This window comes from Streptomyces pseudovenezuelae, assembly GCF_001513955.1.
Classification (GTDB): domain Bacteria; phylum Actinomycetota; class Actinomycetes; order Streptomycetales; family Streptomycetaceae; genus Streptomyces; species Streptomyces pseudovenezuelae.
In genome coordinates this window covers 440162-670165 of the sequence record NZ_KQ948149.1, presented here as the reverse complement: position 1 = coordinate 670165, position 230004 = coordinate 440162, and the positions used below count along the sequence as shown (strand labels likewise).

Annotated in this window: 195 protein-coding genes (2 of these 195 only partly in view); 103 read left to right on the top strand and 92 right to left on the bottom strand. The window is 71.2% G+C overall.

From position 1 onward, the window contains the following. Both AQI94_RS45775 and AQI94_RS27180 read right to left on the bottom strand, forming a co-directional pair. Positions 1-2131, bottom strand: the 5' portion of a protein-coding gene (locus AQI94_RS45775; RefSeq protein WP_225890268.1) for a hypothetical protein. 296 nt of this gene lie to the left of the window's left edge; the window shows 2131 of its 2427 coding nt (coding positions 1-2131); its start codon is at positions 2129-2131; its stop codon lies beyond the left edge, outside the window. Between the two features lie 134 nt (positions 2132-2265). Then, positions 2266-2517, bottom strand: a complete 252-nt coding sequence (locus AQI94_RS27180; protein WP_031039405.1) for a helix-turn-helix domain-containing protein — start codon at positions 2515-2517, stop codon at positions 2266-2268. A 33-nt stretch (positions 2518-2550) separates the two neighbouring features. Between AQI94_RS27180 and map the strand changes: the two genes are divergently transcribed. Then, positions 2551-3345, top strand: coding sequence for a type I methionyl aminopeptidase (gene map / locus AQI94_RS27175; RefSeq protein WP_031039406.1), 795 nt, complete (start codon positions 2551-2553; stop codon positions 3343-3345). 157 nt (positions 3346-3502) lie between these two features. Beyond that, entirely contained in the window at positions 3503-6022 is a 2520-nt protein-coding gene (locus tag AQI94_RS27170; protein WP_037941563.1) for an ATP-dependent Clp protease ATP-binding subunit, read from the top strand. Between the two features lie 45 nt (positions 6023-6067). On the opposite strand, the gene ggt is transcribed toward AQI94_RS27170, so the two are convergent. Continuing rightward, positions 6068-7864: a gamma-glutamyltransferase gene (gene ggt / locus AQI94_RS27165; protein ID WP_031039408.1), complete on the bottom strand. Its 1797-nt coding sequence runs from the start codon at positions 7862-7864 to the stop codon at positions 6068-6070. Positions 7865-8008: 144 nt separating this feature from the next. Between ggt and AQI94_RS27160 the strand changes: the two genes are divergently transcribed. Further along, the gene (locus AQI94_RS27160; RefSeq protein WP_031039409.1) at positions 8009-8770 is read left to right on the top strand and encodes a hypothetical protein; all 762 of its coding nucleotides are present in this window, start codon (positions 8009-8011) and stop codon (positions 8768-8770) included. Positions 8771-8886: 116 nt separating this feature from the next. Further along, the gene (locus AQI94_RS27155; RefSeq protein ID WP_031039411.1) at positions 8887-10452 is read left to right on the top strand and encodes a CocE/NonD family hydrolase; all 1566 of its coding nucleotides are present in this window, start codon (positions 8887-8889) and stop codon (positions 10450-10452) included. 170 nt (positions 10453-10622) lie between these two features. Here the strand turns inward: AQI94_RS27155 and AQI94_RS27150 are convergent, their stop codons facing one another. The 10 genes from AQI94_RS27150 to AQI94_RS27105 all read right to left on the bottom strand — a co-directional run bounded on the left by AQI94_RS27150 (position 10623) and on the right by AQI94_RS27105 (position 26413). Beyond that, on the bottom strand, positions 10623-11369 hold the full coding sequence (locus tag AQI94_RS27150; protein ID WP_031039413.1) for an amino acid ABC transporter ATP-binding protein: 747 nt from the start codon (positions 11367-11369) through the stop codon (positions 10623-10625). Positions 11370-11495: 126 nt separating this feature from the next. Beyond that, a complete protein-coding gene (locus tag AQI94_RS27145; RefSeq protein ID WP_031039415.1) occupies positions 11496-11903 on the bottom strand; it encodes a DUF6278 family protein in 408 nt (135 codons plus the stop codon). A 169-nt stretch (positions 11904-12072) separates the two neighbouring features. After that, positions 12073-12852 (bottom strand): exodeoxyribonuclease III, encoded by a 780-nt coding sequence (locus AQI94_RS27140; RefSeq protein WP_031039417.1) that lies wholly within the window; start codon positions 12850-12852, stop codon positions 12073-12075. Between the two features lie 30 nt (positions 12853-12882). Beyond that, positions 12883-13518, bottom strand: coding sequence for an MBL fold metallo-hydrolase (locus AQI94_RS27135; protein WP_031039418.1), 636 nt, complete (start codon positions 13516-13518; stop codon positions 12883-12885). A 33-nt stretch (positions 13519-13551) separates the two neighbouring features. Further along, positions 13552-14853, bottom strand: a complete 1302-nt coding sequence (pcaDC, locus tag AQI94_RS27130; RefSeq protein ID WP_031039419.1) for a bifunctional 3-oxoadipate enol-lactonase/4-carboxymuconolactone decarboxylase PcaDC — start codon at positions 14851-14853, stop codon at positions 13552-13554. A 32-nt stretch (positions 14854-14885) separates the two neighbouring features. Next, positions 14886-16001 carry an IS110 family RNA-guided transposase gene (locus AQI94_RS27125; protein ID WP_037941565.1) on the bottom strand — a complete coding sequence of 372 codons (1116 nt, stop codon included), beginning with the start codon at positions 15999-16001 and terminating at the stop codon, positions 14886-14888. Positions 16002-16838: 837 nt separating this feature from the next. After that, on the bottom strand, positions 16839-19952 hold the full coding sequence (locus tag AQI94_RS27120; RefSeq protein ID WP_031039422.1) for a pPIWI_RE module domain-containing protein: 3114 nt from the start codon (positions 19950-19952) through the stop codon (positions 16839-16841). Between the two features lie 26 nt (positions 19953-19978). Then, positions 19979-23635: a pPIWI_RE_Z domain-containing protein gene (locus AQI94_RS27115; protein ID WP_031039425.1), complete on the bottom strand. Its 3657-nt coding sequence runs from the start codon at positions 23633-23635 to the stop codon at positions 19979-19981. Continuing rightward, entirely contained in the window at positions 23628-24818 is a 1191-nt protein-coding gene (locus AQI94_RS27110) for a pPIWI_RE_Y domain-containing protein (RefSeq protein ID WP_051831939.1), read from the bottom strand. The genes AQI94_RS27115 and AQI94_RS27110 overlap by 8 nt, the downstream gene beginning before the upstream one ends. Next, complete coding sequence (locus AQI94_RS27105) at positions 24818-26413, bottom strand: PD-(D/E)XK nuclease family protein (protein WP_062229972.1); 1596 nt, start codon at positions 26411-26413, stop codon at positions 24818-24820. The genes AQI94_RS27110 and AQI94_RS27105 overlap by 1 nt, the downstream gene beginning before the upstream one ends. Positions 26414-26779: 366 nt before the next feature. On the opposite strand from AQI94_RS27105, the gene AQI94_RS27100 reads away from it, so the two are divergent. Beyond that, the gene (locus AQI94_RS27100) at positions 26780-28225 is read left to right on the top strand and encodes a serine/threonine protein kinase (protein WP_051831940.1); all 1446 of its coding nucleotides are present in this window, start codon (positions 26780-26782) and stop codon (positions 28223-28225) included. 218 nt (positions 28226-28443) lie between these two features. Here the strand turns inward: AQI94_RS27100 and AQI94_RS27095 are convergent, their stop codons facing one another. Together AQI94_RS27095 and AQI94_RS44685 are read right to left on the bottom strand one after the other, a co-directional pair. After that, positions 28444-30534 (bottom strand): N-6 DNA methylase, encoded by a 2091-nt coding sequence (locus tag AQI94_RS27095; RefSeq protein WP_031039435.1) that lies wholly within the window; start codon positions 30532-30534, stop codon positions 28444-28446. A 98-nt stretch (positions 30535-30632) separates the two neighbouring features. Beyond that, positions 30633-30776, bottom strand: a complete 144-nt coding sequence (locus AQI94_RS44685; RefSeq protein ID WP_158806177.1) for a hypothetical protein — start codon at positions 30774-30776, stop codon at positions 30633-30635. A gap of 665 nt (positions 30777-31441) precedes the next feature. On the opposite strand from AQI94_RS44685, the gene AQI94_RS44680 reads away from it, so the two are divergent. Both AQI94_RS44680 and AQI94_RS27090 read left to right on the top strand, forming a co-directional pair. Then, the gene (locus AQI94_RS44680) at positions 31442-31681 is read left to right on the top strand and encodes a hypothetical protein (protein ID WP_158806179.1); all 240 of its coding nucleotides are present in this window, start codon (positions 31442-31444) and stop codon (positions 31679-31681) included. A 13-nt stretch (positions 31682-31694) separates the two neighbouring features. Further along, the gene (locus AQI94_RS27090) at positions 31695-33938 is read left to right on the top strand and encodes a hypothetical protein (protein ID WP_031039438.1); all 2244 of its coding nucleotides are present in this window, start codon (positions 31695-31697) and stop codon (positions 33936-33938) included. A gap of 709 nt (positions 33939-34647) precedes the next feature. On the opposite strand, the gene AQI94_RS43130 is transcribed toward AQI94_RS27090, so the two are convergent. From AQI94_RS43130 to AQI94_RS27065, 5 genes are all read right to left on the bottom strand, one after another. Next, the gene (locus AQI94_RS43130; protein WP_079062566.1) at positions 34648-36696 is read right to left on the bottom strand and encodes an SWIM zinc finger family protein; all 2049 of its coding nucleotides are present in this window, start codon (positions 36694-36696) and stop codon (positions 34648-34650) included. 647 nt (positions 36697-37343) lie between these two features. Further along, positions 37344-40223 carry a DEAD/DEAH box helicase gene (locus tag AQI94_RS27080; RefSeq protein ID WP_062229970.1) on the bottom strand — a complete coding sequence of 960 codons (2880 nt, stop codon included), beginning with the start codon at positions 40221-40223 and terminating at the stop codon, positions 37344-37346. 111 nt (positions 40224-40334) lie between these two features. Beyond that, a complete protein-coding gene (locus tag AQI94_RS27075; protein WP_031051877.1) occupies positions 40335-40919 on the bottom strand; it encodes a hypothetical protein in 585 nt (194 codons plus the stop codon). Next, positions 40916-42064: an ROK family glucokinase gene (locus tag AQI94_RS27070; protein ID WP_031051879.1), complete on the bottom strand. Its 1149-nt coding sequence runs from the start codon at positions 42062-42064 to the stop codon at positions 40916-40918. Before AQI94_RS27070 ends, AQI94_RS27075 begins: the two co-directional genes overlap by 4 nt. Positions 42065-42207: 143 nt before the next feature. Beyond that, positions 42208-42945, bottom strand: a complete 738-nt coding sequence (locus tag AQI94_RS27065) for a GntR family transcriptional regulator (RefSeq protein ID WP_107064297.1) — start codon at positions 42943-42945, stop codon at positions 42208-42210. A 130-nt stretch (positions 42946-43075) separates the two neighbouring features. Here AQI94_RS27065 and AQI94_RS27060 point away from each other — a divergent pair, with 130 nt between their 5' ends. Continuing rightward, the gene (locus AQI94_RS27060; protein ID WP_031051883.1) at positions 43076-44098 is read left to right on the top strand and encodes a Gfo/Idh/MocA family protein; all 1023 of its coding nucleotides are present in this window, start codon (positions 43076-43078) and stop codon (positions 44096-44098) included. A gap of 61 nt (positions 44099-44159) precedes the next feature. On the opposite strand, the gene AQI94_RS27055 is transcribed toward AQI94_RS27060, so the two are convergent. The 3 genes from AQI94_RS27055 to AQI94_RS27045 all read right to left on the bottom strand — a co-directional run bounded on the left by AQI94_RS27055 (position 44160) and on the right by AQI94_RS27045 (position 47450). After that, positions 44160-45362 (bottom strand): cytochrome P450 family protein, encoded by a 1203-nt coding sequence (locus tag AQI94_RS27055; RefSeq protein WP_031051886.1) that lies wholly within the window; start codon positions 45360-45362, stop codon positions 44160-44162. Positions 45363-45421: 59 nt separating this feature from the next. Then, positions 45422-46108 (bottom strand): response regulator transcription factor, encoded by a 687-nt coding sequence (locus tag AQI94_RS27050; RefSeq protein WP_208611857.1) that lies wholly within the window; start codon positions 46106-46108, stop codon positions 45422-45424. Positions 46109-46190: 82 nt separating this feature from the next. Beyond that, positions 46191-47450, bottom strand: coding sequence for a sensor histidine kinase (locus AQI94_RS27045; RefSeq protein ID WP_037941625.1), 1260 nt, complete (start codon positions 47448-47450; stop codon positions 46191-46193). Between the two features lie 170 nt (positions 47451-47620). On the opposite strand from AQI94_RS27045, the gene AQI94_RS27040 reads away from it, so the two are divergent. Beyond that, complete coding sequence (locus AQI94_RS27040) at positions 47621-47821, top strand: hypothetical protein (protein WP_031040125.1); 201 nt, start codon at positions 47621-47623, stop codon at positions 47819-47821. 43 nt (positions 47822-47864) lie between these two features. Here the strand turns inward: AQI94_RS27040 and AQI94_RS27035 are convergent, their stop codons facing one another. Continuing rightward, positions 47865-48254: a ribonuclease domain-containing protein gene (locus AQI94_RS27035; protein WP_031040124.1), complete on the bottom strand. Its 390-nt coding sequence runs from the start codon at positions 48252-48254 to the stop codon at positions 47865-47867. 202 nt (positions 48255-48456) lie between these two features. Here AQI94_RS27035 and AQI94_RS27030 point away from each other — a divergent pair, with 202 nt between their 5' ends. Continuing rightward, complete coding sequence (locus AQI94_RS27030) at positions 48457-49212, top strand: SDR family NAD(P)-dependent oxidoreductase (protein WP_031040121.1); 756 nt, start codon at positions 48457-48459, stop codon at positions 49210-49212. Between the two features lie 85 nt (positions 49213-49297). On the opposite strand, the gene alc is transcribed toward AQI94_RS27030, so the two are convergent. Then, positions 49298-50413 (bottom strand): allantoicase, encoded by a 1116-nt coding sequence (gene alc, locus AQI94_RS27025; RefSeq protein ID WP_037941627.1) that lies wholly within the window; start codon positions 50411-50413, stop codon positions 49298-49300. A 44-nt stretch (positions 50414-50457) separates the two neighbouring features. Further along, a complete protein-coding gene (gene allB, locus AQI94_RS27020) occupies positions 50458-51798 on the bottom strand; it encodes an allantoinase AllB (RefSeq protein WP_031040115.1) in 1341 nt (446 codons plus the stop codon). Positions 51799-52061: 263 nt separating this feature from the next. Between allB and AQI94_RS27015 the strand changes: the two genes are divergently transcribed. Then, the gene (locus AQI94_RS27015; RefSeq protein ID WP_031040111.1) at positions 52062-52856 is read left to right on the top strand and encodes an IclR family transcriptional regulator; all 795 of its coding nucleotides are present in this window, start codon (positions 52062-52064) and stop codon (positions 52854-52856) included. Between the two features lie 61 nt (positions 52857-52917). Here AQI94_RS27015 and AQI94_RS27010 read toward each other — a convergent pair whose 3' ends face one another. Further along, positions 52918-53202 (bottom strand): DUF5955 family protein, encoded by a 285-nt coding sequence (locus tag AQI94_RS27010; protein ID WP_031040107.1) that lies wholly within the window; start codon positions 53200-53202, stop codon positions 52918-52920. A 203-nt stretch (positions 53203-53405) separates the two neighbouring features. Here AQI94_RS27010 and AQI94_RS27005 point away from each other — a divergent pair, with 203 nt between their 5' ends. Both AQI94_RS27005 and aceB read left to right on the top strand, forming a co-directional pair. After that, positions 53406-54005 (top strand): nucleotidyltransferase family protein, encoded by a 600-nt coding sequence (locus AQI94_RS27005; protein WP_031040104.1) that lies wholly within the window; start codon positions 53406-53408, stop codon positions 54003-54005. 184 nt (positions 54006-54189) lie between these two features. Further along, on the top strand, positions 54190-55824 hold the full coding sequence (gene aceB, locus AQI94_RS27000; RefSeq protein WP_031040102.1) for a malate synthase A: 1635 nt from the start codon (positions 54190-54192) through the stop codon (positions 55822-55824). 12 nt (positions 55825-55836) lie between these two features. Here aceB and AQI94_RS26995 read toward each other — a convergent pair whose 3' ends face one another. Both AQI94_RS26995 and AQI94_RS26990 read right to left on the bottom strand, forming a co-directional pair. After that, positions 55837-56124, bottom strand: coding sequence for a SelT/SelW/SelH family protein (locus AQI94_RS26995; protein ID WP_031040099.1), 288 nt, complete (start codon positions 56122-56124; stop codon positions 55837-55839). Next, positions 56121-57026: a HipA family kinase gene (locus AQI94_RS26990; protein WP_031040096.1), complete on the bottom strand. Its 906-nt coding sequence runs from the start codon at positions 57024-57026 to the stop codon at positions 56121-56123. The genes AQI94_RS26995 and AQI94_RS26990 overlap by 4 nt, the downstream gene beginning before the upstream one ends. Positions 57027-57374: 348 nt before the next feature. On the opposite strand from AQI94_RS26990, the gene AQI94_RS26985 reads away from it, so the two are divergent. From AQI94_RS26985 to AQI94_RS26955, 7 genes are all read left to right on the top strand, one after another. Next, complete coding sequence (locus AQI94_RS26985; protein ID WP_031040094.1) at positions 57375-58553, top strand: N(5)-(carboxyethyl)ornithine synthase; 1179 nt, start codon at positions 57375-57377, stop codon at positions 58551-58553. Positions 58554-59264: 711 nt separating this feature from the next. Next, the gene (locus tag AQI94_RS26980) at positions 59265-59633 is read left to right on the top strand and encodes an STAS domain-containing protein (protein WP_031040091.1); all 369 of its coding nucleotides are present in this window, start codon (positions 59265-59267) and stop codon (positions 59631-59633) included. A gap of 70 nt (positions 59634-59703) precedes the next feature. After that, the gene (locus AQI94_RS26975; RefSeq protein WP_031040089.1) at positions 59704-60450 is read left to right on the top strand and encodes a GAF and ANTAR domain-containing protein; all 747 of its coding nucleotides are present in this window, start codon (positions 59704-59706) and stop codon (positions 60448-60450) included. Further along, on the top strand, positions 60447-61229 hold the full coding sequence (locus tag AQI94_RS26970) for a GAF and ANTAR domain-containing protein (RefSeq protein ID WP_031040087.1): 783 nt from the start codon (positions 60447-60449) through the stop codon (positions 61227-61229). The genes AQI94_RS26975 and AQI94_RS26970 overlap by 4 nt, the downstream gene beginning before the upstream one ends. A 48-nt stretch (positions 61230-61277) precedes the next feature. Continuing rightward, positions 61278-61457, top strand: coding sequence for a hypothetical protein (locus AQI94_RS26965; protein ID WP_031040084.1), 180 nt, complete (start codon positions 61278-61280; stop codon positions 61455-61457). Between the two features lie 156 nt (positions 61458-61613). Next, complete coding sequence (locus AQI94_RS26960; protein ID WP_078902648.1) at positions 61614-62165, top strand: DUF5994 family protein; 552 nt, start codon at positions 61614-61616, stop codon at positions 62163-62165. 301 nt (positions 62166-62466) lie between these two features. Further along, positions 62467-63054: a DUF5994 family protein gene (locus tag AQI94_RS26955; protein ID WP_051831958.1), complete on the top strand. Its 588-nt coding sequence runs from the start codon at positions 62467-62469 to the stop codon at positions 63052-63054. On the opposite strand, the gene AQI94_RS26950 is transcribed toward AQI94_RS26955, so the two are convergent. After that, positions 63032-64531 carry an IucA/IucC family protein gene (locus AQI94_RS26950; protein ID WP_402600579.1) on the bottom strand — a complete coding sequence of 500 codons (1500 nt, stop codon included), beginning with the start codon at positions 64529-64531 and terminating at the stop codon, positions 63032-63034. The genes AQI94_RS26955 and AQI94_RS26950 overlap by 23 nt on opposite strands. A gap of 92 nt (positions 64532-64623) precedes the next feature. Between AQI94_RS26950 and AQI94_RS26945 the strand changes: the two genes are divergently transcribed. From AQI94_RS26945 to AQI94_RS26935, 3 genes are read left to right on the top strand one after another with little or no spacing between them, the layout of a single operon-like run. Next, positions 64624-66111 (top strand): IucA/IucC family protein, encoded by a 1488-nt coding sequence (locus tag AQI94_RS26945; protein WP_031040073.1) that lies wholly within the window; start codon positions 64624-64626, stop codon positions 66109-66111. Positions 66112-66156: 45 nt separating this feature from the next. Further along, entirely contained in the window at positions 66157-67422 is a 1266-nt protein-coding gene (locus AQI94_RS26940) for a VWA domain-containing protein (RefSeq protein WP_031040070.1), read from the top strand. Continuing rightward, positions 67422-68234, top strand: coding sequence for a hypothetical protein (locus AQI94_RS26935; RefSeq protein ID WP_031040067.1), 813 nt, complete (start codon positions 67422-67424; stop codon positions 68232-68234). The genes AQI94_RS26940 and AQI94_RS26935 overlap by 1 nt, the downstream gene beginning before the upstream one ends. 47 nt (positions 68235-68281) lie before the next feature. Here AQI94_RS26935 and AQI94_RS26930 read toward each other — a convergent pair whose 3' ends face one another. Continuing rightward, the gene (locus AQI94_RS26930) at positions 68282-68908 is read right to left on the bottom strand and encodes a winged helix-turn-helix transcriptional regulator (protein ID WP_031040064.1); all 627 of its coding nucleotides are present in this window, start codon (positions 68906-68908) and stop codon (positions 68282-68284) included. A gap of 87 nt (positions 68909-68995) precedes the next feature. On the opposite strand from AQI94_RS26930, the gene AQI94_RS26925 reads away from it, so the two are divergent. The 6 genes from AQI94_RS26925 to AQI94_RS26900 all read left to right on the top strand — a co-directional run bounded on the left by AQI94_RS26925 (position 68996) and on the right by AQI94_RS26900 (position 74982). Continuing rightward, on the top strand, positions 68996-70204 hold the full coding sequence (locus AQI94_RS26925) for a pyridoxal phosphate-dependent aminotransferase (protein WP_031040059.1): 1209 nt from the start codon (positions 68996-68998) through the stop codon (positions 70202-70204). A gap of 103 nt (positions 70205-70307) precedes the next feature. After that, positions 70308-72608, top strand: coding sequence for a hypothetical protein (locus AQI94_RS26920; protein WP_031040054.1), 2301 nt, complete (start codon positions 70308-70310; stop codon positions 72606-72608). 9 nt (positions 72609-72617) lie between these two features. After that, positions 72618-73013 carry a DUF5955 family protein gene (locus AQI94_RS26915; protein ID WP_031040049.1) on the top strand — a complete coding sequence of 132 codons (396 nt, stop codon included), beginning with the start codon at positions 72618-72620 and terminating at the stop codon, positions 73011-73013. Positions 73014-73218: 205 nt separating this feature from the next. After that, the gene (locus tag AQI94_RS26910; protein ID WP_031040045.1) at positions 73219-73818 is read left to right on the top strand and encodes a histidine phosphatase family protein; all 600 of its coding nucleotides are present in this window, start codon (positions 73219-73221) and stop codon (positions 73816-73818) included. 69 nt (positions 73819-73887) lie between these two features. Then, positions 73888-74511: a hypothetical protein gene (locus tag AQI94_RS26905; RefSeq protein WP_031040042.1), complete on the top strand. Its 624-nt coding sequence runs from the start codon at positions 73888-73890 to the stop codon at positions 74509-74511. Between the two features lie 54 nt (positions 74512-74565). Continuing rightward, on the top strand, positions 74566-74982 hold the full coding sequence (locus AQI94_RS26900; protein WP_031040039.1) for an acyl-CoA thioesterase: 417 nt from the start codon (positions 74566-74568) through the stop codon (positions 74980-74982). 1 nt (position 74983) lies between these two features. On the opposite strand, the gene AQI94_RS26895 is transcribed toward AQI94_RS26900, so the two are convergent. Further along, positions 74984-75379, bottom strand: coding sequence for a winged helix-turn-helix transcriptional regulator (locus AQI94_RS26895; protein ID WP_031040036.1), 396 nt, complete (start codon positions 75377-75379; stop codon positions 74984-74986). 111 nt (positions 75380-75490) lie between these two features. Between AQI94_RS26895 and AQI94_RS26890 the strand changes: the two genes are divergently transcribed. After that, positions 75491-76927, top strand: a complete 1437-nt coding sequence (locus AQI94_RS26890) for an MFS transporter (protein ID WP_031040033.1) — start codon at positions 75491-75493, stop codon at positions 76925-76927. A gap of 167 nt (positions 76928-77094) precedes the next feature. Here the strand turns inward: AQI94_RS26890 and AQI94_RS26885 are convergent, their stop codons facing one another. After that, on the bottom strand, positions 77095-77958 hold the full coding sequence (locus AQI94_RS26885) for an NAD(P)H-binding protein (protein WP_078902730.1): 864 nt from the start codon (positions 77956-77958) through the stop codon (positions 77095-77097). A gap of 87 nt (positions 77959-78045) precedes the next feature. Here AQI94_RS26885 and AQI94_RS26880 point away from each other — a divergent pair, with 87 nt between their 5' ends. Both AQI94_RS26880 and AQI94_RS26875 read left to right on the top strand, forming a co-directional pair. After that, positions 78046-78885 carry an AraC family transcriptional regulator gene (locus AQI94_RS26880; RefSeq protein ID WP_078902731.1) on the top strand — a complete coding sequence of 280 codons (840 nt, stop codon included), beginning with the start codon at positions 78046-78048 and terminating at the stop codon, positions 78883-78885. Continuing rightward, on the top strand, positions 78819-79628 hold the full coding sequence (locus AQI94_RS26875) for a chitosanase (RefSeq protein WP_031045179.1): 810 nt from the start codon (positions 78819-78821) through the stop codon (positions 79626-79628). Before AQI94_RS26880 ends, AQI94_RS26875 begins: the two co-directional genes overlap by 67 nt. Here AQI94_RS26875 and AQI94_RS26870 read toward each other — a convergent pair. The 7 genes from AQI94_RS26870 to AQI94_RS26840 form a co-directional block, all read right to left on the bottom strand. Next, positions 79613-80977, bottom strand: coding sequence for a nucleobase:cation symporter-2 family protein (locus AQI94_RS26870; RefSeq protein WP_031045182.1), 1365 nt, complete (start codon positions 80975-80977; stop codon positions 79613-79615). The genes AQI94_RS26875 and AQI94_RS26870 overlap by 16 nt on opposite strands. A gap of 208 nt (positions 80978-81185) precedes the next feature. Next, entirely contained in the window at positions 81186-82565 is a 1380-nt protein-coding gene (locus AQI94_RS26865) for an 8-oxoguanine deaminase (protein WP_031045185.1), read from the bottom strand. 116 nt (positions 82566-82681) lie between these two features. After that, on the bottom strand, positions 82682-83578 hold the full coding sequence (gene pucL, locus AQI94_RS26860; RefSeq protein WP_031045188.1) for a factor-independent urate hydroxylase: 897 nt from the start codon (positions 83576-83578) through the stop codon (positions 82682-82684). Between the two features lie 5 nt (positions 83579-83583). After that, complete coding sequence (gene uraH, locus AQI94_RS26855; protein ID WP_031045191.1) at positions 83584-83979, bottom strand: hydroxyisourate hydrolase; 396 nt, start codon at positions 83977-83979, stop codon at positions 83584-83586. Positions 83980-83981: 2 nt separating this feature from the next. After that, positions 83982-84494 (bottom strand): 2-oxo-4-hydroxy-4-carboxy-5-ureidoimidazoline decarboxylase, encoded by a 513-nt coding sequence (gene uraD / locus AQI94_RS26850; RefSeq protein WP_031045193.1) that lies wholly within the window; start codon positions 84492-84494, stop codon positions 83982-83984. An 84-nt stretch (positions 84495-84578) separates the two neighbouring features. Then, complete coding sequence (locus AQI94_RS26845; RefSeq protein WP_199814324.1) at positions 84579-84887, bottom strand: helix-turn-helix domain-containing protein; 309 nt, start codon at positions 84885-84887, stop codon at positions 84579-84581. 47 nt (positions 84888-84934) lie between these two features. Further along, complete coding sequence (locus tag AQI94_RS26840) at positions 84935-85186, bottom strand: hypothetical protein (RefSeq protein WP_037942319.1); 252 nt, start codon at positions 85184-85186, stop codon at positions 84935-84937. A gap of 137 nt (positions 85187-85323) precedes the next feature. Between AQI94_RS26840 and AQI94_RS26835 the strand changes: the two genes are divergently transcribed. The 3 genes from AQI94_RS26835 to AQI94_RS26825 all read left to right on the top strand — a co-directional run bounded on the left by AQI94_RS26835 (position 85324) and on the right by AQI94_RS26825 (position 87798). Beyond that, positions 85324-86145, top strand: a complete 822-nt coding sequence (locus tag AQI94_RS26835) for a TIM barrel protein (protein ID WP_031045200.1) — start codon at positions 85324-85326, stop codon at positions 86143-86145. Between the two features lie 27 nt (positions 86146-86172). Beyond that, entirely contained in the window at positions 86173-87087 is a 915-nt protein-coding gene (locus tag AQI94_RS26830; RefSeq protein ID WP_031045203.1) for a 2-hydroxy-3-oxopropionate reductase, read from the top strand. A 471-nt stretch (positions 87088-87558) separates the two neighbouring features. Continuing rightward, positions 87559-87798 carry a hypothetical protein gene (locus AQI94_RS26825; RefSeq protein ID WP_031045206.1) on the top strand — a complete coding sequence of 80 codons (240 nt, stop codon included), beginning with the start codon at positions 87559-87561 and terminating at the stop codon, positions 87796-87798. A gap of 227 nt (positions 87799-88025) precedes the next feature. On the opposite strand, the gene gcl is transcribed toward AQI94_RS26825, so the two are convergent. Next, on the bottom strand, positions 88026-89810 hold the full coding sequence (gene gcl / locus AQI94_RS26820) for a glyoxylate carboligase (RefSeq protein ID WP_031045209.1): 1785 nt from the start codon (positions 89808-89810) through the stop codon (positions 88026-88028). Positions 89811-90010: 200 nt separating this feature from the next. On the opposite strand from gcl, the gene AQI94_RS26815 reads away from it, so the two are divergent. Further along, the gene (locus tag AQI94_RS26815) at positions 90011-90691 is read left to right on the top strand and encodes a hypothetical protein (RefSeq protein ID WP_031045213.1); all 681 of its coding nucleotides are present in this window, start codon (positions 90011-90013) and stop codon (positions 90689-90691) included. A gap of 102 nt (positions 90692-90793) precedes the next feature. Here the strand turns inward: AQI94_RS26815 and AQI94_RS26810 are convergent, their stop codons facing one another. Further along, entirely contained in the window at positions 90794-92380 is a 1587-nt protein-coding gene (locus tag AQI94_RS26810; RefSeq protein ID WP_031045216.1) for an AMP-binding protein, read from the bottom strand. After that, on the bottom strand, positions 92377-94044 hold the full coding sequence (locus AQI94_RS26805) for an AMP-binding protein (RefSeq protein WP_031045219.1): 1668 nt from the start codon (positions 94042-94044) through the stop codon (positions 92377-92379). The genes AQI94_RS26810 and AQI94_RS26805 overlap by 4 nt, the downstream gene beginning before the upstream one ends. 116 nt (positions 94045-94160) lie before the next feature. Here AQI94_RS26805 and AQI94_RS26800 point away from each other — a divergent pair, with 116 nt between their 5' ends. From AQI94_RS26800 to AQI94_RS26785, 4 genes are all read left to right on the top strand, one after another. Further along, positions 94161-94991 (top strand): helix-turn-helix transcriptional regulator, encoded by an 831-nt coding sequence (locus AQI94_RS26800; protein WP_031045224.1) that lies wholly within the window; start codon positions 94161-94163, stop codon positions 94989-94991. A gap of 163 nt (positions 94992-95154) precedes the next feature. After that, positions 95155-97968: a helix-turn-helix transcriptional regulator gene (locus AQI94_RS26795; RefSeq protein ID WP_062229969.1), complete on the top strand. Its 2814-nt coding sequence runs from the start codon at positions 95155-95157 to the stop codon at positions 97966-97968. A gap of 228 nt (positions 97969-98196) precedes the next feature. Beyond that, positions 98197-98988: a S1 family peptidase gene (locus AQI94_RS26790; protein ID WP_031045624.1), complete on the top strand. Its 792-nt coding sequence runs from the start codon at positions 98197-98199 to the stop codon at positions 98986-98988. Positions 98989-99105: 117 nt separating this feature from the next. Next, positions 99106-99753: a LysE family translocator gene (locus tag AQI94_RS26785; RefSeq protein ID WP_031045628.1), complete on the top strand. Its 648-nt coding sequence runs from the start codon at positions 99106-99108 to the stop codon at positions 99751-99753. Between the two features lie 24 nt (positions 99754-99777). Here AQI94_RS26785 and AQI94_RS26780 read toward each other — a convergent pair whose 3' ends face one another. Beyond that, positions 99778-100884 carry a winged helix DNA-binding domain-containing protein gene (locus AQI94_RS26780; protein WP_031045629.1) on the bottom strand — a complete coding sequence of 369 codons (1107 nt, stop codon included), beginning with the start codon at positions 100882-100884 and terminating at the stop codon, positions 99778-99780. 165 nt (positions 100885-101049) lie between these two features. Here AQI94_RS26780 and AQI94_RS26775 point away from each other — a divergent pair, with 165 nt between their 5' ends. Then, positions 101050-102222 carry a magnesium and cobalt transport protein CorA gene (locus AQI94_RS26775; RefSeq protein WP_031045632.1) on the top strand — a complete coding sequence of 391 codons (1173 nt, stop codon included), beginning with the start codon at positions 101050-101052 and terminating at the stop codon, positions 102220-102222. Between the two features lie 35 nt (positions 102223-102257). Here the strand turns inward: AQI94_RS26775 and AQI94_RS45330 are convergent, their stop codons facing one another. Further along, positions 102258-102530 (bottom strand): hypothetical protein, encoded by a 273-nt coding sequence (locus AQI94_RS45330; protein ID WP_225890267.1) that lies wholly within the window; start codon positions 102528-102530, stop codon positions 102258-102260. Positions 102531-102611: 81 nt separating this feature from the next. After that, entirely contained in the window at positions 102612-103307 is a 696-nt protein-coding gene (locus AQI94_RS26765; protein ID WP_031045635.1) for an SDR family NAD(P)-dependent oxidoreductase, read from the bottom strand. Positions 103308-103409: 102 nt separating this feature from the next. On the opposite strand from AQI94_RS26765, the gene AQI94_RS26760 reads away from it, so the two are divergent. The 4 genes from AQI94_RS26760 (at position 103410) to meaB (ending at position 109468) form a co-directional block, all read left to right on the top strand. Further along, positions 103410-104288: a helix-turn-helix transcriptional regulator gene (locus AQI94_RS26760; RefSeq protein ID WP_031045637.1), complete on the top strand. Its 879-nt coding sequence runs from the start codon at positions 103410-103412 to the stop codon at positions 104286-104288. A gap of 196 nt (positions 104289-104484) precedes the next feature. Then, the gene (locus tag AQI94_RS26755) at positions 104485-106293 is read left to right on the top strand and encodes a methylmalonyl-CoA mutase subunit beta (RefSeq protein ID WP_031045640.1); all 1809 of its coding nucleotides are present in this window, start codon (positions 104485-104487) and stop codon (positions 106291-106293) included. After that, positions 106293-108485 carry a methylmalonyl-CoA mutase gene (gene scpA, locus AQI94_RS26750; RefSeq protein WP_031045643.1) on the top strand — a complete coding sequence of 731 codons (2193 nt, stop codon included), beginning with the start codon at positions 106293-106295 and terminating at the stop codon, positions 108483-108485. Before AQI94_RS26755 ends, scpA begins: the two co-directional genes overlap by 1 nt. Further along, positions 108482-109468 carry a methylmalonyl Co-A mutase-associated GTPase MeaB gene (gene meaB, locus AQI94_RS26745; protein ID WP_031045646.1) on the top strand — a complete coding sequence of 329 codons (987 nt, stop codon included), beginning with the start codon at positions 108482-108484 and terminating at the stop codon, positions 109466-109468. Before scpA ends, meaB begins: the two co-directional genes overlap by 4 nt. Positions 109469-109580: 112 nt before the next feature. On the opposite strand, the gene AQI94_RS26740 is transcribed toward meaB, so the two are convergent. Next, complete coding sequence (locus AQI94_RS26740; protein ID WP_225890266.1) at positions 109581-110054, bottom strand: STAS domain-containing protein; 474 nt, start codon at positions 110052-110054, stop codon at positions 109581-109583. A 130-nt stretch (positions 110055-110184) separates the two neighbouring features. Between AQI94_RS26740 and AQI94_RS26735 the strand changes: the two genes are divergently transcribed. Then, positions 110185-110529, top strand: a complete 345-nt coding sequence (locus AQI94_RS26735) for a winged helix-turn-helix domain-containing protein (RefSeq protein ID WP_037942422.1) — start codon at positions 110185-110187, stop codon at positions 110527-110529. A gap of 317 nt (positions 110530-110846) precedes the next feature. Then, positions 110847-112493 carry a purine-cytosine permease family protein gene (locus AQI94_RS26730; protein ID WP_031045654.1) on the top strand — a complete coding sequence of 549 codons (1647 nt, stop codon included), beginning with the start codon at positions 110847-110849 and terminating at the stop codon, positions 112491-112493. A gap of 331 nt (positions 112494-112824) precedes the next feature. Here the strand turns inward: AQI94_RS26730 and rox are convergent, their stop codons facing one another. The 5 genes from rox to AQI94_RS26705 form a co-directional block, all read right to left on the bottom strand. Then, entirely contained in the window at positions 112825-114261 is a 1437-nt protein-coding gene (rox, locus tag AQI94_RS26725; protein WP_031045657.1) for a rifampin monooxygenase, read from the bottom strand. A 190-nt stretch (positions 114262-114451) separates the two neighbouring features. After that, positions 114452-115471 (bottom strand): hemolysin family protein, encoded by a 1020-nt coding sequence (locus tag AQI94_RS26720; protein WP_062229968.1) that lies wholly within the window; start codon positions 115469-115471, stop codon positions 114452-114454. After that, positions 115468-116790 (bottom strand): hemolysin family protein, encoded by a 1323-nt coding sequence (locus AQI94_RS26715; protein ID WP_031061479.1) that lies wholly within the window; start codon positions 116788-116790, stop codon positions 115468-115470. The genes AQI94_RS26720 and AQI94_RS26715 overlap by 4 nt, the downstream gene beginning before the upstream one ends. A gap of 145 nt (positions 116791-116935) precedes the next feature. Beyond that, positions 116936-117958 (bottom strand): hemolysin family protein, encoded by a 1023-nt coding sequence (locus AQI94_RS26710; protein WP_031061477.1) that lies wholly within the window; start codon positions 117956-117958, stop codon positions 116936-116938. Beyond that, complete coding sequence (locus AQI94_RS26705) at positions 117955-119280, bottom strand: hemolysin family protein (RefSeq protein ID WP_031061474.1); 1326 nt, start codon at positions 119278-119280, stop codon at positions 117955-117957. Before AQI94_RS26705 ends, AQI94_RS26710 begins: the two co-directional genes overlap by 4 nt. Positions 119281-119494: 214 nt before the next feature. Here AQI94_RS26705 and AQI94_RS26700 point away from each other — a divergent pair, with 214 nt between their 5' ends. From AQI94_RS26700 to AQI94_RS26685, 4 genes are all read left to right on the top strand, one after another. Then, on the top strand, positions 119495-119719 hold the full coding sequence (locus tag AQI94_RS26700) for a translocase (RefSeq protein ID WP_031061471.1): 225 nt from the start codon (positions 119495-119497) through the stop codon (positions 119717-119719). A 73-nt stretch (positions 119720-119792) separates the two neighbouring features. Then, positions 119793-120419 carry a hypothetical protein gene (locus tag AQI94_RS26695; protein ID WP_031061468.1) on the top strand — a complete coding sequence of 209 codons (627 nt, stop codon included), beginning with the start codon at positions 119793-119795 and terminating at the stop codon, positions 120417-120419. Positions 120420-120487: 68 nt separating this feature from the next. Next, positions 120488-121198, top strand: a complete 711-nt coding sequence (locus tag AQI94_RS26690) for a DUF1775 domain-containing protein (RefSeq protein ID WP_062229967.1) — start codon at positions 120488-120490, stop codon at positions 121196-121198. A gap of 93 nt (positions 121199-121291) precedes the next feature. After that, on the top strand, positions 121292-121939 hold the full coding sequence (locus tag AQI94_RS26685; protein WP_031061462.1) for a hypothetical protein: 648 nt from the start codon (positions 121292-121294) through the stop codon (positions 121937-121939). Here AQI94_RS26685 and AQI94_RS26680 read toward each other — a convergent pair. Beyond that, on the bottom strand, positions 121899-122765 hold the full coding sequence (locus AQI94_RS26680; protein ID WP_031061459.1) for an isocitrate lyase/PEP mutase family protein: 867 nt from the start codon (positions 122763-122765) through the stop codon (positions 121899-121901). The genes AQI94_RS26685 and AQI94_RS26680 overlap by 41 nt on opposite strands. A 204-nt stretch (positions 122766-122969) precedes the next feature. Here AQI94_RS26680 and AQI94_RS26675 point away from each other — a divergent pair, with 204 nt between their 5' ends. From AQI94_RS26675 to AQI94_RS26660, 4 genes are all read left to right on the top strand, one after another. Beyond that, positions 122970-123356, top strand: a complete 387-nt coding sequence (locus tag AQI94_RS26675) for a DUF6153 family protein (RefSeq protein ID WP_031061457.1) — start codon at positions 122970-122972, stop codon at positions 123354-123356. A gap of 53 nt (positions 123357-123409) precedes the next feature. Beyond that, complete coding sequence (locus tag AQI94_RS26670; RefSeq protein ID WP_031061454.1) at positions 123410-124030, top strand: DUF305 domain-containing protein; 621 nt, start codon at positions 123410-123412, stop codon at positions 124028-124030. Positions 124031-124259: 229 nt separating this feature from the next. Next, positions 124260-125681, top strand: coding sequence for a family 43 glycosylhydrolase (locus AQI94_RS26665; protein ID WP_031061452.1), 1422 nt, complete (start codon positions 124260-124262; stop codon positions 125679-125681). 67 nt (positions 125682-125748) lie between these two features. Beyond that, positions 125749-126057: a DUF3040 domain-containing protein gene (locus AQI94_RS26660; RefSeq protein ID WP_031061449.1), complete on the top strand. Its 309-nt coding sequence runs from the start codon at positions 125749-125751 to the stop codon at positions 126055-126057. Between the two features lie 3 nt (positions 126058-126060). Here AQI94_RS26660 and AQI94_RS26655 read toward each other — a convergent pair whose 3' ends face one another. Next, a complete protein-coding gene (locus AQI94_RS26655; RefSeq protein ID WP_062229966.1) occupies positions 126061-126633 on the bottom strand; it encodes an HAD-IIIA family hydrolase in 573 nt (190 codons plus the stop codon). 167 nt (positions 126634-126800) lie between these two features. Between AQI94_RS26655 and AQI94_RS26650 the strand changes: the two genes are divergently transcribed. Next, positions 126801-127232 (top strand): SRPBCC family protein, encoded by a 432-nt coding sequence (locus tag AQI94_RS26650; RefSeq protein WP_031050215.1) that lies wholly within the window; start codon positions 126801-126803, stop codon positions 127230-127232. A 59-nt stretch (positions 127233-127291) separates the two neighbouring features. Here the strand turns inward: AQI94_RS26650 and AQI94_RS26645 are convergent, their stop codons facing one another. The 5 genes from AQI94_RS26645 to AQI94_RS26625 all read right to left on the bottom strand — a co-directional run bounded on the left by AQI94_RS26645 (position 127292) and on the right by AQI94_RS26625 (position 133967). Beyond that, positions 127292-128440 (bottom strand): XdhC family protein, encoded by a 1149-nt coding sequence (locus AQI94_RS26645; protein ID WP_031050212.1) that lies wholly within the window; start codon positions 128438-128440, stop codon positions 127292-127294. Positions 128441-128486: 46 nt separating this feature from the next. Then, a complete protein-coding gene (locus tag AQI94_RS26640; RefSeq protein WP_031050209.1) occupies positions 128487-129944 on the bottom strand; it encodes an NCS2 family permease in 1458 nt (485 codons plus the stop codon). Between the two features lie 171 nt (positions 129945-130115). Then, positions 130116-132506, bottom strand: coding sequence for a xanthine dehydrogenase family protein molybdopterin-binding subunit (locus tag AQI94_RS26635; protein WP_031050206.1), 2391 nt, complete (start codon positions 132504-132506; stop codon positions 130116-130118). 1 nt (position 132507) lies between these two features. Next, positions 132508-133077 carry a (2Fe-2S)-binding protein gene (locus AQI94_RS26630; protein WP_031050203.1) on the bottom strand — a complete coding sequence of 190 codons (570 nt, stop codon included), beginning with the start codon at positions 133075-133077 and terminating at the stop codon, positions 132508-132510. Continuing rightward, positions 133077-133967, bottom strand: a complete 891-nt coding sequence (locus AQI94_RS26625) for an FAD binding domain-containing protein (RefSeq protein ID WP_031050200.1) — start codon at positions 133965-133967, stop codon at positions 133077-133079. Before AQI94_RS26625 ends, AQI94_RS26630 begins: the two co-directional genes overlap by 1 nt. Before the next feature lie 344 nt (positions 133968-134311). Between AQI94_RS26625 and AQI94_RS26620 the strand changes: the two genes are divergently transcribed. Continuing rightward, on the top strand, positions 134312-135988 hold the full coding sequence (locus AQI94_RS26620; protein WP_062229965.1) for a PucR family transcriptional regulator: 1677 nt from the start codon (positions 134312-134314) through the stop codon (positions 135986-135988). 127 nt (positions 135989-136115) lie between these two features. Then, the gene (locus tag AQI94_RS26615) at positions 136116-136889 is read left to right on the top strand and encodes a hypothetical protein (protein ID WP_031051529.1); all 774 of its coding nucleotides are present in this window, start codon (positions 136116-136118) and stop codon (positions 136887-136889) included. Positions 136890-137091: 202 nt separating this feature from the next. Here AQI94_RS26615 and AQI94_RS26610 read toward each other — a convergent pair whose 3' ends face one another. Continuing rightward, positions 137092-137898 (bottom strand): GntR family transcriptional regulator, encoded by an 807-nt coding sequence (locus tag AQI94_RS26610; protein ID WP_031051531.1) that lies wholly within the window; start codon positions 137896-137898, stop codon positions 137092-137094. Positions 137899-138065: 167 nt separating this feature from the next. Here AQI94_RS26610 and AQI94_RS26605 point away from each other — a divergent pair, with 167 nt between their 5' ends. Both AQI94_RS26605 and AQI94_RS26600 read left to right on the top strand, forming a co-directional pair. After that, entirely contained in the window at positions 138066-138941 is an 876-nt protein-coding gene (locus AQI94_RS26605) for a (2Fe-2S)-binding protein (RefSeq protein WP_031051533.1), read from the top strand. A 314-nt stretch (positions 138942-139255) separates the two neighbouring features. Then, complete coding sequence (locus AQI94_RS26600) at positions 139256-140290, top strand: DUF2637 domain-containing protein (protein WP_031051535.1); 1035 nt, start codon at positions 139256-139258, stop codon at positions 140288-140290. 92 nt (positions 140291-140382) lie between these two features. Here AQI94_RS26600 and AQI94_RS26595 read toward each other — a convergent pair whose 3' ends face one another. The 3 genes from AQI94_RS26595 to AQI94_RS26585 all read right to left on the bottom strand — a co-directional run bounded on the left by AQI94_RS26595 (position 140383) and on the right by AQI94_RS26585 (position 142786). Next, on the bottom strand, positions 140383-140805 hold the full coding sequence (locus AQI94_RS26595; protein ID WP_031051537.1) for an ATP-binding protein: 423 nt from the start codon (positions 140803-140805) through the stop codon (positions 140383-140385). Between the two features lie 808 nt (positions 140806-141613). After that, a complete protein-coding gene (locus tag AQI94_RS26590; RefSeq protein ID WP_031051472.1) occupies positions 141614-142081 on the bottom strand; it encodes a hypothetical protein in 468 nt (155 codons plus the stop codon). 93 nt (positions 142082-142174) lie between these two features. Then, positions 142175-142786 (bottom strand): hypothetical protein, encoded by a 612-nt coding sequence (locus AQI94_RS26585; RefSeq protein ID WP_031051469.1) that lies wholly within the window; start codon positions 142784-142786, stop codon positions 142175-142177. A gap of 211 nt (positions 142787-142997) precedes the next feature. Here AQI94_RS26585 and AQI94_RS26580 point away from each other — a divergent pair, with 211 nt between their 5' ends. Further along, complete coding sequence (locus AQI94_RS26580; RefSeq protein WP_031051467.1) at positions 142998-144425, top strand: transcriptional regulator; 1428 nt, start codon at positions 142998-143000, stop codon at positions 144423-144425. Here the strand turns inward: AQI94_RS26580 and AQI94_RS26575 are convergent. The 3 genes from AQI94_RS26575 to AQI94_RS45325 are packed head-to-tail and all read right to left on the bottom strand — an operon-like array spanning position 144422 to position 147604. Continuing rightward, positions 144422-144790, bottom strand: coding sequence for a bleomycin resistance protein (locus tag AQI94_RS26575; RefSeq protein ID WP_037943550.1), 369 nt, complete (start codon positions 144788-144790; stop codon positions 144422-144424). The two genes, AQI94_RS26580 and AQI94_RS26575, sit on opposite strands and share 4 nt — an antisense overlap. A gap of 27 nt (positions 144791-144817) precedes the next feature. Continuing rightward, a complete protein-coding gene (locus AQI94_RS26570; RefSeq protein WP_031051463.1) occupies positions 144818-146560 on the bottom strand; it encodes a pyruvate dehydrogenase in 1743 nt (580 codons plus the stop codon). A 54-nt stretch (positions 146561-146614) separates the two neighbouring features. Further along, positions 146615-147604 (bottom strand): protein phosphatase 2C domain-containing protein, encoded by a 990-nt coding sequence (locus AQI94_RS45325; RefSeq protein ID WP_062229964.1) that lies wholly within the window; start codon positions 147602-147604, stop codon positions 146615-146617. Positions 147605-149105: 1501 nt separating this feature from the next. Here AQI94_RS45325 and AQI94_RS26560 point away from each other — a divergent pair. Then, entirely contained in the window at positions 149106-149588 is a 483-nt protein-coding gene (locus AQI94_RS26560; protein ID WP_031050547.1) for a DUF456 domain-containing protein, read from the top strand. Positions 149589-149703: 115 nt separating this feature from the next. After that, positions 149704-150075 carry a PPOX class F420-dependent oxidoreductase gene (locus AQI94_RS26555; protein WP_031050542.1) on the top strand — a complete coding sequence of 124 codons (372 nt, stop codon included), beginning with the start codon at positions 149704-149706 and terminating at the stop codon, positions 150073-150075. A gap of 29 nt (positions 150076-150104) precedes the next feature. On the opposite strand, the gene AQI94_RS26550 is transcribed toward AQI94_RS26555, so the two are convergent. The 3 genes from AQI94_RS26550 to rsgA all read right to left on the bottom strand — a co-directional run bounded on the left by AQI94_RS26550 (position 150105) and on the right by rsgA (position 153233). Then, positions 150105-150587, bottom strand: a complete 483-nt coding sequence (locus AQI94_RS26550; protein ID WP_031050540.1) for a methylated-DNA--[protein]-cysteine S-methyltransferase — start codon at positions 150585-150587, stop codon at positions 150105-150107. A 2-nt stretch (positions 150588-150589) separates the two neighbouring features. Then, on the bottom strand, positions 150590-151969 hold the full coding sequence (locus AQI94_RS26545) for a DNA-3-methyladenine glycosylase 2 family protein (RefSeq protein WP_031050538.1): 1380 nt from the start codon (positions 151967-151969) through the stop codon (positions 150590-150592). A 172-nt stretch (positions 151970-152141) separates the two neighbouring features. After that, on the bottom strand, positions 152142-153233 hold the full coding sequence (gene rsgA / locus AQI94_RS26540; protein WP_031050535.1) for a ribosome small subunit-dependent GTPase A: 1092 nt from the start codon (positions 153231-153233) through the stop codon (positions 152142-152144). Between the two features lie 326 nt (positions 153234-153559). Between rsgA and AQI94_RS26535 the strand changes: the two genes are divergently transcribed. The 7 genes from AQI94_RS26535 (at position 153560) to AQI94_RS26505 (ending at position 160187) form a co-directional block, all read left to right on the top strand. After that, positions 153560-154372, top strand: coding sequence for a hypothetical protein (locus tag AQI94_RS26535; protein ID WP_031050531.1), 813 nt, complete (start codon positions 153560-153562; stop codon positions 154370-154372). Positions 154373-154480: 108 nt separating this feature from the next. Next, positions 154481-155656 (top strand): NAD(P)/FAD-dependent oxidoreductase, encoded by a 1176-nt coding sequence (locus AQI94_RS26530; protein ID WP_031050529.1) that lies wholly within the window; start codon positions 154481-154483, stop codon positions 155654-155656. Further along, positions 155653-155952, top strand: coding sequence for a (2Fe-2S)-binding protein (locus tag AQI94_RS26525; RefSeq protein WP_031050527.1), 300 nt, complete (start codon positions 155653-155655; stop codon positions 155950-155952). The genes AQI94_RS26530 and AQI94_RS26525 overlap by 4 nt, the downstream gene beginning before the upstream one ends. Further along, positions 155945-157405, top strand: coding sequence for an FAD/NAD(P)-dependent oxidoreductase (locus tag AQI94_RS26520; RefSeq protein ID WP_062229963.1), 1461 nt, complete (start codon positions 155945-155947; stop codon positions 157403-157405). The genes AQI94_RS26525 and AQI94_RS26520 overlap by 8 nt, the downstream gene beginning before the upstream one ends. Before the next feature lie 31 nt (positions 157406-157436). Then, positions 157437-158360, top strand: coding sequence for a dihydrodipicolinate synthase family protein (locus AQI94_RS26515; protein ID WP_225890265.1), 924 nt, complete (start codon positions 157437-157439; stop codon positions 158358-158360). A 34-nt stretch (positions 158361-158394) separates the two neighbouring features. Continuing rightward, entirely contained in the window at positions 158395-159396 is a 1002-nt protein-coding gene (locus tag AQI94_RS26510; RefSeq protein WP_031040886.1) for a proline racemase family protein, read from the top strand. 86 nt (positions 159397-159482) lie between these two features. Further along, positions 159483-160187: a GntR family transcriptional regulator gene (locus AQI94_RS26505; protein ID WP_031040883.1), complete on the top strand. Its 705-nt coding sequence runs from the start codon at positions 159483-159485 to the stop codon at positions 160185-160187. A gap of 27 nt (positions 160188-160214) precedes the next feature. Here the strand turns inward: AQI94_RS26505 and AQI94_RS26500 are convergent, their stop codons facing one another. Continuing rightward, the gene (locus tag AQI94_RS26500; RefSeq protein ID WP_031040881.1) at positions 160215-161687 is read right to left on the bottom strand and encodes a cellulose-binding domain-containing protein; all 1473 of its coding nucleotides are present in this window, start codon (positions 161685-161687) and stop codon (positions 160215-160217) included. A 299-nt stretch (positions 161688-161986) separates the two neighbouring features. Between AQI94_RS26500 and AQI94_RS26495 the strand changes: the two genes are divergently transcribed. After that, positions 161987-162514: a hypothetical protein gene (locus tag AQI94_RS26495; RefSeq protein WP_031040878.1), complete on the top strand. Its 528-nt coding sequence runs from the start codon at positions 161987-161989 to the stop codon at positions 162512-162514. 58 nt (positions 162515-162572) lie between these two features. Here AQI94_RS26495 and AQI94_RS26490 read toward each other — a convergent pair whose 3' ends face one another. The 3 genes from AQI94_RS26490 to AQI94_RS26480 all read right to left on the bottom strand — a co-directional run bounded on the left by AQI94_RS26490 (position 162573) and on the right by AQI94_RS26480 (position 165718). Next, entirely contained in the window at positions 162573-163895 is a 1323-nt protein-coding gene (locus AQI94_RS26490) for a radical SAM protein (protein WP_031040876.1), read from the bottom strand. Positions 163896-163957: 62 nt separating this feature from the next. After that, positions 163958-164620: a pyridoxamine 5'-phosphate oxidase family protein gene (locus AQI94_RS26485; RefSeq protein WP_031040874.1), complete on the bottom strand. Its 663-nt coding sequence runs from the start codon at positions 164618-164620 to the stop codon at positions 163958-163960. Between the two features lie 90 nt (positions 164621-164710). After that, complete coding sequence (locus tag AQI94_RS26480) at positions 164711-165718, bottom strand: hydroxyacid dehydrogenase (protein ID WP_031040869.1); 1008 nt, start codon at positions 165716-165718, stop codon at positions 164711-164713. Positions 165719-165838: 120 nt separating this feature from the next. Between AQI94_RS26480 and AQI94_RS26475 the strand changes: the two genes are divergently transcribed. The 14 genes from AQI94_RS26475 (at position 165839) to AQI94_RS26410 (ending at position 182440) form a co-directional block, all read left to right on the top strand. Beyond that, positions 165839-167092, top strand: coding sequence for an FAD-binding protein (locus tag AQI94_RS26475; RefSeq protein ID WP_031040866.1), 1254 nt, complete (start codon positions 165839-165841; stop codon positions 167090-167092). Between the two features lie 113 nt (positions 167093-167205). Then, positions 167206-168450 (top strand): ROK family transcriptional regulator, encoded by a 1245-nt coding sequence (locus AQI94_RS26470; protein ID WP_031040863.1) that lies wholly within the window; start codon positions 167206-167208, stop codon positions 168448-168450. Positions 168451-168486: 36 nt separating this feature from the next. Continuing rightward, the gene (locus AQI94_RS26465; protein ID WP_031040861.1) at positions 168487-170331 is read left to right on the top strand and encodes a glycoside hydrolase; all 1845 of its coding nucleotides are present in this window, start codon (positions 168487-168489) and stop codon (positions 170329-170331) included. Positions 170332-170560: 229 nt separating this feature from the next. Beyond that, positions 170561-171826 carry an ABC transporter substrate-binding protein gene (locus tag AQI94_RS26460; protein ID WP_031040859.1) on the top strand — a complete coding sequence of 422 codons (1266 nt, stop codon included), beginning with the start codon at positions 170561-170563 and terminating at the stop codon, positions 171824-171826. A gap of 20 nt (positions 171827-171846) precedes the next feature. Further along, entirely contained in the window at positions 171847-172815 is a 969-nt protein-coding gene (locus AQI94_RS26455; protein WP_031040856.1) for a carbohydrate ABC transporter permease, read from the top strand. Next, complete coding sequence (locus AQI94_RS26450) at positions 172812-173681, top strand: carbohydrate ABC transporter permease (protein ID WP_031040855.1); 870 nt, start codon at positions 172812-172814, stop codon at positions 173679-173681. Before AQI94_RS26455 ends, AQI94_RS26450 begins: the two co-directional genes overlap by 4 nt. Before the next feature lie 26 nt (positions 173682-173707). Then, a complete protein-coding gene (locus AQI94_RS26445) occupies positions 173708-176575 on the top strand; it encodes a glycoside hydrolase family 2 TIM barrel-domain containing protein (protein ID WP_031040853.1) in 2868 nt (955 codons plus the stop codon). 139 nt (positions 176576-176714) lie between these two features. Further along, positions 176715-177731, top strand: a complete 1017-nt coding sequence (locus tag AQI94_RS26440) for an ABC transporter ATP-binding protein (protein ID WP_031040850.1) — start codon at positions 176715-176717, stop codon at positions 177729-177731. A 1-nt stretch (position 177732) separates the two neighbouring features. Continuing rightward, positions 177733-178536: an ABC transporter permease gene (locus tag AQI94_RS26435; RefSeq protein WP_031040848.1), complete on the top strand. Its 804-nt coding sequence runs from the start codon at positions 177733-177735 to the stop codon at positions 178534-178536. 5 nt (positions 178537-178541) lie between these two features. Further along, on the top strand, positions 178542-179342 hold the full coding sequence (locus AQI94_RS26430) for an ABC transporter permease (protein ID WP_031040845.1): 801 nt from the start codon (positions 178542-178544) through the stop codon (positions 179340-179342). Between the two features lie 223 nt (positions 179343-179565). Then, positions 179566-179895 carry a lipase chaperone gene (locus AQI94_RS26425; RefSeq protein WP_031040842.1) on the top strand — a complete coding sequence of 110 codons (330 nt, stop codon included), beginning with the start codon at positions 179566-179568 and terminating at the stop codon, positions 179893-179895. Beyond that, the gene (locus tag AQI94_RS26420) at positions 179896-181182 is read left to right on the top strand and encodes a WXG100 family type VII secretion target (RefSeq protein WP_031040839.1); all 1287 of its coding nucleotides are present in this window, start codon (positions 179896-179898) and stop codon (positions 181180-181182) included. Next, a complete protein-coding gene (locus tag AQI94_RS26415) occupies positions 181179-181844 on the top strand; it encodes a hypothetical protein (RefSeq protein ID WP_031040836.1) in 666 nt (221 codons plus the stop codon). The genes AQI94_RS26420 and AQI94_RS26415 overlap by 4 nt, the downstream gene beginning before the upstream one ends. Continuing rightward, positions 181841-182440, top strand: coding sequence for a hypothetical protein (locus AQI94_RS26410; RefSeq protein WP_158806196.1), 600 nt, complete (start codon positions 181841-181843; stop codon positions 182438-182440). The genes AQI94_RS26415 and AQI94_RS26410 overlap by 4 nt, the downstream gene beginning before the upstream one ends. Before the next feature lie 50 nt (positions 182441-182490). Here AQI94_RS26410 and AQI94_RS26405 read toward each other — a convergent pair whose 3' ends face one another. Beyond that, a complete protein-coding gene (locus AQI94_RS26405) occupies positions 182491-183741 on the bottom strand; it encodes an MFS transporter (protein WP_031040831.1) in 1251 nt (416 codons plus the stop codon). 200 nt (positions 183742-183941) lie between these two features. On the opposite strand from AQI94_RS26405, the gene AQI94_RS26400 reads away from it, so the two are divergent. Next, complete coding sequence (locus AQI94_RS26400; protein ID WP_031040829.1) at positions 183942-184529, top strand: TetR/AcrR family transcriptional regulator; 588 nt, start codon at positions 183942-183944, stop codon at positions 184527-184529. Next, entirely contained in the window at positions 184522-185313 is a 792-nt protein-coding gene (locus AQI94_RS26395) for an alpha/beta fold hydrolase (protein WP_031040826.1), read from the top strand. The genes AQI94_RS26400 and AQI94_RS26395 overlap by 8 nt, the downstream gene beginning before the upstream one ends. On the opposite strand, the gene AQI94_RS26390 is transcribed toward AQI94_RS26395, so the two are convergent. The 4 genes from AQI94_RS26390 to AQI94_RS26375 form a co-directional block, all read right to left on the bottom strand. Continuing rightward, on the bottom strand, positions 185308-185766 hold the full coding sequence (locus tag AQI94_RS26390) for a hypothetical protein (RefSeq protein WP_031040823.1): 459 nt from the start codon (positions 185764-185766) through the stop codon (positions 185308-185310). The genes AQI94_RS26395 and AQI94_RS26390 overlap by 6 nt on opposite strands. A 222-nt stretch (positions 185767-185988) precedes the next feature. Beyond that, on the bottom strand, positions 185989-186357 hold the full coding sequence (locus AQI94_RS26385) for a VOC family protein (RefSeq protein ID WP_031048374.1): 369 nt from the start codon (positions 186355-186357) through the stop codon (positions 185989-185991). Between the two features lie 245 nt (positions 186358-186602). Further along, positions 186603-188294, bottom strand: a complete 1692-nt coding sequence (locus AQI94_RS26380) for a DUF2264 domain-containing protein (RefSeq protein ID WP_031048372.1) — start codon at positions 188292-188294, stop codon at positions 186603-186605. 174 nt (positions 188295-188468) lie between these two features. Then, a complete protein-coding gene (locus tag AQI94_RS26375; RefSeq protein WP_031048370.1) occupies positions 188469-189509 on the bottom strand; it encodes a rhamnogalacturonan acetylesterase in 1041 nt (346 codons plus the stop codon). Positions 189510-189702: 193 nt separating this feature from the next. Here AQI94_RS26375 and AQI94_RS26370 point away from each other — a divergent pair, with 193 nt between their 5' ends. Continuing rightward, the gene (locus AQI94_RS26370) at positions 189703-191385 is read left to right on the top strand and encodes a rhamnogalacturonan lyase B N-terminal domain-containing protein (RefSeq protein ID WP_031048367.1); all 1683 of its coding nucleotides are present in this window, start codon (positions 189703-189705) and stop codon (positions 191383-191385) included. A 2-nt stretch (positions 191386-191387) separates the two neighbouring features. Here the strand turns inward: AQI94_RS26370 and AQI94_RS26365 are convergent, their stop codons facing one another. Next, positions 191388-192797 carry an RICIN domain-containing protein gene (locus AQI94_RS26365; protein ID WP_031048365.1) on the bottom strand — a complete coding sequence of 470 codons (1410 nt, stop codon included), beginning with the start codon at positions 192795-192797 and terminating at the stop codon, positions 191388-191390. Next, positions 192794-193870, bottom strand: a complete 1077-nt coding sequence (locus AQI94_RS26360) for a glycoside hydrolase family 43 protein (protein ID WP_031048363.1) — start codon at positions 193868-193870, stop codon at positions 192794-192796. Before AQI94_RS26360 ends, AQI94_RS26365 begins: the two co-directional genes overlap by 4 nt. 248 nt (positions 193871-194118) lie before the next feature. On the opposite strand from AQI94_RS26360, the gene AQI94_RS26355 reads away from it, so the two are divergent. After that, positions 194119-196146 carry an autotransporter gene (locus AQI94_RS26355; RefSeq protein WP_225890264.1) on the top strand — a complete coding sequence of 676 codons (2028 nt, stop codon included), beginning with the start codon at positions 194119-194121 and terminating at the stop codon, positions 196144-196146. Between the two features lie 119 nt (positions 196147-196265). Then, positions 196266-197213 carry a homocysteine S-methyltransferase gene (gene mmuM / locus AQI94_RS26350; RefSeq protein ID WP_031048357.1) on the top strand — a complete coding sequence of 316 codons (948 nt, stop codon included), beginning with the start codon at positions 196266-196268 and terminating at the stop codon, positions 197211-197213. A gap of 36 nt (positions 197214-197249) precedes the next feature. Here mmuM and AQI94_RS26345 read toward each other — a convergent pair whose 3' ends face one another. Further along, entirely contained in the window at positions 197250-198047 is a 798-nt protein-coding gene (locus AQI94_RS26345) for an oxidoreductase (RefSeq protein ID WP_391289062.1), read from the bottom strand. Positions 198048-198131: 84 nt separating this feature from the next. Between AQI94_RS26345 and AQI94_RS26340 the strand changes: the two genes are divergently transcribed. Beyond that, positions 198132-199187, top strand: coding sequence for a LacI family DNA-binding transcriptional regulator (locus AQI94_RS26340; RefSeq protein WP_031048352.1), 1056 nt, complete (start codon positions 198132-198134; stop codon positions 199185-199187). A 26-nt stretch (positions 199188-199213) separates the two neighbouring features. Here AQI94_RS26340 and AQI94_RS26335 read toward each other — a convergent pair whose 3' ends face one another. The 7 genes from AQI94_RS26335 to AQI94_RS26305 all read right to left on the bottom strand — a co-directional run bounded on the left by AQI94_RS26335 (position 199214) and on the right by AQI94_RS26305 (position 210302). Continuing rightward, a complete protein-coding gene (locus tag AQI94_RS26335) occupies positions 199214-200800 on the bottom strand; it encodes a carboxylesterase/lipase family protein (protein ID WP_031045534.1) in 1587 nt (528 codons plus the stop codon). Between the two features lie 89 nt (positions 200801-200889). Then, entirely contained in the window at positions 200890-202152 is a 1263-nt protein-coding gene (locus AQI94_RS26330; protein ID WP_031045536.1) for an alginate lyase family protein, read from the bottom strand. Between the two features lie 28 nt (positions 202153-202180). After that, on the bottom strand, positions 202181-205534 hold the full coding sequence (locus AQI94_RS26325; protein WP_031045539.1) for an alginate lyase family protein: 3354 nt from the start codon (positions 205532-205534) through the stop codon (positions 202181-202183). Beyond that, the gene (locus AQI94_RS26320; RefSeq protein WP_031045541.1) at positions 205531-207060 is read right to left on the bottom strand and encodes a glycosyl hydrolase family 28 protein; all 1530 of its coding nucleotides are present in this window, start codon (positions 207058-207060) and stop codon (positions 205531-205533) included. Before AQI94_RS26320 ends, AQI94_RS26325 begins: the two co-directional genes overlap by 4 nt. Positions 207061-207094: 34 nt before the next feature. Beyond that, positions 207095-207967, bottom strand: a complete 873-nt coding sequence (locus AQI94_RS26315; protein WP_031045542.1) for a carbohydrate ABC transporter permease — start codon at positions 207965-207967, stop codon at positions 207095-207097. Beyond that, entirely contained in the window at positions 207964-208956 is a 993-nt protein-coding gene (locus AQI94_RS26310) for a carbohydrate ABC transporter permease (RefSeq protein ID WP_031045544.1), read from the bottom strand. Before AQI94_RS26310 ends, AQI94_RS26315 begins: the two co-directional genes overlap by 4 nt. Then, positions 208953-210302, bottom strand: coding sequence for an extracellular solute-binding protein (locus AQI94_RS26305; protein WP_031045547.1), 1350 nt, complete (start codon positions 210300-210302; stop codon positions 208953-208955). Before AQI94_RS26305 ends, AQI94_RS26310 begins: the two co-directional genes overlap by 4 nt. 281 nt (positions 210303-210583) lie before the next feature. Between AQI94_RS26305 and AQI94_RS26300 the strand changes: the two genes are divergently transcribed. The 7 genes from AQI94_RS26300 (at position 210584) to AQI94_RS26265 (ending at position 219463) form a co-directional block, all read left to right on the top strand. After that, entirely contained in the window at positions 210584-211597 is a 1014-nt protein-coding gene (locus AQI94_RS26300; protein ID WP_031045550.1) for a hydroxyacid dehydrogenase, read from the top strand. Positions 211598-211711: 114 nt separating this feature from the next. Further along, positions 211712-212800 carry a LacI family DNA-binding transcriptional regulator gene (locus AQI94_RS26295; RefSeq protein WP_031045552.1) on the top strand — a complete coding sequence of 363 codons (1089 nt, stop codon included), beginning with the start codon at positions 211712-211714 and terminating at the stop codon, positions 212798-212800. Positions 212801-213173: 373 nt separating this feature from the next. Further along, a complete protein-coding gene (locus tag AQI94_RS26290; protein WP_031045555.1) occupies positions 213174-214508 on the top strand; it encodes an ABC transporter substrate-binding protein in 1335 nt (444 codons plus the stop codon). Between the two features lie 30 nt (positions 214509-214538). After that, a complete protein-coding gene (locus tag AQI94_RS26285; RefSeq protein ID WP_031045557.1) occupies positions 214539-215423 on the top strand; it encodes a carbohydrate ABC transporter permease in 885 nt (294 codons plus the stop codon). Beyond that, positions 215423-216328 carry a carbohydrate ABC transporter permease gene (locus AQI94_RS26280; RefSeq protein ID WP_031045560.1) on the top strand — a complete coding sequence of 302 codons (906 nt, stop codon included), beginning with the start codon at positions 215423-215425 and terminating at the stop codon, positions 216326-216328. The genes AQI94_RS26285 and AQI94_RS26280 overlap by 1 nt, the downstream gene beginning before the upstream one ends. Further along, the gene (locus AQI94_RS45765; protein ID WP_225890263.1) at positions 216325-218265 is read left to right on the top strand and encodes a family 43 glycosylhydrolase; all 1941 of its coding nucleotides are present in this window, start codon (positions 216325-216327) and stop codon (positions 218263-218265) included. Before AQI94_RS26280 ends, AQI94_RS45765 begins: the two co-directional genes overlap by 4 nt. A 154-nt stretch (positions 218266-218419) precedes the next feature. Continuing rightward, complete coding sequence (locus tag AQI94_RS26265) at positions 218420-219463, top strand: LacI family DNA-binding transcriptional regulator (RefSeq protein ID WP_031052071.1); 1044 nt, start codon at positions 218420-218422, stop codon at positions 219461-219463. A 160-nt stretch (positions 219464-219623) separates the two neighbouring features. On the opposite strand, the gene AQI94_RS44105 is transcribed toward AQI94_RS26265, so the two are convergent. Continuing rightward, the gene (locus tag AQI94_RS44105; RefSeq protein ID WP_391270988.1) at positions 219624-219791 is read right to left on the bottom strand and encodes a hypothetical protein; all 168 of its coding nucleotides are present in this window, start codon (positions 219789-219791) and stop codon (positions 219624-219626) included. Positions 219792-219881: 90 nt separating this feature from the next. On the opposite strand from AQI94_RS44105, the gene AQI94_RS26260 reads away from it, so the two are divergent. Then, positions 219882-220283, top strand: coding sequence for a VOC family protein (locus AQI94_RS26260; protein ID WP_031052073.1), 402 nt, complete (start codon positions 219882-219884; stop codon positions 220281-220283). Here the strand turns inward: AQI94_RS26260 and AQI94_RS26255 are convergent. Then, a complete protein-coding gene (locus tag AQI94_RS26255) occupies positions 220266-220931 on the bottom strand; it encodes a DUF6597 domain-containing transcriptional factor (RefSeq protein ID WP_031052074.1) in 666 nt (221 codons plus the stop codon). The two genes, AQI94_RS26260 and AQI94_RS26255, sit on opposite strands and share 18 nt — an antisense overlap. 9 nt (positions 220932-220940) lie before the next feature. Further along, positions 220941-221882, bottom strand: a complete 942-nt coding sequence (locus tag AQI94_RS26250) for an AraC family transcriptional regulator (RefSeq protein ID WP_031052076.1) — start codon at positions 221880-221882, stop codon at positions 220941-220943. An 81-nt stretch (positions 221883-221963) separates the two neighbouring features. On the opposite strand from AQI94_RS26250, the gene AQI94_RS26245 reads away from it, so the two are divergent. Next, on the top strand, positions 221964-222800 hold the full coding sequence (locus AQI94_RS26245; protein ID WP_031052078.1) for an NmrA family NAD(P)-binding protein: 837 nt from the start codon (positions 221964-221966) through the stop codon (positions 222798-222800). A gap of 54 nt (positions 222801-222854) precedes the next feature. On the opposite strand, the gene AQI94_RS26240 is transcribed toward AQI94_RS26245, so the two are convergent. Beyond that, complete coding sequence (locus tag AQI94_RS26240) at positions 222855-223997, bottom strand: YihY/virulence factor BrkB family protein (RefSeq protein ID WP_062229961.1); 1143 nt, start codon at positions 223995-223997, stop codon at positions 222855-222857. A gap of 586 nt (positions 223998-224583) precedes the next feature. Between AQI94_RS26240 and AQI94_RS26235 the strand changes: the two genes are divergently transcribed. The 3 genes from AQI94_RS26235 to AQI94_RS26225 all read left to right on the top strand — a co-directional run. Continuing rightward, the gene (locus tag AQI94_RS26235; RefSeq protein WP_037943480.1) at positions 224584-225792 is read left to right on the top strand and encodes a heparan-alpha-glucosaminide N-acetyltransferase domain-containing protein; all 1209 of its coding nucleotides are present in this window, start codon (positions 224584-224586) and stop codon (positions 225790-225792) included. Positions 225793-225827: 35 nt separating this feature from the next. Beyond that, positions 225828-228290 (top strand): Pls/PosA family non-ribosomal peptide synthetase, encoded by a 2463-nt coding sequence (locus AQI94_RS26230; protein WP_031051252.1) that lies wholly within the window; start codon positions 225828-225830, stop codon positions 228288-228290. Positions 228291-228355: 65 nt separating this feature from the next. Beyond that, positions 228356-230004: the 5' portion of a non-ribosomal peptide synthetase gene (locus AQI94_RS26225; protein WP_062229960.1), read on the top strand. The gene runs 439 nt beyond the window's last position; the window shows 1649 of its 2088 coding nt (coding positions 1-1649); its start codon is at positions 228356-228358; its stop codon lies beyond the right edge, outside the window.

The following is a 230004-nucleotide window of genomic DNA, read 5'->3' as shown; positions in this document are numbered from 1 at the left end:
GCGCGTCGGCGGCGGCGACCAGCCGGTCGGCGGGCAGCGACGCGGCCTCCCACAGCAGGGTCGCCCAGTCCGCGCCGAGCCCGGCGTGCTGAAACTCCGCGGCGAGCAGCGGGAAACGGTCGGCGGGCCAGTGGGCGAGCTCGACGAGCACGCCGTGCGCCTCGCCGGTACGCCCCTCCGAGCGCAGCCGCACCAGCGTCGCGACCGTCTCGGCGGTCTCCCGCCGCGCCGCCGCGTCCAGCGGCTCGGCGGGCTCCCGCGACCCCGCCTTCGGCACCTCCGCGGCCCCGGCGAAACGGGCCCCGCGCGGGGTGCGCCCCTTCGCCGCGGGCGCACTGGGCAGATCGGGCACGGCCGCCGGGGGTACGACGACGGGAGCCCCGTCCTCCTCGGCCATCCCGGCGAACCGGGCACCCCCGCGGCGGCGCTTGCGCTTGGGCGCGGCTGCCTCCGGCGGCGGGGCGGCGGGAGTGGGCTCGTGCGGGGGGTCGCTGTCGGGCGGGGAGGTCCGTTCGGGGCGGGTGAGCGGACCCGGGGCCTGCTGATACGGGGCGTACGCCGCGCGCGAGGAGTCGACCTGGGGGTACTGGTGCGGGCCTGGGCGGGCCGAGTCGTCGGGGGGTACGGGGTGCGGGGCGTATCCGGTGTGGGCCGCCTCAGCGGAGCCCTGGCCTCCCGGCCCGCGCCCGTCGGCGCCGGCGTCGGCGGGGGCCGTGGCGTGTGAGCCGTGCCCGGGATGACCTCCCTCAGCGGGACCCTGCCGTCCCGGCCCGCGCCCGGCGGCACCGACATCGCCGCGGCCCACCGGATACGGGGCGTATCCGGAGTGGGCCACTTCAGCGGAGCCCTTGCCTCCGGGGCCGCGCCCGGCGGCCCCAGCATCAGCGGGGGCCGTGACGTGTGGACCGTGCCCGGGATGACCTCCCTCAGCGGGACCCTGCCGTCCCGGCCCGCGCCCGGCGGCACCGACATCGCCGGGAGCCGCCGCGTGTGGGCCGTATCCGGAGTGGGCCGCCTCAGCGGAGCCCCGACCTCCCGGGCCGCGCCCGGCAAGGCCGGGTTCGGCGGGAGGCGTGGCGTGTGGGCCGTATCCAGGACGGGTTGTCTCAGCGGCACCGGGTCGCCGAGGTGCGTCTCCGGGGGGCTCCGCCCAGCCGGAAGCCTGGGCCGGGCTCGCGGTCGGGGTCGGGGCCTGTGGGTCTCGCGGATCAGGTGGTTCTACGGCCTGGGAACGTCTCGGCGCGGCTCCGAAGTCGTCCGGCCAGCCGGGAGCCCGCGTGTGTCCCGAGCGGGCGGGCTCCGTGCGGTCGGGCCACCGCGGGGCGTGTCCGGCCTGGCGCGCCTCGGCGTCGGTGGCCGACGGCGCGGCGTCGCGCTGCTGCGGAATGTCGGGGAAGTCGGCGCCACCGCCGACGGCGCCACGTCCTACGGCTCCGCGGGCGCCGGCCTCATGGGCGCCGGCCCCGGTCACGGCATCCTCGTAGCGGCCGGCCTCACGCCCATGCCTCCCGGGGTCACGGGCCACAAGCCCGCTGCCCCCCTCCCCGTCCCCGTAGGCCCCCCGCGGCACCCCGCCCTCCGCGACCTGTCCCCGTCTGATCGCCCGCGCCTGGTCGTTCATCGTGCGGTGGTCCAACTCGGCCATGCGGGACTGGAGTTCGGCGCAACGGCGTACCGCGCGCTCGTGGTCGTCGCGGGCCCAGGCGAGGTCCAGGCGGATGGCGTCGGCCTCCTCCTGGGTGGTGGCGCCGGCGAGGCGGCGGCCCAGTTCGGCCTGGCGTTCCGCGGCGTAGCGCTGTTCGCGGAGCATGACGTCGAAGCGGTCGCCGAGGGCGTCCCGGCCGCCGGGGCGGGCGTCGTAGGCGGTCTGGGCGGCGGCGTGCAGGGGGCGGGCCCGGTCCGCCTCGGCGTGGGCCACCTCCGGGCCGTACGCCGCAGCGAGGTCTTGCAGCAGTGCCTCGACCACGTCCCACGGCGGCACTTCGCGGCCGTCGAGGCAGGCCTGCATACCGTCCGGGTCGCGCTGCCAGAACACCGCGCACCAACCGGCGCCCTGATCCAGGCGCGCGAGCACACCGTCCAGGTAGGCCACGAACTCCCGCATCCGACCCGGGAGTTGATCCACTGCCATCGCTCAACTCCCGTTAGACCGGAGCACTCCGGTCCGTAAGGCAACACCAGCAGTGTTACGAACGGGCTACGGACAGTTTTCAAAGGCGCAGCAGGAGCCTCATGCCGCGCCCACCGCCGCTGAGCGAACTCCCGTCACACGCCCGCCAACTCGCACAGTCCGGCCAGCTCGTCCATGGACAGCCCGAGCGCCCGGGCGAGCGCGGCCACGGTGAAGAACGCCGGGGTCGGAGCCCGTCCGGTCTCGATCTTCCGGAGCGTCTCCGGAGAGATCCCGGCGGTCGCCGCGACCTCCGCCATGCTGCGGCCACCGCGGGCCTCGCGCAGCAGCCGGCCGAGCCGCTCGCCGCGTTCGTGTTCTTCGGGAGTGAGAGGGGTGCGCACCATGCCCCCCATTCTAATACCGGTATAGTAATTGGCATGGTGGAACTGAAGACGGACGCATCGATCGATGCCATGTACGAGGCGGGACAGGTGGTCGGGCGTGCCCTGACCGCCGTACAAGAGGCCGCTGACGTGGGTGTATCCCTGCTGGAGCTGGACGAGGTGGCGCGTGGGGTGCTGCGGGAGGCCGGGGCGTCCTCACCCTTCCTCGGCTATCGCCCCTCCTTCGCCTCCACGCCCTTCCCCGCCGTCATCTGCGCCTCCGTGAACGACGCGATCGTGCACGGCATCCCGACCGGCTACCGGCTGCGCGACGGCGACCTCGTCTCGATCGACTGCGGTGCCCAACTCGGCGGCTGGGCCGGTGACTCGGCGATCAGCTTCACGGTGGGCAGGCCGCGCGCCGCCGACGTACGGCTGATCGAGACCGGGGAGCGGGCGCTGGCGGCCGGGATCGGCGCGGCGGTCGTGGGCAACCGCATCGGCGACATCGCGCACGCGATCGGCACGGTGTGCCGGGACGGCGGCTACGGCATCATGGACGACTTCGGCGGCCACGGCATCGGCCGCCGTATGCACGAGGACCCACCGGTGCCCAACGAGGGGCGCCCGGGCCGGGGGCTCGCGCTGCGGCACGGCATGGTGCTCGCGATCGAGCCGATGCTCATCGCCGGCGGCACGGACGAGTACCACACGGCGCCGGACGGCTGGACGCTGAAGACGAATGACGGCTCCCGGGCGGCACACACCGAGCACACCGTGGCCGTCACCGACGCGGGACCACGCGTCCTGACGGCACGCCGGGCCACCTCTCCGCAAGGCGTCCGGTGACCGGTTTTCAGCTGGTTTAGACCGCCGGGCGCCGAATGTGCCCCGCTCCCCCATCCGTGCGAAGGTGTAACCGGCTGACACCCGGGTTACCCGGCCCCGGCACGTCGATCAGCGAGGGTGCCCCCGGCCCGCGCGGGGACACCGGATGGGAACGCCCATGACCAGCGGATTCAGCGGACCGGAAGGCTATGACGCCTTCGGAGAGTTCCTCGCCCGTTTCTTCGGCGGGCCACGTCCCGGCCCCCGCCAGATCAACATCGGCCAGCTGCTCAGCCAGCCGGCCAGGGAGCTGGTGCGGGGCGCCGCGCAGTACGCCGCCGAGCACGGGAGCCGGGACCTGGACACCCAGCACCTGCTGCGGGCCGCGCTCGCCGCGGAGCCGACCCGGAGCCTGCTGAGCCGGGCCGGGGCCGATCCCGACTCGCTCGCCTCGGAGATCGACGAACGCTCCGGCCCCGTCCAGCACCAGCCGGAGGAGGCCCCACCGCCCACCTCGCTGTCCCTCACCCCGGCCGCCAAGCGCGCCCTGCTGGACGCGCACGAGCTGGCCCGGGCCCGGGGCGCCGGTTACATCGGCCCCGAGCACGTGCTCAGCGCCCTGGCCGCGAACCCCGACTCGGCCGCCGGGCACATCCTCAACTCGGCCCGGTTCGCCCCCGCCGGTCTGCCTCCGGAGGCGGCACCGGACGGCGGGCAGCCCGGCGCCGAGGCACCGCGCGGCACCGGCACGCCCACCCTCGACAAGTACGGCCGCGATCTCACCGACCTGGCCCGCCAGGGCCGTGTCGACCCGGTCATCGGCCGGGACGAGGAGATCGAGCAGACCATCGAGGTGCTGTCCCGCCGCGGCAAGAACAACCCGGTGCTCATCGGGGACGCGGGCGTGGGCAAGACCGCCATCGTGGAGGGCCTGGCCCAGCGGATCGTCGACGGGGACGTGCCCGACGTGCTGATCGGACGCCGGGTCTTCGCCCTCGACCTGACCGGGGTGGTCGCGGGCACCCGCTACCGGGGCGACTTCGAGGAGCGTCTGACGAACATCGTGGGCGAGATCCGCGACAACTCCGACCGGCTGATCGTCTTCATCGACGAGCTGCACACGGTCGTCGGCGCGGGCGGGGGCGGCGAGGGCGGCTCCCTGGACGCCGGCAACATCCTCAAGCCCGCTCTGGCCCGCGGCGAGCTGCACATCGTGGGCGCGACCACCCTGGAGGAGTTCCGCAGGATCGAGAAGGACGCGGCCCTGGCCCGCCGTTTCCAGCCGATCCTGGTCCCGGAACCGACCCCGGCGGACGCGATCGAGATCCTGCGCGGCCTGCGCGACCGCTACGAGGCCCACCACCAGGTCCGCTACACCGACGAGGCGCTGGTGGCCGCCGTCGAGCTGTCCGACCGCTATCTCAGCGACCGCCGCCTGCCGGACAAGGCGATCGACCTCATCGACCAGGCGGGCGCGCGGGTACGGCTGCGGGCGCGCACCAAGGGTACGGATGTACGGGCCCTGGAGCGCGAGGTCGAGCAGCTGACCCTGGACAAGGATCAGGCGGTCGCCGACGAGCAGTACGAGCAGGCCACCCAACTGCGGGACCGTATCGCGGAGTTGAAGCAGCGGATCGCCGAGACCGCCGGGGACCACGACGCGGCCGACGAGGGCCAGCACCTGGAGGTCACCGCGGAGGCCATCGCCCAGGTCGTGTCCCGGCTGACCGGCATCCCGGTCAGCAGTCTCACCGAGGAGGAGAAGGACCGGCTGCTCGGACTGGAGAACCACCTGCACGAACGGGTCGTCGGCCAGGACGAGGCCGTACGGGTCGTCTCGGACGCCGTCCTGCGCTCCCGGGCCGGCCTCGCCAGCCCGGACCGGCCGATCGGAAGCTTCCTCTTCCTCGGCCCGACCGGTGTCGGCAAGACCGAACTGGCCCGTGCCCTCGCCGAGTCCCTGTTCGGCAGCGAGGAGCGCATGGTCCGCCTGGACATGAGCGAGTACCAGGAGCGGCACACCGTCAGCCGCCTGGTCGGCGCCCCACCCGGATACGTCGGGCACGAGGAGGCGGGTCAGCTGACCGAGGTGGTCCGCAGGCACCCGTACTCGCTGCTCCTGCTGGACGAGGTGGAGAAAGCCCACCCGGACGTCTTCAACGTCCTTCTCCAGGTCCTCGACGACGGACGGCTCACCGACTCCCAGGGCCGTACGGTCGACTTCACCAACACGGTGATCGTGATGACCAGCAACCTGGGCTCGGAGGCGATCACGCGCAGGGGCGCGGGCATCGGCTTCGGGCCGGGCGGCACGGACGAGGAGGCCCGCCGGGAGCAGATCCTGCGCCCCCTGCGGGACCACTTCCGTCCCGAGTTCCTGAACCGCATCGACGAGATCGTCGTGTTCCGCCAGCTCACCGGCGAGCAACTCCGCGACATCACCATGCTGTTGCTGGAGAACACCCGCCGTCTGCTCCGGGCCCAAGGGGTCACGGTGAACTTCACGGACGGGGCAGTGGACTGGCTGGCCGAGCACGGCTATCAACCGGAGTACGGCGCCCGCCCGTTGCGCCGCACGATCCAGCGGGAGGTGGACAACCAACTGTCCCGGCTGCTCCTGAACGGCACGATCGCGGACGGCGACCGGGTGACCGTCGACACGGCGGCAGGCAATCTGACCTTCACGAAGACTCCGTAGGGGCGCGGGGAGCTGCGCGACCAGCTCCCCACGCGCCCGCAGGAACTACGGCGCGGGGTGCACCACTTGCGCGGATCCCCCGCCCCGCCGCACCGTCTCAGCGGCCGCGAGCCACTTCCCGCCCGGCAACCGCTGCACACCGGTAGCCGCACCGATCTCCGGATTCAGCTTGAACGAGTGCCCGATCGCCTCCAGCTGAGAACGCTCCCCGCTGCTGTACAGCGCCGGCTCCAGCTCGGTCTGCGCGGCGTTGCGCTGACTCGCCCGAGGCGCGGCGATCGCGTCCACCAGCGGCAGTCCGCGGTCGACGAACTCGGTCAGTACCTGCAGCACGGTCGTGATGATGGTCGCCCCGCCGGGCGAACCCAGCGCCACCACGGGCTGGTTGTGCCGGTCGAGCACGATCGTCGGTGAGATCGAGGACCGCGGCCGCTTGCCGGGCCCCGGCAGGTTCGGGTCGTGAACGGCCGGGTTGGCGGGAGCGAAGGAGAAGTCCGTCAGCTCGTTGTTGAGGATGAACCCCCGCCCGGGGACGGTGATCGCACTGCCACCGGTCTGCTCGATGGTCAGCGTGTAGGAGACGACGTTCCCCCACTTGTCGGCCACCGTCAGATGCGTGGTGTTCTCTCCCTCGTACGTCGTCGGAGCCGCGGTGCCCCGGTCCGCGCAGGCCCCGGGATGCCGCGGGTCTCCCGGCGCCACCGGGCTGGTGAGCACCGCGTCGTCCTTGATCAGGCAGGCCCGCGAGTCGGCGAACTTCTTCGACAGCAGCCCCTTCGTCGGTACGTCCTCGAAGGCGGGGTCGCCGACCCAGCGCCCCCGGTCGGCGAACGCGATCCGGCTGGCCTCGATGTAGTGGTGCAGGTACTGGACCTCACTGGCCTTCGAAAGGTCGGTGTGCTCAAGGATGTTGAGGGCCTCGCCGACCGTCGTGCCGCCGGAGGAGGAGGGCGCGATGGAGTAGACGCCGAGGCCGCGGTAGGAGGTCTTGGTGGGCTTCTGGAGCTTGGCCCGGTAGACGGCGAGGTCCTTCTCGGACAGGTCGCCGGGCCGTGCGTTCCAGCCCGAAGCCGGGTCCACGGGCGGCTTGTTCACGGTGTCGACGATGTCGTCGCCGAGGTCGCCGTGGTAGATCGCGCCGACGCCCTTGCGGCCCAACTCCTGGTAGGTGTGGGCGAGATCGGGGTTCTTGAAGGTGGAGCCGACGACCGGCAGCTGTCCGCCGGGCAGGAACAGCTTCGCGGTGTCCGGGAAGTAGCGGAACCGCGTCTCGTTGGACGCGGTCTGCGAGCGGAAGGTGTCGTCGACCGTGAACCCGTCCCGGGCGATCCGCTCGGCCGGCTTCAGGACGCTGCCGAGCGATCTGCTGCCCCACTGGCCCAGCGCCGTGGCCCAGGTGGCGGGCGTGCCCGGGGTGCCGACGCTCAGCCCGCTGCTGACGGCGTCGGCGAAGGCGAGCGGCTTGCCGTTCTCCAGGAACAGGTCGGAGCCGGCGGTCAGGGGTGCCGTCTCGCGGCCGTCGATCGTGTGGACCGTACGGGACTTGGCGTCGTAGTAGACGAAGTAGCCGCCCCCGCCGATGCCGGAGGAGTACGGCTCGGTGACGCCGAGCGCGGCGGCGGTGGCGACGGCCGCGTCGACCGCGTTGCCACCCTTCCTCAGGACCTCGATGCCGGCGGCGGAGGCGTCCGCGTCGACGCTGGAGACGGCACCGCCGTAGCCGACGGCGACGGGTACTTTCTCGGGTGCCGAGGTGGCCTGCGGCGGTGCCGCCGCCCCCACCGACACCACGGCGGCCGAGACCGCCAGGACCGACAGTTTCCGTGCGACAGGGCGACGCATCCGTACCTCCAGTCCAGGACCGTCCGCGCAGCGTAACCACATCGCCGGGGCCCCGACACCCCTCTTCGGGTCAGGTGTCATGCGAATGCCACACTTCGAACACCGGTACGTACCAGCCGCGTCGGCCCGCTAGCATGCGCGCACATGAATGACGACGTGCGCAACATCGTCCTGGGCGTGGTGGCGGCGGGCATCAGCGCCGCGCTCGGCTGGCTCGCCCGGACGTACCTGTGGAAGCGGAAGCTCCGCCGCAAGCAGGCGTTCTTCGGGCTGCCGGACAACTCGGAATCGCTGCTGGTCGTGAACCGGGACGCGGGCAGCACCGAGCTCTCGGTGCACCGGTACGACGTGTTCGCGCTGCTCGAACTCTCCGCCCTCATCAAGGACTGCGGCGCGCACGCCGAGGTCATCACCCAGGACGCGGCCCGGCAGGGCTTCGGGGAGCGCACGGAGTTCTGCGTCGGCGGCCCCACGTCGAACCGGCGCATGATGGCGCACATCGCCGCCATGCTGCCCGGGGTGCTGGTGAAGGTCGACCCGTCGGAACCCGGCCCGATCCGCATGACGTACCAGATAGGCAGCGAGCGCTACCTCCTGGAGAAGGGCGTGTCCGAGTACGTGCTGCTCGCCCGCCTCACCGCCGGGCAGCCCGGTCAGAGCCGGCCCGTCTTCCTGTTCTGCGGCCAGACGGCCATCACCAACCAGGCCGCGACCCGCTACCTGGCGCGCAACCACGAGCGGTTGTCCCGCAAGTACGGCGACAACTCCTTCGTGATCCTGCTGAAGGTGGTCAACTCGCAGGCCTACGGCCCCGATGTCGCCGAACTGGTCGCGGACGTGACGCGCGCGGCCCAGACGCCGCTGCCGACGCCCGCGGCCGCACGGAACTCACACCGCGCCTCCTGAATTGATTCACACCACAACAATCGTTACTCCCACGTAACTTACCGACGGGTTACCTCCGGTAAAGCGCCGCGGTTACCGTCGGGTCACTTTGCATTGACACGAGTAGGGAGTGACCCGTGGGACACCCTCGCAAGGCCCTGCGTACGACCACCGTGGGCGCCGTCTCCGCGACTCTGATCGCCGGTAGCGCCCTCGGACTCGCCCCCACCGCCCAGGCCGCCGACGCCGTCCGCTTCGTAGACATCGCCGGTGACGGTGGGACCGTCCTCAAGGCGAACGTCATCACGCCCGCCGGAGCCGACGGCTCCCGGCGCTACCCGCTGCTCGTCCTGCCCACGAGCTGGGGACTGCCCCAGGTCGAGTACCTCGCCCAGGCCCAGAAGCTCGCGAACTCCGGTTACATCGTGGTGAGTTACAACGTCCGCGGGTTCTGGCAGTCGGGCGGGGAGATAGAGGTGGCGGGCCCACCCGACACCGCCGACGCCTCCAAGGTCATCGACTGGGCGCTCGCCAACACCCCCGCGGACGACCGGCACATCGGCATGGCGGGCGTGTCGTACGGCGCCGGCATCAGTCTGCTCACCGCCGCAAAGGACAAGCGCGTCAAGGCCGTCGCGGCCCTCAGCGGCTGGGCCGATCTGATCGACTCGATCTACTCCGGGCGCACCCAGCACGTCCAGGCCGGGGCGCTGCTGGACGGCGCGAGCCTGGTCACCGGCCGCCAGAGCGCCGAACTCCGGCAGATCTTCGACAACTTCTACGCGTCGAACCTGTCGAAGGAACAGGACATGATCGACTGGGGGAAGAAACGTTCGGCCGCCACATACGTGGACCAACTGAACAAGAACGGCGCGGCGGTCATGATGGCCAACGCCTGGGGCGACACCGTCTTCTCCCCCAACCAGTACGCGGACTTCTACGAGAAGCTGACCGGCCCCAAGAGACTGGAGTTGCGCCCCGGCGACCACGCCACGGCCGAGCTGACCGGCCTGTTCGGCCTCCCCAACGACGTGTGGACGGACACCGGGCGCTGGTTCGACCACTACCTCAAGGGCGCCGACAACGGGATCGACCGCGAGCAGCCGGTCCGGCTCAAGTCCCGTTCCGGGGGCGGCTACGAGGGCTACCCGGACTGGAAGTCGGTCGGCGCGACCCGCAAGAAGATCGCCCTCTCGGGCACCACCACGATCCACACCAACGTGGACTCGGGCGCGGACGGCGGGATCGTCTTCCTGTCCAGCATCCTCGACCAGATCGCCCAGGCTCCACCGGTCGCCGCCATCCCCCTGCTCCCGCGCCGCTGGGCCGCCGTATGGCAGTCGGAGAAGTACGCGACCGCCCAACAGGTGCGCGGCACCGCGAAGTTGCACACCACGGTCACCCCCACCAAGGAGAGCGGCACCCTCGTCGCCTACCTGTACGACGTGGGGCCGCTCGGCCTCGGCAAGCTGGTCTCCAACGCGCCGTACACCTTCCACGGACAGACACCCGGCAAGCCGCTAGGCGTCGACCTGGAGCTGTTCTCCACGGCCTACGACGTCCCGGCGGGGCATCGTCTGGCGCTGGTGGTCGACACGGTCGACCCGCTCTACATCGAGCACAACCCGTCCGGCGCTCAGCTGACCTTCTCCTCGCCGGCGAACGACCCGTCGTACGTGTCGATTCCGCTGCGCGAGCAGTGATCTCCGGCCGGCGCCGGGCGGGTAGGGCTCTGTGACTGCTGCCCCCTACGGCTGACGGGCCGTGGGGGGGACCCCCACCAGGCAGCAGCGTCCCTGGAGGCTCGGTCGCCGTCACCATGGGGGTGAGCGGACCATCGTAGTCGAGGCGCGAAGACATGGCCGTCGCCTCCTCAGTGCTTGAGGATCTTGGAGAGGAAGTCCCTGGCGCGCTCGCTGTCGGGGTTGGTGAAGAAGTCGTCGGGAGCCCGGTCCTCGACGATGCGGCCGTCGGCCATGAACACCACGCGGTTGGCGGCCGAGCGGGCGAAACCCATCTCGTGGGTGACGACGACCATGGTCATGCCCTCCCGGGCCAGTTGCTGCATGACCTCCAGGACCTCGTTGATCATCTCCGGGTCGAGGGCGGACGTGGGCTCGTCGAAGAGCAGGGCCTTGGGCTCCATGGCGAGGGCGCGGGCGATGGCCACGCGCTGCTGCTGACCGCCGGAGAGCTGGGCCGGGTACTTGTCGGCCTGGTCGGCGAGGCCCACCCGGTCGAGGAGTTGACGGGAGCGCTGGTCGGCCTGGTCCTTCTTGCGTCCGCGGGCCTTGATCTGGCCCAGCGAGACGTTCTGCAGGACCGTCTTGTGGGCGAACAGGTTGAAGGACTGGAAGACCATGCCGACCTCGGCACGGAGCTTCGCGAGGGCCTTGCCCTCCTCGGGCAGCGGCTGCCCGTCGAGCGTGATGGAACCGGACTTGATGGTCTCCAGGCGGTTGATCGTCCTGCAGAGCGTGGACTTGCCCGACCCCGAAGGGCCGATGACCACGACCACCTCCCCCTTGCCGACGGTGAGGTTGATGTCCTGCAGGACATGCAGCTCCCCGTAGTACTTGTTGACGTCACGCAGTTCGATCAACGGATCGACGACGGCCATGCCCAGCCCTACTCACTCTCAGCTGTGTCGTGGTTGCCGCAACTTATCGAGGCAAGATCGCACTTGAGGAACGACACGCACTTTTCGGTCATTAGCCGTATTTACGCCGCGCTTACGGCCAGGGGTTCACTCCTCGGCGACCTCCGCGTAGAGCTGGGACAGCTCGGGCACCCCGCTCCCGGCCCACTCGTGACCGGAGGCCACGACATCGAACTCGCGCCCCGACTGCAGCCGGATCACGGGCTGGCCGTCCGAGCGCAGATCCCAGGTCGCCCCCGGGACGGTCCGCACGATGACCGTGCCCAGGTAGAGCCCCGCGTCGTTGCCGAGCCAGAGCAGGACCTCCTCGTCGTCCCGCCAGCCCGGCACCAGCTGGTCGAGCGCCTCCAACGAGGCCGCCGTGTCGTCCAGTCGGACACCCGAACGGGAGGCGTGGGAGCGCAGGAGCTCGCACTCGGAGAGGAGTTCGGCGATGCCCTCGGGGTCACGGGTCCCCGGCTTCTCACTCCAGCCACCCAGAAAAGGGATCTTCATACACCCAGCGTGTCACTCACCCGGCCGCATGCACCACAGGCGCGCGGGCCATGGTTTCCGGTCGGCTTCACGCGGGGCGCCCTGACGTGCCGCGATGTCGCCTTGGCCGCTCGATGCACCTTTCGTCCCACCGAGCGGGAGCGGTCGGCCGGGGATCCGGACCGAGGACCTACACGTCCAGGTCGACCACGACCGGCGCGTGATCGGACGCGCCCTTGCCCTTGCGCTCCTCACGGTCGACGTAGGCGTCGGTGACGGCCTTCGCGAAGGACTCGTTGCCGTACACCAGGTCGATGCGCATGCCGCGGTTCTTGGGGAAGCCGAGCTGGCGGTAGTCCCAGTACGTGAACGGGTGGTCGTACTTGAGGGGTCGCGGGACCACGTCCGACAGGCCCGCCTCGCGCAGGGCGGCGAGGGCGGCGCGCTCGGCCGGGGTGACATGGGTGAGGCCCTCGAAGGCGGCCACGTCGAAGACGTCGTCGTCCGTCGGCGCCACGTTGTAGTCGCCCAGGACCGCGAAGGGCCGGCTGCCCGCCGCGTCACCGGCGACAGCGGCCTTGAGGGCCTCGAACCACTGGAGCTTGTACGCGTAGTGCGGGTGGTCGACCTCACGGCCATTGGGCACGTAGACCGACCACACGCGGGCCGGGCCGCAGGTCGCGGAGATGGCGCGGGGCTCCGGGGCACCGTCGTAGCCGGGGTCGCCGGGCAGGCCCTTGACGACGTCCTCCAGGCCCACCCGGGAGATCACCGCCACGCCGTTCCACCGCCCTGTCGCGTGGACCGCCGCCTCGTAGCCCGCCTCGCGCAGCTGGTCGAACGGGAACTGCTCCTCGGCGACCTTGGCCTCCTGGAGGCACAGCACGTCGGTGCCGGTGCTCTCCAGCCAGGCCAGCAGCCTCGGGAGACGAGCGGTGATCGAGTTGACGTTCCAGGTCGCGATGCGCATGCCCCACAACCTACCGGGCGGCACTGACACTCACAGAGCCGTGCTCTCCCCCGGCTTCAGCCGCAGGTGCTCCGCGCCGCCGAGAGCGCCGATCTGGCTGTCGTAGATCGGGCGGGCGAGGTCCGTGAGGAGGGCGTCGTGGATGTCGTAGGCGCGCTGCGGCTTGACCTCACGGACGTAGTCGATGACCTCGGAGATCTTGCTCCAGGGGGCCATGACGGGGAGCATCAGCGTCTCGACGGTGTGGTCGGGGACGGTGAGGGCGTCGCCGGGATGGAAGACCGTGCCGCCGTCGATCAGGTAACCGACGTTGGTGATGCGCGGGATGTCCGGGTGGATCACGGCGTGCAGCTCGCCGTGGACCTGGACGTCGAATCCGGCGGCGGTGAAGGTGTCACCGTGGCCGACGGTGTGCACCCGGCCGGGGAAGGCCGTCGAGATCTTCTCGGCGACCGACTTCAGGGTCCAGATCTGCGCGGCCGGGTTGGCTTCCAGGGCGGCGCGCAGCCGGTCCTCGCTGAAGTGGTCGAGGTGTTCGTGGGTGACGAGGATCGCGTCGGCACCGAGGGCCGCGTGCTCCTCGCTGAAGGCCCCGGGGTCCAGGACGAGCGTCTGCCCGTCCTTCTCCAGACGGACACAGGCGTGCGACATCTTCGTGAGCTTCATGGGTCCATCCTGCCCCTGGGCGAAGTGCCCGGCTCACTCGGAGGGGGTGGTCTCCTCGCGGATGACCTGCTGGGCCACCTTGAAGGCGCTGTTGGCCGCCGGAACACCGCAGTACACGGCCGCCTGCAGGAGCACCTCCTTGATCTCGGAGGGAGTCAGGCCGTTGCGCAGGGCGGCCCGGGTGTGGGAGGCGAGCTCGTCCAGGTGCCCGCCCGCGACCAGCGCGGTGAGGGTGGCGACACTGCGGGAGCGGCGGTCGAGCCCCGGCCGGTCCCAGATCTCGCCCCAGGCGTAGCGGGTGAGGAGCTCCTGGAAGTCGGCCGCGAAGTCGTCGGCCTGGGCCAGCACCTGGTCGACGTGTGCGTCGCCGAGCACCTCGCGGCGCACCTTGATCCCGGCGTCGTACGGATCGGCGCGGCCCGCGTTCCCCGGGGCCGGGGCGGCCGGCGCGATCTCGGCGATCGGCACGGGGTGCGGCGGCGCGGACGTGAGGACCGGCGTGACGACCGGGGCGCCGGGGATCGCGGTCTGGCCGGTGCTGGAGTCGAAGGCGGGCTGCCAGGCGGTGGAGAAGTGTCTGACGAGCAGGTCGGTGACGGCCGCCGGCTGCTCGACCGGCACCAGGTGGGAGGCGCCGGGCACGACGGCCAGCCGGGCGTCCGGGATGCCCGCGACCAGGGTGCGGGCCTCGGCGGGCCCGGTGACCTGGTCGTCGGAGCCGACGAGGACCAGGGTCGGCACCCCGACCCTCGCGAGGTCGGCCCGTACGTCGAACGCGGCGAGCGCCTCGCAGGCCGCGATGTAGCAGCCGGGGTCCGTGGTGCGCACCATCTGCACGGCCCACTCGGTGATCGCGGGCTGGGCGGCGGCGAACCCGGAGGTGAACCAGCGGTCGGGCGAGGTACGGGCGATGGGATCGAGCCCGTTCGTCCGTACGATCACCCCGCGCTGGCGGAACTCGTCGGCCGTGCCGAAGCGGGGCGAGGCGGCGATCAGCGCGAGCGAGGCGAGGCGCTCGGGGTGGCGCAGCGCCAGCTCCATGCCGACCGCGCCGCCGAGCGCGCAGCCCGCGTAGCCGAAGCGCTGCACCCCGAACTGGTCGAGCGTGGCGAGCAGCCGGTCGCTGAGATCGCCGACCGAACCCGCCGGGTAGGCGGGCGCGCCGCCGTGGCCCGGCAGGTCGAAGCGGAAGACGCGCCACTGCTTGACCAGTTCGGGCACCTGGCGGTCCCACATGTGCCATGTGGTACCCAGTGAGGGACCCAAGATCAGGACGGGAGCCTCTTCTGGCCCGTCAAAGCGGTATTGCAGGGTGTTCGGTGGTGTCTCGCTCACCCGTCTGAGCCTCTCATCTGTCACGACAGCCCCTATGAGCGGGGGGCTGGCTGTAGCTGTCTTACCAGGTGGAAGACCTCCCGGGCCGCGTAGCGTTTGAGGCAGCGGACGATTTCGCGCCGCGTCTTGCCCTCCTTGATCCGGCGCTCGTAGTAGTCCTGAGTGCGCGGGTCGACCCGCAGGCGGGTGAACACGATGCGGTGGAGCGCGGCGTTGGCCTGCCGGTCCCCGCCGCGGTTGAGGCGACGGAATTGCCTGCGTCCCGAGGAACGCTCGACAGGACTGACACCGCACAGCGCGGCGAACGACGACTCGCTGTCCAGCCGTTCCGGGTTGTCCCCCACCGTGATCAGCAACGTGACCGCCGTGTCCGGGCCGATCCCCACCACGTCGAGCAGCTGCGGGGCATGCCGTTCCACAAGCCGGGTCAGACGAGCCTCCACGTCGCGGACCTCCTCGGAGAGCTGGCCGATCCGGTGGGCCAGCAGGCCCAGCGTGATCCGGGTGGCCTCCACCACTGACTCCGCGCCGACATCCTCGCGACTACGCGCATCGGTGAACTGTGCGCAGGTACGGAAGAGTTCGGCATTGCCCAGTCCGGCCAGTTCTTCCCGCAAGACTGGGTCCGCAGTGACGAGTACGGCCTTGAGCTGGTTGATGGCCTGGGTGCGGGCTTTGACGGCCGACGCCTTCGTGAGCTTGTACATTCGCGCGATCTGTACCGGCCCGTCGCCCGTTTTGGCCCGAGCGGAGGCCCGGCCGCTCAACACGGCTCGCGCCGCATTCTGGGCATCGAGCGGATCCGACTTGCCACGCCGCCGGCGATCTGCCCGGTCCATCCAGTTCACGTCGAACACGTCCACACCCTGGGCCAGCAGATAGCGGGACAGGGACGCTCCATAGGAGCCGGTCCCCTCCACCCCGGCCCGCCTCACGGCTCCCGACTTCCTGGCCCACTTCAGCAGATCACGGTATCCAGCAGCGCTGGCCGGGAACTCACCGGTGGCCAACACCGCCCCCGTCAAGGAGAGCACCGAAGCCACATGCGCATCACGATGCGTATCCACTCCCAGAACCACCTCCCCCGCCGGAGGACGACGGCGGGACTTCGGAGCAGGCAACGTACTGGACGTGGTCGAATTCGCCATACTCGATCCCTTCCCAGTCCTATGACGTGTCGCGTTGCCGGTACCGGGCCGCGTCGGACGGTCAGAATCGTGAGGACGCCACAGCAATCGGCAGGCCCCTATCGGGACACGCCCCGCCAGCCCGGTACCGACAACGCACCATCCCCGGCCATCGGCCGACACTGTGACAGCGGGACACTTCGGTCAGAAATATCATGAGTCAGACCTCAGACCCGGGATAGCACCCACCCATCCTCCCGCCCCTCACAGCACCCCCACCCAGAAACACTGAGCACGCTCAGTCCCAGCCCTTGGCACATCCTGGATGTGACTCCGGCCGATCGTCATACGGCACAGAAGCCGACATCTTTGTTCAGGTCGCTTCACGACCGGGGCGGCTTCTCCCCGGCTGTCTGCACCACGGGGCAGCACACCAACGTGCCAACGATCAGGTCCCATCCGCAGTGGGTGGCCGAGCAGCGGCGCCGCCCGCTACCAGCTCCATCCCGCCGACAGCCCCGTGCACGATACCTACACCGGCCGCGTCCCGGAGGCATCGCTCCAGGACGCGGCCCGCGAGACAACCAACGGCGCCGCGCGGAGGCCACCACCGTGGCAAGAGCGGTATTTCGTCCGATCCGCTGGCCATGAAGTCATCGGCATCACGGCGGTTGCCGACGCCCGGTCCCCGGCTTCCCGCCCTCAAGTCGGAGATCGAGCCCGCCGATACCGACGGTGCCTCCTCGAAGGGGACCGGCCGTGCATCACCAGCGCAGGAAAGCATGATCGCCGTTCATGGAATGCGCGCCGCAGAACAAACGGCAGAGCCGGTGGGGGGTGCCAGCGGTCCCTCACCCCTCAGGGGAACAAAGCGAGCTGTTCATCCTCCGGTGCTTGCGCGAGGCCGGGATCCTCTGCGTATTCCGGGTCCAGGTCTGCCGGCTCGGTGTCCGTGCCTTCCTCGATCACGCCCAGCGCCGCCGCTACGCGCTGCCCATTGACGTTGCCCGCCGCCTCGGTGGTGGCCAGCTCCTCCAGGGAGGATTCCTCAGCCTCACCCGACTCTGCCTCGGCGACCGTCGGCAGTACGTAGTGCTGGGCGAGGCTCGCCAGGTGCAGGGGCAGGGGGAGGGAGAGTGCGTCCAGGTAGTCGGGGGCTTGGCGCAGCTGGTGCACCGCTAGAGCGAGTGCTTCGGGTGAGTCGCCGGCATCCGCGTGGCAGCCCAGGACTGCGATCTCCACTAGCCCGGGGTTCCAGGCCGGGATGTGTGTATCGATGGTGGGTTTGCCCTTGTTGGGACCCTGGCGCAGCGGCCGGGGCGCGATTTTGTCGGCCTCGACGGCGGAGTCTCGGAAGGTGCTCGCTTTGGGTGTGGTGCTGTAGAAGATCCGGCCGGAGGAGCGTGCGGCGTCTTCGTCCTCCACCCACAGCCCCTGGGGTAGGCCGTTGACTTCGCCGGGAGAGGCGTTGCCCCACCATTGCGGGGTCTCCCGCCCTGCTGCCGTACGTACGCGAATCAACCGGAGATCGGGGTCGAGTCCCACTGGCTGCGCGTGCCCGGTCTTGATCAGGTCTCGTTCGGTTCGGCCGTCCTGGAGCCAGGGCCAGTGCAGTCGGCTGTTCTGCGAATGGGTCAGCAGGGCGGTGGGTCGGCCGCGAAGAGAGCGGACCATTTTCTGGAGGTATCGGGCGGTCGCCCTGCGCTGTTCGTCCATGTTCTGTTGCCAGACGCGGTACTTCGAGCGCTGCTGCGGTACGAAGGCGGCGGCTTCGGTGTCCGTGGGCGTCGCGGTCTCGGGCTCGGTGGGTTCGGTGACCTCCGGGATTTCGGCTGTCTTGACCAGTCCGAGCAGGAACTGGGGGTAGGGAATCCAGCGTCCCGTCCGCTCGTCCCAGCCTGTGACGGCCGCCAGGCCGCTGCCCGGTGCCAGGGGTGTGACCATGACGGCCGCCGGGGTGTGGCGGGGCAGTCGGGTGGGGCCGTCCTTGCGCCGCTTGACCATGTACGTGGCGACGTAGCGCAGGTCCTTGGGGATCGCTTCGCCGAGCGTGTGTTCGGGCAGGACACGGACGCCGTACTGGCGCAGAGCGTCTTCCCAGCCCGAATGGACCCGGTGGGAGAGGTTCTTCTCGCTGTTGTAGCCCTTGGCCTTCTTGGGGACGAGCGCGAATTGCGTCAGGACGCCCGCGTCCGCGCAGCCCAGCCGGAGCGCGTATTTGGGGTCATCCAGACGGTGGGCGAAGTCCTGGCGGCGGTCGATCTCCACGAGGGCGAAGCTGGGGTGAAGCGGGCCAGCTCCGTCGTCGGCCAAGAATGCGGCGGCAGTCTTCCGCCGGGCGTTGATACCGGTCTCCAGGGCTTTGCCCCTGGGCCGCGCTGTGGGGTCGATGCCCAGGGTGTCGGTGATTCCCTCGGTGGTGCGCAGGCAGCGGAGGCGGAGGGTGAGTTCCGGGGCTTTCCATTCGAGAGTGACGGGGCTTCCGGGTACGGCCCGCTCGTATGCGTTCTGGGCAGTGGCTGGCTCCGGGCGGCTTCCGTCGCCGTCCAGCCCGAGGACGTCGGCGAGGGCCTCGATGGCTGCATCCCGGAACGACGGGCTCTGCCACAGCAGTCTGGCTTCGACGAGGCACCCGGCTCCCGTCCCCTTGATCGCTTCGGCGGGGTCCTGTCCCTGGTTGATCCTGGCTGCCACCGCGAGTGCGGTCCGGCGGGCGCGGGCTTCGCGTTGCGCCTCCGCTTCCTTCTCCGCCGCCTTGGGCTTGGGCCGGGCATTGGCGGGGGCGCTGCTGCCGGCGGTCGCCCGGCTGAGGGAGGGGACCCGGCGTAGCTGTTCGGGCAGCGCCTGTTCGGCCCACTGGACGATCTGTGAACGCTGGTGTGACATGAGGCCGGCACCGATGCCGTGAGCACCCATGTGTGTGCTGTGGACGACGGCGGCGCGGGTGCCGTCCCCGTCGCCGATCCACTCCTCGGGTGTGGCAAGCAGGCTGGAGGGGTCGGGGAAGGGGCGGTTGAGCGCCAGCCTGCCGAGGATCTGGGCGGGGCCGTTGTTCTTCCAGGCATAGCTCTCGGTGCCGCGGTCCCAGGTCAGCCGGGCCACGGCGTACCGCTCGCTGGTGGGTGCTCCGGGGAGCCAGGGGATGCCGGGCAGCAGGTAGACCGAGGTGTCGCGGCCGTACGGCAGCCGCAGGCTCTGTTTCCTCGCGTCGAGGCGAGTTGCCCAGCGGCGTACTCCCGTGTGCAGGTGGAGACGGGGTCGGGGGTCGAAGGGGACGGTGTGTAGCGAAATGTTGATCACGATGGAGAACCACCACTCGCGCCCCTTGACCACGTGCGAGAGAGGCTGTGAGAGGAGTTCCGCTCCTTGCTGGCGCGGGCCGCGTGGCACGGCCCGGAAGTGCAGGCTGCCGGCGCTGTGTTCGTAGGGTCCCAGGGCGAGGATGCGCCGGGCCAGGGCATCGGTTGCGAGTTGGTATTGCCGGTCGCGCGGAGCCGCGGTTCCGCCGTCGGTCGTGGGGCAGCCGAGGAGGTCGACGGTGACGTCCTGCCACTGCGGTGGGCAGGAGCGCAGCGCCGTGTGGGTGTCCAGAACTGCCCGGTGATGTGCGGGTTCGGGGCGGAGGTCTTGAAGCCAGGCGCCGCTCAGTCGGTCCAGGGTGTCGCCGGGAAGCGGGTGGGGGGTGTCGGAGGGGGTGTAGAGCCAGAAGTCCTCGGCCAGCTGCTGGGGGTCGCGGGGACGGCCGCGGACGACCAGATCGGGGGCGAGGCTCTGCAGAACTCCGTTGAATCTGGCGACGGGCGCAGCGCGGTACGGCTCGGCCTCGGGGGGGCGCCCTAGGTTGCAGAGGTCCAGAACGCTCTCGTGCCACTGCTCCGCAAAGGTCAGTGCCCGATAACGAGCGGTCCAGGGCGCGGTGTTGGGCTTCAGAAGGTAGGCGGCCCGGCTTGCGTCGCGGTACTTGGCGGCCATGGTCTTTGCAGTCTCCTTGCTGTGGCTCAGCAGTCAGTTCGGGCGCTCAGACCGCACAGGGCGTCGTAGAGCGGGTGGTAGAGAGTGCGGACCAAGGCGGGGTCGGCAGGGTCGGCAAACGATTCGGGGGTGGTTTCGTCGTCGAAGTAGGGCGCGAGGACGTCGCGGAGCTTGATGAGCAGGCCGGGGTCGTTGCGTCGGCGTCCGCTGCGGGTCGCCGCGGCGGGCGGGGCCCCGGCCTCGGCGAGTGCGGGGGCGAAGGCCGCGTCGACGAACACCACCCGCGCGGGCACCCCGCCGCGCACCAGTCGGCCGATGACCTGCCAGATGGTGACCAGCTGATCCCAGGCGAAGGAGGTCTTCTCCGCGTCGTTGAGCTGGGAGTAGATGTAGCGTCGGGACAGCAGGCGGCGCCACTCCTTGCGGGCCGCGAGGCGGAAGGCGAGCCCGGCGCTGTCCATGTCCGCTGCGTCGGCCACGAGTTTGCCGAAGGTTCCCGCCTCGGCATCCGGCTGGTTGCGGACGAACCTGGTGACCCAGTCGTTGATGGCGAAGACGGCCAGCGACAGGTCGTCGGGGCGCGGGTGGGGACGGGCGAGGTAGAGGACGGTCCCGAAGGCGGCTTTGTGGCTCTGGTTGAGGATGTTGTGTCCGCGCTCGATTGCCATCAGGGGGGCGACCAGGACTTCGGCGTCTTCGTCCTTGGCGAAGGCGGCGAGGTCGCCGCGGCGTACGGCGGAGGCGCCGGTGAAGTCTCCCGTGGCGGTGTCTCCGGGGCCGGCGTGGTCGAGCTCTGCCTTGTCGGAGGCGAGGACGCGGACCTTTCCGCGCCAGCGCGGCATGCGTTCCAGGAGGTCGGCGGCGATCCTGGCGTCCTTGTAGCTTCCGACCAGGAGGAGGGCGCGTCGGCGTTCTCCGTCCTCGATCTGCCGTAGTTCCTGGTCGAGGAGCGAGCTGCTGCCCGGGGCCGACTTGCCGAGCTGGGTGACCATCTGGGCCAGGACCCGTTCACGGGTGTCGAGTCGGGCTCCGGAGAGGGTGAGCGGGGTTCCTTCGCCGTCGTAGAGGAACAGCGTGGTGAACAGGGTTTGCCGGATGGAGTCGACGGCGGCTTGGTGGGGTTTGAGGATCGCTGTGACTGGGGCCATGACGTGTGCGCGGGTCGATGTCCCGGCCCAGCTGGTGCCGGACATGAGCAGGACGTGTGGTCCGGGACGGTCTGCTGCAGGGTCGGCTCCCAGCGCGGGAAGGTGGAGCAAGAGCTCGCGACCGACGCCGGCACAGCGGAAGAAGCGCAGGGTACCGCTGCGGTGTTCGTCGCCGTCCGGGCCTGGCTCCGGATCTTCGGGCAGGTACTGGAATCCAAGGACGTTGCCCATCGGGGCCTCCGGCACCACCGGCGCGTAGTCGAGGGGCGGTCTGCGGGAGAGTTCGTTGTCGGCGGTGTCCAGATGCAGAGCCGCCTCGGCCTGCGGCCACAGGAAGGTGACGCGTTCGAGGCGCTGATGCAGGGCGGCCAGTACCAGGGTGAACTCAAGGCGTCGGGCTTCTCGTTCCAGCCAGGGCTCGCTTCCCCAGGTGTCCACGGGATCCCGGGCGGGTTTCCCCGGGCTGGGTGGCTCCTGGCGCAGGGAACCGTCCAGCAGGGGGGACCCGGTGAGCAGGCTGTCGAGCACGGAGCGGACGCGTTGGCTGGTCGCTGTCTGGTCGAGGTGGTGCAGGAGAGCTCCGGCACTGCGGATTAGGGCGTCGGTCAGGTCGTTGTGCGGGCCTCGATCGCCGAGCGGGTCGTCGCGGAAGGCGTCGAACGCCTTGGTGACTTCGTTGCGTCGGATATCCCAGGGCCCGGTGTCCGGGGTCCGCGGCAGGGGTGTGTCACCGTCGGCCTCGTCATTGGAGTCGTACACCTCGGAGTCGGAGGAGGTCTCGTCGGGGAGGAGACCGGTGGGGCGCGGTCGGGGGTACCACTCGTTGACGAGTTTCTCCTGGAGCGTCCAGGCGCTGAAGTATTCGATGTCCGCCCAGCGGCGAAGGTCGTGGTCGGTGATCAGTCGGCGGTAGAGACGGTTGGCGGCGATGTGGACCAGGTCCAGGGAGGCCGACCAGCGTTCGACATCGCGTGCCGAGAGGGGCAGGCGGCCTTGCCGGGCCAGTTCATCGATCTTGTGGATGCCGAGGCGGTCGAGCCAGGAATCCGGGCCGCGCACGATCAGCGTCGCGGACGGGGCGAAGGCGGTGTCGAGCTGCATCTGTACGCGGTCCGCCTCGTCGACGATGATGATGTCGCTGCGCAGGCAGGCCAGTTCAAGGTGCCTGAGGCGTTCGGCGTTGAGGGGGTTGGGGACGGCGCTCTGCAGAAGGCTGGCCGGGTTGGCCACCCAGATCAGGGCATCGACTAGCTCCCGGTCGGGGGCATGGCGGGGGCAGACGCTCCACACCGGACAGCCGTGATCGGACCGCGACGTCTCGCTGTCCGCTGCGGGTGTCTCGGACAGGTCGTGCCGGTACACGGGCATTGGGATCTCCCCAGCGGCGGTGGGAGCGTGCTTCTTGACCGGGCGCAGTTCCGTGCAGGGGGCGTCGACGTAACGCAGGGGTTCGGCTGCTTCCAGTCCGCGCTGCGCGTCGAGGACGCACACTGAGCTCAGATCGTCGAAGGCTGGATCATCGTGCTGGAGAAGGGAGACTTGGCCGCGCGCGGCAAGGCGGCGGTGCAGCCGGGATGCGTGCTGCTCACGGGTGGTGCCGCCGATGACGGGAGCGGCCTGTAGGTCCAGGTCGCGGAACTGGCCGACCAGGGTGAGCTGTTCGGCGACGTCACCGACGACAAGAGTGGTGCGCAGCCCTTTGCGTGCGCCCCAGACGGCGATGAGATGCATCAGGGTGCTCTTGCCCGCGCCCACCATACCGACCAGGTGGAGCAGGCGGTCCATGCGGAGAATCGTGGTCTTCTCAAAGCGTTGCCCGTCGGCGGACAGGGCATCGAGTTGCAGGTCTTCCAGCCGTCGCGCCCAATGGCCACAGGTGAGGCCGCGGGCCGTCTCGGTTTCCTCCATCCAGCGGGCGGTCTCGGCGAGTTCGGCCAGCGGGATGTCCAGGGGATGGCCTGCGGTGTGCGGGACCTGGCTCAGGTCGTGGCCGGTCGCCGGCGGGAAACACAGCTGTTCGGGGATGGTCACGGAGGCTGGCCGGTGCCGCTCGGTGAACCGGGCCTGGCCCGCCGGGGCGGGCGGCAGTTGCCGTTGGTCGAAGTGCGGAAGCTGGGACAGCGCGTGCTCGAACCTGTCGAAGCGGTCTGCGGCGATGGTGGGTTCGACGCGCCGCGCCGGTCCTCCTCCCGCGGCCAGCCGGTAGCCGCGGAGCCGTTCGGGCAGCTGGATGTACGTCTCCAGGCACTGGTGCCACATGCGGCGGCGACGCAGCTTCCACAGCAAGTGGCGCGCCACGTCGAGCCGGGCGCTCTGTGCCGGGGTGGTGGCGATGCCCGCGGCCGCGGCAAAGGGATAGCCGCCTAGGAGGGTGTAGACACCGTGGGCGTCGCCGGTCGGGTCGAGACTTTCCATCAGATAGAGGCCGAGTTCCACCTGGCAGAGCAGCGAGGGGTTGACGTCTTGGTGTTCTTGGGGCCAGACAGGTTCCAGGGCTTTGGCCAGTTTCTGGTACCACTCACTGCTGTTACGCACTCGGGGATCCGTTCGTCGGTGCGGAGTCCGTCAGGTGGGGGCCGTCGGCCCCTCGGGTGCGGGCGGTCGCGAGGGCGACAAGCCGGTCGTCGGTGAGCAGGGGCAGGCCCGCGGCGGAGGCGGGGCGGTTGCGGCGGTACGTGCCGAGGTAATCGCGGTGGGCTTCGGCCTGTTCACGGGGAACCACCCAGCAGGCTTCGTCGTAGGGCGGCTCTGGGCGGACGGGTTTCGCGGACCGGCCAAGCAGCCCGGGATGCTTCCAGTCCTTGACGTCGATGGCCCAGATGTGCTCGTCGGGGAAGGTCACGCGCAAGTCGTAGGCGTCGAAGCCGGGCCAGAGCTGGACCTCGAGCCCCAGCGTGCGCAGCCGGGCTTCCAGTTCGACCTCGGCGCGTCCCGGTCCGGTGACGAACTGCCTTAGCGGTCGCACAAGTTGCAGCAGTCCCGGCACGTCGGCTCCGGTCAGGGTCCGTCCGTGCGGCGGTGCGCCCCGACGTCGGCACCGGTCTCTCTCGCACCACCACGCGCCGTCGGCGAGCGGCGTGAGCAAGGTCAGGCAGCGGCCGCAGGTGACGTAGCCGCCCTGGAATTCGTAGGAGGCCGGGACCGGGGCGTAGCACTGGTCCAGCAGTTCTTGTACGGGAGCGAGAGACAGGTCGGTCTCGGTCTCGAACCGTTCCACTCCGGTGAGTACCGGCCGTTCGACCAGGAGTCTGCGGAAGGCGACGTAGGACTCCGGTGATGACGCCTTGCGGCACAGGCGCATGGCCGTGTGAATGACCTCCCGGTCGAACTGCGCGGCGCCGGCATCCTTGCCTCGGATCCACCACTCGTGGCACAGCTGGGTGGGAACCCGTGCCTCGGGGTCCACCAGGTAGTCGTCCGGGCCGAAAGCGTCCGGCGGCAGGTCCAGGGGCCAGTCTTCCAGGGGGCGGCTGTGGCACCAAAAGAGCAGTTCCGGCAGGCTTTTCGGGATCTCCTCGACGCCCCTGAGGAGGCAGGCGAGGACGGTCCGGTCGAGGGCTCGCTGGGCTTCCGCCGGGTAGGGCAGTTTGAAGGAGGAAAGCGAACCGAGATCGGCGAGCTGGATGACGGCGCCAGCTAGCGTACGGACAAGGCGTACATCGGGGAAGTCGAGCCAGTCACCGCGCTGGGCTGCGTGGGCGTCAAAGGCGGTGGCCATCAGGAATCCTGCCTTGTCGTAGCGAGGTGTTCGATGCCCGCGCGGCACCATTCGAGGGCTTCGCAGCCGTCGCAATGCCGGCCTGGAGCCGTCGGGTAGTCCTGATCCCAAGCCCAGGGCTGGGCGAGTTGCGTGATCACTTCTCGCGCTTCGTCGACGGTCCCCGGGTGTGAGGGGTCGAGTTCCTCAAAGGTCACGTCGTCTGTGTGCAGCAGTTCGAGCTCCACCCTGGAGCGGGCCGCGTCTCCACCCAGGACCCCGGTGGCCAGCATTAGGACACCGAGCGCCAGCTGAGGGTAGAGCCTCAACAGCGGCTCGCCCTCATAGAGGTATCTGCTCGCGGTCTTGGTCTCCCGCCAGATCCAGCCCCCGCGGCGGGTGTGGAGCAGATCGGGAGTGGCTATCAGCACGAGGTCGAGTCCGGGGTCGTAGCAGACCGCCTGGTGCTGCACCCGCACCTCTTCTTTGGCGGCGAGGCCGTCCAAGGGGCAGTAGAAGGCGTGCTGTTCGAGCATGGCGGCACCGTCGAGTGCTTCTTGACCGCTCAGGTGCAGACCGCTGGCTCCCCAGGAGTCCGGGGCCGCTGGGCCGGGAAAGGTCGCGCAGCTTCGGTAGGGCGTGCTGGCGTGCCGCTGGTTCAGAATGTCGTCGACCACACGGCCGCGCCGGACTTCTGGGCTCTCGGGCGTCGAGGAGCGCAGCTTGAGCTGCCGGGTCGCGTGGTATTTCGCCGGACAGTCCCGATAAGCGCGCAAATCGGTGATAGAGACGCTGCGGCGGGGGCGCCGGCGCTTCGGCGGCGTAATGCTCAGCAGTTCTGGGCTGTATGGGAGTGCCTGGCAGCCGGTCAGTGCTTTGCAGTCGATGCAGCCGGTGCCGGGGCGGGTCCCGGTCCCGTCGATGGCCTGGAGTAACGATGGCCACCCCGCCGCCGTGAAGTGCTGACGCGCTTCCTGTCTGTTCCAGTCGATCAGCTCGTTGCGTTTGCCGTCTCCGCAGCCGAATTCGATGACCCTGACGTGCTCGGGAAGGGCGGCGCGGTGCTGGGGAAGTTCACCGAAGGGGGTCGGGGTGTGCCGCTTGCGCCATCCTCCGACCGCGGGGCGCCCTCGCGCCGCCACGTATGCGGCTACGGCCTTTTCCGCTTCGGGTCGGTCGTCCTTGGCGGTGCCGAAGGTGAGCAGCCACAGTTCTCTTGTGGAGCCGTCGAGGGCCGCGTAGCGGCGTCCCCAAGCGGTCATCTCATAGGTGTCCGCGCCCCGGGAGTCGACCGGGCCCGGGTCCGTGCCAACCACCCATGCGTCACGCACCGGGACCGTGAGCGGCAGCTCGGCGACCTGGCGGGCGTGCTGGTCTGCCGTTCTGGCCGCCAGATAGCGACGGACCGCCTCGGCTGACCAGGACATCAGCAGGCGGTGCGCTTCACGGCGCCGGTAGAGCCCGAAGGTCCCGTTTGTGCGCCGGAGTTCCCCGATCACCCACTCCAGGTCCTTGCCCTCGTGTTCAATCAGGTCGAGTGCATCCATCAAGACCTTGAGCGTGAAATCTTGTAGTTTTTCGGCAAGTTGAGGGGGTTCGGGATCTGCGATCAGCATCGGCCGGGCGTCGCTGGCCCGCTTCGTGGGGCAGTCCCGGGGATCGAGGCGCGCCGCAGCGAGGTTCGTGCGTACCAGCCTGATGTCACCGCTGGTCCCGGCAGGGCGCGGCCCACTACTCACAGTCTCCTCCAAGCAGTTTGGACAGGACGGCCCGATACGGCACCACCGAGCGGGCGCACCGGGTTCCGGCATATCCAGCATGACACAAAAACAGTCTGTGAACTCAGTCCATGCACGACTTAGTCTTCGATCGCTTTACACTGGGCGCATCCGCCACGCAACGGTCTGGCGGAACCGGGAACTCGCCACAGTCGCGCCTCTCCTGCGTGCCAGAGGCGGGACGCTTCACAGGCAAGGGGCGGCATGAAGAAGGACGAGGTGCTGGGCAGCCGGTACAAACTGCTCAAGCACCTGGGCACCGGCGGCATGGCCGTGGTCTGGCTGGCGAGGGATCTGCGGGACGACAGGCTCGTGGCCGTCAAATGCCTGCGCACACAGAACGAGCTCCTGGACGCGCTCGACGAAGACGAGGCGCACGACGAACTCCGGCGCATGCGTGGCCGGTTCCGGCGCGAGGGCACCCTTCTGGGCCGGCTGCATAACAGGAGCATTCCCGAGCTCTACGACCAGGGCACTCACCACGCCGAGCCCTACCTCGTCATGCGCTACGTCGCCGGCAAGCCCCTGCACCGATTTTTGGAGCAGTACACCCCCACCATCGAGGTCAGCGCGGCCATCGGGTTTCAGATCGCCGAGGCACTGACCTGCGCCCATGACCTGCCGGTGGTGCACCGCGACCTCAAGCCGTACAACTTGATCATCGATGAGAACGGCGTGGTCGTCCTCATCGACTTCGGCATCGCCAAGCCGCTCTGGCCCGGCGTCACCGACTACACCCAGCACGGATCCACCGTTGGCAGCAGGGGGTACGAGGCCCCGGAGCAGATCCTGGAACGCCAGATCACCCCGAAGACCGACCTGTATGCGCTGGGCTGCGTCCTCTACCACCTGCTGACCGGCCATCCGCCGTTCTCCGGGGACGGGCTCAAGGACCAACATGTGCATGCCGCGCCGATCCCACCAACCTGCCGTGTCGGGCACATCCCGGCAGAGCTCGAGAGGCTGGTACTGAAGCTGCTGGCGAAGGAGCCGGAGGACCGGCCGATGGACACCCGCATGGTCGCGGAGGTACTGCGGAAGTACGCGCCGCGCACGGGTGACGCTGACCCGTCCCCTCGGCTAGAGCCGGACCCGACGCGTCCGTTGCGCTTGCCCGACGAGTACGACCTGCCAACCGCGCCCGCGACACCGATGGCTGCGTCCAACTCCGGCAGGAGGCGACGCGGTTCCGGGTTCCTCAGCCGCCGGATTTTTCAGGACGTCACCACTGAAGCCGAAGCAGAGGTCGACTCCGGTGAGCCTGCGAGTGCGGTAGACAAGCTGCTGGAGCTGCTACCCGCCGCCCGCCGGGATTGGGGCGCCTTCGACCCCGGCGTCCGGACCGCTTTGCGCGCGGCCGCGAACGGCATGCGCGTGGCCGGGCGCTGCAAGGAGGCGATCGCGCTCTTTGAGGATCTGGCCCTGCGGGCTGAGGGCAAGGCGAGTCCGGATGAGCTGGCCGACTACCTGGAGGGCACTCTGGGTGCGGCGGAGTGCCGTATCCCCTTCGGTGACTTGCTTCCGGCCGCGGCGGCACGGACCATGGTGCTCGAACGGATGGCCGACGTCACGGGCCCGCGCGCCCAAGTCCTGGCTGAGCGATGCCAAGAGGTCGGCATCGAGCTCGAGGAGCTGGGCTTCGACATGTAGGCGATCTTGCGTAAGTAAGTTGTGCTCTGGCTGGCCGGGACAGGTCGCTGGGTGAGTGTGCCCGGGCGGTGGCGTACTTCTTGCGTCTTCGGAGATCCTTTCCAGTCCAGACTCATCAGTGATCGTTCCCCAGCGCCTGCGGGCCAACATCGATGTTTCGGCGGACAAGTCACGTACAGGGGGGCCGGCAGGTGCACCTCAAGCGATAGGCGGCTCGCTCACGGACGCAAAGAGCGCAGCTTTCCCGCTGCGAGCCCGTCCCCGAGGCTCCGCACGAGAGCCTCGCCCACCGATGCGACCGAGCGGAGCGACTCCTCAAGTGCCAAGAGTTCTCTAAAGGCCGCCGCATACGGCCGCTGTTCAACAAGTGTGAGCTGGAGTACCCGTAGCTTGCGTACGTCGATGCGGGCAGAGCTGGAGGTGTGGGAACCCGCCTGCCGCGCATTCGCGGACGCACTCAGGCAGCCTGCGAGGAACCAGGGGTCGAGGACTTGGGGGTCCGGGCGCAGCGCGTAGAGCTGGGGCCCGAGCACCAAGGGCGCATCCTCTTGGACCCAGACGCGATACGCCCTCTCGACACCCGCCACGACGACATCCCCCGGCTCGGCCACGGTGAACGAACCCGTACTGGCGCCCCGCTCTACCTCGGCCCTGGCGAGCCAGCCCCCTGGCTGTCCTCCCAGGACCAGGTCGGGAACGCTCAAGGCCGGCACCGCGCCATCTGGCAGCGCGTCGCCGTGCAGTAGTTCACCGGGGAGCGTCTGCCCCTGTTCCAGGTTGAGAGCATGGGCACGGTGCAGGTCCGAGACCGTGATCGTGGACAGCGCCTCACTACCCACCGACAGGTTGATTGCCGCCAGAGACTGGGAGTGATTGCGCACTTCGTCGAGCAAGCCACCCAGGCGCCCCCAGGACTCATGGAGCTTGGCCTGGGCATCTACGGCCGACTCTGGTACGTGGCGGGCCGGTGTGAGATCGGTCTGTTCATTGAGCAGGTCCACCACGGGAACGGTGACAGTCCCCTCAGGCAATTGCTTTCCTGCCGCCTTCCTTTCTCCAGACCAGTCATAAGCACGTACCGCATCGAGTACGCGGCTGGTCAACTGCGGCCAATCGATGCCTTGAGCTCCTCTCGTCGCCCCATGCGATGTGGCTGCGTCGAGCAGAAACAGGCGTTCGCCGGAAGCAGCGCTACCCTCGGACACCGGCATCCGGAGAATCCACAACTGGAGCGAGACGCTGTGCGGTTGGGCGGCCCCGGCTGGAAGTGCGACGACTCCCTGCAGAGCGCCCGTCCGCAGTAGCGCCCCACGGATGCGCCTACCTGCGCGCCGAGAGGCCACCGCAGGCGGCAGCAGGAGTACAGCCACGCCGCCTGGCGCCAGTCGCGCCAGCGCGTGCTCAATCCAGGCGAGTTCGGGCTCGGTCCTCGGTGGCAGGCCGTAGACCCAGCGGGGGTCAGTAGCCAGTTCCTCATGACCCCAGTCGCGCGCGTTGAACGGGGGGTTGCACAGGACGATGTCGGCCCGAACACCGTCGTTTGGGTCCGCGCGGAGCGAGTCACCTGCCTTGATCCTCACAACGCCGCTTCCCCCCTCCGCGTCGGCGAAGCCCAGCCGCACTTCCGCCAGCGCGGCAAGTACCGAGTCGAGTTCGGTACCGATGAGCGCCGTAGTCCCGGGATCGGCGTCGGCGCTTCGCTCCGCCATGCCCTCACCGGCGGCCAGGAGCAACCCGCCGACACCGCAGGCGGGGTCGAGAACGGTGATCCGCCCATCCGCGCCCCGGTCCTCCTCCGCTCTGACGGCTAGAGCAACGTCTGCCATCAGTCGGGCCAGTGGGGCTGGGGTGGTGCCGACCTGCCGTACATGGGCGTCAAGCCAGCGTGTGAGCAGGAAGGTGAATGTCTCCCGCTCGCCTTCGTATCGTGCGACGTCGACCGTCTCGTTCATCACGCGAGCGGCCTCGTCCGGAAGCAAGGAATGCTCGGGTGCGGCCTGATCCACGCCTGTCGCGGCAAGCAGGCGGCGGCCGGCTTCGGCGAGCGCCGCGCCCATCACCGCACGATCCCCCAGGGCCTCGTAGTGCGGCCACAGCCGCTCGCGCAACCCGATCCGCTCGATCTTCCCGTGGGCGTACAGCCACCGTTCGATCTCCGAAAGGGAGAACTGCGGGCTGGTGTCTGTACCGCCGACCGGCATCGGGAACGAGACATGGCGCCGTCGCCAGTTACTTACAGCCGCTCGACCAACGCCCGCGATGCGCGCGATTCCCGCCAAAGTGACGGGCGCATCGTTGGATGACGACATGTGCTTCTCCGAGCAGGACGGCGACTTTGGGACGGGTCTGACACAGGATGCCGACACCGTAGCTCAGCCACCCCCATCAGGCCAATCATTGACTGAGTTCACAGACACTTCGTCGATCGCGCGCCTTTCCACTGGATCACGTCTCTGGCCAGGCGGTCTTCCAGGTCCTGAACCTGTTCGGTGAGCCGTTCGATTCGCTGGGCCCAGAGCAGGCACAGGGTGATGCGAGTGGCCTGCAGCACCTATTTTCACCGTCTTCGCGGTTCTTGTTGTCGTTGGCGAGCCCCACGCAGGCCGGGACAGGGGCCACTCCGAAGGGGCCGGCCTCCTCCACTCCGGCCCGCGGCGCGACCAACCCTTTTGCCCAGTCCAGCAGTTCGGGACATCCGGCCGCGGTAGCCGGGAACACCTCGATGCCGATCACCCCTCCACCAAGGAGAGCACAGCCCGCATGCGCATCCCGATGCGTGTCCACACCAAGAACCACTTCCCCCGTCGGCCGGAGCCGACGAGCACTCGGGGAGGGGGCGCACTGGTCATGCTCGTCGCCATCAGATTCACCTGCAATAAGCGACTCAGCTGGCACACCGGGATCCTTAGCGCCGACTCGCCAATTCGTCAATCCAGCTTATTTGTTCGAAGCCCATCATTCGCGAGTTCGACACCTCCGCGCGGGGCATGCCGACCGGCAACTTGTTTTTACTAACCGCACCATTAGAGCGTGAGCTCGCCGCCCCTCAATAGGAACAAAGGTACGCCTCTTCACTCGAAGCGAGCATCTACCGGATAAGCATGTCGCTCCTCAGCTTCCTGATGCCAGGATGCTTCCTGTTCCTAACGTGCCGATGCGGGACGTCTGTTGGCCGATGGGTCGACGTACGGCCGCGACTCCCGAAGGGCCTCAGCCATGCCTTCATCCCCGAAATCCGACCGTCCTCTCGACGAATCCACCGAGGAGATCCGACGAAAGGAGCGGGAACTGGCCGAAGCTGAGTTCAAGTTGGCGCGCCGCGAGCGGATTGTGAACCGGCTGCGAATCCTGCAGGTGTTCTTCTCGCTGGTCGCGCTCGCGACAGGCAACCCGGCTTACCGGTGGGCGGCAAGCTGCGCCCAGTGGGCAATGGAACGTTTCCGGGACTCCGAGTGATGCGAGGTAGAGCATGAGCGAGGTCAATGTCGATGGACCGTTTCCGATTCCGGTATCCCGGGAGGATCAAGAAGCATGGATCAAGGCCGTGCTGGCGACCGAGGGGGTGAATCTGCCCCGTGGTGCACTGGAGAACGTCGCTCCCTTCATCGTTGATCCCGATGACATGCTGAGCGAGCCCGACGCCCACGGTGTGCGCACGCTCAAGGCGAGCGCGGTCCGGCGCATCCGCACAGACGCCGGTGACATGGTCGTCGCCGTCGTCCGGATGCACGGCGTCGGCGGTGTGCAGTGGGGACACAACGAACGGATCAGCTCAATCTGGCGCTCCGTCGCGGATCCGACGGTCGGCCGGGAGACCGAGCGGACCTTGGCTTCGGTCCGGCCATGGATGGGCGTCGACGACGATGGACGCAAGAAGTGTTTCGCCGCACTGGAAAGCGTCGTGGCCAACCGGCGCATGTTGATCATGAACGCTGAGGACGCGGCGGACGAACTGAAGAGGCGAGACCGCGTCCGCCCTTACGACCTTGAGGAAGACCTCGTCCTCAACGGGCAACAGGATCCCGGGATGTACGTTCCCCAGCAGGTGAGGATCGAGGAGAACCCGGAGAGGGACTCTGACGGCAACCCTCTTTATCCGGACGCCTATTGGGGGTGGATGGCAGTTCGAGGCAATAATCGCACACAGAAGCGGCAGTCGATCTTCCGTTTGACATCCAGTGAAGTGCTGGCCGGTGTCCCGGCTGAGAAACTGGAGCGAGAGGGGGACGAGATCATCTGCGACCCTCGCGACTGGCTCCCTGAATTCTCCGCCGTACTCAACAGGGAGTTCGCGGAGACGGGCGACGGTGAACTGGATCCGACGAACGGCTCACGTGCGCGACGCGCCGCGGCCATCGCCGTGGTGGACGCGCATCTGGTGATCGGCACCCCCACTCCGCAGCGGCTCTACCGCATCGTGCAGATGAACAACCGGCGCGATCACGTCCACCCGCCGCTGGAGTTCGACGCCCTCGACCGCTCGCGCGCGCTGGGGCGGAGCGTTCTCGGGATGTACGTGGCGCAACAGGTTATGGACGAGAAAACGGCAGAGGTCCTTTCCGGGCTTGCGCCGATCCGTGAACTCTCGGGCGCGTCGGCGGACATGACGGTCTCCGAGCTGCGAGACCTGCGCTCCATGAGGTTGTTGCAGGAACTGTTTCCGGTGGATCCGCGCAAGCGTCATCTACTGCGGCGCGCGCTCAGCGAAAACCCACCATCTCAGCTCAAGTCGGGGGAAATCAACCAGCGGGCGCGCACGTGGTCCGCACTGACCTCCGAGAGCTACCCGGCACCATGGAACCCACGCGTGGGCCAGGTCTTCTCGACCCGGGCCCGGGAGGGAATCGTCCTCTCCGGACGCAGGCTGCCAGATCTGCTCGCCGCCGCGGACACCGATGACGACGCATTCGACGAACTTGTATCCTATCGGGCGGCGCACTGGCTGGCCTCCTTCGGCATCATCGAGGCCGACCGAGGCTCACTCGACGGCCAGGAAGCGATCGGCGACGCAGGGGAACGGATTCGCCGATCTCGCAGGACCGTCATGAACTGCCTGCAGGCCCTGCGGCACGAAAAGAGCCGGATGATGGCAGTCGGCGTACTGAAGTCGCTGGCCGCAGCCATGGACGACGGAGACCGGCGGCCCTGGCGCGTCAGCAGCTCCGGCAAGGAGATGGTGGGGCGGGAGATGACACCGCTCTGGTTCGACAGCGAATTCCCCAAGGACACCGGTACCCGGCCCCGCAAGACAGTAAATTCTGCACCACCATTGCTCACCACGGCGACGGTGCCCACCCTCCTCCCTTCGCCTACACTGCCCGCGCTCTCAGCCATGACACCAACGCCCTCACTCGTGACATCAGCCCCTGTACAACCCACCGCGGCGCCGCCCGCCCCTGCAGTCTCAGCCCAGTCCGAAGCGCCCGCCACCGATGAGACTGACGAAGCCGATAGCTCCATGCCCTCCCCCGAGGAACCGCTAACCCTTGAGACACTGGTGACCCGGGTCGAGGAACGGATCCGTGCCCTGCACGCGGCCTCCGCCGAAGTCGGCGAACTCCTCGGCCACCTCGCGGACCAGAGCCGAGCGGCGTCTGTCGCCCAACCCATCGGCCGACACCAGGCTGACAGGACCGTGCGCCTCCTGAACCAGACGCTGTCCAGGCTGCGCAGACTGCCCGAGCTCATGGAGGAGATGACGGAACCCGTCTGACGCAGTTCGTCCGGCGGGGCCCGAGGTGGAGTGGGACGGCGAGCGTCAAGGACGCCGCCGAAGCGTTCGGCTTCTCGAGATCGAAGAGCTACGACCTCGTTCGCCGCGGAGAATTCCATGCCGCGTGCTACCACTAGGCCGCACCGCCCGCGTCGTCACCGCCTCGCTCCTCCGCGTACTCGAGAGCGGCGAGCCGGAGTACAACGGAGCCTCCAGTGCAAGCCTCAATCCGTCATGACCAACTGCAGGACGACGCCCCGCCGCAAGCCGGCGGGGCGTCGTCGTAGCAGGTCCCCGTCTACGCAGGGCCCCCTCCGGAGCAAGCCCACGGGGGCCTCACGTGTCACTAGCGATCACAGGCGTGTCACCAACCCCGCAGACGCTGTCGCGTCACAAGTCCCTGACCTGGACTTACGCGCTCGCCCTGGACCAACTGGACGCCCGTGGACGGTCTCTACAACCTGTGCCACGTGGTCCCGAGGGACGGCCCCAGGATGAGGACGGGGGCGTCTTCCGGGCCGTCGAAGCGGTACTGGAGGGTAGGGGTCTTCGTCTCACTCACGGCCCCCACGCTAACCGCCTTTTCTGAGGGTCCGGACCCGGAGCCCCCACTCCTCACACCTGGCTCCCGAACATCACCGGCGAACTCTCACATGGCCTTCACGGGGTTCCGCGCCGGGCCGGGGGGCGGGCGGACGGGCCGGTCGGGTCAGAGATCGGCCGGTGTGCCGAGGCCCGTGAGGGCGCCGACCGGGTCCAGGTCGGGCGTGCCGCGGGGCCACCAGTCGTCGTGGCCCGGTTCGGACTCGTAGGCGTACCACAGGCCGTCGCGGCCGAGGCGGAGCTGGAGATGGCCGCGGGGGTGGGTCAGGTGGTTGTGCCAGGGGCGGAAGGCGGGGAGGTCCGCGGCGAGGAGGAGGGGGCGGGCACGGTCGAAGCGGCCGGCCGGCGGGTCCCAGGGTTCTTCCAGCACGGCCAGTCCTTCGAGCCCGCCCTGTCTCCAGGCGGCGACCGCGCGGGCCAGGTCGCCCGGGGTGCGGTCGGTGGCCGCGGCGAGGGAGGCGTAGAGGGCGCGGGTGCCGGCGGTGAGGCCGGAGCCGGGGCGGGCGGCGGCGAGGCGGACCGCGTCCTGCCAGAGGGTGAGTTCGCCGACCGGGTCGCGGCCGGTGGCGAGCAGGGCGTGGGCGCGGGCGGCGGCGTCGGTGGCCAGCTGGTCCAGGGCGAAGGGGTCGGGGCCGCCCGGCGACGCGGGATAGGCCGGAGGCTGCTCCGGGTGCGCAGGGACGGGCAACGGGGCCGGAAGCGGAGGCAGTCGGCGGGGAGCGAGCGCTTCGCCGGCCCGTACGCCGGGCAGCGGCGCCGGTTCCTGTCCCTGGGCGGCACGGGCCGCGCGGGTGGCGCTCAGCCGGGACAGGGCGTCGAGCAGCTCGCGTTCGCCCCGGCCGCGCAGCAGGAGCAGGACGAAGGGGTCGGCGTCGAGCAGACGTGCCGTCTGGTAGCAGAGGGCGGCGGCGTGCTTGCAGGGGTGACCGCGGTCGGGGCAGCTGCACTGCGGTTCGAGATCGCCGGGGCCGGGCAGCAACGGCACTCCGCACTCGGCCAGCGCCTCGGGCATCTCCCTGTCGAGCAGTGCGGCGATGTGTCCGGTGCGGTCGGCGGCACGGTCCAGGAACCGGTCCCAGTCCGCGTCGCCCAGCGTCCGCAACCGCACCTGGACGCGGTACGGCCGGGCACGGCTTCCCTGCACATAGGCGAGCACGAGCCCGGGCGTCACGGTGATCGCGTCCACATTCCCCTGCTCGGCGTAACCACGGCCCCGCGCCAGCCGCTTGGCGTCCAGCGCGCCCTCCTCCAAGGCGGTGACCCAGGCGTTGCCCCACCAGGTGGCGGCGAACCGGGCGTCCTCGGAAGCGTGGGGCGGGAAGGCGGGGAAGGTGCGACGCAGGTCGTTGTCCCGGTTGGGGGCGGCCATGGAGTGGGGGTGTCGGGGTGAGGACGGGGTGGAGGCGTCGGGAAGCGAACTGCCTTGCTGCGTAAGGTCCTTGCTTCCCTGAGGCTCCTCCGCCCCTCTCCTCTCTACGCCCTCGTTCTCGTGCTCCTCTCCCGGCTCCAGCAGGTCGTCGGGCATGCGGAAGGCGTCGGCCAGCAACTCCCGTACGTCACGCGCCCGGACGCCGGCGGCTGGACCCGGCGTACGACTCCGGTCCCGGGGCGCGGTCGGGGTGGTCCTGCGCGGCCGACGGGCGAGACCGGCCTCGGCTTCAGCCGCCTCGGCATCCGCCCGCCTCTTGCGTGCCGCGCGCAGCGCTTCGCGTGCCGCGTCAGCGGGGCGGGCGCCGGGGTGCTCCGCGGGCGCGGCATCGCGGGCGCCCGCCGTCGACGGAGCTGTCTCGGCCGGGCGAGCCGTTTCATTGCCGGGGGACTCGACGGAGGCCGCGGGGGCGTCGGCCGCGTCGGACTCCCCGCTCAAGTCGTGCCGGACCTCGACGGCTTCCGGTCGGGGTGCGTGGGGCTGCGTGGGGTCGGCGGCGGGGTGGGTGGACGCAGCACGCCGATCCGCAGCGGCTTCCGGTCCAGATGCTTGAGGCTGCGGGGCGTCCGCGGGCTGGGCGGAGGCAGCACGCCGAGCCGCGACGGCTTCCCGCAGGGCCGCGCGAGCCGCGTCACCTGGCCGGGGCTCGGCCGGGGCGGGGTCGGTCACGGTGCCCTCGCTGTCCTGCCCGTCCTCGGTACCCGGCACGTCGGTGTCCGCGGGCACCGGGTAAGCCGCACGCTGCGCACCCTGCGCCGCAGAGCCGGTCTCCTCCCGGCCCGCGAGGCTCCCGCTCCCCTCGACGTCAACGCCCTCTGCGCCCTGCGCCGTTCCGTGCGCCGCGTAGCTCCCGCTTCCCGCGGCTGTACGACTCTCCGAAGCCTGCGCCTCGTCGTGCCCCGTCCCCTGCACCGACGGGTCACCGACCTCCTCAGCCGCACGGAACTCCGCCCCACACACCCGACCGTGGCCCGACCCCGTCGACGCAGAACTCCCGAGCCCCGCAACCGCGCCGCTCTCCGCACCCTGCACGCGCCCCTGGCCGGCCCCCGCACCCGCACCCGCACCCGTCGCCGCAGCCGAGTCACCTGCCCCCTCAGCCGCACGGCCTGCCTTGTGCCCCGTCCCCTCAGCCGCGGAGCTCCCCGCATCGGACTCCGTCGAGGCGCCGGCCTCCGCCACCGCCGAGGCACCCTCGCCCTCAGCCTCAGCCGCAAAGCTCCCCGCACCCGACGCCGCGGAGCGTGCCCCCAGCGCTTCCCCGTCGCTCGTCCCGGTGTCCGGCCCCCCGTCCGGGCCCGCCGTCGTCTCCCTGGCCGCCCGCTCCCGTGCCGCCCGCAGGGCCCGGCGGGCCTCGTCGGCGGGGCCCGGGGTCATGAGGGCCTCCGGAGGGAGACCAGGTCGGTCAGTTCGCGGTCGGTGAGTTCCGTGAGGGCGGACTCGCCGGAGCCGAGGATCGCGTCGGCGAGGGCGCGCTTGGATTCGAGCATCTCGGCGATGCGGTCCTCCACGGTGCCCTCGGTGATGAGCCGGTGGACCTGGACGGGCTGGGTCTGGCCGATGCGGTAGGCACGGTCGGTTGCCTGCTCCTCGACGGCCGGGTTCCACCAGCGGTCGAAGTGGACGACATGACCGGCACGGGTGAGGTTGAGCCCGGTACCCGCCGCCTTCAACGACAGGACGAGCACCGGGACCGCGCCGCTCTGGAAGCGGTCCACCATGCGCTCGCGCTCCGGCACCGGCGTCCCGCCGTGCAGCAGGTCCACCGGGACGGCGCGGGCGGCGAGGTGGGCGGTGATCAGGCGGGCCATTCCCACGTACTGGGTGAAGACGAGGGCCGAGCCGTCCTCCGCGAGCAGGGTGTCCAACAGCTCGTCCAGCAGGGCCAGTTTGCCGGAGCGGGCGACCAAGCGCTCGCCGGCGGTCGGCGGGACCTCCTCCTTCAGGTACAGCGCGGGGTGGTCGCAGATCTGCTTCAGCGCGCCCAGCAGCTTCAGCACCAGGCCCCTGCGCGCGATGCCCTGCGCCGTCTCGATCGCCAGCAGCGACTCGCGCACCACCGCCTCGTACAGGGATGCCTGCTCGCGGGTGAGCGGGACGGGGTGGTCGGTCTCGGTCTTGGGCGGCAGCTCGGGGACGATCCCGGGGTCGGACTTCTTGCGGCGCAGCAGGAACGGCCGGACCAGGCGGGCCAGCCTGGTCACCGCCTCCTCGTCCTCGCCGTTCTCCACCGCGCGCGCGTGCCGGGCGCGGAAGGACTTGAGCGGGCCGAGGAGTCCGGGGGTGGTCCAGTCGAGCAGGGCCCACAGCTCCGAGAGGTTGTTCTCGACGGGGGTGCCGGTCAACGCCACGCGCGCGGGCGACGGGATGGTGCGCAGGGCCTTCGCGGTGGCCGAGTACGGGTTCTTCACATGCTGGGCCTCGTCCGCCACGACCATGCCCCAGCGCTGCTCGGCCAGCCTCGCCGCCGCCGCCCGCATGGTGCCGTACGTGGTGAGGACGAAGCCGCCGTCGAGGCCGTCCAGGCTGCGCTCGGTGCCGTGGAAGCGGCGGACGGGGACGCCCGGCGCGAACCGGGTGATCTCCCGCTGCCAGTTGCCCAGGAGCGAGGCGGGGCAGACGACAAGGGTCGGTTCGCGGCGCGCCCGGCGCAGGTGCAGGGCGATGAGGGTGATCGTCTTGCCGAGTCCCATGTCGTCGGCGAGACAGCCGCCGAGGCCGAGGGAGGTCATGAGGTCCAGCCAGGCCAGGCCCCGGAGTTGGTAGTCGCGGAGGGTGGCGTGCAGGCCCGGGGGCGGTTCGGCGGGGTGCACCCCGGTGGTCAGGCGGTCGCGCAGGGCGGCGAGCGCGCCGACCGGCACCGCTTCCACCGTCTCGCCGTCGACCTCCGCGGTGCCGGTGAGGGCCACGGAGAGCGCGTCGACCGGGTCGAGCAGGCCCAGTTCGCGCTTGCGGGCCTTGCGGACGAGGGCGGGGTCGACCAGCACCCACTGGTCCCTCAGGCGGACGACCGGGCGGTGGGCCTCGGCCAGCGCGTCCATCTCGGCCTCGCTGAGCGGGTCGCCGCCGATCGCCAACTGCCAGCGGAACTGGAGGAGTTCCTCGCTCTCGAAGAATCCGGTGCCGTCGGTCGCCGAGCCCGGCGCGGGACGTACGACCGCTGCCGCGGTGAGGTCCTGGGCCAGGTCCCGCGGCCAGTGCACGGCCACCCCGGCCGCCGCGAGCCGGGTCGCGGCCACGCCGAGCAGGTCACCCAACTCCTCGTCGGACAGGGCCAGTACGTCGGGTGCGTCCTGCTCGGAGAGCCGGTCCAGGGGCGGCCAGACGCGTGCGGCTCGCCGCACGGCGAGGGCCGCGTCCACGCGGGCGCGTGGCCCGAAGACGGCGTCGGCGTCCCCCGCCCACAGGGCCGCCGCGTCGGTCACCAGGGTGGGGTCGGCGAGGCTGTGCACCTGGACGATCGCGGCGCCCGCACTGCGCACGCCGTCCGCCTCGGCGTTGAACAGGTGATACGCCGACAGGTCCAGGCGGAGCGAGATCCGCACGCCCGCGTCCATGCCGGCGGCGACCTCGGCGGCCCAGTCCCGCGCGTGCGGCAGCCGCTGCGGTGCCCGGGCGGCGAAGGGCTTGCCGGAGGCGTGGGGGGCCGCGGGGGTGCGGGGCAGGGTGTCGGCGACCGCGTCCAGGAAGGAACGCATCAGGGCTTCCGGTTCCGGCAGCCGGAGCGGGCCGGGGCCGGGCAGCGGGACCGCGTGGCCCTCGTGGGGCAGGGCGGCGGCGACCGCGCGCAGGTGGGCGATGTCGTCGGGGTCCAGGGGCCCGGCGCGCCAGGCGTCGTGGCCGGTGGCGGTGAGGCCGGGCAGCAGGCGGCCGCGGGCGGTGAGCCGCAGCGCGTGCAGGGCGGCCGCGCCCCAGCAGGCGGTGGCGGGATGGGCGGCGGGGTCGCGCCGGGCCCGGACGAGCAGCGGCAGGGCCTCGGCGACCGGGAGCGAGAGGGCCGGGGTGGTGCGGCGCCGGATGCCGGCTCCGTGCGGTCGTACGACGGTGAGCTCGGTGTGCTCGGGGCCCGTGGCGTCGGCGTCGGGGCTCTCGGGCGGCAGGGGTGCGCCCTCGGGGTCCCAGAACGCGATCCGGCCCTCGCGGGGAAGGGGCGCGGGCAGGAAGACGGCGGCGAGCCGGACGGGGACGGCCGCCCCCTGCCGCTCGCCGCGGTGCTCGGCCCCGCGCTCGGCCACCACGGCCCTGTCGCCCATACGTCCTGTCACCTCCCGCCCGCATGCCGGATCAGTCGTCTTCGACTCTACGGGCGGGGTCTGACAATCGGCTCCGGCGACCGGCCCGGGCCGTTCGTCCGACGGTCCGGGTCAGGGAACCGTGCGCGAGACGACGTACACCTTCGGGGCGTTCGGGACGGTCAGGTTGACCATGACGTCCTGGGTGGGCGCCGGATCCTTCTGCGCGTGGGTCAGGCCCCACCAGGAGCGCGGGCCGTCGAACTTCCAGCCGCTGATCTTCTGGTCGCGCTCGCTGATGGAGATCTCGCCCTTCTTCAGCTCGGCGCGGCTGACGCCCATGCCGGTGAGGAAGGCGGCGAGGCCCGCGTCGGTGGTCCGGAACTGGACGTAGAGGCGGCTGGTCTTCCAGTTGTTGGTCTCGTAGGAGGCGACCAGGTCGGCGGGGTGCGGCACGGGTACCTGGTAGAGGCGGCGCTGGACCTTGGACGGCCAGTCGGGCGTGAGGCCCGTCGCCGAGTACTTCGCCTCCTTGTCCTTGCCGCTGTCGCGGCTCTGGTTGGCGGAGATCACCAGATAGCCGGCCGGGACGCCGATGAGCAGGCCGATGATGAGCAGCGTGATCGCCCTGCGGCGGTTCCGGTGCCGGCGGTCCTCGGCGGGACGCCCCGGTTCGTCCGGGGGCGCCGAGGCCTGGCGCGGCAGGGAGGCCGTCATGCGGTGTCCCGGGACGTACGACGGGCCTCCACGTACCGCTCGTAGCGCTCGTGCCGCTCCACCCGGCGCCGGTTGGCGCGCCGGAAGCGGCGGGCGACCAGGCGGGCGAGGTCGGCGGCGCCGACCATGCCGGCCTCGGGGCCGAGCTGGGCGCGGGCGATACGGGCCTCGGGGCGGTAGCCGCGGCCGGTGAGCTGGCGCTTGAACGCGTCCCGCGCGGGGCCGATCAGCAGGTCGTCGGCGGCGCTGACGCCACCGCCGATGACGAAGCACGACGGGTCGAGGGCGGCCGCCAGGTTCGCGATGCCGACCCCGAGCCACTGTCCGATGTCCTGGAGCAGTTCGATGCACATCGCGTCGCCGTCGCGGGCCAGCTCGGTGATCATCGGACCGGTGATGTCGGCGATGTTGCCCTTGACGTGCTCGATGATCCCGTACGCCACCGGGGAGTCGGCGGCGGCCAGCTCCCTGGCCTCCCTGACCAGCGCGTTTCCTGAGCTGTACTGCTCCCAGCAGCCGCGGTTGCCGCACGGGCAGCGGTGGCCGCCGGGGACGACCTGCATGTGGCCGAACTCGCCGGCGACACCGTACTTGCCGCGCTTGACCTGGCCGTCCTCCAGGATCGCGCCGCCGATGCCGGTGCCGAGCGTGATCATGACGAGGTGGTCCTCGCCGCGGCCCGCGCCGAAGCGCCACTCGGCCCAGGCGGCGGTGTTGGCGTCGTTGTCCACGAGGACGGGGACCGCGAGGCGGCCGGCGATGCGGTCGCGCAGCGGCTCGTTGCGCCAGGACAGGTGGGGGGCGAACAGCACGCGGTTGCGGTCGGCGTCGACCCAGCCGGCCGCGCCGATGCCGACCGCGTGCACGTCGTGGCGGTCGGACAGGTCCAGGACCAGTTCGACGATGGTGTCCTCGACGACCTTGGGACTCTTGGACTTGTCCGGGGTCTCGGTGCGGACCTTCTCCAGGATGTTGCCGTCGGCGTCGACGACACCCGCCATGACCTTGGTGCCGCCGATGTCGATGCCCACTGTCGGCACGCGGGGTGCGGTCAGGTGTGAGCGGCGTTCCCGCGTGCCGACGGTCCGCAGGGCGGGGGCGCGGCGGGAGCCTATGGGGGCGCTGAAGTTGCCGTAGGTGCTCATCGGCCCCGATTCTGCCGCACGCTCACGCGAGGTGCCGAACACGGGGCAGCAAAGGGGGGTGTGCGATTCGTTACCGCATGCGGGTGTGTGGGGGCTGAGCGCGCCCACGCGCCGGAGCCGCACGTCGATGCAGCCCCGCGCCCCTAAGGCCGGACCAGAAGCTGGAATTCGAATGAGTAGCGAGTGGGGCGATAGGTGTGGGTGCCGTATTCGACCGCTCTGCCCGTGTCGTCGAAGGTGACGCGTTGCATGGTGAGGAGGGGCGCGCCCGCCTCCTCGGCCAGGCGTTCCGCCTCCTCCGACGTGGCCGCTCGCGCGCCGATGGACTGGCGGGCGCTGTGCAGGGTGATGCCCGCCGCGCGCATCATCCGGTACAGGCCGGTGGCCTCCAGCTGGGCGGTGTCCAGGTCGAGGAGGGCCGGGGGGAGGTAGTTGCACAGGTACGCCATCGGCTCGCCGTGGGCCAGGCGCAGCCGTTCGACCTGGTGCACGTCGCTGCCCTCGGCGACGCCGAGCGCGGCGGCGATCTCGGCCGTGGCGGAGACGACGGTGTTGACGAGGACCTTCGTCGCGGGGCGCTGACCGGCCGCCTCCAGGTCGTCGTAGAGGCTGCTGAGCTCCAGCGGGCGCTTGACCTGGCTGTGCACGACCTGGGTGCCGACTCCACGGCGGCGCACGAGCAGGCCCTTGTCGACGAGCGACTGGATGGCCTGGCGGACGGTGGGCCGGGACAGGCCGAGCCGGGCGGCGAGCTCGATCTCGTTGCCCAGCAGGCTGCCGGGGGTGAGCGTGCCGTGTTCGATCGCGGCCTCCAGCTGCTGGGACAGCTGGAAGTACAACGGCACCGGGCTGCCGCGGTCCACACTGAGCTCGAGCGTCACGGTCGGGTCCACTCCTGGTTTCGGCACGGGCCCGAGCGTAGCTCCGTGGGCTGTTGACGGGAAGTCGTGTAGTCAGATTGTCCGGACATACGCATTGACAGCACGGGGTTCGCGACCACACTTTGTTCACATGCGCATCGGGGTCATAGGGACGGGCCGCATCGGCACCATTCATGCGAACACGCTCAGCCGCCACCGGGAGGTCGGTTCCTTAATTCTCACGGACGCGGACGGCGCACGGGCCCAGGAGCTCGCGCACCGGCTGGGCGAGACCGCTGCCCCCGGCGTCGACGAGATCTTCAAGTGGGGCGTGGACGCGGTGGTGATCACCACCGCGACCTCGGCCCACGCGGAGCTGATCGGCCGGGCGGCGCGCTCGGGCCTGCCGGTGTTCTGCGAGAAGCCCATCGCGCTCGACCTGCCCGGCACCCTGCAGGCCATCGCCGAGGTGGAGACCGCCGGGACGATTCTCCAGATGGGTTTCCAGCGCCGCTTCGACGCGGGCTACACCGGCGCGCGGGAGGCCGTGCGCTCGGGGCGGCTCGGACGGCTGCACACCGTGCGGGCGCTCACCTCCGACCAGGCGCCGCCGCCGGCGGAGTGGCTGCCGCTGTCCGGCGGGCTGTACCGGGACACCCTGATCCACGACTTCGACATCCTGCGCTGGGTGACCGGGCACGAGGTCGTCGACGTGTACGCGGCCGGGTCCGACGCCGGTCCGCCGATGTTCCGGGCCGCCGGGGACGTCGACACCGCGGCGGCGGTGCTCACCCTCGACGACGGGACCCTCGCGACGGCCACGGCCACGCGGCTGAACGGCGCCGGGTACGACGTGCGCATGGAGCTCGCCGGCGAGCTGGACCAGGTCGTGGTGGGCCTGGACGACCGCACGCCGATCGCGTCCACGGAACCCACCGGGCCACCCGCGGCGGACAAGCCGTGGACGGGGTTCCTGGAGCGGTTCGGACCGGCGTACGAGGCCGAACTGGCCGCGTTCATCGAAGTGGTCCGGGGCGAGCGGGCGAACCCCTGCGACGGGCGCGAGGCATTGCAGGCGCTAAGGATCGCCGAGGCGTGCGAGCTGTCCCGGCGCGAGCGCAGGGCCGTGCGGCTGGCGGAGCTCCCGGGCAGCACGAGCGCGGCCGCGCTCTGAACCCGGTCCGCCCGGTGGCGCACGGCGGGCCCCGAGATCTCCCCGTCCCGCCGTGCTGTTATCACCCCGCCGAGCCCTGCCACCGGACCGGCAGGCTCCGCACTCCTCTGATCAGCATCCCCGGCAGCCACTCCCCCGGCGGTCCGTCGAGCGCCAGGACGGGGGCACGCTCCAGCAGGGTCCTGATCGCCGTGCGGGCCTCCAGGCGGGCCAGCGGGGCGCCCAGGCAGTAGTGGACGCCGTGGCCGAACGCGAGGTGCCCGCGGGGGTCGCGGCGGATGTCGAAGCGGTCCGGGGCCGGGTAGCGGGAGTCGTCGCGGTCGGCCGCGCTCAGGCAGATCATCACCGGGTCGCCCTTGGCTATGGCCCGGCCCGCTATCTCCAGGGGCTCGGCGGCGTACCGGAAGGTCGCGTTCTCCACCGGGCCCTCGTAGCGCAGCGCCTCCTCGACGGCGCCGTCGACCAGGCTCGTGTCGGCGCGCAGGGCCGCGAGTTGGCCGGGGTGGGTGAGCAGGGCGTGCACGCAGTTGGTGATGAGGTTGACCGTGGTCTCGTGGCCAGCGATCAGCAGCAGGAAGGCCATGCCGCGCAGTTCCGAGGGGGAGAGCCGGTCGCCGTCCTCGGCGGTGGTGCGGATGAGGTCGCCGAGCAGGTCGTCACCCGGTCCGGCGCACCGCTTGTCCTCGATGAGCTCCGTCAGGTACACGCCGAGGCGCCGGACGGCGTCGTACGAGCTCTCCGGGCTGGTGGGAGCCACGACCTCGGTGGACAGCTTGCGGAACTCGGTGCGGTCCATCTCGGGCACGCCGAGGAGTTCGCAGATCACGGTGATCGGCAGCGGGTAGGCGAGGTATTGCACCAGGTCGGCGCGGCCGTGCGGCAGCATCGCGTCGAGGAGGTCGTCGGTGATCTGCTGGATCCTGGGCCGCAGCCGCTCGACCCGGCGCAGGGTGAAGGCGCGGGACACCAGGCCGCGCAGCCGGGTGTGCTCGGGCGGGTCACTGGCGAGCAGATGGCGGCCGATCAGTCCCTCGTCGTCGAACACCACGCCGATCCTGCGGCCGTCCTTGGACAGTCGCGGATCGGCGAGGGCCGCGCGTGCCTCCGCGCGCCCTACGACGAGCCAGGTCGAGTAGTCGGCGTCGGAGCCGGGCGGTCGCACCCGGTGCACGGGACCGAGGGCGCGCAACCGGGCGTACACGGGGTGCGGATCGGCTCGGAACGCGTCGCCGTACTCCCCCAGATCGATCACTGCTTCGGGCATGGGCTCCCCCTTCGTCCCGTCGACGCCCCGCTCGTCCCGTCAACGCCCCGCGACCGCGTCTAGTGCCCGTCCGGCCCCGGTTCCTCGGTCGGCTCCAGCAGTCCCGCGTCGTGGACCGACAACGCGATCTGCACCCGGTTGTTGAGATCGAGCTTGGCCAGGACACGGGACACATGCGTCTTGACGGTGGCGACGCTCATGTAGAGGGCGGCGGCGATCTCGGCGTTGGACAGGCCCCGGCCGACGGCGACGGCGACCTCGCGCTCACGGTCGTTGAGGGCGGCGAGGCGCTCACGCGCGCGTGCCCGTCGGGTGCCGGCGCCGCCGGCCGCGTGCGCCATCAGCTGCCGGGTGACGGTCGGCGACAGGACGGGGTCGCCGGCCGCGACCCGGCGGACGGCGGCGAGGATCTCGGCGGGCGGGGTGTCCTTGAGGACGAATCCGGCGGCGCCCGCGCGCAGCGCGCGCAGGACCTGCTCGTCGGCGTGGAAGGTGGTCAGGACGACGACCTGCGGGGCGTCGGGGAGGCCGCGCAGCCGTTCGGTGGCCGTGAGGCCGTCCACCGCAGGCATCCTGATGTCCATGAGGACGACGTCCGGGCGGGTCCGGTCGACGGCGGCCTCGACCTCGGTGCCGTCCGCCGCCTCTCCGACGATCTCGATGTCCTCGGCTCCGCCCATCATCAGGGACAGACCGGCCCGCACCAGGGGGTCGTCGTCGACGAGGAGCAGTCTGATCACAGTCATGGGCCCCACGTAACCACGCGAGGGCGGGGTGCGATCACCCTTGCGGGCGGGCGAGTTGGTCCACCGCCGACACCCCGGGCCGTCACCCCCACGGCAGCCACGCCCGCACCGCGAACGCCCCGTCCGTCTCCACGCCGTGCTCCAGCCGGCCCCCGGCGAGCGTGGCGCGCTCGGTGAGGCCGATCAGACCCTGGCCCGAGCCGGGGACGTGCGGCACCTCGCCCTCGGGCGGGGGGTTCCGGACGGTCACGCAGAGGCCCTCGCCCGGGCCGCCGGTGACGGTGACCGTGACCTCCGTGCCGGGGGCGTGCTTGCGGGCGTTGGTGAGGCTCTCCTGGGCGATGCGGTAGGCGGTGCGGCCCACGGAGGCGGGCACGGCGGCGGGATCGGCGATCCGGCTGTCGAGGATGACCTTCATGCCGGCCTCACGGGACTCGGCGACCAGGGTGTCGAGCGCGGCGAGGGTCGGCTGCGGGCGGCCCATGTCGTCGTGGTCCGCGGCCCGCAGCACGCCGATGATCTCCCGCAGGTCCTGGAGCGCCTCGTGCGCGCTCTCCCGGATGACGCCGGCCGCCCGCGCGACCTCCTCCTGGGGCGCGTCCGGCCGGAACTCCAGGGCGCCCGCGTGGACGCTGAGCAGCGTCAGCCGGTGCGCGAGGACGTCGTGCATCTCGCGGGCGATGGCCTCGCGGGCGAGCCGCTGTGCCTGCTCGGCCCGCAGCCGCGCCTCCGTCTCGGCGCGCCGGGCGCGGTCGCGCAGGCTGAACATGAGCTGCCGTTTGGCCCGTACGAGCAGGCCCCAGCCGACGGCAGAGACGATCAGGACCACCGAGAGGACGACCGAGACGAGGTACGGCAGGTCCGCGTCGGGCCGCAGCCGGAAGGTGAGGGGGACCGCGGCGATGTCGACGGCGGTCACCCAGGCGACGTACCGGAACGGGCGGTGCACGGCGAGGGTGAAGACGGCGATCGCGCAGGCGCCGCCGGCGGTGTCCGAGAGCACGCCGAGCGGGATCGTGGCCAGGGCCAGGCCGAGGGGCCAGCGGCGGCGCAGCCACACGGCCGCGCAGGCGAGCGCGCCGAGCAGCTGGTCGAGCTCGGCCGCGGTCTGCGAGACATGCGGGTTGTCGCCCACGGCGTCCGCCGCGAGCAGGCCGACGAAGACGGCCAGGAGGAAGCAGGAGAAGTCGACGAGCCAGTCGCGCGCGGTGCGCCGGGGCCGCCGTCCGGGCCGCGCGCCGGCGGGGTCGAACTCGTGGATCACGGCGGACGGCAGCAGCCAGCGCCGGCCGGGGAAGGCCGGGGGTTCGGGAACCGTCTCGTCAACGCTCACGGTCGACAAATCTACGCAGTGAGGTCCGGGCGCACCTCTCCATGACCGGGATCGGCGACGAAAGTCGCGGCACCGCAGACTTTCGTCGCGGACGGCCGCGCGGGGCCGATGCTTCGGTGGAACGGGGATCGCCCCGCGGCCGATGTTCGTGGGGGTGGCCGCGGGGCGAGGGTCTTCCCATGAAGCACCTGCTGGAACTGCTCGGCTTCCTCGCCCTGGTGCAGGGCGGGATGGGCCTGCTGCACGAGTTCACCGACTGGCACATCGGACTCGTCCAGCGGATCGGTGTCCTCGACGGCTACGAGATCTACGCGAGCGTTGCCCTGATCGTGCTGGCGTTCGCGCTGTTCGCCGCCGCGGAGAGCCGGGGTTCAGGCTGAACGCGGACCACCGCGCCGCGCTCTCCCGGCTGTTGCGCCCCTGTCAGCAGCCGTAGTTGACCAGGTTGAAGGTGGCGTAGTGGTCCGCGGTGTAGTAGTCCTCCTGGGTCTTCTCACCGGTGACGATCCGGCGTGCTCCGCGCGTGGAGGAGCCGGGCGTGATCACCGTGTACTCGTGGTAGTACCCGGTCGACCGGCTCGGCAGGACGCCTTCGCGGTTCTGGAAGACGACCCCGTCCTGCGAGTAGGGGTAGGGGCCGCCCTGCTCGATCAGGTCCAGGGTGTCGTACGCCTGGGAGGGCAGCTTGGAGTAGCAGATGCTGCCGACGGCCGCGGCCGCCGGGGTGGCCGTGGTGACGGTACCGCCGACGAGGAGGGCGGACAGGACGGCGACAGCGGCGCCGGTGCGAGTGATCCGTGGGGGGAATCTCATGCCTTCATGATGACGCGCGTAGACCGTGGCATGTCAATGACAACTCCGTGGTTTTTCCCGTCAAGTCCGATGAGTTTTCAGGGAGTTAACCTGCCGCCCGAGGTCTTCACGAACCCCCGGCGGCGGCCGGGCCGCACACGTCCCACCAGGGGCGAGGTCCTTGTCCGTTCACCGCCAGCGGTTCGGGGGCCGCACCGGTGGGATGGGTGTCATGACAACGACTCACGGAACTCTGAACGGCAAGGTCGCGCTCGTCACCGGGGGCAGCCGGGGAATCGGTGCGGCCACGGCGGTGCGGCTGGCGCGGGAGGGCGCGGACGTGGCCGTGACGTACGTGGACGGCAAGGAGGCGGCCTCGGACGTCGTACGGCGGGTCGAGGCGCTGGGGCGGCGGGCCCTCGCCCTGCGGGCCGACTCCGCGGATCCGCGGGAGGCGGCGGGGGCGGTGCTGCGTACGGCGGAGGTGTACGGCGGGCTGGACGTCCTCGTGAACAACGCGGGGGTGGGGGCGCTCGGTCCGTTGGACGATCTGTCGCTCGCTCAGGTCGACCGGGTGCTGGCCGTCAACGTGCGCGGGGTGTTCCTGGCCTCGCAGGCGGCGGCTGCCCGGATGCGGGACGGCGGCCGGATCATCACGATCGGCAGCTGTATGACCCAGCGGGTGCCCGGCCCCGGCGGGACCCTGTACGCGACGAGCAAGTCGGCGCTGATCGGGCTGACCAAGGCTCTCGCGCGTGAGCTGGGGTCACGGGGGATCACGGCGAACATCGTGCATCCCGGGCCCATCGACACGGACATGAATCCGGGGGACGGGCCGCACGCGGCGGGGCAGGCCGCGGCGACGGCGGCGGGGCGGTTCGGGACGCCGGAGGAGGTGGCGTCGATGGTGGCGTACCTGGCGGACGCGGAGTACGTCACCGGTGCGGAGTTCTCGGTGGACGGGGGGTACACGGCGTGAGGCAGAGGCTCCTTCTCCCGCCCCCACCGTCCTGCCCGCGCTGTCCCAGGGGGCGTTGCTCCCTGGGACAGGGCTGACACCTGTCTCAGCCGCCCAGTTCCTGGTGCCTCGCCGACAGTGCGGCCGAACCCGCCTCCGTCAGCGAACCGAACAGCCGCAGGCGCGAGATGCCGCCGTCCGGGAAGATGTCCACGCGTGCGTGCGTGCCCACCGCCGGGGCCGGCAGGACGAATCGGTGGTTCGTGTCCGGCTGCAGACGGGTGCGCGGGAGGATCTCCCGCCAGTCGCCGTCCTCGCCGTCCCGGACCGACACCGACGCCCAGCCCGCGCTGTTGCCCTTCAGATACGCCGTGTCGATCTCGATCGCCCGGATCCGGGACTGGGCCACCAGCCGGTAGCGGATCCAGTCGTTCCCCTGATCGCGGCGGCGCCGGGTCTCCCAGCCGTCGTCCATCTTGCGGGAGCGGCCCGGCTGGATGGTGTTCGACGCGGGCGAGTAGAAGAGGTTCGACGCGTCCTCCGCGCGGCCGCCGTTCTCCAGGGCGACCACGTCGAAGGCGCCGAGGACCTCAAGCCACGCCGGGTCCGGGACGACCTCGCCGTACACGCGCAGGCGGGCGATGCCGCCGTCGGGGTGCTGGTTGACCCGCAGGTGGGTGAAGCACTGTTCCAGGGACACGGAGAAGCCGTTCGCCGCGTGGCCGCCGACCGGTGTCCGCGGGACGAGCGTCGTCCACTTCACGTCGTCGCCCAGCAGTTCCTCCGGGGACGGGGAGCCCGCCACGGACGTGCCTTCGACCGACACCGCCTGCGGGTAGTTCCCACGGAAGTGCGCCGTGTCGACCACGATCCCCCGGACCACGCCGGGTGCGCCGAGGCGCACCAGCGCCCAGTCGTGGTCCTCGGCCGTCGGCCAGGGGTGCTCGGCCGATGCGCCCCGGCGGCGGCGCGTCTCCCAGCCGTCCATGATCTTGCCCTTGTGCCCGAAGTGCTCGGGGTCGAACTCGGCCCGCCCGGGAAGCAGCAGGTTCTCCCGCTGGGCGAAGAACTCGTCGTTGGCGGCGATGACCGCGGCGCCGAGGGTCCGCGCGGCGAGGTCGGCGTACTGGGTGAAGGGGAAGTCTGCGGTGCGGTAGTCCGCGTAGGGGTCACCGCCGCCGTACGGGTTCGCGTCGCCGGTGAAGCTGGGAATCGCCGTCACGTACATGGGCCTTTCTGGAGTTGCCGGTGCGGGTGGATGGCGGATCAGGGCGTACGGGTGAGCAGTCGGCCCTTCGGAGCGGTGAACTCGCCGTCCGCCACGATGCGTTCGCCGCGCAGCCAGGTCGACTTCACCACCCCGTACAGGGTCTTGCCCGCGTAGGCCGTCACACGGTTGCGGTGCTGGAGGGCCGCGGGGTCCACGGTGAAGGTCTCGTCGGGCGCGAGGACCGCGAAGTCGGCGTCGCGGCCGGCCTCGATGGCGCCCTTGCGCGCGTCCAGGCCCACCAACTCGGCCGTGCGCGCGGACATCCAGCGGACCACGTCCTCCAGCGAGTGACCGCGTCTGCGGGCCTCGGTCCAGACCGCCGCCAGGCTCAGCTGGAGACCCGAGATGCCGCCCCAGGCCGTGGCGAAGTCGTCCGTCTTAAGGTCGGCCGTGGACGGGGAGTGGTCGGTGACCACGCAGTCGACGGTGCCGTCGGCCAGCGCCTGCCACAGCAGGTCCTGGTTGGCGGACTCCCGGATGGGCGGGCAGCACTTGAACTCGCTGGCGCCGTCCGGGACTTCCTCGGCGGTGAGGGTGAGGTAGTGCGGGCAGGTCTCCACGGTGACGCGGACACCGTCCGCCTTCGCCCGGGCGATCAGCGGGAGCGCGTCGCTCGACGACAGGTGCAGGACGTGCACGCGCGCGTTCAACCGCTTCGCCTGGGCGATGAGTTGGGCGATCGCGGTGTCCTCGGCGTCGCGCGGACGGGACGCCAGGAAGTCGGCGTACCGGGGGCCGGGCTGCTGCGGGGCGGCCTCCAGGTGGTGCGGGTCCTCGGCGTGCACGATCAGCAGCCCGTCGAAGGAGGCGATCTCGGCCAGGGACCGGGCGAGGCCGTCCTGGTCGAGATGCGGGAACTCGTCCACCCCGGACGGCGACAGGAACGCCTTGAAGCCGAAGACACCCGACTCGTGCAGCGGACGCAGGTCCTTGACGTTGTCGGGCAGGGCGCCGCCCCAGAAGCCGACGTCGATGTGGGCCTTGTCGGCGGCGACCTCCTGCTTCGTGCGCAGGTGGTCGACCGTCGTCGTGGGCGGGAGGGAGTTGAGCGGCATGTCGACGAGGGTGGTGATGCCGCCGGCCGCCGCCGCGCGCGTGGCGGTCCAGAAGCCCTCCCACTCGGTGCGGCCCGGGTCGTTGACGTGCACATGGGTGTCGACCAGACCGGGCAGCAGGACGTCGTCCCCGAGATCCTCCAGGCGGACGCCCGACGGTACGTCCGCGTCGTACGGCAGTACGGCCGCGATCTTTCCGTCGGCGACCGCGACGGACGCGGGCCGCGTCCCCTCGGGCGTGATGACGCGCGTCGAGCGCAGCACCAGTTCAGCGTCGGACACCCGGACCCCTCTCTGCCGCCGTTAACTTCCGCGTAACGGAATTCAACTTTCTGTTGAAGGAGTCTTCACTCCCGGTCGAGCGCCGTCAAGGGCACACTTCTCCAGGGTGCGCCCCACGTCGACACTCTGGACGTTTCCACAAAGTGGAATTAGGATTCCATAAAGCAGAACGTAGCTATGCACCAGCGGGGAGTCAACCGACTGCCGGGTAGGCTTCTGCCCTCCTGCCCAGACCCGACAGGCAGCCCCGAAAGGAACGCGCCGTGCCGACGTCCAGCGCCAGCACCACCGACTCCGCCAAGTCCGCCGGTGGCGGGGTCCAGTCCCTTGAGCGCGCCTTCGATCTGCTGGAGCGGATGGCGGACGCGGGCGGGGAAGTCGGACTGAGCGAGCTGTCCGCGACCAGCGGGCTGCCCCTGCCGACCATTCACCGCCTGATGCGGACACTGGTGACCTGCGGATACGTCCGCCAGCAGCCCAACCGGCGCTACGCCCTCGGCCCGCGCCTGATCCGCCTCGGCGAGTCGGCCTCCCGGCTGCTCGGCACCTGGGCCCGCCCGTACCTCGCCCGCCTGGTCGAGGAGACCGGCGAGACGGCCAACATGGCCCTGCTCGACGGGGACGAGATCGTCTACGTCGCCCAGGTGCCCTCCAAGCACTCGATGCGGATGTTCACCGAGGTCGGCCGGCGGGTCCTGCCGCACTCCACGGGTGTCGGCAAGGCCCTGCTCGCCCACACCCCCGACGACGAGGTGCGCGCCCTGCTCGCCCGGACCGGCATGCCGGCCGCGACGGAGAAGACGATCACCACGCCGGACGGCTTCCTCGCGGCCCTGGCGGACGTGCGCGGCAAGGGCTACGCGGTCGACGACAACGAACAGGAGATCGGCGTCCGCTGCCTCGCGGTGTCGGTGCCCAACTCCCCCACCGCCGCCGCCATTTCGATCTCCGGCCCGGCCGGACGGGTCACCGAGGCGGCCACCGAGAAGATCGTGCCGGTGCTGCAGCAGGTGGCCGGGGAACTGTCGGAGGCACTGGCCAGCCAGAACCCGGCCTGACCGACTCGTTCGCCCACCCCCCGGAGCGGGCGCGGACCGGCCGTGCGCGGCCGGACCCGGCCTAGCGGCGCGGCTCCCCGAACAGCTCCACCGCGTCACGCACCGCCGTCAGCCCTCGTGACAGCGCGCTCACCGACCCGATCGCCCCGGCGATCAGGAGCAACGACCGCCGCAGGCGCGGGACTTCGGGCGCGCCGTCGATCGTCATGGCGGCCAGCGCGGCCAGTTCGTCCTCGGCGATGCCCCGGTCGGGGAACTCGGCCGGGTGCGCGGCGAGCTGGCGGCGGAGCCGGGACACCGCGGTCCGCAGTTCCGCCACTCTCGGATCGTTGTCGCTGCCGGTCACTGGCCTCTGCCCCACGCTCCGCAACACAGCTCTCCCCCCGCACACCTTCGTGCGCCCCAGCGTCGTGAAGGCCCTTCGGTGTCGGTCAGCCCCGAGGGACGCGGGTCAGTAAACGCCACGCAGGGCGCCAGGCGCCACCGTACGGACCGAAATTCAGCCCGTGGAAACCCGGCGCACACCGGCGCGTCAGGTATGCAGGACGCATGACGGAGAACGAACGGCAGGTGGCCGGACTGCTTCTGGCCGCGGGCGGCGGCCGACGGCTCGGCGGGCGGCCCAAGGCGCTGCTCGCGCACCGGGGCCGCCCGCTGGTCGAACACGGGGTCGGCGTTCTGCGGGCAGCCGGCTGCACCCGTGTGCACGTGGTCCTGGGGGCGTCCGCGGCGGTCGTACGGGAGCGGGCCGAGCTCGGTGGCTGTGTGCTCGTGGAGAACCCGGAGTGGGCCGGCGGCATGGGGTCGTCGCTGCGGGCCGGGCTCGACTCGCTCGCGGGAACGGACGCGCGGGCCGCGCTGGTCTCGCTCGTCGACCAGCCCGGCATCGGGGCGGCGGCCGTGCGCCGGGTGCTCGCCGCCTACGAGGACGAGACCTCGCTCGTCTCGGCGGCCTATGACGGCGTGCGGGGTCACCCCGTCCTGCTCGGCGCCGCGCACTGGAGCGAGATCGCGGCGACTGCGACCGGTGACCGGGGGGCACGCGCCTATCTGAAGGAGCACCACGGCTCGATCACGCTCGTCGAGTGCGGGGACGTGGCCGAGCCGTACGACATCGACACGCCCGCCGATCTGACCCACCTTGAGTGAACGGGGTGGCACGCAGAGCCACTCTTGCTCGACTCGGAGAATCTCGACATCAACAAACCATTGAACTTCCACGATGAGGAAACTAGTATCCACTGCTCAGAAGCGCCCTGCCTCTGCGAGGGGCGCCGCTCGCGTACCCGGTTCGACTGGCACCCGGTGCCACCGCTGAAGGAAGTGACCGCTCATGTCCGCACCAGCGCCGTCCCCGCTGGCCATCGTCGACGCCGAGCCCCTGCCGCGGCAGGAGGAGGTCCTCACCGAGGCGGCCCTCGCCTTCGTGGCCGAGCTGCACCGCCGGTTCACGCCCCGGCGTGACGAGCTCCTCGCCCGCCGCGCCGAGCGCCGCGCCGAGATCGCCCGCACCTCCACGCTCGACTTCCTCCCGGAGACCGCCGCGATCCGCGCGGACGACTCCTGGAAGGTGGCCCCCTCCCCCGCGGCCCTGGACGACCGCCGGGTCGAGATCACCGGTCCCACCGACCGCAAGATGACGATCAACGCCCTGAACTCCGGGGCGAAGGTGTGGCTCGCGGACTTCGAGGACGCCTCGGCGCCGACGTGGGAGAACGTCGTCCTGGGGCAGGTAAACCTCGCGGACGCGTACACCCGGAACATCGACTTCACGGACGAGAGGTCCGGCAAGTCGTACGCCCTCAAGGCCGACGAGGAGCTCGCCACCGTCGTCATGCGCCCGCGCGGCTGGCACCTGAACGAGCGGCACCTGGTCGACGCGGACGGTGCCCAGGTCCCGGGCGCGCTCGTCGACTTCGGCCTGTACTTCTTCCACAACGCCCAGCGGCTGCTCGACCTCGGCAAGGGGCCGTACTTCTACCTCCCGAAGACCGAGTCGCACCTTGAGGCGCGGCTGTGGAACGACGTGTTCGTCTTCGCTCAGGAGTACTGCGGCATCCCGCAGGGCACCGTCCGGGCCACCGTGCTGATCGAGACGATCACGGCGGCGTACGAGATGGAGGAGATCCTCTACGAACTCCGCGACCACGCCTCCGGGTTGAACGCGGGCCGCTGGGACTACCTGTTCTCCATCGTCAAGAACTTCCGTGACGGCGGCGCCAAGTTCGTCCTGCCGGACCGCAACGCGGTCACGATGACGGCTCCGTTCATGCGCGCGTACACCGAACTCCTCGTCCGCACCTGCCACAAGCGCGGGGCGCACGCGATCGGCGGCATGGCGGCGTTCATCCCGTCGCGCCGGGACGCCGAGGTCAACAAGGTGGCCTTCGAGAAGGTCCGCGCCGACAAGGACCGCGAGGCCGGCGACGGCTTCGACGGCTCCTGGGTCGCCCACCCCGACCTGGTCCCGATCGCCATGGAGTCCTTCGACAAGGTCCTCGGCGACCGGCCGAACCAGAAGGACCGGCTGCGCGAGGACGTGCACGTCGAGGCGGCCGACCTGATCGCGATCGACTCGCTGAAGGCCAGGCCGACGTACGACGGCCTGGTCAACGCCGTGCAGGTCGGCATCCGTTACATCGAGGCCTGGCTGCGCGGACTCGGCGCGGTGGCCATCTTCAACCTCATGGAAGACGCGGCCACCGCCGAGATCTCCCGCTCGCAGATCTGGCAGTGGATCAACGCGGGCGTCGAGTTCGAGCACGCCGGACAGACCGTGAAGGCCACCCCGGAGCTGGCCCGCGAGGTCGCCGCCGAGGAGCTCGCGAACATCCGCCGGGAGATCGGCGAGGAGGCCTTCGCGGCCGGACACTGGCAGCAGGCCCACGATCTGCTGCTCCAGGTCTCCCTCGACGACGACTACGCGGACTTCCTGACCCTCCCGGCGTACGAGCAGCTGCGCGGCTGATCTTCCGCAGGCTCACCTGTCCGAGTGGCCCAGGGACTTCCCCGGGGCCACTCGGTCGCGTACGGCCTGCTTCACCGCCGTCGGCTCGGGGAAGCCCTGCTCCCGCCGGTCCCAGACGATCTCGCCGTCGACGCGGACGACGAAGACGCCGCCCGTGCCGGGCTTCAGGGCGAGCTCGGAGAGTTCCGACTCGAAGGTCGTGAGCAGCTCCTGCGCCAGCCAGGCCGCGCGCGGCAGCCAGCGGCACTGAGTGCAGTACTCGATCTCGACCCGCCGGGCGGGTGTGGGGATGTCCGTCATCCGAGGTGCACCGACCAATCCTGTTCCGCGGCCGGTTTGCCGTGCAGGTCGGGGACCCGCTTCAGCCACTGGGGCCGGCCTTCCTGTGTGCGCGCCGCGCGGAGGGCCTCCTCGGCGGCGAGTTCGTCCCGGGAGGGGAAGTCGGTGGGCAGCCACGCGGCGGAGGCCCGCACGCGCGCGTGGAGGTAGGTCACATAGGCCTCGCGGGCCTCGGCAGGCGTCGCGAAGTCGGTGAGCCAGGCGTCGGGGACGGCCGAGGTGACCTCGCGCAGGAGGTCGAGGGTGACCCTGGGCGCCAGTTCCGCGTCGGCGGCGCGGACGTCCGGGCCGTAGTGGCCGAGGGCGTGGTGGCGGAAGTCGTAGGACTTCGAGGGGTCCGTGCCCTCCCAGCGGTGGTGGAAGACGAGGGCGGCGCCGTGGTCGATCAGCCACAGCCGCGGGGGCGCGATGCCGAGGGTCGGCCAGACCATCAGGTTCGAGCTGTGGACCGTGCGGTCGACGTTGACGGTGAGCGCGTCGAGCCAGACGATGCGGCCGGCCTCCAGCGGGTCCACGGGGAAGGTCCTGGCGATCTCGGGGGTGAAGTCGCGCGCACCCGGCAGGTGGTCCATGCCGAGGTTCACTCCGGCGCTCGCCGCGTGGAGGTCCCGGACCTCCTGGTGCGGCTCGCTGTCGGCGATCGCGGGGTCGAAGTGCACGAGGACCAGCTCGGGGAAGCGCAGTCCCAGCGCCCGCGCCAGCTCACCGACGATCACCTCGGCGACCAGCGCCTTGCGGCCCTGGGCGGAGCCGGTGAACTTCACGACGTAGGTGCCGAGGTCGTCGGCCTCGACCACTGCGGGGACGGAGCCACCGGAGCGCAGGGGTTCCACGTAGCGGGTGGCGGTGACCTCTCTCAGCATTTCCCTCAGGTCACCCATCCTTCAGTCCTGTGATCCACGGCCGGCTCCGGAGGATTCGGGAAGCGGGAATCGTCCGCCGTCGGCTCCGGGGAGAATTCCGGGGACTTTCTCCGTCGACAGCCGCATCGCCGCGGCTCCTGGGCTCCCGGGCTCCCGGGCTCCCGGGACGAAGTGACCATAGTAACCGGGTGATCGGCGGCGGCCCGAGCCTGCCATCCGGCCTTCCGAAGCACCGAGGACGCAGTGCGCCTTGCCCGGCTCCCTCCCGCGCGTCCCCCGGCTCAGCCCGCCACGACCGGTTGCCGGACCGCCCCGGTGTGCTAGACAGGAAGCAATCAAAGGGGAATTTTGCAGCAGCTCAAGCTCGGAATCATGTCGCAGACCCGCAAGGAAAACGAGCATCGTCTGCCCGTTCACCCCGCTCATTTCGACCGTGTCGATTCCGGTCTCCGCAGGCGCATCTACCTCCAGGAAAACTACGGAGAGCATTTCGGCGTGCCCGACAGCCTGCTCGCCCCGCTTGTCGCGGGTTTTCGTACTCGCGCGGAACTCATCGCCGAGTGCGATGTGATCCTGCTGGCCAAGCCGCTCCACGAAGACCTGGCGGAGCTGCGGGAGGGGCAGGTCCTGTGGGGCTGGCCGCACTGTGTCCAGGACGAGCGACTCACCCAGACCGCCATCGACCGGCGGCTCACCCTGATCGCCTTCGAAGCGATGAACCACTGGACCCGCGGCGGCGCCTTCAACCTGCACGTCTTCCACAAGAACAACGAGCTGGCCGGGTACTCCTCGGTCCTGCACGCCATGCAGCTGACCGGTGTGACCGGCGACTACGGGCGGCGGCAGCGCGCCGTCGTGATCGGCTTCGGCGCGACCGCCCGCGGCGCGGTGACCGCGCTCAGCGCCCTGGGCGTGCACGACGTCGACGTGCTCACCGCGCGTGGCGTCACGGCCGTCAGCTCCCCGATCCACTCCGCGCGGATCGTCCACTTCGACCACGACGAAGCCGACGACACCCGCGACCCGCGTCGCAGTGTCGCCCTGACCGAGGACGGCCCGGTGCCGCTGGCCGATTTCCTCGCCGGGCACGACATCATCGTCAACTGCGTGCTCCAGGACACCGACGCGCCGCTGATGTTCCTGATCGACGAGGACCTGCCCAAACTGGCCCCCGGCACCCTGGTCATCGACGTCTCCTGCGACGAGGGCATGGGCTTCGACTGGGCCCGGCCCACCACCTTCGCCGACCCGATGTTCACCGTCGGCGACCACGTCAGGTACTACGGGGTGGACCACAGCCCCTCCTACCTGTGGAACTCCGCGACCTGGGAGAACAGCGAGGCCCTGCTGCCGTATCTGGACGTCGTGCTCCGGGGCCCCGAGGGCTGGGACGCCGACGACACGATCCGGCACGCCATCGAGATCCGGCGCGGTGTCGTCCAGAACCCCAAGGTGCTCGCCTTCCAGCACCGCTCCGCGGAGTACCCGCACGCCCGCGAGGAGGCCGGGGCGGCGTCGCGGGCCTAGTGGCTCGGCGGTGGCGGCGCGGTGGTCGCTGCCTCCCCTCTGCCCGGGCCCGCCTCAGGAAAGAGAGGGCGTCGGGGCCGTCACGGTGTGACGGCCGCCGTAGCGCGCCCCGATGTCGCGGTGTCCGCCGAAAAGTGGCTGGGCGAGGGCGCTTGAACGGCCGGTCCGGCAGCCCGTGTTCGCGTGCAGGCCGGTCGGGTGCGGGACACGCGAGAACCCGGCCTGTCCTGTGCGGTGCCGCGGCCGGGGTTCCGGACTGCGGGCTGTGCTGTCGCTGGGGTCCTGGTCGGCGCTGTGACGGTCCGTACAGTCGGCGCTGTGCCTCCTCCCGCTCCCTGACAGGTGCGGAGCCGCCCGCGTGACCAGCGCCTCCCGCCTCGCCCGGCCGCTTTTCCCGGGCCGACCCGACGGTGCCGGTCCTGGCACTGGCATACCTCAGTGATCGGGGGGTTCACATTCCGCCACCCGGCCGGTGGAACAGCGGCTCAAGGTCCTGCCCCCTTCGCCCTCCATCTCGTCAGGAACCGACCGGCGACGACAATTTCGACCACCTCACGCAATCTGGGAGAAGAGGCGGGTCCGATCACCCCACGACGATAGGCTCGCCGTACGGCCGCCCGGGTCCCCGGCCCTCTCCGTGTAGTTCCGTTCCGCGCAACTGAGGCTCTGCGCAAGGCGAAAGCCACTTCACCGACGGAGGAGATGGGGCGCATGGGCCCGCATCCCGACCTGTTCGACGAATTGCGTTTGGTCACGGCGGGCGGCGAGTTGGATCTGACGACCGTGTCGGCCTTCACACGCGACCTGGAAGACGCCCGGCACGGCAGCGGGCGGCTGTTCGTCATCGTCGATCTGCGCGATGTCACATTCATGGACGGCTGCGTCCTGGCCCCGCTGTGCGCGATGTGGAAGGACTGTCATGAGCGGCTCGGATGGGTGCGGGTCGTGCACCACCGGCCAGGCACAGGTCTCGTGTTCCGAGCCGCCGGTCTGCTTGAGCGTTTCCCGCGGTACGCCACTGCCCAGGACGCGTGGCAGGACATACCCGCGGTCCGCGCGACGGCACACCGGGCCACGTAATGCACGGCGCGGGCCGGGCGGCGCCCCACACCCGAGTGCCACGGCCGCAGCAGGCGCGGAACGCGGGACGGTGATCAGCGACGGCATGGCCGAGGTCCTGCGGTCGCTACGGCTGGGCGAACTCCGCGCCCCGGCCCGGGCGTGCACGCGGGCGCTGGGCGCCGCGGGTGTCACGCTGTCGCTGCTGGTCGGCCCCGAGCGGTCGGCCGAGCCCCTGTGGTCCCATCCCGGACTGAGCGGGCGGTTCGAGGAGCTCCAGTTCACGCTCGGCGAGGGGCCCGGACCCGATGCCGTCCGTACCGGTTCACCCGTCGTGGAGCCGGACCTGGACCGGGTGCGCCCCGCGCGGTGGCCCGCGCTGCTGCCGGCCGCGCGCGAGCTGGGCGTGCACGGGGTGTGCTGCTTCCCGCTGGGCATCGGCGCCATCCGCATCGGGGTGCTGACCGTGCTGTGCGGCGGGGACCGGCACCTGAGCCGGCAGCAGTACGCGGACGCCGTCGCCCTGTCGGCCGTGCTGACCAGCACCTTCCTGAGCGGGGAACCTCGCGGTGAGGTCGAGGGCGTGCAGGGCTTCGATCCGGGGGTGCGGCAGCCGTCGGGACTGCGCCGGGCGGTCGTGCACCAGGCCACCGGGATGGTCAGCGTGCAGTTGGGCGTGGCCATGGAGGAGGCCCTGCTGCGTCTGCGGGCCCACGCCTGGGGCAGCGCGCGTTCCCTCGGGGAGGTGGCGGAGGACGTGGTCGCCCGCAGGCTCCGCTTCAGCGACGCATTCGACGACGGAAGCGGGCCGCATTCGCCCGACGGTGGAAAGGGATGATCGGCATGACCCGCGAACGACGTCTGGCCGAGATCTTCGTCGAGGTGGCGGACTCCCTCGTCGAGGACTTCGACGTCATCGACCTGCTCCAGCGGCTGTCGGCGCGGTGCGTCGAACTGCTCGACGTGTCGGCGGCCGGGATCCTGCTCGCCGACGCACACGGCGAGCTGCAGGTCATCGCCGCCTCCGACGAACGCACCCGGCTGCTGGAGCTCTTCGCCCTCCAGCACGACCAGGGCCCGTGCGTGGAGTGCTACCGCACCGGCACCGCCCGCACCGACATCGACCTGCCGCGCCCGGAGCCGGCCATGGGCTGGTCGCGCTTCGCGGCACGAGCCCGGGAGACGGGATATGTGAGCACACACGCCATACCGCTGCGCCTGCGCCGCCGGGTCGTGGGCGCGCTCAACCTCTTCCAGACCACCGCGCACCGCCTCGGCGACGACGACATCGCGCTCGCCCAGGCCCTCGCCGACGTGGCCACCATCGCGATCCTCCAGCAGCGCACCCTGGAACGGTCGCATCTCGAGAACAGCCAGCTGGAGAGCGCGCTGACCAGCCGGATCCTGATCGAGCAGGTCAAGGGGGTGCTGGCGGAGCGCTGGAACACCTCCGTCGACGACGCCTTCGAGGCGTTCCGCTCGTACGCCCGCGCCCGTCACCTTCGCCTGTCCGAGCTGGCGGAACAGATCATCTCCGGCGGCTTCGACAGCACGGCCATCCCGGCACCGGCACCGGCACCGGCACCACCGGATTCACGCGACGACCGCCTCGGCTGACCGGCGTCCCGTCTCGGGGAAGGCGACGTCACGCAGGACGAGGTCGCCATGCAGCCCACCGGAACTCCCCCGCACGGACAGGCCGACGTGCGTATCGGCGCCGCCTCCCCCGAGGTCGAGGGAGGGACCCGCCTCCAGCTCACCGTGGACATCACCAGCGCCGCCGAACCGGCGCGGTCCTGGCTGGAGAGCAGTCGCTCCACGGGGCAGGACGGCCGTCGGACCTGAGGGGATCTCCCGGAGCCGTACGTTCCGCCTCTTCGGGGAGTAGCGTGACCTCATCGGGAGCACTTCGCGCACCGGCCTCGATACCGGTGCCGTTCCTGGTGAGCGACGGCACCGGACAACTGTTCATGCGCAGCGGTTCGGAGACGGGTTCGCACGATGTCCGCGATCACCCACCATCCCTCCCCGCGCGCGGTGCCCTTCAGGGCCTCGACCGCACGCCTCGCCCTCAAACCCGTAGCCCTCTCCCCCGGACAGGTAGAGCTGGACGGCGCCTGGTGGCCTCGCTCCCGTGACCTGAGCCAGGAGCTCCCCGGACTGGCCGACGTACTGGACCCGTTGTGGGGACGGATCACCCGTATCGCCGTCAACCCCCGCTACTGGCCGGTCATCCCGCACCGGATCTTCGTCAACGGCCATGTGGTGAAGGTCGGTTGGTTCACCTCGGAGCTGGATCCGCACAAGATCCTGCTGCTGTCCGGAACGTCGGGCCGCTGGGACCTCCTGGTGGTCCCCCCGGAGACCACCGCCCCCTCGGCCGCCCGGCTGATGGCCGCCGCGAGCGCGAGCACGTCCCCGGTGTCGACCGCGACCGCTCTCATGACCGCGGAACAGATCGACGCCTCCGGCGGAGCCCAAGACGCCCCCGTCAGGTCCTACGACGCCGACACCGGGTTCCGCGGCGCCGGCACCGTTCCCTACGAGCTGTGACGAAGCCACCGCCCGGCTCGTGAACGCCCTCGCGGAACGACGGTTCCTCCTTCGCGCCGGCCGGCAGGGCGAAAAGCCCGACGCACCGTCCGCGGAACTCGGGCACGCGCTGAGGCGGTACCGGGAGATCACCCGGGGGCTGCTGCCCATCCGAGCGGCCGCGACCCCCGCGCCGCGGCCGTGTGCGGAGTAGTGTCGACAGCACCGAGGGCACTTCGCACACCGGCTTCCTCGCCGGGTCGTTCTCGGTGAGAGATGAAACCCGGGCCGCCGCAGTGGCGGCCCGAGACGGGTCCGCGTCATGTCGGCGATCTTGACCCCCACCCTGCCGCACCCCGAGCCCGTAGCAGCCCCGGCGGCGCGTCTCACCCTGAAGACGGACGGCGCCTCCCGCGGGCTCCTGGACGGCGCCTGGTGGCCCCGTTCCCGGGATCTGCTGCGCGAACTGCCCGCCTTGACCGACGCGTTGGACTCCCTGTGGGGCCGCATCACGCGCATCGCCGTCAACCCCGAGCACTGGCCCGTCATCCCGCGCAAGGTTCCCGTGCACGGCCACGTCGTCAAGGCCGGCTGGTTCACCCCGGAGATCGACCCGCACGCACTGCTCCTGCTCTCCTACGGCACCGGCCGCTGGGATCTGCTGGTCATCCCGCCCGAAACCGGAGCCGAGTCGGCGGCCCGGCTGATGGCCGCCGCGTCCGACCACGACGGCCCGCCCCTGACCGCGAGCGCGCTCATCGCCGCGGTCACCGGGCACGACGCCACCCCGGACACCCGGCACGACCTCGCCGCCACCGCGGTGCCCGCGACCGTCCCGCACCGGCCCGGTTCACCCGGCCGGGCCGATCACCCGGTCCGGCTTCAGGTCACGGGCCGGCCAGGGGGTTGAGCAACGGCAGATACCGGGCGTCCGCGCCGTCCGCGCCTGTCCAGCGCAGCAGCAGGTTCGTCTTGCCGGGCAGGGTGGGCGCGGTGAGCAGGGCGGCGGCCTCGGGCAGGTCGTGGCGGGACAGCTCGCGGCGGACGGCCGGCCAGGGATCGAGGCCGGGCCGGCGTTCGGCGAGGGCGGCGGCGACCTCGCACAGGTGGTTCACGACCAGGCAGTACACCAGCCGCTCCCACCCGGCCGCGCGTGGGACGTCCGGCAGCAGCTTCACGCCCTCGGCGTCCCGGAACAGCGCCTGCACGGGCATGCCGTCGGCGTCCACGGCGACCAGGGTGTTCTGCAGGTGTGCCTCAAGGACGACGCCGTGGTCGGCGAAGGCCGTGAGGACGGGCGGGACGACCGCGCGCAGATACGCCTCCCACCAGGCCGCCGGGTCCCCGGTGCCATCGAGCGGGCTGCCCTCGAAGCCCTCCACGAGGGCCGCGGCGAGCAGCGGGGTCGCCCCGGGCAGCACATGGTCGCGCAGGCCGTCACGGACCAGCACGGCGAGTTCCTCGAAGGCGAAGTCGGCGGTGCGGTAGCCGCGGTCGCTGAGCCAGGCCGCCGAACCGGGGCTCGCGGCGAAGGCGTTCGCGACGGCTTCATCCGTACGGCGGAGTTTGAGCAGGTCGTGACGCCAGAGCCGCCGGATGTCGTTGGTGATGCGGACGTCGAGGCTGAACTTGAGGAACAGGTCCCGGGAGGGGGCGTACACCGTGCGGATCGCGGCCGTCGGCCAGGTCTCGAAGGCGGTCGTGCCGAGCCGGACCAGGCGGCCGTCCTCGAAGGCCGCCGCGCAGTTCACCAGGTCCAGCTGCCAGGGATGGGCGGGCAGCAGCCGGTAGCCGGGCGGGGCCTCGCCGAGTGTGTCGAGGGCCGAGGTGTCGCCCTCCTCGACGACGGCGTCCTCGCGCACCCCGAGCAGCACGAGCGGGAACCGGGCATGGGCCTCGGGGGCGTACGGCAGCCAGGCGGCGACGGGGCCGCCGCCGCGGGCCTTGGGAGCGGGGTGGTGGGGGTGGCCGGTGACGAGGCACTGCTCGGAGCGCCGGTACGGGTCGCCGGGGGCCGTCGCCCGGTCCCGGGCCGTGAGCAGGGCGGCCACCGCGTCCCGGCTGTCGGTCATCTCGGCGGGCAGCTCGTGGTTGGACACCCCGGTGTGCCGGGTCAGCTCCTCGGCGACGAGCTTCACGAGTTCGCTGTGCCCCACCCGCCGCCAGCCGGCCGCCGTGCGCACCTCGGGCTCGGCGGGCCGCCGAGTGCCCCGCACCCTGAGCAGCCGCCCGCCGGGCAGCCGGTACACCGGGCGCTCACCGGGGTCCGGGAGCGGCACGGCGACCTCGCGCAGCAGGCAGTTCAGCAGGGGCGCCGCCGCGTACGCGTCGGCGCGGTGTGCGACGGCGGTGCCGGCCGGCGGGGGCAGGAGATCCACGCGGTTCACTCGTTCTCTACGGTTCATCTGGGGCGATGACGATCAGTATGTCTGCCGTCACCGCCCCGCCGTGACACCAGTCGTACCCGAGGAGTCCGCCCGTGCACCGTCCCCCCGCCGCCGAGGCCCGGTTCGCCGAAGAGCTGGCCGTGCTGCGCCCCGACCTCGTGGCGCGGTACGCGGCCGAGCTGCCCGGCGCCCGTGCGGCCGTACTGTCCCGGCTGTGGCGGGGGCTCACGCACGAGCCGCTGCCCTGGATCACTTCGCGACGGGCCGGCCGGGAGGGGCTGACCCTGCGCCTCGCGGACGGGCGCCGGCTGCACGGCCCGCACCTGGATCCGTTCGCCACCGCCGCCCGGGTCACGGCCGTACGGCTCGACGGGACGGCGTACGACGACCCGGCGCGCCTGACGACCGGCCTCGGTGTACCGCACGGGGTGGAGTTCGCCGCCGAACTCGCCGACAGCGTGGCATCGTTGGCGCTGTCGAGGGCTGGACAGCCGCCCCGCTCGACGCAGTGGCCGGCGCGCGACTGGGAGTGGGAGCAGCGGATCGTCGACGGGCATCCGTACCACCCCAACTGCCGTTCCCGGCCCGGTTTCTCGGTGGCCGAGCAGCTGGCCTACGGGCCCGAGCACCGGCCGCTGGTCCGGTTGGGGCTGGTGCCCGTGCCGGCCGGTGAGTGCCTGCTGACGGGCGCGTGGCCGGCGGAGATGCGGGACGGGGACCGTCTGTTGCTGCCCGTGCATCCGTGGCAGGCGGAGCATGTGCTGAAGCGGCGCGTCACAGAGGGTGTCGCGGCACACCCGTTGATGTCCCTGCGCACCCTGGCCCTGACCGGCGGCGGACCGCATGTGAAGACCGCGCTCAGCGCACGGCTGACGTCCTCGGTGCGGGACATCTCCGTCTACTCGATCGGCATGTCGGCGGCCCTCTCGCAGTTCGCGGAGACATTGACCGCACGGATGCATGGGCTCCTGCACTTCACGCGCACGCTGGGGGCGGTGACGGCCGGCTCCCCCGATCTGGCGGCCGTGTTGCGCGAGTCCCCTCAGGTGTACGGCGACCGGGTGCTGCCCGTCGCGGCCCTCGCCACCACGGAACTGCCCGAATCCCCGGCGTGGCTGGCGGAGTTCGCCCGGCTGGCTCTCACGGCCGGGCTGCGGCTCCTGGAGCTCGGCGTCGCCCTGGAGGCCCACGGCCAGAACCTCCTGGTGGTCCTGTCCGAGTCGGGCGCGCCGCTCCGGCTGGTCTACCGGGATCTCGCCGACATCCGGGTCAGCCCGGCGAGGCTCGCGCGGCACGGCATCCCGGTCCCGGCCCTGTCCGGGCGGGTCGTCACGGACGACGTGACGACCCTGCGGCGCAAGCTGTTCGGCTCCCTGGTGGCCGGGGCCCTCGCGGGTACGGCGGGTTCGGCGGCCGCGTTGCGAGGGGCTCTGGAGACGGCCGTACGGGAGCTGCCGCGCACCCCCGATCTGGCCGCGCTGCTCGAACAGCCGCTGCCCGCCAAGGCATTGACGCTGATGCGGCTCTCGCCGGGGACACCGGGCGACCAGTGGACCGCGCTGCCCAACCCCCTGCTGTGAGCGGCCGTTTTGGAGCCCGGCGCACCTGATCAATAGGATCCGGCGATGATCACAAGAAAACGGCTGGCGGCAGGAGTGTGCGCCCTGCTCGCCGCCCTGACGGCCGGGATCGCCTTCCCGGTCGCGGCGGCAGCCGGTGAACCCACCGGCGGCACCGCGCCCCAGGTCGATCTCGTCCTCGACGTGAGCGGCTCGATGCGGACGGCGGACATCGACGGCGGCACCCGGATGGCGGCGGCGAAGCGGGCCTTCAACGAGGTGCTGGACGCGACGCCCGAGGAGGTCCAGCTCGGTATCCGGACCCTCGGGGCCAACTACCCGGGCGACAACCAGAAGACAGGCTGCAAGGACACCGCGCAGCTCTACCCGGTCAGCACCCTGGACCGCACCGAGGCCAAGACGCAGGTGGCGACCCTCTCGCCCACCGGCTGGACGCCGATCGGACCGGCCCTGCTGAAGTCGGCCGGCGACTTCACCGACAGCGCCTCCTCCAAGCGGATCGTGCTGATCAGCGACGGCGAGGACACCTGCGCCCCGCTCGACCCGTGCGAGGTGGCCCGCGAGATCGCCGCCAAGGGCATCGGGCTGACCATCGACACCCTCGGCCTGGTCCCCAACACCAAGATGCGGCAGCAGCTGAGCTGCATCGCGGAGGCGACCGGCGGTACCTACACCTCCGTCGAGCACGCCGACGAACTCACCGACAAGGTGAACCAGTTGGTGGACCGCGCGGCCGACCCGGTGGTGACGCCGGTGGCCACCGAGGGCGCCTCCACCTGTGCCGCGGCACCCACGCTGAAGTCCGGGCTGTACACCGACCGCGAGGAGTTCACCCAGCAGCGCTGGTACCGGGTGGACGTCGACCCGGGCCAGGAGCTGCGGGCCTCGGTGAGCGTGGGCGCGGACCGGGCCGTGAATCCGTCGTACGGGGTGCTGCTGCGGGCGGTGACCGCGCACGGCCGGGAGATCGTGCGCGGGGAGGGTGCGGGCAACGGCCGTACCGATGTGATCTCCACGGGGCTCAGGTACCCGAAGGCCGACAGCGACGACGAGGACGCCCCCGCCGAGACCGTCTGCCTCCAGATCACCAACTCCTTCTCGGCCGCCTCCGGGGTGAAGACCACCCCGGGTCTGCCTCTCGAACTGACCGTCGACGTCGTGGACGGTCCGTCCCCGGCGAGCGACGTGGCCTCCTTCGGCCTCGGGCGCGGCTGGTGGCTGCTCGGCGTGCTGATCCTCGCCGGCTTCGTCGCCGGTCTGCTGTGGGGCTGGCTGTCACGCTGGCGGGTCGCGGTCTGGAGGACCAACTGATGCGGATCACACGCGCGCTGAGTGTTTCCCTGCTGATGCTCGGGCTGGCCGTCGCACCGGCCGCGGCCGACTCCTCCCCGACGCCGACGGATTCGGCCTCGGCGGACGGTGACGCGCCCACCCAGGCGGGCACCTCCTTCCGTACGGCGACCGAGGTCGAGCAGGGGCAGACGGCCACGGCGAGCGGCTCCACGGGCGACTACCTGTACTGGTCGTTCCCCGCGGACGCCGGACAGCGCCCCACCGTGAAGGCGACGGTGAAGCTGCCCGAGACGCACGCCGCGCAGAGCTGGCAGGTCGACGTGTACGACGGACTGCGCCGCCGCCAGGCCTGCCAGTACGGCGCCCAGACCCGCACCGCCGCCGCCGACGCCCCCTCGGTGGAGCTGGCCTGCACCCTGCGCACGGTCCGCGCCTGGTCGGAGACCTGGGCCGACGACCCGCTGCCGGGCACGTACTACGTGCGGCTGACGGCCGTCGGTCTCACCACCGCCGACCTGGGTCTCCCGGTCGGCACCGAGGTCCGGGTCGACTCCAAGGACATCGGCGGTTCGGCCGCGGTGGACGGCTCACTGGCCGAGCCGCTGGTGCCGGGCATCGCGGTGAAGTCCCAGGCGGAGAGCGACGGTTCCGAGGATTCCCCGGCCGTCCTGTCGGCCATCGAACCCGAGGACGGCTGGTCCTCCGGCTGGTGGTCCGACCGGTGGGTGTGGACCGCGATCGGCGGTGTGCTCGCGGCCCTGGCCGGGGTCGGCGGGTACGCGCTGACCCGTGGCGCGGGGCGGCCCTCCCGGGTGCCGCCGGGAGCCTGACGGTTCGTCGTTCGTCGAGAAGGCCCGCTCCGGCGGGCCTTCTTCGTTCACCCCGCGCGCAACTGCTTGGCGATCGTGCCGTCCCCGGTCACCTCGACCCGACCGCCGCGGACCGCGGCCGGCAGGTCCAACTCCCCCCGGCTGAGGGCCTCGCAGGTCCGCGCGTCCAGGACCAGCCGGGCGTCGGGCTCGCGCGGGGCCGGCCCGTGGCCGTACGCGGGACCGTCCTGCGCGCCGACGTACAGATGGAAGTCCCCCTCCTCCAACCGCACTTCGACGAGCCCTTCGCCCTCCAGCGAGCGCAGCAGGGGCAGCGCGAACCAGTGCGCGCGTACGGCGTCGGTGGGCCGGCGGTCACCGAGGTCGGGCCCGCCCCAGGCACCGAGGGCCTGGAGCACGGGCAGCAACTCGCTTCCGCGCGGGGTGAGTTCGTAGACGTAGGCCGCGCCGGGCGGCGGCAGCCGGCGCCGTGTGGTCAGGCCGTCGCGCTCCATGTCCTTCAGCCGGGAGGCGAGTACGTCCGTGCTCACGCCGGGCAGGTCGGCGTGCAGGTCCGTGTAGCGGCGCGGCCCTGACAGCAGTTCCCGGACGATCAGCAGGGTCCAGCGGTCGCCCACGGCGTCGAGCGCGCGGGCCGCGGAACAGTACTGGTCGTAGCTTCGGCGTGGTGACATGCGACGCAGTCTAGACAAGTTGTTGGACTTTCCAAGCTCCCACTTGGTAAAACCAAGCAACACCAGAAACCGGAGAGGCAGCAGCGCATGGAGTTCCGGCAGTCGAGCAAGCTCAGCGAGGTCTGTTACGAGATCCGGGGCCCGGTGATCGAGCACGCCGACGCACTGGAGGCGGCGGGCCACAGCGTGCTGCGCCTCAACACCGGCAACCCCGCGCTGTTCGGCTTCGAGGCGCCGGAGGAGATCCTCCAGGACATGATCCGGATGCTCCCGCAGGCGCACGGCTACACCGACTCGCGCGGTGTCCTCTCCGCCCGCCGGGCCGTGGCGGGGCGCTACCAGACCCTGGGCCTGGAGGTCGGCGTCGACGACGTCTTCCTCGGCAACGGCATCTCCGAACTGATCTCCATGGCCGTACAGGCGCTGGTCGAGGACGGCGACGAAATCCTCATCCCCGCCCCCGACTTCCCCCTCTGGACGGCGGTCACCACGCTCGCCGGCGGCAAGGCGGTCCACTACCTCTGCGACGAACAGGCCGACTGGTACCCGGACCTGGACGACATGGCCTCGAAGATCACCGACCGCACCAAGGCCGTCGTCATCATCAACCCGAACAACCCCACCGGCGCGGTCTACCCGAAGGAGATCATCGAGGGCATCCTCGACCTCGCCCGCCGGCACGGCCTGATGGTCTTCGCCGACGAGATCTACGACCAGATCCTGTACGACGACGCCGTGCACCACTCGGTCGCCGCCCTCGCCCCCGATCTGGTCGTCCTGACGTTCTGCGGCCTGTCGAAGACGTACCGGGTGGCGGGCTTCCGCTCGGGCTGGCTGGTGATCACCGGTCCGAAGCAGCACGCCAAAAACTATGTGGAGGGCCTGACCATGCTGGCCTCCATGCGGCTGTGCGCCAACGCGCCGGCGCAGTACGCCATCCAGGCCGCGCTCGGCGGCCGCCAGTCCATCCACGAGCTGACCGCGCCCGGCGGCCGGCTCTACGAACAGCGCACCATGGCCTGGGAGAAGCTCAACGAGATCCCCGGCGTGTCGTGCGTGAAGCCGAAGGGCTCGCTGTACGCGTTCCCGCGACTCGACCCCAAGGTCCACCGGATCCACGACGACGAGAGGTTCGTCCTGGACCTGCTGCTGCGGGAGAAGATCCAGGTCGTCCAGGGCACCGGCTTCAACTGGCCGGCCCCGGACCACTTCCGCATCCTGACGCTGCCTCACGCCCTGGACCTGGAGGCGGCCATCGGTCGGATCGGGCGGTTCCTGAGCGGGTACCGGCAGTAGCTGGTGGTGTGTATGGGATTCACGGTCGGTGAGAGCGGGGATGCCATAGAGTGCGGCCACTGATCCCGGGGGCCGGGGGGATCGGGGGATGGGGGAACCCCAGATGTTGCTGTCTCGCAGGCGTGCTTCCGGCACGCCCTCTGCCTTACGCGGCCGTCTCGCGCTGCTCACCCTGCTCGTGGTCCTCGCGGGCAGCCCGTGGGTTCAGCGACCGCTCTCGGACTACTACACCGAGAAGTTCTACATAGAGCTGTCCGACAACAAGATCCTGCGCTGGCTCGTGGAGGCCGCGTTCCTGCCCAGCTGGGAGGTGTCCGCCGATCGCTACGGCGGCACGTCCTCGCTGGTCGCCAACGATCTCGCCGTCCTGGTCCTGCTCGGGGCGCTCGTGTTCCTCGCCCGGCGGATGTGGGCCCGCGGGGCGTCGGGCCCGCTGCGCTGCCTGGTCGCCGGGGTGCTGGCCGCGGCGCTGGCCAACCTCGCCTGGTGGGGCCTGCACGAGGTGTTCGCCGACGACGTGCCGCTGCCACCGACCGACATCCTGGTGAAGGAACTGCTGCGCGGCGCGCTCCTCTTCGGCCTCGCGGCCGGCACCCTGCTCGCGCTCCTGACCGTCGGTCCGCCGAGAACAGTCAAGGGCGCCGTGACGGCGCCGCCGCGTCGCTGGAGAGAGGGAGGGCTCGCCATGACGACCGCGCCGGTCCACATGCCGGTCGGGAGCGCGCCGGGTGACGTCACCCGCTATCTGTGCGCCGCGGCCTACGTGGACGAGGGATTCGCCGACCGCGTGGTGGAGGACGTCCTGGCCGACGAGGCCGGCGCGGTGGCGGCCTCGCCCGACGTCGACCTGGTGACGGTCGTACGGCACTGTCTGACGGCACGCGAGATGCGGCACGGCCGGGACCAGCGGCTGACGGCGGCGTTCGCCCTCGTGGCCGTGTTCGCGCCGCTGTGGCTGCTGTTCGTCTCGCTGTTCCTGTCGATCACCCGGCAGGCGGGCGGGCGGCCCAGCCTGGCCACCCGCGGCCGGCACCAGCCCGGGGGCAGAGAGCTGGTGGGCACGGCGGTCGCGGCGGGCGTCGCGGTGCTCTTCGCGTTCTCCTTCGGGATCGCCCTCTCGGCCCTGCCCGCCCCCGCGTTCGTGAGCTGGCTGCTGGGCTCCTACCTGGCCGGGGTGCCGGCCGCGCTGTTGTCCGTCGCGGCGATGGCGCTCGCGTACCTGACGGTCGTACGCCATGAGCTCGCCGTCGACCGGCTGCTGCGCACGACCATGACCCGTGAGGCGTTCGCCCGTCAGCCGCGCCCGACCGTGCCGCCGCGCAAGTGGATGGCCGCGCGGCTGGCGGCCATCCGGGAGGCGCAGGACGGGAACGTCACGGTGTACAGCGGCTACACGCCCTTCCTCGGTTATGCCTCGGCCGCCTCGCAGTGGTCGATCGCCGTGCCGCTGCTGCCCGCCGACGACCATGCGGGGACGGGCGCGCGTCCCGCCGGGCCGGAGCCCTTCACCGTCACCGAACTCGTCGACCACGTACGCGCGCGGCTGCGGGCCACGGCCGTCCCGGACGTGACCGACGCGGCGAGGGACGGCGAGGCGGCCCCCGGGTCCCTCGTCGTCACGGACCGGGTCTTCGCGAGCGGTACGGCCGTCGGCGACGACGAGCGGTTCGTCAAGGCCACCAGCCTCGCCCCGGTGTCCCGGCTGTCGGCCGACCAGGTCGAGCGGATCATCGAGCGTCCCACCGGTGCGGTACGGCACTGCCTGGCGATCCATGTGCCGCTGTGGGGCGGCGACGTGGTGCCGGCCGTGTTCCTGCACTTCTCCACCGAGGGCAAAACGCTCCATCTGCACTGCAGCAACCATGTGCTCGGCCCGGTGAGAGCCGCCTTCCACGTCGTGGACCGGCTGGACGGCCCCCTGTCCCCCGAGGCGCGGCGGGGGCTGCTGCTGGAGGCCGTCCCCGGCACCGGCGGGGCCTTCTTCGCCGCCCCGTTCCGGGCGCTGCGTCAGGCCCGCTTCGAGGAACGGCACCGCAGACGGATGGTGGACGAGCTCAGAGCACTGCAGCAGGACCCGGTGTACGACTTCGGGGCCCGGCTCAGCGTCCGGGAGCTGGCGGTGAGCCCGAACTACCAGAACTACTTCCAGGTCGTGGACGCCGCGCGGATCACGGCCCTGGTGGAGCGCCACACCCTCGCCGCGATCCGCACCTTCCTCGACACCCGCGGCTACGACATCGCCGACTTCCGCGCCCAGCAGCAGACCATCCTCAACCAGGGACTCATCCAGCAGGGCGGCATGAGCATCATCGGCAACCAGGCGATCGGCGCGGGCGCGACCGCGAACCAGCAGGTCCCGCAGCAGTCCGGCGCGACCGCGCCCGTCGCCGGCTCCGGCAAGTAGGAGGTCCCCATGACGGGCGACGACGACAGCAGGCAGGACCCTCCGGTCAACAACGGCGTCATGATCAGCGGCGGCACCCACTACGTCGGCAACCAGGCCGTGGGACACGGCGCCCAGGCGTTCTCCGGCTCGGTCTCCTTCCAGCCGCAGGACGCCGAGCGTACGGCCGAACTCCTCGCGTATGTCGAGCGGTTGCTGGAGGAGCACCGGGCGGCACTCGCCGACCCCGACGCCACGACCAGGGAGCTGCGCCGCCTCCGGGAGGAGCTCGACGAGCCAGACCCCCAGCCGACGGTCCTGCGACGGGCCCTGAACCGCCTCAACGAGTTCGTGCAGCCGGTGACACCGCTGGTCGTCGCGGTGGGACAACTCGCGCAGTCGGTGCAGGGGTTGCCGGGGGTCTGAGGGCCCGGCGGACACCGGTGGCCCGGGCGGACGGGACCTGGTCGAGCCGGACGCACTGAGCCCGGTCGGTCCACGACCGAGCGCGTGAGCCCGTCCAGGCCCCCGCCCCGAACCCGACCCATCCTGGTCACTCGGCCCAGTCCGGCCTGCGAGGGCAGGGGGTCGTGTGGGACGGTGCTGGGAGGCGAGCGGGAAGGGCGGGCGCATGGGTGATCTCTTTCTGGTCCGGCACGGTGAGACCGAGTGGTCGCGGTCCGGGCGGCACACCGGCTGGACGGATGTGCCGCTGACCGAGCGCGGCCGGGAGGAGGCGCGCCGCCTGGTGCCGCTGATCCGCTCCCACCGCATCGGCGCGGCCTTCGTCAGTCCCCTCCAGCGGGCCCGGGAGACCGCGGAACTGATCGGGCTGCACGAGCTGCGGGTCGACGTCGACCTGCGGGAGTGGGACTACGGCGGCTACGAGGGCGTCACCACCGTGGAGATCCAGCGGGAGCGTCCGGACTGGTTCCTGTTCACGGACGGCGTGGCCCCCGGGCCGCCCGACCACCCCGGGGAGAGCCCGGAGCAGGTCGGCGCGCGGGCCGACCGGGTGCTGGCCAAGGTGGACGCGGCCCACGCGAACACCGAGGGGTGCGTGGTCGTGGTGGCGCACGGTCACTTCCTGCGCGTGCTCACCGCCCGCCGGCTCGGTCTGCCCGCGTCGGCCGGGGCGCTGTTCCAGCTGGCCACGGGGACGCTGTGCCGGCTGGGGACCGAGCACGGCCGGCCGGTGATCGCCGGGTGGAATGTCAGACCCCCGTCGTAGCCTTCGAAGCGGAGGGGTCGGTGATCCGTACGGCCCGTCGTGCGGCCCCTCCCGTGGAAGGAGCACGCCGTGACGCGACCGCCCACCGCCGCGCAGCGGCGTGTCATCGACGCCGCCGATCCCGTCACCGGGCGGATCAAGGGCAGCGAGGCCCAGCTGGAGGCACTGGTGAAGCGCGGGATGGCCTTCCGGCACCCGCGGCCGCCGCACGATCATTTCCTGACCCCGGCCGGGCACCGCGTACGGGAGACGGTCGAGGCGGAGCCCGAGCCGCCCGCCACCCAGGCCACCGGTGTGTTCGCCGCGCACATCGGCAGCACGGAGGAGGCCGCCGACACCGGTCCGGCCCGGACGCGTGAGGTGCACAGCGCCTGGCAGGGGCTGCTGGAGCTGCGCCGGATGACCAACCCGGACGGGGCCGCCGACCGGCCCTGCGGCTGGGAGCGCACTCATCTGGTGCAGGCGGCCGCGCTGGCTCTGGAGGCGGCCGGGCACCCGCCGGAAGCGGGGGGCTCACCCGGCTACCGGGTGCGTGCGACCCCGCAGCCCGAGGCCGTGGCGGTGCACGCGCCGGACGGCGAGACGCTGCGGGCCTGCGCGATCACCCTGGAGCGGGCCGGCTGGCAGGCCGGCGAGTACACCGAACCACGGACCAGGGCCCGGTACCTGCTGGCCTCGCCGCGCCGCGTGTAGCGGGCACATGTCAGGATCGGGACAGCAACTGCCGTGGCGTGAGAGGGGATTGACGTGAGTGAGCCGTTTTCCGTGCCGGTGACCGTCCGCGGGTACGAGACGGACGTACAGGGTCATCTCAACCAGAGCGTGTATCTCAACTACGCGGAGCACGCCCGCTGGTCGCTGCTCGATGCCGCCGGGATCACCCAGGCCGCCCTGATCGGCAGCGGGGTGGGCCCGGTGGCGCTGGAGACCACCATCCGCTACCGGAGGGAGCTGCTGGCGGGCGACGAGGTGGAGGTGACCTGCGGATTCGAGTGGGGCGAGGGCAAGACGTTCCGCATCCGGCAGACGATCCGCAAGAAGGACGGCACCGTGGCCGCCGAGATCACCGCGGTGGGCGGGCTGATGGACCTCAAGGAGCGGCGCCTGGTCGCGCACGCGGGCGAGGTGCTCAAGGGCCTGGCCAAGGACCCGGGCCTGCTGTAGCTCAGGCCGGCTCCGGTTCCCGCTCGGCGTCGTAGCTCGCCCGTGCCTCGGCGATGTAGACCCTGTTGCGCTCGGCCCAGTCGGTCAGGCGTTGCAGGGTCTCGTGCAACTCACGTGCGACGGGGGTGAGTTCGTAGTCCACCCGGGGCGGCACCGTCGGATGGACGGTGCGGGTGACGAGGCCGTCGCGCTCCAGATTGCGCAGGGTCAGGGTCAGCATGCGGCGGCTGATGCCCTCGATGCTGCGCTCCAACTCGGTGAAGCGGATGGGCCCGTGGGCGGCCGCGACGAGGATCTGCACGCTCCATTTGCCGGAGACCCTGTCAAGAACTTCCCGCACCGGGCACGCGTGCGCGTTCACGACCTGGACGGTTACACCGGTGTTCCTCTGGGACATCGAACTGCCTCCTTACGCCGCTCCCCATGGTCACTGACGATGTTCCCCGTTACAAGTCGTGCACCAAGGCCATTTGCCGGAACCCACGGAGAATGCGGAGGCCACACCGCCATGACAGCCGTCGTCGAAACCCCTGCGCGAGCGCTGCGACGAACTTACTCCCGCTGGACGGCCCTGGTCGTCCTGTGCGCGGGGACGCTCATGACGATTCTGGACGGCAACATCGTCACTGTCGCCCTGCCGGCCGTCCAGAGCGACCTCGGCTTCTCGGGGCCGGGCCTCGCGTGGGTGGTCAACGCCTATCTGATCCCGTTCGGCGGACTGCTGTTGCTGGTGGGCCGGCTCGGCGACCTGGTCGGCCGCAAGCGGATGTTCGCGGCCGGGCTGGCCGTGTTCACGGCGGCGTCCGTGCTGTGCGGGGTGGCCACGAGCCAGGGCATGCTGATCGCGGCGCGTGCCCTTCAGGGCGTGGGCGGCGCGATGACCGCGGCGGTGGTGCTCGGCATGCTGGTCGCGCTGTTCCCCGAGCCGCGTGAACAGGCCCGCGCGATCGCAGTGTTCAGCGCGGTGGGTGCGGCTGGCGGTGCCCTGGGCACGTTCCTCGGCGGGGCGCTGACGCAGGCACTGAACTGGCACTGGATCTTTCTGATCAACCTGCCGATCGGGATCGTCGCCCTGCTGGCGGCGATCCGGGTGCTGGACGCGGAGGAGGGCGAAGGTCTGGGCCGGGGCGCGGACTATCCGGGGGCCGCGCTGGTGACGGGGGCGCTGATGCTGACGGTGTACGTGATCGTCGGGTCCGGCGACCGCGAGCCGGCGACCACGTTCCTCCTGGCCCTGGCGGCCCTCGCCCTGTTCACGGCGTTCACCGTGCGCCAGGCCCGTGCGGCCCGCCCGTTGCTGCGGCTCCGGCTGTTCGGCTCCCGACTGCTCTCCGGCGCGAACGCCGTGCAGATCCTGATGATCGCCACGATGTACGGCTTCCAGTTCCTCGGGGCGCTGTACGTCCAACGGGTTCTGGGGTTCGGTGAGCTGCTCACCGGCACGGCCTTCCTGCCGGCGCCGGTCGCGATCGGGGTGCTGATGCTGGGGCTGTCGGCGCGGACCATCGGGCGGTTCGGCCCGTACCGGGTGCTGCTGGCCGGGCTCGTCCTCATCGTCGCCGGAATGGCCCTGCTGAGTCGTGCGCCGGCCGACGGCTCGTACGTCGCGGACGTCCTGCCGCCGCTGCTGTCGCTGTCGGTCGGCTTCGCCGCGGCCATGCCGGCGCTGACCGGTCTCGCCATGTCGGGTGCCCGGCAGGAGGACGCGGGCCTGGCGTCCGGGGTGTTCAACACCACGCAGGTGGTAGGGGGTTCGCTGGGGCTGGCGGTGTTGTCGGTGGTGGCGGCGGGCCGGACGGAGAGGTTGCTGGAGGGCGGGGCGGGCCTGGTCGCGGCCACGGCGGAGGGGTACCAGTCGGCGTTCCGGGTGGGGACGGCGATCGCGGTGGGGGCGCTGGTGCTGGCCGCGGTGGTGCTGCGGCCGCGGGCGGGTGCGGGCAGCTGAGGGCTTGCGGATGGCCACGCCGTGCCGTCCGGCGGGCGCGTGCGGGTCGTGGCCGGTCGCGCGGTTCCCCGCGCCCTGCGGGGCAGGGTGACTGCACCCACCCAGGGGCGCGGAGAACTGCGCGACCAGCCCCCACCGACCCGCGGCCGAACCCCGCCCTCAGCCCCTCACTCAGCGCCGAACGCCCCCGCGTGGTCCCGCACCCACTCCCGATACGTCCGCGCCGGGCGCCCCAGCACCTCCGCCGCGTCCCCCGTGACCACCGCGTTGCCACCCTCGGCCACGAAGCGGACGCTCCGCAGCATCCCCTCCGCGGCCTCCTCGCTCCACCCGGAGGCGACCAGCAGTTCACGCGTCTGGGGCGGGGTCAGATCGCGGAGTTCCACCCGGCGGCCGAGCACCTCGCCGAGCGTGGCCGCCTGGTCCCGGGGACTGAGCGTCTCGGGTCCGGTGAGGGTGTACGTCCGCCCCGCGTGCCCCGGACCGGTCAGTGCCGCGACCGCGATCTCCGCGACGTCCCGCGGGTCGACGACCCCCTGCCGGCCCGAGCCCAGCATGTTCGGCACCGGCTCACCCGAGCGGAGTGCCTGCGCCCAGCGCAAGGTGTTCGACGCGAACGCCGAGGGCCGGAGGATCACCCACTCCAGGCCGCTCTCCCGGACCGCCCGCTCACCGTGGCCGTGCGCGATGCCGCCCAGTCCCGTCCTGGGGTCCCCCGCGCTGATCGCGGACAGCTTCACCAGCCGCCGTACGCCCGCCGCCCGGGCCGCCGCCGCCATCCCACGGTCGCTGTCGGCGTCCTCCGGGCCGAAGACGCCGACCAGGAAGGCGGCGTCGGCTCCCGCCATGGCCGACGCCACGGCGCCCAGGTCGCGAGGGTGCCCGCGGGCCGCCTCCACTCCCGGCGGCAGCGGGGCCCTGTCCGGGTCCCGCGTGAGGGCGCGCACCTTCTCGCCGCGCGCCACCAGTCGTCGTACGACATCACTTCCGATGGTGCCCGTGGCACCCGTGACCAGGATCATGAGCACCACGGTCGGTCCCGCACCGCCCCGGCCGATAGGAAATTCCGGCACGTTTCGCGCGCCCGAACCCCCCAGTCCCCCGCTTACCGTGGATGCGTGACCAAGTCCGTTTCCGAGCGGGCCCCGCGCGGCCCCGACGCGCCGGGCCCGTGGCTCGCGGGGATCGGGGTCCTGGCCGTGGAGGCGGATCCCCGGGAACCGTTCGTCCGGCTGCCGGACCCCACGACCAAGGTGATCGTCCGCAGCGAGGGGCGGGGCCGGCCCACCCTGCTGGTGTCGGGGCCCCACGTCCGGGCCACCTATCACGAGGGCAAGAGGGACGTGTCCTGCGTGGAGGTACGGCTCGCGCCCGGCGCGACCCGCCCGCTGCTGGGCGTCCCCGCGGTCGATCTCGTCGGACGGATCGTTCCGCTGGGCGCACTGCCCGGTCCGGCCGCGCGGCGACTGGCGTACGAGCTCGGGCGGCTGGAGCCCGAGGAGGTGGCGGGCAGGCTCGCGGACGTCCTCCCGGACCGGCTGCCCACGGCGGCCGACGGGGCACGCGCCGCGCTGCTGCGCGCCGCGGTCACCGCGCTGTCCGTCCGCTCGGGTCGCACACCCGGTCATGTCGGCAAGGTGGCACGTGAACTCGCCGTCAGCGAGCGCGAGTTGCGCAAACTGTTCAGCGACGGGGTCGGGCTGTCGCCCAAGCACTACGCCCGCATCGACCGCGTCCGCGCCGTGCTCGCCCACGCCACCGAGCTGGCCCCGGCCGAACTGGCCGCCGTCACCGGCTACTACGACCAGTCCCACATGACGTCCGACTTCCGCAATCCCAAGTCGGCGCGCGACCCTCGACTCCCCTTCACAGCGCCTTACCTGGAGACGACGTGGCCCTCCTGTCCAGAACAGCCGCCCGCCGCACCCTGCTCGCCGCGCTCGGAGCCGGGGTGCTGAGCTCCCGCTGGCCGTCCGCCGAGGCCGCGGACCCGACCGGGCTCGACGACCCGGTCAAGAAGGACCTCGCGATGCGGTTGGTGTCCAGCGCGGAGAACTCCTCGCTGGACTGGCAGGCGCAGTACCCGTACATCGAGGACATCGGGGACGGCCGCGGGTACACGGCCGGCATCATCGGTTTCTGCTCCGGCACGAGCGACATGCTGGCCCTGGTCGAGCTCTACACCGGACGGGTCCCCGGCAATCCCCTGGCCCCCTATCTGCCCGCCCTGCACGCGGTGGACGGCACCGACTCGCACGACGGTCTGGACCCGGGCTTCCCGGCGGCCTGGCGGACCGCGGCGAGGACCTCCGCGTTCCGCACGGCACAGCGGGACGAGCGGGACCGCGGCTACTTCGACCCGGCGGTCGCGCGCGCCAGGCAGGACGGTCTCGGCACGCTCGGCCAGTTCGTCTACTACGACGCGATGGTCATGCACGGGCCCGGCACCGACGCCCTGAGCTTCGGCGGCATCCGCGGCCGGGCCCGGCAGGGCGCGGACACCCCGGCGGACGGCGGTGACCAGACCGCCTACCTGCACGCCTTCCTGGACGCCCGGGTGTGGGCGATGCGCCAGGAGGCGGCCCACCATGACGTGAGCCGGGTCGAGACGGCCCAGCGGGTCTTCCTGGAGCAGGGCAATCTCGACCTGGACACACCCCTCAAGTGGAAGGTGTACGGGGACAGTTACGAGATCGGCTGAGCGGGGACGGCCTCCATGGGATGGGTGACCTCCTGGGCGTCCCCGCCCCGGCCGAGGTGGTTGAAGACCAGGTTCAGCGCCACCGCGGCGACACAGCCCGTGGAGATCCCCGAGTCCAGGACGATCTTCGCGGTCTCGGGGAAGGCGTGGTAGAACTCCGGCGCGGTGATCGGGATGATGCCGACGGCCAGTGACACGGCGACGATCAGGACGTTGTTGTCCTTGTCCAGGCCCGCCTTGACCAGGGTCTGGATGCCGCTGGCGGCCACCGACCCGAACAGGACGACTCCGGCGCCGCCGAGCACCGGGCGCGGGACGACGGCGATGAGCGAGGCGGCCATGGGGCACAGGCCCATCAGCACCAGGAAGGCTCCGCCGGTGGCGACGACGTACCGGCTGCGGATCCGCGTCATCGCGACCAGGCCGATGTTCTGGGCGAAGGCGCTGCACATGAACCCGTTGAAGAGGGGGCTGATGGCCGAGCCGAGGGTGTCGGCGCGCAGGCCGGCGGCGATGGTCCGCTCGTCGGCCGGGCGCTCGACGATCTCGCCCAGCGCCAGCATGTCCGCGGTCGACTCGGTCATCGAGACCACCATCACCACGCACAGCGAGAGGATCGCGGCGAGCTGGAACTGCGGGGCGCCGAAGTAGAACGGGGTGGGGAAGCCGACGACCGCCGCGTCGGTGACGGGTGCGAAGTCCGTGGCGCCGAAGGGGATCGCGAGGAGCGTGCCGGCCACCAGGCCGAGGAGCACGGCGATCTGCTTGACGAAGCCTCGCGTGAAACGCCGCAGGACGAGCACGATCAGGAGGGTCGCCGCGGCCAGGCCCAGATTTGTCGTCGAGCCGTAGTCCTTGGCGGCCGGATCGGGTCCCTGCGCCCAGCCGAAGGCGACCGGCAGGAGCGAGACGCCTATCAGGGTGATGACGGTCCCGGTGACGACCGGTGGGAAGAAGCGGATCGCCTTGCTGAAGAAGGGGGCGGCGAGGAAGCCGAGGAGGCCTGCCACGATCACCGCGCCGAAGATGACCGGCAGGGCGTCGGACTTGTCGTCCGTGGAGGCGACGACCGCGGTCATGGGGGCGACACCGGCGAAGGTGACGCCGTTGACGAAGGGCAGCCGGGCGCCGATCTTCCAGACGCCGAGGGTCTGCAGGAAGGTGGCGAGGCCCGCGGTGAACAGGCAGGCGCCGGTGAGGAAGGTGAGGTCGGTGGCGGAGAGGCCGATGGCCGCGCCGACGATCAGGGGCGGGGCGACGACTCCGGCGTACATGGCGGCCACGTGCTGCAGGCCGGTGGTCGCCATCTTGAGAGCGGGGAGCTTTTCGTCGACGGGGTGGACTGACACTGCGGCTCGCCTCCGGGCGGTTACACGTCGGCACTGACGTGGGTTTCATGGAGGTGGTGCGAGTGGTCGTGCGGGACCGGGACGGGGACCGTTCCGGGGCGCGTGCGTCCAACACGCGCCCCGGGCACGGCCGCCGTGGAGCCCGGGACCGGGATCCACGGCCGCCGGTCGGGAGCCGTCCCTCCCGACCGGAGTTCTTGTGAAGTGGTCAGCCCTGCGCGGCGATGCGCGCGAGACGCTGGGCCTGCTCCCGCGTGGAGCGCGCGACGGCGTCCTCGTCGACGTGCAACAGGCGGCCGTTCTCGACGATCTGACGGCCGTTCACGAAGGAGGCCGTGACGGGCGCCGCCGCGCCGAAGACCAGTGCGGTCACCGGGTCGGCGATCGAGGCGTGCGCGAGGGTGTCGAGCTTCCACAGCACCAGGTCGGCGAGCTTTCCCGCCTCCAGGGAGCCGGTCTCGGCCGCGCGGCCCAGCACCTGGGCACCGCCGTACGTGCCGAGGCGCAGGGCCTGACGGGCGTTCAGGGCGGCCTCGCGGTGGGCGCCGAGGCGGTTGATGAGCAGGGCGTTGCGCAGCTCGGTGTGGAGTTCGCCGGACTCGTTGGACGCCGTGCCGTCGACACCGAGGCCGACCGGGACGCCGGCCGCGAGCATGTCCGGGACCCGCGCGATGCCCGCGGCCAGACGGGCGTTGGACGAGGGGCAGTGGGCCACACCCGTCTTCGTACGGGCGAACGCGGCGATGTCGGAGTCGTTCATGTGGACGCAGTGCGCCATCCACACGTCCTCGCCGAGCCAGCCGGTGGACTCGAAGTAGTCGGTGGGGCCCATGCCGAACAGTTCCTTGCAGAACTGCTCCTCCTCGACGGTCTCCGAGCCGTGGGTGTGCAGCCGTACGCCGAGGCGGCGGGCCAACTCGGCCCCCTCCCGCAGGAGTTCGGTGGAGACGGAGAAAGGCGAGCAGGGCGCGACAGCGACCTGGGTCATCGCGTCGAAGGAGGAGTCGTGGTGCTCCTTGACGGTCGCCTCGGTCGCGGCGAGAGCGCCGTCCAGGGTCTCCACGGCGAAGTCCGGGGGCAGGCCGCCGTCCTTCTCGCTGCGGTCCATGGAGCCGCGGGCGAGGGTGAAGCGGACGCCCGTCTCGCGGGCGGCGCGGATGATCGCGCCGGACAGGTCGCCGGAACCGGCGGGGAAGACGTAGTGGTGGTCCATGGCGGTGGTGACGCCGCCGCGGGCCATCATCGCGAGCGAGCCCTGGGCGGCCGCGTAGACCATCTGCTCGTCGATGCGCGCCCAGGTCGGGTAGAGGGCGACGAGCCAGTTGAAGAGGTTGTGGTCGGCGGCCAGGCCCCGGGTGATCCACTGGTAGTAGTGGTGGTGGGTGTTGACCAGGCCGGGGGTCACCAGGTGGCCGGTGGCGTCGATACGGCGGTCGACGTTCTCCAGTCCCTCGGGGGCCCTGCCCGCGCCGAGCGACTCGATGCGGTTGCCGGCGAGGACGACGTACCCGCTGGGGTACTCGGTGTCGTGCGCGTCCACGGTCGCGATCGAACAGTTCTCGATGACGATGCGCCGGTCTGCTGCCATGGTTCGTCCTTTTCGCTGAGGTGGAGAGGGCACGGCAGGACCCCGGGAGTTTGAGTGCCGCGGCCGGAGGGCCTTTCCGGAGCCCTTGCCCGGCCGCGGGTGCCGCGATGGAGTTGCTAGAGGTTGGTGAGGTCCACCGGGATCCTCGGCTCGACGCCGTCCCGCAGGACGGTCGCCTCGATCAGGCCGTAGGGGCGGTCGGCGGCGAAGTACACCTCGTTGTCGTTCTTGAGGCCGAAGGGCTCCAGGTCCACCAGGAAGTGGTGCTTGTTGGGCAGCGAGAAGCGGACCTCGTCGATCTCGTCGCGGTTCTCGATGATCCGGGAGCCCATCTGGTACAGGGTCTGCTGGAGCGAGAGCGAGTACGTCTCGGCGAAGGCCTGGAGCATGTGCTTCTTCACCTGCGCGTAGGACGTCTCCCAGTCGGGCGTCTCCTGCTCGTCGTCCGACCAGTTGAAGCGCCAGCGGGCGGAGACCTCGGTGGCCAGGATGCGGTCGTACGCCTCGGGCAGGGTCGTGTACTTGTCCTTGACGTAGCCCCAGAACTCGGAGTTGGTCGAGTTCATGACGGTCAGGTCCTTGAGCCCGGAGACGACCTCCCAGGAGGAGCCGTCGTAGGTGATCTGGGTCAGGCGGGTCTCCTGGCCCTGGCGGACGAAGGAGTGCTCGTCCTCGCCGGCCGTCCCGATCCGCTCCCAGGTGTACTCCTCGACGCGGATCCGCGCGGTCCTGATGGGCTCCTGCGAGGTGACGAAGTGCCGGGCCAGGTGGATGCCGAACTGCTCGGCGGACTCGATGCCGTGTTCCTTGGCGAACGCGTACACCGTGTTCTTGGTGGTGTCGGTCGGCAGGACGTGCGCGTTGGAGCCGGAGTAGTGGACCTCGTCCATGTCACCGCTGAGCGACACCGAGACGTTCAGGTCCTTGATGTGGTGGGTGGCGCCGTCCCGCGTGATCCTGACGACTCGGTTCTCGGCCTTGCCGTACTGGTTCTGTCCAAGAATCGTGGGCATGTCTGCTAGCTCCCTCGGTAAACGGAGTAGCCGAACGGGTTGAGCAGCAGCGGTACGTGGTAGTGCTCGCCCGGCTCGACGGCGAACGTGATCGCCACCTCCGGGAAGAACACACCGGCACCGCTGTCCCGATTCGCGGGGGCGTCCTGCTGCGCATCGGCTTGCTTCTTCAAGAAATACGGCTCCACGGCGAAGTCGAGCCGTACGTGGGTGGTTCCCTCCGGCAGTGCCGGCAGGTCCTTGCACCGGCCGTCCGCGTCGGTCGCGGAGCCGCCGAGCGCCTCCCAGTCCGCCTGGCGGCCGGCGCGGGCCGCGAGCTGGACGGGGACGCCCTCGGCGGGGCGGCCGACGCTGGTGTCCAGCATGTGCGTGGACACGGAGGCGGTGGTGCTGGTGCTCATGGTCAGGCGTCCTCTTCGACGATACGGGCCAGCCGGATGCGGTTGATCTTGCCCAGCTCGGTGCGGACGATCTCGCGTTCCCGCTCCGGCGCGTTGCCGATCCGCTCCTTGACCGCGTCACGCATCTGCTCACCCGTACGGCCGGTCGCGCAGATCAGGAAGACATGGCCGAACCTCTCCTGGTACGCCAGGTTCAGTTCCAGCATCTCCGCCTTGAGCTCGTCGGAGGCTCCGGCCATACCGCGCTGCTCGCGGGCGGAGGCCGGGTCGCCCGGCTTGGGGCGGCCGATCGGCGGGTGGCCGGCCATGGCCTCGGCGAGGTCGTCGGGGGTCAGCCCGGCCATGGCGGCGTCGCTGGTGGCGTAGAGGTCCTCCGCGGTCGCGTAGGGGCGGGCGGCGAGCAGACGCCGAGCCCACGCCGTCGAGGCGCACGCCTCAAGGAGGACCGCGAGGGCCGCGTGCTCCTCCAGGACGTTGAACCGGGCCAGGCCGGGGGACGTGGAAGTCGAAGTCACGGGAGTCAGCTAACGCCCCCACGCGACATCACGTCAACACTTTGTTGAAAATTCGGGGTTACGAAACCCGGCGGGGTCCGCTGGCTACGTTTTGTCCCGGTTCAGGTAGTTGTACACCGTGAAGCGGCTCACCCCGAGCGCGCTCGCCACGGTCTCCACGCCGTGCCGCACGGAGAAGGCGCCGCGCGCCTCCAGTATCCGTACGACCTCCTGCTTGGCCTTGCGGTCCAGGTCCGCGAGCGGCTTGCCCCGCTTGCGCTCCATGGCGGCCAGGATGTGGTCGAGCGAGTCCGCGAGCTGCGGCAGCCGTACGGCGACCACGTCGGCACCCTCCCAGGCGAGCACGACGTCCTCGGGTCCGGCCTCGTCCGGCGGGAGCATCTCGCCGCCCATGGCGTCGACCAGCGGCTTGACCGCCGAGATGAACGGCTCGTCGGCGCTCACGCGTCACCCTCCCCCAGCACGTTGACCTGGAGGGAGATCCGGGTGGCGCCGGAGGCCAGGGCCCTGCGCAGCAGGGTGTCCACGGCGGTGAGCACCTCGTCGGCACCACCCTCGGCCGTGTTGCCGAACGGGCCGACGTCCACCGCGTCCAGTTCGGCCGCCTCGATGACCTCACGGGCCACGAGCGCGTGCGCCGGGGCCTCGTCGAGGTCGAACGGCTCGGTCGTGAACTCCACTCTCAATCGCACGCGCACAACCTAACCCGAGGTGCCGTTTTTCCGTCGGGCCCTCTTGACAACGCCTTCGACCCGACGGCAATCTTCCAATAAGCAGAAACTAACTTCCGCATTACGGAAACTCGACTCGGAAGGGAGCGCCGAACCCGATGGGATTCGCCGACCAGCGCTTCAACGTCAATCTGTCGATCCTCTTCACGGAACTCCCGCTCCTGGAGCGCCCCGCGGCCGCCGCCGCGGCCGGCTTCACCGCGGTCGAGCTGTGGTGGCCCTGGATCGACACCCCCACCCCCGCGCGCTCGGAGCTCGACGCCCTGAGGAGCGCGATCGAGGACGCGGGCGTCCGGCTCACGGGCCTGAACTTCTACGCCGGCGAGCTGCCCGGTCCGGACCGGGGCGCACTGTCGATCCCCGGCGAGGAGTCGGAGCGGTTCCGCGCCAACATCGACGTGGCCGCCGACTTCGCCGGTTCGCTCGGCGCGACGGCGCTCAACGCCCTGTACGGCAACCGTGTCGACGGCGTGGACCCGGCCGAGCAGGACGCGCTCGCGCTGGAGAACCTGGTCCTCGCGGCCCGCGCGGCCGACCGGATCGGCGCGATCCTCCTGATCGAGGCCCTCAACAGGCCCGAGTCGCCGCTGTACCCGCTGGTGAGCGCGCCCGCGGCGGTGGGGATCGTCGACAAGGTCAACGCGGCGACCGGCCTCGGCAACGCGAAGTTCCTGATGGACCTCTACCACCTGTCCATGAACGGCGAGGACCTGCCGGCGGTGATCGAGGAGTTCACCCCGAAGACCGGCCATGTGCAGATCGCCGACAACCCGGGCCGCGGCGCCCCGGGAACGGGCTCGCTCCCCCTCGACGACCTTCTCGACCAGCTGAAGAAGGCGGGCTACGACGGCTGGGTCGGCCTCGAGTACAAGCCGGGCGACCGCCCGAGCGCCGAGGCCTTCGACTGGCTGCCCCGCTGACCCCCCTTTCCTGAGAGGCACCCCATCATGAGCAACCTCGCGCATTCTTCCCACCCAGCCCGCCCGGCGATTGCCTGGATCGGCCTCGGCATCATGGGCTCCCCCATGTCCGAGAACCTGGTCAAGGCGGGTTACGACGTCACCGGCTTCACCCTCGAACAGGACAAGCTGGACCGGCTGGCCGCCGCCGGTGGCACCGCCGCCGGTTCGATCGCCGAGGCTGTGCGGGACGCCGACGTGATCATCACGATGGTGCCCGCCTCCCCGCAGGTGGAGGCCATCGCGTACGGCCCCGAGGGCATCCTGGACAACGCCCGCTCCGGCGCCCTGCTGATCGACATGTCCTCGATCACCCCGCAGACCTCCGTCGACCTCGCGAAGGCGGCGAAGGACAAGGGCATCCGTGTGCTGGACGCGCCCGTGTCCGGCGGTGAGGCCGGTGCGATCGAGGCCGTGCTGTCCATCATGGTCGGCGGCGAGCAGGCCGACTTCGACGAGGCCGAGCCGATCTTCGAGGCGCTCGGGAAGACCATCGTGCTGTGCGGTCCGCACGGCTCGGGCCAGACCGTGAAGGCCGCCAACCAGCTGATCGTCGCCGTGAACATCCAGGCGTGCGCCGAGGCCGTGGTCTTCCTGGAGAAGTCCGGCGTGGACCTGAAGGCCGCGCTGGACGTCCTCAACGGCGGGCTGGCCGGCTCGACCGTGCTGACCCGCAAGAAGGACAACTTCCTGCAGCGCGACTTCACGCCGGGCTTCCGGATCGACCTGCACCACAAGGACATGGGCATCGTCACCGACGCCGCCCGCAACGTCGGCGCGGCCCTGCCCGTCGGTGCCGTGGTCGCCCAGCTGGTCGCCAGCCTGCGTGCGCAGGGCGACGGGGGACTGGACCACTCGGCACTGCTGCGGGCGGTGGAGCGCCTGTCCGGCGCCGAGGTCTGACGCCCGCTCCGGGCCCATCGAGGCCCGGCCCCGACTTCCGGTCCGTGGCGGCGCTGACATATGTCCTGTCGCGCCCAGGTGCCGCCGCGGACCGGAAACCCGTTCCTCCCACCGACCCCGAACGGGGCCGGTGGGAGGAGGAAGCGGTCCGCGCCCTGTGCGAGGACCGAGACTCCCTGACCGCGCCCGACGCGCCGGGCGACCCGGATGAGGGGTGGTCGCCCGGTACCGGGCGCGGCCAGGGGAGGACCGCGGCGGCGTGCGAGCCAGTGCGGTGGTGAAGGTCCCGGGCCCTCCTTCTTCGACCTGAGGGAAGGAGCGCGTTCCCGGTTCCGTCGCGGCCGCCGCGGTCCCGGCAAGACCGGCAGGAACCAGAGCGCCGGATACGGACGGTCCCGTATCCGGCGCTCCGCCGTGCCGCGTGCACCTCACCGGGGTGCGGATTCCGCCGGATCGCAGGACGCTGAAGGCATGGCAGCACATCCGGCACAGCATCCGCATGTCGTGGTGCACGCCCCGGCCCTGGACGGGTCCCGGCGGGTCACCGCGAACGACGAGAACCTCGGCGTCGCCTCGCACCTGGACGATGTCGTCGAGCTGCTCCGGCTCGCCGACCTGGACCGGATCGAGGTCGAGGACGACGACATCGTGGAGTGGCAGGGGGGCGGTCCCGAGGACTGGCCGGGACTGTCCGAGCACCACGAGCGGTGAGCGGGAGTACGGCAGCGGTCGTAGGCCGACTACGGAATCCTCAAATCAACCTCTGAACATGATTCAGGGACTTCTGCCGGACCCCGTCCGGGGCGCATTCTCATCAGGCGAGGTCCGTCGGCACGGGGGCGGCGGACATCGCGACGGGGGACGGCTTCGGGGGAGCCGGGCACAGGAAAGGGCGGTCCGACCTTCACGGTGGGACCGCCCTTCACGTGTGCGCGGTGTCAGACCTTCAGCGGTTTGACCGACGTCGGCGCGTGGGCCGGCTCCGTCGCGATCTCCTCGAACTCGACCACGTTGCCGATGTCGTTCGTCGTGGACATCGAGATGTTGGTGACCCGCTCCAGGATGGCCTCGACGACGACCGGGACCTGGAACTCGGCCGCGAGCTTCTTCGCCTGCTCCAGGGCCGCGCCCAGCTCCGCCGGGTCGGTCACCCGGATCGCCTTGCAGCCGAGGCCCTCGGCGACCTTGACGTGGTCGACGCCGTAGACGCCCAGTTCCGGGGAGTTGACGTTCTCGAACTCCAGGTTGACCTGGAAGTCGATGTCGAAGGCACGCTGGGCCTGGCGGATCAGGCCCAGGTAGGAGTTGTTCACGAGGACGTGGATGTACGGGATCCGGTGCTGGGCTCCGACGGCCAACTCCTCGATCATGAACTGGAAGTCGTAGTCGCCGGAGAGGGCCACGACCTGTGCCTCCGGGTCGGCCTTGGCGACGCCCAGCGCGGCCGGGATCGTCCAGCCGAGCGGGCCCGCCTGGCCGCAGTTGATCCAGTGCCGCGGCCTGAAGACGTGCAGCATCTGGGCGCCGGCGATCTGGGAGAGACCGATCGTGGAGACGTACCGGGTCTCCGGGCCGAAGGCCTTGTTCATCTCCTCGTAGACCCGCTGGGGCTTGATGGGGATGTCGTCGAAGTGCGTACGGCGCTGGAGGGTCGCCTTCTTCTCCTGCGCGGAGGCCGCCCACGCCGAGCGGTCGGGGAGCCGGCCCGCCGCCTTCAACTCCCCTGCCACCTCGACGAAGAGCTCCAGGGCGGCTTTCGCGTCCGAGGCGATGCCGTAGTCCGGTGCGAAGATCCTGCCGATCTGGGTCGGCTCGACGTCGACGTGGACGAACGTCCGGCCCGCCGTGTAGACGTCCAGCTTGCCGGTGTGGCGGTTGGCCCAGCGGTTGCCGATGCCGAGGACGAAGTCGGACTCCAGGAAGGTGGCGTTGCCGTAGCGGTGCGAGGTCTGCAGGCCCACCATGCCGGCGTTCAGCTCGTGGTCGTCGGGCAGGACGCCCCAGCCCATGAGGGTCGGGACGACCGGGACGCCGGTCAACTCGGCGAACTCGACGAGGAGTTCGGCGGCGTCGGCGTTGATGACACCGCCGCCGGCGACGATCAGCGGGCGCTCAGACTCGCCGAGGAGGGCGAGCGCCTTCTCGATCTGCGCGCGGCTCGCGAGCGGCTTGTAGACCGGGAGCGGCTGGTACGTGTCCGGGTCGAACTCGATCTCGGTGAGCTGGACGTCGATCGGCAGGTCGATGAGGACCGGCCCCGGACGGCCGGAGCGCATGAGGTGGAAGGCCTGCTGGAAGACGCCGGGGACCTGGGCCGCCTCCAGGACGGTGACCGCCATCTTCGTCACCGGCCCCGCGATGGAGGCGATGTCGACGGCCTGGAAGTCCTCCTTGTGGATCACGGCGGTCGGGGCCTGGCCCGTGATGCACAGGATCGGGACGGAGTCGCCGGTCGCCGAGTACAGACCGGTGATCATGTCGGTGCCGGCCGGCCCCGACGTGCCGATGCAGACTCCGATGTTGCCCGCGTGAGTGCGGGTGTAGCCCTCCGCCATGTGGGACGCGCCTTCGACATGGCGGGCGAGGGTGTGGTGGATTCCCCCGGAGGCCTTGAGCGCGGCATAGAAGGGATTGATCGCCGCGCCGGGGACACCGAACGCGTCCGTGACACCTTCGCGCTTGAGGATCTCAACTGCCGCGCGGGCAGCGGTCATTCGAGCCATCGAGTACTCCTGCTTCGACTGCTTCTACTGCTTCGGCTGTCGGATGCGTACTCCCGTCGCGCCCCGCGGCGAGCACTTCCGTATTGCGGAATTACTTTTCTACTATCTGGAAGCAATGTAAGTGGAGGTGTCAGGGCCGTCAAGAGACGAAGGTGGCCAAGAGACGGACAGACGGCCGCCTTCTGGAGGACGATGAGGCCATGTCCGAGAGCGTGTCGGTGCGCTGTCCGGTCTGCCGGCGCGAGCACCTCTATGCGGCGCCGTCGTACCCGTGCGAGTGCGGCGCCCCCGTCTGTCTGCCCCTGGACCGGCACGGCGTGCCCACGGCCGTCGCCCACCAGGTCTGGGACGAGGCGTGGGTCGCCCTGGAGTGCGCGGTCTGCGGCCGCAAGGCCGAGTGGCCCCAGCCGGAGCTGGGCTGTGGCTGCGGGACAGTCCTGCGGATTCCGGTGGCCGGGGACACCTGCCCGCGGGCGGAGCCGGACATCGACACCGCCGCTCCCCCGCGGCGCGCCTTCCAGCCGATCACGATCCGCACCGCGCGGGACGCGGTCACCGTGGCCGCGCTGTATCTGCGCTGGCTCGGCTACGAGGACATCCGGCGCGCGGACCAGCGGCCGCCGTCCGGCATCGGTCTCGCGGCCCGCGGCGTACTGGCCCAGGTGGACCCGACCGTGCGGCCGGCCTCACCGCGGGACGTGGAGTGCCTGTGGCTGACGGCCATGACGGAGTCCGCGCACTGCGTGTACTTCTCCCTGGCCGGCTACACCACCGAGGCCCGCACCCGCGCGGACACCCTCGGTGTCCCGCTGTTCGTCCTGGACCTGACCGGGACACCACAGCCGGTGAACAGCCTGGCGGACGAGCTGGGCGGCGGGTAGGGCGGGCAGGGCCCCCGGGAGGGATCGACTGAGGCGCGACGAGTCCGGGGCGGGCCAGGCCCCAGCCCTCGCCCGCCCCCTCAGCCTGTCAGGCCTCAGCTCTCAGCTCTCCGCGTACGTCTCCCGCAGCTCCACCTTCCGCACCTTCCCGGAGACCGTCATCGGGAAGGCGTCGAGGATCGCCAGCCGGCTCGGGATCTTGTAGTGCGCCAGCCGCCCCTCGCAGAAGCCGCGCAGTTCCTCAAGGGTCAAGGGGTCCGCCGGGTCCCGCGCGATGACACAGGCCAGCACCTCCTCGCCGTAGCGCTCATGAGGGACGCCGACCACCTGGACGTCCGCGATCTTCGGGTGGGCGTAGAGGAACTCCTCGATCTCGCGGGGGTAGATGTTCTCGCCGCCCCGGATGATCATGTCCTTGATGCGGCCGACGATCTCGACATACCCGTCCTCGCGCATCGTCGCCAGGTCGCCGGTGTGCATCCAGCGCCCCGGGTCGACCGCCTCCGCCGTCTTCTCGGGCTCGTTCCAGTAGCCGAGCATCACGCTGTAGCCGCGGGTGCACAACTCCCCCGCCGTGCCCCGGGGTTGGGTGACCCCGGTGGCCGGGTCGACGACCTTGACCTCGATGTGCGGCATGACGCGGCCGACCGTGCCGGTGCGGTGCTCCAGGTCGTCGTCCCTGCGGGTCTGCAGGGAGACCGGGGACGTCTCCGTCATGCCGTAGCAGATGGACACCTCCGCCATGTGCATCTCGGCGACCACCCGCTTCATCACCTCCACCGGGCAGGGCGAGCCCGCCATGATGCCGGTGCGCAGGGAGGAGAGGTCGTAGCTCGCGAAGTCGGGGAGGTTGAGCTCCGCGATGAACATCGTGGGGACGCCGTAGAGCGAGGTGCAGCGCTCCTGCTGGACGGCCCGCAGGGTCGCCGCCGGCTCGAAGGAGGGGGCCGGGATCACGATGCAGGCACCGTGGGACGTGGCGGCCAGGTTCCCCATCACCATGCCGAAGCAGTGGTAGAAGGGCACCGGGACGCAGATCCGGTCCTGCTCGCTGTAGGAGATCAACTCCCCGACGAAGTAACCGTTGTTGAGGATGTTGTGGTGGGAGAGGGTCGCCCCCTTGGGGAAGCCCGTGGTGCCCGAGGTGTACTGGATGTTGATCGGGTCGTCGCAGGACAGCTCCGGGTGCACCGCGTCCGGCACGGCCCGCCCCAGCAGCGCCTGCCAGCTCGGGTCGCCGATGTGGACGACCTCCCGCAACTCCCGGCACCTGCCCCGCACTTCGTCGACCATGGCCCGGTAGTCGCTGCCCTTGTGGCTGAGCGAGGCGAACAGGACGGAGATTCCTGCCTGGTTGAGGACGTACTCGACCTCGTGGGTGCGGTACGCCGGGTTGATGTTCACCATGATCGCGCCGATGCGGGCGGTGGCGTACTGGACGAGCACCCACTCGGGGCAGTTGACCGCCCAGATGCCCACCCGGTCACCCTTGGCGACCCCGGAGGCGAGCAGCGCGGACGCCAACTCGTCGACGTCGGCGCCGAACTGCGCGTACGTCCACCGCCGTCCCGACGGCACGTCGACGAGCGCCTCGCGCTCCGGCCAGGTGGCCACGGCACGGTCCAGATTGGCTCCGATGGTGTCGCCGAGCAGCTCGGTCGCGCTCACCCCGTGCGTGTACGAGTTCACCGGAAGTCCTCCTCGCGGTACTCCGCGTCCGAGCCCGCCGCCGTGGCCTCACGCAGCTCGATCCGCCGGATCTTGCCCGACACCGTCTTGGGCAGCTCCGCGAACTCCAGCCGGCGGATCCGCTTGTAGGGGGCCAGCGCCTGCCGGGAGTGCTCGAAGAGCACCTTGGCCGTGTCGGGGCCGGGCTCCCAGCCCTCCGCCAGCACGACGTACGCCTTCGGGACCGCGAGCCGCAGCTCGTCCGGCGCGGGCACGACGGCCGCCTCGGCCACCGCCTCGTGTTCGAGGAGCGCGCTCTCCAGCTCGAAGGGGCTGATCTTGTAGTCGGATGCCTTGAAGACGTCGTCGCTGCGGCCGATGTAGGTCAGGTACCCCTCCTCGTCCCTCGACGCCACGTCGCCGGTCCGGTAGTAGCCGCCCGCCATCGCCTCGGCGGTGCGGTCCGGGTCACCGTGGTAGCCGGTCATCAGGCCGACCGGCCGGGCCGACAGGTCCAGGGCGATCTCGCCCTCGGCCGCGCCGGGCGCCCCGGACACCGGGTCGAGGAGCTCCACCTTGTAGCCGGGGCTCGGACGGCCCATGGAGCCGGTCTTCAGCACCTGTCCGGGGCTGTTGGAGACCTGCACCGCGGTCTCGGTCTGGCCGAAGCCGTCCCGGATGGTGATGCCCCAGGCGCGCCGGACCTGCTCGATGACCTCGGGGTTCAGTGGCTCGCCCGCGGCCACCACCTCGCGCGGCTTCCGGCGCAGCCGGGTCAGGTCCGCCTGGATGAGCATGCGCCACACCGTCGGCGGTGCGCAGAAGGTCGTCACGCCCGCGCGGTCCATCTCCGCCAGCAGCCGGCCCGCGTCGAAGCGCGTGTAGTTGTGGATGAAGACGGTCGCCTCCGCGTTCCACGGGGCGAACAGGTTGGACCAGGCGTGCTTGGCCCAGCCGGGCGAGGAGATGTTGAGGTGCACGTCACCGGGCCTGAGCCCGATCCAGTACATGGTCGCCAGGTGCCCGATCGGGTACGAGGTGTGCGTGTGCTCGACGAGCTTGGGCCGGGCCGTCGTCCCGGAGGTGAAGTACAGCATCAGCGGGTCGTCGGCCAGCGTGGGCCCGTCGGGCAGGAACCTCTCGGAGGCGCTGTACGCGTCCTCGTACGGCTGCCAGCCCTCCGGTACGCCGCCGACCGCGATGCGCGTGTAGTCGCCGGGCACCTCGTCGAACTTGGCGGCGTCCTCGGCCCGCACCAGGACGTGCCGCACCCGGCCGCGCTCGACGCGGTCGCGCAGGTCGGCGGGGCCGAGCAGGGGGGTGGCCGGGATGACGACGGCCCGCAGCTTCATGGCGGCCAGGGCCGTCTCCCACAGCTCGGCCTGGTTGCCCAGCATGACGAGGATGCGGTCCTCGGCCTGCACCCCGCGCTCGCGCAGCAGGTTGGCGACCCGGTTCGAGCGTTCGGCCATCTCGGCGAAGGACAGCCGGACCTCGCCGCCGTCCTCCTCGACGATGTGCAACGCGAGGCGGTCGTTGTCCCGGGCGATGACGTCGAACCAGTCGAGCGCCCAGTTGAAGTGGCGCGGGCGGGGCCAGGCGAAGCCCTCGTACGCCGTGGTGTAGTCCTCGCGGTGCTGGAGCAGGAAGTCCCGCGCCCCGCGGAAGTCCTCCGTGGCCGTCATCTTGCGTCCTCCTCGTACCGGACCATTGCCGGGCGGCTCTCTGCCATCGTGTAATCCGTGATGCAGGTCTCACTACCCCCGAACGGGGGTGTGTGCCGCGGTGAGGGGACGAACAGGTGACAGTGGACGCGGCCGGCGCGGTGGAGATCCGGCGGGCGCTCGTGCGGCTGCGGCGCACCACGGGCCTCCCGGTCGCCTTCGGCGGTCTGGTCGAGTCCGGGCGCCCGCAGATACGGATCAGCGAACTGAGCGGTACGGCCACCACCTCGCTCCTCGCGCTCGCGGTGACCTCGGGCAACGGCCTCGGCGGCCGGACCGTCGCCCTGGCCCGCCCGTGCGCCGTGGCGGACTACCCCCAGTCCCGGCAGATCAGCCACGAGTACGACGCCGCCGTCGCCGCGGAGGGGCTGCGCTCGGTGCTGGCCGTGCCCGTGGTCGTACGGCGCCGGGTGCGGGGCGTGCTGTACGGGGCCCTGCGCGACGCCCGGCCGCTGGGCGACCGCACGCTGACGGCGGCGGTGGACGCGGCCCGGGACGTGGAGCAGGCACTGGTCGTCGGCGACGAGGTACGGGACGTGCTGGTGGCGGCGCGCGCCGAGCCCGGTCCCGGCGACGCCTCGGCGTGGGAGCAGGTCCGGGAGGCCCACACGGCGTTGCGGGCGCTGGCCCCGCGGATCGGCGACCCCGCGCTGCGCGCCGAGCTGCTGGACGCGTGCGCGCTGCTGACCGGCGAGTCCGCGTCCGCGAAGGAGGTCGCGCTGACCCCTCGCGAGCTGGACGTCCTGGCCTGGGTGGCGGCCGGGGCGACGAACGCCGTGACGGCGGACCGGCTGGGCGTGAGCGCCGAGACGGTCAAGGCGTATCTGCGCTCGGCCATGCGCAAGCTCGGTGCCGGGACACGGGGCGAGGCGGTGGTCGCCGCACGCCGGGCGGGACTGCTCCCGTGACAACCCGGCCCCTCCCGTACCATTCGTAGACATCTCATTCATTCGCGGACGCTTTGAATTTCTCCATGCGGAACCGGTTGTTATTTCCCTCACCACAACTTCCGGCCGAATTTCAAAGCACCTTGCCTAATATTGGCCAGGACACGACACAGGGAGGGGAGCGGTGACCGTGCCACGCGACTTCCAGGAGCCTGCGAGATGTCACTCCGACCTGGTCATCGGACGGGACGAGCTGTTCGATCAGGCCCGTGACCAGCTGGTCCGCGGCGGCAGCGTGCTCCTGCACGGTCCGGCCGGAATAGGAAAGTCGACCGTCCTGCGGGCCCTGACCACAGAATGCGGCGCGGCCCACACCGTGTTGCGCTGCTCGGCCACCGAGTCCGAATCCCACCTCCCCTTCCTGGCCCTGGCCGACCTCTTCGGCCTGGTCCTCGACGACGTCTCCGACAAGCTGCCCGCCGCCCAGCGCACCGCGCTCGAATCGGCGCTCACGGGCCGGGGCGAGTCCACCCTCCAGCGCGACGGCCTCGCCCTGCGCCTGGCGGTGCTGTCGGTGCTGCGCGCCCTCGCCGCCGAGGGGCCGGTCCTGGTCGTCGCCGACGACGTGCAGTGGCTGGATCCGGCGAGCCTGGAACTGCTCGGCTTCGCCGCCCGCCGGCTCGGCGACATCCCCGTCCGGATGCTGTGCGCGGTCCGGACCGACGGCCCCGAGTACGACCGCCATCTACGCGTGTTGCCCCCGGACAGCCTCGCCGTCCGCTTCAACCCGCTCACCCGCGCCCACGTGGCCGCGCTGCTCGACCACCGCGGCTACACCGGCCTTCAGCGCTCCACCGTCCGGGACATCCACCGCACCAGCGGCGGCAACCCCTTCTACGCCCTGGAACTGGGCCGCGCGCTCAGCGAGAACCCGACCCCGCCCCGCCCCGGCGAGCCGCTGCCGGTGCCCACCTCGCTGCGGGCCCTGGTGCTCAGCCGCCTGGAGATGCTGTCCGACGAGGCCCGGCGCACCCTCCTGGTGGCGAGCGCGGGCGCCCGTCCCACCCCGGCCCTGCTGCACGCGGCCGGCCGCGGGGACGCCGAGGCCGAGATGGCCCAGGCGGCCGCACTGGGCCTGCTGGCGACGGAGGCCGAGGGGCCCGCCGTACGCTTCGCGCATCCGCTGATCTCGGCCGCGCTGTACGCGGAGGCGCCCGCGCAGGAACGGCGGGACGCGCACCGGGCGCTGTCCACGGCCGCCTCCGACCCGATCGAACGGGCCCGCCATCTGGCCCTCGCGACCACCGGCGCCGACCCCGAGGTGGCCGCCCGGCTCGCCGAGGCCGCGGCCCTGGCCCGGGACCGGGGCGCGCCCTCGATGGCCGCCTCCCTCGGGCTGCTCTCCGCCCGGCACACCCCCGCCGACACCGTGCCCGCACCGGACGTACGGCGACTCGCGGCGGCCGAGGACGCGATCACCGCCGGTGAACTGGATCTCGCCCGGGACATCGCCCGGGACGTGCTCACCCGGGCCACCGTGCCCGCGGACCGGGTGCGGGCCTGGATCATCGTGATCGACACCGCGGGCCACGCCATGACGGAGGTCGACGCGGTCTTCCCACAGGCGCTGGCCGACGCGGGCGACGACCCCGAGCTGCTCGCCCTGATCCGCTACCAGCTGGCCTGGCGGGCGCTGCTCGTCGAGGGCGACTTCGACGAGGCGCGCGGGGAGGCCGCGCACTCGGCTGCCCTGGCCGCGCGGGCGGGCGACCGCTACAACGAACTGATGGCGCTGTCCTTCCAGGCCCAGCTGGAGACCCTCATGGGCCATCCGGACGCCCCCGCGACCATCAAGCGGGCCCTGAAGGAGCCCCAGGACCCACGGGTGTCCTGCCATCACAACGGAGCGGGCTACTCCCGGTTCCGCTGGCTGATCATGAGCGACCAGCTCCCCGAGGCCCGCGCCACGGTCACCGCGCTGCTGCGCGAGGTGCGCCGGCGCGGCTCGGTCGAGAGCGAGGTGCACTTCCTGCGCGGTGTGGCCGAGACCGAGCTGCGCTCCGGGCACTGCGGACGGGCCCTCGACCTGGCCCGGGAGAGCCTGATGATGGCCCGGGACACCGGGATCGGCGAGGTGGCCTCGGCCGTGCTCGCCTCCCTCGCCGAGGCCTCGGGCGGCAATGTCGAGCGGGCGCTGGAGCTGGCCCGGGAGGCGGTCGACCACGCCGAGGAGAACGGCGACCAGATGTACGAGTCCCGGGGCCTGACCGCCCTCGGGTACGCGCAGCTCGTCGCCGGGGACGCGCAGGGCGCGGTGCGTTCGCTGCGCCGGGTGCGCGAACTGGAGCACGGCCTCGGCATCACCGACCCGGCGCGCGGCCGCTGGCAGGGCGACCTCGCCGAGGCCCTAGTACGCATCGGGGAGAGCGGCGAGGCGCAGGACGTCATCGACGTCACGCGGGTGAACGCGCTGCGGCTCGGCCGGGAGAGCGTGCTGGCCGTACTGGACCGGGCCGAGGCGCTGGTGCGGGCGGCACGGGGTGAACACGACGCGGCGCTGGTCCAGTTGACGTCGGTCCAGGATCGCCTCGCCAAGCTCGGCCACGGCCTGGAGGAGGCCCGCGCCGCCTTCACCCTGGCCCAGTTGCGCACCCGGCGGCCCGGTCCGACCTCGTACGACGAGGCGGCCCGGCTCTTCAGGCGCTGCCGGGCGCTGCCGTGGCTGCGTCAGGTGGAGGCGGCCGCGCTGGCCCGGCCGGTGCAGCCGGAGCCCGTGCACACCGTCGCCCCGGACGGACTGGACAGTCTGGAGGGGCTCGCCTCGATGGAGCGTCAGGTGGCCGCGCTCGTCATGGAGGGGGCCACCAACCGGGAGATAGCCGCGCGGCTGTTCATCAGCGTGAAGACGGTCGAGGCGACGCTCACCCGTGTCTACCGCAAGCTCGGGATCCGCTCCCGGGTGGACATCGTCCGGCTGGCGGCGGGCCGCCGGCCGTAGCCGAGGGGCCGTCAGAACAGCGTCCCCCAGGGCCGGCCGCAGAGCCGACCGAGGGTTTTCCCTCCCCAACTCCCTTAGGGGGTTCCCTCATTGGGACGGGGAACTTCCGCGTTCTAGCTTATGAACATGCCGCTCGCCCGGGCATACGGGGGTCGGTCCCGCGACCCCCGTGTACCACCCCCCACACCCGCGCGACCCCCCACCGGCAATCCCTGAGGAGACTCACCGATGTTCGGTCTCACCCGTGCGAAGAAGGCCGGCGCCGTGGCCCTGGCGACCACCGCTGCCGCCGCCACCGCGTTGCTCGGCGCCCCCACCGCCGTCGCCGCTCCCCAGCCCATCGTCGGCGGTACGACGACGACCACGACCGCGTACCCGTTCATGATGCAGATCACGGACGCCTCGCAGAACCAGTTCTGCGGCGGCACCCTGGTCTCCGCGACCAAGGTCGTCACCGCGGCCCACTGCATGGTCGGCGAGACCACCAGCAGTGTGAGAGTCGTCGGCGGCCGCACCTACCTCAACGGCACCAACGGCACGGTCAGCAGAGTCAGCAAGATCTGGATCAACCCGGACTACACGGACGCCACCAACGGCGACGACGTGGCCGTGCTGACCCTGTCGACGTCGATGCCGTACACCAAGGCGTCGTACGTCTCCTCGTCCCAGACCAGCGTGTACGCGGCCGGCACCACGGCCCGCATCGTCGGCTGGGGCACCACCTCGGAGAACGGCAGCTCCTCCAACCAGCTGCGGACCGCGACCGTCCCGATCGTGTCCGACTCCAGCTGCAAGAGCTCCTACGGTTCGGACTACGTCCAGACCGACATGGTTTGCGCCGGATACACCTCCGGCGGCACAGACACCTGCCAGGGCGACAGCGGCGGTCCCCTGCTCATCGGGGGCGTCCTGGCAGGGATCACTTCATGGGGAGAGGGCTGCGCGCAGGCGGGTTACCCGGGTGTCTACACCCGGCTGACCACCTTCTCCAGCCTCGTGACCGCGCAGGTCAACTCGTAGGTCCCCAGCGGTTCTCCTGAGCATCCCTCAGGTGCCAGACCGGGGGCGTTGCGGGCCACCACGAGCGGCCCGCAGCGCCCCCTATCCACGGGCGCGATCCGTGTTTGAATAGCCGCCATGGTGTCATCGGACCGCGTCCTCGCCTTCGCCGTGATGTCCCTGCTCGTGATCGTCATCCCGGGCCCCAGCGTGCTGTTCGTCATCGGCCGGGCCCTCGCCCACGGCCGGCGCACCGCGGTGGCGACGGCGGTCGGCAACGTCTTCGGTTCCTATCTGCTCGTCGTGGCGGTCGCGGTCGGCATCGGTTCCCTGGTGGAGCGGTCGGCGGCCGTCTACCTGGCGGTGAAACTGGCGGGCGCCGCGTATCTGGTCCTCCTCGGGGTCCAGGCGTTCCGGCACCGCAGGGAGCTGACGGCGGCGGCGATCACCAGGCAGCCCACCGGACCGGCGCGCGGGGACCTGCGGACCGTCCTGGACGGCGCTCTCGTCGGCGTCACCAACCCGAAGGGCGTCGTCTTCTTCGCCGCCGTGCTCCCCCAGTTCGTGGACCACGCGGCGGGCCACGTCCCGGCGCAGATGCTGCTCCTCGGTCTGGTCCCGATCACCATCGGCCTGGTCACGGACACCCTGTGGGGCCTGACCGCGTCGGCCGCCCGCACCTGGTTCGCCCGCTCCGACCGCCGCCTGTCGATGATCGGGGGCGCGGGCGGGTTCACGATGATCGGTCTGGGCCTGACGGTGGCGGTGACGGGCCGCGCGGACTGAGAGCCTCTCCCCCGGGTCCTGGCGTCACTTTCCTACGACGGTCCCGAACCGGATGTCGTACGGCGTCCCCGGGTGCAGCGTGCCGAGCATCCGCTCCCCCTCGGCGGTGACGTCCTCCCGCTGCGCCCTGGTGAGCCGGCCGAAGGGCTCGACGACCAGGGCGTCCGCGGTGAGCCGCCACACGCCCGCGAGGAAGCCGTCGACGAGGAGCGTGCAGTAGGCCTGGTTGCCCTGCCAGCTGCGGCCCCAGTACTCCTTCGGCACCACGCGGGTGCGGTCGGCGTGGGAGAGCAGCAGGTTGTCGAACTCCGGCAGGAGGCGCGGCGGGGCCGGGGTGTCCTCGGCGGGGCGGGGCGCGTCGGGCAGGTCGAACAGTTCGACGCCGTTCTCGTCGCGGAAGGTCAGCAGCTGGGGGCGGAGCCGTTCGAAGGCCTCACGGAGGCGGGTGAGGCCGGCCCAGGTCTGCATGTCCTTGACGGAGGCGGGGCCGAAGGCGGCGAGGTAGCGCAGGACGGTGGCGTCGGGGGCGGGGACGGGCTCGGCCGGGCGGCCCAGCCAGTGCTCGGCCGTGGTCAGCGCGACCTGGCCGCTGCTGCCCCACAGCCCGCGCGGGGTGACCTGGACGAGGGGCAGCTTGCAGCGGGCGGCGATGGCCAGGGACTGCGGGTCGGCGTCCGGCCACTCGGCGAGGAGGGCCTCGCGCAGCTGCTTCATGGTGCGCGGCTCGGCCTCCACGAGTTCCCTCGCGAGGACGGCGAGGCGGTCGAGGTCGACGCCGTCGAGTCCCTTGCGGAAGTTGGTGAGTTCGCGGTCGCGGGCGGGCTGCACCAGCGGGCGCAGGGTGAGGCAGTCCTCGGCGGTGTGGGTGTGGATGGTCGAGCGCATGGTGACGATCCGGACGACCTCACGGGCGGCCATCAGCCGCGACAGCGCCTCGGGCGTGAACCCGTCGAGGCGGGCGGCGAGCGCGTGGTACGGCGGCTTGACGTTCTGGGCCTGCAGGCCGAGCAGATGTCCGACGGCGGCCTTCGCGGACAGACCGGACCGGCGCAGGAGCAGCTGCCGGTCGAGGGTCGCGCGGTTCAGGGCGCGGATGCCGAGCACGGGGGCCGACGTGGTCGTCTTCGTCATGGGGAACACGCTAGACGCGCTTGCGGACAGGTTCTGTCCGCAACTCTCACCGCGTCCTCGCGCGGCCCTCCCCAGGATGTAATTTGCCCCGTATACCCTGCTCCGTGATCACGCCGACGTTGATCACGCCGACATCGGCCGACCCGAGAGCGAGAGGCAGTCACGATGTCCGAGCGACGCGCGCGCCCCGCCCCGAAGAACTCCGGCGACAAGGGCTCCAGGAAGTCCGTCTGGCGCCGCGCCCTGACCCCGCCCTCCGGGCCGTCCGGCGCTCCGGCACCCGCCGAGCGGCCACCCGCCTCCGAGTCGGCCGAGCCGCCGAGCATCGTCCAGGCGGCCCTGTACCGGGACGGCGTACGCGTGTCCTCCCCCGCGACCCTCGCCGACACCTTCCGTGAACTGCGCGAACAGCCCTCCGGCATGGCCTGGATCGGTCTGGCCCGCCCCCCGGAGAGCGAACTCCTCTCCCTGGCCGAGGAGTTCGACCTGCACCCGCTGTCCGTCGAGGACGCGATGGAGGCACATCAGCGGCCGAAGCTGGAGCGCTACGGCGACACGCTCTTCGTGGTCCTGCGGGCCGCCCGCTATCTCGACGCCCCCGAGGAGGTCGACTTCGGCGAGCTCCACGTGTTCGTGGGCCCGGACTTCGTGATCACGGTCCGGCACGGGGCGGCCCCCGACCTCTCGGCGGTCCGCCACCGCATGGAGCAGACACCGGAGTTGCTGAAGCTGGGCCCCGAGGCCGTCCTCTACGCCATCCTGGACGCGGTGGTCGACGGCTACGCGCCGGTCGTCTCGGGCGTCCAGAACGACATCGACGAGATCGAGACGGAGGTCTTCCGCGGCGACCCGGAGGTCTCCCGCCGCATCTACGAACTCTCCCGCGAGATGGTCGAGTTCCAGCGCGCGACCCGGCCCCTGGTCAGCATGCTGCACGCCCTGATGGCCGGCTTCACCAAGTACGGCACGGACGAGGAACTGCAGCGCTATCTGCGGGACGTCGCCGACCACGTCACCCACACCAGCGAACGAGTCGACGGCTTCCGCCAGGCCCTCGCCGACATCCTCACGGTCAACGCGACCCTGGTCACCCAGGAGCAGAACGCGGAGATGCGGGCGCTGGCGGAGGCGGGGTTCGAGCAGAACGAGGAGATCAAGAAGATTTCCTCTTGGGCGGCGATTCTGTTTGCTCCGACGCTGGTCGGGACGATCTACGGGATGAACTTCGACCACATGCCGGAGTTGGGCTGGAGGTTCGGGTACCCGTTCGCGATCGGGCTGATGGGGATCGTCTGCGTGAGTCTGTATGTGATTTTCAAGCGCCGGGACTGGCTCTGAGGTCCTCTCGCCCGACGAGCCCCAGCCGCCCTCGTCTATGACGCGGAAGTCGACCCACCAGGCGGTGACGGCTTCTCCAGCCCGCAGGCCGCCGCGAGCGCGGACAGGACCCGCTCGATCACCTCGGCCCGTACGTCCCGCTGCCAGGCGGCGTCCATGACCGCGACGTCGATCACCATGACGTCGAGGTCGGGAGCGGCGTCGGCCAGCAGGCGCCCGCCGATGGCCGTCATGTCCCGCTCCCGCTCGACGAAGTGCACCTGGACCCCGGCCCTGGCGGACGGGGCGTACTGCCCGACCTCGGGCACCAGGACCGCGTCGGTCAGCGTCTCGGCCGGCTCGCGGCGCTGGTCGGGACCCAGGGAAGGCCCGTCCAGCCGCTGTGTGCGTCACCAGGCCACGTCACCGTGACGGTCACGGAAGGTTCCCGTCGGCCCGTCGGGACCGATGGTGGCGAGCGCGACGATCGCGTCGGTGCCCTCCGTCACCGTCTGCGGGCCGCTGTGTCCGTTGAAGTCGGTCGCGGTGTAGCCGGGGTCGGCCGCGTTCACCCTCACGCCCGGCCAGGACTTCGCGTACTGCGTGGTCAGCATGGTCACGGCGGCCTTCGACGCGGTGTAGAGCGGTGCCACGACCCGGCCCTCGGCGCGCGTGGTGTCGTGGGTCAGCTCGAACGACCCCATGCCGCTGGACACGTTGACGACGACCGGGTTGGCGGACTTGCGCAGCAGGGGCAGGAACGCGTGCGTCACCCGGACGATCCCCACGACATTGACGTCGAGCACCGCGCTCGCGTCGGCGGCCGTGAGCTGGTCGGCGGGATGGTGCGGCCCGAGGACACCCGCGTTGTTGATCAGGACGTCGATGCCGCCCTCCCGCGCCTCGACGTCGGCGGCGGCCGCGGCGACCGACGCGTCGTCGGTCACGTCGATCTGGACGAAACGGGCACCGAGGGCGTCGGCGGCGGCCTGGCCGCGCCCGGTGTCGCGGGCGCCGAGGAGGACGGTGTGGCCCGCCTCGATCAGGCGGCGGGCGGTCTCGTACCCGAGGGACTTGTTGGCTCCGGTGATGAAGGTTGTGGTCATGCGTTCACCCTCGGCCCGTGACGAGGGGACAACCAGTGCCTCCTGCGACGGTAGGACTGCCAGTACCAGGCACGACGGCCGCGGGGCGGCCACAATGGCCGAGTGGACGAGACCCTTGGCACGGCACTGCGCCGCTGGCGCGACCGGCTTTCTCCCACCGACATCGGACGGCCCTCGCGACCCGGTCGACGGGCGGCGGGGCTGCGCCGCGAGGAACTCGCCGACCTCGCGGGGCTGTCGGTCGACTACGTGGTGCGGCTGGAGCAGGGACGCGCGACGAGCCCTTCGGCGCAGGTCGTCGCGAGCCTGGCCAGGGCCCTGCAGCTGCAGCCCGTGGAGCGCGACTACGCCTACCGGCTGGCCGGCCTGCTGCCCCCGCAGGAGGGGACGATCTCCACACATGTCCCGGCGGGGGTCCAGCGCATGCTGGCACGGCTCGGGGAGTTCCCCGTGGGCGTGTTCAGCGCCGACTGGACCCTGTTGTCCTGGACCCCCTCCTGGGCGGCGCTCCTGGGCGACCCCGGCGCGCGGCCGCCCGCCGAGCGGAACCTCGTGCGGGCGGTCTTCGCCACCGGGCCCTCGGGGCTCGCGGCCTGGCCCGTGCTGCAGGAGGGCGACGCGCTGCGTCCCGCCCTCGTCGCCGACCTGCGCACGGCTCTCGTCACCTATCCGCGGGACCGTGACCTGGTCGGGCTGGTGGAGGAACTGCGGTCCGCCAGCGCGGAGTTCGCCCGGCTGTGGGCCGAGGGCGCGGTCGGTCCGCACGTCTCGGCCCGTAAGACCGTCCTGCACCCCCAGGTCGGCGAGGTGACCTGCGACTGCGACGTACTCACCGTCCCGGGCTGCGACATCCGCCTCGTCGTCTACACGGTGGCCGCGGGTTCCGCCGACGCGGAGAAGCTGGAGTTCCTCCGCGTCACGAGCGGCGTACGCACGGACGGGCCCTCGTCCCCGGGGCCCGGTCTGTTCTCCGCTCCGTGACGCCCGCCGGCAACCCGCACGGCCGGCGACTACCGGCCGACCGGTCCACCGGTCCACCAGTCGAGCCGGAGAGGATCGCCAGGGCCCCACGACGCCCCTTCCGGCTCGGGGGAGACCGGGGTCACAGTCTCGTTGCGGGCAAGGTCACAGCCGTGCCCTCTGCTGCTCGTTCGGCGATCTGGCCTAGCATCCGAGCATGACGGTCCTGCCTGACGACGGGCTCTCGCTGGCCGCCGAGTTCCCTGACGCGAACCTTGATCAGTGGCACAGCCTGGTGGCGGGTGTCCTGCGCAAGTCGGGCAAGGAAGTCTCCGGCGCGGCAGCGGAGGACGCCCTGTCCACCGCGCTCGAGGACGGGTTGCGCACCCGTCCCCTGTACACCGCGCACGATGCCGCGCCCGATCCCGGTTTCCCCGGTTTCGCGCCCTTCGTGCGGGGCGCCCGCGCCGAGGGGAACACCACCGGCGGCTGGGACGTACGGCAGCGGCACGCGGTCGCCGACAACACCGCGGTGCTCACGGACCTGGAGAACGGCGTCACCTCGCTGTGGCTCGTCGCGGGCGACGGCGGCATCCCGGTCGGGTCGCTGGACAAGGTCCTCGACGGCGTCTACCTCGACCTGGCGCCGGTCGTCCTGGACGCGGGAGACCGGTTCGAGCCCGCCGCACAGGAGTTGCTGCGGATCTACGGCGAGCGCGGCATCGACGCCAAGGCCGTGCGCGGCAACCTCGGCGCCGACCCGCTGGGCCACGAGGCCCGTACCGGCGAGGCGTCGGACTTCGCCCCGGTCGTGCCGCTCGCCCGCCGCTGCGCCGAGCAGTACCCGGGGCTGCGGGCGCTGACCGTGGACGCGCTGCCGTACCACGAGGCCGGCGGTTCGGCCGCACAGGAGCTCGGTGCCTCGATCGCCACCGGTGTCACGTATCTGCGCGGGCTGACCGAGGCCGGGCTGAGCGTCGAACAGGCCTGCGCGCAGCTGGAGTTCCGGTACGCGGCGACGGCCGACCAGTTCCTGACGATCGCCAAGCTGCGGGCCGCGCGCCGGCTGTGGGCGCGGGTCGCCGAGGTGTGCGGGGCGCCCGGCGCCGGTGCGCAGGCGCAGCACGCCGTGGTGTCGCCGGTGATGATGACCCGCCGCGATCCGTGGGTGAACATGCTGCGCGCGACGATCGCCACCCTGGCCGCCGGGGTGGGCGGCGCGGAGGCCGTCACCGTGCTGCCCTTCGACCACGCGCTCGGCCTGCCGGACGCGTTCGCGCGCCGCGTCGCGCGCAACACCTCGACGATCCTGGTCGAGGAGTCCCATCTGTCCCGGGTGATCGATCCGGCGGGCGGCTCCTGGTACGTGGAGCGGTTGACCGACGAACTCGCCGAGGCGGCCTGGTCGTTCTTCCGGACCATCGAACGCGACGGCGGCCAGGCGGCCGTCCTGCGCTCCGGCCGCCTTCGCACCGACCTCGCCACGACATGGGCGCTGCGTTCCAAGAAGCTCGCCACCCGGCGCGAACCCGTCACCGGTGTCAGCGAGTTCCCGCACCTCGGCGAGAAGCCCGTCGAGCGCGCCCCGGCACCCGAGTCACGGACCGGCGGCCTGCCCCGCGTGCGGCGCGACGAGGCGTACGAGGAACTGCGCGCCCGCTCCGACGCCCACCTCGCGGCGACCGGGTCCCGGCCCCGCGTCTTCCTCGCCGCCCTCGGCCCCGCCGCCGCCCACACCGCGCGTCTGACCTTCGCCGCCAACCTCTTCCAGGCCGGCGGCATCGAGCCCGTCACCGAGGGCACCTTCGAGGAGAGCGGCGCCACCGAGGTCTGCCTGTGCTCCAGTGACGCGCTGTACGAGGAGCAGGCCGACGACGTCGTGAAGACCCTCAAGTCGGCAGGCGCGCGGCACGTGTTCCTCGCCGGGCGGCCCGGCGAGTACGCGGGCGTGGACTCCTACGTCTTCGCGGGCTGCGACGCCGTCGCCGTGCTCACCGCCACCCTCGACCGCATGGGAGTGTCCTGATGACCGCCCCCGCCGGCCCTTCCGTCCCCGACTTCACCGGGATCGAGCTGGGGACCCCCGCCTCCGAAGGCGGCGCCGACGCATGGCGTACGGCCGTGAAGCAGGCCACCGAGGGCGCCGAGCCGGTCTGGGAGACGCCGGAGGGCATCGCGGTCAAGCCGCTCTACACCGGTGCCGACCTGGAGGGCCTGGACTTCCTGGAGACGTACCCGGGAGCTGCCCCGTACCTGCGCGGGCCGTACCCGACGATGTACGTCAACCAGCCGTGGACGATCCGGCAGTACGCGGGCTTCTCCACCGCCGAGGAGTCCAACGCCTTCTACCGGCGCAATCTCGCGGCCGGCCAGAAGGGTCTGTCGGTCGCCTTCGACCTGCCCACGCACCGCGGCTACGACAGCGACCACCCGCGGGTGACCGGTGACGTCGGCATGGCGGGCGTGGCGATCGACTCGATCTACGACATGCGGCAGCTGTTCGACGGCATCCCGCTGGACAGGATGTCCGTGTCGATGACGATGAACGGCGCCGTGCTGCCGGTGCTGGCGCTGTACATCGTGGCGGCGGAGGAACAGGGCGTGCCGCCCGAGAAGTTGGCCGGGACCATCCAGAACGACATCCTCAAGGAGTTCATGGTCCGCAACACCTACATCTATCCGCCGAAGCCGTCGATGCGGATCATCTCCGACATCTTCGCGTACACCTCGCAGCGGATGCCCCGCTACAACTCCATCTCCATCTCCGGCTACCACATCCAGGAAGCGGGTGCGACGGCCGACCTGGAGCTGGCGTACACGCTGGCGGACGGTGTCGAGTACATCCGCGCCGGACGCGAAGTCGGCCTGGACGTGGACGCGTTCGCGCCCCGCCTCTCCTTCTTCTGGGCGATCGGCATGAACTTCTTCATGGAGATCGCCAAGCTGCGGGCGGCGCGCCTGCTGTGGGCGAAGCTGGTCAGGCAGTTCGACCCGCAGAACCCCAAGTCCCTTTCTCTGCGCACCCATTCGCAGACCTCCGGCTGGTCGCTGACCGCGCAGGACGTGTTCAACAACGTCACCCGCACCTGTGTCGAGGCGATGGCGGCGACCCAGGGCCACACGCAGTCGCTGCACACCAACGCCCTCGACGAGGCACTGGCGTTGCCCACCGACTTCTCGGCGCGCATCGCCCGCAACACCCAGCTGCTGATCCAGCAGGAGTCCGGCACCACCCGGGTCATCGACCCGTGGGGCGGCAGCGCGTACGTGGAGAAGCTGACGTACGACCTCGCCCGCCGGGCCTGGCAGCACATCCAGGAGGTGGAGGCGGCCGGTGGCATGGCCAAGGCGATCGACGCCGGCATCCCCAAGCTGCGCATCGAGGAGGCCGCGGCCCGCACCCAGGCCCGCATCGACTCCGGCCGCCAGCCCGTCATCGGCGTCAACAAGTACCGCGTGGAGACCGACCAGGCGATCGACGTCCTCAAGGTCGACAACTCCTCCGTCCGCACCCAGCAGATCGAGAAGCTGCGGCGGCTGCGGGCGGAGCGGGACGAGACCGCCTGCCGGGACGCGCTCGACGCGCTGACCCGGGCCGCCGACGGCGAGGGCAACCTGCTGGAGCTGGCCGTGCGCGCGGCCCGCGCCAAGGCCACCGTCGGCGAGATCTCCGACGCCCTGGAGAAGGTGTACGGCCGGCACGCGAGCCAGATCCGTACGATCTCCGGCGTGTACCGCAACGAGGCAGGGGAGTCGGAGAACGTGGACCGCACCCGTGCGCTGGTGGACTCCTTCGAGGAGGCCGAGGGCCGCCGGCCGCGCATCCTGGTCGCCAAGATGGGCCAGGACGGCCACGACCGCGGCCAGAAGGTGATCGCGACCGCCTTCGCCGACCTCGGCTTCGACGTCGACGTCGGCCCGCTGTTCCAGACCCCGGGCGAGGTCGCCCGCCAGGCCGTCGAGGCGGACGTGCACATCGTCGGCGTCTCGTCGCTGGCCGCCGGTCACCTCACCCTCGTACCGGCGCTGCGCGAGGCGCTCGCCGAGGAGGGCCGGGAGGACATCATGATCGTGGTGGGCGGGGTGATCCCGCCGCAGGACGTGCCGACCCTCCTGGAGATGGGCGCGGCGGCCGTGTTCCCGCCGGGGACCGTGATCCCGGACGCGGCGTACGACCTGGTGGAGCGTCTGTCGGCCGACCTCGGGCACAGGCAGTGATCGATCTCGACACGTATGTGAAGGGCGTCCTCGACGGGAAGCGGGCGATCGTCGCCCGCGCCATCACCCTCGTCGAGTCCACCCACCCGCGGCACCGGTCACTGGCCCAGGAGTTGCTCACCGAGCTGCTCCCGCACAGCGGCCGGGCCCGGCGGATCGGGGTCAGCGGGGTGCCGGGCGTGGGCAAGTCGACGTTCATCGACGCGTTCGGCACGATGCTCACCTCGCTGGGGCACCGGGTGGCAGTGCTCGCGGTCGACCCGTCCTCCACGCGTACGGGCGGCTCGATCCTGGGCGACAAGACCCGGATGGAGCGCCTGGCGGTCGACCCGGCCGCCTTCGTACGGCCCTCCCCGAGCGCGGGCACGCTCGGCGGGGTGGCCAAGGCGACCCGGGAGTCGATGGTCGTGATGGAGGCCGCGGGCTACGACGTGATCCTCGTCGAGACCGTCGGCGTCGGGCAGTCGGAGACCGCGGTGGCCGACATGGTCGACTCCTTCCTGCTGCTGAGCCTGGCCCGCACCGGCGACCAGCTCCAGGGCATCAAGAAGGGTGTGCTGGAGCTGGCCGACGTGATCGCGGTCAACAAGGCGGACGGCCCGCACGAGCGCGACGCCCGCGCGGCAGCGCGTGAACTGGCGGGCGCCCTGCGGCTCATGCACGGCAAGGACGCCTTCTGGACTCCCCCGGTGCTCAGTTGCAGCGCCCGCGAGGCGACCGGCCTCGACGTGGTGTGGGAGCGCCTCGAACAGCACCGGACGCTCCTCGACTCCACCGGTCGGCTCACCGCCAAGCGCCGGGACCAGCAGGTGGGCTGGGCCTGGGCGATGGTCCGGGACGAACTGCTCGGCCGGCTGCACGCCGACCCGGCCGTCCAGTCCCTCGCCCCCGACCTCGAACAAGAGGTCCGCGAGGGCCGGTTGACGGCCACGCTGGCCGCCGAGCGCATCCTCGACGCGTTCGGCGGCATCACGAGGGACTGACGGCCCGCCCCCGCCTGACGGCCCGCCCCCGCCGCCCCAGCCCTCTCGACGGCACCCGTCAGCCGCTCAGGCGTCCGCGGCCCTCAGCCCTCAGCCCTCAGCCGGAAGCAGCTCACGACGATCCCGCGGGCTGCGGCTTTTCCTCCACGGCGGGGGCGGGGGCGGGGACAGCTCCGAGGACGGCTCCGGCGGCCAGGGCCCGCGCGTCTTCGGGACGCCCGGGATGTTCGGTCACGAACAGCTCCCGCGCCCCGGTCAGCTCAAGCAGGCGTTCGACGGTGGGACTGTACGTCCGGACGGTGACCGTCTTGCCCTGGCCAAGGGCCTCCCGGCGCAGACCCAACAGGACGTTGAGGCCACCGCAGTCGCAGAACCCGACCTCGTCGAGCTCCAGGTCCACCCCGGTGGCAGAGCGGTCGAGGACGGCCCAGAGCTCGGACTGCAGCTCCCGGGCACCGATGTCGAACGCGCCACGACAGGTGACAACCGTTCGTTCCCCGATCGGCACAGCCTCGATCGTGGCCAGACACGGCGGGCGCGTGTCCGGCATGGCGAGGGGCTGCGCCGAGTGCGCAGGTTCCGGCATGACCCTCTCCCTCATGTGTTCGGCTGCCTCTGCCCTCAGGTTCGCTTTCGCCGCCAACATACGTCAACCAATACACGAAATAAAGTTCATGTTTTTGAATACGTGAATGCCGGGTCGCTACACTGCCGCCATGGATGGAGTGCCCGAGTCACACACCGGATGGACGTTCGTCACCAATCACGCGAGGGTGCTGGCCGCGATCGCCGACAACCCCAGCACCCGGATCCGCGACATCGCCGCGCACTGCCGGCTCACGGAACGCTCCGTGCAGAAGATCATTTCCGATCTCGAAGAGGACGGGTACCTCTCGCACGTGCGGGAGGGGCGCACGAACATCTATCGCATCGACCCGGGCAAGGTCCTGCGCCATCCCGCCGAGGCCGGCCTGACGGTGGCGTCACTGCTCTCCCTGCTCGTCCAGGACGAGGCGGACCGCGGCCCGCTGCCCGGCACACGGCGGCACACCCCGGCCTGACACCGCGGCGCACGCACCCCGCCCGGGCCCGCACCGGACCGCACCGCCTCACCCCGGATCACGCCGGACCACGCCGGATGACGCTGCGTAGCGACACCGATCAACCACGGTGAGAATCCAGAAACGTCGCGTTCATGACACCCGCCCCACATCGGTAACAACCGCTACCTAGCGTGACGGACCGTGGGAAGCGAGTCGTATACAGGGCCCTGAACCGCTCACGCCGGCCCGGCGACTCCCCCGGACCGGCGACGGCGCCGCGCGGGGCTCCCACGCATCCCCCCATCGCCCGCTCGAGCACCACCGGGAGGCGTGACATGAGCACCACAGAGTCGCGGCCGGCAACGGCAGACCCGTCGGCATCCGCCGACCAGGCGGTCAAGGAGACCCTGGAGGACTACACCCTCCGCTTCGCGCCCCGTAGTTACCGCCGCTGGACCCCCATGGTCGTGGCCACCACCGCCCTCGGCGGCATCGCCTACATGGCCGACTTCTCCATCGGCGCCGGCATCGGACTGGCCCACGGCACCGGCAACGCGCTCGTGGCGATCGCGGTCGCCGCCGTCGTCATCTTCGTCACCGGCTTCCCCCTCGCCTACTACGGCGCCCGCTACAACATCGACCTCGATCTGATCACCCGCGGCTCCGGCTTCGGCTACTACGGCTCGGTGCTCACCAGCGTCATCTTCGCCAGCTTCACCTTCATCTTCTTCGCCCTCGAAGGCTCGATCATGGCCCAGGGCCTCAAACTCGGCCTCGGACTGCCCCTGTGGCTGGGCTACCTGGTCTCCACGCTCATGGTCATCCCCCTGGTGATCTACGGCATGACGGCGCTGAGCAAGCTCCAGGTGTGGACGACCCCGATCTGGCTGCTGCTGATGGTGGGCCCGCTGGTCTACCTCGTCTCCACCGACCCGGGCACCGTCGACCGCTTCCTCGCCTACGCGGGCACCGACGGCGACGGCGGCGTCAACACCGCGTCCGTGCTGCTCGGCGCGGGCGTGTGTCTCTCGCTCATCGCGCAGATCGGCGAGCAGATCGACTACCTGCGCTTCATGCCGCCCAAGACCGAGGCGAACAAGCGCACCTGGTGGACCGCGGTGGTCATGGCCGGCCCCGGCTGGGTGGTGCTCGGCGCGCTCAAGCAGGCCATCGGCGTCTTCCTCGCGGTGTACATCCTCGCCGAGGTGGGAGCGGACGCGGCCCCCGAGCCGATCCAGCAGTTCAAGGGCGCCTTCGACGCGATGATGCCGTCCTGGCTGGTGCTCCCGCTGGCGGTGGCCCTCGTCGTGATCAGCCAGATCAAGATCAACGTGACGAACGCCTACTCCGGCTCGCTCGCCTGGACCAACTCGTTCACCCGGCTCACCCGGCACTACCCCGGCCGTCTGGTCTTCGTCCTGGTCAACCTGGGCTTCGCGCTGGCCCTGATGGAAGCGGACATGTTCAGCTTCCTCAACGACATCCTGGGCTTCTACTCGAACTGCGCCATCGCCTGGGTCGTCACCGTCGCCACCGACATCGGCATCAACAAGTACCTGCTCAAACTCTCCCCGCACGCCCCCGAGTTCCGCCGCGGCATGCTCTACGCGGTCAACCCGGTGGGGGTGGTGGCCTTCGTCGCCGCGTCCGGTCTGTCCATCGCCATGTACTTCCACGGCCTCGGCGACACCCTCCAGCCGTACTCCCCCGTCGCCGCCGCCGTGATCGCGTTCGCCCTCACCCCGCTGATGGCGATCGTCACCAGGGGCAGGTACTACCTGCGCCGCACCGACGACGGCATCGACGAGCCGATGCTGGACGCGGACGGCAACCCGAGCGCGACGACCTACGACTGCCACGTCTGCCGGCAGCCCTACGAGCGCCCCGACCTGGCCGCCTGCGCCACCCACGACGCGGTGGTCTGCTCCCTGTGCCTGAGCACGGACAAGACCGGCGACCACGTCCTGCCCGCCACCGCCTGACGCACGGGGCGTCCGACGGCGGCTGCCCCCAGGGGCGTACGTCGGGACGCCCCGCCTCGTCGAGCAGTCGGCGGGTGCGGCCGGCGCCGCGGTGGGATCGGTGCGGCGGAACACGGGGGCGAACCGGACGCCTGCCTCCGCCGCACGTGGATCGGCCCGCCGCCCCCGTCCGGATCCGAACGCGCACCCGTACGCGGCCGCCGCCGGGCGGGCCGGCACCTGGACGCCGGCGTGCTCCCGCCCGGCGTCCGCAGCCACCCCACCTCGCGTCCGCCGCCACGGGACACCGGGCGCGGTCAAGTCGGAGTCGCGGCTCCCGTCGAGCGCACGCTCAGCCCGCCGCGCCGAACCACCTGGACAGCCGGTCGCGCAGTTCGTGCCCGTCCTCGCCGGCCCATGCCACATGGCCGTCGGGGCGCAGCAGTACCGCGGGGGCGTCGAGTTCGCCGCCGGTGTCGACGACGTGGTCGACGCGGTCCGCCCAGCCCGCCACCGACAGGCGTCCGGTCCCGTCGAGCAGCAGTCCGCGGCCGCCGCGCATCAGCTCGTAGAGGCGCCCGCGCCCGAGCGTGAGGTCCCGCAGGCGTCGCCCGAGCAGCTCATGGCCCGCACCGAAGTCGTAGCGGACGCCGATCGCGGTGATCCTCTCGATCAGGTACCGGTTCACCTCGTCGAAGTCCATCAGCCGGGACAGCAGCCGCCGTACCGCCTGCGGGCCGGGCTCGGTCGACAGCAGCTCCATCTGCGCACGGGTGTTGTCGAGTACCTCGGCGGCCACCGGGTGCCGTTCGGCGTGATAGGTGTCCAGCAGGTCCTCGGGTGCCCAGCCGGCCACCTCGGCGGCCAGTTTCCAGCCCAGGTTGAAGGCGTCCTGGATGCCGAGGTTGAGCCCCTGTCCGCCCACCGGCGGATGGACGTGGGCCGCGTCGCCGGCCAGCAGCACCCGGCCGACCCGGTAGCGGTCGGCCTGCCGGGTGGCGTCGCCGAAGCGGGAGAGCCAGCGCGGCGAGTGCACGCCGAAGTCGGTGCCGGCGACCGCCCGGAGCCGTCGTCTGAACTCCTCCAGGGTCGGCGGCACCGAGCGGTCCCCGCTCACCCCCTCGGCGGGCACGACCACGCGGTACAGCCCGTCCCCGACGGGACCGAGACCGAACAGTTTCTGGGTCCGCCGGATGTCGGTCACCACGGCGGTGACCGTCTCCGGCTCCACGCCCACCTCCATCGCGCCGAGCAGCGTCTCGGTCCTGGCGGGTGCGCCGGGGAAGCCGACACCGAGAAGCTTGCGCACGGTGCTGCGGCCGCCGTCGCAGCCGACGAGATGACGCGCGCGCAGCCGCGTGCCGTCGGCGAGTTCCACGCTCACCCCGGCGCCGGCCCCGTCGACGTACTGGCTCAGCCCGACCAGTTCGCAGCCGCGCCGGATCTCGGCTCCGAGTTCGACGGCACGCTCGGCCAGCAGGCGGTCGGTGACGGGCTGCGGGATGGCGAGGATGTAGGCGTGCGCGGTGTCCAGCCCGTCCGGCCAGGGCTTGTCGATGCCGGCGAAGTAGCCGCCCGCCGTGAACCGCCTCCCGTGCGCGAGGAACCGCTCCAGCAGCCCGCGCTGGTCCATCACCTCGATGGTGCGCACATGCAGGCCGAGCGAGCGGACGATCTCGGTCGGCTCCGCCGCCTTCTCCAGGACGACCACGCGCACCCCGTGCAGCCGCAGTTCGGCGGCGAGCATCAGGCCGGTCGGACCGCCACCGGCGATGATCACGTCGTACACCGGATTCCCCCTCCGTGAGCGATGGCCGGGCACTGAGCGGTTCACGTGTTTGCGCAGGTACCGGCCTCGGACGGAGATTGTGCGGCAGCACCGGGGCCTTGCCGCAAGGCCCCCCGTGAGCTATACGTTGAAGAGGGCAAGGAGGTGCTGACCTCCTTGCCTTCGTTCATGCGGCCGCGCGGAAGCCGGTTCAGGCCGACTGCGGCTGCAGGTACCGCGCCAGCAGGTCGTCCAGCGTCACCATGCCCGTCAGCGTGCCCGTCCCGTCCCGGACGACCGCCAGGGACGCCCGGTTGCGGCGGAGCAGGTCGATCGCGTCGGCGACCTTGGTGTCCTCCGTCAGCTCCGGGACCGGGCGGGCCAGGGTGCGGGCGGTGCCGGTGCGGCCCCGGGCGCGGGCCACCAGGGCGTCGCGGGCGTGCAGCGAGCCGAGCACGAGGTCGCCCTCGCGGACCAGCATGCGGGTGCGGTCGTGGTCGGCGGCTGTGCGAAGAATGGTGTCGAGGTCCGCGTCGCCGGCCACCGAGGTGATCTCCGCGGCCGGGATCGTGAGGTCGGCGACCGGGGTGTCGGGCTCGGTGAGCGAGCGGGTGAGCAGGTCCGAGTCGGCCTCGCTGATCAGTCCCAGCCGCTCCGACTCCTCGACCAGGTGGGTGAGTTGCTCACGGTTGTGCACGGCGGCCAGCTCGTCGCGCGGGGTGACCCGGCACAGCCGTACCAGCGCGTTGCTCATCCTGTTCAGGACCGAGATCAGCGGCCGCACGGCCTTGACCACGGCTCGGAAGGGCGGCGAGAGCAGCATCGCGGAGCGCTCGGGGTGGGCGATCGCCCAGGACTTGGGGGCCATCTCGCCGAGCACCATGTGCAGGAACACCACGACGACCATGGCGAACACGAAGGCGACGCCGTAGCTGAGCGCGCCGGGCAGGCCCAGGTCGCGCAGCAGCGGGTCGAGTTCGTGGGAGATCGCGGGCTTGGAGACCGAGCCGAGGCCCAGGGTGCAGACGGTGATGCCGAGTTGGGCGCCGGCCAGCATCAGCGACAGTTCCCGCATCCCGGCCAGGGCCGCCTTCGCCCCGCGCCGTCCCTCGGCCGCGGCCTTCTCCATGCGGTGCCGCTTGGCGGCGACCAGCGCGAACTCGGCGGCGACGAAGAAGCCGCTGCCGATCAGCAGCAGGACGGTGACGAAGAGCGCCATCGGGAAACTCATGCCGGCCCCACCCTCTCCACGCGCACCCGTTCCGGTACGTGCCGGTCCAAGGTCCGTACGTCGATCACCGCGCGGCCGCCGCCGAGCAGGTCCACGGTGACCCGGTCCCCGATCGCCGGGAAGCGGCCGAGGCGGTCCACGACCAGCCCGGCGACGGTGTCGTAGTCCTCCTCCTCGGGCAGTGCGATGCCGGTGGCGTCGGCGATCTCGTCGAGGCGGCGGCCCGCGTCGACCAGCCAGCCCGCCCCGTCGGGCACGGCGAGTTCGGTGACGGTGTCGGTCTCGTCGGCGATGTCGCCGACCAGTTCCTCGGCGATGTCCTCGTAGGTGACGATGCCGGCGACTCCGCCGTGCTCGTCCAGGACGACCGCGAACTCCTCGTCCCGCTCCCGCATCTGGGCGACCGCCTCCGGCAGCGGGAGGGTGTCGGGCAGCAGCAGCGGGGTGCGGGCGAGGGCGCCCGCGGTGGCCCGGGTCAGCTCATGGGCCGGCAGCCGCATCAGCTCCCGTACCCCCAGGACGCCGGGGACGTCGTCGGGGTGGTCGCCGAGCAGGGGATAGGTGGAGTGGCCGTGCCGGGCGATCAGGTCGACGGCCTCGGCGGCGGTGGCGTCCTTGCGGACGAAGACGGCGTCGACGCGCGGCACCATCACCTCGTCGAGGGTGCGCTCGGAGAACTCCAGGGCGTGGTCGAGGAGTTCGGCGGTGTCCCGGGGCAGCTCACCGCGTTCGTGGGACTCGCCGATGAGGTGGCCGAGCTCTTCCAGGGTGGCGCCGTGGTGCAGTTCCTCGACGGGTTCGATGCCGACCCTGCGCAGCAGTCGGTTGGCCGCGCCGTCGAAGACGTGCACCAGCGGGCCGACGACCTTGAGGTAGCCGAGCGTGGAGGGCGCGAGGGCCTTCGCCAGCCGCTCCGGGACGGCGATGGCGAGGTTCTTCGGGGCCAGTTCGCCCAGGACCATCTGGACGACGGTGGCCAGGACGAAGGCCAGCACCACGGAGATCCCGCCGACGGCCCCCTCGGGAACGCCCAGGCCGGTCAGGGCGGGCTTGAGCAGAGCGGAGACCGAGGGTTCGGCGACGAAGCCGACGACGAGACCGGTGACGGTGATGCCCAGCTGAGCGCCGGAGAGCATGAAGGACAGCCGCTCCAGCACCGTCAGCGCACGGGCGGCCTTGCGGTCGCCGGCCTCCGCCGCGCGGGAGAGGGCCAGCCGGTCCGCGGAGACGTACGCGAACTCCTGGGCGACGAAGTAGCCGGTGCCGGCGGTCAGCAGGAACACGGCCAGCAGGCCGAGGACAGCACTGGTGGTACTCAACAGCGGGTCGATCGCGCGGGGTGGGAGTCCGTCGGTGTGGCGGACACGGGCTTGCTCCTTCGGTAGTGATGTGCGCTGTGTGAACGGCTGGGGCGAAGTCGGCGTTCCCCGGATCTACCAGCCGGGTGGCGGGACCGCCCGGCGGTCATACGGCGGCCGGTGTCGGCCCGACCAGCTCGGTGAGCACGTCCTCCATGGTCACGAATCCGAGGACGGCTCCCGTCTCCCCCGTCACCGCCGCCAGATGGCTCCCGTCGGCGCGCAGCGCGGTGAGGGTGTCGTCCAGCGGGGTGTCGATGCGGACCCGGGTGACCGGGTGCAGGGTGGCGCGCGGGAAGGGCCGGTCGCGGTCGGTGACGCCCAGGGTGTCCTTGATGTGCAGATAGCCCAGCAGGGTGCCGTCCGGGCCGGTGACGGGGAAGCGGGAGTAACCCGCGTCGGCCGCCACCCGCTCCAGGCGGGCCGGGGTGACCGAGGCGTCGACGGTCCGCATGGTCGGCACCGGGACCAGGATCTCGCCGACCGGCCGGGTGCCCAGCTCCAGGGCGTCCCGCAGCCGCTCGCCGTCGGCGGGCGAGAGCAGCCCCGCCTCGCTGGCGTCGACGACCATGCGGGCGAGCTGGTCGTCGGTGAACGCCGACTCGACCTCGTCCTTGGGTTCGACGCGCAGCAGCTTCAGCAGGGCGTTGGCGAAGGCGTTGATGCCGAACACGAAGGGCTTCAGCGCGCGCGTGAGGGCCACGAGCGGCGGGCCGAGCAGCAGCGCGGTCGGCACGGGGGCCGCGAGCGCGATGTTCTTCGGCACCATCTCGCCGATCAGCATGTGCAGATACGTGGCCAGCGAGAGGGCGATCACGAACGCGATCGGGTGGACCAGGCCGTCCGGGATGCGGGCCGCCTCGAAGCCGGGCTCCAGCAGGTGCGCGATGGCCGGTTCGGCGACCGCGCCGAGCACCAGCGAGGAGACGGTGATGCCGAGCTGGGCGGTGGCCATCATCGCGGAAAGGTGTTCGAGTCCCCACAGGGTCATGCGGGCCCGCTTGTGGCCAGCACGCGCGCGTGGCTCGATCTGGCTGCGGCGCACGGAGATCAGGGCGAACTCGCCGCCCACGAAGAAGGCGTTGGTCAGCAGCGTCAGTGCGCCGACGAGCAGCTGGACGGTGGTCATCGGGCCTCCTCCCCCGTCTGGGCCAGGGCCCGGGCGGGCTCGGGCGCGGTGATGCGGACGCGGTCGGCGCGGTGGTGCTCGACGTCCAGGACCTCCAGGCGCCAGCCGTCCAGGTCGAGCGCGTCGCCCTTGGCGGGTATGCGCGCGAGGCGGGTGGCGACCAGTCCGGCCACGGTCTCGTACGGCCCCTCGGGCGCGGTGAGGCCGGTCGCGCCGAGCCGGTCGACGCGGACGGACCCTTCGGCCTCCCATGTCCCGTCACCGGCGGGCCGCAGATCGGGGGTCTCGACGGGGTCGTGTTCGTCACGGACCTCGCCGACCACCTCCTCGACGATGTCCTCGACGGTCGCCACGCCCGCCGTACCGCCGTACTCGTCGATGACGACGGCCATGGTGCGGCCGGCCCGCATCCGCTCCAGGAGCCGGTCGGCGCTGAGGCTGTCCGGGACCAGAAGGGGCGCGGTGGCCAGCTCGGTGACCGGGGTGGTGGCCCGCTTGCCGGGTTCCAGCGCGAGCACGTCACGGATGTGCACGGTGCCGACGACCTCGTCCAGGCTGTCCCGGTAGACCGGGAAGCGGGACAGGCCGGTGGCGTGGGTGAGGTTGGCGGCGTCGGCGGCGGTCGCGTGGACTTCGAGGGCCTTGACGTCGACGCGCGGGGTCATGACGTTCTCCGCGGTCAGCTCGCCCAGGTGCAGGGTGCGCACGAACAGTTCGGCGGAGTCGGCCTCCAGGGCGCCCTCGGCGGCGGAGTGCTCGGCGAGCGCGACGAGCTCCTCGGGGCCGCGGGCGGAGACCAGTTCCTCCGCGGGCTCCAGGCCGAAGCGCCGTACGAAACGGTTCGCGGTGTTGTTGAGATGGCGGATGAACGGGCCGAACACGGCGGTGAAGGCGCTCTGCGGTCCGGCGACGACCTCGGCGACGGCGAGCGGGCGGGAGATCGCCCAGTTCTTCGGCACCAGCTCGCCGACGACCATCAGCACGACGGTGGACAGGGCCACGCCCAGCGCGGTCGCCACCGGAGCGGCGGCACCGCCCAGGCCGGCGGCCCGCAGCGGGCCCCTGAGGAGCGCCGCGAGGGAGGGCTCGGCGAGCATGCCGATCACCAGCGAGGTGACCGTGATGCCGAGCTGGGCGCCGGAGAGTTCGAGGGTGAGCCGGCGTACGGCCTTCAGCGCGCCCTCGGCGCCGCGCTCACCCGCCTCGGCGGCCCGCTCCAGGTCACCGCGCTCGACGGTGGTCAGGGAGAACTCGGCCGCGACGAACACGGCACAGGCCAGGGTGAGGAGCAGGGCCGCCACGAGCAGCAGGATCTCGGTCACCGGGTCACACCCGCCCGTCGGTCCGTGGGGGACGCGGCGCGGCCGGTACTGGGAGGTTCACCCATCGCGGAACCGTGGCTCCTTCGTGTCGGGGGCAGGTCGTACCCAATAGTAAAGGACAGGCAAAGCAACCTGTTCCGGGGAGTGCGGGGTACGCTGCCGGTCCGGCGGGCATCTCGTCCGACTTCGGCGTCACCCTGACGGAGGCCCCCTCATGTTCGGACTCAGCGAGCTCGCGATCATCCTCATCGTCGTCATAGCGATCGTCGCCGTCAGGAAGGGCCCGGAACTGACCCGCACGGCGGGCAGGTCGGCCCGCATCCTCAAGGCGGAGGCCCGCGCGGGGCGGGAGGACCGTCCGGAACCCCAGGTCGTCCAGGGTGAGGTCCTCCGGCCCGGAACCACCGCGGGCACCGAGCAGGGGCCCGGCACCCGCTGAGCCGGCGTCATCCGCGGGCGGTCCAGCGGTTTCCCTGCCGGCCGGCTCCGCGATGATCCATGATGAGCGGGCCATGCACCCACCCGCCACGACGACCCGCGCTCCGCTGCCCGTAATGCGGGCCGCGGTCTTCGCCGTCGTCGGCACGGTGCTCGGGGTCAGCGCCCATCATCTGCTCGCCGAGGGCCCGGTGCCCTGGGGGCGGGGGGCCGCCGCGACGGCCGTGCTCTTCGCGGTGGGGCTCATCGGGGTGCAGCGGCCCCGCAGCCTGGCGACCGTCGTCGCGTGCAGTGTGGCGGGACAGTCCGGGCTGCATCTGTGGCTGACGCTCACCGCCACCGCGCACCACCCCGCCGGACACGTGCACGCCGGCCGCCCGGCATGGCACGAGCGGCTGCACGGCTCCCTGGCCATGACGGCGGCCCACTCCCTGGTCGCCGCGCTCGTCGCCGTCCTGCTGCACCGCGCGGACACGGCCTGCTGGACGGTCGCCCGCGGGGTGACGGCGGCGCTCGACGCGGTACGGGACCGACTGGCCGCCGCCCGGCCGCTGTTCACCCGGCCCACGTCCCCCGCACCGACCGCCTCGGTGACGATCGTGCCGGCGTACGGCGAACGGCCGCCCACGGCACGGCCGTTGCTGGCGCACGCGGTGGTACGACGGGGTCCTCCCGCGGCGGGCGCAGCTCTCGCCCACTGACCCCACGGACGCCGTCGCGGCCCATGCCGGACGGCCGTCCAGCCGTACCACCACGCCTGGAGACCTGCATGTCCCGTATCCCCCTGTCCCGTAACCCTTTGTCCCGTCTGCCCCTCGCGGCCGCCGGAGCGGCGGCCGCCGTACTCCTGACGGCTGTTCCGGCCGCCGCCCACACCGAGGTCGAGGCCGACAAGGCGCAGGCCCTCGCCGAGAACGTCACCGTCTCCTTCCACGCCGAGGCCGAGTCCGACACCTCCGGGATCAAGGAGGTACGGGTGGTCCTGCCCGAGGGCATCGCCCCGGCCGACGTGAAGTACGGCGAGGGCCCCGCGGGCTGGAGGTTCAGCGCGACCGACGACGGCTACACCGTCGGGGGCGCGGAGCTGAAGACCGGGAAGAGCGCCGAGTACTCGGTCGTCGTACGGCAGTTGCCCGACGCGGCGGAGGTGCCCTTCAAGACCCTCCAGACCTACGGCGACGGGCACGTCGACCGCTGGATCGAGCTGGACGAGAACGGGGAGAACCCGGCGCCGACACTGAAGCTGAAGGCGGCGGCGCCGGACGCGAAGCCGCTCAGTCCCTCCCCGAGCGTCTCCGGGAGCCCGGCCCCGACAGCGGTGGAGTCGACGCCGGCGCCCTCCCCGCAGGCCGCCGACACCGGGAAGGACGACGAGGGCGGGCTGTCCGCGGGTGCCTGGACCGGGATCGGCGCGGGGCTCCTCGTGGCGGTCGCCGCGGTGGTCCTCGCGGTCCGGCGACGCGGCGGCGCCGGAGAATAGGCGCACTCCGTCCGGGGGTTTTCCGCGGGGCCCTGGATGAAACCCGCGCCTCCGGGTAGGCCAGCCCCACGGCGTACCCGGAGATGGAGTGCCATGACCTGCGCGAACTCCCCTGCACGGCACCGGCCCTGGGCGGTGGCCCTGGCTGTCACCGCCCTCGTCCTCACCGGAGCGTGCGACGCCGGCGACGGCGGTGACGAGGGCGCCTCCCGTACGGGCCGGCCTTCCGTCACCGGTTCCCCGGGCCCGACCACGGCCGGCGGCTCCCCCTCGCTCTCCGCCTCCCCCGTACCGACGGCGACCGCGCCCTCGGACCCGGAGCGGGCGGAGCAGGAGATCCGGGAGGCGTGGACGGTGCTCTTCGACCCGAAGTCCACCCTGGACCAGCGCAGTGACGCCGTCGAGGACGGCGACGAGAACGCCCTGATGATCGACAACCTCTTCCGCGACCCGAGCGGCAGCAAACTGCGCGCCGAGGTGACCTCCGTGGCGTACACCTCGGACGCGCACGCCGAGGTGGCCTATGAGCTCACGCGAGAGGACCGCCGACTGGACACCGGCGGTCCGGGGGCGGCCGTACTCCAGGAGGGCGGCTGGAAGGTCGCCCTGCGCACGGTCTGCGCGCTGACGCGGCACGCCGAGGACGCCCCCGAGGCGCCGAGCTGTGCGCAGGCGTCCTCCAGCCCCGCCACCGGTCCCGCTACCGGCCCCGCTTCCGGTCCCGCCGGAACAGGTCGTTGAGTTCCGTCTGGGAGAGCTGGTCGGCGGCGTACGAGAAGGTGCCGCGGTCGGCCAACTCCCGTGCCGCGTCGAGCAGGCGGCGGTACATGGCACGGGCGATGCTGCCGCCGACCGTGACCCGCCGGACGCCGAGTGCGCGCAGGTCGTCCAGGGAGAGCGCGTTGCCGGTCAGGCCCATGACCACGTTGAGCGGGCCGTCGATCTCGCGGACCAGCCTGCCGATGGTCGCGGCGTCGGCGGCGCCGGGCACGAACGCGCAGTCGGCGCCGGCCTCCAGATAGGCGTTGGCCCGGCGTACGGCCTCGTCGAGCGTGCCGCCCACCAGGAGCGCGTCGGTGCGGCCGACCAGGACGAAGGGCTCCCCTTCGGCCGCCAGGGTCTCGCGGGCGGCCCGGACGCGCTCCACGGAGAGCTGGGGGTCGTACAGCGGACGGGTGCGCTCGCCGGTGAAGTCCTCGATGTTGCCGCCCGCGGCTCCGGCGGCGAGGGCCTTCGCGACGGTGGTGGCGACGGTCTCGGGCGACTCGCCGTAGCCGTCCTCCAGGTCCGCGCTCAGCGGTACGGCGATCCCGCCCGCGATCTCGCGGACCCGGCCCAGCGCGGTCTCACGGTCGACGCGGTCCTCGGGCGGCTGTTCGGCGAAGAAGTCGTGGTCGGGCCGTCCGAGCGAGAACGCGACGCCCGCGCTCGTGGTCGCCACGGCCGGGAACCCGGCCGCCTCCAGGATCCGGGCACTGCCCACGTCCCACGCGTTGGGGAGCAGAAAGCAGCCCTCCCGGTGCAGCTCGGCGAAGCGCTGTGCCTTGGCTCGGCTGTCGGTGTCCACACGGTCCTTCCCGGCCCGCCGCCCCTCGACGGGCTCCCGGAGAACGTACGCGGGAGGCCCCCGCCGGGCGGACTCCTTTTACGGCCGCGCGCCCGGCGGGGCCCGTTCTCCGGCGGCGCTGAACAAAGGGCGGCGCAGGGCCGTACGTAGGACGGACGGCGTCGATGCACAGCCGTGCCACAGCCGCCCTCTAGGATGAGCCCGATGACCAGCTCCGAACAGCGCACCGCGCGTCCGCCCCTGTGGCGGGCGCTGCTCCTGCTCGGGCTGCTCGTCGGAATTCTGGGCATGCACGCCCTGGCTCCCGGTGGCGGCATGGCCGGCCACGAGGGCGGGTCCGCACACATGACGACGGCCTCCGCCGTGATCGACACCGTCTGTCACGACGGCTGCGGCTCGGGCCATCTCCACCACGCCGATGCGACCTGTACGTCGGGGGCCCTGAGCGGTGCGCCGGCCCTGCCCGCGCTCGTTCCCGATCCCTCGGGAAGCACCCCGGGCGCGGTCGGTCTGCGTGACCGGAGGGCAACGGCCCAGGAAGGTGCCCGCGCCCCGCCCTCCCTCGCGGAACTCCAGCTCCTGCGGATCTAGACACGGCGTGTTCCGCCACGTCCAGATCCCTTTCACCGCAACGGAGTTCCAGCATGCGCACCACCCGTACCCTGATCCGCCGTGCCTGTCTCACGGCGGTCGCCGTGAGCGCCGCCCTCACCCTCACCGCCTGCGGCGGCGACAGCGGCGACAGCGGCTCGGCCGCCTCCTCGCCCTCGGTGTCCGCCGAGACCTCGGCCGGCACCCACAACGCCCAGGACGTGTCCTTCGCCCAGGGCATGATCCCGCACCACCAGCAGGCCGTGGAGATGGCCGGCCTGGCCGCCGACCGGGCCTCCTCCGCCCAGGTCAAGGACCTCGCCGCCCGGATCGAGAAGGCGCAGGACCCGGAGATCGAGACCATGACCGGCTGGCTGAAGAGCTGGGACGAGAAGGTCCCCGAGGCGATGCCCGGCATGGACCACTCGGGGCACTCCGGCATGGCGGGGATGATGGACAGCGCCGACATGGAGAAGCTGGGGAAGGCGTCCGGCAAGGACTTCGACTCCATGTTCCTGACCATGATGGTCGAGCACCACGAGGGCGCCGTCGAGATGGCCACCACCGAGAAGGCCAAGGGCGCGGACCAGGCCGCCACGGCCATGGCCGGTGACATCATCACCGCGCAGAACGCCGAGATCAGCGAGATGAAGAAGCTCCTCGGCGAGAACTGACCCGTCCGCGTGCCCCGGGTGCCCGCGCCGTCGTCCGGCGCGGGCACCCGGGGCGTCACCGGACACCGCGCGGCACGGCGCGGCACCGGGCGGTGACGGAAGCGTTGACGAGGGCATGACCCACCCTTATCTTCTGACCGAAGTTACGAACTCTGTTCGATATTCCGGACAGGGTGGCGACGACTCGATCTGGAGAACTCCCTTGGGGCGCACCGCAGTCCGGCTGCTCATGGCCGTCCTCATCGGCCTTGCCGCCGCATTGGCCGGACCCGGAGGCACGGCGCACGCCGCCGTGCCCGACTCCCCCGCCGTGACCTACACCAACCCGGTCGCCGAGAAGCGGGCCGACCCGCACATCTTCAAACACACCGACGGCTACTACTACTTCACCGCGACCGTGCCCGAGTACGACCGGATCGTGCTGCGCCGGGCGACCACCATCCAGGGGCTGTCGACGGCCCCCGAGACCACGATCTGGACCAAGCACGCCGCCGGGGTCATGGGCGCGCACATCTGGGCCCCGGAGATCCACTTCATCGACGGCAAGTGGTACGTGTACTTCGCCGCCGGATCGACGAGTGACGTGTGGGCGATCCGCATGTACGTCCTCGAAGGCACCGGGGCCAACCCGCTCACCGCGACCTGGACCGAGAAGGGCCAGATCAGGACCACCTGGGAGAGCTTCTCGCTGGACGCGACGACCTTCGTCGTCAACGGTGTGCGCTACCTGGCGTGGGCGCAGCGCAACCCGTCCGAGGACAACAACACCAGCATCTTCATCGCCAAGTTGGCCAACCCCTGGACCATCAGCGGGACTCCGGCCGAGCTGTCCCGGCCGACGCTGTCCTGGGAGACGGTCGGCTACAAGGTCAACGAGGGCCCGGCGCTGATCCAGCACGGCGGCAAGGTGTTCCTGACGTACTCCGCGTCCGCCACCGACGCCAACTACTGCCTGGGCATGCTGACCGCGTCCGCCACGGCCGACCTGACGAACCCGGCGTCCTGGACGAAGAGCCAGAGTCCGGTGTTCCGGTCCAGCGCCGCCACCTCGCAGTACGGCCCGGGGCACAACTCCTTCACCACGTCCGAGGACGGCAGGTCGGACATCCTCGTCTACCACGACCGCGGCTACAAGGACATCAGCGGCGACCCCCTGAACGACCCCAACCGCCGTACCCGCGTGCAGAAGGTCTACTGGAAGGCCGACGGCACCCCGGACTTCGGCATCCCGGTCGCCGACGGCGTCACCCCGAAGCGCTTCTCGTCGTACAACTTCGCGGACCGGTTCGTGCGGCACTGGGAGTACCGCGCGAGGATCGAGGCGAACGTCTCGCCGCTCGCCGACTCGCAGTTCCGGGTCGTCACCGGTCTCGCCGGCGGCGGCACGGTCTCCCTGGAGTCCGCCAACCTTCCCGGCTACTACCTGCGGCACAAGAACTTCGAGGTGTGGCTGGAGAAGAACGACGGGACGACGGCCTTCGCCTCCGACGCCTCCTTCCACCAGCGGGCCGGGCTCGCGGACGCGGCGGGAGTCTCGTACGAGTCCGTCAACTACCCGGGCCGCTACCTGCGGCACTACGACTACCTGCTGTACGTGCAGACCCCGGGCACGGCCACCGACCAGGCGGACGCGACCTTCCACGCCCAGTGACCGGACGGTTCGCGGGTCCTTCTGCGGGCACTGGTAGAGGGAGGCTGCGGATTCACGAGGAGCGACAGTGACGACAGGGCGACTCCCCGATCACGAACAGCACATCCTGGACGAGATGGAACGCGCCCTGCGCCGCGACCGCCGTCTGGCCCGCCGGATGCGCACAGCGCGGTCGCGCCGAGGGCCGGACCTGTCCCGGGTGGCCAGGTACCGGCCGCACGTCCTGACCGTGAGCCTGCTGCTCGCGATGTCGATCGGACTGATGGTGACGGGGATCGTCACCTCGCGGCCCGCGGTGATCTGGGCCTTCGCGGCCGTCTGGCCGCTGGCCCTGTTCGCGGTGTTCCGACTGCTGTACCGCTGGACCGAACGCTGAGCCTCAGGCCTCGCCGGTCTCGAAGGCCGACTCGATCGGCCGCTCGTCGACCAGGACCCGCCCCCGTGGCGGCCCGGTGAGCAGCGCGCGTACGGCGGTCAGCACGTCCGGCGCCACATGACCGGCCCGTGCCGTCTCCTCCGGCAGGGTCCGCTCGTCGGGTACGAGGATCCCGTGGGCGCCCACCCGGGCCGCTGCCTCGGCGTCCGCGGCGGTGCCGACGACCGCGCAGTCGGCCGGCGCGGTGCACACCCGGCCCGCCGCCCACAGGAGCAGGCCCGGTTCGGGCGGACGGCAGTGGCAGCCCTCGTCGGGCCCGTGCGGGCACACTCCCCAGACGTCGAAGGGGCCGAGCAGTTCGTCGACGCGGTGGTTGACGGCCCGTACGTCGGCGTCGCCGAGTCGCCCGTGTCCGATGCCCGGTTGCAGGGCCACGAACCCGGTGCGGACGCCGTGCAGGCGCAGCAGGCCGAGCGCCTCACCGGCACCGGGCGCGGCGCGCAGCCGGCCGGGCTCGGGCGGGTCTCCGGCGAGGATGCTGTCCCGGTCGAACAGCACCGTACGCACGCGCGTCATGCGGTCACCTCCCGGCTCTCACGGCACTTCTTCCCCTCAACGGGTAACCGTGCGGGGCCGGTCCATGCGGCGGCCCGTCCCGCGGTTCGCCGGCCACGGGGCCTCCCGTGCGGCCGCGCTCTTCCTGAAATCCCCGCTGAACAGGACTGATTCCCTAGGATCAGCTCGTGGTCACCTTCCTCCTCGAACGTACGGCCCCGCTCTCCCAGGACGAGGCCTGGCGCCGCCTCACGGAGTGGCCCCGCCACGGCGAGGTCGTCCCCCTGACGCGCGTCACCGTCGTGCCGCCGGGGCCGACGGCCGAGGGCACGCTCGTCGTCGCCCGTTCGGGGGTCGGCCCGCTCGGCTTCGACGACCCCATGGAGGTCACGGTCTGGCGCCCGCCGGCGGAGGGCGTCTCCGGCCTGTGCCGACTGGAGAAGCGCGGCCGGGTGGTGCGGGGCTGGGCCGAACTGGAGGTGCACCCGGGCCCGGGCGGCCGGGCGCGCGTGATCTGGCGGGAGACGCTGCGGTGTCCCCTGGTCCCCGAACCCTTGCTGGGCGTGGCCGCCCGGTCGATGTTCGGACGAGCGCTGAACCGGCTGCTGCGGGGGTCATGACGGGCGGTTGCCGGTACGTCCGTGCGAGTGGGCGGCGGACTCGCCCGGCGGTGCGGTGCTCAGGCCACCGACCCGATCCGCCGGGCCGGGACCGACGTCACGTCGTGATGGATCGGCGTGTGCGCGCCGGTCAGGGAGACCCCGCTGCCGCCCCGCCGGGCCGCCACGATCTCCGCGGCGATCGACAGGGCCGTCTCCTCGGGCGTACGGGCGCCGAGATCGAGGCCGATGGGTGACCGCAGCCGCGCCAACTCCAGCTCGCTCACGCCGACTTCGCGGAGGCGTTCGTTGCGGTCCAGGTGGGTGCGGCGGGAGCCCATGGCGCCCACGTAGGCGACCGGGAGCCTGAGGGCCAGTCGCAGCAGGGGGACGTCGAACTTGGCGTCGTGGGTGAGGACGCACAGGACGGTCCGGGTGTCGACCTCGGTGTGCTCCAGGTACCGGTGCGGCCACTCGACGACTATCTCGTCGGCGTCCGGGAAGCGCGCCTCGGTCGCGAACACGGGACGCGCGTCGCACACGGTGACCCGGTAGCCGAGGAACTTGCCGACCCGCACCAGCGCCGACGCGAAGTCGATCGCGCCGAACACGATCATCCGGGGCGGCGGTACCGAGGACTCGATCAGCACGGTGAGCGGGGCCCCGCAGCGGGAGCCCTGTTCGCCGATCTCCAGGGTGCCGGTGCGGCCCGCGTCCAGGAAGGCGCCGGCCTCGGCGGCGACGGTGCGGTCCAGTTCGGGGTGGGCGCCGAAACCGCCGTAGGACCTCTCCGGCCGTACGACGAGTGTGCGGCCGACGAGTTCTGCCGAGCCGGAGACGATCCGCGCCAGCGCTGCCGCCCGGCCCCGCGCCGCGGCTTCCAGGGCGGCCGCGACCACCGGGCGGTCACGGTCGCGGGCCCTGACCGGGGTGACGAGGATGTCGATGACGCCCCCGCAGGTCAGGCCGACGGCGAAGGCGTCCTCGTCGCTGTAGCCGAAGCGTTCGAGGACCGACTCCCCGTCCTTGAGCGCCTGTTGGCACAGCTCGTACACCGCCCCCTCCACACAGCCGCCGGAGACCGAGCCGATAGCCGTGCCCTCGGCGTCCACCGCGAGGGCGGCGCCGGGCTGGCGGGGCGCGCTGCCGCCGACGGCCACCACGGTGGCCACGGCGAAGTCACGTCCCTGCTCGACCCACCGGTGCAGCTCGTCGGCGATGTCCAGCATGTCTCGGTCTCCTTCACAGCGGTTGCGTACAGGTGCGTTCGGGCGGCTAGTGCACGCCCATCCAGCTCTCGATCGGGTTGAGGGCGTAGTACACCAGGAAGATCGCCGTCAGTCCCCACATGAAGGCGCCGATCTCGCGCGCCTTGCCCTGCGCGACCTTGATCGCGACATAGGAGATGACGCCCGCGGCGACGCCCGCGGTGATCGAGTAGGTGAACGGCATGATCACGACGGTCAGGAAGACCGGGATCGCGGTGGCGCGGTCGGCCCAGTCGACGTGGCGGGCGTTCATCATCATCATGGCGCCGATCACCACGAGGGCGGCGGCCGCGACCTCGCCGGGCACGATCGCCGTGAGCGGGGTGAAGAAGAGACAGGCCGCGAAGAACAGGCCGGTGACGACGGAGGACAGGCCGGTGCGGGCGCCTTCCCCGACCCCGGTGGCCGACTCGACGAAGACCGTCTGCCCGGAGGCACCGGCCACCCCGCCGATCGCGCCGCCCGCGCCGTCGATGAACAGCGCCTTGGACAGGCCCGGCATGCGGCCCTGCGCATCGGCGAGCTTCGCCTCGGTGCCGACGCCGATGATGGTGGCCATCGCGTCGAAGAACCCGGCGAGCACCAGCGTGAACACGATCATGCCGACCGTCATCGCGCCGACCTCGCCCCAGCCGCCGAACTCCACCTTCCCGAAGATCGAGAAGTCCGGCATGGAGACCGCGCTGCCGTGCAGTTCGGGAGCGCCGCTCGCCCACTGCTTCGGGGCGACGGCCCCGGCGGCGTTGAGGACGACGGCCAGTACGGTCCCGCCGAGGATGCCGATCAGGATCGCGCCGGGGACGCCGCGCGCCTGGAGCATGAAGATGGCGAGGAGGGTGACGGCGAACAACAGGACGGGCCAGCCCGCGAGTTCACCCGTGGGGCCGAGGGTCACCGGGGTGGCCTTGCCCTGGTGGACGAAGCCGGCCTTGTAGAAGCCGATCAGGGCGACGAACAGGCCGATGCCCATGGTGATGGCGTGCTTGAGGGCCAGCGGGATAGCGTTCATGATCATCTCGCGCAGGCCGGTGACGACCAGCAGCATGATGACCACGCCGTACATCACGCACATGCCCATGGCCTGCGGCCAGGTCATGACGGGGACGACCTGCGAGGACAGCACGCCGGAGACGGAGAGGCCGGCGGCGAGCGCGAGGGGCACCTTGCCGAAGAAGCCCATCAGCAGTGTGGTGAGGGCCGCCGCGAACGCGGTCGCGGTGATGAGCGCCTTCTGGCCGAGCGTGTCCCCCGCCGCGTCCTTGCCGGACAGGATCAGGGGGTTGAGCAGGAGGATGTACGCCATCGCCATGAAGGTGGTGACGCCGCCGCGGAGTTCACGCGCGACGGTGGATCCTCGCCGGGATATGTGGAAGTACCGGTCGAGCCAGGACCTGCCGGCCGGGACGCGGGTGCCTTCTCCCGCGTCGTCGGCGGTGGTCGCCGGCTCCAGTTGCTGCTGGGTCATGTGGGCCTACTCCCAAGGTTCACAGGGGCACCCGTCAACCGCCTCTGCGGCTGCGGGATTTGGGAAGGTGCTTCGGCCGCACGACCCGGGGGACGGCCCGAGACGAACGATCTGGGTACTCCGGGCGGCGCGGCGAGGTGTGACGTTCCCGGTGCCGCCCGGAGGGACTTGCTAGGCCGTGCCCGTGAGGTGTTCCGGGCGTACCGGCGTCCTGTTCAGCTCCAGCCCCGTCGCGTTGCGGATCGCCGCGAGGACGGCCGGGGTGGAGGACAGGGTGGGTGCCTCGCCGATGCCGCGCAGCCCGTACGGCGCGTGGTCGTCGGCGAGTTCGAGCACGTCGACGGGGATGGTCGGCGTGTCGAGGATCGTGGGGATCAGGTAGTCCGTGAAGGAGGGGTTCCTGACCTTCGCCGTCTTCGGGTCGACGATGATCTCCTCCATCACCGCGATGCCCAGGCCCTGGGTCGTGCCGCCCTGGATCTGGCCGATGACGGACAGCGGGTTGAGGGCCTTGCCGACGTCCTGCGCACAGGCCAGCTCGATGACCTTGACCAGCCCGAGCTCGGTGTCGACCTCGACGACCGCGCGGTGGGCGGCGAAGGAGTACTGGACGTGTCCGAAGCCCTGCCCGGTGCGCAGGTCGAAGGCCTCGGTCGGCCGGTGCCGCCACTCGGCCTCGACCTCGACGGACTCGCCCTCCAGCACGTCGGCCAGGTCCGCGAGGACCTCACCGCCGTCGGTGACGACCTTGCCGCCCTCCAGGAGCAGCTCGGCGGTGGCCCAGGCGGGGTGGTAGGAGCCGAACTTGCGGCGCCCGAGCTCCAGGACCTTCTCCCTGACCAGCTCGCAGGAGTTCTTGACGGCGCCACCGGTGACGTACGTCTGACGCGAGGCCGAGGTCGAACCCGCCGAGCCCACCTGGGTGTCCGCGGGGTGGATGGTCACCTGGGTGACGCCGAGCTCGGTGCGGGCGATCTGCGCGTGGACGGTGACCCCGCCCTGCCCGACCTCCGCCATCGCGGTGTGGACGGTGGCGACGGGCTCGCCGCCGACGACCTCCATGCGCACCTTGGCGGTGGAGTAGTCGTCGAAGCCCTCGGAGAAGCCGACGTTCTTGATGCCGACCGCGTAGCCGATGCCGCGGACCACGCCTTCGCCGTGGGTGGTGTTGGACAGACCGCCCGGCAGCTGGCGTACGTCCGCCTGCTCGCCGGCCGCGAGCCACTGCTGCTCCGGAGGAAGCGGCATCGCCTTGACGCGGCGCAGGAGTTCGGCGACGGGGGCCGGCGAGTCGACGGGCTGGCCGGTCGGCATGATCGTGCCCTGTTCCATGGCGTTCAGCTGCCGGAACTCCACCCGGTCCATGCCCACCGCGTCGGCGAGCTTGTCCATCTGCGCCTCGTAGGCGAAGCACGCCTGGACCGCGCCGAAGCCGCGCATCGCGCCGCAGGGCGGGTTGTTGGTGTAGAGCGCGATGGCCTCGATGTCCACGTCGTCGACGACGTACGGGCCGATCGACAGCGAGGAGGCGTTGCCGACCACGGCCGGGGAGGCGGAGGCGTACGCGCCGCCGTCCAGGACGATCCGGCACTTGACGTGGGTCAACTTGCCCTCGCGGGTGGCCCCGTGCTCGTAGTAGAGCTTGGCGGGGTGCCGGTGGACGTGTCCGAAGAAGGACTCGAAGCGGTTGTAGACGATCTTCACGGGCTTGCCGGTGCGCAGCGCCAGCAGACAGGCGTGGATCTGCATCGACAGGTCCTCGCGGCCGCCGAAGGCACCGCCGACACCGGACAGCGTCATCCGGACCTTGCGCTCGGGCAGCCCGAGCACGGGAGCGATCTGCCGAAGGTCGGAGTGCAGCCACTGGGTGGCGATGTAGAGGTGGACGCCGCCGTCCTCGTCCGGTACGGCCAGCCCCGATTCGGGGCCGAGGAAGGCCTGGTCCTGCATGCCGAAGGTGTACTCGCCCTTGACGACGAAGTCGGCGCGCTCGGCGGCCTGTCGGGCGTCGCCGCGGAGGATCGGCTGGCGGTGCACGATGTTGGGGTGCGGGACGTGCCCGATGTGGTGGTCGTCGCGGTTCTCGTGGACGAGGATCGCGTCGGGGGCGGTCGCGGAGGCCTCGTCGGTGATGACGGGCAGTTCGCGGTACTCGACCTTGATCTTGGCGGCCGCGCGGCGGGCGGTCTCCGGGTGGTCGGCGGCGACGATCGCGACCGGCTCGCCGTGGTGACGGACCTTGCCGTGGGCGAGCACGGGGGTGTCCTGGATCTCCAGACCGTAGTTCTTCACCTCGGTCGGCAGGTCGTCGTACGTCATGACGGCGTACACGCCCGGCAGGGCCAGGGCCTCGCTGGTGTCGATGGAGACGATCTCGGCGTGCGCGACGGTCGAGCGCAGGATCTGTCCCCAGAGCATGTCCTCGTGCCACATGTCGGACGAGTACGCGAACTCGCCGGTGACCTTGAGGGTGCCGTCCGGGCGGAGCGTGGACTCGCCGATGCCGCCCTTGGTCTTCGAACCCTGGGTGATCTTGGTGGGGGTGCCGTTGGGAGTGGACATCTCAGACCGCCTCTCCCTGTCGGGCGGCCGCGAGGCGGACCGCGTCCATGATCTTCTCGTAGCCGGTGCAGCGGCACAGGTTGCCCGACAGCGCCTCGCGGATGTCCGCGTCGCTCGGGTTGGGGTTGCGCTCCAGCATCTCGTCGGCCGCGACCAGCAGCCCCGGGGTGCAGAAGCCGCACTGGACGGCACCGGCGTCGATGAACGCCTGCTGGATTGGTGCGAGTTCGGTGCCCTCGCCGGTCTGCGAGTCCTGGCCCTTGGCGGCCCAGTCCTGGGCGTCCTGGAGCGAGGTCCCGCACGAGGAACCGCAGGAGCGCTGCTTCGCGTAGTCGGCGAGCCCCTCGACGGTGACGACCTCGCGGCCCTCGACCTGGCCGGCGGCGACCAGGCAGGAACACACCGGGACGCCGTCGAGACGGACCGTGCAGGACCCGCACTCGCCCTGCTCGCAGGCGTTCTTCGAGCCGGGCAGCCCGAGCCGCTCGCGCAGCACGTACAGCAGGGACTCGCCCTCCCACACGTCGTCGGCTTCCTGCGGACGTCCGTTGACAGTGAAGTTGACGCGCATTACGCAGCTCCCTCCGTGGCGGCGGCGGTGCCGCGGTACGACTCCCAGGCCCAGGTCAGCGTGCGGCGGGCCATGATGCCGACCGCGTGGCGGCGGTAGCTCGCCGTGCCCCGGACGTCGTCGATCGGGTTGCAGGAGGCGGCGCACAGGTCCGCGAACTGCTTGGCGACCGACGGGGTGATGATCTTGCCGTTGTCCCAGAACCCGCCCTCGTCGAGAGCGGCGTTCAGGAATTCCTCGGCGGCCTTGGCCCGAACGGGTGTGGGAGCCGCGGAGCCGATGCCCGTCCGCACGGTCCGCGTCTCGGGGTGCAGCGCGAGCCCGAAGGCGCACACGGCGATGACCATGGCGTTGCGGGTGCCGACCTTGGAGTACTGCTGGGGCCCGTCCGCCTTCTTGATGTGCACGGCGCGGATGAGCTCGTCGGCCGCCAGCGCGTTGCGCTTCACGCCGGTGTAGAACGCGTCGATCGGGATGAGCCGCGATCCGCGCACCGACTCGACCTCGACCTCGGCGCCGGCCGCGAGGAGGGCGGGGTGGGCGTCACCGGCCGGGGAGGCGGTGCCGAGGTTGCCGCCGACGCCGCCGCGGTTGCGGATCTGCGGGGAGGCCACGGTGTGCGAGGCGAGGGCCAGGCCCGGGAGCTCGCCGCGCAGGCTCTCCATGATCCGGGTGTACGGCACGGAGGCGCCGAGCCGCACGGTGTCCTCGCCGACCTCCCACTCGGTGAGGTCGGCGATGCGGTTCAGGTCGAGCAGGTACTCGGGCCGCCGATGGTCGAAGTTGATCTCGACCATCACGTCGGTGCCGCCCGCGATGGGCACAGCGGTGGGGTGCTCGGCCTTGGCGGCGAGCGCCTCCTCCCAGCTGGCGGGGCGAAGGAAGTCCATGACCGGCTCTCTTCTTCGTCTTGGGGGTCGTACGGATCGAGCCAGATCGTGTGCGGCGGGCCCGGCTCGTTCATGTGGTGTTCACGTGGCGTGGAGTCAGTACACAGCGGCGTGCTCCGACGGGGTCAGTCACGGAAACCATGAAGGAGTTGGCTGGTCGCGACCGTCATCTTGTAGATTCGTATGAACGGAGGGACTCAGTAACCTCTATGTTTTCCTGCGGAAACGTGCGACACGGCCCACGTGACCTGGGACACAGCACCGGAGGCGGCAGCGGCCGTTCCTCCCTCCACCGGACCCCTTCTCCATCGTAGATTTCGAGACAAAGAACGGCGGCGACGAGAATGCGGCTGCGCGCACTGCTGGACACCGACGCGCTGGGCCTGCGGCTGCTCGGCGGCGAGGACGAACTGGACCGCACCGTGCGCGGTGTGATGACCACGGACCTGCGCGACCCCAGCCGCTACCTCTCCGGCGGGGAACTGGTCCTGACGGGCCTCGCCTGGCGCCGGGACGCCGCCGACTCGGAGCCTTTCGTACGACTCCTGGTGCAGGCCGGAGTCGTGGCGCTGGCGGCCGGCGAGGCGGAGCTGGGCGATGTCCCGGAGGACCTGGTCGTCGCCTGCGCCAGGCACCGTCTGCCCTTGTTCGCGGTGCACGAGTCGGTGGCCTTCGCGACGATCACCGAGCATGTCGTACGGCAGGTCTCGGGCGAGCGCGCGGGCGACCTGGCGGCCGTGGTGGACCGCCACCGCCGCATGATGACCTCGGGTCCGGCGGGCGGCGGCCCGGACGTGGTCCTCGACCTCCTCGGCTCGGACCTGGACCTGCGCGCCTGGGTCCTCTCCCCGACCGGCCGGCTGATCGCGGGCCCGAAGGTGGCGGGCCCCGGCCTGCCCGCGGACACCTGCGCGAAGCTCGCGGCGGAGCACCTGGCCGCGGCCCGCACCGGCCGCCGCGGCCCCCACAGAGTCACGCTCGGCCCGTCGGTGTACTCCCTCTTCCCGGTCCGCAGCAGCGGCGGCCGCTCCTCCCGCGCCTCCAGGGACGTGCGCGAGACCGTCCTGTCCGACTGGCTGCTGGCGGTGGAGGCGGACGCCGGTGACTGGCCGGAGGAGCGCCTGGACCTCCTGCAGGGCGTCACCCAGCTGATCGCCGTCGAGCGGGACCGCAGGGACGCGGCCCGCACGGTCCGCCGCCGGCTGGCCCAGGAGGTCCTGGAACTGGTCCAGACCGGAGCGGCACCGGCCGAGATCGCCGCCCGTCTGCGGGTCGCCGCCCCGGTCCTCCTCCCCGGCCTGGGAGCGGCCCCGCACTGGCAGGTCGTGGTGGCGAGGGTCGAGTGGCAGGACGGCGAGCTGGAGGGCGGCCCGATGGCGCAGTCCCTCCTGGAGGAGATCCTGGTGGACCCGTCGGCCACCGGCCCCGAACCCTCCGACCGCATCGCGGTGGCCCACACCGGCGACGAGGCGATCGCGCTGGTCCCCCTCCCCGCGGTCTCGACCGAGCACGACGGCTCGGAGTCGGGCATCCTCGCGGACGCGCTGCTGGAATCGGTCCGCGAACCCCTGTCGGCCGGCCTGGACGACGACGGCAGGGTCACCCTGGGCGTCAGCGCCTCGGTGCACTCGGCGGAGGGCCTGCGCGGCGCGCTGGAGGAGGCCCGGCACGCCCGCAGGGTGGCGGCCGCCCGCGCCGGCAGAGTCTGCGCGGCAGGACACCAGGAGCTGGCCTCGCACGTCCTGCTGCTGCCCTTCGTGCCGGACGACGTACGCCGCGCCTTCACGGCCCGCCTCCTCGACCCGCTCCGGGACTACGACCGCCGCCACCGGGCCGAGCTGATCCCCACCCTGGAGGCCTTCCTGGACTGCGACGGCTCCTGGACCCGCTGCGCGACCCGCCTCCACCTGCACGTCAACACGCTGCGCTACCGCGTCGGGCGGATCGAGCAGTTGACGAGCCGCGACCTCTCACGCCTTGAGGACAAGCTGGATTTCTTCCTGGCACTGCGGATGAGCTGAGACCTCGGGGACCCCGGAGTCCCACGACTTTGTGAATTCCTTCACCCACCCCCTTGGCCAGGCCCGTCGTTTCGTGCTGAGATGCCGCCACCACTCAAAGCTCGACGGCGCGCTCGGGGAGGGCAACGTGGCGTATACCGCCATGTCTGGTAACGGAACGACCGCCGGTGACGATCCACTCCAGACCGCGGTATGGCGGCTGCGCTCCCGGGCCTGCTGGGCCGACGCGGCCGCCCTGCTCCAACCGGTCACGGCGCCCGCGGCCCTGCAGAGAGCGGGCCTGCTGGTGGAACGCTGCCTGTACACGGAGCAGGGCTGGCCGGAGGCGGAGGACGCGCTGCGCACCGCCGAGGCGCTGGCCCACAGCGACGACGAACGGGGAGCGGCCGCTTGTGAACGAGGGCAGCTTGCGTACGCCTCGACGCTCCACGGGGTCCGTGACCGCGCGGACGAGGCGAGGGCGGCGCTGGGCCGGGCGGCTGCGCTGATCGCCCCGGGGGCGCGGGGAAGGGCTCTGCTGGACTTCCGCCGGGGCCTGTTGGCGGAGAACCTGTCCCAGGCCCCCCAGGCGGCCCGGGCGGCCTACCGCCGGGCCCACGCGGGCGCCACGGCGCACTCCGACCCTCTGCTGCTGTCCTTCACCTGGCGCCATCTCGCCGGACTCGCCCTGCGGGAGGGTGAGTTGGCCGAGGCGCGGCACGGGTTCGCCGAATCGCTCAGGATCCGCGAGGAGTTGGGCTATCTGGTGGGCACGGCACCGGCGCTGGCCTCGCTGGCGGACGCGGAGGTGGAACCGGAGGCGTCCCGGCTGCGCGAGGAGGCGCGGCGGCTGTACCAACTGCTGGGAGGCGTACCCACGTGGCTGGCACGGCAGTTGACGCCACCGGCGGCCACGGCGTAGGGGCGGGTCACTTCGGGTCGCCCAGGGGGTGCCGGGTCCGGTTGTCGGGCGGGTGCGGGTTCGATGGGGCCGGGCGCGCAGTTCCCCGCGCCCCTGGGGGGTGCAGTGACCCCCGCTCTGAACCGGACCGTGGCTCGCCGCAGGTGGCAGGGGTGCGGGGAACTGCGCGACCAGCCCCCACCGGGGCGCAGGTCTCCGCCCCTCAGGTTCCGCCCGCGAAATGCCCGGCCACCAGTCGCCGCACCACATCCAGGTCCCGGGCGATCAACGCGTCCAGCAGTGTGGTGTGTTCCGCCGCGTCCGCGATCAGGTCCGCCCGCCCGCGCGTGGCGGATCCGCCCACCAGCGGCCACTGCGACCGCCGGTGCAGGTCCTCGGAGATCTGCACCAGTTGCTCGTTCCCCGACAGCAGCAGCACCGCACGGTGGAACGCCCGGTCGGCCTTGGCGTACGTGGCCCGGCACCCCGAGGACGCGGCCCGCACCGTCGCCTCCGCCATCGGCCGCAGCTCCGCCCAGCGATCCACCGGCACGCTCCGCGCCAGCCGCAGCACCACCGGCACCTCGATCAGCGCCCGCACCTCGGCCAGTTCGGCCAGCTCGCGAGCACCCCGCTCGACCACCCGGAACCCACGGTTGGGAACGACCTCGACGGCCCCCTCCAGCGCGAGCTGCTGCATGGCCTCGCGCACGGGCGTCGCCGACACCCCGAACCGCTCTCCGAGCGCGGGCGCCGAGTAGACCTCTCCGGGCCGCAATTCCCCCGCGAGCAGCGCGGTGCGCAGGGCGTCGAGGATCTGGCCCCGCACCGAGGCCCGCTGCACGACCGGCCGGGGAATCGGCACCTCGCTGTGGGTGTGCTCGCCCCGGGCCCCGGAGTCCGCCTCGCCCCGGGCCCGCAACATGTCGGAGGCCCGCAGCTGCGGCGGCACCCGTACCGATCCCGCGCCAAGGTCCACGACCCGCTCCGCACCGCCCGTCTCGGCGGAGCTCTGCGCACCCTGCTTCACGGGCCCTCCTCCGGACGTGTCGGTACTTGGGGTCATTAACGGCAGGTTGTTACTCACCCGTCAAGCACCTTAGGCGCAGAAGGCTCCAGTTCAAATCCCGAACAACTTGGTAAGGTAAGGCTTACCTCCAGACGACTGTGAAAACGACTGCGAATCGGTGGCCCCGCATGCTCACACCGCTGCCCGCCCCCCGTTCGGCCCCCGCCGTCCGCTCGGCCGTCACCGATGCCTATGCGCGCCTGACCGAGGCCCTCCCGGTACTGACGGTCACGGAGCTGTCCGAGGACACCCCGCTCCCCGCCACCGACGGCTGGGTCACCGCCGAAGCCCTCGCGGAGAACACGGCCGCCCTGGACGCCTTCCTCGCGTGGGACGACGAGCAGGTCCTCCGGGACAACGCGAAGAAGGGCCGCCCGGACGTGATAGCCGGCTTCGGTCTGCACCGCTACGCCTGGCCGGCCTGTCTCCTCTTCACGGCACCGTGGTTCCTGCACCGCCGGGTCCCCCGCTACCCCGTGTCGCACGTCTCCTACGACCGCACCCGGGGCCCGATGTCCCTCGCGGTCCGTCCCGGCTCCTTCGCCTGCCTCCCGGGCGACCCGGCGGCAGCGCTCCCCGGGGCGTACACGGTCCCCGACGAGGAGGCCCTGCGCGCCGAGCTGCGGGACGCGGTCGCCGAGCACATGGAGCCGTTGCTGGCTTCCTTCGGCCCTCGCATGCGCCGCCGCGGCCGGGCCCTGTGGGGGATGGTGACGGACGAGATCGTCGAGGGGATCTGGTACGTCGCCGGGCTCCTCGGCGAGCACGAGAAGCGCCGGGCCGAGCACGCCCTGGAGCTGCTGCTGCCCGGGACGACGAAGCCGTACGCCGGCTCTCCGGCCTTCCGGGTGCTGACCGGTCCGGACGGCGGATCCCTGCTCACCCGGGACCGGGTGAGCTGCTGCATGTACTACACCCTGGATCCCGACGACACCTGCACCACCTGTCCGCGCACCTGCGACACGGCCCGGATCGCCAAGCTCACCACGGTCGCCGCGAGTTGAGGGACCCTCAGGGGACCCCCGCCGCGGACGCCGCTGCGGGGTCCCGTAAGATCAACGCCGACTGGGACGCCCGTTCGGTTACAGGTACTTCACAACTTCCTCACTCGGCGCAGGAACTTTCCGTGGAACCACCCGTACGGGTAGTCTTATTCGAACTCAACTCCCGCCCCTCACGCGGCAGTTCGAGCAGAACGCCGCCCTGGGCAACCCCTTGCACTTCCTTGGCGGCCTCTTGCCCCGAAAACGCCTGAGGGCCGTTGGGATTGGGCCACTATGGCGGGCGTTACGCCCTATCCCAATGCAAGGGACCCCAGATGAGACTGACCGACATATCGCTGAACTGGTTGCTTCCGGGCGCCGTACTGCTCCTGGGCATGCTGGCGGCGGTGGCGGTGCTCGCGCGGAGCAAGCGGTCCGGCGGGGAGCACGCGAAAGACGACTCGTGGGAGCGGAGCGAGGAGCGCCGCAGGCGCAAGGAAGCCATATACGGCACCGCGTCCTATGTCCTCCTGTTCTGCTGTGCGGCGGTGGCGGCCGCCCTCTCCTTCCACGGCCTGGTCGGCTTCGGCCAGGAGAACCTCGGCCTCTCCAACGGCTGGGAGTACCTGGTCCCGTTCGGCCTGGACGGCGCGGCCATGTTCTGCTCCGTCCTCGCGGTGCGCGAGGCCAGCCACGGTGACGCGGCCCTCGGCTCCCGGATACTGGTGTGGACGTTCGCGGGCGCCGCGGCCTGGTTCAACTGGGTGCACGCGCCCAGGGGGTTCGGCCACGACGGCGCGCCGCAGTTCTTCTCCGGCATGTCCCTCTCGGCGGCCGTGCTGTTCGACCGCGCACTGAAGCAGACCCGCCGGGCCGCGCTGCGCGAGCAGGGTCTGGTGCCGCGTCCGCTGCCCCAGATCCGGATCGTCCGCTGGCTGAGGGCGCCGCGTGAGACGTACAAGGCCTGGTCGCTGATGCTGCTGGAGAACGTGCGCAGCCTCGACGAGGCGGTCGACGAGGTCCGCGAGGACCAGCGTCAGAAGGAGGCGGCCCGCCTCATGCGCCGCGACAAGGAGCGCGTGGAGCGGGCGCAGCTCAAGGCGATCAGCCGGGGCCACCGCGGCTTCGTCGGCCGGGGCGGCGCACGCCAGTTGGAGCAGCCGCAGGCCGCCCTGGAGCGGGCTTCCGCGGAGCCTGCGATATCCGCCCCGGAGCCGCTGCCCGTACGCCAGCGTCCCTCCCTGCAGCCGGTCCGCGGCGCGTCCGAGTCCTCCTCGGTCGACCTCACCGCGGAGGACGACACAATGGCTCTGCCGCGTCTCGACTCGCTGGAGCGCAAACTCAAGGATCTTGAGCAGCAGTTCGGCTGAGGCGAAGGCCGAGGCCTGAAGGGCGCGGCCGACAGGCCGAAGCACCACGGGAGGGGGGCGTGACCGACGCGGTCACGCCCCCCTCCCGTGGTTCACGCCGCTCCGGCGTCCAGTTCGAACCAGACGGCCTTGCCCACGCCGTGTGCCCGTACGCCCCAGGCGTCCGCGAGGGACTGCACCAGGGCCAGGCCCCTGCCGTGCGTACCGTCGTCGGCGTTGGGTACCCGCACCCGGGGTATGCGGGCGACGAAGTCCCGCACCTCCACCCTCAGGGCCCGCGGGCCGACCGTGGCCGTGACGACCGCGTCGTGGTCGGTGTGCACGAGCGCGTTGGTGACGAGCTCGCTGGTGAGCAGTTCGGCTATCTCGGATCGTCCGGGCCTCCCCCAGTGCCGTAAGAGCTCGCGCAGGGCCCTGCGTGTCTCGGGTACGGCCCCCAGGTCCGCCCGCTCCAGTCTGCGCCGGAGCTGAGGCGACTGCGCCTGCTCCAGGGCGCTGTCGGCCTTCTCCTCCATGGTCTGTGCCGAGAAGGCCCCTACTGCCGTGGGACCGCCTCCTCGTGCCTGCCTCTTCATGACCCCCGCCCGCGTGCCGATGTCGGTTTCCCTCCTGCTCGAACACGTTCACGGGGATCCATGCCCCATAGTTCATGCGCCAGTCATGTCGAATCATCAACGACCAGGTGTTCGGCCACGTTTGCGGAGGCGACCGCGGCCATGGCGACGGAGCGGACGATTCCCGGTCGGCGCCCCGCGAACCCCCGCGTACGACGGCGCGGTTGCGAGCCAACGGCGCCGCTCGGCGGTCCGAACGGGCCGCCTGCCGCGCGGCGCCCGTGCCGCTGGTCCCCTCCGGACGGCATGTGCCGCGCGCCCGGTCCTCCGCCTGCCGGACCCCACGGGCGGCGCGCGAGCCGTTCACGAGCGGGAAGGCCGGCGAAAGTGCCTGTTCGGCGGGGTGGTTCAGGGGTCCGGGAGGAGCGGGCGGACCAGGTCCGGCTGGCGGGGACCGGCCCCGGCCGCTCCCGGGCCCAGGGTCGGCCGCCGGGTGAGAGGCCTTTCGTACGACGGCACGCGCGCCCCTGAACGGAGTGCGCCCCCGCTCGCCGGGACCCGAGGATCGGGTCCCGGCGAGCGGGGGTGAACCGGTGTCCGTGGCACCCCGGGACGGCCTCCGGTCCCCCGGTGCCGTGGGACTCCTGGCCCACCTGGCTCCGGGACGCCGGGACCGCCCGGCATGGGCCGATCCACCGATTCGGTGCTGCCGAACTCGTCGTATCCGGCGTGGAGTTGAGGCGGCAGCGAAACTGGCCTGAATCCGCCGCTACTTGCTCCCGACGCCCTTGGCGCCGATGTGGAGGATCTTGTGGCTGTCGCGGGTCATGTCGACCACGAGGGTGCTGGTCTGACCGGCGCTCCAGGTGAGGGTGACGGTGGCCTCGGTGCGGGCGGAGGTGCTGCCGTTGTCGGTGACCTTCCACGCGAGGGGCACGTTCTGGGCGCGCAGGACGCCGTCGGCGTGCTCCTTCTCCTCCCAGGCGTTCAGTTCCTTCTGGAAGGCGGGCGTCAGGTAGTGGGCGCGCAGGGCGTCCCGGAGTTCGCCGCTGCCCTCGTCGGTCACCGCGTCGATGTAGGCGCCGTAGAAGTCGGCGATGCGCGTGATGTTGTCGGAGGGCTTCCCGCTGACGCTGCGCGGTGCTCCGGCGGAGGCCTGGGCCGTGACACCGAGGCCGAGGGCCAGGGCGAGGCCGAGGGCCAGGGTGGTGCGGCGGGTCGCCTTGGTCGTGTTCATTCGTGTTCCCCGTTTTCTTTCGTTTCTGCTGCTGGTCGTGTGGTCCGTGCGGGGCCGCCCGCCCGGCCCCCGTGCGGGAGGGCGGCCCCGGCTTCAGTGGAGCTTGTTCACCGCGGTGGCGGTCGTCTTCTTGAAGGCCTTCACCGGGGCGTCGCCGAAGTCGCCCATCTGGGACCACTCCACGACGGTGACGGTCCGGTCGTCCCGGCCCACGGACAGCAGGCGGATGTCGGTGGCACCGTAGGAGTACTCCGTGTGCAGGCCGTGCACCCGGGCGCCCTCCTCGACCGCGACCTTGCCGTAGTCCTTGTACGTCGCCTCCAGTTCCGGGTCGCCCTGTTCGAGGCGGTCCGCGCAGGTGCGGATCTCCTTGTTCATGCGGGTGGCGAGAGCCGCGGCCTTGGCCTTGGTGCCGACCTCGATCGTCAGCTGCCGGGCGCTGGTGTCCAGGTCGGTGCGGAAGTCGCGGTACCGGGAGTCGTAGCCCGGCAGCGCGTCCTTCAGGCAGAGCAGCAGTTCGTCCGGGACGCCGTCGGTCACCTTGCCCGCCGTCCACGCCGACGAGGGGTGCGGCGGGAGGTCCCCGGCCGAGAGGAACTTCGGCGCGGCCGGCGCGGCTCCGGCCTGCACGGCCAGGGTGACGCCGAGCATGAGGCCGGTGAGAGAGAGTACGGTGAGCCCGCCTGCTCGACTGTGCTTGGGCATGAGTGTCCCCCGTGAGATACGTACCTGAATGTGGGATGCCACGACGACACCGGATGGTCGGTCCGGCCCGGTCGGTGTGACACCAAGAGCATCAGCGGTCACTCGGGGCGGACGCAACACGGGACACGGGATCCGTCGGCATGGAACCATCCCAGGCCGTCTGACGTGCAGGTATAGGGAGTGCCTGGGATGCGGGATCTAGGGGGAATCGTTGTCGGCACCGGAACCACAGGACGAGGTCCAGGAGTTCGCGGCCCTGCTGCGGCGGCTGAAGGAGCGCACGGACCGCAGTTACGGTTCGCTGGCCCGGCGGCTGAGCATGAACACCTCGACGCTGCACCGGTACTGCGCGGGGGACGCCGTGCCGGTCGACTTCGCACCGGCGGAGCGGTTCGCCGCCCTGTGCGGGGCATCGGCCGAGGAGCGGATGGAGCTGCACCGGCTGTGGCTGGCGGCGGTGGCGGCGAGGCAGCGGCCGCGGACCGCGGAAGCGGCGGAGTCATCGGAGCCGACAGAGCCGTCGTCGGCGACGGAGGCGGCGGAGGCGCCCGTCGTGCCGGCCGGGTCCGGGCGGGATCCGCGCGCCGAGGCGACCGGTGGGCCGGGCCCGCGGAGCGCGGACGAGGGACCGGGCGACGACGAGCACGCGGGTGCGCCGGACACCGTGCGGGTGACGGCGTCCGCTCCGCCACCCCGCCCCTGGTACCGCCGCCGGCGTTTCCTCGGCACCGCGGCCGCCGTCGTGGTCGCGCTGGCCACCCTGGGCAGCCTTTCGGCGCTGCCGTCCGGCCGTCCCGCCTCGGACAAGGTGGCCCAGGCTCCTGACCCGTCGTCGCGGACGACCGCGTCGGGCCTGCCCGGCCGTTCCGGATCGCCGTCACCGAGTCCCGACGCCACGTCCGCATCCCCCTCCGCCGAGGCCACCCGCACCCGTCCGTCCGCTTCGGCGTCCCACGGCCGCGGCACCGCGAAGGAGAGCGCAGGGGCCGGCCGGCAGGGGACCTCCGTCGGCACTCCCCTGACCTGGAGCGCGAACTCCCAGATCTGGGAGGGAAGCTGCGGTCACGACTACGTCATCGACAAGCCGCCCTCCCAGGTTCCCCCGCCCCCGCTCGTGCAGGACGCCGGGATCTGGGCGGCGACCCAGGGCGCGATCCACGGGCGGGAGACGAAGGTGCAGATCTCCGTGCAGGGGCGGTCGTCCACGGCCGTCGTCCTGGAGGCGCTCCGCGTCCGGATCACCGGCCGAAGCTCCCCGGCGCCCGGTACCGCGTACGCCATGGACCAGGGCTGCGGCGGCGGGATCACTCCCCGCGGCTTCGACGTGAACCTGGACATCGACCGCCCCGTCGCCCACGCGGTCGCCGGCAACGACACCGGGCAGACCGTCCCCGCGGTGGAGTTCCCCTACCGGGTCTCCGCCACGGACCCGGAGGTACTGCTGGTCACCGCGACGACGCAGACGTACGACTGCAGCTGGTACCTCGAACTCGACTGGTCCTCCCAGGGCCGCACCGGCACGGTCCGCATCGACGACCACGGCCGCCCGTTCCGCACGACCAGCATCAAGGGCCTGACCCGGCTCTGGTACGGCACGAACGCCGCGGGCGAGCGGGCGTGGGTGAAGTCCGAGGGCTAGGAGCCGGCCGGGGACCCGACCCGGTGAGCCGTGCCGTCGGCGTCCACGTAGGTGAACTCACGCAGCCCGTAAGGGGTGTCGGACGGCTCGACGAAGCGGCCCTCGACGCCGGACGCCGCCCACTCGGCGTGGACGGCGTCGGCGTCGCTCACATAGAGGTAGACGACGGCCCCGGTGCGCAGCGGGTCGTGCTCGGACCACTCGCTGAGGTGGATCGAGACCGACCCCCGCTCGACGAAGCCGTACGCCTGCGGACCGTCATGGGCACGAGCCGTGAAGCCCAGCCGTCGGTACCGCTCCAGGGCCGCGTCGAGGTCGCGGACCGGGACGACGGGCGCGACGTCGGTGAAGGCGATGTCCGGCATGCGCCCAGTCTGGCATCCACGGGCTCCTCAGGGCCGCGGCATGTTGCGGAGGTTGGAGCGGGCCATCTGGAGCATGCGGCCGACTCCGCCGTCCAGGACGATCTTCGAGGCGGACAGCGCGAAGCCGGTGACCATCTCGGCGCTGATCTTCGGCGGGATGGACAGGGCGTTGGGGTCGGTGACGATGTCGACGAGGGCCGGCCCCTTGTGCCTGAACGCCGACTTCAGCGCCCCGGCGAGGTCCTTGGGCTTCTCGACGCGCACGCCGTAGGCCCCGCAGGCCTGCGCCACGGCGGCGAAGTCGGGGTTCTTGTTGGCGGTGCCGTAGGAGGGCAGCCCGGCGACCAGCATCTCCAACTCGACCATGCCGAGGGAGGAGTTGTTGAACAGGACGACCTTCACGGGGAGGTCGTACTGCACGAGCGTCAGGAAGTCCCCCATCAGCATGGAGAATCCGCCGTCCCCGGACATCGACACGACCTGTCGCTTCCGGTCGGTGAACTGCGCGCCGATCGCCATGGGCAACGCGTTCGCCATGGACCCGTGCGAGAACGAACCGATCACACGGCGGCGGCCGTTGGGCGAGATGTAGCGGGCGGCCCACACATTGCACATACCGGTGTCGACGGTGAACACCGCGTCGTCGTCGGCGAGTTCGTCCAGTACCGAGGCCACGTACTCGGGATGGATCGGAACGTGCTTCTCGACCTTGCGGGTGTACGCCTTGACGACCCCTTCGAGCGCGTCGGCGTGCTTCTTGAGCATCCTGTCCAGGAAGCGCCGGTTCGTCTTCTCCTTCACCCGGGGCGTCAGACAGCGCAGGGTCTCCTTCACATCGCCCCAGACGGCGAGGTCCAGCTTGGAGCGGCGGCCGAGGTGTTCGGGCCGTACGTCGACCTGGGCGATCTGGACGTCGTCGGGGAGGAAGGCGTTGTACGGGAAGTCGGTGCCGAGCAGGATCAGCAGGTCGCACTCGTGGGTGGCCTCGTAGGCGGCGCCGTAGCCGAGCAGTCCGCTCATGCCGACGTCGAAGGGATTGTCGTACTGGATCCACTCCTTGCCCCTGAGGGCGTGCCCCACGGGCGACTTGACCTTCTCCGCGAACTCCATGACCTCGGCGTGCGCGCCGGCGGTGCCGCTGCCGCAGAAGAGGGTGACCTTCCGGGCCTTGTCGATCATCTCGACGAGCTTGTCGATCTCCGCGTCGCCGGGGCGGACGGAGGGCCGCGAGGTGACGAGGGCGGTCTCGGCGGACTTCTCCGGTGCGGGCTGGTCGGCGATGTCGCCGGGGAGGGAGACGACGCTGACGCCGGAGCGGCCGACGGCGTTCTGGATGGCGGTCTGGAGCAGCCGCGGCATCTGCTGCGGGCTGGAGATCAGCTCGCTGTAGTGGCTGCACTCCTGGAAGAGACGGTCGGGGTGGGTCTCCTGGAAGAAACCGAGGCCGATCTCGCTGGAGGGGATGTGCGAGGCGAGGGCGAGAACCGGGGCCATGGAGCGGTGGGCGTCGTAGAGCCCGTTGATGAGGTGCAGGTTGCCGGGCCCGCAGGAACCGGCGCACGCGGCCAGCTTCCCGGTGATCTGGGCCTCGGCGCCCGCGGCGAAGGCGGCGGTCTCTTCGTGCCGCACGTGCACCCAGTCGATGGCGGCGTTGCGGCGGACCGCGTCCACGACCGGGTTGAGGCTGTCGCCGACGACGCCGTAGAGGCGCTTCACCCCGGCCTTGACGAGGATGTCAACGAACTGTTCGGCGACGTTCTGTTTGGCCATGGATCCATGCACCCCTTCGGTCTCCTTGGGTCCATCAATCCACAATGACCGCGATCACGCCTCCCAAACAGCGGCGGCGGTACGGTCGTCGGCGTATCCCTTGACCCGGACCTGGGAGTCGGCGAAGAACGCGGCGAGTCCGGGCGGGGTGGGGTCCGACCACCGTCCCGTGAGGTACTCGCGCAGTTCGGCCTCGCCGCGCAGGGGCTCGGCGAGGCCGCTGGTGCACATCAGAAGGGCATCACCCGGGCGGGCGACGGAGGCGCGGAAGCGGAAGGCCTCGCGGGGTGGTTCGGGTGCGGGTTCGTAGGGGCTCGGGGGTGTGGGGATGCCGAGGTCCATGGTGAGGCGGTCGCCGTCGGGGGTCTCCGGGGGCAGCGAGCCGAAGCCGACGACCGGTTCGCCGGTGAGGTCGGTGACCTGGGGTTCGATGTCGTGCCACGCGCCGTCGCGGAGGCGGAAGAGGCCGCCCGCGCCGACGCCGAAGAAGACGCGGACACGGCAGTCGGGGTCGGCGGGCAGGAGCAGACAGCGCAGGCTGGCGGCGTACTCCTCCGGGTCGATGCCCTGCTCGACGGCGCTGGCGCGGAGCTTGCCGAGACTGCGGTCGGTGAGCCGGTGCAGCCCTGACTTGAGGTCGCCCCGGCGGGCGGCGCCGATGTCCTGCGCGAGCCGGGCGTGACTGCGTCCCACGGCCCGCCCGATCCAGTGACACGCCTCGGCGGCTGCACGGTGGGCACCGGGGGTGGCGCGGGCGCCGGTGGCCATGGCGACCAGGATCAACGCCTGGTCGCCGGTGCCGAAGCGGGCGGTGAGCAGGGAGTCCCGCCGGGGCTCGCCCCGGAACCTGGCCGAGTCCCCGCGCACGGACACCGCCCGCAGCGTGCAGGCCCCGTACCTGGCCCCGTCCAGCACAGTGTCCGCCACCAGGTCGTCGAGTTCGTCGGGGTCGGCGGGCGGGAGGGCGGTGGGTTCGGCGTCGTAGGTGGGCGGCCCGGACCCGACGAAACCGACGGGAGCGGGCGGGAGGGTGGGCAGGTCCACGCGGGTGGCGGTACGGAGCGCCTGCGGGGCGGGGTGGGTTGCGTCCCGGTGGGGGGCGCTGTCCTGATCCTGCGCGGGGGGCGGGGGTGGGGGCGTGGGGTTGGGCTGGGTGGAGCCGGGGCCGGTGGGGGGTGGGGGTGCCGTGGGGGGCTTTTGGGTGGGAGTGGCGCCGGGGGTGGGGGTAGGGGCGGGGGCGGGGTTCAGGCCTGGGGCGGAGACGGGGTCGGGGTCGGGGCCTGAGACGGAGCCCGAGTCCGAGACGGGGCCGGAGCCGGAGCCCGAGGCCGAGCCCGAGGCCGAGCCGGAGCCAGGCCTAGGGGCCGGGTCGAAACCGGAGTCGGGACCGGGGGCCGGGACGAAGCGCGGGTCGGGGCCGGGGGCCGGGGCGAAACCCGGGGCTGGTGGTGCGGCCCACCAGTCGCCTTCGCTTCGCTGGGTGCCGGCTGCAGGTCGCTCTGCGGGCCTCGGAAGGCTTTCGGGGCGGCCAGGAGCCGGCACGTCCTCGTCACCGCCGACGGGGGCGGGCCCACCGGAGGCCCCCTCAGGCCAACCGGCACCGCCCGGCCCACCTTCACCCGGGCCGCCTCCGCGAAAGCCGGGCCCACGGGCGTCGCCGCGGTCCGGCGAGACGGGCCGGTCGGGGACGGCGTCCCGGGCCGGACCGGCAGCGGGGTCGCCCGGCGGGACCGGCCCGCCGAAACCACCGCCGCCCGCGTCATCGGTGCCGGCCGGCGCGGCCCGGTCGTCGGCGTGCTGTGGGGGTGGGGCCGCGGGGCGAGGCGGGGCGGAAGGGGGTGGGGGCGGCGCGGTCGGGGGCCTCGGGGGCTCGGTCGGCACGCGCGAGGCCGGGACGGTCGTGGCCGGAGGGGTCTCCGTGGACGCACGACCACTCGCGGGCCGGTCCTCGGGCGCGCGCTCGGCGAATCCGGGTGGGTAGGAGGCGGGTGCGTCAGAGGGCGCTTCCGGTCCCCAGGGGGCGCGGTGCCGGTCGGCTGGAGGGGCCGTCGCGTCGGGGTCGCCAGTTCGCGGCGCGGGGACCCCGGTACCGGGCCGAGGGCTCCCCACTCCGGAGTCGGTGCCTCCCCCACCACCCCTCTCGCGGGGCACCGCGGCTTCGTCGGCCGTGCTCACCCTGGCCCCGGACCCGTCCCGTACCGCCCCCGCCGCCGAGGCGAAGCGGTCGTCGAGGGTGTCGGGGGCCGGTGCGGGGCCCGTGTCGTCGGCGGAGTCGTACAGCTGCCCCCACCAGTCGTCCTCTTGACCGGTGGGCCTTCCCCCCTGCTGGCTCATGCCCCCAATTGTCCACCGTGCGGGCCGTATGAAAACGGGGCATCCCGAAAATCAAGTGCCGCCGCACCCGCCGAACGGCGTGTCGAGTGACCTGTCGAACGCGTGTTGCCCAGCAGGCCGGCCGGCCTCCTACGACCCGCTCGCACCCGCCGGTCAGGCCGCCGAGAACCTCTGATCTGCGCTTGCGTCCGTCCTCCGGCACCCTGGACGAATGGGAGTGTGGGACCTCCTGCTGGTCGGCCTGGTCATGCTGTTCGGCCTGGTCGGGGTTCTGGTGCCCGGCGTACCGGGGTCGTGGCTCGTGTGGGCCGCGGTCCTGTGGTGGGCGCTGAAGGACCCGCAGCCGGTCGCGTGGGGCGTGCTCGTGGGGGCCACGGTCGCCCTGTTCCTCTCCCAGGTGGTGCGCTGGGCGCTGCCGCCGCGCCGGCTGCGGGAGAGCGGGGCCACCCCACGCATGGCCGTGTACGCCGGGGTGGGCGCGTTCCTCGGCTTCTTCCTGATCCCCGTGCTCGGCGCGATCCCCGGGTTCATGGGCGGCATCTACGTCTCCGAACGCCTCCGGCTCGGCGGCCACCGGGAGGCGAGGACCGCCCTGCGCACGGCGATGCGCTCGGGCGGCTCCAGCGTCCTGGCGGAACTGTTCACCTGCCTGCTGATCACGGGCGCGTGGCTGGGGGCGGTGCTGTGGGGATGAGACGGATCGCAGCCCCACGCGGCCCCACGCAGTCCTGGGCAGGCCTGAGCGGTCTGGGCAGAGTTGGGACCAGATACCGATGTGCGGGCCGCGCGCACGTGTTTGGGTGGCTGGCATGACCGAATTCAGCGAGGCCGAGCGCGCGTACCTGAAGTCCCAGCGGCTGGGGCGGCTCGCCACCGTCGACCCGCACGGACAGCCGCAGGCGAACCCGGTCGGTTTCTTCCCGCAGGACGACGGCACCATCCTGATCGGCGGTCACGCGATGGGCCGTACGAAGAAGTGGCGCAACCTCCAGAAGAACCCGAAGGTCGCCCTGGTCGTCGACGACATCGTCAGCCTCGACCCGTGGACGGTACGCGGCATCGACATCCGCGGGGAGGCGGAACTCCTCACGGGCCCGCACGAGTTGGGCCCGCACTTCAGCGAGGAGCTGATCCGCATCCATCCGCGACGGATCCACAGCTGGGGACTGGAGGAGTCCTAGGGCCCCGAGGCCTGGAGGACCTGGAGGACCTAGAGGGCGCCTTCGAGGGTGAGCAGGGCCGTCTTGCGCTCCAGGCCGCCCGCGTACCCGGTGAGCAGGCCGTTCGCGCCGATCACCCGGTGGCACGGGCGGAGGATGAGCAGGGGGTTCGCGCCGATCGCGCCGCCCACGGCCCGGACGGCGACGCGCGAGGCACCGACGCGGGCGGCGATCTCGCCGTACGTCGTCGTCGCGCCGTACGGCACGTCGTCGAGGGCGTCCCAGACGCGGGTCCGGAAGTCGGTGCCTGTGGGGCGCAACTCCAGCCGGAACTCCTTGAGTTCACCGGCGAAGTAGGCGGCGAGCTGCTCCTCGGCCTCCCGGAAGGGGGCAGGGTCGTGGACCCAACCCTCCTGGACGGTACGGCCGTTCTTCTGACCGGGGACGGACAGCGAGGTCAGCGCACCGGTCTCGTCGGCGGTGAGGAGCAGGGCCCCGACGGGGCTGTCGACGTGGGTCCAGCGGATGGCCATGATTACTCCAACTCTCCTGCTGTGCGCAGGTGTTGCCAGGCGTAGGAGCGCCAGGGGCGCCAGGTGTCGGGGGTGTCGAGGCCCGGTGGGGCGACATCGGGGTCGCCGAGGGCGCGGGCGCGGATGACGGCGACGGTCCGGTCGTCCAGGCCGGGCAGCGCGCGCAGGGCGTGCTGCGCCTCGTCGCGGTCGGCGCCGGGATCGAGTCGTACGGTTTTGTCGGCGAGGGCGGTGGCGAGCGTGCCGACGGCGCCGCCCGCGTCGCAGAGGGCCGCGGGCTCGGGGAAGAGATGGGTGAGGCTGCCGCAGGGCGCGTCGAGGGTCTTGCCGTAGCGCCGCACGAGCCGTTCGGCTTCCGCACGGCCGACCAGGCTGCGTACGGCGTACTCCTCGGGGTCGGCGGCGCCGGGCGACCGGAGTCCGGGGCGGGCGGCGACCAGCGGGGCGAGCCGGGTGTCCTCGCCGAGCCGCTCGTCGACGGCGTAGGGGTCGGCGTCGAGGTCGAGGAGCCGCCGCAGCCGTCCGACGGCGGTGGTCAGATCGCGGGGGTCGGTCAGGTGCAGACGGGCGTCCAGCCAGCCGCCGGGATGCGCGCCGGAGGTGGTCCTGGGCGCGCCGGGGCGTTCTTGGACGGCGACGATGCCGGTGCCGTGCGGGAGGCGGAGGGTACGGCGGTAGGTGCGCCGGCCGGATGCCCCGCTCACCTCCTCGACGCCGGGCACGGCCTCGATCTCCAGCAGGTCGAAGACGGCATCGGACCGGTAGGGGCCGCGGTGGGCGAGCCGCAGCGGGATGCCCGCCGTGGGGGTGGCGGCGCGGCGGGTGGTCCGGGCCGCGGCCCGCAGGGCGCTGGGCGTGGCGGCGTAGATCTCCCGGACCGTGTCGTTGAACTGCCGCACGCTGGCGAAGCCCGACGCGAACGCGATCTCCGTGACCGGCAGGCCGGTGGTCTGGAGCAGGACGCGCGCGGTGTGGGCCCGTTGGGCACGGGCCAGGGCGACGGGTCCCGCGCCGAGTTCGGCGGTGAGCTGGCGCTGGACCTGGCGGGCGCTGTAGCCGAGGCGGTCGGCGAGCCCGGCGACGCCTTCCCGGTCGACGACACCGTCGCCGATCAGGCGCATCGCCCGGCCCACCACGTCCGCCCGGGCGTTCCAGTCCGCGGAGCCGGGCACCGCGTCCGGGCGGCACCGCCGGCAGGCCCGGAAACCGGAGCCCTGCGCGGCGGCCGCCGTCGCGTAGAAGCGGACGTTGTGACGCTTGGGGGTCACCGCAGGACAGCTCGGCCGGCAGTAGATCCCGGTCGTCTCGACGGCGAAGAAGAACTCGCCGTCGAACCGGGCGTCCCGGCTGCGCACGGCCTCGTACCTGGTGTCTTCGTCCATCACGCCCTCCAGTCTCCGCCCTCGGCGAGGGTGCCGCTGGCGGAAATCGGACAGCGCGGTGCGCGGGGCGCGGGGCCGCGGTGCGCGGGGACGGAGCGACAGGTTCGTGGACGGGTGCGGGTCCGTCGTGGCCGGTCCGGTTCCCCGCGCCCCTGACCCGGCCGCCGGACCGCTACGCCCAGCGTCCCCGCTTCGCCTCCATCGCCGCCTTGCCCTGCGCGCCCCGCTTCTTCCACTCCTTCCGGATCTCCGAACGGAGCCTGGCGTCCGTCTTCGCGACGATCCGCTGGTTCTCGCGGATCAGCTTCCGGTAGCTGTCCAGCCGCCGCTCGGGCAGTTCACCGGAGTCGAGTGCGGCCAGCACCGCGCACCCGGGCTCGCTCTCGTGCGCGCAGTCGTGGAAGCGGCACCGCCGGCCCAGTGCCTCGATCTCGGAGAAGACCTGTCCGACACCGCTCTCGGCGTCCCACAGGCCCACCCCCCTGAGGCCGGGCGTGTCGATGAGGACACCCCCGCCGGGCAGGGCGAGGAGGTTACGGGTCGTGGTCGTGTGGCGGCCCTTGCCGTCCGCGTCCCGGGCGGCCTGGACGTCCATCACGTCCTCGCCGACGAGCACGTTCGCCAGCGTGGACTTCCCGGCACCGGACTGCCCGAGCAGCACGGTCGTACCCCCGGAGACGAGCGCGACGAGCACATCGAGCCCCTCCCCGTCCAGCGCGCTGACGGTCAGCACCGGAACACCCGGCGCCGTGGTCTCCACGTCCTCCACGAGATGCGCGAGCGTGGCCGCGTCCGGCACGAGGTCGGCCTTGGTGAGCACGACCAGCGGCTGGGCGCCGGACTCCCAGGCCAGGGCCAGGAAGCGTTCGATACGGCCGAGGTCGAGTTCGACGGCGAGCGACACGGCGACGACCGCGTGGTCGACGTTGGCGGCGAGGATCTGCCCCTCGGACCGCTTGGAGGAGGTGGAGCGCACGAACGCGGTACGGCGCGGCAGATACGTCCGTACGTACTGCGGATTGCCCGCGGGCTCGACGACGGCCCAGTCGCCGGTGCACAGGACGCGCATCGGGTCGTTCGGGGTGACGAAGGCGGTGTCCGCCCGCAGCATCCCGTCGGCGGTGACGATGTCGCACTGCCCGCGGTCGACCCGGACCACACGTCCGGGCAGGAGCCCCTCGGGCACGTAGGGGGCGAACGCGTCCGCCCATGCCTCGTCCCAGCCGTAGGGAGCGAGAGCGGAGAAAACTGAGGTGGAAGTCAAGGGAGACCCTTCACAGGGTGGCCCCGGCACCAGGAGTCGGTGTCAGCCGAGGGCCACGGAGGTGGACTTGATGATCTGGATGCGGGCAGCACTCGTCGCAAAGACAGTCATCGGTCGACACCTCCTTCATTCCTCGCTCGTGGGGCGCGGCAGCCGTGAGCCGCCGTGCGAAGTGATCTCACTTTAGGGGCGTCGGCGTAGCGGGCGCCACCGGTTTTCCGGACCCGTCCCGAGCGTCCCGCTCACTCGAACAGCCCGGTGCGCTGGTCGTCCGGAGGAAGCGGTTGTGGCATGGAAGCCGACCCCCAGCTCCAGGAGACCCCGTGATGAGCCATCGCCCGCCCCGCCCCCTCCGTGTCCTCGCCCCCGCCCTGGCCGCCGGAGTCCTGTTGACGACCGCCGGGTGCTCGGACGGGGAGGACAGCGGGCCGGACCGCGCGGACACCACGCGGATCTCCTCCTCGCCTCTCGCGCAGGCCTCCGCGGCCCCGCTCACCGCGGCCGGGGCGCGGGCCGCGCTGGTGACCGAGGCGGATCTGGAGGACGACTGGACCCAGGTCAAGAACGCGGCCACCTGGCACGACAGTCTGCTGGTCGGCAAGGTGGACGTCGCCGACTTCATCACCGGCAAGGCGGACGCCGCCGACTGCCAGAAGCTCCTCGACCGGCTCTACGACGACGATCTCCTGGGCAAGCCGTCCGGGGCGTCCGCGCTCACCGGCTTCGTGGAGGGCGACTCCCGGCTGCTCTACCAGGTGGCGGCCTATGACCGGGCGGGGCTGGACAAGACCTTCGCCTGGCTGAAGAGCCTGCCGGTCAAGTGCGACCAGTTCACGGTGAAGGACACCTCCGGCGCTCAGCGCACGGTTCAGGTGACGGAGCGCTCCCTGCCCAAGGAGGGCGACGCCCGGCAGGGGCTGCGGGTCATGATGCAGGGCACCTCGGGCGGCTCGCCCACCACCCTCACCCTGGATGTCGCGGCGCTGCGGGTCGGCACGGACGCGATCAGCCTCACCAACGGCGGGCTCGACGGGGTCGACGGCGACACCACCGAGCAGGCGGCGAAGCTCGGTACGGCCCGGCTGGAGGACGTCCACGCGGGCCGTACCCCGGCCGCCGACCCGAGCGAGGTCGACTGAGGGTCCGGTGAGGGGCGTCCGTCCCGGAGCCCTCACTCGCTCCGCCCCGCCGCCGCCCTCCGGTGTCGAGGTGTTCCCGCACTCAGCGTCATGTGACATAGTACTGGCGTGAGCAAGCGACTGACCTGCGATGTCGTGGTCGTCGGAGCCGGGATGGTGGGCGCGGCCTGTGCCCTGTACGCCGCCCGGGCAGGTCTCGACGTGATCGTCGTCGACCGCGGCCCGATGGCCGGCGGCACCACCGGCGCCGGTGAGGGCAATCTCCTGGTCTCCGACAAGGAGCCGGGCCCCGAACTCGAACTCGCCCTGCTGTCCGGCCGGTTGTGGGCCGACCTGGCGGAGGAGGTCGGCGACGCCATCGAGTACGAGCGCAAGGGCGGCCTGGTCGTCGCCGCCGGCCCCGACGGCCTCGAAGCCCTGGAGAAGTTCGCGACCGGACAGCGGGCCGCGGGCGTCGAGGCGGTACGGGTGGACGCGGACCGGCTCCGGGAGCTGGAGCCCCGGCTGGCGCCCGGGCTCGCCGGCGGTGTGCTGTATCCCCAGGACGCGCAGGTCATGCCCACGCTGGCCGCCGCCCGTCTCGTACGGGCCTCGGGTGCCCGCCTGGTCACCGGCGCGGCGGTGACCGGGGTGCTGCGCGGTGGCGGCGGTGCCGTACGCGGGGTGCGGACCGGCCTCGGTGAGATCCACGCGCCGTATGTCGTCAACGCCGCCGGGACCTGGGGCGGTGAGCTGGCCGCGCTCGCGGGAGTGCACCTCCCCGTGCTCCCCCGGCGCGGTTTCGTCCTGGTCACCGAGCCGCTCCCCCGCATGGTCCGCCACAAGGTGTACGCCGCCGACTACGTGGCGGACGTGGCCAGCGACTCGGCGGCCCTGCAGACCTCGCCGGTCGTCGAGGGGACGGCGGCGGGGCCCGTCCTGATCGGTGCGACCCGTGAACGGGTGGGCTTCGACCGCTCGTTGTCGCTGCCCGCGCTGCGGGCACTGGCGGCGGGCGCGACCCGGCTGTTCCCGTTCCTGGAACGGGTGCGCGCGATGCGGACGTACTTCGGCTTCCGGCCGTACCTGCCCGATCACCTGCCCGCGATCGGCCCCGATCCGCGGGTGCCCGGCCTGTTCCACGCGTGCGGGCACGAGGGCGCGGGGATCGGACTGTCCACCGGCACCGGGCAGTTGATCGCTCAGATGCTGGCCCGGGAGGCTCCGGCTCTGGAGCCGGCACCCTTCCGGCCCGACCGCTTCCCCGCCCCCGGCTCCCCGCCCGACTCCGAGGAGGCCACGTGAACCCGCTGGAACTGGCGCGCGCCGAACCCGGTCCCGCCTTCACCGTCACCCTCGACGGACGGGAGATCGAGGCCCTGCCCGGCCAGACCGTCGCCGCCGCGCTGTGGACGGCGGGGGTCACCTCCTGGCGCAGCACCCGGGGCGAGGGCCGCCCGCGCGGGATCTTCTGCGGCATCGGCGTCTGCTTCGACTGCCTGGTGACCGTCAACGACCGCCCGAACCAACGGGCTTGCCTGGCCCCGCTCCGGCCGGGCGACGCGATCCGGACGCAGGAGGGGACGGGCCACCATGGGTGAACCGGGACTGGCGGTGATCGGCGCGGGTCCGGCCGGGCTCGCCGCCACCCTCGCGGCCGCCGCCCGCGGCGTCCACGTCACGCTGATCGACTCGGGGGCGCAGGCGGGCGGGCAGTTCTACCGGCAGCCCGCCCCGGGGTTCCGGGCCCGTCGCCCGCAGGCACTGCATCATCAGTGGCGGACCTGGGAGAGGCTGCGGGACGGACTCGACACGCATGTACGGGCGGGCCGCGTACGCCACTTGACGGACCATCACGTCTGGTTCGTCGAGCGCCGGGGTGCCGCCGGGCTCACCGTGCACGCGCTCGTCGGCCCGGAGCAGGAGGAGCCGGCCGAGGTGCACGCCGACGCGGTTCTCCTCGCCACCGGCGGTCACGAGAAGGTGCTGCCCTTCCCCGGCTGGACCCTGCCCGGTGTCGTCACCGCGGGCGGGGCGCAGGCCATGCTCAAGGGCGGGCTCGTCCTGCCCGGCCGTACCGCCGTCGTCGCCGGGACCGGGCCGCTGCTGCTGCCCGTCGCCACCGGGCTCGCCGCGGCGGGCACGACGGTCGCCGCGCTGGTGGAATCGGCCGACCCGGCCGCGTTCGTACGGCGGTCCCGGGCGCTGGCGGGCCGGCCGGACAAGGTGGCCGAAGGCGCCCGGTACGCGGGCCTGTTGCTCCGGCACCGGGTGCGCACTCTCCTTGGCCACACCGTCGTCCAGGCGCACGGCGCCGAGCGGCTGGAGGCGGTGACGATCGCCGCCCTCGACCGGCACGGGCGGGTGCGGCCGGCCACCCGGCGACGCCTCGTCTGCGAGGTTCTCGCCGTGGGCCACGGCATGCTGCCGCACACCGACCTCGCCGACGCGCTGGGCTGCCGGATCGACGGGACGGACGTGTACGCCGACGACGAGCAGCGCACCGACGTGCCGGGGGTGTGGGCGGCGGGCGAGACCACCGGCATCGGCGGCTCCGCCCTGTCGCTCGCCGAGGGGCACATCGCCGGGCGGTCGATCGCGGCACGGCTGGCCGGGCGGGTGCCGGATCCGGGTGAGTGGGCGGCCGCCGCGCGCACCCGGGAGAAGCTGCGCGCCTTCTTCGCCGCCGTCGACTCCGTGTACGCGCCGCCCGCGCACTGGGCCGAGCAGGTCACCGACGAGACCGTGGTGTGCCGCTGCGAGGAGGTGTCGTCCGGTGCCGTGCGGGAGGCGGTGCGGGAGCTGGGAGCCGGTGATCTGCGGACCGTGAAACTGCTCACGCGGGCCGGGATGGGCTGGTGCCAGGGCCGGGTGTGCGGGCCCGGGGTGGCCGGAGTCGCCGGGTGCGCGCAGGCGGCGGGGCGCACGCCCTTCGCGCGACCGGTACCGCTGGGCGTGCTGGCGCGAGCCGGAGAGACCCGTGAGCCGCAGGCCGGAGAGTCCGGTGAGCCGCAGGCCGGAGCGGAGCGGGCCGCGCAGGAGCGGCATCAGTGACATGTCACACGCTATGAAGAGGGAACCCCATATGACCACCACCATGACCACCACCGAGCCGACCACCACCGACCCCCGTCCCTGGCGCGGTGTCCTCGTCGCCACCGCCCTGCCGCTGAACGACGACCTGTCCGTGAACTTCGACCGGTACGCCGAGCACTGCTCGTGGCTGGTCGAGAACGGCTGCGACGGCGTCGTCCCGAACGGCTCGCTCGGCGAGTACCAGGTGCTCACGCCCGAGGAGCGGGCCAGGGTCGTGGAGACGGCCGTGGCAGCGATCGGCGGTGAGCGGGTGATGCCGGGGGTCGCCGCGTACGGCTCGGCGGAGTCCCGGCGCTGGGCCGAACAGGCGCGCGACGCGGGCTGCGGGTCCGTGATGCTGCTGCCGCCCAACGCCTACCGCGCCGACAGGCGGTCGGTGCTCGCGCACTACGCCGAGGTCGCGAAGGCGGGCGTGCCGATCGTGGCGTACAACAACCCCATCGACACCAAGGTCGACCTGGTGCCCGAGCTGCTGGCGGAGCTGCACGCCGAGGGGTGCATCCAGGCCGTCAAGGAGTTCTCCGGTGATGTCCGGCGGGCCTATCAGCTGGCCGAACTCGCCCCGGAACTCGACCTGTTGATCGGTGCCGACGACGTCCTGCTGGAGCTGGCGCTCGCCGGGGCGAAGGGCTGGGTGGCCGGATACCCGAACGCGCTGCCCAGGTCGTCGGTCGAGCTGTACCGGGCCGCCGTGGGCGGCGACCTCGCCACCGCGAAGAAGCTGTACGAGCAGCTGCACCCGCTGCTGCGGTGGGACTCCAAGGTCGAGTTCGTGCAGGCGATCAAGTTGTCGATGGACCTCGTGGGCCGTCACGGCGGAGCGTGCCGTCCGCCGCGGGTCCCGCTGCTGCCCGAGCAGGAGGCCGTGGTGCGGGCCGCCACCGAGAGGGCGGTCGCGGCCGGGCTCGTGTGAGTCTCGAATCGTCCCTCCGACCATCAGGAGCGTCATGCGCAGCAAACTCGTCCTGCACGCCGTCGACTCGCACACCGAGGGCATGCCCACCCGGGTGATCACCGGCGGGATCGGCACGATCCCCGGCGCCACCATGAACGAGCGGCGGCTGTACTTCCGTGAGCACCGCGACGACGTCAAGCAGCTCCTGATGAACGAACCGCGCGGGCACGCGGCGATGAGCGGCGCGATCCTCCAGCCGCCGACCCGCCCGGACTGTGACTGGGGGGTCGTCTACATCGAGGTCTCGGGCTATCTGCCGATGTGCGGGCACGGCACGATCGGGGTGGCGACCGTGCTGGTGGAGACCGGGATGGTCGAGGTCGTCGAGCCGGTCACCACGATCCGGCTGGACACCCCGGCGGGCCTGGTCGTGGCCGAGGTCGCGGTGGAGGACGGCAGGGCGAAGAACGTCACGCTGCAGAACGTGCCGTCCTTCTCCGTCGCCCTGGACCGCAAGATCGCACTGGCCGACGGCCGGACGGTGACATACGACCTGGCGTACGGCGGCAACTTCTACGCCATCCTGCCGCTGGAGCAGTTCGGGCTGCCCTTCGACCGGGCCCGCAAGGACGACATCCTGAAGGCGGGGCTGTCCCTCATGGCGGCGATCGACGCCGAGGAGGAGCCCGTCCACCCGGAGGATCCGTCCATCCGCGGCTGTCACCACGTCCATCTGATCGCGCCCGGTGCCACCGCCCGGCATTCCCGGCACGCGATGGCCATCCATCCCGGCTGGTTCGACCGCTCCCCCTGCGGCACCGGCACCAGTGCGCGGATGGCCCAGTTGCACGCGCGCGGTGAACTCCCGCTGCACACCGAGTTCGTGAACGAGTCCTTCATCGGCACGCGGTTCACGGGCCGGCTGCTCGGCACCACCGAGGTGGCGGGCCGTCCGGCCGTGCTGCCCAGCTTCACCGGGCGGGCGTGGATCACCGGCACCGCCCAGTACCTGCTCGACCCGACCGACCCGTTCCCGGCGGGATTCGTCCTCTAGGCCTGGCCCGGACCTCGGGTCGGCCCCGCGCGCTTGGACGATAATGCCGGTGTCGCGTGACATTGCACCACTAGGAGATGCCCCTCATGGCCGCCCAGCGATCCAGCGTTCCCGCCGTCGGTGCCCCCGCCGCCGCTCCCTCCCTGCCCGTCCTCGGCGGAAAGAAGAGCAGCTACCGGGAGCGGGTCGCCGACGCCCTGCGGGCCGCGCTGATCGCGGGCGAGCTGCTTCCGGGGCAGGTGTACTCGGCGCCCGCGCTCGCCGCCCGCTTCGGGGTGTCGGCCACGCCCGTGCGCGAGGCCATGCTCGACCTCGCCAAGGAGGGCCTGGTCGACACCGTCCCCAACAAGGGGTTCCGGGTCACCGCGGTCTCCGAGAAGCAGCTCGACGAGTACACCCACATCCGCTCGCTCATCGAGATCCCCACCGTGGTGGAGCTGGCCTCGACCGCCGACCCGGTCTCCCTGGAGGCGCTGCGTCCGGCCGCTCGGGAGATCGTCCAGGCTGCGGTGTCCGGCGACCTGATCGCGTACGTCGAGGCCGACACCCGCTTCCACCTCGGCCTGCTCGCCCTCGCGGGCAACGCCCACCTGGTCGAGGTGGTCGGCGACCTCCGCAAGCGGTCGCGCCTCTACGGCCTCACACCGCTGGTGAAGTCCGGCCGCCTGCTGGCCTCCGCCGAGGAGCACCTCGAACTCCTCGACGCGCTGATCGCCCGCGACGAGAGGGCGGTCCACGGTGTCATGACCCGGCACATCGGGCACGTCCGGGGGTTGTGGGCGGCGAAGTAACCACGGGGACAGCCACCTGATGTGCCGTCAGGACTTGGCGCACGCCTTGCCGTTGAGGGCGAAGTCGTACGCCGGGGCGTTCTTGCTCTGCCAGGAGGCGAGGAAGCCGAGGGAGAGCGAACCGTCCGCGGCGACCGACTTGTTGTAGGCGGCGGCGGTCGCGGTGACCTTCGAGCCGCTCTGGGTGAAGTCGGCGTCCCACATCTGCGTCACCTTCTGGCCGTCCTTGAAGGACCAGGTGACCCGCCAGTCGTCGAGCGCCTCGGCGGTGGTGACGGTGATCTCGGCCTGGAAGCCGTCGGGCCACTGGTTGACGAGGGAGTACTCGACGCTGCAGGTGGGCGTGGCGCTCTCGCTGGGTTCCGGGTCCTCGACGCCCGCGGAGGAGGTGCCCTGGGGTTCCGGGTCCGAGTTCTTCGCGCCCGTGGACTCCGAGGGGTTCCCCGTGGGCGCCTTGGAGGTCTGCGCCGAGCCGGGCGCCCGCGAGGTGGCCACGGGGACGGGGAAGGTGGGGTTGGACACCGGCTGGCCCTCGGCGGTGGTGCCGGGCCCCGCGGCGCCGTTCTTCATGTCGTCGCCCGGCATCATCGAGACCGCGAGGGCGAGCAGGGAGACGAGGACAGCGGCGACGAGCAGCCCGTTGCGGGCCACCTTCGCCTTGTGCGCGCCGGGGTTCGGGGGCCCGCTCTCCAGTGCCGGCGGACGCCCGGCACCGAGACGCACCTCGGCGGCCCGGCGGCGGCGCTCCAGATAGGCGAGCCCGCCCCAGCCGATCACCCCGCCCGCGAGGGCCGCGGGCAGCCCTCCACCGTGCAACCGAAGACAGGCGGCGGCCTCCGCGCACTGCTGGCATCGCGCGAGATGGCGGGAGAGGTCGGCCGGGGTCTCACCGGAGGTGGAGCGGGTGACGGCGTCCAGCAGCCGTGCGTAACTGCGGCACTGCGCGTCCATCGGCATGTCGAGGTGGTTGCGGTGGCTGCGGTCCCGGAACAGGCCGCGCACCTGGGCGAGTTCCTCGCCCACGGTGGACGGGTCGAGGCCGAGCCGGCGGGCCACCACGGGCAGCGGCAGCGCCTCCACCTCGGCGAGCCACAGCAGTTCGGCGTCCGCCGCCTGCAGATCGCGCAGTCCGCGCAGGGCGATGGGGCGTTGCAGCGGCGGGCCGGTGTAGCGGGCCGCCTTCTCGGAGTTGAGCCACAGCCGCAGATCGGGGTCGAGGCGGTGGCCGAGGCCCTGCCTCTCCCACTCCGCCGCGGTGGTACGAACGGCGGTGAGCAGCAGGGGTATCCGGGGCAGCCGGGCCGGACGGCGGCCGGCACCGCGGACGGCGGCCTCCGCGTCCCGGGCCTCGCGCATACCGAGGGAGAACGCCTCCGCGGCCAGTTCGGTGGCGGCGGTGGAGCCGGCCGTGCACAGATCGGCGTACGACAGCACGGCATCCCAGCACTCGGAGAACAGCGCGGCCTCGGCGGCGTCCTGGGGGGTCGGCAGGTCGGGCATGGGTCTCCTGCATCGAAAGCGAGGTCAACTCGCCATACTGGCAAAGGAGTTGGGGGGAACCTCGCGGCAGGACAGGAGCCTTTCACGTCTCCCACACAACTGACAAGCAGGCTATTCAATTCGGTTACCGAGGGTTCGGTCCACTCCCCCACGGCATCTTGCCGCGCGACGGCACGTCCTTGTGTACGGGCCAGAAGCGGGAACGTATCAATCCCGCCACACAGGAACCAGCCGTAACGGAGAATCAGTTGTGGGCCCGCGGCAAGCCGGGGGCGGTACGACCGGCGCGGAGGGGGATCATGGCACGGTTTCTGGGACCGCTGGAGCTGGTCGGGGACCGATGGGTCATCGGGGATCCGAAGCGCGGTGAGGGGTCGTGCGTGGTGCTCACGCGGGACGGCATGGAGCACCATGTGCGCGGGGTGCCCGAGGCGCGCTCCGCGGTGCCGTGGTCCAGGGTCGAGGTCCTGACGGTGAAGGCGGCCGCCCGGACCTGGCAGGCCACCCGCGCCGGGGGCGTGGTGAACACGCTGGGCGGAGGATACGGGGAAGCGGGGCCCGATGCCTGCGTCGTGGGCGCGTACCTGCGGTATCCGCGGGAGGGCTGGACGGTGGTCTACGGCCACCACGAGCGCCCCTACACCTACCAGCACATGTTCCTGCTCGGTGACCTGTTCCGGAAGACCGCCGAGGCGCGGGCCGCGCACCTTCTGGGCGACCCGGAGTGGCTGGCCCGGGTGGTCGCCGAACTGGCCCCCACCCCCAGGTGGACCCCCCTGCCGGGCCGCCGCGTCACCGAACTCCTCAGGGAGCTCGGCGTCACCTGACACCGCGGGGCACGGGCGCCGTGCCGGGCCCCGCTCCCCGCGTGTGCCCTGCGCCGCCTCAGACCTCGGCCGGTTCCGGGGCTTCCGGGAGGCTGTCCATGAAGGAGCTCACCGAGAACACGGCGCGGCCGGGTCCGGGCGGGCCGTAGCCGGGGGGCGAGGAGAGGCCGAAGTCGTCCATGGTCTGGCGGTAGGCCTGGAGCAGCCGGATGTGGTACTCCAGCGGCGCGCCCTGCGGGTTGGCCTTGCCGAGCGGGGTCGTCGGCTCGGGGCACCAGGTGGTGAAGCGGGGCGTGATGCCGTGCGACATGAAGAACCGCAGGCCCTCGGTGGTGGACGCGATGGCCTCGTCGACCGTCTTGAAGCCGAAGGGCTCCGCCATCTCGACGCCCGCGACGAAGTTGGGGATCACATTGCGCGCCCCGAACACGTCCGCCGAGTCGAGGATCCGCTTGTGCCACTCGTCCCGGCCGACGTACCGCTCCTTGCCCGGGCAGTACATCTTGAAGAGGTACTCGTCCCACACCTCGTAGTTGGGGTGGTAGATCTGCACGCCGTAGTCCTTGAACCGCTGCACGTCGTCCTTCGGCAGCGCCTGCGCGACGACCTTGCCGATCCAGCGGCCGGGGAAGTGCTCCTCGATGGCCTTCGCGTACATGCCGTAGAAGTCGGCCTCGTCGCGCCCCTGGAGCTTCGAGGTGATCGCGCCGCCGGTGAGCGTGTAGGCGGTGGACGCCTTGGCGGTGTCGTACCGGTTGATGATGTCGAGCGCCTCAAGGACCTCGTCGACGTCCTTCACACCGGTGTACGGCCGCCCGGCCGCCTTGTGCTGGCGCCAGTTGTGGTTGATGTCGCAGTACTGGCACTCCTCCTTGGCGCCGAAGTACTGGCACACCCGGAAGACGGTCAGGTAGATCAGGTAGCCCCACTGGATGGTGGGGGCGACCTCCATGACGGACTTCCCGCTGGAGAGCTTGTGCCGGTAGTACTCCGGCATCGGCGGCACACCGACGTCGGAGATGCGCTTGCCGTCGAGGTAGAGCCCGAGCACGCCCTGGTCGTCGGCGGCGACGCGGTAGGGCGAGGACGGGTTCACCCGCACCGAGACGACGGTCCTGCGCAGGTCGTACGGCCCGCCGGTGAGGATGATCTCCTCCGGCGGCCGACGCAGCGCGGCCTCGCCCAGTTCCGGCAGGGTGCCGTGGTCGAAGGAGAAGATGAAGTACGACTTCGGCTTCACCTCACCCGACTCGTTGTCACTGAGGGCGGACGGGTCGAAGGCCACACCGCCTCGCAGCAGGTCCTCCTTGAAGACGGCTTCCCGCGGTACCTGCGGAAACCTCTCCATCAGATCCTCGACCAGCGCGGTACGGCTGCCCATCCCGTGTCTCCTCCCGGCTCAGACGTACGACCGACTCCTCACGGTATGCCCTCGCACCGACATCACCCGTGCCGGGTCCCCTCTCGGCGTGCGATGTGGGCCGGTATGGGCGTTTGCGGAGGCAGTGACGGGTCCGGAACCGGCGCGCCCCAGGCCCAGGTGAGCGGAAGCACACCGGCCCACAGCCCCAGCTCGGCGTCGGGTCCGTCCCCGTCGTCGGGAGCGCCGGTACGGATCTTGACGGAGGCCTCGTCGAGGGGAAGGACGAGCAGGGTGGTGGCCGCGAGTTCCTTGCGGCTGGGCCGGCGGGCGTACGACCACTGCCCGGGCGTCGCGTGTTCTGTCAGCCGGCGCAGACCCGCCAGTTTCTCCTCGGGGTCGGTCACCTTGCGGGCCTCGCCGTGGATCATGGCGCTGCGGTAGTTGACGCCGTGTTCGAAGACGGACCGCGCGAGGACCAGCCCGTCGACGTGCGTGACCGTGACACAGACCGGCGTACCGCCCGCGAGACTGCGGCTGGCCACCGAGCCGTGCAGATAGAGCCGGCGCTCGTCGCGGCCGTACACCGTGGGCACGACCAGCGGGCGCCCCTCGACCACGACCCCGAGATGGCAGACGAAGCCCGCGTCGAGGATCGCGTCCAGGGCGGCCCGGTCCAGACTGCCCTGGTCGCGCAGTCGCCGGTGGCGGGTGAGGTCGGTCTCGGGAAGCTGATCAGGAGCCATGAAGCAGGACGCTACTGATTCAGCGGTTCCGAGACCAGTCCTCTGCCCTGATGAACCTTGCGGCAGGCCGAGAACAACGAAATCCGCAGATCAGGCCGTTCGCTCCAGCCCGGCGTAGTCCACCGGACACGCGAGCCCGGCCCCGGACACGACCCGCCGCGCCTCTTCGGCGACCGCCAGGCCCAGCCGCGCCAGCTCGTTCCCCTGCGATCCCGCGAGGTGGGGGGTGACGAAGGCGCCCGGAAGGTCGTGCAGGGGCGAGTCGGCGGGCAGGGGCTCGGGGTCGGTGACGTCGAGGACCGCGGACAGGCGGCCGGTGCGCAGCTCGTCCACGAGGGCGTCGGTGTCGACCAGGCTGCCCCGCGCGGTGTTGATCAGGACCGCGCCGTCCGGCATCAGAGCCAGTTCGCGGCGGCCGATCAGATGCCGGGTCTCGGGGGTCTCCGGGGCGTGGACGGTTACGATCTCCGAGGTGCGCAGGAGGTCGTCCAGCCCCGTCAGGGGCACGCCCAGCTCCGCGGCCCCCGCCTCGTCGACGTACGGGTCGCTCAGGCTCACCACGAGGCCGAACGGCCGCAGCAGCTCGATCACCTTCCGCCCGATCCGGGACGCCCCGATCACCCCGACCCGCCGCCCGTGGTTGCCGATGCCGGGCACGACACCCCAGCCGGGAGACGACCGCTCGGCGCGCATCCGCTCGCGGCGCACGAACACGTCCTTGCCGGCGAGCAGGATCACGGCGAGCGTGTACTCGGCGACGGGCAGCGCGTTGGCCTCGGCCGCCGAGGAGACGACGATCCCGCGCCGCCAGATCTCGGGGGTGGCGAAGCCCTTGACCGAGCCGGCCGAGTGCAGGACGGCCCGGAGCTTGGGGGCCGCGTCGAGGACGGCCGCGTCCAGACGGGGACATCCCCAGCCGGTCACGAGGATCTCGGTGCGGGCCAGCACGTCCGCGAACACCGGGTCGGTGAGGTCCTCGGCCACCAGCGCGGGATCGATGTCCACGGACTCCCGCAGCCGCGCCAGCACCTCGGGCGGAAAGACGAGCGGCATGTTCTCGGCGGTCATGGCGAACAGCGCCTGGGGTCGTTCCGGCAAGGTGGGGATCCTCCATACCTGCGGAAAGGCGTACGGAAAGGTTGTAGAAAACGCTCTCTACGGTAGGCCCCGACAAATGAGAGGGTCAACGCATACACACTTCCGGGAGGAACGACGGACATGTCGGAGACGATCACCAACTGGGCGGGGAACATCACCTACTCCGCCGAGAAGCTGCACCGGTCCTCCTCGCTCGACGGGCTCGCCGCCCTGGTGGCGGGCAGCGCGCGGGTGCGGGTGCTGGGCAGCGGGCACTCCTTCAACGAGATCGCCGAGCCGGGCCCTGAGGGCGTCCTGCTGTCGATCGCCGACCTGCCGCCGGTGATCGACGTGGACACCGAGGCCCGTACGGTACGGGTCTCGGGCGGCGTCCGGTACGCCGAACTGGCCCGCACGGTCCACGCCCACGGCCTCGCGCTGCCCAACATGGCCTCGCTGCCGCACATCTCGGTGGCCGGCTCGGTGGCGACCGGCACCCACGGCTCGGGGGTCGGCAACGGTCCGCTCTCGTCGGCCGTGCGCGAGGTGGAGCTGGTCACCGCGGACGGCTCGGCGCTGACCATCGCCCGGGACGACCCGCGTTTCGGCGGCGCGGTCACCTCGCTGGGCGCGCTCGGTGTCGTCACCGCGCTCACCCTGGACCTCGTGCCGTCCTTCGACGTGGAGCAGTACGTCTTCACCGAACTCCCCCTCACCGGGCTGGACTCGGCGGCCTTCGGGACGGTCATGTCGACGGCGTACAGCGTCAGCCTCTTCACCGACTGGCGTGCCCCGGGCTTCCGGCAGGTCTGGGTCAAGCGGCGGACGGACCAGCCGCTCGCCGACTTCCCGTGGGCCGCGCCCGCCGGCGAGAAGATGCACCCGGTGCCGGGGATGCCCGCGGTCAACTGCACCGAGCAGTTCGGGGTGCCGGGGCCCTGGCACGACCGACTGCCGCATTTCCGGGCCGAGTTCACGCCGAGCAGCGGGGCGGAGCTCCAGTCGGAGTACCTGCTGCCGCGCGTGGACGCCGTCGCGACACTGCACGCGGTGGACGGCATCCGGGAGACGGTCGCCGGGGTGCTCCAGACCTGCGAGGTGCGGACCGTGGCCGCCGACGAGCAGTGGCTGAGCCCTTCCTACGGCCGGGACACCGTCGCCCTGCACTTCACCTGGATCGCGGACACGGCGGCGGTCCTGCCGGTGGTGCGGCGACTGGAGGAGGCACTGGACCCCTTCGACGCGCGGCCGCACTGGGGCAAGGTCTTCACCACGCCCGCGGCGGTACTGCGCGAGCGCCACCCGCGACTCGGCGACTTCCGGAAGCTGGCGCGCGAGCTGGACCCCGAGGCAAAATTCGCCAACGACTTCGTCCGGGCCGTACTCGCCGACTGACTTTATAAAGCCCCTTTCCTAACCCCTTGTACAAAGTCCCTCGCAGCCCATAGCCTTGCGCCGCGCCGGTGCCACTGTCGTCCCGGCATGAGCGAAGGGATGGGGCAGGCCCGGTGAAGCGCACATCACGCGACATCCGCACCGCGAACCGCTACGAGGTGTTGCGCCAGATCATCGCCGAGTCGCCCACCTCCCGGCAGGAGCTGGCGGCGGCCACCGGGCTGAGCCTGGCCACCGTCGCCACGCTCGTGGGCGAGCTGCTCGATCTCCGGATGATCACGGAGGTCGGGTTCGAGGAGTCGGCCGGCGGGCGCCCGAGGGGGCTCGTGGCCGTCAACGCGTCGGGGGGCGCGTTGATCGGCGTGGACATCGCGGAGACCTACGTCCACGTCGAGCTGTTCGACCTCGCGCTGAACGTCCTGGCCCGCGCCGAGGAGGACGTCCGCCCCGGCGAGAGCCTCCCCGAGCAATTGGTCGGCCATGTGGCCGCCGCCGTCGGCTCGGTGGTCACGCAGGCCGGGATCGAGGGCGCCCGGGTGCTCGGCGTGGGCGTGAGCGTGCCGGGGCAGGTGGACCGCGCGACCGGCATCTCGGAGTACGCGCCCAACTGGGACTGGCACGACGTGCCGCTGGTCGACCTGCTCTCCGAGTACATCGCCTACCCCCTCTACCTGGACAATCCGCTGCGTGCCGTCGCCGTGGCCGAGCTGTGGTTCGGGGCCGCGCGCGGCAGCGGGAACGCCGTGGTGGTCACCCTCGGGACCGGCGTGGGCGCCGGGCTCGTCCTGGGCGGCGGACTGCACCGGGGTGTGTCCAACAGCGCCGGCGAGTGGGGCCACAACACGATCGTCCTGGACGGACGCCTGTGCCGCTGTGGCAACCACGGCTGTGTGGAGACGTACGTGGGCGCGCCCGGGATCATGTTGAACCTGCGGGAGCTGAGCCCCGACAGCGAGCTGCTGCACCCGGGCGACCAGACCGCGACCATCGCCGCACTGGCCAGGGGGATGCGCACCGGGGACCCGGTGGCGATCGAGGTCGTCCGGCACACCGCCCGCTACCTGGGCGCCTCCATCGCCCACCTGGTCAACCTGTTCAACCCCGAGGTGGTGGTGCTCAGCAGCTGGGTCGCGGCCGCCCTCGGCGAGCCCCTGGTCGCGGAGGTGCGCGAGGCCGTCGCCCGGCACGCGCTGCCCCGGCCGATGGCCGCCACCGAGATCGTCCTCTCCCCGATCCCGACGGACCCGGCGTGCCTGGGCGCGGCGACGTTCGCGCTCGAAGGGGCGCTCCAGTCGGTCGGGCAGAGGTCCGCCAAACGCACCACCCCGGCCCGCACCAAGATGCACGACCCCCGCTAGGAGCCGTACCGCACCACCTTCATGACGACGGAAGGGATGCACGTGTCTCACCCCCACCGCAAGAGATCGGCCCTGCTGACAGCCGCAGCCGCGTTCGCTGTCGCGGGACCGCTGATATCCGCTCCGCCCGCGTCGGCCGCCACCCCCACGGTGGCCGAAGTCTCCCCGCACGCCGCCCAGACCATCGACAACATCGGCGCCTCGGGTGCCTGGTGGGTCAACGACCTGAAGAACTTCGACCCGAAGGTCCAGGCCCGGGTGTCCCGGCTGCTGTTCTCCAAGGACGGCCTGGCGCTCAGCAGTTACCGCTACAACATCGGCGGTGGCGGCACCGGCGTGACCTACGCGCCGCGTGCCCCCGAGACCTTCGTCAAGGACGACGGGTCGTACGACTGGAGCAAGGACAAGGCGGGCCGTACGTTCCTGTACGCGGCCGCCAGGTACGGCGTGAAGGACCTGATCGCCTTCGTCAACAGCGCGCCCGCGCAGTGGAAGACCAACACCAAGAGCTGCGGCGGCTATCTGAAGGCGGAGAACACCCAGGACTACGCGAAGTACGTCGCCGACGTCACCGACCACTTCGCGAAGCAGGGCGTGCGGTTCGACTACATCAGTCCCTTCAACGAGCCGACCAACAGCTTCGACGACTGCGGCCAGGAGGGCATGCTGGTACCGGTCGACCAACGCGACGACATCGTGCGGGCGTTGGGCGCCGAGCAGCAGGCACGCGGCCGGCGGACCGGCATCATCGCGGACGAGTCCAGCAGCACGGTCAGCTTCAACACCGAGGTCCCGCAGTGGATCTCGCAGCCGGACACCGCCCAGTACGTCGACAAGCTCGCCCACCACACGTACAACAACCCGGGCGACGACCAGCGGGCGAAGATCTACGAGACGTCCAGGTCGGTCGGCAAGCAGTCCTGGTCCACGGAGATCTGCTGCTTCGGCAACGGCGGCACCGGCTGGGCCCAGGAGTACGACCCCACGATCGACGGCGGTCTGAACCTCTCCCGGATCATCTACAAGGACTTCGCGACCGCGCACGACTCGGCGTTCCAGTGGTGGGTCGCCCTGTCGGAGATGATCGGCTCCGACCCCCTCGCGAAGAACTCCGAGGGCTGGAACGACGGCCTGATCTACTACGACCCGGACTATGCCACCAACGGCAACCAGACCCTGTACTACACCAAGCGCTACTACGCGCTCGGCCAGTACAGCAAGTTCGTCCGGCCGGGCGCGGTCGCCCACAACGTGACCGGCGTCCCGGACGGCGTCGAGGTGTCGACCTACGACGACCACGGCAAGTGGGTCGCCGTGGTCAACAACCACAACACCACCGACACCGCGGTGAAGCTGCACTTCAACAGCAAGGCGCCGGTGCGCGCGAGCAAGGCCGTGCGGACCTCCGCGACGGAGAGCTGGGCGAACGTCGCCAAGCCCTCGGTCAAGGGCGGCACGGCCTCGGCGACCCTGCCGGCCCGGTCCATCACGACGTACGTCCTCGACCAGAAGGGCCACGGCACTTCGGCGGTCACGGGCGCGCTGGCGGGCAAGCAGTCCGGCAAGTGCCTGACCGCGGGCGCCTCGGGTGCGGCGATCACCACCTGCACGGGCGGGGCCGAGCAGGTGTGGTCGTACGACGCGAAGGGCCGCCTGAAGGGCGTGAACGGTTATCTGACCGCGGGGAGTTCGGGGCTCACCACGAGCCCCGAGACGACCCGTGACGGCAGCCAGCAATGGTTGCTGAACTCCAACGGCCAAGTCGTCAGCGAGGCGTCCGGCACCTGCCTGGACGTCGGCGGACAGGCGACGGCCGACGGCAGCAAGGTCGGCCTGTGGACCTGCAACGGCGGGACCAACCAGGCCTGGTTCAGGCAGTAACACAGCACATCCGCAGGGGGGTTGCGGGCCGCGGTGCGGCGGCCCGCAACCCCGGGACGTCCGGTATCCCGAACACTGCACAACGCTTCGAGCAGACTTCGTCCAACCCCTTGCCGAAGCCTTAGCCGAAGGTTAACGTCCCGCACCGCAGGTCCATTTGAGCCACCTGGCACTGAGCCGCAGAGCCGTGGCGCAGAGCCGTAGCCGTATTCGAGACAAGGACGTCAGCATGTCGGCATTGAGCAACAGCAACTGGGACCGTCGAAACGTTCTGCGGGCCGCGATGGGCCTGGCCGCCGCCGGCGGGCTGGCCGCGTGCGGCAGCAACAACGGCCGGGGCGGGAGCGGGGGGTCGGGCACGCAGCTCACCCAGATGTTCCACGCCTACGGCGAGGCGGGGACGGAGCAGGCGATCAAGCGGTACGCGGCTGCGTACAAGGACGCCAACGTGACCACCAACTGGATCACCGGCAACACCTTCGAGGCCAAGCTCTTCTCGTCGCTGCTCACCAAGCAGGCGCCCGACGTCTTCGAGTTCCACCCGCAGATCCAGATGGTCAAGAGCGGCCAGGTCGCGGACCTGACCGACATCATCGGCCCGGTCAAGGACGACTTCAACCCGGCCGACATCAAGTCGCACACGGTGGACGGGAAGATATACGGCGTCCGCATGATCGACGACCCGCAGTTCTTCTTCTACCGCAAGTCGATGCTGGAGAAGGCCAAGGTCGACGTGCCGACCACCCTCGACGAGCTGCTCGAAGCCGCGGAGAAGCTCACCACCAACAAGGTCAAGGGCGTCTTCCTCGGCAACGACCTCACCCCGGCCATCAACCCGCTCCTGTGGTCGGCCGGCGCGGACACCCTCACCCCCGACAACAAGCCCGCCTTCCACACGGACGCGGTGGCCGCCGGCATGAAGCAGCTGCGCCAGCTGTTCACCAGCGGCAACCTGCTGCTCGACGCCCCGGCCGACTACTGGGACCCGTCCGCGATCAACCAGGGCCTGTGCGCCATCCAGTTCTGCGGCATGTGGGCGATGCCCGCCATGCAGAAGGCGCTCGGCGACGACCTCGGTGTCTTCCCCTTCCCCAAGGTCGGCGACAACGGCAAGCAGTCGGTCTACAACGGCGGCTGGTCGATGTTCGTCAACGCCAAGGGCAAGAACGTGGACGCGGCCAAGGAATACGTCAAGTGGCTGTGGATCGACCAGAAGCAGTACCAGGAGGACTGGGCCACCTCGTACGGCTTCCACATCCCGCCGCGCACCTCCATCGCCCAGTCCGCCACCAAGCTGAAGTCGGGTCTGCCGGCCGAGGGCGTCAAGCTCTTCAACGAGTTCGGGCACTTCGACAACATCGGCTGGACCCAGGCGATGATCACCGCCCTCACCGACGCGTTCGCCAACAGCGTCCGTAAGAACGGCGACCCGAACGCCGCGCTCGCCACGGCGGAGAAGAAGGTCAACGCCGAGCTCAAGAAGCTCTTCGGATAGGTCGACGGAGAAACCACGACATGTCGACCACCACCACGCGCGGGGTCGCCCAGCCCGCCCCGGCCAAGGCCTCACCGGCCCGGCCGCGGCGGGGCCTGAGGGGCAACCCGACCTTCAACTTCTGGCTCTTCACCGGGCCGTTCCTCGTCGGCCTGGCGATCTTCGTCTTCGTGCCGATCTTCTGGAGCATCTGGCTCAGCTTCTTCGACGCGCGCTTCACCGTCACGCCGAGCAAGTTCATCGGCTTCGACAACTACAAGAGCATGCTGACGAACTCCAACTTCACCGGTTCCCTGGTGACGTTCACGGTGTTCGCCGCGCTCATCGTGCCCCTCACCTGGGCCCTGTCCCTGGGCCTGGCCCTGCTGGTGCACCGGCTGCGCTTCATGCGGGCGTTCTTCCGGTCGGTGTTCTTCCTGCCGACCGCCGTGTCCTACGTCGCCGCCGCGCTGATCTGGAAGATGTCCATCTTCACGGGTGTCCGCTTCGGCCTGATGAACACGGTGCTCGGCTGGTTCGGCGTCGAGAACATCGCCTACCTGTCCGACCCGAACCCGCCCTGGTACTGGCTGGTCATCGTGACCGTACGTCTGTGGCTGCAGGCCGGCTTCTACATGATCCTGTTCCTGGCCGCCCTGCAGAACATCCCGGCGGAGCTGTACGAGGCAGCCGCGATCGACGGTGCCAAGCCCGGCTGGCAGACCTTCCGGTACATCACGCTGCCCCAGCTGCGCGCCACCTCGACCGCGGTGATCCTGCTGCTGCTCGTCGCCGCCTACCAGGCGTTCGACGAGTTCTTCAACATCATCTCGATCAAGGCGACCTGGGGTCAGACCCCGCTCATGGTCCTGTACAAGACAGCCCTCGGCGACAACCAGGACTACGGCGCCGGCAGCGCGGGCGCCGTCATCCTCACGGTGCTGATCTGCGCCGTCACGCTCCTTCAGGGCAAGTTCATGGGCTTCGGAAGGGGGGAGGACTCCAAGTGACCACCACCGCACCTCAGGTGGGCAAGGAACCCGGCAAGAAGCGCGGAGACGTCCTCGGCAACGCCGGCCTGTACATCGCCGTCAGCGTCGCCGCCCTCCTCTTCCTGCTCCCCTTCTACCTGATCCTCCGCAACTCCCTCTCCACGGACCCGGAGATCACCGGCGAGAACTGGAAGCTGCTCCCCTCCTTCCAGTGGGGCAACATCAGCGAGCTGTTCGACGACCCGACGGTCGACTTCGCCAGGTCCATGTGGAACTCGATGGTGATCGCCGTCTCCATGACCGTCGGCACCCTGCTGATCTGCTCCCTGGCCGGCTACGGCCTGGCCCGCATCCCCTACAAGCACGCCAACAAGGTCTTCTACGCCGTCCTCGCGACCCTGATGGTCCCCACCGCCGTCACCTTCGTGCCCAGCTTCGTGCTGGTCTCGTCCCTCGGCTGGATCGACACCTACCGCGGTCTGATCATCCCGGGCCTGTTCAGCGGTTTCACCTGCTTCCTGTTCCGGCAGTACTTCCTCGGGTTCCCGAAGGAGCTGGAGGAGGCGGCCCGCGTGGACGGACTCGGATACTGGGGCGCATACTGGCGCATCGTGGTACCCAACTCGTTGAACTTCTTCGCGGCGATGGCCACGATCACGTTCATCAGCGGGTGGAACGCCTTCCTGTGGCCGTTGGTCATCGGCCAGGACCCGAGCTCCTGGACCGTCCAGGTCGCCCTGTCCTCCTTCATGACCAACCAGACCGTCAACTTCCACCTGATCTTCATGGCCACCGCCATTTCCATCCTGCCCCTGGTGTTCGTGTTCCTCTTCCTCCAGCGCTGGCTGGTCCAGGGAATCGCGCAGACCGGCATCAAGGGCTGACACCTTCTCTCAGGACCTGGAGACCGATGTCTTTCCGCACCACCAGCAGCGCCTTCGACTACGTCGAGGACGTGTCCCCGGGCAGCGGGGCCCTCCCGCCCCGCGCCTGGTACGCGTCCTCCGACGCGAAGGCCCTGCCCCTCGACGGCGCCTGGCGCTTCCGGCTGTCCGCGACCGCCGACGCCGAGGACGACTCCTTCGCCGAGGAGGGATACGACGCCGCCGGCTGGGCGGAGGTCACGGTCCCCGGGCACTGGGTCCTCCAGGGCGACGGCGCCTTCGGGCTGCCCATCTACACCAACCACCTCTACCCCTTCCCGGTGGACCCCCCGCACGTCCCCACCGAGAACCCGACCGGCGACCACCTGCGCGTCTTCGACCTGCCGGCGGACTGGCCCGCCGACGGCGGCGCGGTCATCCGGTTCGACGGTGTCGAGTCCTGCGCCCGGGTCTGGCTCAACGGCACGGACATCGGCGAGTTCAAGGGCTCCCGGCTCGCGCATGAGTTCGCCGTCGGCCATCTGCTGAAGCCGAAGGGCAACGTCCTCGCGGTCCGGGTGCACCAGTGGTCGGCCGGGTCCTACCTGGAGGACCAGGACCAGTGGTGGCTGCCGGGCATCTTCCGTGAGGTGACCCTGCTGCACCGCCCAGCGGGAAGCGCGCTCGACTTCTTCGTGCACGCCTCCTACGACCACCTAACGGGCGAGGGGACGCTGCGTGTCGACTCCGACGTCGACGGGCGGGTGCTCGTGCCCGCCCTGGACATCGATGTCGCGACCGGTGAGTCCGTGACGGCCCTGGTCGCCCCGTGGAGCGCCGAGAGCCCCCGGCTCTACGACGGCGAGCTGGTCACCGAGGGCGAGCGGATCCCGCTCAGGATCGGCTTCCGTACGGTCGCCCTCGAAGACGGCCTGATCAAGGTCAACGGCAAGCCGATCCTGTTCAAGGGCGTCAACCGGCACGAGTGGCACCCCGAGAAGGGCCGCACCCTCGACGTCGAGACCATGCGCGAGGACGTGCTGCTGATGAAGCGGCACAACATCAACGCGGTGCGCACCTCGCACTACCCGCCACACCCGGCCTTCCTGGACCTGTGCGACGAGTACGGCCTGTGGGTCATCGACGAGTGCGACCTGGAGACCCACGGCTTCACCGAGCAGAACTGGCGGGACAACCCCGTCGACGACGACCGCTGGACCCCGGCCCTGCTGGACCGCGCGGCCCGCATGGTCGAGCGCGACAAGAACCACCCCTCGATCGTCTTCTGGTCGCTGGGCAACGAGGCCGGCACCGGCCGCGGCCTGACCGCGATGGCCGAGTGGATCCACGGCCGCGACTCCTCACGCCTGGTGCACTACGAGGGTGACTGGAACTGCCGGGACACCGACGTGTACTCGCGGATGTACGCGAACCACGCCGAGGTCGAGCAGATCGGCAAGGAGCTCGACGGCGGCACGCTGGGCCGCCGTGCACTCCCCTTCATCCAGTGCGAGTACGCCCACGCCATGGGCAACGGCCCCGGCGGCCTCGCCGACTACCAGGACCTGTTCGAGAAGTACGACCGGCTCCAGGGCGGCTTCATCTGGGAGTGGATCGACCACGGCGTCAAGCACGCCGAGCTGGGCTACGCCTACGGCGGTGACTTCGGCGAGGAGCTGCACGACGGCAACTTCGTCTGCGACGGCCTGATCTTCCCTGACCGCACGCCCTCCCCCGGCCTGATCGAGTACAAGAAGGTCGTCGAGCCCGTCCGCATCGAGGGCGCCGAGGGCACCGTACGCGTCACCAACAAGTACGACTTCGCCGACCTCTCGGGGCTCGCGTTCGAGTGGTCGTACGACGTGGAGGGCGAGACGGTCGAGGCCGGGACACTGTCGGTGCCCGCGCTGGCACCCGGCGAGTCGGCGGACCTGAAGCTGCCGGAACCGCCCGCCCACGAAGGCGCCGAGGCGCAGTGGACCGTGCGCGCCCTGCTGGCGTCCGACACGGCCTGGGCGCCGAAGGGACACGTCGTGGCGTGGGGCCAGCTCCCGGCCTCCTCCGGCGTACGGCCCTCCGTCGCGCCCACCGAGCGGCCCGTGCGCGGCGAGAAGCTGATCACCCTGGGCCCGGCGTCCTTCGACGGCCGGACCGGCGCCCTCACGGCGGTCGGCGGGGTCACGGTCGAGAACCCGCGCCTGGACGTGTGGCGGGCGACGACCGACAACGACGAGGGCACGGTGTGGAGCTCCGGCATCCAGTACAGCGCGCTGTGGCGCACGCTGGGCCTGCACCGGATGCGGCACCGGCTGGACTCGGTGGAGGTCGGCGAGGACGCGCTGACCGTCCGGACCCGGGTGGCGCCCGCCGCCCGCGAGGTGGGCCTCACGGCGGTCTACCGCTGGACCTCGGACGGCTCGAAGCTGCGTCTGACGGTGTCCGTCGGCCCCGAGGGCGAGTGGACGCAGCCGCTGCCCCGGCTCGGCATCCGGCTCGGACTCCCCGAGGCCGATCAGGTCCGCTGGTTCGGCGGTGGCCCCGGCGAGGCCTACCCGGACACCAGGAAGGCGTCCATGGTCGGGCGCTGGCAGGCGAACGTGGACGAGCTCCAGACGCCGTATCTGCGCCCGCAGGAGAACGGTGCCCGCGCCGACGTCCGCTGGGTGGAGCTCGGCGGGCTGCGCATCGAGGGGGACCCGGAGTTCTCCTTCACCGCCCGGCGCTGGACGACCGAGCAGCTGGACGCGGCGGCGCATCTGACGGATCTGCGGGCCGGTGACACGGTGTGGGTGAACCTCGACCACGGCCACCACGGAGTCGGCTCGCAGTCCTGCGGTCCCGGCCCCCTCCCGCAGTACCACCTGCGGGCCGAGCCGGCGGAGTTCTCGTTCGTGTTCTCCGCGCTCTCCCGGTGATCGATTAGTCCAATTCACAGGTGGATTAATCCATTGCCAGTGTGATCGGGATTCTGCGACGGTCATGGTGTACCCGCGGCCGGTCGGCCTTCCAAGCCGACCGGCCGCAACTCTTGTTCCTGACAAGGGAGTTCACAGCGTGCCCGGAAGCATCGAGGTTCGCGGCCTGTCCCGCACCTTTCACACCACCGTCCGTCGCCCCGGCCTCGCCGGCACCCTTCGCTCCCTGGTCAATCCGGAGCGGGTCGCCAAGCACGCCGTCTCGGACATCACCTTCGACGTGGCGCCCGGGGAGCTCCTCGCCCTGCTGGGCCCGAACGGCGCCGGCAAGTCCACCACCATCAAGATGCTCACCGGCATCCTCACGCCCACCTCCGGCGAGGCCCGGGTGGCGGGCGTGGTGCCGTACCAGGATCGCGAACGCAACGCCCGTAACATCGGCGCGGTGTTCGGACAGCGCACCCAGCTGTGGTGGGACCTGCCGGTGCGCGAGTCGTTCTCGATCCTCCGGGACATCTACGAGGTGCCGAAGGCCGAACACGCGGCCCGGCTCGCGGAGTTCGACGACATCCTGGAGCTGTCCACGTTCTGGGACACCCGGGTCCGCCATCTCTCCCTCGGCCAGCGGGTGCGCTGCGACCTGGCGGCCGCGCTGCTGCACGACCCGCCGGTCGTCTTCCTCGACGAGCCGACCATCGGCATGGACGTGGTGGTCAAGGAGCAGGTGCGGGAGTTCCTGCGCCACCAGGTGGAGGAGCGCGGCCGTACGGTCCTGCTGACCACGCACGACATGACCGAGGTCGAGCGGCTCGCCGAGCGGGTCGTCCTGATCAACCACGGCCGGCTCGTCCTTGACGGCAGCCTCGACGAGATCCGCCGCAGGTTCGGCTCCACCTGGCAGGTCCGCGCGACCCTCGCCGACGCCCACACGGACGTCGTCCCGCTGCCCGGGATCGCGGTGCTGCGCAAGGAGGGCCCGCAGGTCGTCTTCGGCCCCGAGAGCCCCGACGGACCGGACTCCCCCACCGTGCACCAGGCCCTGAAGGCGGTCATCGAACGGTACGAGGTGACGGGCGTCGCCATCGACGAGGCCGACCTCGAAGACGTGATGCGGGCGGCCTACGTCCACGCGGAACCCGCGACCGAGGCGGTCTGAGATGGCCGTCCTGCACGCCTGGCGCGCCGCCCGGGTCACCCCGCTCGGCGAACTGCACGCACCGCCCCGGATGACGGCCGTGCTGGTCCGGCTGGCCGTCCAGGTGGTCCTGGTGGCCTCCCTGTGGCACGGTCTGTACGCGCACACCGGCACCACCGCGGGCCTCTCCGAGGGCCAGGCGGTGTCGTACGCCGTACTGGCCGTACTCGCCTCCCGGCTCAGGGAGTTGGACCAGTACGCGGGCCGCGACACCGTGCTGCAGCACATGCACTTCGGCACGATCGTCTACTGGTATCTGCGCCCGCTGCCGCCCCAGCGCTACCACGCCCTGCGCGCGCTGGGCGAGCAGCTGTACGGCTTCACATGGGCGCTCGGCGGCTACCTGGTCTGTCTCGTGGCCGGGGTGGTGGACCCACCCAGGTCGGCCGCGGTGGCGGGAGTGTTCGCGCTGAGTCTGCTGCTCGGCCAGTGCGTCCTGTACTTCGTACTGCTCACGCTGGACCAGCTGTGCTTCTGGACGGTCCGCAACAACGCGGCGATGCTGATCCTGATCTTCGCGCAGAACCTGCTGTCCGGGGTGTACGCGCCGCTGTGGTTCTTCCCGGACTGGTTCATCACGCTGAGCGGATTCCTGCCGTTCCAGGCCACGTTGAGCGTGCCGCTGTCCCTCTACATCGGACGCATCCCGCTCTCCGACGCCCTCGGGCAGCTGGCGGTCCAGGCGTTCTGGGTGGTGGCGCTCTTCCTGTTCACCCGTTTCCTGTGGCGGCGGGCCGCCCGCCGCGTCATCTCCCAAGGAGGCTGAGGCCTGTGAACGGCATGCGGATCGCGTGGCGCGTCACGCGTCTCAACTTCCGTGCGCAGCTGGAGTACCGCACCGAGTTCCTGCTGATGATCGCGATCGGTGCGATCTGGCAGGTGTCGGTGATCGTGTTCGCCACGGTGCTGCTGACCCGGTTCACCGGGATGGGCGGCTGGGACAGCTCGGAGGTCCTGCTGATCCCGGCGACGCGGATGCTCGCGCACGGACTGTTCGTCCTGCTGCTGGGCCGGGTGCACGGCGCGGGCCGGCAGATCCAGGAGGGCAGGATCGACATCTACCTGACCCGCCCGATGCCGGTGTACCGCCAGCTCCAGCTGGCCTTCTTCCCCACCAACGCGATCGGCGACCTGACGGTCGCGGTGGGCCTGATGGTCGGCGCGCTGAGCCGCAGCCAGCTGGACTGGACGCCGGGCCGGATCTCCTACCTGATCGCCGCGGTCATCGGCGGAATGTTCCTGGAGGCGGCCCTCTTCACGGCGATCACCTGCGCGGCGCTGCGCTTCCCGGCCGCCGACTACTGGAGCCGCTGGCTGGAGGAACTCCTCGGCACCTTCGGCAGCTACCCCCTCAACGTCCTCCCGAAGGCGGTCGGCGGCCTCCTCACCTACGGCCTCCCGCTCGCCTTCGTCGCCTACTTCCCGGCAGCGATCCTGACGGGCCACGGCCACGACACGGGCGTCCCGTACTGGCTGGCGGCGATATCGCCGCTGCTGGGCGTGGTCGCGTATCTCGGGTCGCGGGTGCTGTGGAGGTGGAGCCTTCGGCATTATGCGGGGGTCAACGGGTGAATAGAGCCTCGTGCCCGTCCGTCTCGCCGGAAAAGGTGAAGACACGGTGACCAATTCGAGGTCCACCCGAACGGAACCCCCACACCGCGACTCCCGGTCCGACTGGGTGTGACAGCCCCCTTGCCAGGAGTCGATAGGGTGTTGACGATCTCGGGGAGCCGCGGAGACAGGGCACGCCGAGCTTGTCATCAGATCTACCAGATACATCGCAAGGAAAGAGTTCATGGGGGAGCAGTTCACAACAGATCTGCAGCAACTGGACACGTTCATCAGGGCACTTGAAGGATGTGTCCAGGAGCTCAACGAGGCACGAACTGCGCTGGCTCATGTCCGCGCCGATCAAATCGGAACGCAGCGGCTCGACGAATCATGTGACGGCTTCCAGGAACGCTGGAAGTACGGAGCCGAGCAGACCAAGAAGATGATTGACGCCGTCAGCGAGGGCGTGAAGACCAACAAGAGGGCATACGAAGAGGTCGAGGAAGCCCTGGACAAGGCTTTCAAGGACATCGGAAAAGCCTCGACGGGCGGCGGTAACGGAGGAGCCAGGTAGATGGCGACCAATCCGTACCGCAGCCTCGGCTGGAACCCGGTTCCGGGGATCCCCGGCGAAGTGCATGCTCTGCAGCAGAAGGTCTCACAGGCGGCGACATCACTGCGCAACTGTCACCACCAGCTCCAGAGGCTGAGCGGCGAGAGCAGCTACTGGCAGGGGGACGCGGCAAAGAACTTCCGCGAAGCGCTGGACGGCGACCTGTCGACCTACGTCAAAAACGCCGCACGCTCCCTGGAGAAGGCGGCCGCACAGCTGCAGACCTGGGATGACGATCTGACGTCCAACCGCGACCTGGCGCGGAGGTACGACGAGGAAGCCGGCGAGCGGAAAGCCGCCGCGGAAAAAGCCAGACAGCGATACGGCCAGGCCAAGGAACACCCGGATCTCACACTCGCGAACCAGCAGTTCCCCACCCAGGCGGAGGCCGACGCTGCGGAGCAGCGGCTCCGAACCGCCGAGCGCAGCCTCAACGAAGCGACCACTGCGCTCAACAGCGCGAACGACGCATACAGCGATGTCATCCGCAAGGCCGAAACGCTGGAGCACGCGCACACGGACCAGGCGGACCTGGTCGCCAAATCACTCGACGAAGCCACCGACAAGCTGGCTCCGCGTGAGCCGGGCTGGCTCAGCAAGGCCGTCAACGGTATCTGGGAAGCGATCAAGGCCGTTGGCCAGTTCCTCTACGACCACGCCGGCACCATCGGAGCAATTGCCGGCCTATTGGCGCTCATCCCTGGCCCATGGTCCCCCGTGTTCGCGGGCATCGCTCTGGTGGCGAGCATGGTCTCCATGACTCACAACCTCGCGGATCCGGAGTTCAGATCCGCCCTGTGGGGTGACAAGTTCGGATGGAACATGGACACCTTCTCGGCCTACGGCTCCCTCGCAGGTGACACCTTGGGAATGGTGCCGGGCGTCGGCGCACTGGGTAGGGCCGGGAAAGAGGTTGCCGAAGCCGCCAGAATGGCCGAAGGGTTCGGTGAGACCGTATCGACCGGCGCCAAGGTGACCGAGTTCGCCAAGGACATCGTGCCTGCCTTCACGAGGAGCCACACGGACGATCTTGCGGCGGCTGTGGCTGACGCCGCGGCGGGCGGAGCAGCCAGGGTGAAGCGGGTCACCGATTTCGGCATGAACTCCGTCAACGTCGTAGCGAATCTCGCCTCTTCCGCGGAAACATTCGGCTGGCTTCCCGAAGACGGTGCCGGGCACAACACCGCGGAAACCACCAAGGCGGCCGCGACGCTGCACGGGATCGCCGGGCTGGTGGGGCTCGCGTGACACAGACAAAGCCCGCCTTTTGGTACGGAATTCCGCGTGGCTATCTGCAACTGGACCTGGCTCCGTCGTCCGAGCATTTCGAGCTGCTCGCGGAGCAGGTGCTCGGTTTGCCTGCGGAACTACGAGAGAAGGCCGATCAGGTCTTCAGGTTCTACGCCGGTGTCCTGATGCTGCTGAATCAGCAGCAAGTGCAGGGATGCGCAATGGGGTTGCACCCCGACGGCTGTGGCGGGATCCTGTCGTCCGTCATCACCGTCTCGAGCATGTCGGCATCCGGAGTCGATCCGAAATTGGTGATCGCCGGATTGGTGAAATCGGCGGATCAGACCCCGGAGAAGCATATCCAACCGCTTGAACTGCCCTGCGGCACCGGATTCCTCTTTGAGGAGGAGCGCATCACGACGGCTCCGGGCAAACCTTCGGACGGAACCGATGAGCTTCTGGAGGGAACCATCTGGCAGGGCACTGTGGCCGTACCCGCCGTCGCCTCGTCAGAGATCGTCATGATGCAGTTGGTCACGTCCGAGGTTGATTTCGTGGACGACTACCGCAATGTACTGCTCGGCTTCGCGTCCACACTGACATTCACTGACCCATCGCTTGTCGAGACGGAGAGCAGAATCGGCGACTCCGCTGCTCACGTGAGGAGCCCCTTCGGATGAATCCGCCCAACGCCGTGGAAGTGAACCGGCTACTGAAGCGCAACTATTCCCTCCTCATCAAGGGAATCCTTCTGCGGCTCGTGATCTTCGGTGTGCTGTGCGCGACACCGGTGGTCCTGGCGAAGACGGGCACCTGGGACTCGCCTGTTCTGGCACTGCTGAGTGTGGCGGGAGTCCTGGGGTTTGTGCTGATGGCCTACAGATTCCCCTTCGCCCTTCTCTCGTTGCGTAGGTGCGGGAAGGTTCTGCAGGAGTACCCGCTCGAGTTCCGTCGGGGCATGTCCAGGAAGAGCGAGAGCCGGACCAAGTACGGCACGGTCTTCACCGTGAGGGTCAAAGCTGACGAGCCGGGGGGATCCCCGCTCCTGCGAGCGGTGGACGCTCTGGAGCGCCATCGCTGGCCCGAGGGCACCGAGGACGGTGTCTGGTTCGCGGGGGATTTGCCGTTCGGAGGAGTGGTCGTCGTACCCGGCAGCGACACGCTCCTGGTGGTGCGGCCGCAGGACTGGGACAAGTTCGCACGGGAGCGGGAGCAGGCCGACGCCGCCCGCGTGGAAAGGGCGAAGCGGACCCTTCTCGCACAGCGGGTGCGCTAGGTCGACCGGGGGCGGGCTCCGGTACAGACGGGTGTGCAGGCCGGGCGGGCTCAGGAGCGCCGGATCGGGGTCAGCAGGGCCGCGCCCGCGATGAGTACGCACGTCATGCCCGCCAGGAGGCCCACCGGGGCCGTTCCGTGGTGTTGTGCCGCCCAGGTCAGTACGGCAGCGCCGATCGGGGCCGCCGAGTAGTGCAGGGTCCAGAAGGCGGAGGTGACGCGGCCCAGGAGGGGCTCGGGCGTCACCTCCTGGCGCAGGGACATGGAGCAGGTGCCCGCCATGCCGCCGCAGGCGAGGAAGACCGCGCACAGGGCCGCGACGGCCGGTACGTCGCGGGCCCAGCCGATGCCGGCGAAGGCGAGCCCGCACAGCGCGACCGAGCCGGTCCAGACCGCGCCGAAGCCGAGCCGTCGGCGTACCCGCGCCACCAGCAGGGCGCCGGTGATGGTGCCGAGCGCGCCGACGGCCATGACGGTGCCGACCGTGTCGTCGTCGTGGCCGAGGTCGTGCTTGAGGTGGTAGATCACCAGGTCGTTCAGGCCGAGGGTGAGGAAGCTGAACACGAACAGCAGCAGGGTGAGCGATCGCAGCACCGGGTGCCCGCGCAGGAAGGCCACCCCGGTGCGCAGGTCCCGCCACAGGCCGGTGCGTTCGGGAGCCTCGTCGGGACGGGCGCGGAACCGCACGAAGAGCGTGCACAGCGCCGACACCCCGAAGCTGGCCGCGTCCACGCCGACCGCCGTGGCGGGGCCGGTCCAGGCCGCCACCACGCCCGCGCACACCGGTCCCAGCACCCCGGCCGCGGCGGCGGTCGCGTTCAACCGCCCGTTGGCCTCCGTCAGTTGCCCCGTCCCGACGAGACTCCGTACGACGGTGACGTACCCGACGGCGAACAGCATGCCGACCGCCTCGCACACCGGCAGCACCGCGTACAGCAGCCAGACCCGCGGCCCCAGCAGCCACACCAGGGGGATCACCCCGTACAGCACCATGCGCACGAGGTCGCAGCCGATGAGCAGGCGGCGCCGGTCGACCCGGTCCACGACCACGCCCGCGAACACGGCGGCGACGACCGAGGCCGCACCGCCGACCGCCGTCAGCAGTCCCATCCGGGCGAGGGAGCCCGTCGTCTCAAGTACCAGCAGAGGCAGGGCGATCAGCGCGAAGGAGTCACCGAGGACGGAGAGGGTCTGGGCGGCCCAGAAGACGGCGAAGTCGCGTTGGCGCCAGAGGGGAAGTGAACGAGGCCGCGCAGAAGGGGACTTGTCGGTCTCGTCGCTTCGCTGAGCTTCGTACGCCATGATCCTCCCCCGATGCCCCGGCAACCCTAAGACCAGCGGTGACGGCTGCCCACCGAATTAGTGAGCGCCGGTCACCGGCCGAGTGTCCAGCGGTGGTCGAGCAGCCGCGCACGGGTCACGGACGCCGGTGTCCAATAATCCGGGGTCTTTTCCTGTGGTCTCCAGTATCTTGCCTAGGAGCCCTAGGTTATGGAGTGCGCATGGTCCCCAGAGCCGGCCTGACCGCCGACCGCCTCACCGAGGCCGCCGCCGATCTCGCCGATGAGATCGGCTTCGAGAACATCACCCTGGCCGCCCTGGCCAAGCGCTTCGGCGTGAAGGACGCGAGCCTGTACTCGCATGTCAGGAACCTCCAGGACCTGCGCACCCGGGTGGCCCTGCTCGCCGGTGGCGAGTTGATCGACCGGATCGCCGTCGCGGTGGCGGGGCGGGCCGGGAAGGACGCGCTGGCCGCCTTCGCCGGCGCCTACCGGGCGTACGCGCTGGAGCGGCCGGGACGGTACGCGGCCACCCAGATCCGGATCGACCAGTCGCTGATCGCCGGCACGTCCGCGCTCCGGCGCACCACCGAGATCACCTACGGCATGCTCCGCGCCTACGGCCTCGCCGAACCCGATCTCACCGACGCGGTACGCCTGTTGCGCGCCACCTTCCACGGTTACTGCGCCCTGGAGTCGGCGGGCGGCTTCGGCGCGCCCCGCGACGTACAGAAGTCCTGGGACAGGGCGGTCGACGCCCTGCACGTAGCTCTCACCCACTGGCCCCATGAGGAGAAGCCCGATGACTGACCCGTACTACGACATCACCGGCCACGGCCCGGTCCTGCTGATCGTCCCCGGCGGCGCGGGCCACCCCATGGGCCTCGGCCCGGTGACGGACGCGCTCTCCGGGCACTTCACCGTCGTCACCTACGACCCCCTCGGCCTCGCCCACGGCCGCCTCGGCGAACCCGTGGAGGACCAGCGGGTCCAGGACTGGAGCGACGGGGCGCGGCGCGTGCTGGACGAGGTGCTTGCGGAGGGCGAGTCGGCGTACGTCTTCGGCACCAGCGCCGGCGCCATCGCCGCCCTCGACCTGCACGCCCGGCACGCGGACCGGCTGCGGCATGTCGTCGCGCACGAGCCGCCGTGCGTGGGGGTGCTGCCGGACGGGGCACGGCAGCAAGCCGCGTTCCGGGAAGTCTGCGAGGTCTACCGGAGCAAGGGGCTCGCGGCGGCGGGCGCCCTGATGACCGCCGTACTGGAGGAGCGGGAGGCGGGTGCGCTTCCGGAGGGGCGACCCCTCAGTCGCGAGGAGGAGTTGGCGAGTCCGATGGCGCTCCAGATGGCGCACGTCATCGGGCCCTTCACGTCGTACGTGCCGGAGGCCGGCCCGTCACGGGCCCGCCTCACCGTCGCCGCGGGGACCGACTCGCGTGGTCAACTCCTCTATCGCACCGCCGAGTTCCTGGCGAAGGCGCAACAGGCCGACTTCGTCGAGTTTCCCGGCGGTCATATCGGCATCCTCCAGCACGCCTCGGCCTACGCCGACCTGCTCACGCGGACGTTCATCGGAACCGACTCGCCGTCATGACAGGTCGCCGAGCGCGTCGGCGTAGTACGTGGATTCCTTGAGGTGCAGGGCCAGTTCACGGAAGCTCCAGCCCTCACCGGGCGAATGGTCGAGCTGGTGCTCGGTGAGGGCGTCGAGGCGGTTGGCCCAGACGCGGGCGAGGCGGGTGAGACGGCTGCGGGCCTCGTCCAGGTCGTCCTGGGTGAAGGGGGCGAGGTCGGCCTCGGTGGTCGTCGCGGACGCGTGCCAGTGGTCGGGCAGCGGGGCCTCACCCGCGAGCCGCGCCTCCAACTCGGCCAGGTGGTCGATCAGATGGTCGGCGACCCGGCGGACCGCCTTGTGCGGGGTGTAGACACGGTCGTCCACGTGCACGGGCTTGCCGTCCCAGTCGGTCCATGTGCCGGCCAGGGCGAGCACGTGCTCGACCATCCCGGTCACGGCCGACGCCGGGGTCTCCTGCGGGTGTTCGGTCATACCGGCACGCTAGACGGGCGTCGCTTCGGCGGCGGCCGAAGTGTGGGGGCAGGCGTGGGGGGGGCGGCGTGGGGGGGGCTTGTGTGGGGGCTGGCAGGTGGGAGGCGACGTGTGGTGGCCGACGCCGGACAGGCGACGTAAGGCGGCCGCAATCCGACCACTGGCGTGATGATGCGGCCGAGGACGAAGTGCTCCGGCCCGGCCGGACGCCCAGCCCCGCCATTACCCCTCCCGTTCCGCCGCGCTGCGCTCCACGCAGAACTCGTTGCCCTCCGGGTCGGTGAGGACCACCCAGCCCATGCCGTCACCCGTGCGCTGGTCGTCGAGGAGTGTGGCGCCCAGGGCGAGGAGGCGCGTGACCTCCTCGTCGCGGGTGCGGTCCTGGGGCTGGAGGTCGAAGTGCAGGCGGTTCTTGCCCCTCTTGACCTCCGGGACGGTGACGAAGAGCAGGCGCGCGGCCTCGATCTGCGCCTCCTCGTCACCCGGCCGGTCCTCCTCGTGCAGCGGCAGGCCGAGGACCTGGGACCAGAAGTCGGCGAGCGCGTACGCGTCGGCGCAGTCGATCGTCACGTGGCGGATGGCGGAGGTCATGGGCGGATTCTCAGGGACAGGGTCGGGGACGGCAAGGTCACGGCGACGCCCCGTCCGCACCACGGCAACCTCCGCGGTGCCGTGGTCACACAGCCAGGCCGCGGCGCGCTGCCGTACGGCAGGCGTAACCGCCACCGCGACGCATCGGCTCGGCTCGTCTCGGCCTACCGCTCCCCCCACCACCTCCAGCCAGACCCGGCCAGCGATCCTCACAGTGCCCGAGTCGGTTCAGTGCCCGAGTCGCTTCAGGGCCCGGCGCCGATCTCCACCCCGGAACCCACCAGCCGGACCCGCGCCCCGGGACCTCCGCTCCACACCACCGTCAACTCCCGCTCTCCCGAGGCCCGTACGGTCGCCGTCTCCCCCAGCGGTACGGCGTCGGCGTCAGCGGTGAGCCGGGCCAGCGCGACGAACAGCGTGTCTTCCTCGCCCGTCACCCCGCTCAGCTCGTCGTCGAGGCCCACGGCGGGCAGCAGTTCGGTCCGGACGCCGTCGCGCGCGGCCCACCCCGTCACCCGCACCGGTGTCCCGGGCTCGGCCCCGGACACGAGGAAGGCGCGCACCTCCACGGCTCCCCGCGCGAGCACCACACTGGATACCCGCACACCCCCCGCCGCCGTGTGCCGCGAGGCCGCCCACCCCTCACCGACCCCCAGCGGCTCGATCTCCGTACGGCTCGGATCGCCGTCCACGATCAGGCTGTTGTCGTACGACGCCGAGGGCTCGGTCACCGTCGAGTAGGCCAGGCGGGTGTAGTACGGGTCATAGCGGACGTCCTCGCTGCCGTGGTTGTGGAGGCGGACGAGACCGTCCGAACTGGTCGACTGCAGGAGCCAGTTGGGGGCGGTGATCGAGGTGAGCGCGTCGGCGCGTTCGGCCGGGCCCGGCTCCTCCACCGCCGTCCACACCTCGTGGTCCGCCGGGAGCAGCAGGCCGAGGAAGCCCTTGCTGGCCCAGTACGGGGACGCGGGGCCCGAATAGCCTTGCAGGACAGCGGGGTCGGGGCCGTGCCAGCCGAGGGTGAGCAGGTCCCGGGAGTCCACTGCGCCCCGGTCCAGGAAGTACTTGAGGGCTCCGGAGGCAAGGCGCCGGGTCTCGCCCGGGGACAGCGGGGTGCGGCCGGTCAGCGCGCCCAGCCAGAGCGGGGCCGTGGTCGCGAAGCGGTACGTCAGGGAGCGGCCCTGGTGCATGGGGGCGCCGTCGGCGCCGAACAGGCGGGCGTAGTCGTCGAGATGGCGGGACAGGCGGCCGCCGTACAGGTCCAGCAAACGGTCGTCCTCGGCCAGCCAGGCGTGCAGCACCGGGTAGAGGTGCATGGCCCAGCCGTTGTAGTAGTCGAACTTGCGGCCGTCGCCGTCGGTGTACCAGCCCTCGCCGACGTACCACTGCTCGATGCGCTCCAGGCCGCGGTCGATCGCCTTGCGGGAGGCATCCGGCTCGTACCCGAGCGAGGACAGGAAGCCGGCCACCGTGACCGGGAAGAGCTCCCAGTTGCAGGGCCAGGCCTCGGCGGTGAGCGCGTCACCGAGCCAGGCCGCGGCGCGCTGCCGTACGGCGTCGTCCAGGCGGTCCCAGAGCAGCGGCTTGGTGATCCGCAGGGCGAACGCGATCGACGCCGCCTCCACCAACGGCTGGCTGCGGTCCTCGATCCGGGGCCAGATCCCCGAGACTCCGGCGGCGAGACCTTCGGCGTACCGCTCCAGCGCGGTCGCGTCCTGGCGGAGGGCCGCCAGCAGGAGCGTACGGGCGTAGCCCTCCAGGCCGTCGGAGAGGCGGCCGGACCAGCTCTGCCGGTCGCCGGGGAGGTGGTAGAGGGCGCGGTCCTCGGTGGCGTACGGCTCGACCGCGGCGAGCAGGGCGTCGGCCGCGGCCTCCCAGTGGGCGCGCGTGTAGCCGGTGTGCGGACTGAGGGTGCGGTCCTCGGGGGGCAGTTGCATCGGTTCTCTCTTTTTCGACTCAGAGGCTCACGGGCTCACAGGCTCACAGGCCAACCGAACCACGGGCCAACCGGCTCACGGGCCCGCCGGCTCACGGCCTGACAGGCTCACGGGCCCGCCGGCTCGCACCACAGACCTGGGGCGCCCCGGTTCCGGTCGGGACGCCCCAGGCGTCTATCCCACCCGCACCAGGCCTGCGGGCACCAGTCCCTGTGCGACGAGTTCGTCGCGGACCAGGCCCGCGTACACGGTGGCGCCGTGCACGGAGGTGTGGGTGTTGTCCCTTTTCTCGTTGTAGAGGTAGATCGCCTTGGAGCCCTCCACTCCCAGGGACTCCACGAGCGACTTCGTCCTCGCCGTCAGGTCGATGAGCGGGACGCCCTCGGCCGCGGCGACCGAGCGGATCACCGCGGGATGGTCCACCCCGAGGCCGTTGACCAGCAGGGCCGTCCCGTTGTTCAGCGTGCCGTCCGAGTTGAACCAGCGTCGCACGATGGGCGTCACGAGGACAGGGTTCCCGCCTTTCTCCCTCACACCCGCGACCAATGTCTCCAGGTTCGCCCGGTACGTCGCCTCGTCCGTCGTCTTGTCGTTGTGGGCGAGCTGGACGAGGACGAGGTCGCCGGGGCGGATCAGCGGCTGGACCGTGGCCCACAGCCGAGGCTCGGACAGATAGGTGACCGTACTCTCGCCGGAGTCGGCGTAGTTGGCCACGGACACGCCCTTGCGCAGGTACTGGGGCAGTTGCTGGCCCCAGCCGGAGTAGGGATCGCCTGGCTGGTCGCATACCGTGGAGTCGCCGACCAGGAAGATCTGGCGGGTGTGCCGGGCGCGGGTGACCTTGATGTCGGCGAGCGCGGGGGCCGAGCCGCCCAGCACCAGGTCCAGGCCCGGCGTGCCGTCGGGGCCGGTCGGTTCGCCCTCCGGAGTGCGGACGTTCACGGTGAAGCCGCGGGAGACCCGCCCGCCGGCCGCGGCCGGCGTCTCCGACAGCAGGGAACGCCGGGTCTCCCCACTGATCGACGTGCTCGACGCGGCGTCGCCGCCGAGGAGGACCTTCACGTCGTACGTGCCCGGCGGGACGTCGAAGTGACAGCCGGCGGTGGTGCAGTTCTCGATGCCGAGGGGACGGCCGGAGTGCGCCTGTGCCGGTACGGCGGTCAGTCCCGTGCTCAGTGTGACCGCCGCCAGCACGGCGAGGTTGAAACGTCTCATTCGAGGCTCCTCAGACGGACGACAAGGCCTGGCGGCTGGACCGTACCCCCATTGGCAAGCGCTTTCTAGCCCTCGGGCGGATTTCACAAGATTGCCAACTTCCAGGCAGCGAAAGCCCTTTCGCGAAATCGATTCAACTGTCACTCTCCAAAGCACCCGCACCACCCCCACACGTCTCGAAGGAGGCACCCCCATGTCCGAATCCACGGTGAACAGACCGGTCGGACGCCGCACCTTCGTCCTCGGCACCGCGGCCGCAGCAGGGTCCGCCGCGCTCGCCGGGCCGCTTGCCCAGGGCGCGTCCGCCGCGGGCTTCGGCTGGAGCGACGACGGCTCCAACTACGTCGTCGACACCGGCGCGAGCCTCGTCTTCAAGGTCAGCAAGACCAACGGCGATCTGACCTCGCTGGTCTACAAGGGCACGCAGTACCAGGGCTACGGCGGCAAGAACTCGCACATCGAGTCCGGCCTCGGCACGTCCACGGTGAGCATCAAGCAGTCCGGTACGACGATCCTGATCTCGGTCGCGTACGGCACGCTGAAGCACTACTACGCGGCCCGCAGCGGCGAGAACAACGTCTACCTGTGGACCAACAAGGCCGACGACTCGGTCTCGGCGACCCGCTACATCCTGCGCGTCAACGCGGGCAAGTTCCTCAACGACGAGCCCGACTCGTACACCTACGCGCCCACCACCATCGAGGCCTCCGACGTCTTCAAGAAGTCCGACGGCCAGACCCGCTCCAAGCACTACGCGAAGGCGCGGGTCATCGACTACAACTACGTCGGCTGGACCACCGGCAGCGTCGGCCTGTACATCGTGCGCTCCAACCACGAGAAGGCCTCCGGCGGCCCGTTCTACCGCTCCCTGCTGCGCCACCAGAGCGCGGACGGCGGCGGCCTGTACGAGATCCTGTACTACGGCGAGAACCAGACGGAGGCCCAGCGCTTCGGCCTCCAGGGCCCCTATGTCATCGCCTTCACCGACGGCGGCGCCCCCTCCTCCGCGCTGTACCCGGGGACGCTCACCACCTCGTGGGCGGACTCGCTCGGCATCTCCGGCTACGTCCCCGCGAGCGGCCGGGGCAAGGTCGCCGGCGTCGGCATCACCGGCCGGAACACGGCGTACGCCTATACGGTCGGGCTCGCCAACTCCGCCGCCCAGTACTGGGGTTCGGCGCGGTCGTCGGACGGATACTTCTCCATCGGGGGTGTGCTGCCGGGGACGTACACGCTGACCGTCTTCAAGGGTGAACTCGCGGTCTACACCGGCTCGGTGAGCGTCAGCGCGGGCGGCACGACCACCCTCAACAGCATCGCGATCCCGTCCTCGAACGATCCGGGCAACGCGAGCGCGATCTGGCGCATCAACAACTGGGACGGCACACCCGGCGGCTTCAAGAACGCCGACCTGATGACGTACGCCCACCCCTCCGACGTCCGCGCCTCCTCCTGGACCGGCAACGTGGTCATCGGCAGCGGCACCGAGACCTCGGCCTTCCCCTGCTACCTGTGGAAGGACGTCAACAGCGGGATCATCGTCTACTTCAAGCTGACGGCCGCGCAGGCCGCCGCCGCGCACACCCTGCGCATCGGGGTGACGACGGCCTACGCCAACGGCCGCCCGCAGGTCGTCGTCAACGACACCTGGACCTCCGCCGTCCCCTCCCCGCCCACCCAGCCGAGCACCCGGTCGCTGACCGTGGGCTCGTACCGGGGCAACAACTACACGTTCACCTACAGCGTGCCGGCGTCCGCCTGGCTGACGGACACCAGCGCCTACAACACGCTGAAGATCTACGTGGCGAGCGGTTCGGGGTCGACGTCCTTCCTCAGCGCGGGCACGTCGATCGACGCGATCGACCTGCTGGCCTGACGTCAGGTTCCGCGCGTCCACTGCTGGTTGGCCGCTCCGTTGCACGTGTACGTGATGATCGCGGCGGAGTTGGCGGTGGACGCGCCGTTCACGTCCAGGCACTCACCGGAGGCCCTGGCCTTGATGTTCACGTACGAGCCCGAAGTGACCACCGACCACTGCTGGGTGGTCGCACTCCCGCAGTTCTCCTGGGTCACGTTCGTGGCGTTCTCCTGGAGGCACAGGGAGCTGCCGCGGCCGACCAGCTGGTAGTAGCCGGTGCCGAGGTCCTTGAACCACCACTTCTGGTTGGCCCCGCTGTTGCAGGTGTACTGGCTGATCGCGACGCCCTGCCACAGCGACTGGTTGGCGACGTCCGCGCACTTGCCGCTGTTGCGGGACACCAGCGTGTTGTACGTGGCGCTGGTACCGCTGATCGTCCCGGCCGCCGCGTCGATCGTGATCTGGGGGTACCAGGACATGGACATCGTGGTGGACGTCGGGAAGGTCAACGGCAGCCACACGTACCGGGAGTCGTTGACGGTCCCGCCGAAGGAGTTGCCCCAGCGGTCGCCCATGTAGAGGTAGGAGGTGCCCGAAGTGCCCTGCACCGGAAGGACGTAGGCGGTCTGCGAGTTGTAGGTCGTGGAGTCGCCGACGTTCGCCATCGAGGTCCACGGTCCGGCGAGGGAGGTGGCGGTGGCGTACTGCTGCTGGTTGGCGCTCCAGCCGGTGGCGCCCGAGGTCAGCATGAAGTAGACGCCGCCCCGCTTGAACAGGGCCGGGGCCTCGCGGTGTCCGCCCACCCACGGGTTGGCGACAAGGCTCGCGATGCCGGTGTAGTCGGCGGTGAGCTTGTAGATGTGCAGGTCGTAGTTCTCGTTGGCGGCCGAGACCATGTAGCCGGTGCCGTCGGTGTCGACGAACGTCGTGATGTCCCGGGACATGTTGTCGCCGAGCGGGCGGAAGCTGCCCTGGTAGGTGTAGGTGCCGTCGACGGTGGACGACACGGCGACGGCCGCGCGGGCCTCGCTGTAGTCGGTGCCGTTCTCCTTGTGCATCCACATCACGAACTTGCCGGTGGAGGCGTTGTAGACGACCTTGGGCCGCTCGATGTAGGCGGTGGCGAGCTCGGAGGCACTGGACTGGGTGAGGACGTGGTTCCTGAACTCCCAGTTCTTCAGGTCGGTGGAGCGGTAGGCGTCCACGTACCGGAAGGTGTTGTCGGCGTTGCGGTCCTCGCCGAACCAGTAGTAGTAGGAGCCGACCTTGATGACCCCGCCGCCGTGGGCGTGCAGGGCGTTGCCCGAAGTGTCGGTGAACTGCACGCCGTTGGGGATCGTCAGCGGGGCGGCCTGGGCCGGACCGGCGGTCACCAGGGCGCCGGCCAGGGCCAGACACAGGGCGAGCAGCACCGCGTACGCACGTCTCATGACGCAACCTCCGTGTCCGTGGCGGTGTCCGCCACCGGTATGCCGAAGTCCGGCGTGCCGTCCGCGTGCCAGCCGAGCTTCTGGACGCGGGTGTGGCGGTTGGGGTCGTTCAGCGGGTCGCCGACGATCTCCTTGTACTGGCGGGCGTGGTAGACGAGGACGTCACTGCGGCCGTCCTCGGCCACCGTGAAGCAGTTGTGGCCCGGGCCGTACTGCCTGGTGGTGTCGTTGCTGGTGAAGACGGGGGTCGGCGACTTGGACCAGCTCGCCGGGTTCATGAGATCGGCGTTCGCGTCGGCCGTGAGCAGGCCCATGCAGTAGTGCCAGTCGGTGGCGCTGGCCGAGTAGGACAGGAACAGTCGGCCGTTGCGGGCGATCACCGACGGTCCTTCGTTGACCTTGTAACCGACGCACTCCCAGTCGAACTCGGGTGTGGAGAGCCGGATCTGAGGTCCCGTCAGGGTCCAGGGGTTCGCCATCCTGGACAGGAAGATGCCGGTGTTGTTGTCCAGGCCGGGCTCGTGCTGGGCCCAGGCGAGGTAGCGGCTGCCCCGGTGGGTGAAGGTGGTGGCGTCCAGGGAGAAGGTCTCCCAGGCGGTCCTGATCTGGCCCCGCTCCACCCAAGTGCCCTTGAAGGGATTGGGGTTGGCGTTCTCCAGGACCCAGATGCGGATGTCCCACACGCTCTCGGCGGGCGCGGAGGCGAAGTAGATGTACCACTTGCCGCCCACGCGGTGGATCTCCGGCGCCCAGATGTGAGCGCCCATGGCACCGGTCGGGTGCTTGGTCCACAGCACGGACTCGTCGGCGGTCGCGAGGCCGCCCAGGGTGCGGGAGCGGCGCAGCACGATCCGGTCGTACTCGGGCACGGTGGCGGTGAAGTAGTAGTAGCCGTCGGTGTGCCGGTGGATGTACGGGTCGGCACGGTTGCGGACGAGCGGGTTCACGAAGGGAGGGGCCTTCTTCGGGCGCGGCGCGGCTTCGGTGACGGTGGGGGTCGCGGCCAGGGCGCCCGCGGCCAGGGCGCCCTTCAGCAGCAGTCGTCGGTGGGGGACGTCGGGGGCGCGGCTCATGCGGACTGCCTCTCGGATGGGGGTGTCCTGAGAGAGATGTTCGATATTGAGAACATCTGTTGTTATTGCGAACAGCCGAAAGGTACGGCTGGGGAACCAGGAGGTCAACGGGTCGGACGCGACCAAAAGAAGGCGCTTTCTGCTTCGGATTTCTGTTATCGGCCGCCGCCTGGCCCGTCTCCGGTCATGTGTGCAGCCATTTCCACAGAACAGCAGCGGCCGCCGGCGCCCTGGCGGCGGTGGCCCTCATGGTCACCGCTCCCCCGGCGTCGGCCGCCGGACCCCGGGACGCCACCGCCGACGTCCTCGCGGACCGGGACGTCACCCTGAGCGGTGACACGGTCGTCACCGTGCCCGCGGGGACGACGACGTACGACGGGGTGTTCCGCGGCGAGGGCACGCTCACCGTGCGCGGCAGCGGGACGCTGGTCCTCACCAAGGACAGCGACTTCACCCTGCCCAGGTCCCGGCAGCGGCAGTCCGTGCGGACCCAGGGCGGCAACCACCCGTACGTCACCACGACCCGGCCCGACCCGCCCGCGATCACGGTCGAGCGCGGGGCGACCCTGCAGTACGGCACCGGCGGGACGACAGGACTGATCGGCCACTTCCCCTACAACACCCCGGCGTTCCGGCTGAACCAGGACAACATCAGGGTCGACGGCACCCTGCGGCTGTCCCTGACGAGCGCCTACAACCTGGGCACCGTCAGCGGCTCCGGCCTGATCACCCAGCCGCGCTCCCTCTGGGGCACCTGGGACCTGACGTCCGGCCCGTTCTCCGGGGTCGTCGACAACGGCACGCAGACCAACGCGGGGCGGCCCGAGTACGCGACCGCGTTGCCGAACATGCGCAAGGTGCTGAACCAGGGCACCTGGACCGTGGACACCCCGCTGGGGCAGACCGTCACCGAGCGGATGGACTTCTACCAGCGCGAGTACGGCAGCGACATCAACGTCCAGTCCCGGCCGGGCAGCAAGGTGGTCCTCACGGGCCAGTACAGCTGGTCGAACCAGGGCGGCGACACCGATCCCTCCCTCAGCGACCCCGCCCTGAACTGGACTCCGGCCGCCAAGAACGTCAACAAGCGCGGCACCAACATCAAGGGCGCCAACGTCCAGTGGGGCGACGGGACGACCAGCAGGATCTTCATGCCGGGCACGGCGAAGACGGTGTACATCAACCTCCTCGCGGCGCGCTCCCGTTCCCTGCTGACCTTCGACTACAACGGGCCGGTCACCCTGGGCGCCCCGATCGGCGGCGGCCGCTTCCACGACACCCTGTCCGCGCCCGGCGCGGGTGACATCGTCATCAAGGGGACGAAGGGCAACGATGTCACCTTCGCGGCCGTCCAGTACTACGACGGCTCCACCACCGTCGAGAAGGGCGCCGTACTGCGCCTCGGCAGCGGCCGGCCGGGAGGCGACGGAGGGCTCTACACCGCGGGCAGCCGCTACAAGGTCGTGAACGACGGCTCGCTGGTCCTCGGGAACACGACCAGGCCCCTGACCCTGTCCCGGATCAGCGGCAGCGGCTCCCTCACCCAGACGGGCAGGGCGACGACGACCCTGGCCGGCGGTGCGGTGTCGTACACGGGGACGACGACGGTCCGCAAGGGCACGCTCGCGCTGCGCGGCGAGGCAACTCTCGCCCGCAGCAAGGGAATCCGGCTCACCTCGGCGGCCGCGCGGCTCGACGCCGGCACCGCCGGGCTGAGGGTCGTGTCCTCTCTGACCGGCAGGGGCACGGTGCAAGGCGCGGTCACCAACGACGGGGTGGTCGCGAGCGGGCTCACGGTCTCCGGCGGGTACACCCAGAGCGCGAAGGGCGAACTGGTGCTCGGGAAGGACTCGTTGAAGGTGACGGGCCCGGTACGACTGTCCGGCGCCCTCGACCTCTCGGCGGCGGGCACCGCCCCGGCCCGCAGTGTCACCGTACTGGACCACAAGGGCCGTGCGAAGACCTCGGGCGCCTTCCGGGGCCTGAAGGAGGGCACGCGCCTCAAGCTGGCCGACACGACGTACCGGATCACCTATCGGGGCGGCGACGGCAACGACGTCGTACTCACCGCGGTCACCGAGAGCGCCTCGCCCGGCGGGCGCGCGGACACGTCGTCGGCGACGCCCTTGGCGACGCCCCGTACGACGGCGGCGGCCGAGGGCTTGGGGTGGTGGCCGTACATCCTGGCGCTCGGACTGCTCGGCGGACTGGTGGTGCCTCCCACGCTGAGAAAGCGGGGCAGGCGCCGGCCCGCCCGGCGGCACGCGGCGCCCTGAGGAGTGCCGCCTCACGTCGAGGTCGGTGACGCGCGAGAGCGTGGTCGCGCGTGTCGGCCCCGGTGTTCGCGGACCGGACAGCCGGGGCCGTCCGGCGGCGCTTCGGTTAGCGTCGAGGCATGACCAGCGACACCCCGGAAGTCCCCGACGCCCCCTCCCGCCCCTTCGCCGAGGCCCTCGCGGCCGGCCCCGTCGTGCTCGACGGCGGTATGTCCAACCAGCTGGAGTCCGCCGGGCACGACCTGAGCGACGAGCTGTGGTCGGCCCGGCTGCTCGCGGAGCGGCCCGAGGCGATCACCGAGGCGCATCTCGCGTACTACGAGGCGGGCGCGGACGTGGCGATCACGTCCAGCTACCAGGCCACCTTCGAGGGGTTCGCCAAACGCGGCATCGGGCCCGAGCGGGCCGCCGAACTGCTCGCCCTGAGCGTCGGGTCGGCGCAGGAGGCGGCACGGCAGGCGACGGCGAAGGGGGCACGGCGCCCGCTGTACGTGGCGGCCTCGGTCGGGCCCTACGGCGCGATGCTCGCGGACGGCTCGGAGTACCGCGGCCGGTACGGCCTGAGCGTGGCCGAGCTGGAGGCGTTCCACCGGCCGCGGCTCGACGTGCTGGCGGCGGCCGGACCCGACGTCCTGGCGCTGGAGACGATCCCGGACAGCGACGAGGCGCAGGCACTGCTGCGGGCGATCCGCGGTCTCGGGGTGCCGGCCTGGCTGTCCTACTCCGTCGCGGGCGGCCGTACCCGGGCCGGCCAGCCCCTGGAAGAGGCGTTCGCTCTCGCCGCCGACGCGGACGAGGTCATCGCGGTGGGCGTCAACTGCTGTGTCCCCGAGGACGTGGACACCGCGATCGAGACCGCCGCGCGGGTCACCGGCAAGCCGGTCGTCGTCTACCCCAACAGCGGGGAGACGTGGAACGCGCGGGCACGCGCGTGGGAGGGCAGCTCGTCGTTCTCCCCGCAGGAGGTACAGGGCTGGCTGGCCGCCGGCGCCCGGCTCGTCGGGGGGTGCTGCCGGGTGGGGCCGGGAGCGATCACGGGGATCGCGACGACTCTCGCAGACGGGTGACACCGGGTCTCCGCGGAGGGCTGCGCCCGGACCTGATCAGGTGAGGCTCAGCAGCGCCTCCGCGGAGAACGGGCGCAGTTCGGAGCGGCGGCCGTCGCGGATCCTGGCCACCCACGCGGGATCGGACAGCAGCAGGCGCCCCACGGCGAGCAGGTCGAAGTCGTCCCGTTCCATGAGGCCCACCAGCCGGTCCCGGGAGGCGTTCGCCGCGCCCCGGCCCTCCATGAGCGCGCTCAGGAACTCGCTGTCGTCGAGCCCGACCGATCCGACGGCGACTGTGGGCAGGCCGGTCAGCTTCTTCACCCAGCCCGCGAGACCCAGGTCGGAGCCGGGGAACTCCGGCAGCCAGAAGCGCCGGGTCGAGCAGTCGAGGACATCGACGCCCGCCTCGGTCAGCGGTGCCAGGAGCAGGTAGAGCTCGTCGGGCGTGGCCGCCGCCACCACCTCGGCGGCGAACCGGGTGCGGCCGCCCAGGTCACCGCCGTACCCGTCGGTGCGCGGGTTGGACTCGGGCCGCAGGAACAGGTCGATCAGGTAGCCGTGTCCGCCGTGCAGTTCGAGTCCGTCGAAGCCGAGGCGCCGGGCGCGTTCCCCGTGCGGGGCGCGGGCAGGGCCGTGGTCGCGGCGGTGGCCGTGATGGCCCCCGCGGACACGTTCCAGCCCGCGAAACTGGCCCCTCCGGTCTCCGCCGCCGTGGACGCCGTCTCCCAGCAGGCCCGGTCCGCCACCTCGCGGCCCCGCAGGGCTCTGTGACGCCGAGCGGCCCGCCCCGCACGTCCCGGCAGCTCCCTTCGAACCGTCCCCGCCGTTCTCTCGTCCGCTCCCCTTCGCCACTGCTAGCCTCCGCATCGGGAACCGGTTTCCACGGGTGTTGCCGCTGTTCCCGAGGGGTGCGTCGGGGAGAGGGGCGAGGCGGGGATGACCAGGAAGAGCGAGGACGCGAGCCGGAGCACGATCCGGGACGTGGCGGCGCGGGCCGGGGTGTCGGCGTCGACCGTGTCACGGGTGCTCGGCGGGGTGTACCCGGTCAGCGCGGCCACCCGCACCCGCGTGATGCGTGCCGTGCGGGACATGGACTACGTCGCCGACGCGCGCGCGAAGGCCGTCGCCGGCGTCGGCACACCCACGCTGGCCTTCGTGCTGGAGGACATCACCGGCCCCTCGTTCGCCCTGATGGCGCACGGGGTGGAGCGCGAGGCGACCCGGCTCGGCCACCTGTGCCTGGTGTGCAGCACGGAGGGCGACGTCGAGCACGAACTGGAGTTCGTGGAGATGATGCGGGCCCAGCGGGCCGCCGCCGTGATCCTGGTGGGCGGCGCCGCCGACACCGTCGAGTACCGCGAGCGCACCCGCCGGATGGCCGACTCGCTGGCCTCGGCGGGGTCACGGCTGGTGCTGTGCGGGAGACCGCCGCTCGGCCCGGGGGCACCGGTCACGGTCATCGAGTACGACAACGAGGGCGGCGCCTACGCGCTGGTCGCCCACGTCCTGTCCCAGGGCCACCGCCGGGTCCTGTTCCTCGGCGGCAAGGCCGACCACACCACCGCGCAGGGCCGTGAGCGCGGCTATCTCGCGGCGCACCGCGCCCGCGGCCTGGACCCCGATCCGGCGCTGGTCCTGAACGGCGACTTCACCCGCGACTCCGGTCACCGCCTGATGCGCCGGGCCCTGAAGGAGGGCCTGGACTTCACGGCCGTGGTCGCCACCACCGACATGGTCGCGGCGGGCGCCCTGACCGCCCTCCACGAGGCCGGCCTCGACGTCCCCGGGGACGTCTCCCTGGCCGGCTACGACGACATCCCCTTCGCCCGCGACCTGCACCCGGCGCTCACCACCGTCCACGTCCCCTACGAGGAACTGGGCCGGCTCGCCGTGCGCACCGCGCTCGGCCGTACCGCGGAGGACCCGGCCGAGCACCTGCTGCTGGGCACCCATGTGGTGGTCAGGGACTCGGTCGGGGCGGCCGGGACCTGAGGACCGGGCGGGCGGCGGGGCCGCCCTCAGTGCCGCCGCGCGAGCCCCGAGCGCCGCAGCCGTCGTACGACCGAGCGCAGTTCCGCGGTCCGCGCGGGCCAGCCCTCCGCCGGTTCCGACACCGGAGCCGTCTCCTCGGTGGTCGGGTCCGCCGTCCACACCGCGAAATCGCCGTCCCGAGGGCCGGACGCGAGGTAGGGGTCGCCCTTGCCGAAGATCTGGACCGGGTGGGTGGCGTCCCAGGGCTGCCAGCCGGGTTCGCCGTCGGCGGCGAACCGCACCCAGGCCCCGTGCATGGCGTCGGCGAGCTCGGCCGGGGCGCCCTCGCCGGCGAGCCTGGCCGACTCGGGGGTGTCTCCGGTGTCGAAGACGAAGCCCAGTTCCAGGGCGTGGCAGGCACCGAGCTGCGGCAACTGGGAGGGCCACGCGAACTCGTAGACGTACGACGAGCCGGGGCGGGCCTCGGCCAGGCGGTGCAGGGGGATGCGGAGCAGGTGGTCGGTGACCATCTGGCCGACGGTCTCGGCGGTGCCCGCCTCGGGGTGCAGGGCACGGTAGCCGCGGACCACCTCGGAGCCGCAGTGGCAGCGGGCCATGGCTCCGGCGAGGGCGACCGGGCCGAGCCGGTCGACCCGCTCCAGGAGGCCGCCGGGGACGAGCCAGAGGCGGTACTCGTCGCTGGTCCAGCCCAGCATCAGGTCGACGTCCTTCGCGACCCCGCCACCCGGATCGGTGAGGGCCTCCAGGGGGTCGCGGGGCACGAGGTCGCCGTCGACCACGATCCCGAAGGCGGGGCCGCCGAGGACCGGGCTGCTGAGTCTGCCCACCTCGGCCTGGGTGCGCAGCAGCAGGTCACGGTCGACCTCGGCGAAGGCCGCGGCGGTGGCGGGGACCTTCAGCCGGGTGGCCATCCGGCGCACCATCCGCCGTACCTTGTCGCGGTCGCCGGCCTCGGGCGGCCCGCTCTGCAGGACCGCCCGCCGGAGCAGCCCCTGGGCCTGCGGGGCGGCCAGCAGGGCGCCGGTGCTGATCGCGCCGGCCGACTGTCCGGCCAGCGTCACCCGCCCGGGGTCGCCGCCGAAGGCCCCGATCGCCTGGTGGACCCATTGCAGGGCGGCGAACTGGTCGCGCAGGCCGGGGTTGGCGGGGGCGTCGGGGAACAGGCCGTAGCCCTCCACGCCGAGCCGGTAGTTCACCGAGACGAACACGACACCGTCCCGGGCGAAGGCATGCCCGTCGTACACCGGGACCGCCGAGGATCCCCTGGTCAGGGCGCCGCCGTGCAGCCAGACCAGCACCGGGAGCCGGGCCCCGGGGCCGGGCTCGGGGGTCCACACGTTGAGGTTGAGGCAGTCGTCGCCCGGCACGAGCGGGTCGGAGAGGTACTGCGCGAAGGCCTCGGAGTACGGCGGTTTCGGTGCCGTCGGCCCGAAGTCGACCGTGTCGCGCACGCCGTCCCAGGGCTCGGGCGGCTCCGGCGGCCGGAAGCGGCGGGGGCCGAAGGGCGGGGCCGCGTAGGGGATGCCGCGAAAGACCGCGACGCCGTTCTCACGCCGGCCGCGTACGGCTCCGTACGGCGTGCTGACCACGGGGTTCGTCCGGACTGCCGTCATGCACCAGCCTCCTCACCGCGCTACTGCACCATGAACACCAGAGCACCACATTTCGGCGCGGTATTCCGGTGCAGAGCGCGGTCCGGCGGCTACTTGGCGTACATCAGGGTGCCGAAGCCCAGCTGGTCGAAGCCGCCGCTGGTGGTGCCGTAGTCGCCGCCGCCTCCCTCGGGGGCGACGAGGTCGTAGTACATCTGCGAGATGTACTTGTCGTCGAGGCCCAGGCGCCGGTTGTAGTGGAAGTGGAGCATCGCCCAGACCGGGCGGACCTGGCCGCGGGAGTCGGCGGAGACGACGGTCTGGGAGGAGGCGGCGCAGTTCTGCCCGGTGCCCCAGTTGTAGGTGGTGAAGGGGACGTCCTGGCCGAGGTTGTACTTGGCCACGTACTGGGCGGCCTTCATGAAGCGGCGGCTGTCGTAGGAGTAGAGGTCGTCGCCCTGGTTCCAGGCCATCTCGCAGAGGGCGCCCATCTGGCCCATGCCCATGACGGTGTGGCCCTGGTCGCGGCCGGACTCCTGCCACTGACCCAGCGCGTACCCGTCGGAGTCGGTGTACAGGTACGGCACGGCGTGGGCGAGGGAGCCGTTGCCCGCGCCGGACTTGAAGTAGGTGACAGCCTGGTCGTACTTGGCGCTGTCCTCGTTGAGGATGCCGATGGCCAGGATCGAGGCCGTGTTGCACAGGTCCCAGTTGGCCCAGTAGTTGGTGATGCAGGCGTCGTTGTGGTTGGTCAGGAAGCTGTTGTTGAGCGGGTAGAAGACCTTGGCCAGCATCTCCTGGGCGGCGGACAGGTCGAAGTCGCCGTAGCCGCGCATGAGTTCGCAGGCGTTGGCGAACTGCCAGCCGTAGATGCCGGCGGCGAGGAAGCGGTCGGCGTTGCCGGTGACCGAAGTGAGCGTCCTCGACCAGGCGTTGAGGATGTTCGCGGCACAGACGGCGTTGGCCTCGGTGCCGCCGACCTGCCAGCGCAGGGCGTTCTGGTAGGCGGCGGCGATGTCGTTGAACAGCAGGGAGTAGTTCTCGCCGGTTCCGCCGCGGATGATCGTGTCGGTGGCGCGGTCGGTCCAGGTGGACTGGGAGTGGGAGTTGGCGACCAGCCTGTTCCAGCCGGAGAGCCAGGGGTCGGTGCCCGCGGCGACCCTGACCTTGGCCCGGTTGATGTCGCCGGCGTTGTGCAGCATGCCGGGGTGGGTCCAGGTGGCGGGCGCCGCGTCGGCCGTGGTGGCCAGGCCGGTGGCGAGGGTGCCACCGCCCAGGGCGAGAGCGGCGCCGAGACCGCCCGCGGTCCTCAGCAGACCACGGCGGCTCAACTCGGTTTGCGGGAGGTGCTGGTGGGGGGAAGTGCGGCTCATGGGGTGCCTCTCCGTTCCGTGGGGGGAATCAGATGGGGATGACGCTCACCTCGTCGAACTCGGAGGTGACGAGGGCCAGCGGGCTGCGGGAGCAGGCCACCGGGCCGACGTGGAAGGGGGCGTCGCCGAAGCCGGGGATCTCGCCGGAGGCGAGGTCGGTCCAGGTGGCGCCGTCATCGCCGGAGACGGACGCGGTGAAGACGGTCCCGGTGCGCCTCAGCCGCAGCAGTGTGGGGAGCCGGACGGTGCCGTTGCCCGTGAAGGCGGAGGCACCGGCGACGGTCTTGCGCAGCATGAGCTGCGCGGTGCTGCCGCCGGTGACGATCACTCCGGCGGCCTGGTCGAACGGCGAGAGCGACTTGGCCATCAGCAGTCCGACCCGGTCGGTGGTGGCCCCGGTGCGGGAGACCAGCCGGGCGGTGACCTGACAGTCACCGGTGACGGGCCGCCGGGCGAACTGCCCCGTCATTCCCTGGTTGTTGACGGTGAGGTCCACGCCCGCGCCCCGCACCACGAAGGTCCCGTTCTCGTGGGCGGCGCTGCCGGGGGTGAGGATCGCGGCCACACCGAGTGTCCCGAAGTCGCGGTCGTCGAGGACCACGTCACCGAGGTCGCCGTACGTCCACGGGGCCGGCGGTGGCGTACCGACGGTGAGGGCGAGGGTTCCGGTGCCGTCGCCCGCCGCGTTGCCGGCGGTGGTGGTGACGGTGAACTCGCCTCTCTCACGGGGCGTTCCGTGGATCAGTCCGGTGCGCCTGTCGACGCGCAGCCCGTCGGGGAGACCGGTGGCGGTGAACCGTACGGGTGCGTGGGAGGCCCGCAGGAGGTGCCGGAAGGCGATCCCCTGGTTCGCGAACGCCGCTTCGGAGGAGGTGAGTTCGGGAACGGACGGGGTCGGCATCACCGCGGCGCAGGGTTCCGTGAGGGGGCCGCGTCCTGACGTGTTGGTCTTCGCGACGGTGTAGTGGTACGTCGTCCCGGGGGTGCCGTCGGCGTCGGCGTACCGGAGGCGGGTGCCGGACCCGACCGGGCCGACGCCGGTGGCGAGGGTGCGGTAAGGGCCGTCGGGGTGAGCCGCGCGCAGGACCTGGTAGCGGGCGGAGAGGTCCGGGTCGGTCCAGGCCAGCTCGACGGTGTCGGTGCCCGTGGTGGCCCTCAGGTCCCCCGGGGCGCTGGCGGGTCGGGGCACGGACCAGATCTCGCCCGCGGCGGCGGAGGTCACGGTGACGTTGTCGAAGGCGCCGGTGCCGGTCTCGGCGTAGTCCGCGTCGACTCCGAGGCAGGAGGTGAGGAGCAGGCCCGCGTACGCGGTGCGGCCCAACGCGACCTCGGTGGAGCCGACTTCGGTCCAGTGGATGCCGTCCGGGGAGATGGCTCCGGTGCAGCGGCGGCCCTCGCGGGTGACGCGGACCCAGTAGGGCTTCCGCAGCCGGTAGCCGTCGCCCGCCGCCTCGACGTGGGGGGCTTCGAGCGGGGTCGCCGACTCGGGCAGGGTGCCGAGAGCGGAGATCGGGAAGGCGGCGCTCGTGGTGATCGCCGTCAGCTGCGAGGGCGGCACCGGTGTGCTGCCGGTCGCGGAGACGGTGGCCCCCTTCGACGGCCGCACCGTCCACACCCCGCTCCAGGTGTGCAGCGGCAGTCCCTGGACGACCATGGCGGCATGGGCCGCGTCCGCGTCGAGGGAGTCCCGGAGGCCGACGCCGATCCTGGAGTACTGCGAGCTCAGCGGCCACACGATCCGTGCGGTGACGGTGCCGTCGCCGCGCAGGGGCAGATGCACGAGCCGGTGGGTGTCGGCGGTGCCGCTCGCCTCCAGTACGAACCGCTCACCGTCGAAGGCGGCCGCGCCGGCGATCGTGACGTCCCCGATGTCCCGCGTCGACCAGGGGTCCGGGAGACCGGCGGTGGCCGGGACGGGGGCCGAATCAGCGCTGGTTCCGTGGGAGTTGGCGGCGACGACGGCGTAGTGGTAGGTCCGCCCCGCGCGCACCCGGTCGTCCGTGTACGTCGGCTCGCCGACTCCGGTGGCGATCTTCGCGTAGGGCCCCTGGGGGCGGGTGGCGCGCAGCACGGTGTAGGTCGTGGCCCACGTCGAGGGCAGCCAGCTCACCGTGATCCCGGCCCGCTCCCCCACCGCCGTCACCCCCGCCGGTGCGGCCGGGACGGTGGGTGCGGGGGCCGTGGCTCCCGCGTAGGCGAAGGTCCCCCAGCCGGGCAGGTCGTCGTTGCCGCCCTCGACGAGACGGGCGCCGCCGCTGCCCCGGAAGACGGCCGCCCGGGTGTACGGGGTGTCGAGGCCGCGGACGCCGGCGTAGTGGGCGTAGGCCATCTCGTAGATCGGGGGCAGGGTGCCGCGGCCGGTCGCGGAGACGGCCTGCTTGATGTACTTCCCGGTGCGGTCGAGGTCGGGGGTGAAGGGGACGTCGCCGCCGAGGTTGTAGCGGGCCGCGTACTCGAAGTTGGCGAGGATGCGGTGGTCGTCGTACCCCCACAGGTCGACGCCCTGGTTCCACGCGACCTGGGCGAGGTCGCCGGTCAGGCCGACCGCGAGCTGTTCGTGGCCCTGGTCGCGGCCGGCCTCCTGGCCCTGCCCCGCGTCGGTGACGATGCGGTGGGTGATGGAGCCGTTGCCCGCGCCGGCCGCGGCGAAGCGCAGGGCGTCCTCGAAGAGGGTGGGCTCCTCGCAGAACACTCCGATGGCCAGGATGGTCTGCAGGGCCGTCAGGTCCCAGTTGCCGTTGGCGTAGAGCATGTAGCCGGAGACGGCCGGATACCAGACGTCCAGGAAGGAGCGCTCGCAGCGGGCGATGTCGGCGTCCGTCCAGCCGTCGTAGCCGGTGTGGCGCAGCAGTTCGGCCGCGTTGACGAACTTGAAGGCCTGGAGTCCGGCGCCCAGCGGGCCGTCGGCGCCGGTGATCGTCGTGAGGGACGCCGACCAGGCGTTGAGGAGGTCGCGGGCCTTGTCGGCGTTGGCTCGGTCGCCCGTGACGGCCCACATGAGGGCGTTCTGGTAGGCGGCGGCCGAGTCGGCGACCGCCTGGTTCTGGAAGTTGGTGGGGCCGCGGCCCCAGGAGGTGATCTGGCCGGTGTTCTGGACGGTGTACGTCGCCTGGGAGCGCGGGTGGGCGGCGAACGCCAGGTAGCCGTCGTGGACCGGGGACTGCTGGGCGGCGATCGCGGCCTTCATACGGGCGAGGTCGTCGGCGGTGTGCAGGAGACCCGGGTGCGTGAACGTGCGGGAGCCGTCGGTGCGTTCGGCGGCCCGGGCGGTGGCGGGCGTGAGCAGGCCGTCGGCACCGGCCACCAGTAGGAGGGCGGCCGTGCCGCCGAGGAAACCGCGGCGGCTCGGGGCGGGGCCGGTTCCGGGAAGGCTGGTGCTCATGACGCGGCGGCCGCCTCGGCCTCGGCGGTGGTGAGGAACTTCAGGTTCGTCACGTGCTCGTTGGAGAACCACTGGACCGTGTCCGTGGTGTAGTACCAGCTCGGCTTCTTCATCGAGTCGGCGACGACCAGCCCGTTGATCACCAGGTTCTCGAAGGTGACGTCCTTGATGGCGTGCTTGGCGTCGTAGCCGAGGAAGAGCGAGGGCTTGGCGTTCGTGCCCGTGTAGCTGAGGTTCTTGACGTAGACGTTCTCGATGCCGCGGCCGACCGAGGTGTTGTACTTCGTGTTGTACATGACCTTCATGTAGATGACCTGGCCCCAGCGGAAGTCCTCGATCCTGATGTCCTCGATGCGGACGTTCTTGATCAGGTTGGAGTCGCCGGGGTTGAGGGCGATGCAGCCCTGGTAGTTCATCTGCGGTTCGCGGTGGTCGAGGATGTCGATGTTCTTGAAGCGGAGGTTCTTCAGGACCTCGGGGTTGTCGGTGTTGCCGTGCGTCCCGACGTTGATGGGGTGGGCGACGTCCGCCCAGAGGGTGGAGTTGCGGACCGTGATGTCCGTGGTGTCGCCGTAGTATTCCCAGCGGTGGGTGTATATGGCGATGCAGTCGTCGGAGTTGCGCATGAAGACGCCGTCGATGACGACGTTGCTGGAGCAGAAGACGTCGATGCCGTCGCCCCAGCCCTTGGAGCTGAAGGAGCCGAGTCCCTTGATGGTGACGCCGGTGGCTTCGCCCAACTGGACCGCGTAGCCGTTGGGGTTGAGCACGGTGACGGCACCGATGGAGATGTTCCGCGAATTCTCCACCAGGGCCCCGCCGCCCGCGGTCCCGGCGAGCACACCGCGGCCGGCGATCCCGGCGTGCTCCACGTTCCGGAAGATCACGGTCGCCTTGAGGACGGCGCCGCCGTCGAGGTACACGGTCTTGCCGGAGGGGACGAGCAGGGTGCCGTCGGCGGTGGTGTGCACACCGGGTCCGTAGTAGAGGACGTCGGGGTCGTCCTGGGCGGGCCGCTTCTTCTCCACCGCGCGGGCGAACAGATGGAGGCAGTCGAAGATGTCGTCGTTGATCTGGACAACCAGGTTGCGCGGCTGGTCGAGCGTGAAGCGCAGGGTGTCGCCGAGCACCTCGGGTTTGATGCCGTAGGAGTCCGGTCTCACCCGGACCTTGGTGGTGCCGCCCTTGAGGCAGGTGACCTCGACCTCGACGGAGCCCTGGAAGTCGAAGTACGCCAGTGAGGAGTTGTAGGTCTTGCTGGATCCGGTGGTGGGGTTGATCTCGCCCAGCTGGGGCCGCCAGATGTCGAGGGTCTGCCAGTCGCCGTCGGGGGCGGTCCGCACCCGCACCTTGAAGCTGGTGTTGGTCGGCATCGCGGCCGGGCGGGGGTAGGTCACCAGCTTCGGCGTGACCTCGGCGGTGTCGTCGGCCCGGGCCGCCGTGGCCGTCAGGTGGGTGAGGCCGGCGGCGAGCACGGTGGCACCGGCCGCCTGGAGGGCGGTACGGCGGGACAACGGCGTGTTCATGCGGGGCTCCTTGCGAACAGGGTTGCGGGTACGCCTACTTGAGGCCGGTCGTCGACATGCCGGCGACGAAGCCGCGCTGGGCGACGAGGAAGATCAGCAGGATCGGGACGACGTACATCACCGAGGCCGCGGCCTGGAGGTTGGTGACCGGGGTGCCGGCGGTGGTGACGTAGGTGGACATGACGGCGACCGCGAGGGTGGTGCGGTCCGTGGACAGCAGGAGCTGCGGGGCGATGTAGTCGCCCCAGGTCCAGGTGAAGGCGATGACGAAACTCGCGGACAGGACCGGCCAGGACTGCGGGAGGAAGATCCGCCAGAAGATGCCCGGGTAGCCGCAGCCGTCGACGATCGCCGCCTCCTCCAGCTCGCGGGGCAGGCCCGCGAAGAACTGCCGGAAGAGAAAGACCAGATAGGGGGCGGACGACAGGCCCCACAGCACCCACGGCCAGTAGGTGTCGACCATGCCGAGCTTGGCGAAGATCAGGTAGGTCGGCAGCAGGGTGATCATCTGCGGAAGCATCATCGAGCCGAGCAGGATGCCGAACAGGGTCTTCTTCCCGGGGGCTTCGAGGCGGGCGAAGCCGAAGCCGACCCACGCGGAGCTCAGGGTGACGAGGGTGGCGTAGATGAGCGCGATGACCAGGGAGTTGCGGGCGTAGCCGAGGAAGTCGATGAGGTTGAAGGCGTCGGCGATGTTGTGCCACTGGACGTGGTCGGGCAGCCAGTGCACGGGGGAGGCCGCGAGCTCGGCCGGCGTCTTGAGGCCGGAGACGACCAGCCAGCCGAAGGGGCCCAGGAAGAGGCCCGTGATCGTGACGAGGACCGTGTAGAGGACGAGGCGGTTGACGCGCAGGCGGGGGCCGGTCCTGCGGGTCGGGCCCACCGGGGTCGGGTTGGTGGCGGTCACTTCTTCGCCTCCGGGTCGACGTTGTAGAACACCACGCCGGACGTGGCCTTGAAGATCACTCCGGTCGCGACGAGGATCAGGACGAAGAGCACCCACAGCAGCGCCGAGGCGTAGCCGTAGCGGCCGAACGCGAAGTACTCCGCGAACACGTGCATCATGTAGAGGTAGGTGGACTGCGGGAGCGCGGTGATGCCGGCCGGGGTCGGGTCGGGGGCCAGCAGCAGCGGCATGATGGTCTGCACCGAGGCGATCACCCCGGTCACGGTCTGGAAGAGCAGCACCGGCGACAGCAGCGGCACCGTGATGCTGCGAAAGCTCCGCCAGGCGCTCGCGCCGTCGATGCGGGCCGCTTCGAGGAGTTCGCGGGGGATGTCCTGGAGCCCCGCCAGCGAGATGATCATGATGTTTCCGGCCGTCCAGAGCACCGTCATGATCAGTACGTAGCGGGCGTAGGGGTCGGCGAGCCAGCCGAGGGCGTCGATGCCGAAGAGGTTCAACACCCCGTTCGCGGCACCGGAGTTCTGGTCGAAGAGCTGCTTGAACGCGATGCCCGCGCCCACCGGGGGCACCACCGCGGGCAGATAGAGCAGGGTACGGAACAGCCCGCGCGCCTTGAGCGGCCGGTTCACCAGTACGGCGAGCCCGAGCCCGGCGACGATCGACAGCGGCACCGAGGTGATCGCGAACAGGCCGGTGCGGCCCAGCGACCGCCAGGTCTGCGTGTCGGAGAACAGCTCGCGGTAGTTGCCGAACCCGACGTAGTGCCAGTTCGGCGAGATGCCGTCAAAGGTGGTGAAGCTCAGCCACAGCGCGTACGCCATCGGCGCGACGGTCAGCAGCGCGAAGCCGATGATCCAGGGTGAGGCGAACATGTAGAACGCCCGGTGCCTGCGGGCGGCGATGGAGGTGCGCGGCCGGGGGACGGCCGGACCCGCCGCCGGGGCGGGGTCGTGTCGCCCGGCGACCGAGGTGATCTGACCGACCGTCATCCGACCTGCTCCTTACCGCGCTTGAGCTGCTCGTTCATCGCCGCGTTCAGACGTCCCGCGAGGGTGTCGACGGACATCCCACCGGTCATGGCGGCCGGGGCGATCTGGTTGAAGAGGGCGAGGAGCGAGTCCGCGGTGGCGTACGGCGTGAAGGCGATCACCGAGTAGTGCTTCAGCTCGGCCTCCTGCACGCTCAACACCCGCTTCTGGTAGTTCTCCTGAGCGGGCATCAGCGGTCGCAGCGACTTCAGGGTCGGGATGCCCCAGCCTCCGGAGGCGCGCGCCCTGGCCGGTGCCTCGCCGAAGAACCACTCGAAGACGCGCCAGGCGGCGTCCTTGTGGTGCGACGCGCTCGGGATCCAGAAACCGGTGCCGGCCTGGCAGGGACTGACCCGCCGGCCGCCCTCGAAGTACGGGGCCGGAGCGAGCCTGGACAGTGGCGCGAGTCTCTTGTCCGCGTTGATCAGGCCGCCGAGCCAGTAGCCGGAGTTCGACATGGCGAGCCGGTTCGCCTGGAAGGTGGGCCCGTCCCAGGTGTTGGGGTCGGGCTGGACGATGCTGGGACCGACCTTGGTCCGGCAGTAGTCGATGTACCAGCCGAGCGCCTTGCGGGCCTCGGGGGTGGTGAAGTCGACCCGGGAGTAGTCCTCGGTGAAGAGGTTCCCGCCGGCGGCCACGGTGAGGCTCGCCAGGAGGCTGGGGGTGAGCACGCCGTTGTAGCTGCCGCCGAACACGGTCGTCTGGCCGTGCCTGCGGCGGGTGAGCCGCTCGGCCTTGTCCAGCCATTCCTCGTAGGTGACGGGGTCCAGCTCAGGCGGGTAGTCGACGTCCGCCCGGTCGAACAGCTCGGTGTTGTACCAGAACATCGAGTCCTGGGAGAAGTCCTTCGCCATGCCGTAGCGCGGGCCCCTGCCCTGGGTGCGGCCGTCGTAGCGCCACAGGTCGTTGACCGGGTCCAGGTCGTCCGGCCTGAGGACGCCGCTCTTCGCGAAGTACGGGTCCAGGTCCTCCATCACGCCCCGGGCCGCGTAGTAGGGGGCGTCCACCGCACCCACACCCCGCACCAGATCCGGCGCGTTGCCGTTGGTCATCATCGCGATCAGCTTGCTGGTGCTGTGCAGCACCGTGTTGATCCGGACGCCTGTGTCCTTCTGGGCCTGCCGGATCAGCTCCGGCGAGAAGTCGTCCGCCTTGGCCATCACCGTGACGGTCTCGCCGGAGCCACCGACCGCGCTCGACACCCGCATCGCACAGCCGCTCAGAGCGGTCGTCCCCGCCACGGCACCACCCGCGGAGAGGGAGAGAAATCGGCGGCGGCTCAACGCGGCACCGGCATGTGGGCGCACCACGCCCCACCTCCTGCTCTGTCCGTTCATGGGAGCGCGGCAAGGCTAGACAACCGGTTGCCGCGTTGGAGCAGAGCTTCAGCCCTGGCCGGAAACGGCGTCAAGAGGCTGGACGAACTTTCGAAAAGACTGCGCAACCTCGCGGACACCCGCCCCGGATGGAAACCGGTTGTCATCCAGCCGTGCTCAGCGATTGACCACCGCTCGACGACAGACCTACGGTAGATCTGTCGTAGAAGACGTTTTCAGAAACTGTTTCCGCCCAGTGTGTCAGGAGTGACATGCCCAGCCCTCAGCCACCCAGGGCCGTGTTCGCGATGGATCCCGTACACCTCCCCCTGCTGTTCCCCCCACCCCTGATGACCCGGCTGGGCGCGGCGGCCGAGCTCGACCCCGCGCTCGTCGTCCAGGACTTCGCCGACCCGCTCGCGGCGGCCGCCCTGACCCGGGCCGACGTGCTGATCACCGGCTGGGGCTGCCCCCGCCTCGACGCCGTCGCCCTCACCGCGGCACCCCGTGTGCGCCATGTCCTGCACGCGGCGGGCTCGGTCCGCTCCCTCGTCGGCGACGCCGTGTGGCAACGCGGCATCGCCGTCTCCAGCGCGGTCACCGGCAACGCCCTGCCGGTCGCGGAGTACACCCTCGCGATGATCCTGCTGTGCGGGAAGGACACCTTCGACCACCGCGAGCGGTTCCGGGTCAGCCACACCTATCCGCCGCCCGCTCGGACCGCGGCCACCGGGAACATGGGGCGGCGGGTAGGCGTCATCGGGGCGTCCCGGGTGGGGCGGCGGCTGCTGGAGCTGCTGAGGCCCTTCGACTTCACGGTGCTGTTGCACGACCCGTACGTCAGCCCCTCGGAGGCCGGCGCGCTGGGGGCCGAACTCGTGTCGCTGGAAGACCTGTTGAGGCGCAGCGACATCGTCTCGCTGCACGCGCCCGACATCCCGGAGACGTACCGGATGCTGGACGGTGCCCGGCTCGGGCTGATCCGGGACGGAGGGGTGCTGATCAACACCTCCCGCGGGGCGCTGGTCGATCCCGACGCGCTGACCGGCGAGCTGGTCTCCGGTCGGCTGCGCGCGGTCCTCGACGTCACCGAACCCGAACCGCTGCCCGCGACCTCGCCCCTGTACCGGCTGCCCAACGTGTTCCTCACCCCGCACATCGCGGGCTCGCTCGGGAACGAACTGGAGCGGCTGGGACGGATCGTGGTGGAGGAACTGGAACGGCTGGTGGCGGGGGCGGGGCTGGAGCACGAGGTGCGGTTCGCGGACATGGGACGGGTGGCTTGAGCGGGGTCCGCCGGTCACCCTCGCCGTCGAAATCGTGCCGGAGCAACAATGGGATACGGTTTCCGGACCCTGGGTCCCGCGGGGCCGGGTCACTATCGCGAAGGAGCCGCAAGGGTGAGTCAGCGCAGGGCGTCGGGGGACGTCGGACGGGCCACCATCCGGGACGTGGCCGAGCGGGCCGGGGTGTCCGTGGCCAGCGTGTCGCGCGTGCTGTCCGGGAACTACCCGGTCTCCGAGGACCTGCGCCGCAAGGTGATGAAGGTCGTGCGCGATCTGGACTACGTCACCAACGCGCACGCCCGGTCGCTCGCCGGGGGCGGCACACCCACCGTCGCGATCCTCATCAACAACATCACCGGTGCCGCGTTCGCCCATGTGGCCAAAGGGGTGGAGGGGGCCGCCACGCTGCGGGGATGGCTGTCGCTGGTCGGGACGACCGGGGACGACCCCGAGCGCGAGCTCGCCCTGGTCAACCTCATGCGTCAGCAGGGGGTCGCGGCCGTGGTGCTGCTCGGCGGCGCCTACGACTACGACGAGTACCAGCTGCGCATGGCCCGTTTCGCGCGTTCCCTGGACGCCGCCGGATCCCATCTGGTGCTGGTGGGGCGGCCGCCGCTGGAAGGTGACGTACCGGCCACGACCGTCGACTACGACAACGAGGGCGGCGCCTACGCCATGGCCAGCCATCTGCTCTCGGCCGGCCACCGGAAGGTCCTCGTGCTGCCGGGACACTCCGAACTCACCACCGCACAGGGGCGGTTGAGAGGCGCCCGGCGCGCCTTCGAGGCGTACGGCGTGCCGTTCGAGGCCGGCATGGTGCGACACGGGGCCTACGACTACGAGCACGGGTACGAGGCCGTCGAACAGGGCCTGCGCGACGGCCTGGAGTTCACCGCCGTCCTCGCCGGGACCGATGTCGTCGCCGCCGGGGCCATGCAGGCCCTGCGTGCGGCCGGCCTGCGGGTGCCCGAGGACGTGTCGATCGTCGGGTACGACGACATCCCGCTCGCCTCCCAGCTCACCCCGCAGCTCACCACCGTCCATGTGCCCTACGAGGAGATGGGCCGGGTCGCCCTGCGTGCGGTCGCGGACCGGCGCGAGGGCGGTGGTGCGCGGCGCCGGGGGGCCGACGGGGACCATCTGGTGCTGGGCACCCATGTCGTCGTACGGAACTCGGTACGGCCACCCGCACAGCCTCGATAGCACCGGAAGAAGAGATCGTTTCGTAAACGGTTTCCGTCCTTGGCCCAGTGTGGTTCCGCTCAGACTTCCGGCCGTGCGGCTTGCACTGCCGTACGCCCATGAGCTGGCAGTTCTCTGGGGATCACCCGGGCATCCCGGTGCGCCCGGACCTCACGTCAGGGACGGATCGGCGTAACAAGTTGCCGTCCACCTCTTGCTAACCACCGGAGCCTCGGCCTACCGTCCCAGCAACCGGTTACTACAGCTTCTGCTGGGCCGCTCCCCCGCAACCGCGAGCCGATGAACCTCCGGCCGCCGTTTCCGGCCGGCACCGAGCCGTCGATCCCCCTCTCTCCTCTCCGAGACGCCCTACTTTCCGAAGGAACACGGTCAGATGAACTTCAGCAGCCCCCGGAGAAGGTTCGCCCGCGCCGCCGTTGCGGGACTCGCGCTGTCAGGTCTGCTCACCGCGTGCGGCGGGTCGGACGATTCCGGCGACTCGCAGGCGTCGGGGCCGGTCACCCTCCCTTTCTGGGGCTGGGCCAACGGCCAGGACGCCGTCGTCAAGGCGTTCAACGCCTCGCACAAGGACATCCGGCTGAAGTACACGAAGGTCACCGACCAGTTGACCATGCAGAAGCAGCTGACCAACGCGGTGAAGGCGGGCAACGCGCCCTGTCTCGTGCAGAACACCGCCGAGTACGTGACCAGTTGGGTCGCGCAGGGCGCGCTCGCCGACATCACGCAGTACGTCGAGGGCGAGAAGGACAAGTTCAACACCGGGTCGTGGGCCAGTGCGCAGGTGCAGGGGAAGTCGTACGGCGTTCCCACCAGCTCCTCGCCGAACTTCACCATCTACCGCACCGACCTCTTCAAGAAGTACGGCATCAAGCCGCCGGCGACCTGGGACGAGTTCATCGCCGCGGGCAAGGTGCTGAAGAAGCACGGCATCAAGATCACCAACTATGCCGGTGAGGACCCCAGCACGCTGGAGGTGCTCGCCATGCAGGCCGGGGCGCACTGGTACGCGATCGACGGCAACTCCTGGAAGGTGGACTTCCAGGACGCGGGCACCCGGAAGGCCGCCGAGGTGATCCAGCAGATCATCGACAACGACCTCAACAGCAAGCTGTCCTTCGCCGACTACGCGGCCGTGCAGCGCAATTACGACAACGGCGGCACCGCGACCCGGCAGATCTCCACCTGGCAGATGGCCGGCATGGTGCAGAACTTCACCAAGTCCTTCGGCGACTGGGGGCTTTCGCCCTGGCCGACGTTCACCGGTGAGGCCGCCAAGACCCCGGCCGGCACCAACCTCACGGGCAGCGTGACCCTGGTGACCAAGGGGTGCGAGAACCAGAAGCAGGCCGCCGAGGCCGCGCTGTGGATGTCCACGAACACCGGCGCGGTGAAGATCATGGCGAGTCCGACCACCGGCAACGGTGTGATGCCGGCGCTGGCCGACAGCGACACCTATGTGCCCGAGGCGGTCTCCGAGAAGCTGCTCGGCTCCAACTACCAGGCCGGTCAGCAGATCGTGAAGGACAGTCTGAAGACCGTCACCACCGACTGGACCTTCGGGCCCGACTGGACCGCGATGTTCACGGAGATGCAGGCCGGCTGGGCCAAGGTGGTCAGCAAGGAGCAGACGGTGACCGAACTCCTCGCCCATATGCAGGAGTGGACGGTCAAGGACCTGAAGTCCCGCGGCATCAGCGTCAAGGGCTAGAGGCTTCCAGAGGCTTAAGGGCTGCTACTGATGATTCGCTCTCTGCGCTGGAAGGGTGCCGCCTTCACGGTGCCCTTCCAGCTCGGCTTCGTCTTCCTGTACCTGCTGCCGATCGGGTACGCCGTCCACCAGTCGCTGTACCGCTCACAGTCCTCCGGGCTGGGGCTCGGTGGCACGACCGACGAGTTCTCCGGTCTCGACAACTACCGCCAGGGGCTCACCGACTCGGCGTTCATGGGATCCGTGCTGCGGGTGGTGCTGTTCGCCTGTGTGCAGATCCCGGTCATGCTGCTGGTCAGTCTGGTGCTGGCGCTGCTCCTGGACGCCCTCCGGTCGAGGACGGCCGGGCGGTTCCGGATCCTGCTGCTGGTGCCGTACATGATCCCCGGTGTGGTCGCCGCGATCATGTGGCTGAACCTCTACAGCCCGGACGTGGGCCCGCTCACCCCGCTCGGCAAGATCTTCGGGTTCTCCTGGAACTTCTTCGCGCCGTCGATGGTGTGGCCGTCCATCGGCAACCTGCTGACCTGGCACGGCATCGGCTACAACATGGTCATCATCTACTCGGCGCTCCAGGGCGTGCCCCGCGACCTGTTCGAGGCCGCTCGGCTCGACGGGGCCTCCGAGCTGCGGATCGCGCGCAGCATCAAGATCCCGTTCGTACGGGGGGCGTTGGTGCTGACCGGGATGCTCTCCATCATCCAGATGCTCCAGATCTTCAACGAGCCCGCGCTGTTCCGGAACGTCACCCCGCAGACGGTCAGTGACTCCTTCACCCCGATCATGATCATCTACAACCAGGCGTTCAACGCCGGCAACTACCACTACGCGGCGGCTCTGTCGGTGCTGCTCGCCCTGATCCTCGGCGTCGCCTCCTTCCTGTTCTACCGGTTGACCTCGAAGGAGACCGACTGATGACGCTCACCGAGGAACCCACGAGGACCTCACCGGTCCGACGGTTCAACGCCCCCGATCCCGCGGGCCGTTCGCGCGGCGGGCAGCGGTTCCTGCTCGTCGGGTTGTCCCTGGCGAGCGTCTACAGCCTCTTCCCGGTGTGGTGGCTGATCGTCGCCGCCACCAAGGACCGCACCGGGCTCTACCAGTCCAACGGCCTGTGGTTCTCCGGCTGGCACCTGTGGGACAACCTGCGTCAGCTGTTCACCTACGAGCACGGCATCTTCCTGCGCTGGACCGCGAACTCGCTGCTCTACGCCGGTGTCGGCTCGCTGGGCGGCACGCTGCTGGCACTCGCCACCGGTTACGGCCTCGCCCGCTTCGACTTCCCTGGCCGCAACCTCGTCTTCGCGTGCGTGGTGGGGTCCTTCCTGATCCCGATCGCGCTGCTGACGCTGCCGCTGTATCTGCTGTTCTCGGAGATCGGACTGGTCGACACGCCCTGGGCGATGCTCGTCCCCTGTCTGATCAACCCGTTCAGCGTGTACCTCGCCAAGGTGTACACCGAGGCCACGATCCCCTTCGAACTGCTCGAAGCGGCCCGGATCGACGGCGCCGGCGAGCTGCGGATCTTCTTCAGCATCGTGCTGCGGATGATGACCACGGGCGGCGCGACGGTGTTCCTGCTGGCCTTCGTGAACACCTGGAACGCCTTCTTCCTGCCGTTGACCGTACTGCGCGGCGAGAACAACTGGACGCTCAACATCGGCCTCTACAACTGGTCCGGCAAGCGCCTGGAGTCCGGCGTCGACCTCACCAGCCTGGTCCTGACCGGTGCCCTGCTGTCCATCGTCCCGATGGCGATCATGATGGTCGCGATGCGCCGGTACTGGCGTACCGGAGTCACCCTCGGGGCGCTCAAGTGACCCTGCTGCGCAACCCGGTGATCCGCGGCTTCGCGCCCGACCCGTCCATGGTCCGCGTCGGTGACTGGTTCTACGCGGCGACCAGTTCCTTCGAGTGGTTCCCGACGATTCCGCTGCACCGCTCCCGCGACCTCGCGCACTGGTCGTACGCGGGCCATGTCGAGGGTGCCGTCCCGGGCGGCTCCCTGGCGGGTGTGCCGGATTCGGGCGGTATCTGGGCGCCCTCCCTGAGCTGGGACGGCGAGCGCTTCTGGGTGGTCTACGCGATCGTCCGCTCGGTCGGGACGCCGTACTTCGACGCGGACACGTACGTCTCCACGGCGACGGAGGCGGGCGGCGCGTGGTCGGCACCTCGGCGGATCGCCGGCCATGGCTTCGACCCCGCGCTCTTCCACGACGGCGAGGGCCGGCTGTGGCTGCTCAACCTCCAGAACGACCACCGGTCCGGAGGCCGGCGCTTCGCGGGGATCGTGCTGACCGAACTGGACCGGGAGACGCTGACACCCGTAGGGGGCACGCATCTGCTGCTCCAGCACGAACGGCTCGTCGAGGGACCGAAGCTGGTCCGCAAGGACGGCTGGTACTACCTCGTCCTCGCCGAGGGCGGCACCGGTTTCGAGCACGGGGTCCTGGTCGCCCGGAGCCGGGAGATCACCGGCCCCTACGAGCTGGACGACCGGCCGCTGCTGACGTCCCGGGACGATCCCTCGCTGCCGCTGCAGAAGGCGGGACACGGTGAGCTGGTCCAACTCCCCGACAACGGCTGGGTGTTGAGCCACCTCGCGGCTCGCCCGCTGAACACCCCGGCCGGCCCGCGCTGCCCGCTGGGCCGCGAGACGGCGATCCAGGCGGTGACATGGGACGCGGACGGCTGGCCGAGGCTGCGGCACGGGGGCACGCATCCGGAGGTCGAGGTCGAGGTGCCGACGCTTCGGGAGGCGGGGACGGAGACGCAGACGCAGAAGGGCGGACCTCCGCATATCCACCCGGATGCCGAAGCGGACGCACCGACGACTGCGGCCCCGGAACCAGGGGCCGAGTCCGGCACACCGACGCCTCCGCAGCCAGGCGCCGAGCCCGGCCCGACACCTCCACGACCAGGGCGCTGCACCGGCACCCCCGCACCCCCGCAACCGTGCACTCCCGACGCCCCGGAGGCCGGCCGGGCGACCGAAAGCGGCACGCCCGCCCCTGCGGAAACGGGGACGAAGGCCAGCACCCCGGCACCTCCGTTGCCAGGAACCGAGGCCGACGCACTCCCACCCCCGCAGCCGGCAGCCGCACCTCCGCAGCCCCGGCCCACCCTCCCCCACACCCCCCTGACCTGGCCCTGGAGCACCCTGCGTGCCGCGCCCGATCCGTCCTGGGTGGACACCGGTGTGCGGGCCGGGTGGATTCGGCTGCGGGGGCGGCACGGGCCGGAGTCGTGGTGGGCGCACAGTCTTGTCGCCCGGCGGATCACCGAGCACCGGGCGGAGGCGGAGGTCACCGTGGAGGCGCGGCCGAGCACGTTCACGCAGGCCGCCGGTCTGGTGCTCTGGTACAACACCGAGTCCTATCTGGCCCTCGACCTGACCTGGGCGGAGCCCGAGGGTGAGGGACAGTGCGGACAGCAGTGGCGGGGCGGCGGGCGGACCGTGCTCAGCCTGGTCGAGCGGGACGAGGGCGGCACGCGGCAGGTGGCCGTGGTCGACGTCGGTACGGAAAGCGCCTTCACGCTGGGGGTCACCGTGGAGGAGGGAGTGGCCTGTTTTCGGTTCGTGGGCGCCGACGGGAGGTGGACGCCCATCGGTCCGGGGCTGGACTTCACCCGGCTGTCCGACGACTACGGGTCCAGGCTCCGGTTCACCGGCGCGATGGCCGGAATCCATGCCGTGGACCTGGTCGACGCGGCCTTCACAGCCGACTTCACCGGGTTCCGTCTGCGCTGCGGGTAGCGTTCGAGGTTTCGAAAGTCACGGGAACACCAAGACCTGCGCAGCCCGACCTCTTCCCGACGCCACCGGGCGAACCTAGGGTAGGAAGCGCTTACTGTTTCTGCGCTGGTCGAAACTTTCATGGCCCTCGGGCGGGCCGGAGAGGTGGTTCCCGATGGTCCGCACGGGGAGTGCGAGCGTGGCGGCCGGTCCCACGCTGGCGGTCGTGGCCCGGGAGGCGGGCGTGTCGGTGCCGACCGCCTCCAAGGTGGTCAACGGCCGGGAGGACGTGGCCCCCGAGACCCGCCGCCGGGTCACCGAGGCACTGGACCGGCTCGGCTATGTCCGCAGACCGAGATTCGACGCGGCGAAGGCGTCGGGCATGGTCGACCTGGTCGTGCACTCGCTGGAGACCTCCTGGTCGGGCGCGGTGCTGCACGGCGTCGAGGCGGCCGCCCACGACGCGGGCCTGGAGGTCGTGGTCTCCGCCGGGCTGACCCGGAACCGGGCGGGGCGCCCGGACCGCGGCTGGATGGACAAGCTCACCGCGCGCGGCTCCTCCGGGGTGCTGTTCAACCTGGCCGAGCTGACGTCGTCGCAGTACGGCTGGCTGGACCAGCACCGCATCCCGTACGTCCTGATCGACCCGGTCCTGGAGCCGCCGCCGGGCGTCGTCTCGGTGGGCGCGGCGAACTGGCAGGGCGGGATGACGGCGACCGAGCACCTGCTGGCGCTGGGACACGAACGCATCGGGGTCGTCGCCGGCCATCAGCGCAAGATGTGCAGCAGCGCCCGGGTGGCGGGCTACCGTTCCGCGCTCGCGGCGGCGGGGATACGGCAGCGCCCCGAGTACGTGCGGCACGCCGGCTTCGACGAGAGCGCCGCCCACCGCCGCACGCTGGAACTCCTCGATCTGCCCGAACCGCCCACCGCGGTCTTCGTCTGCTCCGACCACATGGCCCTCGGGGTGTACGAGGCCCTGGCCGAACGGGGCCTGCGCGTCCCCGACGACATCAGCGTCGTGGGGTTCGACGACCTGCCCGAGGCCCGCTGGACCACTCCGGCCCTCACCACGGTCCGCCAGCCCTTGTCGGAGATGGCGGCGACGGCCCTGCGTCTGCTGGTCCGCATGATGGAGGGCGACCGCCCGGAGAGCACCCGGACCGAGCTGTCGACGCGGCTGGTCCAGCGCGCGAGCACGGCCCCGCCACGCGACTGACCGCCGATCGGCTGCAGGGGCCACCCACCGCCGGATTCGTTCACCTTCGGTCACCTGCGGGCGAGGGGAACCGGCCGGCTCGCTTCGCTTGGCACGGCAGAGACTCACAGTCCGGGAGCGCGGGCCGATCGGGGACCGGCGGGGACGGGGTGGGACGGGCTCAGGCCCCGCTTCGCTCCAGCCGTGCCGCCCAGGTGATCCCGCCGCGCGGATGGGTCCGGAAGTCGGCGCCCGTGCCGCCGCCCTCGTACGACGACGACTCGTCGGCGCACGCCGGCACCCGCACGGAGTCACGGGGGGCGGTCCGGACGTCGTACCGCTCGTCCACGGTGGACACCCCCGCGGGGACCGGTGACCTTCGGCTGACGTGTCCGATTCCTTCAAGACCGGGCGCCGAGGCGCTGGCTACGGTGGCGGCATGACTCCACGATTCGACGCCATCGGGCTGGTGGTCTCCGACCTGGCCGCCTCCGTCGCCTTCTACCGGCGGCTCGGGTTCCCGTTCCCGGAAGGGGCGCAGACCCAGCCGCACGCGGAGGCCGAACTGCCGGGCGGGGTGCGGCTGATGCTCGACACCGAGGACACGGTCCGCTCCTTCCACCCCGGATGGCGGGCACCGTCCGGCGGCAGCCGCACCGGGCTCGCGCTGCGGTGCGACAGCCCGGCCGAGGTCGACGCGGTGTACGAGGAGCTGGTGGGCGAGGGTTTCCACGGGGAGCTCAAGCCGTGGAACGCCGACTGGGGCCAGCGGTACGCGTCCCTGCATGACCCGGACGGCAACAGCGTCGACCTGTACGCCCCGCTAGCCGGCGGCGAGTAGCCGCCCGAGCGGGACGCCCGCCAACTCCCTTACGTCCCGGGCGAGATGGGCCTGGTCGGCGAAACCGCACCGCGCCGCCGTCTCCGCGAACGGCACTCCGGCACCGGCCAGCGCGAGGGCCCGCCGCAGCCGCAGGATCCGGGCCAGGGTCTTCGGCCCGTACCCGAACGCCACGAGCGACCTGCGGTGCAACTGCCGTGCTCCGAGGCCGATCTCGTCGGCGGTCGCGGCGACGGGCCGGCCCGCGTCGAGGGCGGTGACGAGGGCTCGCAGGGCGGGGTCGGGAGGGGCCGCGCGCTCCAGGGCGATGTCCTCCAGTGCCGTGGCGGGGGCGGCGGCCGCAGCGACACGGCTCCGCAGCCGTCGCACCTCCGACAGGGGCCAGAGATCGGCCAACTCCACCCGCCGGTCCCGCAGTTCATGGGCGGGCACGCCGAGGAAGGCGGGCGCGGAGCCGGGAGAGAAGCGCAGGCCGGTCCAGGTGCTGGGGGCACCTGCGGTGACGTACGCACGGGTGTCGGGTCCGGCGACGAGCAGTCGCCCCTCGTGCCACAGCAGGTCCATGCACCCGTCGGGCAGGACGCGTCCGGACCCGTCACCGGTCCAGATGACGGCACCGGCGAGCCGGGACGGCCGTTCCGTGTACACCTCCCCAGGCTACGACGGGCCGGTGCGCAGCCGGAACTCCTGCGGACTGACCCCGTAGCCCCTCTTGAACGCGCTGGACAGCGCGAACGCGCTCCCGTACCCCACCTGCCGGGCGATCGCGTCCAGCGTCGCGTCCCCCTCCCGCAGCCGGTCCGCCGCCAACGCCAGCCGCCACCCGGTCAGATACGTCATCACCGGCTCCCCCACCAGCTCAGGGAACCGCCGGGCCAGCGCGGCACGCGACACCCCCGCCTTGGCGGCCAGGGAGGCGACCGTCCAGGGGTGCGCGGGGTCGTCCTGCATCAGCCGCAGCACCCGTCCCACCACCGGGTCCGCCAGGGCCGCGTACCAGGCGGGCGCCTCCGCCTCGGGCCGGGAGAACCAGGCCCGGAGCGCCGCGATGACCAGCAGGTCCAGCATCCGGTCCAGGACGACCTCCTGCCCCGGCTCGTCGCGCACGATCTCCTCCATGAGGAGGGGGGTCAGCGGGCACTCCCACACGTCGGTGGTGAGCGACAGCAGCGGCGGCAGCGCGTCCAGGAGCCGGTTGCTGATCTCGCCTTCCATCAGATACGTCCCGATGAGGACCACGGTGCCGCCGTCGAGCCGGTCGCCCCAGGTGCGCACGCCGAGGTCCATGGAGCCGTTCAGGGACCGTCCGTCGGGGTAGCTGCACTCCGCGCCGGGCAGGATCAGCGCCTGCGGGGCCGTACCGGGGTCGTCGGCACAGGTGTAGGGGGCGGGGCCGCGGGCGATGGCGAGGTCACCGGGGCGCAGCCGGACCGGCTCTCCCGCGTCGGGCAGGACCACGGCTTCGCCGCGGACCATCAGCATGACCGTCAGCGGCGCCCGGTCCTCCACCCGCACCGCCCAGGGCGGGTCGAAACACGCGCGGATCATGAAGGCGCCACGTGCCCGCGGTCCTTCCAGCAGACCTGCCAGAGCGTCCATGCGGCCAGCGTAGACGCGTACGCATGGGAATGAGCCGTTCACCGATGGTCCCTTGCCGGGCACGGGAGTTGACTCGACGGCATGACACAGAACACGCGGAACACGACGGTGGTGGTGACCGGTGCCTCGGGTCGTACGGGCAGCCGGGTGGCGCGGTCCGCGCAGGCCGCGGGGCTGACGGTGCGGGCCGCCTCACGGGCCCAGGGGTTCGACTGGCAGGACCGCTCCACCTGGGCGCGGGTGCTGCGCGGAGCGGACGCGGCCTATCTGGTCCATCCCTCGGACATCGGCGCCCCAGGGGCGGCCGAGGCGGTCGGGGCGTTCGCGCGGGAGGCGGTGGGGACCGGCGTACGGCGGCTGGTGCTGCTCTCGTCGCGGGGGCAGGACCGGGCGCGGGACGCGGAGGAGGCGCTGTGTGCGTCGGGGGCCGACTGGACGGTCGTACGGGCCGCGTGGTTCGCGCAGAACTTCAGTGAGGGGCCGCTGGTCGAGGAGCTGCGGCTGAGCGGGGAGCTGGTGTTCCCGGCGGGCGAGGTGCGGGAGCCGTTCGTGGATGTGCGGGACATCGGGGACGTGGTGGTGGCCGCGCTGTCGGCGGGCGAGCGGTACGTCGGGGAGACGGTCAGCGTGTCGGGGCCCCGGCTGCTCACCTTCGGCGAGGCGGTCGCGGAGATCGCGAAGGCGACCGGGCGGGAGCTGTCGTACCGGGCGGTGTCGCCGAAGCGGTACGGGGAGAGGCTGCTCGGGTTCGGGGTGCCGGCGCCGGAGGCGGACGCGCTGGTTGAGGCGTTCACGCAGTTGCTGGACGGGCGCAACGCGTATCTGTCGGACGGGGTGCGGCAGGTGCTCGGGCGTGAGGCGCGGGACTTCACGGAGTTCGCGCGCGAGGCGGCGGCCGCGGGGACCTGGAAGGTCTGACCCGGGGTGCGGGCACCCGCTCCGCACCGGCTCGCGGCCGGTGACACCTCCCCCTCAGGAACCGTCGGGCTTCTGCGGGGGATGTGTCGTCTTCGCGTGCGTCCGCAGGCGGGAGGTGACGTCCTCCGGGGGCAGGAAGCGGGACCAGCGCTCCGGGAACTCCGAGGGCATGTCGGGGTCGTCGGGGTCGGGGTGGGTGTCGTGGAGTGCGGCGGCGCGGGCCACGTACTCCGCGACCTGTGCCTCCCGCAGCCGCTCCTGGGCCGCGCGCGCCGCCGCCGTGGCGGCCGCCGGCCACACGCGGTCGATCGCGGCGTTGACCGCGGCGCCCACCAGGACCGCGAAGGCCGAGACGCCGATCCACAGCAGCACCGCCACCGCGGCGGCGAGCGAGCCGTAGATCGTCGCGCCCTCGATCGTGCTCTGGAGGTAGATCCGGAGCAGGAAGCTCCCCAGCACCCACATCGCCAGGGCCACCAGCGCGCCCGGGACGTCCTCGATCCACGGTGAGCGCACCGGTACCGACACGTGGTACAGGGTCGTCAGGAAGGCGATGGACAGGATGATCACCACGGGCCAGTACAGGACCTGGACGACCGTCGTCGACCACGGCACGATCCGCACCACGGCGTCCGGGCCCGCCACCATCAGCGGCAGCGCAACCGAGCCGATCAGCAGCGCCGCCACGAACAGCGCGAACGCCACGAGCCGGGTCTTGACGATGCCGCGGACCCCGTCGAGGCCGTACATGACGGTGATGGTGTCGATGAAGACGTTGACCGCGCGCGACCCGGACCACAGGGCGAACAGGAAGCCGACCGAGATGACGTCGGGACGGCCGCCCTTCATCACGTCGTCGAGGATCGGCTGCGCGATCTGCCGTACCCCCTTGTCGGACAGGACCGTGCGCGCGGCGTCCAGGAGGTTGGCCTCCAGGCTGCTGATGCTGTCGGTGCCGGTCCAGTCGTCGACGTAGCCGAGCAGGCCGATGAGGCTGAGCAGCAGCGGCGGCACGGACAGCAGCGAGAAGAACGCGGCCTCGGCGGCGAGCCCCAGGATGCGGTACTCGATGCACGAGTTGACGGTGTCCTTGAGCAGCAGCCACGCGGTCCTGCGCTTCGACACGTTCCGGTAGAGGGCACGGGCCCGGTGGAGCCGGCCGGAGGGCCGCTGAGGGGATTCGCTTGCTGCCTGCACGTCCTAAAGGTATCCGCCACGGGAGCGTGCACTCATCCCCCCGTCCCGGTCCTGGGCACGCCCGTGCGGGGAACGCCCGCTCGCGTTCGGTTCCGTCATCCGGCGGAAAACGCCGGGCAATCCCTCGGAAATGGCGAAGGAAATCGAACCCCTTTTCTGTCATGAACCCGCTGGCCGGTTTTCGCGGCCCGCTCGACCGGAATGCCGGACGACATGTGCACCGTCCATGAAGTGAGTTCCCCGGTGACGCCACCGAACGGCATGGTCGAGCTATATCGGCAGCGCACGTCCGACCGGCAGGAAATGGCCATTGACTGAAACGCGCTTGACCCGTTCATGAGCACCTCGAAACAATTCGGATTGCATTCTCAGGGCTCTGACCAAGGCCCGAGCCAGGCCACCCCGTCCCCCTCGCGTGGTCACTCCAGGCGCATACCGAACCGCTCCTTCTCTTATTCCATTCCGTGCCTCACGGCACTTCCTTTTCTTCCGGAACACCGGAAACACGGGGGTCCCTCTTCACGATTTTCCGCTGCGCGGTGAACAGCGGGCGATATTCCGCCGTATCCCACTCTGGAGAATTCGCATGCCTGCTCCGTACGGACCGAAGCAAACCGCGCCGCGCATCGTGGGGGTCGATGTGGCACGGGGGCTCGCCCTGCTCGGAATGTTCTCCGTTCACGTGTTCGGCGCGTTCGACGAGGCCGGATCACCCACACCCGCCTGGATGTTCGCGGGCGGCCGTTCCTCGGCGACCTTCGCCGTGACGGCCGGGATCGGTCTGGCCTTCACGACCGGCGGTCGCCGGCCGGCGACCGGTCGGCCCGCGGCCGTCGCGGTGGCCGCGCGGGCCGGCGTCATCGCGTTGATCGGACTGCTGCTCGGCTACGCCTCACGCGCGGCGGACCTGGACGTGGACGTGATCCTGGTGTTCTACGCCCTGCTGTTCCTGATCGCGATCCCGTTGCTGGGCCTCGGCCCGCGGACCCTGGCGGCTCTGTCCCTGTCCCTGGCCGTGGGGGCGCCGTTCGCCGTCCACGCGCTGCGGGGCTCGCTGCCCCGGCCCGCGTTCGACGGCGACCCGACCCTCCAGGACGTGGTCACCGATCCGCTCGGCCTGCTGTCGGACCTGCTCGTGCACGGCGACTACCCGGTGCTCGCCTGGACCGCCTACCTGTGCGCCGGACTCGCCCTCGGCCGTCTCGATCTGACGTCACGCGGGCTCGCGCCCCGGCTCCTCGGGGGCGGCCTCGCCCTCGTGGCCGGGATCTGGCTGGTGTCGTCCCTGGTGCTGTTCCGGTTCGACGGACTGCGGCAGCTGTGGCGCGCGGAGTTCCCCGGCGCCTCCCGCGCCGAGGCCCTGTGGGACAGCCCGGACGGCGTGACCTGGTGGGCGCTGCTCTCCCGCGCGCCGCACACGACCACCCCCTTCGACCTGCTCCTGACCCTGGGCTCGGCGACGGCGATCCTCGGCGGCGCCCTGCTGCTGACCAGGAGTGCCCTGCTCACGCGGGCACTCACCCCCCTCGCGGCGGCGGGCAGCATGCCACTGACCCTGTACGCCGCCCACGTGCTCCTTCTCACCACCGGCGCGCTCTCCGGCTCCCCCGAGCTCCTCTACGCCGTCATGACCACCGGAGCGCTCCTGTTCGCCCTCTCGTGGCGGCACGTCGGGCGTGGCCCGCTGGAAACGGTCGTCGCAGGCGCGGCCCGGCGGTGTCGCGAGGCCGTAACACCACCCCGGCCCCCGGAACCGGTGGCGGACCCGGTCCGACTTAGCAAGCACACGGAATGACCCATAAGGCCAAAAGTAATGATCTAGGAGATCAAGTGGTGGTAAATCCCGGCGAGATCACGACAGTCGCCCCGGTGGACGGCACCGCCCAGGTCCTCGCCGAGGTGCTGGCCGGGGTCGTGAAGACGGATCAAGTCCCTCTCGACAGTCACTTCTTCGACGACCTGGGTGCCAACTCCCTCGTCATGGCGCAGTTCTGCGCCCGGGTGCGGAAGCGGGACGATCTGCCGCAGGTCTCGATGCGGGACGTCTACGGCCACCCGACGATCCGCGGTCTGGCGACCGCGCTCGCCGAGGTCCCGGCCACCGGGCCGGTCCCCGCCCGGCCGGCCGAGCCGCCCCCGCCATCGGGCAGCACCGCCCGCTACGTGCTGTGCGGGGTGCTGCAGTTCCTGGCCTTCGCCGCGTACTGCCTCGGAGCCGGCGTCGCCACCGCCGAGGGGTACTCCTGGATATCGGGCGCCGACGGCCCGCTCCATGTCTATCTGCGCTCACTGGCCGTCGGCGGCGCCCTGTTCCTCGCCCTGTGCACCCTGCCCGTGGTGGCGAAGTGGGTGCTGATCGGCCGGTGGAAGGAGACGGAGTTCCCGGTGTGGAGCCTCGCCTACGTCCGCTTCTGGCTGGTCAAGGCGCTGCTGCACGCCAGCCCGATGGTCCTGTTCACGGGCAACCCGCTCTACGTCCTCTACCTGCGCGCCCTCGGCGCCCGCATCGGCCCGGGCGTCACGGTCCTGTCCCACTCGATGCCGGTCTGCACCGACCTGCTGACCGTCGGCGCCGGCACGGTGATCCGCAAGGACGCCCTGCTCCTCGGCTACCGGGCGCACGCGGGCCGGATCCGCACCGGCCCGGTCACCCTCGGCCGGGACGTCTTCGTCGGCGAGAAGACCGTCCTCGACATCGGCACGTCCATCGGCGACGGCGGCCAGCTGGGCCACTCCTCCGCGCTGTACGACGGTGCCGCGATCCCCGCCGGCGAGCGCTGGCACGGCTCCCCGGCCCGCCCCACCGACGTCGACCACATCCGCGTCCCGGCGACCCGCTGCACCACCGCGCGCCGGGCCGGCTACGCCCTCGTGACGCTGCTGCAGACGCTGCTGGTGTACGTCCCGCTCGGTATCGGCGGTGTGTTCCTCGTGATGGACCTCGTACCGGCGCTGGACCCGCTGCTCGAACCGAACGCGAAGGAACTGGCGTCGACGGCCTTCTACGCCGAGGCGCTCGCCCTGTCCGTCGCCCTCTACGTCGGTTTCGTGGCCCTGGGCCTCGTCACCGTGACGGTGCTGCCGCGGCTGCTGAACCTGACCCTGAAGGCGGACCGGGTCTATCCGCTGTACGGCTTCCACTACTCGGCGCAGCGCGCGATCGCCCGCATGACCAACATCAAGTTCTTCAAGTGGCTGTGCGGCGACAGCTCCTACATCGTCCCCTACCTGCGGTGCATCGGCTACGACCTCTGCCGCGTCGAGCAGACCGGCTCGAACTTCGGGACCGAGGTCGCGCACGAGACGCCGTATCTGGCCACCGTCGGCAGCGGCACGATGGTCGCCGACGGGCTGTCGATCCTCAACGCCGAGTACTCCGGCACCTCGTTCCGGCTCTCGCGGGTCACGATCGGCGGACAGAACTTCCTCGGCAACCACATCGCCTATCCCGTCGGCGGCCGCACCGGGGACAACTGCCTGCTGGCCACCAAGGTGCTCGTGCCGCTGGACGGTGAACTCCGCGAGGGTGTCGGCCTGTTGGGCTCGCCGCCGTTCGAGATCCCGCGCACGGTGGAGCGCGACACCCGCTTCGACCACTTCCGCGAGGGCGACGAGCTGCGCCGCCGTCTGGCCGGCAAGAACCGCTGCAACGCCCGCTCGATGGGCCTGTTCCTGTTCCTGCGCTGGCTGCACTGGTTCCTGCTGACACTGCTCGGCTTCGCGGCCGTCGACCTGCAGGGAGGCCGGGGCGCCCTGGGCGGGCTGCTGATCGGCGCCTACCTGATGACCGGCCTCGCCGTGACCGTCGGTTACTGGGCCCTGGTGGAGCGTGTGATCACCCGCTTCCGGCCGCTGGAACCGCGGCTGTGCTCGATCTACGACCCGTACTTCTGGTGGCACGAGCGGCTGTGGAAGGTGCCCGACCACCATCTCGTGGTGTTCAACGGCACGCCGTTCAAGAACCTGGTCTGGCGGCTGCTGGGGGTGCGGATCGGCCGGCGGGTCTTCGACGACGGCTGCTACCTCACCGAGCGGACGCTGGTCGCGATCGGCAGCGACACCACACTCGGCCACCACTCCAAGGTGCAGGCGCACTCCCAGGAGGACGGCACCTTCAAGTCCGACCACATCGTCATCGGCGACGGCTGCACCCTCGGTGCGGGCGCGCTGGTCCACTACGGCGTCGCGATGGGCGACGGCGCCGTGCTCGGTGCCGACGCCTTCCTGATGAAGGGCGAGGAGATGCCGGCGGGGGCGCACTGGGGCGGGAATCCGGCGGCGGCACGTGTCTGAGGCGCCCGAAGCCGCACGAGCTGCCCGAACTGCCTGAACGAAGCACACACAGGGGGAAGAACGTCATGGAAACAGCTCCGCACCGCACACCCGGTCCGCTGCCGGACATCGGGGAGTACGCGATCCCGCTGCCCGCGGGCACGCCGACCGATCCCGCCGCGCTGCTCGCGGCCCACACGAGGGTCCGCGCCGCCCTCTCGGACGAGACGGCGGGCGCTTCCGACGCCGACCTGCGCGTCACCGTCACCGACGGCACGCTGCGGCTGCGCTACCGCGCCGGTGCCCTCGACGCCGACACCGCCGCCCGCATCGCCGGCTACCACCTCACCGCGCTCACCCACCCGGACCGCCGGAGCCTGCTGTCGGAGGACGAACTGCGCTACCAGCTGGAGGAGTTGGCGGGCCCGGTCCGTGAACTCCCCGACCGGCGGGTGCACGAGCTGTTCGAGGAGCGGGTCGGGAAGCACCCGGACGCCGTGGCCGCCGTACAGGACGACCGGCGGTGGACGTACGCCGAGCTCAACTCCCGCGCCAACCGGATCGGCCGGGCACTGCTGGCCCGCGGTCTCACGGCCGAGGACGTCGTCGCCGTGGTCATGGAACGGAACCTGGACTGGATGGCGGCCGTCCTCGGCGTGCTCAAGGCGGGCGGGGTGTATCTGCCGATCGAGCCGCACTTCCCGGCCGAGCGGGTGGCGAGGACGCTGTTCCGGGCGGGCTGCGCCTTCGTCGTCACCGAGGAGAGCAGCACCGGATCGCTCTCCGGTACGTCCGCCGAGACACTGTTCGTGGACACCGCGTACGCCGAGGGCCACGCGGGCGACGATCTCGGGATCCCGGTCCGGGCGGATCAACTCGCCTACATCTACTTCACGTCCGGCTCCACCGGCGAGCCCAAGGGCGCGATGTGCGAGCACGCCGGTTTCGTCAACCATGTGCTCGCCAAGGTCGAGGACCTGGGGATCGGCGAGGACGTCGTGGTCGCACAGACCGCGCCGCAGTGCTTCGACATCTCCCTGTGGCAGCTGCTCGCCGCCACCCTGGTGGGCGGACGGACTCTGATCATCGGCCAGGAGACCGTCCTGGACGTCCCGCGGTTCGTGGACACGGTGGTGCGGGGGCGGGTCGACGTGCTCCAGGTCGTGCCGTCGTATCTGGAGGCCGTGCTCGCCGAGCTGGGGAGGCGGCCGCGTGAACTCGCCGACCTGCGCTGTGTGTCGGTGACCGGCGAGGCGGTGAAGCGGGAGCTCGTACAGCGCTGGTTCGCCGTCGCGCCCGGCATCCGCCTCGCCAATGCCTACGGGCTGACCGAGACCTCCGACGACACCAACCACGAGGTGATGGACCGGGTGCCGAACGGCGACCGGGTCCCGCTCGGGCGGCCGGTGCGCAACGTACGGGTGTACGTCGTCGACGAGGACCTGGTGCCCGTACCGCTGGGCGCGCCCGGCGAGATCGTCTTCTCCGGGGTGTGCGTGGGGCGCGGGTACGTCAACGACCCCGAACGCACCGCGGCCGCCTTCACCACGGACCCGTACCGGCCCGGCGAGCGGCTGTACCGCAGCGGTGACGTGGGGCGCTGGCGGGCCGACGGCAAACTGGAGTTCCTCGGCCGCCGGGACACCCAGGTCAAGATCCGCGGGTTCCGCGTCGAGATCGGCGAGATCGAGAACGCGCTGCTGCGGGTGGACGGGGTGCGCGACGGAGCCGTCGT

What these genes read in the sequence shown, in the direction of transcription:
- AQI94_RS27180 (WP_031039405.1), bottom strand. Translation starts at nt 2,517, where the DNA reads ATGGTGCGCACCCCTCTCACTCCCGAAGAACACGAACGCGGCGAGCGG.
- map (WP_031039406.1), top strand. Translation starts at nt 2,551, where the DNA reads ATGGTGGAACTGAAGACGGACGCATCGATCGATGCCATGTACGAGGCG.
- AQI94_RS27170 (WP_037941563.1), top strand. Translation starts at nt 3,503, where the DNA reads ATGACCAGCGGATTCAGCGGACCGGAAGGCTATGACGCCTTCGGAGAG.
- ggt (WP_031039408.1), bottom strand. Translation starts at nt 7,864, where the DNA reads ATGCGTCGCCCTGTCGCACGGAAACTGTCGGTCCTGGCGGTCTCGGCC.
- AQI94_RS27160 (WP_031039409.1), top strand. Translation starts at nt 8,009, where the DNA reads ATGAATGACGACGTGCGCAACATCGTCCTGGGCGTGGTGGCGGCGGGC.
- AQI94_RS27150 (WP_031039413.1), bottom strand. Translation starts at nt 11,369, where the DNA reads ATGGCCGTCGTCGATCCGTTGATCGAACTGCGTGACGTCAACAAGTAC.
- AQI94_RS27145 (WP_031039415.1), bottom strand. Translation starts at nt 11,903, where the DNA reads ATGAAGATCCCTTTTCTGGGTGGCTGGAGTGAGAAGCCGGGGACCCGT.
- AQI94_RS27140 (WP_031039417.1), bottom strand. Translation starts at nt 12,852, where the DNA reads ATGCGCATCGCGACCTGGAACGTCAACTCGATCACCGCTCGTCTCCCG.
- AQI94_RS27135 (WP_031039418.1), bottom strand. Translation starts at nt 13,518, where the DNA reads ATGAAGCTCACGAAGATGTCGCACGCCTGTGTCCGTCTGGAGAAGGAC.
- AQI94_RS27125 (WP_037941565.1), bottom strand. Translation starts at nt 16,001, where the DNA reads ATGGCGAATTCGACCACGTCCAGTACGTTGCCTGCTCCGAAGTCCCGC.
- AQI94_RS27120 (WP_031039422.1), bottom strand. Translation starts at nt 19,952, where the DNA reads ATGGCCGCCAAGTACCGCGACGCAAGCCGGGCCGCCTACCTTCTGAAG.
- AQI94_RS27110 (WP_051831939.1), bottom strand. Translation starts at nt 24,818, where the DNA reads ATGGCCACCGCCTTTGACGCCCACGCAGCCCAGCGCGGTGACTGGCTC.
- AQI94_RS27105 (WP_062229972.1), bottom strand. Translation starts at nt 26,413, where the DNA reads ATGCTGATCGCAGATCCCGAACCCCCTCAACTTGCCGAAAAACTACAA.
- AQI94_RS27100 (WP_051831940.1), top strand. Translation starts at nt 26,780, where the DNA reads ATGAAGAAGGACGAGGTGCTGGGCAGCCGGTACAAACTGCTCAAGCAC.
- AQI94_RS27095 (WP_031039435.1), bottom strand. Translation starts at nt 30,534, where the DNA reads ATGTCGTCATCCAACGATGCGCCCGTCACTTTGGCGGGAATCGCGCGC.
- AQI94_RS44680 (WP_158806179.1), top strand. Translation starts at nt 31,442, where the DNA reads ATGCCTTCATCCCCGAAATCCGACCGTCCTCTCGACGAATCCACCGAG.
- AQI94_RS27090 (WP_031039438.1), top strand. Translation starts at nt 31,695, where the DNA reads ATGAGCGAGGTCAATGTCGATGGACCGTTTCCGATTCCGGTATCCCGG.
- AQI94_RS27080 (WP_062229970.1), bottom strand. Translation starts at nt 40,223, where the DNA reads ATGGGCGACAGGGCCGTGGTGGCCGAGCGCGGGGCCGAGCACCGCGGC.
- AQI94_RS27075 (WP_031051877.1), bottom strand. Translation starts at nt 40,919, where the DNA reads ATGACGGCCTCCCTGCCGCGCCAGGCCTCGGCGCCCCCGGACGAACCG.
- AQI94_RS27070 (WP_031051879.1), bottom strand. Translation starts at nt 42,064, where the DNA reads ATGAGCACCTACGGCAACTTCAGCGCCCCCATAGGCTCCCGCCGCGCC.
- AQI94_RS27060 (WP_031051883.1), top strand. Translation starts at nt 43,076, where the DNA reads ATGCGCATCGGGGTCATAGGGACGGGCCGCATCGGCACCATTCATGCG.
- AQI94_RS27055 (WP_031051886.1), bottom strand. Translation starts at nt 45,362, where the DNA reads ATGCCCGAAGCAGTGATCGATCTGGGGGAGTACGGCGACGCGTTCCGA.
- AQI94_RS27050 (WP_208611857.1), bottom strand. Translation starts at nt 46,108, where the DNA reads ATGACTGTGATCAGACTGCTCCTCGTCGACGACGACCCCCTGGTGCGG.
- AQI94_RS27040 (WP_031040125.1), top strand. Translation starts at nt 47,621, where the DNA reads ATGAAGCACCTGCTGGAACTGCTCGGCTTCCTCGCCCTGGTGCAGGGC.
- AQI94_RS27035 (WP_031040124.1), bottom strand. Translation starts at nt 48,254, where the DNA reads ATGAGATTCCCCCCACGGATCACTCGCACCGGCGCCGCTGTCGCCGTC.
- AQI94_RS27030 (WP_031040121.1), top strand. Translation starts at nt 48,457, where the DNA reads ATGGGTGTCATGACAACGACTCACGGAACTCTGAACGGCAAGGTCGCG.
- AQI94_RS27005 (WP_031040104.1), top strand. Translation starts at nt 53,406, where the DNA reads ATGACGGAGAACGAACGGCAGGTGGCCGGACTGCTTCTGGCCGCGGGC.
- aceB (WP_031040102.1), top strand. Translation starts at nt 54,190, where the DNA reads ATGTCCGCACCAGCGCCGTCCCCGCTGGCCATCGTCGACGCCGAGCCC.
- AQI94_RS26995 (WP_031040099.1), bottom strand. Translation starts at nt 56,124, where the DNA reads ATGACGGACATCCCCACACCCGCCCGGCGGGTCGAGATCGAGTACTGC.
- AQI94_RS26990 (WP_031040096.1), bottom strand. Translation starts at nt 57,026, where the DNA reads ATGCTGAGAGAGGTCACCGCCACCCGCTACGTGGAACCCCTGCGCTCC.
- AQI94_RS26980 (WP_031040091.1), top strand. Translation starts at nt 59,265, where the DNA reads ATGGGCCCGCATCCCGACCTGTTCGACGAATTGCGTTTGGTCACGGCG.
- AQI94_RS26970 (WP_031040087.1), top strand. Translation starts at nt 60,447, where the DNA reads ATGATCGGCATGACCCGCGAACGACGTCTGGCCGAGATCTTCGTCGAG.
- AQI94_RS26965 (WP_031040084.1), top strand. Translation starts at nt 61,278, where the DNA reads ATGCAGCCCACCGGAACTCCCCCGCACGGACAGGCCGACGTGCGTATC.
- AQI94_RS26960 (WP_078902648.1), top strand. Translation starts at nt 61,614, where the DNA reads ATGTCCGCGATCACCCACCATCCCTCCCCGCGCGCGGTGCCCTTCAGG.
- AQI94_RS26955 (WP_051831958.1), top strand. Translation starts at nt 62,467, where the DNA reads ATGTCGGCGATCTTGACCCCCACCCTGCCGCACCCCGAGCCCGTAGCA.
- AQI94_RS26940 (WP_031040070.1), top strand. Translation starts at nt 66,157, where the DNA reads ATGATCACAAGAAAACGGCTGGCGGCAGGAGTGTGCGCCCTGCTCGCC.
- AQI94_RS26935 (WP_031040067.1), top strand. Translation starts at nt 67,422, where the DNA reads ATGCGGATCACACGCGCGCTGAGTGTTTCCCTGCTGATGCTCGGGCTG.
- AQI94_RS26930 (WP_031040064.1), bottom strand. Translation starts at nt 68,908, where the DNA reads ATGTCACCACGCCGAAGCTACGACCAGTACTGTTCCGCGGCCCGCGCG.
- AQI94_RS26925 (WP_031040059.1), top strand. Translation starts at nt 68,996, where the DNA reads ATGGAGTTCCGGCAGTCGAGCAAGCTCAGCGAGGTCTGTTACGAGATC.
- AQI94_RS26920 (WP_031040054.1), top strand. Translation starts at nt 70,308, where the DNA reads ATGTTGCTGTCTCGCAGGCGTGCTTCCGGCACGCCCTCTGCCTTACGC.
- AQI94_RS26915 (WP_031040049.1), top strand. Translation starts at nt 72,618, where the DNA reads ATGACGGGCGACGACGACAGCAGGCAGGACCCTCCGGTCAACAACGGC.
- AQI94_RS26910 (WP_031040045.1), top strand. Translation starts at nt 73,219, where the DNA reads ATGGGTGATCTCTTTCTGGTCCGGCACGGTGAGACCGAGTGGTCGCGG.
- AQI94_RS26895 (WP_031040036.1), bottom strand. Translation starts at nt 75,379, where the DNA reads ATGTCCCAGAGGAACACCGGTGTAACCGTCCAGGTCGTGAACGCGCAC.
- AQI94_RS26890 (WP_031040033.1), top strand. Translation starts at nt 75,491, where the DNA reads ATGACAGCCGTCGTCGAAACCCCTGCGCGAGCGCTGCGACGAACTTAC.
- AQI94_RS26865 (WP_031045185.1), bottom strand. Translation starts at nt 82,565, where the DNA reads ATGGCAGCAGACCGGCGCATCGTCATCGAGAACTGTTCGATCGCGACC.
- pucL (WP_031045188.1), bottom strand. Translation starts at nt 83,578, where the DNA reads ATGCCCACGATTCTTGGACAGAACCAGTACGGCAAGGCCGAGAACCGA.
- uraH (WP_031045191.1), bottom strand. Translation starts at nt 83,979, where the DNA reads ATGAGCACCAGCACCACCGCCTCCGTGTCCACGCACATGCTGGACACC.
- AQI94_RS26845 (WP_199814324.1), bottom strand. Translation starts at nt 84,887, where the DNA reads ATGGGCGGCGAGATGCTCCCGCCGGACGAGGCCGGACCCGAGGACGTC.
- AQI94_RS26835 (WP_031045200.1), top strand. Translation starts at nt 85,324, where the DNA reads ATGGGATTCGCCGACCAGCGCTTCAACGTCAATCTGTCGATCCTCTTC.
- AQI94_RS26830 (WP_031045203.1), top strand. Translation starts at nt 86,173, where the DNA reads ATGAGCAACCTCGCGCATTCTTCCCACCCAGCCCGCCCGGCGATTGCC.
- AQI94_RS26825 (WP_031045206.1), top strand. Translation starts at nt 87,559, where the DNA reads ATGGCAGCACATCCGGCACAGCATCCGCATGTCGTGGTGCACGCCCCG.
- gcl (WP_031045209.1), bottom strand. Translation starts at nt 89,810, where the DNA reads ATGGCTCGAATGACCGCTGCCCGCGCGGCAGTTGAGATCCTCAAGCGC.
- AQI94_RS26815 (WP_031045213.1), top strand. Translation starts at nt 90,011, where the DNA reads ATGTCCGAGAGCGTGTCGGTGCGCTGTCCGGTCTGCCGGCGCGAGCAC.
- AQI94_RS26805 (WP_031045219.1), bottom strand. Translation starts at nt 94,044, where the DNA reads ATGACGGCCACGGAGGACTTCCGCGGGGCGCGGGACTTCCTGCTCCAG.
- AQI94_RS26790 (WP_031045624.1), top strand. Translation starts at nt 98,197, where the DNA reads ATGTTCGGTCTCACCCGTGCGAAGAAGGCCGGCGCCGTGGCCCTGGCG.
- AQI94_RS26785 (WP_031045628.1), top strand. Translation starts at nt 99,106, where the DNA reads ATGGTGTCATCGGACCGCGTCCTCGCCTTCGCCGTGATGTCCCTGCTC.
- AQI94_RS26780 (WP_031045629.1), bottom strand. Translation starts at nt 100,884, where the DNA reads ATGACGAAGACGACCACGTCGGCCCCCGTGCTCGGCATCCGCGCCCTG.
- AQI94_RS26775 (WP_031045632.1), top strand. Translation starts at nt 101,050, where the DNA reads ATGTCCGAGCGACGCGCGCGCCCCGCCCCGAAGAACTCCGGCGACAAG.
- AQI94_RS26765 (WP_031045635.1), bottom strand. Translation starts at nt 103,307, where the DNA reads ATGACCACAACCTTCATCACCGGAGCCAACAAGTCCCTCGGGTACGAG.
- AQI94_RS26755 (WP_031045640.1), top strand. Translation starts at nt 104,485, where the DNA reads ATGACGGTCCTGCCTGACGACGGGCTCTCGCTGGCCGCCGAGTTCCCT.
- scpA (WP_031045643.1), top strand. Translation starts at nt 106,293, where the DNA reads ATGACCGCCCCCGCCGGCCCTTCCGTCCCCGACTTCACCGGGATCGAG.
- AQI94_RS26740 (WP_225890266.1), bottom strand. Translation starts at nt 110,054, where the DNA reads ATGCCGGAACCTGCGCACTCGGCGCAGCCCCTCGCCATGCCGGACACG.
- AQI94_RS26735 (WP_037942422.1), top strand. Translation starts at nt 110,185, where the DNA reads ATGGATGGAGTGCCCGAGTCACACACCGGATGGACGTTCGTCACCAAT.
- AQI94_RS26730 (WP_031045654.1), top strand. Translation starts at nt 110,847, where the DNA reads ATGAGCACCACAGAGTCGCGGCCGGCAACGGCAGACCCGTCGGCATCC.
- AQI94_RS26720 (WP_062229968.1), bottom strand. Translation starts at nt 115,471, where the DNA reads ATGAGTTTCCCGATGGCGCTCTTCGTCACCGTCCTGCTGCTGATCGGC.
- AQI94_RS26710 (WP_031061477.1), bottom strand. Translation starts at nt 117,958, where the DNA reads ATGACCACCGTCCAGCTGCTCGTCGGCGCACTGACGCTGCTGACCAAC.
- AQI94_RS26700 (WP_031061471.1), top strand. Translation starts at nt 119,495, where the DNA reads ATGTTCGGACTCAGCGAGCTCGCGATCATCCTCATCGTCGTCATAGCG.
- AQI94_RS26695 (WP_031061468.1), top strand. Translation starts at nt 119,793, where the DNA reads ATGCACCCACCCGCCACGACGACCCGCGCTCCGCTGCCCGTAATGCGG.
- AQI94_RS26690 (WP_062229967.1), top strand. Translation starts at nt 120,488, where the DNA reads ATGTCCCGTATCCCCCTGTCCCGTAACCCTTTGTCCCGTCTGCCCCTC.
- AQI94_RS26685 (WP_031061462.1), top strand. Translation starts at nt 121,292, where the DNA reads ATGACCTGCGCGAACTCCCCTGCACGGCACCGGCCCTGGGCGGTGGCC.
- AQI94_RS26675 (WP_031061457.1), top strand. Translation starts at nt 122,970, where the DNA reads ATGACCAGCTCCGAACAGCGCACCGCGCGTCCGCCCCTGTGGCGGGCG.
- AQI94_RS26670 (WP_031061454.1), top strand. Translation starts at nt 123,410, where the DNA reads ATGCGCACCACCCGTACCCTGATCCGCCGTGCCTGTCTCACGGCGGTC.
- AQI94_RS26665 (WP_031061452.1), top strand. Translation starts at nt 124,260, where the DNA reads ATGGCCGTCCTCATCGGCCTTGCCGCCGCATTGGCCGGACCCGGAGGC.
- AQI94_RS26655 (WP_062229966.1), bottom strand. Translation starts at nt 126,633, where the DNA reads ATGACGCGCGTGCGTACGGTGCTGTTCGACCGGGACAGCATCCTCGCC.
- AQI94_RS26645 (WP_031050212.1), bottom strand. Translation starts at nt 128,440, where the DNA reads ATGCTGGACATCGCCGACGAGCTGCACCGGTGGGTCGAGCAGGGACGT.
- AQI94_RS26640 (WP_031050209.1), bottom strand. Translation starts at nt 129,944, where the DNA reads ATGACCCAGCAGCAACTGGAGCCGGCGACCACCGCCGACGACGCGGGA.
- AQI94_RS26635 (WP_031050206.1), bottom strand. Translation starts at nt 132,506, where the DNA reads ATGTCCACTCCCAACGGCACCCCCACCAAGATCACCCAGGGTTCGAAG.
- AQI94_RS26630 (WP_031050203.1), bottom strand. Translation starts at nt 133,077, where the DNA reads ATGCGCGTCAACTTCACTGTCAACGGACGTCCGCAGGAAGCCGACGAC.
- AQI94_RS26625 (WP_031050200.1), bottom strand. Translation starts at nt 133,967, where the DNA reads ATGGACTTCCTTCGCCCCGCCAGCTGGGAGGAGGCGCTCGCCGCCAAG.
- AQI94_RS26620 (WP_062229965.1), top strand. Translation starts at nt 134,312, where the DNA reads ATGCGGCTGCGCGCACTGCTGGACACCGACGCGCTGGGCCTGCGGCTG.
- AQI94_RS26605 (WP_031051533.1), top strand. Translation starts at nt 138,066, where the DNA reads ATGCTCACACCGCTGCCCGCCCCCCGTTCGGCCCCCGCCGTCCGCTCG.
- AQI94_RS26600 (WP_031051535.1), top strand. Translation starts at nt 139,256, where the DNA reads ATGAGACTGACCGACATATCGCTGAACTGGTTGCTTCCGGGCGCCGTA.
- AQI94_RS26595 (WP_031051537.1), bottom strand. Translation starts at nt 140,805, where the DNA reads ATGGAGGAGAAGGCCGACAGCGCCCTGGAGCAGGCGCAGTCGCCTCAG.
- AQI94_RS26590 (WP_031051472.1), bottom strand. Translation starts at nt 142,081, where the DNA reads ATGAACACGACCAAGGCGACCCGCCGCACCACCCTGGCCCTCGGCCTC.
- AQI94_RS26585 (WP_031051469.1), bottom strand. Translation starts at nt 142,786, where the DNA reads ATGCCCAAGCACAGTCGAGCAGGCGGGCTCACCGTACTCTCTCTCACC.
- AQI94_RS26575 (WP_037943550.1), bottom strand. Translation starts at nt 144,790, where the DNA reads ATGCCGGACATCGCCTTCACCGACGTCGCGCCCGTCGTCCCGGTCCGC.
- AQI94_RS26570 (WP_031051463.1), bottom strand. Translation starts at nt 146,560, where the DNA reads ATGGCCAAACAGAACGTCGCCGAACAGTTCGTTGACATCCTCGTCAAG.
- AQI94_RS26560 (WP_031050547.1), top strand. Translation starts at nt 149,106, where the DNA reads ATGGGAGTGTGGGACCTCCTGCTGGTCGGCCTGGTCATGCTGTTCGGC.
- AQI94_RS26555 (WP_031050542.1), top strand. Translation starts at nt 149,704, where the DNA reads ATGACCGAATTCAGCGAGGCCGAGCGCGCGTACCTGAAGTCCCAGCGG.
- AQI94_RS26550 (WP_031050540.1), bottom strand. Translation starts at nt 150,587, where the DNA reads ATGGCCATCCGCTGGACCCACGTCGACAGCCCCGTCGGGGCCCTGCTC.
- AQI94_RS26545 (WP_031050538.1), bottom strand. Translation starts at nt 151,969, where the DNA reads ATGGACGAAGACACCAGGTACGAGGCCGTGCGCAGCCGGGACGCCCGG.
- AQI94_RS26535 (WP_031050531.1), top strand. Translation starts at nt 153,560, where the DNA reads ATGAGCCATCGCCCGCCCCGCCCCCTCCGTGTCCTCGCCCCCGCCCTG.
- AQI94_RS26520 (WP_062229963.1), top strand. Translation starts at nt 155,945, where the DNA reads ATGGGTGAACCGGGACTGGCGGTGATCGGCGCGGGTCCGGCCGGGCTC.
- AQI94_RS26515 (WP_225890265.1), top strand. Translation starts at nt 157,437, where the DNA reads ATGACCACCACCATGACCACCACCGAGCCGACCACCACCGACCCCCGT.
- AQI94_RS26510 (WP_031040886.1), top strand. Translation starts at nt 158,395, where the DNA reads ATGCGCAGCAAACTCGTCCTGCACGCCGTCGACTCGCACACCGAGGGC.
- AQI94_RS26505 (WP_031040883.1), top strand. Translation starts at nt 159,483, where the DNA reads ATGGCCGCCCAGCGATCCAGCGTTCCCGCCGTCGGTGCCCCCGCCGCC.
- AQI94_RS26500 (WP_031040881.1), bottom strand. Translation starts at nt 161,687, where the DNA reads ATGCCCGACCTGCCGACCCCCCAGGACGCCGCCGAGGCCGCGCTGTTC.
- AQI94_RS26495 (WP_031040878.1), top strand. Translation starts at nt 161,987, where the DNA reads ATGGCACGGTTTCTGGGACCGCTGGAGCTGGTCGGGGACCGATGGGTC.
- AQI94_RS26490 (WP_031040876.1), bottom strand. Translation starts at nt 163,895, where the DNA reads ATGGGCAGCCGTACCGCGCTGGTCGAGGATCTGATGGAGAGGTTTCCG.
- AQI94_RS26485 (WP_031040874.1), bottom strand. Translation starts at nt 164,620, where the DNA reads ATGGCTCCTGATCAGCTTCCCGAGACCGACCTCACCCGCCACCGGCGA.
- AQI94_RS26475 (WP_031040866.1), top strand. Translation starts at nt 165,839, where the DNA reads ATGTCGGAGACGATCACCAACTGGGCGGGGAACATCACCTACTCCGCC.
- AQI94_RS26465 (WP_031040861.1), top strand. Translation starts at nt 168,487, where the DNA reads ATGCACGTGTCTCACCCCCACCGCAAGAGATCGGCCCTGCTGACAGCC.
- AQI94_RS26460 (WP_031040859.1), top strand. Translation starts at nt 170,561, where the DNA reads ATGTCGGCATTGAGCAACAGCAACTGGGACCGTCGAAACGTTCTGCGG.
- AQI94_RS26455 (WP_031040856.1), top strand. Translation starts at nt 171,847, where the DNA reads ATGTCGACCACCACCACGCGCGGGGTCGCCCAGCCCGCCCCGGCCAAG.
- AQI94_RS26445 (WP_031040853.1), top strand. Translation starts at nt 173,708, where the DNA reads ATGTCTTTCCGCACCACCAGCAGCGCCTTCGACTACGTCGAGGACGTG.
- AQI94_RS26435 (WP_031040848.1), top strand. Translation starts at nt 177,733, where the DNA reads ATGGCCGTCCTGCACGCCTGGCGCGCCGCCCGGGTCACCCCGCTCGGC.
- AQI94_RS26425 (WP_031040842.1), top strand. Translation starts at nt 179,566, where the DNA reads ATGGGGGAGCAGTTCACAACAGATCTGCAGCAACTGGACACGTTCATC.
- AQI94_RS26420 (WP_031040839.1), top strand. Translation starts at nt 179,896, where the DNA reads ATGGCGACCAATCCGTACCGCAGCCTCGGCTGGAACCCGGTTCCGGGG.
- AQI94_RS26410 (WP_158806196.1), top strand. Translation starts at nt 181,841, where the DNA reads ATGAATCCGCCCAACGCCGTGGAAGTGAACCGGCTACTGAAGCGCAAC.
- AQI94_RS26405 (WP_031040831.1), bottom strand. Translation starts at nt 183,741, where the DNA reads ATGGCGTACGAAGCTCAGCGAAGCGACGAGACCGACAAGTCCCCTTCT.
- AQI94_RS26400 (WP_031040829.1), top strand. Translation starts at nt 183,942, where the DNA reads ATGGTCCCCAGAGCCGGCCTGACCGCCGACCGCCTCACCGAGGCCGCC.
- AQI94_RS26395 (WP_031040826.1), top strand. Translation starts at nt 184,522, where the DNA reads ATGACTGACCCGTACTACGACATCACCGGCCACGGCCCGGTCCTGCTG.
- AQI94_RS26390 (WP_031040823.1), bottom strand. Translation starts at nt 185,766, where the DNA reads ATGACCGAACACCCGCAGGAGACCCCGGCGTCGGCCGTGACCGGGATG.
- AQI94_RS26385 (WP_031048374.1), bottom strand. Translation starts at nt 186,357, where the DNA reads ATGACCTCCGCCATCCGCCACGTGACGATCGACTGCGCCGACGCGTAC.
- AQI94_RS26380 (WP_031048372.1), bottom strand. Translation starts at nt 188,294, where the DNA reads ATGCAACTGCCCCCCGAGGACCGCACCCTCAGTCCGCACACCGGCTAC.
- AQI94_RS26375 (WP_031048370.1), bottom strand. Translation starts at nt 189,509, where the DNA reads ATGAGACGTTTCAACCTCGCCGTGCTGGCGGCGGTCACACTGAGCACG.
- AQI94_RS26370 (WP_031048367.1), top strand. Translation starts at nt 189,703, where the DNA reads ATGTCCGAATCCACGGTGAACAGACCGGTCGGACGCCGCACCTTCGTC.
- AQI94_RS26365 (WP_031048365.1), bottom strand. Translation starts at nt 192,797, where the DNA reads ATGAGACGTGCGTACGCGGTGCTGCTCGCCCTGTGTCTGGCCCTGGCC.
- AQI94_RS26360 (WP_031048363.1), bottom strand. Translation starts at nt 193,870, where the DNA reads ATGAGCCGCGCCCCCGACGTCCCCCACCGACGACTGCTGCTGAAGGGC.
- AQI94_RS26355 (WP_225890264.1), top strand. Translation starts at nt 194,119, where the DNA reads ATGGTCACCGCTCCCCCGGCGTCGGCCGCCGGACCCCGGGACGCCACC.
- mmuM (WP_031048357.1), top strand. Translation starts at nt 196,266, where the DNA reads ATGACCAGCGACACCCCGGAAGTCCCCGACGCCCCCTCCCGCCCCTTC.
- AQI94_RS26340 (WP_031048352.1), top strand. Translation starts at nt 198,132, where the DNA reads ATGACCAGGAAGAGCGAGGACGCGAGCCGGAGCACGATCCGGGACGTG.
- AQI94_RS26335 (WP_031045534.1), bottom strand. Translation starts at nt 200,800, where the DNA reads ATGACGGCAGTCCGGACGAACCCCGTGGTCAGCACGCCGTACGGAGCC.
- AQI94_RS26330 (WP_031045536.1), bottom strand. Translation starts at nt 202,152, where the DNA reads ATGAGCCGCACTTCCCCCCACCAGCACCTCCCGCAAACCGAGTTGAGC.
- AQI94_RS26325 (WP_031045539.1), bottom strand. Translation starts at nt 205,534, where the DNA reads ATGAGCACCAGCCTTCCCGGAACCGGCCCCGCCCCGAGCCGCCGCGGT.
- AQI94_RS26320 (WP_031045541.1), bottom strand. Translation starts at nt 207,060, where the DNA reads ATGAACACGCCGTTGTCCCGCCGTACCGCCCTCCAGGCGGCCGGTGCC.
- AQI94_RS26310 (WP_031045544.1), bottom strand. Translation starts at nt 208,956, where the DNA reads ATGACGGTCGGTCAGATCACCTCGGTCGCCGGGCGACACGACCCCGCC.
- AQI94_RS26300 (WP_031045550.1), top strand. Translation starts at nt 210,584, where the DNA reads ATGCCCAGCCCTCAGCCACCCAGGGCCGTGTTCGCGATGGATCCCGTA.
- AQI94_RS26290 (WP_031045555.1), top strand. Translation starts at nt 213,174, where the DNA reads ATGAACTTCAGCAGCCCCCGGAGAAGGTTCGCCCGCGCCGCCGTTGCG.
- AQI94_RS26285 (WP_031045557.1), top strand. Translation starts at nt 214,539, where the DNA reads ATGATTCGCTCTCTGCGCTGGAAGGGTGCCGCCTTCACGGTGCCCTTC.
- AQI94_RS26280 (WP_031045560.1), top strand. Translation starts at nt 215,423, where the DNA reads ATGACGCTCACCGAGGAACCCACGAGGACCTCACCGGTCCGACGGTTC.
- AQI94_RS26265 (WP_031052071.1), top strand. Translation starts at nt 218,420, where the DNA reads ATGGTCCGCACGGGGAGTGCGAGCGTGGCGGCCGGTCCCACGCTGGCG.
- AQI94_RS26260 (WP_031052073.1), top strand. Translation starts at nt 219,882, where the DNA reads ATGACTCCACGATTCGACGCCATCGGGCTGGTGGTCTCCGACCTGGCC.
- AQI94_RS26250 (WP_031052076.1), bottom strand. Translation starts at nt 221,882, where the DNA reads ATGGACGCTCTGGCAGGTCTGCTGGAAGGACCGCGGGCACGTGGCGCC.
- AQI94_RS26245 (WP_031052078.1), top strand. Translation starts at nt 221,964, where the DNA reads ATGACACAGAACACGCGGAACACGACGGTGGTGGTGACCGGTGCCTCG.
- AQI94_RS26235 (WP_037943480.1), top strand. Translation starts at nt 224,584, where the DNA reads ATGCCTGCTCCGTACGGACCGAAGCAAACCGCGCCGCGCATCGTGGGG.